143 protein-coding genes and 1 riboswitch are annotated in these 173,135 nt (G+C 46.6%); of the genes, 57 read left to right on the plus strand and 86 right to left on the minus strand.

The genetic code is table 11. The annotated features are described in order from the left end of the window. Positions 1 to 267 precede the first annotated feature (267 nt). Positions 268 to 1,017 (plus strand): hypothetical protein, encoded by a 750-nt coding sequence (locus tag E8M12_RS08750; protein ID WP_136735770.1) that lies wholly within the window; start codon positions 268 to 270, stop codon positions 1,015 to 1,017. A 59-nt stretch (positions 1,018 to 1,076) separates the two neighbouring features. Here the strand turns inward: E8M12_RS08750 and fadA are convergent, their stop codons facing one another. The 3 genes from fadA to ppa form a co-directional block, all read right to left on the minus strand. After that, entirely contained in the window at positions 1,077 to 2,240 is a 1,164-nt protein-coding gene (gene fadA / locus E8M12_RS08755; protein ID WP_136735898.1) for an acetyl-CoA C-acyltransferase FadA, read from the minus strand. 16 nt (positions 2,241 to 2,256) lie between these two features. Continuing rightward, positions 2,257 to 4,425: a fatty acid oxidation complex subunit alpha FadB gene (gene fadB / locus E8M12_RS08760; RefSeq protein ID WP_136735771.1), complete on the minus strand. Its 2,169-nt coding sequence runs from the start codon at positions 4,423 to 4,425 to the stop codon at positions 2,257 to 2,259. A 384-nt stretch (positions 4,426 to 4,809) separates the two neighbouring features. Next, positions 4,810 to 5,358, minus strand: coding sequence for an inorganic diphosphatase (gene ppa / locus E8M12_RS08765; RefSeq protein ID WP_136735772.1), 549 nt, complete (start codon positions 5,356 to 5,358; stop codon positions 4,810 to 4,812). 363 nt (positions 5,359 to 5,721) lie between these two features. On the opposite strand from ppa, the gene E8M12_RS08770 reads away from it, so the two are divergent. Further along, entirely contained in the window at positions 5,722 to 7,716 is a 1,995-nt protein-coding gene (locus tag E8M12_RS08770; RefSeq protein WP_136735773.1) for a sodium-translocating pyrophosphatase, read from the plus strand. 394 nt (positions 7,717 to 8,110) lie between these two features. On the opposite strand, the gene E8M12_RS08775 is transcribed toward E8M12_RS08770, so the two are convergent. From E8M12_RS08775 to E8M12_RS08800, 6 genes are all read right to left on the minus strand, one after another. Then, entirely contained in the window at positions 8,111 to 8,851 is a 741-nt protein-coding gene (locus tag E8M12_RS08775) for a phosphoadenylyl-sulfate reductase (RefSeq protein WP_246034083.1), read from the minus strand. 5 nt (positions 8,852 to 8,856) lie between these two features. Further along, entirely contained in the window at positions 8,857 to 10,578 is a 1,722-nt protein-coding gene (gene cysI / locus E8M12_RS08780; protein WP_136735775.1) for an assimilatory sulfite reductase (NADPH) hemoprotein subunit, read from the minus strand. Beyond that, positions 10,578 to 12,374, minus strand: coding sequence for an assimilatory sulfite reductase (NADPH) flavoprotein subunit (locus E8M12_RS08785; RefSeq protein WP_136735776.1), 1,797 nt, complete (start codon positions 12,372 to 12,374; stop codon positions 10,578 to 10,580). Before E8M12_RS08785 ends, cysI begins: the two co-directional genes overlap by 1 nt. A gap of 1,197 nt (positions 12,375 to 13,571) precedes the next feature. After that, positions 13,572 to 14,171, minus strand: a complete 600-nt coding sequence (locus E8M12_RS08790; RefSeq protein ID WP_136735777.1) for a hypothetical protein — start codon at positions 14,169 to 14,171, stop codon at positions 13,572 to 13,574. 68 nt (positions 14,172 to 14,239) lie between these two features. Further along, the gene (locus E8M12_RS08795) at positions 14,240 to 14,722 is read right to left on the minus strand and encodes an Imm26 family immunity protein (RefSeq protein ID WP_136735778.1); all 483 of its coding nucleotides are present in this window, start codon (positions 14,720 to 14,722) and stop codon (positions 14,240 to 14,242) included. A gap of 145 nt (positions 14,723 to 14,867) precedes the next feature. Next, the gene (locus E8M12_RS08800; RefSeq protein ID WP_136735779.1) at positions 14,868 to 17,021 is read right to left on the minus strand and encodes an Ig-like domain-containing protein; all 2,154 of its coding nucleotides are present in this window, start codon (positions 17,019 to 17,021) and stop codon (positions 14,868 to 14,870) included. 218 nt (positions 17,022 to 17,239) lie between these two features. On the opposite strand from E8M12_RS08800, the gene E8M12_RS08805 reads away from it, so the two are divergent. The 6 genes from E8M12_RS08805 to E8M12_RS08830 all read left to right on the plus strand — a co-directional run bounded on the left by E8M12_RS08805 (position 17,240) and on the right by E8M12_RS08830 (position 23,455). Beyond that, the gene (locus tag E8M12_RS08805) at positions 17,240 to 17,665 is read left to right on the plus strand and encodes a hypothetical protein (RefSeq protein WP_136735780.1); all 426 of its coding nucleotides are present in this window, start codon (positions 17,240 to 17,242) and stop codon (positions 17,663 to 17,665) included. A gap of 114 nt (positions 17,666 to 17,779) precedes the next feature. Then, positions 17,780 to 18,214 carry an Imm32 family immunity protein gene (locus E8M12_RS08810; RefSeq protein WP_136735781.1) on the plus strand — a complete coding sequence of 145 codons (435 nt, stop codon included), beginning with the start codon at positions 17,780 to 17,782 and terminating at the stop codon, positions 18,212 to 18,214. Positions 18,215 to 18,652: 438 nt separating this feature from the next. Next, complete coding sequence (locus E8M12_RS08815; protein ID WP_136735782.1) at positions 18,653 to 19,228, plus strand: hypothetical protein; 576 nt, start codon at positions 18,653 to 18,655, stop codon at positions 19,226 to 19,228. Positions 19,229 to 19,236: 8 nt separating this feature from the next. Then, positions 19,237 to 20,844 carry a S8 family serine peptidase gene (locus E8M12_RS08820; RefSeq protein ID WP_136735783.1) on the plus strand — a complete coding sequence of 536 codons (1,608 nt, stop codon included), beginning with the start codon at positions 19,237 to 19,239 and terminating at the stop codon, positions 20,842 to 20,844. Between the two features lie 243 nt (positions 20,845 to 21,087). Further along, positions 21,088 to 21,660, plus strand: coding sequence for an elongation factor P-like protein EfpL (gene efpL / locus E8M12_RS08825; RefSeq protein ID WP_136735784.1), 573 nt, complete (start codon positions 21,088 to 21,090; stop codon positions 21,658 to 21,660). A gap of 211 nt (positions 21,661 to 21,871) precedes the next feature. Beyond that, positions 21,872 to 23,455 (plus strand): arylsulfatase, encoded by a 1,584-nt coding sequence (locus tag E8M12_RS08830; protein WP_211245017.1) that lies wholly within the window; start codon positions 21,872 to 21,874, stop codon positions 23,453 to 23,455. Positions 23,456 to 23,617: 162 nt separating this feature from the next. Here the strand turns inward: E8M12_RS08830 and E8M12_RS08835 are convergent, their stop codons facing one another. The 9 genes from E8M12_RS08835 to dusA form a co-directional block, all read right to left on the minus strand. Beyond that, on the minus strand, positions 23,618 to 25,465 hold the full coding sequence (locus E8M12_RS08835) for a sodium:solute symporter family protein (RefSeq protein WP_136735785.1): 1,848 nt from the start codon (positions 25,463 to 25,465) through the stop codon (positions 23,618 to 23,620). Positions 25,466 to 25,643: 178 nt separating this feature from the next. Further along, positions 25,644 to 26,636 carry a DUF2333 family protein gene (locus E8M12_RS08840; protein ID WP_136735786.1) on the minus strand — a complete coding sequence of 331 codons (993 nt, stop codon included), beginning with the start codon at positions 26,634 to 26,636 and terminating at the stop codon, positions 25,644 to 25,646. A gap of 68 nt (positions 26,637 to 26,704) precedes the next feature. Continuing rightward, positions 26,705 to 27,142, minus strand: a complete 438-nt coding sequence (locus E8M12_RS08845) for a copper chaperone PCu(A)C (protein ID WP_136735787.1) — start codon at positions 27,140 to 27,142, stop codon at positions 26,705 to 26,707. Positions 27,143 to 27,259: 117 nt separating this feature from the next. After that, positions 27,260 to 27,592 (minus strand): hypothetical protein, encoded by a 333-nt coding sequence (locus E8M12_RS08850; protein WP_136735788.1) that lies wholly within the window; start codon positions 27,590 to 27,592, stop codon positions 27,260 to 27,262. 30 nt (positions 27,593 to 27,622) lie between these two features. Next, positions 27,623 to 27,835: a PspC domain-containing protein gene (locus E8M12_RS08855; RefSeq protein WP_136735789.1), complete on the minus strand. Its 213-nt coding sequence runs from the start codon at positions 27,833 to 27,835 to the stop codon at positions 27,623 to 27,625. 186 nt (positions 27,836 to 28,021) lie between these two features. Beyond that, positions 28,022 to 28,684 carry a phage shock protein PspA gene (gene pspA / locus E8M12_RS08860; RefSeq protein ID WP_136735790.1) on the minus strand — a complete coding sequence of 221 codons (663 nt, stop codon included), beginning with the start codon at positions 28,682 to 28,684 and terminating at the stop codon, positions 28,022 to 28,024. A 2-nt stretch (positions 28,685 to 28,686) separates the two neighbouring features. After that, positions 28,687 to 29,007 (minus strand): hypothetical protein, encoded by a 321-nt coding sequence (locus E8M12_RS08865; protein WP_136735791.1) that lies wholly within the window; start codon positions 29,005 to 29,007, stop codon positions 28,687 to 28,689. Positions 29,008 to 29,285: 278 nt separating this feature from the next. Next, the gene (locus E8M12_RS08870; RefSeq protein ID WP_136735792.1) at positions 29,286 to 29,498 is read right to left on the minus strand and encodes a hypothetical protein; all 213 of its coding nucleotides are present in this window, start codon (positions 29,496 to 29,498) and stop codon (positions 29,286 to 29,288) included. 655 nt (positions 29,499 to 30,153) lie between these two features. Next, the gene (dusA, locus tag E8M12_RS08875; RefSeq protein ID WP_211245023.1) at positions 30,154 to 31,125 is read right to left on the minus strand and encodes a tRNA dihydrouridine(20/20a) synthase DusA; all 972 of its coding nucleotides are present in this window, start codon (positions 31,123 to 31,125) and stop codon (positions 30,154 to 30,156) included. Between the two features lie 330 nt (positions 31,126 to 31,455). On the opposite strand from dusA, the gene E8M12_RS16310 reads away from it, so the two are divergent. Further along, positions 31,456 to 31,617, plus strand: a complete 162-nt coding sequence (locus E8M12_RS16310; RefSeq protein ID WP_169303090.1) for a hypothetical protein — start codon at positions 31,456 to 31,458, stop codon at positions 31,615 to 31,617. Positions 31,618 to 32,139: 522 nt separating this feature from the next. Here E8M12_RS16310 and E8M12_RS16315 read toward each other — a convergent pair. The 7 genes from E8M12_RS16315 to E8M12_RS08905 form a co-directional block, all read right to left on the minus strand. After that, complete coding sequence (locus E8M12_RS16315; protein ID WP_169303091.1) at positions 32,140 to 32,277, minus strand: hypothetical protein; 138 nt, start codon at positions 32,275 to 32,277, stop codon at positions 32,140 to 32,142. 120 nt (positions 32,278 to 32,397) lie between these two features. After that, the gene (locus tag E8M12_RS08880) at positions 32,398 to 33,354 is read right to left on the minus strand and encodes an extracellular catalytic domain type 1 short-chain-length polyhydroxyalkanoate depolymerase (protein ID WP_136735794.1); all 957 of its coding nucleotides are present in this window, start codon (positions 33,352 to 33,354) and stop codon (positions 32,398 to 32,400) included. 65 nt (positions 33,355 to 33,419) lie between these two features. Further along, positions 33,420 to 34,784 (minus strand): dihydrolipoyl dehydrogenase, encoded by a 1,365-nt coding sequence (gene lpdA / locus E8M12_RS08885; protein WP_136735795.1) that lies wholly within the window; start codon positions 34,782 to 34,784, stop codon positions 33,420 to 33,422. A gap of 2 nt (positions 34,785 to 34,786) precedes the next feature. Next, positions 34,787 to 36,106 (minus strand): dihydrolipoamide acetyltransferase family protein, encoded by a 1,320-nt coding sequence (locus tag E8M12_RS08890; RefSeq protein ID WP_136735796.1) that lies wholly within the window; start codon positions 36,104 to 36,106, stop codon positions 34,787 to 34,789. Positions 36,107 to 36,166: 60 nt separating this feature from the next. Next, a complete protein-coding gene (locus tag E8M12_RS08895; RefSeq protein ID WP_136735797.1) occupies positions 36,167 to 39,124 on the minus strand; it encodes a TonB-dependent receptor domain-containing protein in 2,958 nt (985 codons plus the stop codon). A gap of 220 nt (positions 39,125 to 39,344) precedes the next feature. Beyond that, positions 39,345 to 41,525: an alpha-ketoacid dehydrogenase subunit alpha/beta gene (locus E8M12_RS08900; protein ID WP_136735798.1), complete on the minus strand. Its 2,181-nt coding sequence runs from the start codon at positions 41,523 to 41,525 to the stop codon at positions 39,345 to 39,347. A gap of 12 nt (positions 41,526 to 41,537) precedes the next feature. Then, on the minus strand, positions 41,538 to 42,950 hold the full coding sequence (locus E8M12_RS08905) for a spinster family MFS transporter (protein ID WP_136735799.1): 1,413 nt from the start codon (positions 42,948 to 42,950) through the stop codon (positions 41,538 to 41,540). Between the two features lie 229 nt (positions 42,951 to 43,179). On the opposite strand from E8M12_RS08905, the gene E8M12_RS08910 reads away from it, so the two are divergent. The 4 genes from E8M12_RS08910 (at position 43,180) to E8M12_RS08925 (ending at position 46,700) form a co-directional block, all read left to right on the plus strand. Continuing rightward, complete coding sequence (locus E8M12_RS08910; protein ID WP_246034085.1) at positions 43,180 to 43,734, plus strand: VOC family protein; 555 nt, start codon at positions 43,180 to 43,182, stop codon at positions 43,732 to 43,734. A 44-nt stretch (positions 43,735 to 43,778) separates the two neighbouring features. Continuing rightward, complete coding sequence (locus E8M12_RS08915; protein WP_211245018.1) at positions 43,779 to 44,465, plus strand: GntR family transcriptional regulator; 687 nt, start codon at positions 43,779 to 43,781, stop codon at positions 44,463 to 44,465. Positions 44,466 to 44,551: 86 nt separating this feature from the next. Then, positions 44,552 to 45,706: a serine hydrolase domain-containing protein gene (locus E8M12_RS08920; protein ID WP_136735801.1), complete on the plus strand. Its 1,155-nt coding sequence runs from the start codon at positions 44,552 to 44,554 to the stop codon at positions 45,704 to 45,706. A 40-nt stretch (positions 45,707 to 45,746) separates the two neighbouring features. After that, entirely contained in the window at positions 45,747 to 46,700 is a 954-nt protein-coding gene (locus E8M12_RS08925) for a zinc transporter ZntB (protein ID WP_136735802.1), read from the plus strand. A gap of 65 nt (positions 46,701 to 46,765) precedes the next feature. On the opposite strand, the gene E8M12_RS08930 is transcribed toward E8M12_RS08925, so the two are convergent. Continuing rightward, positions 46,766 to 47,608, minus strand: a complete 843-nt coding sequence (locus E8M12_RS08930) for a LysR family transcriptional regulator (protein ID WP_136735803.1) — start codon at positions 47,606 to 47,608, stop codon at positions 46,766 to 46,768. Positions 47,609 to 47,741: 133 nt separating this feature from the next. On the opposite strand from E8M12_RS08930, the gene rimK reads away from it, so the two are divergent. From rimK to E8M12_RS08950, 4 genes are read left to right on the plus strand one after another with little or no spacing between them, the layout of a single operon-like run. Continuing rightward, entirely contained in the window at positions 47,742 to 48,647 is a 906-nt protein-coding gene (gene rimK, locus E8M12_RS08935; protein ID WP_136735804.1) for a 30S ribosomal protein S6--L-glutamate ligase, read from the plus strand. Continuing rightward, positions 48,648 to 49,682, plus strand: a complete 1,035-nt coding sequence (locus E8M12_RS08940) for a succinylglutamate desuccinylase/aspartoacylase family protein (protein ID WP_136735805.1) — start codon at positions 48,648 to 48,650, stop codon at positions 49,680 to 49,682. Further along, on the plus strand, positions 49,682 to 50,116 hold the full coding sequence (locus E8M12_RS08945; RefSeq protein ID WP_136735806.1) for an ATP-dependent zinc protease family protein: 435 nt from the start codon (positions 49,682 to 49,684) through the stop codon (positions 50,114 to 50,116). Before E8M12_RS08940 ends, E8M12_RS08945 begins: the two co-directional genes overlap by 1 nt. After that, positions 50,113 to 50,985 (plus strand): mechanosensitive ion channel family protein, encoded by an 873-nt coding sequence (locus E8M12_RS08950; RefSeq protein ID WP_246034087.1) that lies wholly within the window; start codon positions 50,113 to 50,115, stop codon positions 50,983 to 50,985. The genes E8M12_RS08945 and E8M12_RS08950 overlap by 4 nt, the downstream gene beginning before the upstream one ends. Before the next feature lie 10 nt (positions 50,986 to 50,995). Here the strand turns inward: E8M12_RS08950 and E8M12_RS08955 are convergent, their stop codons facing one another. Further along, the gene (locus E8M12_RS08955; RefSeq protein ID WP_136735807.1) at positions 50,996 to 52,297 is read right to left on the minus strand and encodes an amidohydrolase family protein; all 1,302 of its coding nucleotides are present in this window, start codon (positions 52,295 to 52,297) and stop codon (positions 50,996 to 50,998) included. 237 nt (positions 52,298 to 52,534) lie between these two features. Between E8M12_RS08955 and zur the strand changes: the two genes are divergently transcribed. Beyond that, positions 52,535 to 52,969: a zinc uptake transcriptional repressor Zur gene (zur, locus tag E8M12_RS08960; protein ID WP_136735808.1), complete on the plus strand. Its 435-nt coding sequence runs from the start codon at positions 52,535 to 52,537 to the stop codon at positions 52,967 to 52,969. Between the two features lie 27 nt (positions 52,970 to 52,996). Here zur and E8M12_RS08965 read toward each other — a convergent pair whose 3' ends face one another. The 15 genes from E8M12_RS08965 to priA all read right to left on the minus strand — a co-directional run bounded on the left by E8M12_RS08965 (position 52,997) and on the right by priA (position 69,203). After that, positions 52,997 to 53,206 (minus strand): DUF2375 family protein, encoded by a 210-nt coding sequence (locus E8M12_RS08965; protein WP_136735809.1) that lies wholly within the window; start codon positions 53,204 to 53,206, stop codon positions 52,997 to 52,999. A gap of 80 nt (positions 53,207 to 53,286) precedes the next feature. After that, positions 53,287 to 54,387, minus strand: coding sequence for an alanine racemase (gene alr / locus E8M12_RS08970; RefSeq protein WP_211245019.1), 1,101 nt, complete (start codon positions 54,385 to 54,387; stop codon positions 53,287 to 53,289). Positions 54,388 to 54,412: 25 nt separating this feature from the next. Continuing rightward, a complete protein-coding gene (gene dnaB, locus E8M12_RS08975; protein WP_136735811.1) occupies positions 54,413 to 55,825 on the minus strand; it encodes a replicative DNA helicase in 1,413 nt (470 codons plus the stop codon). Between the two features lie 149 nt (positions 55,826 to 55,974). Continuing rightward, entirely contained in the window at positions 55,975 to 57,519 is a 1,545-nt protein-coding gene (locus E8M12_RS08980) for a SpoVR family protein (RefSeq protein WP_136735812.1), read from the minus strand. Next, a complete protein-coding gene (locus E8M12_RS08985; RefSeq protein WP_136735813.1) occupies positions 57,506 to 58,807 on the minus strand; it encodes a YeaH/YhbH family protein in 1,302 nt (433 codons plus the stop codon). Before E8M12_RS08985 ends, E8M12_RS08980 begins: the two co-directional genes overlap by 14 nt. A 76-nt stretch (positions 58,808 to 58,883) precedes the next feature. Then, positions 58,884 to 60,818: a PrkA family serine protein kinase gene (locus E8M12_RS08990; RefSeq protein ID WP_136735814.1), complete on the minus strand. Its 1,935-nt coding sequence runs from the start codon at positions 60,816 to 60,818 to the stop codon at positions 58,884 to 58,886. Between the two features lie 234 nt (positions 60,819 to 61,052). Next, positions 61,053 to 62,006, minus strand: a complete 954-nt coding sequence (locus E8M12_RS08995; RefSeq protein ID WP_136735815.1) for a DUF4097 family beta strand repeat-containing protein — start codon at positions 62,004 to 62,006, stop codon at positions 61,053 to 61,055. A 12-nt stretch (positions 62,007 to 62,018) separates the two neighbouring features. Next, on the minus strand, positions 62,019 to 62,540 hold the full coding sequence (locus tag E8M12_RS09000) for a hypothetical protein (protein WP_136735816.1): 522 nt from the start codon (positions 62,538 to 62,540) through the stop codon (positions 62,019 to 62,021). A 2-nt stretch (positions 62,541 to 62,542) separates the two neighbouring features. Continuing rightward, positions 62,543 to 63,106, minus strand: a complete 564-nt coding sequence (locus tag E8M12_RS09005; protein ID WP_136735817.1) for an RNA polymerase sigma factor — start codon at positions 63,104 to 63,106, stop codon at positions 62,543 to 62,545. Positions 63,107 to 63,283: 177 nt separating this feature from the next. Continuing rightward, positions 63,284 to 63,661, minus strand: coding sequence for a YbaN family protein (locus E8M12_RS09010; RefSeq protein WP_211245020.1), 378 nt, complete (start codon positions 63,659 to 63,661; stop codon positions 63,284 to 63,286). Between the two features lie 14 nt (positions 63,662 to 63,675). After that, positions 63,676 to 64,041, minus strand: a complete 366-nt coding sequence (locus tag E8M12_RS09015; RefSeq protein ID WP_169303092.1) for a gamma-butyrobetaine hydroxylase family protein — start codon at positions 64,039 to 64,041, stop codon at positions 63,676 to 63,678. Between the two features lie 54 nt (positions 64,042 to 64,095). After that, positions 64,096 to 65,424, minus strand: coding sequence for an ATP-dependent protease ATPase subunit HslU (gene hslU, locus E8M12_RS09020; protein ID WP_136735819.1), 1,329 nt, complete (start codon positions 65,422 to 65,424; stop codon positions 64,096 to 64,098). A gap of 17 nt (positions 65,425 to 65,441) precedes the next feature. Then, positions 65,442 to 65,960: an ATP-dependent protease subunit HslV gene (gene hslV / locus E8M12_RS09025; RefSeq protein ID WP_136735820.1), complete on the minus strand. Its 519-nt coding sequence runs from the start codon at positions 65,958 to 65,960 to the stop codon at positions 65,442 to 65,444. 145 nt (positions 65,961 to 66,105) lie between these two features. Continuing rightward, positions 66,106 to 66,705 (minus strand): SPOR domain-containing protein, encoded by a 600-nt coding sequence (locus E8M12_RS09030; RefSeq protein ID WP_136735821.1) that lies wholly within the window; start codon positions 66,703 to 66,705, stop codon positions 66,106 to 66,108. A gap of 272 nt (positions 66,706 to 66,977) precedes the next feature. After that, a complete protein-coding gene (gene priA / locus E8M12_RS09035; protein ID WP_246034088.1) occupies positions 66,978 to 69,203 on the minus strand; it encodes a primosomal protein N' in 2,226 nt (741 codons plus the stop codon). 354 nt (positions 69,204 to 69,557) lie between these two features. Here priA and rpmE point away from each other — a divergent pair, with 354 nt between their 5' ends. Next, the gene (gene rpmE, locus E8M12_RS09040; protein WP_136735822.1) at positions 69,558 to 69,770 is read left to right on the plus strand and encodes a 50S ribosomal protein L31; all 213 of its coding nucleotides are present in this window, start codon (positions 69,558 to 69,560) and stop codon (positions 69,768 to 69,770) included. A 240-nt stretch (positions 69,771 to 70,010) separates the two neighbouring features. After that, entirely contained in the window at positions 70,011 to 70,496 is a 486-nt protein-coding gene (rraA, locus tag E8M12_RS09045; protein ID WP_136735823.1) for a ribonuclease E activity regulator RraA, read from the plus strand. A gap of 89 nt (positions 70,497 to 70,585) precedes the next feature. On the opposite strand, the gene E8M12_RS09050 is transcribed toward rraA, so the two are convergent. From E8M12_RS09050 to E8M12_RS09080, 7 genes are all read right to left on the minus strand, one after another. After that, positions 70,586 to 71,449, minus strand: a complete 864-nt coding sequence (locus E8M12_RS09050) for a TraB/GumN family protein (RefSeq protein ID WP_169303093.1) — start codon at positions 71,447 to 71,449, stop codon at positions 70,586 to 70,588. A gap of 229 nt (positions 71,450 to 71,678) precedes the next feature. Continuing rightward, positions 71,679 to 72,416, minus strand: a complete 738-nt coding sequence (locus E8M12_RS09055; RefSeq protein ID WP_136735825.1) for an alpha/beta hydrolase — start codon at positions 72,414 to 72,416, stop codon at positions 71,679 to 71,681. A gap of 247 nt (positions 72,417 to 72,663) precedes the next feature. After that, entirely contained in the window at positions 72,664 to 74,064 is a 1,401-nt protein-coding gene (locus E8M12_RS09060; protein WP_306416220.1) for a M20/M25/M40 family metallo-hydrolase, read from the minus strand. Between the two features lie 12 nt (positions 74,065 to 74,076). Further along, positions 74,077 to 77,235 carry an efflux RND transporter permease subunit gene (locus tag E8M12_RS09065; RefSeq protein WP_136735826.1) on the minus strand — a complete coding sequence of 1,053 codons (3,159 nt, stop codon included), beginning with the start codon at positions 77,233 to 77,235 and terminating at the stop codon, positions 74,077 to 74,079. 4 nt (positions 77,236 to 77,239) lie between these two features. Then, on the minus strand, positions 77,240 to 78,334 hold the full coding sequence (locus E8M12_RS09070; protein WP_136735827.1) for an efflux RND transporter periplasmic adaptor subunit: 1,095 nt from the start codon (positions 78,332 to 78,334) through the stop codon (positions 77,240 to 77,242). Between the two features lie 124 nt (positions 78,335 to 78,458). Further along, positions 78,459 to 78,800: an iron-sulfur cluster insertion protein ErpA gene (erpA, locus tag E8M12_RS09075; protein ID WP_136735828.1), complete on the minus strand. Its 342-nt coding sequence runs from the start codon at positions 78,798 to 78,800 to the stop codon at positions 78,459 to 78,461. A 151-nt stretch (positions 78,801 to 78,951) separates the two neighbouring features. Next, the gene (locus tag E8M12_RS09080; RefSeq protein WP_136735829.1) at positions 78,952 to 79,686 is read right to left on the minus strand and encodes a DUF6776 family protein; all 735 of its coding nucleotides are present in this window, start codon (positions 79,684 to 79,686) and stop codon (positions 78,952 to 78,954) included. A gap of 86 nt (positions 79,687 to 79,772) precedes the next feature. On the opposite strand from E8M12_RS09080, the gene E8M12_RS09085 reads away from it, so the two are divergent. The 4 genes from E8M12_RS09085 to hemL all read left to right on the plus strand — a co-directional run bounded on the left by E8M12_RS09085 (position 79,773) and on the right by hemL (position 84,324). Next, on the plus strand, positions 79,773 to 81,467 hold the full coding sequence (locus E8M12_RS09085) for a chloride channel protein (protein WP_136735830.1): 1,695 nt from the start codon (positions 79,773 to 79,775) through the stop codon (positions 81,465 to 81,467). A 1-nt stretch (position 81,468) separates the two neighbouring features. After that, complete coding sequence (locus E8M12_RS09090; protein WP_136735831.1) at positions 81,469 to 81,906, plus strand: CopD family protein; 438 nt, start codon at positions 81,469 to 81,471, stop codon at positions 81,904 to 81,906. A gap of 115 nt (positions 81,907 to 82,021) precedes the next feature. Beyond that, entirely contained in the window at positions 82,022 to 83,041 is a 1,020-nt protein-coding gene (locus tag E8M12_RS09095) for an aspartate carbamoyltransferase (protein WP_136735832.1), read from the plus strand. A 2-nt stretch (positions 83,042 to 83,043) separates the two neighbouring features. Then, the gene (gene hemL / locus E8M12_RS09100; RefSeq protein WP_136735833.1) at positions 83,044 to 84,324 is read left to right on the plus strand and encodes a glutamate-1-semialdehyde 2,1-aminomutase; all 1,281 of its coding nucleotides are present in this window, start codon (positions 83,044 to 83,046) and stop codon (positions 84,322 to 84,324) included. Between the two features lie 70 nt (positions 84,325 to 84,394). Here the strand turns inward: hemL and E8M12_RS09105 are convergent, their stop codons facing one another. Then, on the minus strand, positions 84,395 to 85,255 hold the full coding sequence (locus tag E8M12_RS09105; RefSeq protein ID WP_136735834.1) for a glycosyltransferase family A protein: 861 nt from the start codon (positions 85,253 to 85,255) through the stop codon (positions 84,395 to 84,397). A 192-nt stretch (positions 85,256 to 85,447) separates the two neighbouring features. On the opposite strand from E8M12_RS09105, the gene E8M12_RS09110 reads away from it, so the two are divergent. Then, positions 85,448 to 86,449, plus strand: a complete 1,002-nt coding sequence (locus E8M12_RS09110; RefSeq protein WP_136735835.1) for a 2-hydroxyacid dehydrogenase — start codon at positions 85,448 to 85,450, stop codon at positions 86,447 to 86,449. Between the two features lie 38 nt (positions 86,450 to 86,487). Here E8M12_RS09110 and mrcB read toward each other — a convergent pair whose 3' ends face one another. The 3 genes from mrcB to E8M12_RS09125 all read right to left on the minus strand — a co-directional run bounded on the left by mrcB (position 86,488) and on the right by E8M12_RS09125 (position 92,842). Further along, complete coding sequence (gene mrcB / locus E8M12_RS09115) at positions 86,488 to 88,860, minus strand: penicillin-binding protein 1B (protein WP_136735836.1); 2,373 nt, start codon at positions 88,858 to 88,860, stop codon at positions 86,488 to 86,490. Beyond that, positions 88,850 to 91,444: an ATP-dependent helicase HrpB gene (hrpB, locus tag E8M12_RS09120; RefSeq protein ID WP_136735837.1), complete on the minus strand. Its 2,595-nt coding sequence runs from the start codon at positions 91,442 to 91,444 to the stop codon at positions 88,850 to 88,852. The genes mrcB and hrpB overlap by 11 nt, the downstream gene beginning before the upstream one ends. Before the next feature lie 186 nt (positions 91,445 to 91,630). Then, on the minus strand, positions 91,631 to 92,842 hold the full coding sequence (locus tag E8M12_RS09125) for an alginate export family protein (protein WP_136735838.1): 1,212 nt from the start codon (positions 92,840 to 92,842) through the stop codon (positions 91,631 to 91,633). A 175-nt stretch (positions 92,843 to 93,017) separates the two neighbouring features. Here E8M12_RS09125 and thpR point away from each other — a divergent pair, with 175 nt between their 5' ends. After that, positions 93,018 to 93,569, plus strand: coding sequence for an RNA 2',3'-cyclic phosphodiesterase (gene thpR / locus E8M12_RS09130; RefSeq protein ID WP_136735839.1), 552 nt, complete (start codon positions 93,018 to 93,020; stop codon positions 93,567 to 93,569). A gap of 186 nt (positions 93,570 to 93,755) precedes the next feature. Then, positions 93,756 to 94,676 (plus strand): UbiA prenyltransferase family protein, encoded by a 921-nt coding sequence (locus E8M12_RS09135; protein WP_136735840.1) that lies wholly within the window; start codon positions 93,756 to 93,758, stop codon positions 94,674 to 94,676. A 130-nt stretch (positions 94,677 to 94,806) separates the two neighbouring features. Here E8M12_RS09135 and pepB read toward each other — a convergent pair whose 3' ends face one another. Further along, positions 94,807 to 96,096, minus strand: coding sequence for an aminopeptidase PepB (pepB, locus tag E8M12_RS09140; RefSeq protein ID WP_136735841.1), 1,290 nt, complete (start codon positions 96,094 to 96,096; stop codon positions 94,807 to 94,809). A 132-nt stretch (positions 96,097 to 96,228) separates the two neighbouring features. On the opposite strand from pepB, the gene sfsA reads away from it, so the two are divergent. The 7 genes from sfsA (at position 96,229) to panC (ending at position 102,277) form a co-directional block, all read left to right on the plus strand. Then, the gene (sfsA, locus tag E8M12_RS09145; protein WP_136735842.1) at positions 96,229 to 96,936 is read left to right on the plus strand and encodes a DNA/RNA nuclease SfsA; all 708 of its coding nucleotides are present in this window, start codon (positions 96,229 to 96,231) and stop codon (positions 96,934 to 96,936) included. Positions 96,937 to 97,087: 151 nt separating this feature from the next. After that, positions 97,088 to 97,537 (plus strand): RNA polymerase-binding protein DksA, encoded by a 450-nt coding sequence (gene dksA, locus E8M12_RS09150; RefSeq protein ID WP_136735843.1) that lies wholly within the window; start codon positions 97,088 to 97,090, stop codon positions 97,535 to 97,537. Positions 97,538 to 97,545: 8 nt separating this feature from the next. Further along, positions 97,546 to 98,490, plus strand: coding sequence for a tRNA glutamyl-Q(34) synthetase GluQRS (gluQRS, locus tag E8M12_RS09155; protein ID WP_169303094.1), 945 nt, complete (start codon positions 97,546 to 97,548; stop codon positions 98,488 to 98,490). 292 nt (positions 98,491 to 98,782) lie between these two features. Next, entirely contained in the window at positions 98,783 to 100,087 is a 1,305-nt protein-coding gene (gene pcnB / locus E8M12_RS09160) for a polynucleotide adenylyltransferase PcnB (RefSeq protein WP_136735906.1), read from the plus strand. 4 nt (positions 100,088 to 100,091) lie between these two features. After that, on the plus strand, positions 100,092 to 100,583 hold the full coding sequence (folK, locus tag E8M12_RS09165) for a 2-amino-4-hydroxy-6-hydroxymethyldihydropteridine diphosphokinase (RefSeq protein WP_136735844.1): 492 nt from the start codon (positions 100,092 to 100,094) through the stop codon (positions 100,581 to 100,583). A gap of 48 nt (positions 100,584 to 100,631) precedes the next feature. Next, positions 100,632 to 101,426, plus strand: coding sequence for a 3-methyl-2-oxobutanoate hydroxymethyltransferase (gene panB / locus E8M12_RS09170; protein WP_136735845.1), 795 nt, complete (start codon positions 100,632 to 100,634; stop codon positions 101,424 to 101,426). 2 nt (positions 101,427 to 101,428) lie between these two features. Continuing rightward, the gene (panC, locus tag E8M12_RS09175) at positions 101,429 to 102,277 is read left to right on the plus strand and encodes a pantoate--beta-alanine ligase (protein WP_136735846.1); all 849 of its coding nucleotides are present in this window, start codon (positions 101,429 to 101,431) and stop codon (positions 102,275 to 102,277) included. Positions 102,278 to 102,545: 268 nt separating this feature from the next. Here the strand turns inward: panC and panP are convergent, their stop codons facing one another. The 4 genes from panP to E8M12_RS09195 form a co-directional block, all read right to left on the minus strand. Continuing rightward, positions 102,546 to 104,180, minus strand: a complete 1,635-nt coding sequence (gene panP / locus E8M12_RS09180) for a pyridoxal-dependent aspartate 1-decarboxylase PanP (protein WP_136735847.1) — start codon at positions 104,178 to 104,180, stop codon at positions 102,546 to 102,548. 306 nt (positions 104,181 to 104,486) lie between these two features. After that, on the minus strand, positions 104,487 to 105,149 hold the full coding sequence (gene trmB, locus E8M12_RS09185; RefSeq protein ID WP_136735848.1) for a tRNA (guanine(46)-N(7))-methyltransferase TrmB: 663 nt from the start codon (positions 105,147 to 105,149) through the stop codon (positions 104,487 to 104,489). Next, positions 105,149 to 105,922, minus strand: coding sequence for an ABC transporter permease (locus E8M12_RS09190; protein WP_136735849.1), 774 nt, complete (start codon positions 105,920 to 105,922; stop codon positions 105,149 to 105,151). The genes trmB and E8M12_RS09190 overlap by 1 nt, the downstream gene beginning before the upstream one ends. Before the next feature lies 1 nt (position 105,923). Then, a complete protein-coding gene (locus tag E8M12_RS09195; protein ID WP_136735850.1) occupies positions 105,924 to 106,850 on the minus strand; it encodes an ABC transporter ATP-binding protein in 927 nt (308 codons plus the stop codon). A gap of 179 nt (positions 106,851 to 107,029) precedes the next feature. Between E8M12_RS09195 and E8M12_RS09200 the strand changes: the two genes are divergently transcribed. Further along, the gene (locus E8M12_RS09200) at positions 107,030 to 107,497 is read left to right on the plus strand and encodes a GreA/GreB family elongation factor (RefSeq protein ID WP_136735851.1); all 468 of its coding nucleotides are present in this window, start codon (positions 107,030 to 107,032) and stop codon (positions 107,495 to 107,497) included. Between the two features lie 5 nt (positions 107,498 to 107,502). Here the strand turns inward: E8M12_RS09200 and E8M12_RS09205 are convergent, their stop codons facing one another. Together E8M12_RS09205 and E8M12_RS09210 are read right to left on the minus strand one after the other, a co-directional pair. Further along, entirely contained in the window at positions 107,503 to 108,864 is a 1,362-nt protein-coding gene (locus tag E8M12_RS09205) for an MFS transporter (RefSeq protein ID WP_136735852.1), read from the minus strand. A 111-nt stretch (positions 108,865 to 108,975) separates the two neighbouring features. Next, positions 108,976 to 109,383 (minus strand): acyl-CoA thioesterase, encoded by a 408-nt coding sequence (locus E8M12_RS09210; protein WP_136735853.1) that lies wholly within the window; start codon positions 109,381 to 109,383, stop codon positions 108,976 to 108,978. Positions 109,384 to 109,465: 82 nt separating this feature from the next. Here E8M12_RS09210 and E8M12_RS09215 point away from each other — a divergent pair, with 82 nt between their 5' ends. The 6 genes from E8M12_RS09215 to E8M12_RS09240 all read left to right on the plus strand — a co-directional run bounded on the left by E8M12_RS09215 (position 109,466) and on the right by E8M12_RS09240 (position 114,557). Beyond that, positions 109,466 to 110,164: a 2OG-Fe(II) oxygenase gene (locus E8M12_RS09215; RefSeq protein ID WP_136735907.1), complete on the plus strand. Its 699-nt coding sequence runs from the start codon at positions 109,466 to 109,468 to the stop codon at positions 110,162 to 110,164. Between the two features lie 12 nt (positions 110,165 to 110,176). Continuing rightward, the gene (locus E8M12_RS09220; RefSeq protein ID WP_136735854.1) at positions 110,177 to 111,757 is read left to right on the plus strand and encodes an amidohydrolase family protein; all 1,581 of its coding nucleotides are present in this window, start codon (positions 110,177 to 110,179) and stop codon (positions 111,755 to 111,757) included. Between the two features lie 66 nt (positions 111,758 to 111,823). After that, positions 111,824 to 112,231, plus strand: coding sequence for a hypothetical protein (locus E8M12_RS09225; RefSeq protein WP_136735855.1), 408 nt, complete (start codon positions 111,824 to 111,826; stop codon positions 112,229 to 112,231). Positions 112,232 to 112,313: 82 nt separating this feature from the next. Continuing rightward, positions 112,314 to 112,682, plus strand: a complete 369-nt coding sequence (locus E8M12_RS09230) for a molecular chaperone DnaJ (protein ID WP_136735856.1) — start codon at positions 112,314 to 112,316, stop codon at positions 112,680 to 112,682. Between the two features lie 438 nt (positions 112,683 to 113,120). Then, positions 113,121 to 113,681, plus strand: a complete 561-nt coding sequence (locus tag E8M12_RS09235; protein ID WP_136735857.1) for a hypothetical protein — start codon at positions 113,121 to 113,123, stop codon at positions 113,679 to 113,681. 294 nt (positions 113,682 to 113,975) lie between these two features. Further along, positions 113,976 to 114,557, plus strand: coding sequence for a hypothetical protein (locus E8M12_RS09240; RefSeq protein ID WP_136735858.1), 582 nt, complete (start codon positions 113,976 to 113,978; stop codon positions 114,555 to 114,557). A gap of 295 nt (positions 114,558 to 114,852) precedes the next feature. Here E8M12_RS09240 and E8M12_RS09245 read toward each other — a convergent pair whose 3' ends face one another. From E8M12_RS09245 to E8M12_RS09285, 9 genes are all read right to left on the minus strand, one after another. After that, on the minus strand, positions 114,853 to 116,124 hold the full coding sequence (locus E8M12_RS09245) for a Zn-dependent hydrolase (RefSeq protein ID WP_136735859.1): 1,272 nt from the start codon (positions 116,122 to 116,124) through the stop codon (positions 114,853 to 114,855). Then, complete coding sequence (locus E8M12_RS09250; protein ID WP_136735860.1) at positions 116,124 to 117,035, minus strand: dimethylarginine dimethylaminohydrolase family protein; 912 nt, start codon at positions 117,033 to 117,035, stop codon at positions 116,124 to 116,126. The genes E8M12_RS09245 and E8M12_RS09250 overlap by 1 nt, the downstream gene beginning before the upstream one ends. Positions 117,036 to 117,110: 75 nt before the next feature. Beyond that, positions 117,111 to 118,508 carry an NAD(P)/FAD-dependent oxidoreductase gene (locus E8M12_RS09255; protein WP_136735861.1) on the minus strand — a complete coding sequence of 466 codons (1,398 nt, stop codon included), beginning with the start codon at positions 118,506 to 118,508 and terminating at the stop codon, positions 117,111 to 117,113. A gap of 242 nt (positions 118,509 to 118,750) precedes the next feature. Next, positions 118,751 to 120,166, minus strand: coding sequence for an APC family permease (locus E8M12_RS09260; RefSeq protein ID WP_136735862.1), 1,416 nt, complete (start codon positions 120,164 to 120,166; stop codon positions 118,751 to 118,753). 9 nt (positions 120,167 to 120,175) lie between these two features. Beyond that, complete coding sequence (locus tag E8M12_RS09265; RefSeq protein WP_136735863.1) at positions 120,176 to 121,597, minus strand: aldehyde dehydrogenase family protein; 1,422 nt, start codon at positions 121,595 to 121,597, stop codon at positions 120,176 to 120,178. A gap of 152 nt (positions 121,598 to 121,749) precedes the next feature. After that, complete coding sequence (locus E8M12_RS09270; RefSeq protein WP_136735864.1) at positions 121,750 to 122,580, minus strand: helix-turn-helix domain-containing protein; 831 nt, start codon at positions 122,578 to 122,580, stop codon at positions 121,750 to 121,752. 43 nt (positions 122,581 to 122,623) lie between these two features. Continuing rightward, complete coding sequence (gene pssA / locus E8M12_RS09275; RefSeq protein WP_136735865.1) at positions 122,624 to 123,964, minus strand: CDP-diacylglycerol--serine O-phosphatidyltransferase; 1,341 nt, start codon at positions 123,962 to 123,964, stop codon at positions 122,624 to 122,626. A 170-nt stretch (positions 123,965 to 124,134) separates the two neighbouring features. After that, positions 124,135 to 125,418: a 4-aminobutyrate--2-oxoglutarate transaminase gene (gene gabT, locus E8M12_RS09280; RefSeq protein ID WP_136735866.1), complete on the minus strand. Its 1,284-nt coding sequence runs from the start codon at positions 125,416 to 125,418 to the stop codon at positions 124,135 to 124,137. Between the two features lie 19 nt (positions 125,419 to 125,437). Continuing rightward, complete coding sequence (locus E8M12_RS09285; RefSeq protein ID WP_136735867.1) at positions 125,438 to 126,889, minus strand: NAD-dependent succinate-semialdehyde dehydrogenase; 1,452 nt, start codon at positions 126,887 to 126,889, stop codon at positions 125,438 to 125,440. A gap of 113 nt (positions 126,890 to 127,002) precedes the next feature. On the opposite strand from E8M12_RS09285, the gene E8M12_RS09290 reads away from it, so the two are divergent. The 6 genes from E8M12_RS09290 (at position 127,003) to tesB (ending at position 134,662) form a co-directional block, all read left to right on the plus strand. After that, complete coding sequence (locus E8M12_RS09290; protein WP_136735868.1) at positions 127,003 to 127,929, plus strand: LysR family transcriptional regulator; 927 nt, start codon at positions 127,003 to 127,005, stop codon at positions 127,927 to 127,929. Between the two features lie 114 nt (positions 127,930 to 128,043). Then, the gene (locus E8M12_RS09295) at positions 128,044 to 129,801 is read left to right on the plus strand and encodes a monovalent cation:proton antiporter-2 (CPA2) family protein (RefSeq protein ID WP_136735869.1); all 1,758 of its coding nucleotides are present in this window, start codon (positions 128,044 to 128,046) and stop codon (positions 129,799 to 129,801) included. A gap of 5 nt (positions 129,802 to 129,806) precedes the next feature. Then, positions 129,807 to 130,277: a 2-thiouracil desulfurase family protein gene (locus E8M12_RS09300; protein ID WP_136735870.1), complete on the plus strand. Its 471-nt coding sequence runs from the start codon at positions 129,807 to 129,809 to the stop codon at positions 130,275 to 130,277. Continuing rightward, complete coding sequence (locus E8M12_RS09305; RefSeq protein ID WP_211245021.1) at positions 130,274 to 132,043, plus strand: DUF885 domain-containing protein; 1,770 nt, start codon at positions 130,274 to 130,276, stop codon at positions 132,041 to 132,043. Before E8M12_RS09300 ends, E8M12_RS09305 begins: the two co-directional genes overlap by 4 nt. A gap of 330 nt (positions 132,044 to 132,373) precedes the next feature. Next, a complete protein-coding gene (locus E8M12_RS09310) occupies positions 132,374 to 132,952 on the plus strand; it encodes a hypothetical protein (protein ID WP_136735871.1) in 579 nt (192 codons plus the stop codon). Between the two features lie 465 nt (positions 132,953 to 133,417). Beyond that, positions 133,418 to 133,533: riboswitch (cyclic di-GMP riboswitch) on the minus strand. Between the two features lie 271 nt (positions 133,534 to 133,804). Next, the gene (gene tesB, locus E8M12_RS09315; RefSeq protein WP_136735872.1) at positions 133,805 to 134,662 is read left to right on the plus strand and encodes an acyl-CoA thioesterase II; all 858 of its coding nucleotides are present in this window, start codon (positions 133,805 to 133,807) and stop codon (positions 134,660 to 134,662) included. A gap of 21 nt (positions 134,663 to 134,683) precedes the next feature. Here the strand turns inward: tesB and E8M12_RS09320 are convergent, their stop codons facing one another. The 7 genes from E8M12_RS09320 to E8M12_RS09350 all read right to left on the minus strand — a co-directional run bounded on the left by E8M12_RS09320 (position 134,684) and on the right by E8M12_RS09350 (position 146,425). Beyond that, positions 134,684 to 135,928 (minus strand): mechanosensitive ion channel family protein, encoded by a 1,245-nt coding sequence (locus E8M12_RS09320; protein WP_246034090.1) that lies wholly within the window; start codon positions 135,926 to 135,928, stop codon positions 134,684 to 134,686. Between the two features lie 306 nt (positions 135,929 to 136,234). Next, entirely contained in the window at positions 136,235 to 137,902 is a 1,668-nt protein-coding gene (locus tag E8M12_RS09325) for a tetratricopeptide repeat-containing sulfotransferase family protein (RefSeq protein WP_136735873.1), read from the minus strand. Between the two features lie 85 nt (positions 137,903 to 137,987). Continuing rightward, positions 137,988 to 140,486 (minus strand): TonB-dependent receptor, encoded by a 2,499-nt coding sequence (locus E8M12_RS09330; RefSeq protein WP_136735874.1) that lies wholly within the window; start codon positions 140,484 to 140,486, stop codon positions 137,988 to 137,990. Positions 140,487 to 140,554: 68 nt separating this feature from the next. Further along, positions 140,555 to 141,427 carry a carbon-nitrogen hydrolase family protein gene (locus tag E8M12_RS09335; protein WP_136735875.1) on the minus strand — a complete coding sequence of 291 codons (873 nt, stop codon included), beginning with the start codon at positions 141,425 to 141,427 and terminating at the stop codon, positions 140,555 to 140,557. Between the two features lie 104 nt (positions 141,428 to 141,531). After that, the gene (gene pdxR, locus E8M12_RS09340) at positions 141,532 to 143,379 is read right to left on the minus strand and encodes a MocR-like pyridoxine biosynthesis transcription factor PdxR (protein ID WP_136735876.1); all 1,848 of its coding nucleotides are present in this window, start codon (positions 143,377 to 143,379) and stop codon (positions 141,532 to 141,534) included. 83 nt (positions 143,380 to 143,462) lie between these two features. Next, a complete protein-coding gene (locus E8M12_RS09345; RefSeq protein WP_136735877.1) occupies positions 143,463 to 145,163 on the minus strand; it encodes a serine hydrolase domain-containing protein in 1,701 nt (566 codons plus the stop codon). Between the two features lie 56 nt (positions 145,164 to 145,219). Beyond that, positions 145,220 to 146,425, minus strand: coding sequence for an MFS transporter (locus E8M12_RS09350; RefSeq protein WP_211245022.1), 1,206 nt, complete (start codon positions 146,423 to 146,425; stop codon positions 145,220 to 145,222). 300 nt (positions 146,426 to 146,725) lie between these two features. Between E8M12_RS09350 and proB the strand changes: the two genes are divergently transcribed. Continuing rightward, positions 146,726 to 147,835, plus strand: coding sequence for a glutamate 5-kinase (gene proB, locus E8M12_RS09355; RefSeq protein WP_136735878.1), 1,110 nt, complete (start codon positions 146,726 to 146,728; stop codon positions 147,833 to 147,835). A gap of 22 nt (positions 147,836 to 147,857) precedes the next feature. Beyond that, a complete protein-coding gene (locus E8M12_RS09360) occupies positions 147,858 to 149,120 on the plus strand; it encodes a glutamate-5-semialdehyde dehydrogenase (protein ID WP_136735879.1) in 1,263 nt (420 codons plus the stop codon). Between the two features lie 40 nt (positions 149,121 to 149,160). Here the strand turns inward: E8M12_RS09360 and cysK are convergent, their stop codons facing one another. Together cysK and ilvC are read right to left on the minus strand one after the other, a co-directional pair. Then, positions 149,161 to 150,636 carry a cysteine synthase A gene (cysK, locus tag E8M12_RS09365; protein ID WP_136735880.1) on the minus strand — a complete coding sequence of 492 codons (1,476 nt, stop codon included), beginning with the start codon at positions 150,634 to 150,636 and terminating at the stop codon, positions 149,161 to 149,163. 125 nt (positions 150,637 to 150,761) lie between these two features. Continuing rightward, positions 150,762 to 152,237, minus strand: a complete 1,476-nt coding sequence (ilvC, locus tag E8M12_RS09370; RefSeq protein ID WP_136735881.1) for a ketol-acid reductoisomerase — start codon at positions 152,235 to 152,237, stop codon at positions 150,762 to 150,764. 165 nt (positions 152,238 to 152,402) lie between these two features. Here ilvC and ilvY point away from each other — a divergent pair, with 165 nt between their 5' ends. Further along, positions 152,403 to 153,311, plus strand: coding sequence for an HTH-type transcriptional activator IlvY (gene ilvY / locus E8M12_RS09375; RefSeq protein WP_136735882.1), 909 nt, complete (start codon positions 152,403 to 152,405; stop codon positions 153,309 to 153,311). Positions 153,312 to 153,811: 500 nt separating this feature from the next. On the opposite strand, the gene E8M12_RS09380 is transcribed toward ilvY, so the two are convergent. Beyond that, the gene (locus tag E8M12_RS09380; RefSeq protein ID WP_136735883.1) at positions 153,812 to 155,341 is read right to left on the minus strand and encodes a YifB family Mg chelatase-like AAA ATPase; all 1,530 of its coding nucleotides are present in this window, start codon (positions 155,339 to 155,341) and stop codon (positions 153,812 to 153,814) included. A 569-nt stretch (positions 155,342 to 155,910) separates the two neighbouring features. Between E8M12_RS09380 and ilvG the strand changes: the two genes are divergently transcribed. The 5 genes from ilvG to ilvA all read left to right on the plus strand — a co-directional run bounded on the left by ilvG (position 155,911) and on the right by ilvA (position 162,540). Next, on the plus strand, positions 155,911 to 157,617 hold the full coding sequence (gene ilvG, locus E8M12_RS09385) for an acetolactate synthase 2 catalytic subunit (protein WP_136735884.1): 1,707 nt from the start codon (positions 155,911 to 155,913) through the stop codon (positions 157,615 to 157,617). Between the two features lie 90 nt (positions 157,618 to 157,707). After that, positions 157,708 to 157,980, plus strand: coding sequence for an acetolactate synthase 2 small subunit (gene ilvM / locus E8M12_RS09390; protein ID WP_136735885.1), 273 nt, complete (start codon positions 157,708 to 157,710; stop codon positions 157,978 to 157,980). Between the two features lie 29 nt (positions 157,981 to 158,009). Then, on the plus strand, positions 158,010 to 158,936 hold the full coding sequence (locus E8M12_RS09395; RefSeq protein WP_136735886.1) for a branched-chain amino acid transaminase: 927 nt from the start codon (positions 158,010 to 158,012) through the stop codon (positions 158,934 to 158,936). A 167-nt stretch (positions 158,937 to 159,103) separates the two neighbouring features. Beyond that, positions 159,104 to 160,963 (plus strand): dihydroxy-acid dehydratase, encoded by a 1,860-nt coding sequence (ilvD, locus tag E8M12_RS09400; protein ID WP_136735887.1) that lies wholly within the window; start codon positions 159,104 to 159,106, stop codon positions 160,961 to 160,963. 8 nt (positions 160,964 to 160,971) lie between these two features. Continuing rightward, entirely contained in the window at positions 160,972 to 162,540 is a 1,569-nt protein-coding gene (gene ilvA / locus E8M12_RS09405; protein WP_136735888.1) for a threonine ammonia-lyase, biosynthetic, read from the plus strand. 171 nt (positions 162,541 to 162,711) lie between these two features. Here ilvA and ubiK read toward each other — a convergent pair whose 3' ends face one another. After that, positions 162,712 to 162,975, minus strand: a complete 264-nt coding sequence (gene ubiK, locus E8M12_RS09410; protein WP_136735889.1) for a ubiquinone biosynthesis accessory factor UbiK — start codon at positions 162,973 to 162,975, stop codon at positions 162,712 to 162,714. Between the two features lie 165 nt (positions 162,976 to 163,140). Between ubiK and rep the strand changes: the two genes are divergently transcribed. Next, positions 163,141 to 165,177 carry a DNA helicase Rep gene (gene rep / locus E8M12_RS09415; RefSeq protein WP_136735890.1) on the plus strand — a complete coding sequence of 679 codons (2,037 nt, stop codon included), beginning with the start codon at positions 163,141 to 163,143 and terminating at the stop codon, positions 165,175 to 165,177. Positions 165,178 to 165,292: 115 nt separating this feature from the next. Here rep and E8M12_RS09420 read toward each other — a convergent pair whose 3' ends face one another. From E8M12_RS09420 to ftsY, 5 genes are all read right to left on the minus strand, one after another. Next, positions 165,293 to 167,275, minus strand: coding sequence for a putative bifunctional diguanylate cyclase/phosphodiesterase (locus E8M12_RS09420; RefSeq protein ID WP_169303096.1), 1,983 nt, complete (start codon positions 167,273 to 167,275; stop codon positions 165,293 to 165,295). 380 nt (positions 167,276 to 167,655) lie between these two features. Then, entirely contained in the window at positions 167,656 to 168,522 is an 867-nt protein-coding gene (gene rpoH / locus E8M12_RS09425) for an RNA polymerase sigma factor RpoH (protein WP_136735892.1), read from the minus strand. A 208-nt stretch (positions 168,523 to 168,730) separates the two neighbouring features. Beyond that, positions 168,731 to 169,693, minus strand: a complete 963-nt coding sequence (ftsX, locus tag E8M12_RS09430) for a permease-like cell division protein FtsX (protein WP_136735893.1) — start codon at positions 169,691 to 169,693, stop codon at positions 168,731 to 168,733. Next, on the minus strand, positions 169,693 to 170,373 hold the full coding sequence (gene ftsE, locus E8M12_RS09435; RefSeq protein ID WP_136735894.1) for a cell division ATP-binding protein FtsE: 681 nt from the start codon (positions 170,371 to 170,373) through the stop codon (positions 169,693 to 169,695). The genes ftsX and ftsE overlap by 1 nt, the downstream gene beginning before the upstream one ends. Positions 170,374 to 170,431: 58 nt before the next feature. Continuing rightward, positions 170,432 to 171,694: a signal recognition particle-docking protein FtsY gene (gene ftsY, locus E8M12_RS09440; RefSeq protein WP_136735895.1), complete on the minus strand. Its 1,263-nt coding sequence runs from the start codon at positions 171,692 to 171,694 to the stop codon at positions 170,432 to 170,434. Positions 171,695 to 171,946: 252 nt separating this feature from the next. Between ftsY and rsmD the strand changes: the two genes are divergently transcribed. Continuing rightward, positions 171,947 to 172,573 carry a 16S rRNA (guanine(966)-N(2))-methyltransferase RsmD gene (gene rsmD / locus E8M12_RS09445; RefSeq protein ID WP_136735896.1) on the plus strand — a complete coding sequence of 209 codons (627 nt, stop codon included), beginning with the start codon at positions 171,947 to 171,949 and terminating at the stop codon, positions 172,571 to 172,573. Here rsmD and E8M12_RS09450 read toward each other — a convergent pair. After that, positions 172,570 to 172,785 (minus strand): dodecin, encoded by a 216-nt coding sequence (locus E8M12_RS09450; protein WP_136735897.1) that lies wholly within the window; start codon positions 172,783 to 172,785, stop codon positions 172,570 to 172,572. The genes rsmD and E8M12_RS09450 overlap by 4 nt on opposite strands. Positions 172,786 to 173,135 lie beyond the last annotated feature (350 nt).

Raw genomic sequence — 173,135 nt, forward strand, 5'->3', positions numbered from 1 at the left:
TTTCAAATCTTGCCGTTTCGGTTTCGATTAACCGCTCACTTTGGAGTGGTTATCTTATCAAAACACTTCGTTGGGTTGCCCCGTGGAAGTGGATGCGCATTTTAGGGATTTTCCGGAAGCCGTCAACTGTTTTTTTGAGAAAACTTCATTTATTTATTCGTATGAACAATAATTAAACAAAAGGGACTTTTTGTTGATTAAATATTGTCCTTGTAGTTAGATAGGAGGGGCAAAGTGTGATGAATTGACCAAAAAGAACATTAAACTATGAAACGCGTATTTTGCTTAGTTTTTATATTATGTAGTAATCTGGCGCTTAATTCTGTTAGTTTCGCTAGTGAAACCGACAAACAAGAGCAGTTACTAAGATCCTTGTTTGAAACCCAGCTTTCAAGCACCAATTCGATAAAGCGAAGTGTCAGCAGCATGCTCAGGCACTACCCGCAACATGAAGAGTTCATTCTCGACTATAGCTTTCAGAAGTATCCTCACAAATATAAACAGATTATTCGCGGTGCCCTGTCCGCTGATCCCCACTCCAGTACCGACGTGGTGTCTATGGCACTGACCTACGATGTTGCTTCATGCTACGATGTTATTGCCACAGCAATAAAAGCCGAACCTGGTTATGCTGGGGATATCGTTAAAACAGCCACTCAGTTACGACCGAATGAACTGGATCAGATCGTGCGCGTCGCCATAAACACTAACCCGGTTATGGCCGAAAACATTATTAACAGTGCAGCTGATCAAAATCCGGATGCGTTTGATTTAATCATGACCATGGCATTTGAAGAGTTGCCAGGCATGTTTATGTCCCTCCTCAATAATGCTTTTTCCAATTTTCCGGAAAACTCGGAAGAGGTAGTGGAAATCGCCGTGTCAGCAACCGATAAAGTTGATCCGCGGGTGGTTGTTGATAAGGCTGTACAAGCAGGACTTAGTCAGGAAGCCGCAGTCAAAGCTGCGATTGCAGGTGGCGCTAAACAGGATAACCTGGTTAAAAATAACCAGTGATAAGTAATAAAATACAAAGGCCAGCAAATCGCTGGCCTTTTTTGTCTTAGTCGTTGCTATCAGACTCTTTCAAATACAGTCGCAATGCCCTGGCCAAGACCTATACACATGGTTGCAAGGCCAATATTCACATCTTTTGCTTCCATAAGATTAATCAAGGTACCTGAGATTCGGGAACCAGAACAACCTAAAGGATGACCTAACGCAATGGCACCACCGTTTAGGTTTATCTTGTCATCGAGTTGATCCAACATACCCAGAGACTTAATACAGGATAGCGCCTGCGCCGAAAACGCTTCATTGAATTCGGCTAATTCAATATCGGCAATACTCAAGCCAGCTCGCTTAAGCGCTTTTTTGGTCGCAGGAACCGGACCGAAGCCCATGGTCGCCGGATCACAACCTGCCACACCCATACCACGGATTTTTACGCGCGGTGTTAACCCTAACTGTTTGGCTTTTTCAGCTGACATGACCAACATTGCACTAGCTCCGTCAGAAATGGCCGAAGAGCTACCTGCCGTTACCGTGCCATTTACCGGATCGAATACCGGACGCAATGCAGACAAACCTTCAGCCGTACAATCCGGGCGCACTACTTCATCGTAATCCACCATGGTTAACGCGCCCTGTTGATCATGACCGGCAATCGGTACGATTTCATTGGCCCAGCGCCCTTCCAGGTGTGCCGCGTATGCTCTTTGGTGAGAACGCGCAGCAAACGCATCCTGCATTTCACGGCTAATGCCGTGTTGACGACCCAGTAATTCCGCAGTTAACCCCATGTTACCGGCGGCTTTTGCCATATATTTGGCCATTGCCGGAGCAAAATCGATATCGTACATCATGGGTACATGCCCCATGTGCTCGACACCGCCAATTAGGTAAACATCACCTATTCCCGCCATGATACTGGTCGACGCATCATGCAATGCCTGCATTGATGAACCACACAGGCGATTGACGGTAACCGCTGCGACATCTTTGGGAATGCCAGCCATCAGGGCAGCATTGCGGGCAATATTAAAACCCTGCTCTTTGGTTTGCTTTACGCAGCCCCAGATTACGTCTTCGATATCCGCAGGATCCAGTGCAGGGTTACGGATAAGCAGAGCACGCATTAATTGCGCTGATAATTCTTCAGCACGGACGTTTCTGAATACGCCGCCCTTAGAGCGACCCATAGGTGAACGTACGCAATCGACTATTACTACTTCATTCATCATAATTTGTGCTCCCTTAACCTTTTTTCACATCAGAAGAAAAATATGACTTACCTGATGCGGCCATTTCGCGTAATCCTTCTGTGACCTGATAGTATTCACCCAGATGCGCATACTTATCAGCCATTTCGATAAACTCTTGCAAACCAATCGTTTCCAGATAGCGGATAGGTCCGCCTCTGAATGGAGGGAATCCAAGGCCATAAATCAGTCCCATGTCTGCTTCTGCAGCGCTCGCAACAATGCCCTCTTCCAGACAGCGGATGGTTTCATTAACCATAGGGATCATTAATCGAGCGATAATTTCGTCATTGCTAAACTCAGCACCTTGCTTAGCGACAGCAGCCAAAATGGCAAGGCTATCCTGACTTAATACTTTTTGCGGGCGACCGCGTTTGTCCTTTGAGTACTCATAAAAACCAACGCCATTTTTCTGGCCATAGCGACTATCATTGACAAGCAAAGAGATCGGATCGTTATCAATTTGCGCCATGCGGGTCGGGAAGCCGTCTGCCATGACTGATGTACAGTGGTTAGCAGTATCCAAACCTACCACGTCGAGAAGGTAAGCCGGTCCCATTGGCCATCCGAATTCTTTCTCCATGACTTTGTCAACGGTGGCAATATCGGCACCATCTAATAACAGTTGGCTGAAGCCGGCCAGATAAGGGAACAATACACGGTTAATGTAAAAACCCGGGCAATCGTTTACGACAATTGGCGATTTCCCCATACTCGCAGCATAGGCAACAACCGCTGCAATGGTTTCTTCGCTGGTATCTTTACCACGAATTACTTCAACCAACGGCATTTTATGAACCGGATTAAAGAAATGCATACCACAGAAACGTTCCGGCTTATTCAGGCTTTTAGCCAGTAAATCGATGGAAATGGTGGATGTATTGGAAGCAATGATGGCTTTATCAGAGACAAAGCTTTCTACTTCTTTTAACACTGACGCTTTGACTTCCGGATTCTCGACAACCGCTTCAACCACAATGTCTGAGCCTTTAATACTGTCGTAGTTAAGGCTTGGGGTAATATTATTTAAAACCGATGCCATCTTCTTGGCATTCAGGCGGCCTCGTTCGACCTGCTTATTAAGAATATCAGCGGCGGTGCTTAGCCCTAAATCCAGAGCCTTGTTATTGATATCCTTCATCACAATCGGCGTACCTTTATATGCCGATTGGTAAGCAATACCACCGCCCATAATACCGGCCCCCAAAACAGCAGCGCGTGCCACTTTTTTGTCAACGGATTTAGCCGCTTTTTTGGCTTTACCTTTAACCACCTGATCAGACAAAAACAGTCCAACCTGAGCAGCTGCAGCATCGGTTTTGGCCAACATACCGAATGCCTGATTCTCCATTAGCATGGCTTCGGTGCGATTTAACAAGACCGATTTTTCCAGCAACTTAACCATCGCCATTGGTGCTGGATAATGTTTACCCGCTTTGGCTGCAACCATACCTTTGGCGGTATTGAAGCTCATGATGTGCTCAATTTCAGAAAGCTGAACCGGCTCAAGTTTTTCCTGGCGTTTCGCCTGCCAGTCAAGCTTGCCATCAATCGCCTGTTGTAGCATTTTGATTGCCGACTCACGCAGGTTTTCCGGTGCAACTACTGCATCGATGGCATGGAAAGCTAATGCCTCATCAGCCTTATAAGGCTTGCCAGTGGTCATCCACTCCAGCGCGTTATCAACACCAATAATACGCGGTAAACGTACGGTGCCACCGAATCCTGGCATCAACCCCAGTTTAACTTCAGGCAAACCAATTCTTGCCGTGGTATCTGCGACACGGTAATCACACACCAAAGCGGTTTCACAACCACCGCCAAGGGCAAAACCGGTAATCGCGGCAACGGTCGGTACAGGAAGATCTTCGAACATGTCGAAGATGTCACTGCTGCTTTTAAAGACGCCGGCAATTTTTTCATCCGGAGTTTTGAACATTTCGGTGAATTCAGTGATATCAGCGCCCGCGATAAAGGCTGATTTTGCCGAAGTGACGATCACGCCTTTGGCGGCATCGCATGCAGCGATCGCTTCAATAGCGTTTTTGTATTCCTGTAAAGTCGCCAGATTAAGGACGTTTACTGATCCTTTGGCATTGAATTGCAACTCAACGATACCATCGTCAAGCAACTGGGCAGTTAGGCTATCGCCTTGATATAACATGCCGGAACTCCTTCTTTGATCATGAGGATTGTCTTGTTGTAACGAGAAAGCTTTACCAAGTCCAAACCCCTAAGGCAGCAATACCCCAGGTTTGGCACCTTGCCTGAACCTTGCTGATTGCTCAGCGAGTAACCTTTCGCTCAGACGGATTGGTTTTTATTTTAGTCGTCTGAGTTTGCCTTGTCCTGCAGAGCAAAGCAAGTTTTTTAAAACACTCGTTTAAATTTGCCGTTTAAGGGAAAAATCACATTAAATTTTATTAAATTGGTAGCGATACGTGGGGAATAAACAAGAAATGGAAATAAACATGAAAGTTAGCGTTCCGTTATTCCAGAAACGATAAAAGCACCCGAAGGTGCTTTTATTGAATCCGCTATCGTTCGTTTAGAAAGCTGGCTTTTCGTCTGCTTCTTCGTAACGTTTAACGCTGGATAAAATCTCATCTTTGGCTGCTTTTGCGTCAGCCCAACCTTCGATTTTCACCCATTTGTTTGGCTCAAGATCTTTGTAACGCTCAAAGAAGTGAGCGATTTGGTTAAGTAACAACTCTGGCATTTCAGTCGCTTCGTTGATACCGCGGTAAATAGTAGATAACTTGTCAACTGGTACCGCTAATACTTTTGCATCTTCACCAGACTCATCGGTCATATTCAAAACACCGATAGGGCGACAACGAATAACTGCACCAGGCATCAGTGGAAATGGTGTAGGAACCAAAACGTCAACTGGATCACCATCTAATGACAAAGTATGAGGAACATAACCATAGTTGGTTGGGTAGTGCATGCACGTTGACATAAAACGGTCTACGAAAATAGCACCAGAATCTTTATCAACTTCATACTTCACCGGATCTGCGTGAGCCGGGATCTCGATGATTACATTAATTTCATCAGGTAAGTTTTTACCTGCAGGTACTTTGTTAAGGCTCATGGCTCTTCCTACTATTCAGGCTGAATTTTAAAAGGGCATTATTATACCCGGATAAAAATTAAATTCGAGATATTCGCTGTGAAAATAAACAACATTTTCACAAGTTCCCACCAGTTTTCCTAAAGAAAACCTAAGATTAACTACACTTTTTTCAAAACTAGGAGTAATGTAAGAACACAAAGGTAGTTAAAACCGGGGTCAGCAGTCTCAGTATTATCGATGAATTTCGAAATACAACCAAGGTTCGCTGTTTACTATCGGGGTTCCACCGACTGTCCATGTTGTCTTATCGGTAACTCTTAAGAGATCAACTATAAGAACACGTTTCGCAAAACCTGTGATAACAAGAACAATGGGGATTCTATGGATAATCTACTTTATCTACCACCTGTCCTGGGCCTGGTCGGCCTGATATTCGCTTTTATTCTCTACAGTATTATTAAATCCTACAGTGCGGGTAATGCCACGCTGGAGAAAATTGCCGAACAAATACATCTCGGTGCCATGGTATTTATGCATCGCGAATATAAGATGCTCGCCCTTTTCTCGCTGGTGCTAATTATTCTTCTTTATATATTCGTCAGCCCTAATACAGCCCTGGCATTCTTTGTTGGTGCAGTGTCTTCCGCGTTGGCGGGCTATATAGGAATGTTTACCGCGACCAAAGCCAATGTAAGAACCACTAATGCAGCCCATGAAAAAGGGGCAGGCCCTGCCCTCACTGTCGCTTTCTTTGGTGGATCGGTGATGGGATTATGTGTCGCTTCGCTCGGCCTTATTGGTCTTGGTACTTTGTACTGGTACTTTGGTGGCGATCCAACGACCACCCATTACATCCACGGATTTGGTATGGGCGCTTCTTCGGTCGCACTATTTTCTCGTGTTGGTGGTGGTATTTATACAAAAAGTGCCGACGTTGGTGCCGACCTGGTGGGTAAAATAGAAGCAGGAATACCGGAAGATGATCCGCGTAATCCTGGGGTTATCGCCGATAACGTTGGTGATAACGTCGGCGATGTTGCTGGCATGGGATCCGATATTTTTGAATCATACTGTGGTTCGATGATCGCATCCATTGCCATCGCTTCTACCATGGCGGTAGATATGTTGGGCGATCGTAGCGCCTTGATGGCGTTACCTTTAATGTTGGCCTCACTCGGCCTGGTCTGTTCAATATTAGGCATATTGATCGTCAAAACCATGTCCGGTAATAAAGCCGAACTGGCGCTTCGCGCCGGTACCATATCTTCGGCGGTAATATTTATTGCCTCATCTTATTTTCTGGTGCAGTGGATGGGCGTTAACTCGGCTATCTGGGGTGCGGTGTTGGTGGGAGCGATTGGTGGCATCATTATTGGCCTGGTTACCGAATTTTATACATCCGCCGCGCCGGTTCGAAAAATTGCCCGGGCTGGTGAAACGGGCCCGGCAACAGTGATGATTACCGGGCTTTCAGTAGGGATGGAATCAGTTGTGGTTCCAATTCTCACCATCTGTGCGATCATTTTCACGTCCACTTATCTCGCTGGATTGTACGGCGTAGGTATTGCAGCCGTTGGTATGCTGGCAACCGTCGGTATCACCATGGCAATCGACGCATACGGACCGGTCGCCGATAATGCCGGTGGTATCGCTGAAATGGCGGGGCTCGGTGAAGAAACCCGTAATATCACCGACTCATTGGACGAATTAGGTAATACTACTGCCGCTATCGGTAAAGGGTTTGCCATTGGTGCAGCTGCATTGGCGGCGTTAGCGATTATTGCCGCTTATGTAGAAACCATGGGACATAAAATAGACAATTTCAGCCTGCATCTGGGTGACCCACAGGTATTAATCGGATTGTTTATTGGTGGTATGGTGCCATTCTTTATTGCCTCTATCACCATGACCGCTGTCGGTGATGCCGCTTTTGCAATGATCCATGAAATCCGCCGACAATTCAGAGAAATTGATGGATTGCTCGAAGGTAAGGCCGAACCTGATACCGCAAGGTGCGTAGATATAGCCACCACTGCAGCATTAAAGAAAATGATCTTTCCCGGAGTGGTAGCGGTCTCAGTGCCTGTCATTGTCGGTTTTGGAATAAGCCCGCAAGCCTTAGGTGGAACCTTAGGTGGCGCACTGCTTGGCTGTGTGTTAATGGCGCTGATGATGGCTAACGCTGGTGGTGCCTGGGATAATGCGAAAAAATACGTTGAGAAAGGCAATTTAGGCGGTAAGGGTTCTGAAACTCATGCCGCAACGGTAGTTGGTGACACCGTCGGTGATCCGTTCAAGGACACATCCGGTCCATCAATGAATATCTTAATCAATGTAATGGCAATTGTTTCCCTGGTAATTGCGCCTGTGTTATAGCAATACCTCATGAACATATGTAAAAAAGGGAGCATGAATGCTCCCTTTTTATTTCCCGTTAATTTTTCAAGAATAACAAACGGCATATCAGCAAAATCATTAACAATAGCTATAAACGGCCTGCCAACTGCGACAAGCAATAGCATATATCGCTTCCAACTCGTTTTTGTTGCCAATTTAGGATTTCCTTTCGCTGTAAGGAAAGATTCAAGGGGTTTCACTTGAGTCGACAGCCCAGTTCCAGACGCTGTCGACATACCTATGTCCATATAGGCAACTCGAAACAGCGTGTACTCGGAGCTGATGACATCAGCGTTCTCGAAGTGGCGAATTTAGCCACGTGCTCGGAGTATCGTTCACGATACGTTCTTTATAACGGGGGCTTCAGCCCCCGTTATATTCCATCCCCATCAATATGTAAGCCACATTCACGTTGCATGCCATTAAAGCGAGTATCCTGCTCTTCCATTTGTGCCGATAATGGCAAACTCGAATGTTTATCACCAACCGATACATAACCTTGTTCCCACAAGGGGTGATACGGCAGGTTATTAGCCGCCAGGTATTCATGTACCTGCTTATTGTTCCAGTCAATGATTGGGTGCACTTTAAATCGACCACGAATGACCTGTAATACCGACAGGCTTTTACGGTGATCAGTCTGACTGCGACGGACACCTGAAAACCAGGTATTCACATTTAACTGCTCAAGGCCACGCTCCAACGGTTCAACTTTGTTGCGCAGATTGTATTCTTTAAGGGCTTTTTCATCCTGCTGCCATTGTTCACCATAACGGGCCCGTTGCCAGGCCGGAGAAATATCGGCACGTACCACATGCAGATTCAGGTTGAAGCGCTCGGTTAACTCATCGATAAAACGATAGGTTTCTTCAAATAGATAACCGGTATCCGTCAATATCACCGGAATATCCGGCTGGATTTGTGTCATCATGTGCAGCATGACCGCAGACTGAATACCAAAACTGGACGTGAGCGCAAACTGTGCAGGCAAATGCTCCAATGCCCACTCTACCCGTTCAACGGCAGATTTTTGCTCCAGTTGCTGATTCCACTGCAAAAGCAGAGTTTCTGGCAGTGACGCTGGAAAGCGATTATTTACCGCGAGATTTGTCATAATCATTACCCATAAAAATCAGTCGCACTGACTTTTACTTCTTTTACGATCCCTGCACGAATTACGAAGTCACCAAAGGCCTCATTGGCATTTCGACTGGCGACCCACTTAGCAATTAGCTCATCAAGATGACCTAAAATTTCGGTAGAGCTGATATTGTCCTTGTAGAGCTTAGGGACACGAGTACCAGCAACATTGCCGCCTAAATATAGGTTGTACTTATCCGGTCCTCGGCCTACCAGGCCAATCTCCGCCAGCATGGCGCGACCACAACCGTTCGGACAACCTGTAACGCGGAAAATAATGTGCTCATCAACAATGCCATGTTTGGCCAGCAAGCCTTCAATCTGTGTCACGTAACCAGGAAGAAAACGTTCAGCTTCTGCCATCGCTAGTGGACAGGTTGGAAACGCCACACAGGCCATGGAATTTTTCCGCTGGTTACTCACCGTTGCATCCATCAGGCCATGAGATACAGCGATTTCTTCAATACGTGCTTTATCCGCCGCATCGACGCCAGCAACAATCAGGTTCTGGTTAGCCGTCATGCGAAAATCACCCTGGTGAATTTCGGCAATTTTGCGAACCCCCGTTTTTAGCGGCGCCACATCAGTATCTTTAATACGACCATTTTCGATGAATAAGGTTAAATGATGCTTGTTATCAATACCTTCAACCCAGCCAATACGATCGCCGCGTTCAGTAAACTCATAAGGTTTTGATGCTTCGAATTTAATACCGGCGCGGTTTTCCACCTCTTGTTTAAACCGATCACTACCTACACGATCCAGGGTGTATTTAGTTTTCGCATTTTTACGATTGACTCGATTACCCCAGTCACGCTGGGTAGTTACTACAGCCGCAGCCACATCCAGGGTTTTCTCCAATGGGATAAAGCCAAAGTCATCGGCGCGACGTGGATAGGTCGACTCATCACCGAAGGTCATCGCTAGGCCGCCACCAACCAGGACATTAAAACCAATCAGTTTGTCACCATCGCCAATCGCGACAAAGTTTAAATCATTGGCATGTACATCCACATCATTCTGCGGCGGGATAACTACCGTAGTTTTAAACTTACGAGGCAGATAGGTCTTACCTAAAATTGGCTCGACATTATCACCTGTTTGTTCAACTTTTTCGCCATCCAACCAGATTTCTGCATAGGCTTTGGTTTTAGGCAGTAAGTGCTCACTGATTTTAATTGCCCACTCGTACGCTTCCTGATGCAGCTTTGATTCAACCGGATTTGAGGTACAAAGCACGTTGCGGTTTACATCGCCAGCAGTGGCAATCGAATCAATACCAATCTTATTAAGCGTCTGGTGCATTAATTTAATTTTCGGTTTTAACACCCCGTGGAACTGGAAAGTCTGCCGGGTGGTTAAGCGAATGCTGCCATAGCTGGTGTGATCATCGGCAAAGGTATCGATGGCTAACCATTGCTCCGGCGTAATCACCCCGCCTGGCATACGGGCGCGCAGCATCACATTATGTAACGGCTCGAGTTTTTGCTTAGCGCGCTCAGCACGGATATCACGATCATCCTGCTGGTACATACCGTGGAAACGAATTAACTGAAAATTATCAGCGGTAAAGCCGCCGGTGATCTCATCGTTAAAATCGTCGGCAATAGTGCCGCGCAGGTATTGACTCTCGCCCTTAATGCGCTCGTTTTCCGCTAAAGTGCCCTGAACAATAACGTCTTCTGGAATATTGCCTTTCATTAATAAACGTCCTTTTGATAGCGCTTTTCAATTCGCATTTGCTTCAAATAGTCTTCTGCCTGCTCTTGGCTCTTACCACCCTGCTCAGCAATAATGTCTACCAGTGCCTGATGTACGTCTTTGGCCATCCGTGACATATCACCACAAATATATAAATGAGCGCCCTGCTCCAGCCACTGATACACTGCTGCAGCGTTTTGCTTGAGCTTATGCTGGACATATACTTTCTGTTGCTGGTCACGAGAAAACGCCACATCTAAACGAGTTAATTCACCCGATTTCAGATACGCCTGCCATTCGGTTTGATACAGGAAATCCTGAGTAAAAGTCTGATCGCCAAAGAACAACCAGTTTTTGCCGTCCGCGCCACGCGCGCTGCGTTCCTGGACAAACGCCCTGAATGGCGCAACACCGGTACCCGGACCTATCATAATGACATCGGTAGAATCATTGTCAGGAAGACGGAAATTGTTGTTATGTTCGATAAACACATCGATTTCAGCGTCTGCCTCTAACTGTTCAATCAGGTAAGAAGATGCTGTTCCTGCACGCAAATCGCCATCGATTTCAAACTGCATTAAGCCCACGGTTAAATGTACTTCTTCATCGACTTCCTGCTGTGAAGATGCGATGGAATACAGGCGCGGTGTTAAAGCTGGTAGTAAGTCAACTAACACCTGCGCCGATACGCTGCCAGGGTATTGTTTAACAATGTCGATGAATTGTTTTTGATTGATAAGGGCACGGGTTTGCTCAGCATCGGCTAGCAATTCAGCCAGCTCTTCACTATCAGACAACTGTTGCCAGTGAATTAGCGTCGCTTTTGCCAAAGGTCCAATTTCCCGTTTGCTGATCAATGCATCTGCCAGTGAAAGCTCAACGCCATCAATGGCAACAGACTCATCGGCTGCGAGTGATAAAGCTTCGATAATCCTTGTTACTGCCGCATTAGAGTTTTTCGGCCAGATACCCAAGGCATCACCTGGCTGATATTGAATGCCACTGTCGGCTAAATCAATTTCCAGATGCTGTACCACTTTATTGGAATCACGACCGGTGATTTTCTGGTTCTCTAAAATAACCGCCGTGAAAGGGTTTTCTTTGCTATAAACAGAAGTCGCTGCCTCATTGCCTGCAACAGGAAGTTGTACAACCTGAGCGGTGTTCGCGGCAAAAAGTGCTTTCACTTTCTCCAGCTGTGTATTTTGCCAGGCTTCGGCATCGGCCTGATAATCCACATCGCAATCCACTCGCTCGCCCAGACGGTTAGCACCAAGCTTTTCCAGGTACTGATCAAAATCTTTACCGGTCTGGCAATAAAATTCGTAGCTGGAATCACCCAGTGCCAGCACTGAATATTGCAGGCTGTCTAACGTAGGAGCACGTTTTGACGATAAAAATTCATGCAATGCCATGGCATCATCAGGTGGCTCGCCCTCACCATTGGTACTGGTAACGATCAACAGATGAGTTTCATTCTTGATGTTCTTAGGCTTGTATTCGCCCATGTTTACCAACGTGGCGGCGATCCCCATGGATTGAGCTGATTGCAGCACCTTTTCGGCAACGCCTTTGGCGTTACCGGTTTGTGAGCCGTATAAAATAGTAAGGGTCGACTGAGGCTCGGCGGCCACAGCAGGTAGCGCAGCAGCGTCAGCACCTTCACTTTTCGCCGCTAAATAACCACTGGCCCAGGCGAGCTGCAATGGCGAATATTGATGGATAACCTGCTGTAACTGCTTGAGCTGATCGGCGCTCAAGCTGGCAGCGTTATCGTTGTTTGCTTTAACCAACATGCATTGTCCAAAAACGAGACGGATGAATAATGGCTAAAGGATAACCACCCTTAAGTAAAACATAAAAGAATAGATAACCATTTTTTATTCCAAAATGGCATACTTGTATTGACTTGGATTTGGGGTTTGTGTCAAAAACGGTCGATTTCAGGAATATTACATGGTTTTAGGAATTTCTTGCCTAAATTTCCCCCGTAACAACCTCCTCATTGTGAAGAGGTGCGAATCGGGCTTTTTTTAAAAAAGATAGAAGTTTTAAAAAAGATAGAAATTTTTTTAATCAACACAAGGTCTTCCGTGCTTTAAGTAATTAATCCCTCACCAAGCAAATTACTATCTTTCTGAATTTAAAATGGCACAGTAATCGTTTGTCGGTTACTAAATTGAATTAATGCGTGTTAATTTGCACTTAAAACTGAACCACAATTTGGATTGAAATTTGACCCACCCCAGATGAGTTTATATCCTACAAATCAGTCTGTTGGTGTAAGATTGATGGCTGACTTTCTAATGCAATCTTTCGTTAAAACTGGCTCAATTTAGGATGCAAATCAACAACACCTTATCTAACTTAGAGGTGTCTAGGGAACTAGTGGCGATTCAAAGTGGCACGTTCTTTTCGTTTTAAAATATCTAAATTGGTATGCAAAAAGTAACGACAGGATGTTAACTTGCACTTAAATTTGATCCACGATTTGCATTGTAAAGTGATCCTCCTGAATGGTTATTTTTTGGCTTTTGGTCAGATGATTAGTACACATTATCTGGCTCAGACTTGGATGCAACGTTACCGTCTTATCGGATCAATCCTGTGTGCAAATTAACAGTCTTCCGTGCTTTAAGTAATTAATCCCTCACCAAGCAAATTACTATCTTTCTGAATTTAAAATGGCACAGTAATCGTTTGTCGGTTACTAAATTGAATTAATGCGTCTGAGGAAGGATTTCAGAGTGGGCTCGAATGACCGTTTTGTGCCATTAACGGGAGTTGAAACTCCCTGAGCACGTATCGTAAACGATACTCCGAGTACGTGGCAGAAAATGCCACTCCGAGCACGCTGATGTCATCAGCTCCGAGCACACGCTGTTCCGAGCAAAAAGCAAAAGCACTTGTGTCATTCCCTGATACTACAGGGAATCTTGGCCAACCTTGAATGACCGAATTGTGCCATTTTCTGCCGTTCGCAGATTTGTATATCAGGTTTTCCAGCTATCAATCATTTTGATCACTTCATCATTTATGGACGACCAATTTGAAAGGTGACGTTGGTCAAAAAGAATGAAAACTCCTATTTCTCTTTTTGAGTTTAAATATCTCAGTCGACAGATGTAGTTTACGTCTCCATTGCAGTTAATAATCACTTCATCACCTTCTCGACTGCTTGAAATATAAGTAACACCATCATTGTACAAATTATTGTGCGCAACTAAATTTTCTAGCTTAGTACCTTTCGGTTCAATCAATCCATATTTTAATGAATTATTGAACCTTTTCTGTGCATTAAAGTGCGTCCCTTTGCCCTTTCCAGTCCATAAAATGGATAATTGGTTCGGATCATATTTTCCCACGGTTGATTGATTTCGGCCTTTTGTGTAACCAGAAAAGTCAGGTAAAAACAAGCCAACCGCAATTGAGTTACTACGCTCTATTTTTGGTTTGATATCATTATTCGGGAATAAATAGATAGAAGGAATTTGATAGTTATCGTTGCCAACTATGACCTTTACTTGCTCCAAAGCTGCGACCTTTTGACACAAAAATGCCAGAAAAAGTAATCCATAAATCTTAGCTTTCATGCGATTTCCCCTATTTCCGCATATCGCTCACTAAAGACGTTCACATAACTGAAAAACTATGTCATTTATTAATCGTCTACAAGTGGTAAATCAAGTTTCTTGCTTATTAAATCGTCTAAAACCAAGTAGTTGCTCAAGCCCCACGTACCTATATTTTGTTTTGGTTTTGTTAGCTCAATTCCGTTTTCGTCCAAATATTTTTTAAAAGGCACATCATGAAAACACCATTCATCTGCGCAAGAGGAATCAGGCAAATGCATGTTTGCAATTATTGGCATATAGCCTCTGCTGAACCCCAACAGATTAACAAATAATGGTTCGCACATTAGCTTTTTAGAACTTAAATTAACCAGATATTCAGCGTCGCTCGTTATGAAATCATAAACGTATATTTTGATACAGTTGTCGAATCCACCGACAGAGGCTGATAAAGAAATAATTTGCCCAAAAATGAATTTATTCCCAGGGTAAGCTAGACGAAAAACATCACCTACTTTTAATCGTTTGCGATACGGCACCTGCCTGAGCATATTGGTTGTTGGCAATTCCATAGTGCTTTTCTATTTATTAGTCCTTTGTTCGCTGACTGAGAATCATATACGAATTCATGCTCGAACGGCCGTAGTTCGCTCATTTCGGCCCGACGGGGATTAACCGCCAAGCCTTTATTTGAAATATTTCGAGTGCCTCGAATACCTACTCTATCAAGATCCAGTCTTTGCTGAAAAAGTTCTTTTTGGTGGCGGAAATATAGACGCCCCCCACAGCCACCGGTGTCAATAAACCAATCTTGCCTGGCTCATTCGAAACCGTTGCAATACTCGTATCCTCTGAGGCCCATGTCATCAAGTCAGTCACGTCTTCAGTAGTCCCATCAGAATAGTGTGCTATCGCGGTTAACTGGTAATCACCATCAGAAAGCTTAACGTCTGAAAAATTAATTCTTATGTTTGTAAGCATGGGATCTCCGACCGTTATAACAGCCTTTCCTATCAAGTCCGCATATTGGTATGTGATCGTAGCGGTGCCTTTTTGATAGGTTTTAAATTTAACGATAGCAGCCGCACCACCTGAGTATTGGTTAAGAATTTCTGGGTTATCCACCGTCCAGGTAAATCCCTCATTAGGATAAACTATGGATCCATCACTAAATTCAACACCCTTAGCAAATTCAAAAATAACCCCGAGAGGAAACTCTCCCTCTGAATTAGGCTGATTGAACGCTACTGGCACAGCGTCGGTATTTTCAACCGGAATTTCCACTTCCAAATCGCCATACTTAACTGTTAAAGTGCCTCGCATTGGAGCATCGGCGGTGTAGTAGGCTTCACCTTTAAAAACGTATATCTGCCCAAGGGATGGGTCGCTTAATGTATAAACGGCCTGTTCGGTTACATTCCTCGTTGTACCATCAGACAGTTCCCCGAGCACCGTAAAGGTTTGCTGTAAACTATGCGGGACCTTAATTTCATCAACACTCAGCACAAGGCTACGAGGTAAAGCTTCAGTGATATCTACCGAAACGTTATCTGTCAGTCCATAGCTCGAAGCGACAATAGCTGTACTCCCGATACTGTTACCACTGATAACCCCATTTTCATCAACAGTTGCAATCTCATTATTATCAGACCAGAAAACAATCGGCGAAGCTGCAACTTCATTGTTGTCGGTAAAGACCAGAGTACCTGAAATTTGCTCTGAATGGCCTACAGGAATCGATAACGTTTCTTTCGATAATTCTAATCTCAATGGCACAGAGTCATTTATAGTGATGTTTAAGGTATTGGATTGAATATCATTGAATGTTGCATAGATATCACTGGAGCCTTGAATCATTCCAATGATTTCTCCATCTTCAATTCTCAATACGCTTTCGTTGTTTACGTGCCACGTAGGCTTGATATCATGAACGGTCTCGTCGGTATAAATCCCAATAACGTCAATGGGAAACGGATAGCCGACAGGAATAGCCGATGGCGCAGATATAGTTAACGTTGCCAAAACTGCTGGAGTGGCCTCTAACGTGAAACTTAATTCAAATTCACCGTTACGAATGATAATTTCAGCTTCGCCTTCACTAAGGGCTTTAGCCACGCCTTGCTCATCTACCGAAATGACGGTCGGTGAAAGTGATTCATAGGTAAAACCTTCGCCCAAAACGGATTTTTCATTGCTTAAAATGGCGACACCCTGGATTTGTGAACTTGTACCAACCGGAAAGGACGTATGCTCTACCGCATATTGAATACTCACGATTTCAGCTTCACTGATTGAAACTTGCAGTGTTTCGGTAACCTCCCGATAGCTGGCTGTTACCTCCACCACTCCCGGCGATACCGCTACAAATACGTTATCAGAGTTAACGAAACCGATACCGGCATCGGTCGTGTTCCAGGAAGGTATAACTTGTTCAGTTATGTCGTCATAGAAGCTTGCTAAAACCACTAATTGTTCATTCTGCCCTTCTATATAGGTACTTTTCAGGTTTTGAATAGCGATTGCCGTTAAAGCTGAAGTGACTTTTAAGCTGACACTAGCAAATTTGCTTTCATGTGCGGCGGTAATAGTCACATTACCTGGTGCAACAGCGTGAAATGTATTTGATTCATCCACATACGCAATCGAATCATCTGTAGTCGACCAGACAGGTGTTATTGAACCACTGGTATCGTCTTCATAATGCGCTATTACTTTTACGGGGTGTGTTTTAAATTCAAGGTAGGACGTATCTAATCCTTCAATGGTGATACTGGTAACTTTTGCAGGCTTAGCTTTTTCACCACCGCAGCCTACTAATACGGTTGAAACGATTACAATCACCGCGATTATGCGGTACATCAGTCCCTTCATTACAATAATCCATTGATTTTACTTTATAAATCATATTAAACATTAACATCACAAAGTAAATACTTTTCAGTTTCTCCCTAAAACTTCCACTACGTTTGCTTTTATACAATAAACACAGTAGCTTGAGAAAACAGTCAAGGGCCGTTGCGAGCGAACTGCAGTCATTCAACTAGTGACGAAAGGTTCAGCTAAATATCTATTGATACATTGACTATTGAATGAACTACGAAGAGTTTTATTACAGTATTGATTGTAAATTTCCTTACCATGATGAAAGTGAGTGGAAGCGAATCGTCGCACAATCGATAGAAATTGGTGAAGACGCTCCTTTTCTCGTGCTTCATGAAATATGCCGTTTGCCAGCATCAGAAAAACTCGAACATGCCAAGCATATGGAAATGTACAAATATTGGAAGAATTCATTTTTTAGTCCTGTACAAGAAATTGTTGAACCAGCTTCACTTTCGTATATCAACAAGATGGAACTTTCAGACAACGAAGCATTAGCGATTATGGATAAACTTTCTGAATACCCAGAATCCTTTAATGCCCTCCAAGTTGTTTTATTTTCCTGTCCAGACGATGACGAGAATGTTGACAATAAATATCGAGAAACCATTCGGTTATGGAAGTCTGGTGCTTAACAAATTCCCAAAAAACGTATGAAACAGGCGCATGATCCGAAGCAGATAGGTATGGTCTGAACCAGATTGGGATGACTAAAAGAGCGATAATCGAAAGTTCAACCAGAGATAATTATGGATAAGTTATCAGGTAAATTGGCAGAGCTGACAAGCAATGAATGGCGAGAGTTAGGCTTCTTCTACACCATTAATGAAACCCAATCAGAATGGGTTTTAACTGGTAGCAAACTAGGCTTAAAAAATTTTTCTGATTTACTTCATCAATTTTCTCTTAAAGAAGAGTCTCACGGTGATCATTTTCACATCGAACCACACTGGTATTTGACGCTTACAAGTTCTGATGAACCAATGATAGATAAGCGCGGAGTATGGGGACGGCCAAGTGATTTTTCCGCTTTAGCTAAATTAATATCAGACAAATTAGAAATTAGCTCACCAAACGATAGCATAGTTATTAAAAACGAATACGCACCGAAAGCAGAATATTCTTTAGTGATACACGTAAAAAAGCAGGACTTTGATCCTGCAACTCTGGATCCTCAGCTTTAATTGTTAATTTGGACTTAAAACTGATCCACGATTTGCATTCAAAAACGACTCTGTCTAGCCAAAATATTGTGGAATTCATTCAAATAGTTGGTATTCATAATCTGGCTCGCTTTTGAATGCAACTTTGCTGTCTTTTTGGATCAATTCTGTATGCAAATTAACAAATCTTTCGTCTCTAACCGTACCTAAAAAACCTGCCAAAAATGACCAGACGCAAGTAGTCTTCGCCCCAGGTTTGCAGTATTTTAACGGTGAACAAAAATCCTATTCTGGCCTATTCCCCCACACATTAAACTGACTTTTTCATGCTACAAAATGGTACAAAAAACCCGCTCCCACTGTGTAGTTTTTAACTTGGTTTCGTGGTTAATATGAACAGACTATGAAGCCTTTCATAGTTGAAAATAAAAACAAGACAACAAGAGAATAGGATATTCAATGAAGTACATAAAAATACCAGGGGTACTGTTTGTAGCTGCCGCCGCTTCGCTAAGCGGATGCGCAAAACTAGATGGTAAAGTAACGGTTGGGGGAACCCTTAATTCCAAAGGCGGTGCAGGACAGGCGGTATTAACTGCTCATGCCTCACGCTGCGATGATGAAGTAAAAGGCCAGGCAAATTATCAAGATAAAACGGCCATAGACTGGCAGGAAGTCGGCGGCGTAGCATTTAATGCAGAAGTATATGATGCAGGTTTTTGCTCTGACCAGCCAGTGTCTCCGGATGGGATAGAAGACACAACTCAGCATTGTCGACAAGACGTTTGTACCGGCGGTATGTATCAAGTTGATTTCATCTATAAATCTACAAACCCGGCGAAGCCTGGCGAGGGAGCAGGTTTTGTCTGCATGATCGATACTGGCAACGGCGTAAGTTCAGGCTTTGGGGCTACAGGAATCCTTAAAACGATGGCAATTGAGTCCGGCCCATATCAGGGATATACCAATGCCGGCACTATGTCTGGCAACGTTAAGGTAAGTGCCTGCCCTTCTGACAAATCTGAAAATTCCTAGGAGCCGATATGAATTTTACTTCGAAAAAAACACTAATCGCTGCAAGTGTTGCCGCTCTAGTTAGCTTTTCAGCCTCCGCTTCCGATCCAGTGCGCATGGTCTTGGAGGCGAAAGCGAACAAAATGCCAAGCATTAAAACTCAATTAGAAACACTTGGTATTGATATTAATAAAGAACTAACGTCGCTGGATAGCTTTGCGATTACGCTGGATCGCACCCAGCTTGCAAACGTAGCAAACTTAGATGGCATTAACGCTTTCTACCCGGATGTGCCTCGTAAGCTTCTGGCAGAAGGAGGAAGCGAAATAATTCCCTACGGCCTATCTATGGTTCAAGGCGATCAGGTGAGTTATCAAGGTGGAAAAAAGGTTTGTATTATCGACAGTGGCTATTCATTAGGTCACCCAGACCTGCCGGTAAATGGTGTTGATGGTGCAGAAGACGGTGGTGCAGGCCCTTGGCATGAGGATCGGTTTGGTCATGGGACCCATGTTGCGGGAACCATTGCGGCATTAGAAAATAACACAGGAAGTGTAGGAGTTATTTCTGATGAATCCCTTGAAATGCATATCGTCCGTGTTTTCAATAATCGCGGAGATTATGCATATGCCTCAGATATCGCTGGCGCGATAGAAGATTGTCAGCAAGCAGGGTCAAGTATCGTATCAATGAGCTTAGGTGGTCCTTACTCCAGCCCATTGGAAGAAAGAGCAATCAACCGTATGGCTCGTGATGGAATACTAATGGTAGCAGCCGCGGGCAACTCGGGTGATGCGCAACATTCCTATCCGGCTTCATATGACAGTGTCGTTTCTGTGGCCGCGATTGATGACCATAAAAAACATGCGCCCTTCTCACAGCGTACCACGCAGGTAGAGTTAGCGGCTCCTGGTGTTAACGTGTTTTCAACTCTGCCTTCAGGTCAAGGAACCAGGTTCAATCCGACAATGACGGTCACTCAAGACGATCTTATTTTCCAAGGCTTTGGGATGAACTCATACACTAATGAGTTGCCCTCAGGCAGCGTAAGCGGCGAATTGGCTGATTGCGGTATTGGCGCGGAAAGTTGTGGCGATATGACCGGGAAAATCTGCTTAATGGAGCGCGGAGGGTCCAGAGAACCTGAAGTTGAAGGCGGCTGGCCCATTCCAATTACATTTGGCGATAAAGTTGAGCAATGTGCTAAAGATGGCGGTGTAGGTGCTATCATTCGAAATCATTTAGCCGGTCCAGTTCCAGGAACCGTCGATAATATTTCGATTATTGCTGGTACCGTAACTAAACAACAGGGACAAACATTACTGGATAATGTCGGTAAGGAGACAACGATCAATGTCCACCCATATCCGGACCACGGCTTTAAGTCAGGCACATCGATGGCAACACCACATGTATCAGGTGTAGCTGCCGTTGTCTGGAGCCACTTCCCACAATGTTCGGCACAAGGAATTCGTTTGGCATTGCAAGCATCCGCTGAAGATTTAGGTGATGCGGGCTATGACCATAAGTATGGTTGGGGACTAGTTCGAGCTAAAGATGCAATTGATTATATCGAAGCCAACGGCTGTAATGCACATAACGGCAAAATATATGGCGGCGATGGCTCTGCTCGCTAACCCCGCCCGATAGATGCTGCATTTTTAAGGTGCAGCCTCGCAACGAACAAAGCCCTGCTCTCTGTACAGGGCTTTTTTATCTCTGACTTCACAAGCCCGAACTACACAGCGTATATCAGATAAGACTGTGTACAAAACATTCTGTGCCAAAAACAGAATAATCCGTCGCAAGCGCTAGTAACTTGTGAGCAGGCGAGACCTCTGCTATCTTGCGTCTAGTTTAATTAGCAAAGAGCTGAAATTATGCCCAAGGCAAGTGAAATAAAGAAAAATGCAGCTATCGAATATAACGATGGCGTATATATCATCAAGGATATTGAACGTTCGGTTCCCCAGGGACGTGCCGGTGGAAGCTTGTACCGGATGCGCATGTATAATGTGGTCACTGGTCACAAGATTGATGAAACCTTTAAAGACGCAGAAATGCTAAACCTGGCCGATCTGGTTCGTCGTCCGGCAACTTTCTCTTATGTAGATGGTAACGAATATGTGTTTATGGACGATGAAGACTATACACCATATAACATCAACAAAGAGAACATCAGTGATCAGGTACCTTTCATCACCGAAAATACCCAGGGCATTTATGCCATCATTGTTGATGACACCCCGGTAGGTATTGATTTACCTGCCAGTGTTGAACTGGAAGTAACAGAAACAGAACCATCGATTAAAGGTGCGTCGGCAACGTCTCGAAATAAACCGGCTACCTTATCCACTGGTCTGGTAATTCAGGTACCTGAGCATATCTCCACTGGCGATATGATCAAGGTTAATACCGAAGAGCGTAAATTTATGGGTCGTGGTGACAAATAATCAGCTGCGCTTCTGTGCCGATGCCCGTTCCCGGGCATTGGCAAATACTTCCCTTTCCTACTGAAAAACAATTATTAATTTCATTACACGCCGCCAATTTTTTCTATCTGTACTAAGCTTATCTACTTAGTAATCAGGACATTTTCTGAATGGACTCAACAAACGACCATCTGGTTTTTTAATCGTTTCATTGTTCATTTGGGAGACGTTAATGTACAAGACCAAACGCTTTTTAAGCTGCCTTATATTTACCCTTTCCTTGATTTCTTCACCGTTAATGGCTGCCGATAAGCCAAACATCCTGGTGATTTGGGGAGACGATATTGGCTGGCAGAATTTAAGCTCCTATGGCCTCGGCGTCATGGGCTATACCACCCCGAATATCGACCGTATTGCCAGCGAGGGGATTCGCTTTACCGATCATTATGCCCAGCCTTCCTGTACCGCCGGACGAGCGGCATTTATTACCGGCCAATACCCAATTCGCTCAGGCATGACTACGGTTGGTCAGCCAGGCGACACTTTAGGTTTGAAAAAAGAATCTCCCAGCCTTGCCGAAGTTCTTAAAGATGAAGGATATGCTACCGGGCACTTTGGTAAAAACCACCTAGGGGATCGTAACGAACACCTACCGACGGTGCATGGCTTTGACGAGTTTTTCGGAAATCTGTATCACTTGAACACCCAGGAAGAAGCTGAGCAGCGAGATTATCAAAACTTTGGTAAACAGTTTTCTGGTGATCTGGAAACCTATGAGAGCAAATTTGGTACCCGTGGCGTTATCCACTCTTTTGCTACCGACAAGGATGATGATGATGAAGATCCTCGTTTTGGCCGGGTCGGTAAACAAACCATTGAAGATACCGGGCCACTCACTCAGGAGCGGATGAAAAACTTTGATGAAGGCGAAGTGATTCCCAAGGCGTTTAATTTTATGAAAAACGCCAAAAAAGATGGCAAACCTTTCTTTGTCTGGCTCAACACCAGCCGCATGCACCTGTACACCCGCCTGAATGACGAGTGGCGTTACGCTGCAGAACAATATACCTCTGAGGCCGACTATCACGGCTCTGGCATGCTGCAACATGATCACGATATCGGCCTGGTATTAGATTTCCTCGAAGATAATGATCTCGATGAAAATACTATCGTCTGGTACTCCACTGACAATGGTCCCGAACATGCCTCCTGGCCACATGGTGCCACCACGCCGTTCCGGGGTGAGAAAATGACTACCTACGAAGGCGGTGTCCGAGTGCCATCGATGATTCGCTGGCCGGGTAAATTTAAGGCCGGCACCATCTTAAACGGTATTCAGGGACACCAGGATATGTTCACCAGCTTAGCGGCGGCTGCGGGCGTTGATGATGTTGCCAAAGATATGATGGATGAGAAAAAGCAATATATTGATGGAGTTAATAACCTGCCATACTGGATGGGCGATTCCGATAAATCGGCGCGTAATCATATCTTTCATTACTATGAGTCAAAACTTACCGCGGTGCGCATAGGTCCGTGGAAGTTTCATTTCTCAACCAAAGAAGATTATTACGCCAATGTGATCCCACGAACGGTACCCCTGGTGTTCAATATTCGCATGGATCCGTTCGAATCTTATGATAACAGTGATTCCTATGGTCACCTGATGCAAAAAGTATCATGGCTGATTCAACCCATGGGCGTGCTGATGGGCGAGCATTTAAAATCACTGGCTGAGTACCCACCAGTACAAGGCGGTAAATCATTTGATATGTCAAATGTCGTGGAAGAGTTTATTAATAAAGCAAAACAATAAGCTCTATCTTTTAAAAAAGCCGGTAATCCATTCAGGTATTACCGGCTTTTTTATGGTCAGTATGTACATTCACAATCAGTGACCTTGACTGAAACCAAGCTAACCATCGCAATCACCCTGCGATAATATTACCCTCATTTTGCTCAGGCAGGATTTGCATGATTAATCCGTGGCCAGAATTTTCTGGCCTTGCGGCACAGTTGAGTCCTCGTTCGATAATCGATCCCACCACATCAGTTTTAAATAAATTGACGTCGCAGCCACTAGCCCTAGACTGATGAAAAGCTCATCCCAGGACTGAATCACCAGAAAGATGGCTGTTGCTGTTAATGAGGTATGCCAGATGATACCCACCAAAACATTACTCATATCTCGAGCGAACTGACGATTGGGTTCAAAATCCGGTTGTTGTTTCTGAATTTCTTCAATAACAGGTTTCCAAAAACCCCATGGACGGGTTTTTTGATAGAAGTTCATCAAGGTTTGCATGTCTTCAGCTGGTGTAAGATACGTGGCAATCACGCAGCCGAGCAAAGAAGCGGCAAACAAAATTGGAAAACCTTCGAGTGGTGATAAATCGACAAATGCCAACGGTACTGTCGCTACCATGCCGGTCAGCATACCAATGAAATATCCGTGGCCATTGAATCGCCACCAATACCACTTCAACATGTTGGCGGCGGTATAACCTCCCCACAATGCCGACACTAACCAAAGGATGATGTCATTAAGAGACGGAACAAACAGGCCGATTGCGGTGCCGATAACCACGAAAATTAACGACACGATATAGCTGACTTTAACGTAGGTTTTATCTTCCGCTTTCGGGTTGATGTATTTTTTATAAATATCATTGACCACATAAGCGGGAGCAGCGTTGGTTGTCGCGGCAAACGTCGACATAAAGCTGGCCAGCAATCCCGCAACTACAATACCCAGTAAGCCCGTCGGAATATAATTACTTAAGGCAAACGGCAGGATTTGTTCGAAGTCGACATCGTCACCCATAGCGGCTAAATCCGGAATGAAGAACGCCAGGGCCAACACCGCTAATCCGGTGATCATCATATAGCGCGGTACAATCAATACGACGTTTACAAACCAACTCATTTTTGCCGCTTCCACCGGCGTTCGTGCCGACAGAATGCGTTGCATGTCATAATTCGGCGCCGGTCCTGCCATGCTGGAAAGGATGCCTTTAAATAGCACCAGCATCATAAACACGGTAAATAAAGAAAATCCATCGTCGACAATGCGCTGATTCGCTGAGTCTAAGAGCCCACGCCAGTCTAAATCCAGTTGCCAACCAAACCCGACATCATACCAGCCATCCGGTGTTACCGCGGCAAGCATCTCGGGAGATACCTGCATCATTGCGATAATGCCGATGGCAATGCTGGCTATGGTCATAATGAAAAACTGTAACACTTCGGTGATCACCACCGAGAACATGCCGCCTTTGACCACATAAATGGTAGTAATGGCCGTAAAAATCAGGCCATAGGCAATTTCATTATGATGAGGGTCTGCGGCTAATTGCCAAGGCAGGAATGCAGCGGCAAACTTACCAATACCAACAAAACCATAAGCAAGAAATCCAAGTACGGAAAACAGGGCAAATACCACGACGATGAGGTGACTGAGCTTGGCACCGCGACCTTCGCCAAAACGAAACGTGATCCACTCAGCGCCAGTCATTACTCCGGAGCGACGCAACCATATCGACAAAAATATCATCAGGAAGATTTGATTAAAGGTTGGCCAGAGCCAGGGGATATAGATGCTCTTCAGGCCATAGATAAACAATAGGTAGACCAGCCACATGGTGCCACTGATATCAAACATGCCTGACGCATTAGATAGACCCAGGTAATACCAGGGCAATGACTTGCCCCCTAAAAAATAACCTTCGATATTTTTTGAAGCACGTTTTGAGATCCAAAAACCAACGGCTAGCGTGGCAATCAGATAGAGGGCAATAATGCCTAAATCGAGTGAGGTGAGGTTCATTATTATTCTTTTTCTAAAGTAACAAAATTACACCTCAGGATATCAACAAACTCAGATGTAAGCGGTTACAAGAAACTTACAATACATTAACGCAAATTACAAATTAGCGGATGGAAACAGAGAACCACTGAAACATTGCCTAATGTATTAGCTATACATTAGCAATCTGGCGAGCCAATTAACCTTTGCTTAATAATTCCCGTAAGTCGATTAGAGCGGCATTAGCCCGGGAAATATAATTGGCCATTACCAATGAATGGTTTGCGGACAAGCCAAAACCACTGCCATTAAGCACCATAGGGCTCCACACAGTCGCCTGGCTGGCTTCAAGCTCACGAATGATTTGCTGTAAACTGACATTGGCATTCTTGTCTTTTAGTACATCGGCAAAATCGACTTCTACAGCTTTGAGGAAATGCAGCAGTGCCCAGCAGGCGCCGCGAGCTTCATAGAATTCATCGTCGATTTTCCACCAACTGGTTTTCACCATATATTCCGGGCTTGCCTGAGTTGACTGACGAGCATTGCGATCACCGGCCAAATCGGTATTTAACTGGCTACGGCCTACGCTGGCACTTAATCGTTGTGAATAACTGCCGAGACGTTTTTCGACCTCCCTTAACCAGTCATGCAAATTATCCGCACGAGCGTAAAACTGCGCCCCTTGTTGCGCAGGGTCGGCAAGGACATTGCGATACTTATATAAATCATCAACGCCTTTTTTATACATGCTCTCAGCACTGGGGAATGCCCATTTGTGGGCGTCATTATTAAATTTCGGCTGGGCGCTTTTTAAAAATTTATTTTCAGAGGATTGTGACTGGGAACGAGAAAAAGACTGACGCATCGCCAGCGATAAATCACGGGTCATTTCCAGGACACCAAACTCCCAGGCGGGAATATTATCGAGGAACACTGAGGGCGGCATAATATCATTGGACAGATAGCCGCCAGGCTTATCCCATAATTTTTCCGCAACTTTAATCAGCGTGGTGGTTGTCGCATAACCAACCACAGGTTCGACGTTGTTGGCTTTAGCTTCTTGTATCGCGACTTCCTTGATGTTAAACGTCTCTGGTTCAAAGCTCCAGAAGACCCCCAACAAATAAAACAAAAACACGACCACAATGGCTGTGATTGAGAGTGCTCGAAAAGACGTGAAAAAAGCCATAAATAGTTCCTTAGCGTGTTTGGGCATAAATATCAGATGATAAAACCGCCCTTGCAGAGCCCATTAGTTTAGTGGTTATGGGCCGGCTTCAGGCCTTTGACCGGAATTATAACTTTGGTTTGCTGGTCATTATCAAAATGTAGTGTCAATTCTACCTGCTCTCCGGCTTTTACTGGCGAGCTTGGATTAAATACCATCAAATGCAAACCATGAGGTTGTAATATCACTTCGTCGTTGGCCTTAATAATAATAGAATCAAGCTTCCCCATTTGCATCATACCGCCCTTCATGGTGTGCTCATGAATTTCAATGCGTTTACTGACATTGCCACTGACGCTTACCAGGGTGATGTCTTTGTCGCTGTTATTTGAGATTGTCATATAGGCCGATGTTACCTGAGTACCGGGGATCAATTCACGCATAAAAGCATCGTCAACATCGACATTTGCAGCAAACGCCGATGGTGCAAGTAATAACAGGTTAATTAAGGTAATGATTTTTTTCATGAATAGATACCATGGAAGACTTTTTAAAAATTGAGATATGATAATAATCTCTTATTTATCAAAGCACAGCAAGCGTGGAGCGATATTGATTTTAATCTTCCCGGCTTATTGCCCGGGTTATTCAGGCGCAGGCTCTTTACACAATAACCAGACAATAAAACCAACCAAAAGGACTGGCCAGAAAACCGTTAATCCGACAAACGCCAGGCCAATAAGCGCTCCCAGGACGACCAGGATCAGGGTGCCAAACACGCTGATAAAAACGGCTAAGCCAACAACAAATAAAATAATGCCAACCAACGCCGCGATAGCAATACCTTCGATCGGCTCTACCACGTGATCATCGACGACAATATCCATATCCAGCCAGGAAAATACCGTATTGCCGAATAAATAGGTAAGCAATAATGTCGCAAGGATGGCCAGTATTAAGGATTTGGCGAATGACATGATAACTCCCTTAACTCAACGTCATATTATCTATAAATAGCGGTTAGGCATGATTAGTGCCGCAACGCCATAAGCAACTAAGGTCACGGTTGGCATCATAATTAACGCCAGTATTGCCAATACCCTGACGACAATGCGTGGCATCGAAAAGTGACGCGCCAGGCCGGCACAAACACCACAGATTTTTTTATGAACCTGATCTTTAGCAATGCTACGTTCAATTCTATATTTCACTTTGTTCATACATCCTCCCCAATTAAACAGATGGGTTAATTAACCCTGGATATAGCGGGTTAAGCCAAATACTCCAGCACCGATAAAAAAAGTGGCTACCGGTACTAACCATAGGGTCATCAAAATTGAAAACGGGAACATAACTTTCTCCTTAATATTCAGCAATCTCTTAGATGCCGAATCAATGGTTGCCAACTAGCCGTTGGCAACTTTCTTTTTCATCGCCTGTAACTCTTGTTCAATCGAGTCTTCGGCTTCGAGCTCATCAAACTGAGCCTGTAGGTTTTTTGCCTCGGTCATGTCGTAGGCTTCAACCTGGGCTTCCAGGCCATCCACTTTTTGCTGAAACTTCTCAAAACGAAGGATTGCATCATCGATTTGCTCAAACTTCACGGTTTCACGCACTTTTAATCGTACTTGTGCGGATTGCTGGCGCTTCAGGCAGGCTTCCTGACGCTGCTTTGCTTCCTGTAGTTTTTCCTGCAGACGATTACTGTCGTTTTGAATCGACTCAAGCAACTCCTCTACCTGGGCAAGCTGAGTTTCAATATCGGTAATCACCGGCTGACACTGTTGCTTGGCCAGCAGCGCCTGGCGTGCCAGGTCATCACGACCTTTGCTGATAGCCAGTTCCGCTTTTTCCTGCCATTGATTTGCCTTCTCGGTCTGCACCCGCAACTGGCGAGTCAGAGTTTTCTTTTCGGCAATTTGTTTGGCTGCTGAGGTGCGCACTTCTACCAAAGTTTCTTCCATTTCCTGAATGATCAGTCGAATCATTTTTTCAGGATCTTCTGCCTTATCCAGCAAGCTGTTGATGTTGGCATTAATAATGTCGGTCAGACGAGAAAACATACCCATTTTTATTCTCCTGCTTTTTCTTTAGATTTGTCTGAATCAGCATTGTCATTATCAAAATCGCTGATTTGTGTAATTGTCACAGTCGGTACACCCTTATCGGTGACGTAATGTGCATCAATTTTGAAGTTATTAACTTCCTGGGCAATGCTGTTTCTTAACTGTTGCTCTAACTGGTTCGCTACCATGCGACCTTGATTGGCAACCATCATGTCCAGGGCGGTTTGCAAAGACACTAACTGCTCAGCCTTTGCACTCGTGGTAAATAAGGTACTGGTAACTAGTACTACTGAGGCGATACCGATTTGTTTACTTAATGTGTTCATTTTCAACCCTTACCATACTGATATGTATGTTTTGCTAACGAATAACTTAATGTTGAATTACTACTTACAAGTGCCGTGCCAATTTGTTATTTTTTGTTAACCCCTTGTTATTTAAGGCTTGTAAGCCAGGGTGATTTTTTAGCTTTAAGAATGCCTGCGATATTTTCATTCCTTAGTTGGTAAATTTAACCAACTGTGTAGTGAATTTGACCAACAAGGAAAGGTGTAAGTGGTAGGTGGGAGGTGGAAGATATCTTTTCAGTTTGCGTCATATCCTGCTACGACAGGATATCCGGGCCTAAAGCCTGGTGGGAGGCGGGAGTGGAAGCGGCTTTTTCTTCCGCTGAAAATTGAATCGGAAATATGTTCCAGACATTTCCGACATACCAGCGTCCATGCCGGCATCCATGCATTTTCGGCATATCGGCCAACCCATAACCATAACCAGCAGCGCTTACCTGAGAAACAACTGAAGCTTGTATAAGCGTCACTCCCTGATACTACAGGGAGTCTAAGGTCGAGAGTGGAGGAAAGCGTTAAAGATAGCGTTGCAGAACAACGAGTGACGGTGATAACAGAAAGAGAAATGGAAGTTTGTCAGAGACCGGGATTAGTTGTTGTTAGCTGAGCGAATCTAAGACTTTGGTGCAGATTCAAGGCTTTCTTTTTCAAGCAGTAACGCAATGATAGAACTGCCTAACAAACAGGCGGCCGGAACCATTAATATCGCGAAAAAAACAATTAAATTGGGCATATCAGCCATCCTAATCTTAGTGAGCAAGCTAAACACGTTAAATATTGAGCATGTGCCAATAAATCGCTATAACCTGTTTGAATTTACTCTTTAGTCGCAACAAGGTGGAAAAAGGTTTAGTTTGGTGGGAATTTTTTTGCTCCGCGCCTGGATGACATGCGCAAAACGTGTTTATGCATTAATTCGCTGCGGCGCACTAATACCATGTCAGCAATAATCTGACTAAATCAGGAAGTGAATTCCCATATCGGGAATTGAACAATGCATAACGCGGTAATTCTGACTGGAAGTTTAAGAATGCACCTCACGACTCGGCATTTTGTGGGGCATAAAAACCGGTTAACAAAAAGGACGCTTTAAGCGTCCTTTTTTAAATAAACATTACGTTCGGATTAAACCACCTGCTCGCTAACGGGTTGACCGGTTAATGCGAATGCTTCGCGAAGGACCGTCGAATCAGCGCCCTCTTTACCAGCATTCTCTGATAAAAAGCGGCGGAATTTACGCGCTCCGGGCAAGCCGTTACAAAGCCCAAGCATATGCCGGACAATGTGCCATACCCGAGGTGTATGTTGACCAGGTTCCGCCGGTGTTATTTGCTGATCAATGTAAGTGCACATCTCATCGATGATTGCTTCCCGGGTCAAAACCGGCACATCTTTACCGTATATCCGCTGGTCGGCACTGGCCAGCAAATAGGGATTTTGATAAACCTCACGGCCAATCATCACCCCATCAATGTGTTGTAAATGCTCAAGTGTCTGCTCAAAACTGGTGATACCACCATTAATAGAGATTTTCAGCGCCTCGAAATCCCGCTTGATTTGATAAACACGAGAATAGTCGAGTGGCGGGATCTCGCGATTTTCTTTTGGGCTTAAGCCACTTAACCATGCCTTGCGGGCATGAATGATAAAGTGCTCGCACCCCGCCGCAGCAACACGTTCGATAAACTTATGCAGGAACTCATAGCTATCCTGATCATCAATGCCAATGCGGGATTTCACCGTAACCGGAATTGAAACCGCCCCCTGCATATCCGCAACACATTGCGCGACTAATTCAGGTTCCGCCATAAGGCAGGCGCCAAAACGACCATTTTGAACCCGATCAGAGGGACAGCCAACATTGATATTGATGGCATCATAACCGCGCTGCTCAGCAATCCTGGCACATTCGGTCATAGCTTTTGGGTCGCTACCACCAAGCTGCAACACCACAGGATGCTCTTCTTCATTAAACGCCAGGTAATCACCCTTGCCGAACAATATTGCTCCGGTTGTCACCATCTCGGTGTACAACACGGTTTCTTTACTCATCACCCGGTAGAAATAACGACAATGGCGATCGGTCCAATCCAGCATTGGCGCTACAGAAAGTCTATCGTTCACACAAATTTCTCAACAACTAAAGTGCTGCAATTATAACTCAGTGGCTTGTAGGGCAACAAGATGCAGGATTTCTGGTTACAAAATTAAACAAATAAATTTTTCTCAAGTTAATGTAATTACCTTAGCATCAACCTTACCTATAACCCTATGATTCAATTCAAATAAAAGCAGCAATACTATTTCCGCACCATGATACTGCTACGCGTAATCGATAGTAATCCAGGTAAATGCACGGAAAAGGGCGAGCAACTTTGTGAGGTTTTATTACACTAAAAATTGGGTCTGCAATTTTGAGGGCGTATTATGCAAGAAGCGAGCGCTAATAAGCTATCACCTGACTCCGAAGAAAATCAGGAGTTAAGAAACCAACATCGCCAGGAGAATGTGAAAAAACGTTCTTCAAAATCTGATGAACGTCATCAGGTAGAAAAAGACAATCGGTGTTTTGTCCTAGGTTATAACTGATAGTATCTGCAGCAGGCGCTGAATGTCGAAATTCAGCGATTTTCGGCTGAATGGTTATTTTGATGCCACGCACCACTGCGTTAGCTAACATCCTGATAATATTATTATTCCTCGACAGCGCGCAGTGTACAACCCTGTGTCGAACTTTCTCTGTAGCTGCGATGCAAGGTTTTAGACCTGCCCCCCCAATTGTTGGCACTTCAAGTCGTGTCACATCTCTCAAACAAAAAAACCTCGTAACCCAAACGATTCTAACGGGTTCTTAAATTCTTCATTTAAGAAAATATTCCCTTTAAACGAAATTGGGGTCAGGTCTTGAATTTCGCAATATTCTGGCCTGTAGAGGAAAGATTGTCGTCGGAACAACGAACAGCTAGATAAATGACACATCCTAATAGCGTCGTAAACTGGTTACAGCGTCTTTTCTAGTCAGAACTGCCGCATAACCTTATTTTATAACAGCAAGCTCGCTGCACGATTCAAGACCTGACCCCCATTGTTGGCGTAAGCTCGCTGCACGGATCAAGACCTGACCCCATCTTTGGCATCTGGGACGCATACCTGATCGCCGTAGTAGTTATCCGGGTAATTACAGGCCATGGTGATGTAGTCATCATCGGATTCGATTAATTTTCGTATTGTGCTAATAAATTGTGACATGAGTATCTCCTTACTTTGTTTATCTGTGATCTAGTTTGAAGCATACTCATGCATTTTAAAAATTAATCATTTTTAATTTATTGTTCAGTTTTTTAGATTAAAGCGTTATTGGTTTGTGCATCAATGGGCAATGCCGAAAAAGTCGGCTATCCAATAAGCGGCGCAAATATCCATATCTTTGGCAAAAGTATCTTCCCTTCCGCATTGCTGCTCTGCAGTTCCTGGATCAACGGCAATCGCATGTCCCATCGAGGTTAAACTAATGGCTTGTAACTGCAGCTGGTTGTTATCGTGATAATAATTCGTGCTCGGATAGCCTAACAATTTGTTCTTTGTCTCTTGCTTAAGATCAAGCCCCATCACGGTGCCCCACTGTTGCACCAATTGCTCTAAGTTCAGGTGGTATATATAAGGGTCTTCCGTGCCATGCCAGATCTGCAACTTTGGATAACTGCCGTTAAAGCTACCTGATGCCTGCCTTATCGACGCTGCCATCTCCTTTGCAGACGCGGTTTTCTTGCCAAATGCACAGGGACCGAGTTCACTGATATCGTTGGCACACTTATACGGAAAGCTGGATTGCAGGGCCCCGCCGGCAAAGGTTTGCGGATAAGCCGCCAACATAACCTGGGCAAAGTGTGCACCGGATGACATACCGGTAATAAATACCTGTTGCCGGTCAAGCTTATGTGTTTCCAGCATGTAAGAAATCATCTGTTGCACCGATGCAGGCTCGCCACTTCCTTGTTGCTGATGTGCCGGTTCCCAGGTCCGGTAACACCCTCCCTTAGGTTCATTACTTTTGGAAGTCTGTGGCAGTAATACAGCGAACTGGTATTTTTCTGCGAGTTCCAGCCAGCCCGTATTGCGGGCAAAATTTTGTGCCGTTTCCATACAGCCATGCACAGCAACCACCAACGGAGCCTGTTCAGGTAGCGCTTTGGGCAAGTAATGAAACAGCTGCAAGTTGCCAGGGTTCGCACCAAAGTCCACCACCTCGGTTAGTTTGTCCTGAGCGTAAACCCAAGGCGTTACCAATAACCCAAGGGCACAAATCAATCGCTTGTTAAATCGCATTTTCTGTCCTTAAACCGTGGAAAGTCTTCTCAGTCGATTGCTAAGCCAATACGCCTCGCCGATGCTTACATATTAATGGCTTTTGCCATCGAAGCCAGTACCGATTCATGCATCGCTTCTGACACCGTCGGATGGGCAATGATCATCTTACTCAGTTCTTCATCTGTCGCCTCTAACGCCATCGAGGCAACATATCCCTGCAGCATTTCCGTAACATTACTACCGACCATGTGAGCACCATATAGCTCACCGGTATGCTTATCAAATATGGTTTTCACGAACCCGTCGGTATGATTAATGGCGATCGCCTTGCCATTGGCGGAAAGCGGGAAAGTACCAACCCTGATATCAGCAATTTCACTGGCTTGTGCTTCGGTTAATCCAACACTGGCTACCTGAGGATGACTGTATGTACATCTGGGTATTTGCTGATGATTTACCGCGTGCACCGGCAAACCGGCAATATGTTCAACGGCTAAAATCGCTTCGTGCGATGCTTTGTGGGCCAGGCATGGAGCCCCGGCGACATCACCAATCGCATAAATATGAGCAACCTCGCTTTGCATTGTCGCATTGGTATTAATGAAGCCCTGTGAGACGTTGACACCTGCCGCGGGCAAGTTTAGCTGTTCCGTATTGGCAATAACGCCCACTGACAGTAGGACGGCATCGAATTCCTGCGTTTGCTCATTGATTTGCACGGTGACGCTGTTTGCGCCGGTGCGGACATTAGCCAATACCGACTCGGTATATACCTCGATGCCTTGTTTGGTAAATGCGTCCTGAACGCAATCTGCGATCGATTTATCTTCCGCTGGTAATAATTGCGACTGTGTTTCGACTAAAGTTACCTTTGTACCCAAGGCGTTATAAAAACTCGCAAATTCAACACCGATAGCACCCGCACCGACAACCAACAAGCGACCTGGGATCTCGGTCGGCGTCAATGCATGTCGGGCACTCCAAACCTGCTTGCCGTCAAATTGCAGATTTGGCAAACATCGGGCGCGTGCTCCAGTGGCGATAATGAAATGCCGGGCACTGAATTGCTGGTCATCAACCTGCACCGTATGGGCGTCAATAAACCGGGCTTCTCCGTAAACCACATCCACGGTATTTTTATTCATCAGGTAGGTGATCCCCTGATTCAGCTTTGCGGCAACATTACGAGAATAACCAATCATTTTCGCCAGATCGATTTTCGGCTCATTGACTTCGATTCCAAACACATCTGCCTGACGAATTTCCCGCAGGTTATCAGCGGCATGCAATAATGCCTTGGTAGGAATACACCCCCAGTTCAGACACACACCACCGAGTTTTTCTTTTTCCACCAAGGTCACTGACAGCCCTAATTGTGCAGCCCGAATCGCCGCCGTGTAGCCACCCGGACCACCACCAATGATTAACACATCTGATTGCTTTGCCATGATTACACCAACAGTCGATATGGTTGGGTTAATAGTTCATTAACCGTGACCAGGAAACTGGCTGCCGGGGCACCATCAAGGATGCGATGATCCCAGCTTAAACTCAGGTTCATTTTTGCCGTTTTTACCGGTTTATCACCCTGCCACTCTACTCCATCGTAAATTCGGTTGACGCCGAGAATTCCACACTGCGGCTGGTTGACGATTGGGGTGAATGAATCGATATCATACATACCTAAGGTACTGATGGTGAAAGTACCCCCCTGCAAATCCTGGGGAGTCAGATTCTGATTCCGGGCCGCCTGAATCAGGCGCTGGGATTCAACGGCTATTTCTTTTAAGGTCAGTTGTTCCGCACCTTTAATGACCGGCACCAGTAATCCCTCATCCACAGCTACTGCGATGCCAATATTGACCTGTTGCCACATGCGAATTTCCGTATCCGTGTATGAGCTGTTCATCAACGGATGCGCAGCCAGGGCCTTGGCCAGCGTTTTAACCAGGATATCGTTGTAAGAAATTTTGATGCCTTCGGCCTGCCATTCCTGATTTAGCGATTGACGCAGTTTAATCGTCTCTGCCATCAATACTTCACGGTTCATGGTTAACTGGGCGCTATTTAATAAACTGTCCTGCATACGGCTGGCAATTACCTTACGCATCCCAGTGTGAGGCTTGCTGATGTATTCTGGTGAGTCAGTCGCAGACGGCTGGCGGTGCTTGATGACATCATCTTTCATGATCTTGCCATTGACTCCCGAGCCTGTGACATCATCCAATGTTACCTGTTGCTGCTTGGCGATGCGTTTGGCCAACGGGCTGGCAAAAACCGGTTTGCTATGCTGACTCTGCTCTAAAGCACGCTCAACATCGCGGGCAATAATACGCTGGTTTCCGCCGCTGCCGGTCACAGTATGTAAATCGATGGCATGCCGCTCTGCCAGTTTGCGCGCTTTAGGCGATGCCTTAATTCGCGCTGATGGTTCACCCGACGACACCTGTCGCGCCGTTTCTACTTGTTCGTCGCTGACTAAATTGTTCGCAGAGGATTGCGTGGCCGATTCTACCGGCTCCCGAATCTCCTCGCCTTGCTGATAAATATAAGCGGCGATATCACCGGACATCCGCTCTTCACCAACCGCGATTAAATGCTGCAAAGTACCATCTGCATTGGCTTCCACGTCGACCGAGACCTTATCGGTTTCCATGGTAAAAATGACATCCCCTTCTTTTACTTGTTGACCATCGGCAACCAGCCATTGTGCGATACGGCATTCAGATTTATTGGCACCGGTTTGAATAAGTTTGACTTCCTGGGCCATAACGACTCCGAAATAGGTTAAATGAGAAGGGAGAGAAGAGACTCTCTCCCTGGATTACGATTAGAACTGGGTTCTGAAGCCCAGTTTGAAAGTACGGCCGTATGGCGTACCAATGGAAGGGTCATAGCTTAATTCCAGACGAGCTGCAGATGGGTCTTCGTCAAATGCGTTGAGCACTGCAACACTGAACTGGGTATTTAAATCCGACCAATCGTAGGTGTAATTGAAATCCACTGACTGGAATGAATCAACCTGCAAACCAAAATCGATCAATTTACAGCCCGGGTCACTGGCATTCACCAATGTACAGCCGGCCAGGTTGAAATCGGTCTGGGCTACCGTAGGACCACGGTTATCTTCGACACTACCAATGTAGTTCAACGATACCCGGGCCGTATGTGCGTTCATTTCATACTGGGCATAGGCAGTACCGCGCCACTCAGAAATGGTGCCTGGAAGCCTGTCATAATTGGCATAACCGACCGCATCATAACCCTCAGAAACCAGCACATCATTGTAGATAAAGGCTTCCTGTTCGTATTCAGCGACGTGGCTGACCACTAAATTAAAGCGTAAATCGCCAGCACCAACACCTTCAAGCAAATAGTTAACCGTCATATCAACGCCACTGGTATCAACGGTTGGACCATTGGTGGTATCAGAGCGAACGCGGGTAATATCATTGGCAATGGTAACACCTGGGGTACAGGTATCATTGTTGGCAAAAACAATCAGATCGCGCAGACTGCTGTCACAGTTTACCAATTGCGAACCGTCGCCAACCCCAGCAACCGATGTAGCGATAATATTGGCGGGAACCGTGACGATCTGGTCTTCCAGTTCATAACTCCAGTAATCAACACTGGCTGAGAAATTCCCCCAGTTGAATACCGTACCCAGGTTATAGGTAAATGCTTCTTCCGGACCAACGTCCGGATTACCGTACATGTCGACGGCCTTGTAGGCATTACCCACCGCAGCAATACCGGTTAGCAACGTTTGTCCGCTCGATGCGCGATTGCCAGGTGTGGGACCGCGGAAGGTCGTACCGACAGAACTTCGTAATGTCAGCCATTCTGCTGGTTGCCATTTAAGCGATAGTTTTGGATTGGTGGTTGAGCCTGTCTGCCCGCCGTAATCCTCGTAACGAATCGCTGCTTGCAGGTTAAAATCTTCGGTAATCGGCAAGTTTAACTCAGCAAATACGGCACGTACGGTTTCCGATAACATTGCCGGCACAGTTTGTCCCTGGAAGATGAATGGGCCAGTTTTAAAGGCACAATCAGTTTGCCCTTCCACCGGGCAGGGATTGATTTCGGCGTTTGAATTAGCATTTAACGGCTGGTAGTCATAATCCAGAGAGCGGTATTGCAAACCAACTGCATATTCCGGCATACCACCGGACATTCCCCAGTCCAGTTCACCGGTGATCACACCTTCCAGGACTAAGTAATCCGAAATCGCTTCCTGCAGAATATCGTCAAACAGCCAGGCATTGAGGCTATCACTGTTCGCTAAGTCGGCAACAAAGCCTGGATTGCTGTTACCGGTAACCGGGTTCGAGGCAATCGCATTAGAAAATGGGTTAAAGAATTCACAGCCATTTTCACCTGGCGTCATCCCGCTACAATCAGAGCCACCAAAACCTAACAAAGCTGATTGTAAGCGATTAATTAAGATATCCGGGGTTCTGGCAAAGGCTTCGTCACGCGAATACATGGCGCTGAGTTGCCATTGCATGCTATTACCAAAATCCCCGTCTAGGCCAAGTGAATATCGCTGCAAGGTATACTCACGTTCTGAGGCCGCACCGCCAAGTCCACCATCGGTAGGGTTACCCGACAAGGCAAATGGACGCCAGATATTCAGGTTAATGAATGCCGTCGCGTCTATTTGCTCCTGGGTATATCCCGCCTGTTGCAGTGCAGTTACAGCACCCGGGTTATTCATTAAGGTGTAAAATACGCCAAAGCTTCCCGGCCCATTCGGACCCTGTAATGGAAAGTAAGAGGGAGAGGAACGTAACTCAGGCGTTTCGTTCACCGCATATAATGCGTCAAATTTGAGATTAGTTGAATCGGTTAATGCGTGATTGTATTCGGCATATACCTGATAGCGGTTTTCCTCCTCAACCAGGTTAAGCACTTTCGCATAAGACCAGTAACATAGTGGCACGCCATAGATAAAGCCGTTCTCGCCGCCAAGCGGCTCACAGTTAGCATCGGCGGTGTAACCAAAGTAAGGGCCAGTACCGCTAAAATCTGCACCGAGTGTATACAGGCTTCCCGGATTACCAAATACCGAATAGCTGGTTGGATTCACATCGCGGGGGGTATCGGCCCAGTCCCTTTCTACTACAGGTAAATCTGAACGATGCTGATAGCCAGCGGATAACAACAGGTTATTATTTTCGCCGCTCCAACCATAAGTAAATTGCAATGTGCTATCGCCATCAGAACCATCGACAAAACGATGATCGGCGGCGATTTCAAAGCCATTGAAATCATCGCGAGTAATAATGTTCACCACACCCCCAATGGCATCAGAACCATAGGTGGCAGCGGCACCATCTTTTAATATTTCGATGCGGGCGATGGCCGCCATCGGGATCATGTTGGTATCTACCTGACCGTATTGGATACGCTGACCATTTAACAGGACTAAAGTACGTTGTGGCCCTAATCCACGTAAGTTAATACTGCCACCACCAATCCGGTTTTGCGCTGCCGTGACAAACTGGTTGGAATCGCCCAAAACCGGACCGGTGATCGCCAGGGATTTGATGATATCTAACACCGTTGGGTTGCCCCGGTCCTGCAGTTCCGCCATATCAATGACTTCAACAGGAAGTGCGGCATCTTCAGGCGTACCCTTGATGTATGAACCGGTGACCATGATAGTTTCGATATCATTGTCACCATTGTCTTGTTGCTGTGCCATTACCAATGGGGTCGTCCCCAGGGATAAGGCCAATGCAATGTTGATTGTGAGTTTATTCTTTTTATAGTTTTTATTCATGATTGTCCCACCTACCAAAAAACAATTTTTGCTTTTCACGCCAGCATCTTGTGACAAAGCCAGTGGTTATAAAATTTGCACATCATCATAACCAAGTCAAGATTTTGTATACAATTAGCCACACATAATTAATTTAACACCAAATAAAATCCATTTTTGTATACATAATTAAATTTTGTATACAGACGAGAGATTATCCGGTGATACCTTAACCTCAGGCTTATGCGGCGATCCCCATTTCAATTAACAGGCTACGAATACCTTCAACAACGTCCTGTTCACCAGCATTGGCCGCTCGTTCCAACACTTTTGACACACTTGGGCTTGCCTCTTTGCCATGGACACGCATTATTGGCGCATCCAGTAAATCGAAAAAGCGACGCTGACATTCATCGGCAATCATGCCGCCGATTGAGGTGCCAAGCGCGCCTTGTTCGACAATAAGTAAATTCCCGGTTTTGGTTAGTGACTGTTCGATGCAGTCAAAATCCAGGCCACTGCGATCGAGCGTCCGCAAGTCGATAATATCCACATCCAGGTTAAGTTCATCAGCAACCTTTTGGGTGATTTGAACCATGGATGAATAGGTTAAAATGGTCATTTTTGTGCCGCTGCGAACCACTTTGGCTTTACCTATCTCGATAAAATAATCAAGATCCTGTTCCGGTACCGGCCCTGAACTGTTGTACAAGTCCATGTGTTCGATGATTAATACCGGGTCCTGACAGCGTAATGCGCTATTCATAAGCCCGGCATAATCAAATGGTGTTGAAGGTGCAAGTACCCGCCAGCCTGCTGAAGTCGCAAAAATGCCTGCCGGATCCATGCTATGCTGGGAACCATAACCGGTTCCCATCGCTACTTTCGTTCGTAGCACCAGTGGCATCGCGGTATCACCGCCAAACATGTGCCTGGCTTTGGCAATCTGGTTAAACACCTGGTCCGCTGCTACCCACATAAAATCCGGATACATAAACTCGACAATGGGTTTGTAACGACCATCAAACGCCATTCCCCCGGCCAGGCCAACAAACGCATTTTCACAAATGGGAGTGCCGATCACTCGCTGCGGATGTAACTTTGCAAGGTCTTTGGTTGCACCATTGGTACCACCGTTTAAACGGTGGATGTCTTCCCCCATCAGGATAATTCGCTCATCGTTTTCCATTTGCGTTCGCATGGTGTTTGCCACGGTGTCAATAAAGCGTTTATCGACAAGGGGACTTGAGCAGGTTTCCTGCTCAATGAATGGGGTGTCATCGAATTCTGACATGTCACCTTTGACGCCAAAATCAACAAAATCGATCGACGGCCATAGTTCAGCTTTGATTTCTCGTTCGCCGTCTTTGACCACGGTAAACTCATCGACAATCGCATCCAATGTTTGATTAATCGCCGTTTTAATCGACTTCATTTTTGCCGGGTCGATAACCTCCCGGCGCTCCAGTTCACGATAGACTCGTTGAATCGGATCCCGCTCACGCCATTCGCTTTCTTCCTGTTTATTACGATAACCAAACACACTGCCCGGTAACGGACCACTCTGGTGAAAATATCGATAGACATCAGCTTCGATCAACGTCGGACCACCGCCAGCGCGCATATGTTCAACAGCCTGCTGGGTAGCCAGGTAAACCGCTAATGGGTCCATACCATCCACTTTCCAGGCGGGAATCGCAAATCCGAGCCCTCGCGCGGATAACCGGTTTTCGGCCGTAACTTCATCAATATGTGTCGCTACCGCATACATATTGTTTTCAACAAAGAAACAAAGTGGCAGCTTCCAAGCCGCAGCCAGATTCATTGATTCCAGTACCGAACCTATACTACTGGCACCATCACCAAAATAACTGAAGGCGACATGCTCGGTGCTGGCACGTTGATGACAAAACGCCGACCCTGCCGCAAACGGCACACCTCCGCCAACAATCGCGTTGGTGCCGAGGTTACCTGACTCCTGCCAGCGCAGATGCATCGAACCACCTCGCCCTTTACAGTAGCCTTGGGATAATCCCATGATTTCCGCCAACGTTTTGCGCATCACCTCGACAATATCGCCATTGAATTTTGAATTCAGCTCGATGCCATCTGGACTGACATAATGAAGAGCCTTAGCAAGAAACTGATGATGGGCACGATGGGAACCATTAATAGTATCCTCAGCAACCATTGCCAGTACTGAGCCTGTGGCTCCTCCTTCCTGACCTATTGCGGAATGTGCCGGACCATGGATCAGTCCCTGCCCTGCCAGATCCAGAACTTTTTCTTCAAAGCAACGGATTAACAACATTGACATATACATGGTCGAAAGTAACGATTGCGGAGCCTGCTGCCAGTCCTGCTCGGTGGTCGAAAATGCTACCCAGGGAGTAGCTGGTGATAAATCTGTAATGGTAGGCATAATGGTTTCCTTTTAATTCGAACTGCCTTCAGTGACTGACTTTTTTAAGAACCGGGCGGCGATAAAGTAGTGCCCGGCGGCCCAGACAAAGACAAATAACATGGCGACTATGCCATAGCGGGTACCTAGGGCACTGGCACTGGAACATTGTTGTTGCATGCTGGCCGAGGCGTCGGCGGCAGCTATACCACCGGGACAGGAGTCGATAAAATTAACGGCGCCGGAGGCACTAAATTGCCACTGAGTGAAGGCATCAATCACCAGACCGGTGACCCAGGGACCTAATCCAAGGCCAATCAGGTTAACGGCGAAGAAGAATAATGCGGTGGCGGTTGCCCGCATTCTCGCGGTGGCCGTGTTATGCATGACCCCAAGAGTCGGGCCGATATAGGCATAATGAAATATGCCGGGCAATAACATCATCCACACCCCTAGCAACCATTCGTTGCGGGTAAAGGCATACATATAAGCTGGTGCCGCTAACAATAAACCGATACCCGGTAAAATTGCATACCAGCGGGCATGTTTTTTACCCGCCCAATCACTCAGAAATCCGCCTAAAAAGGTGCCAACACCCGCCGACAAGCCACCGATCAGGCCAAACATCATCCCGACTTCGGTGTAGGTCAAGTCGAACATGCGAATAAAATACGCCTGTGAAAACGTGCCGGTGCCGTAGCCGACGAAGGCAACCAAGGTGGCACCGATGGTGATATGAAGAAATGCTTTATTTGAAAATAAATGCTGGAACGTTGCGCTAATCGATGGCGGAGTTTGCAACATGGCTTCAGGCTGATTATCTGCAGCGCCTCGCACCGGCTCTTTCACCATAAGTTTAAAGACTATCGCCAGCAAGATACCTGGCAAGCCAACCACAACCATGGCGACCCGCCAACTAAAGTTGTCGGTTAACCAACCGCCGCTTACGGCACCAAGCATGACCCCTAACGGGATGCCGATTGAGTATATGCCTAACGCCGTAGCTCGTTGTTCTGGTTTATAAATATCGGCAATTAACGAGTGCGCTGGCGGGGTACATCCGGCCTCGCCGATGCCAACGCCCATCCGTATCAGGAACAACTGGAAAAAGTTTTGTGCGGCACCACATAACGCCGTCATCAACGACCACAATGCCAGACAGGAAGAAATTAATGTGACCCGGTTTACCCGCTCAGATAATCGCGCCAGCGGTATACCAAGAATGGAATAGAACAGCGCAAATGCGAGCCCCTGCAATAGGCCTAACTGGCTGTCACTGATTTGCAAATCTTCTTTTATTGCTTGCCCCAGGGTGGCAAGAATGGTGCGGTCTATAAAGTTACTGGTATAAATCAATACCAGTAAACCGAGCATTGTCGCTCCCTGGACAGATTTTATTGGTTGCTCTGGCACCGTGATCGGGTCAGACGTTTTAATATCCTGCATATTAATCAAAGCCTTACACTCGTACTCTGGATTAAATTAATTTGTCGATAATCTTTGACCAGCTTAACCACTTAGTTGAAACTGTATACGATTTTTCGAATTATCAATATAAATGGCATAGCGCCTGATGATTGTCAACAAATTGTATACATTGACACAAAATTAACACTTGAAAACCGCGATTATAGCGATAATATAGAACTCAATGTATACAATTAAGGAGTGGCGCGTGAGTAATACAACGACCAAAACAACCGGGTTACCTGGCTTGAGAGGCGCCGAACACATTGGCTTTACTGTCCCCGACCTTGAACAGGCGACGCACTTTTTCGTTGACATTATCGGCTGTGAACAGTTTTATGATATCGGTCCAATCAGCGATCCAAACGGAGATTGGATGCAACAGCAGTTAAACGTGCCAAACAGTACGGTTATAAAAAAGCTACGATTTTTTCGTTGTAAAAATGGCAGTAATTTTGAAGTATTCGAATATCAGGCCGATGACCAGAATGTGCAGGTACCGCGCAATTGCGATGTTGGCGGTCATCATATCGCCTTTTACGTGGATGATTTCGATAAAGCCTTAGCTCACCTGCAGCAGCATGACATTACCATTTTAGGTTCACCGGTGATCCGGGATAGTGGCCCTAGTGCGGGGCAAACCTGGGTATATTTTTTATCTCCCTGGGGGATGCAATTTGAGCTGGTCAGTTATCCCGATGGCAAAGGCTATGAAACAACCTGTACTGACCGGTTGTGGCATCCACGATTTCCAGAAAAATAAGTGACCTGGTATCGGTACTGGCAACTATGACAGAGGAATTGAATTTGCAATCCAATACGAGCAAAACCGAGCGGCGAAACAGCGGCACAGTGAAAGACAAAAAGCACCGGGTTACGGAACAAATCAGAGAGTTGATTTTATCCGGTACCCTGGCACCGGGATGTCGGATTTCGCAGGAATCTTTGGCAGAACATTGTGGTACCAGCCGCATTCCGGTGCGAGATGCCTTAGCACGATTAGAAAACGATGGTCTGGTGATCCTAAAGCCGAACAGTGGCGCCTGGGTTGCCAAACTCGATCTGAACGAATGCATCGAAAGCTACAAGATTCGAGAACAACTTGAGCCCCTGGCGCTTGCCGAGGCTATCCCGAAGATGTCCGACGAACAAATTGCCCAGTTACAAGGCATGGTAGAAGATATGAAACAGGTGGAAGACACTGAAGAGTTTTTAAAGCTCGATCGGTTATTTCACCTGAGCAGTTATCAGGCATCGGGTATGAATCAGCTGAATCCAATGATTGAACGATTCTGGAACACAACACAGCATTATCGCCGGGCCTTTACCAAGTTAATCGGTCAGGACGGCACATGGATTATTCATGCTGAGCACACGTTAATGGTCGAAGCAATCAGGCGTCGGGATGCAGAAGGTGCTGCCCGGATCCTAAAGGAGCATATCAGGCGTACCCGGGTCAACCTGGAAAAACACTCGGAAATTTTTACCCATTAAAATGCGATGCCGCCCAGCCATGATGGAACTCCAGACTGCCCCTGAGCGCAAGCAAACGTTAATAACAGAGATAGCTGAGCTAAATCATGATTCGTGTATTAACCTCATCACCTGAATTTCAGCGAGTTACCCAAACATTTGCCGAGCATTTCAACCGTGATGATGAATTTCAGGACGTTGGCGCCAGCTTTAGCGTATATCAACATGGTGTAAAGCGTCTTGAATTAATCGGCGGCTTGCAACAGGACAATGCCGATATTCCCTGGCAGCCACAAACCCTGACAAATGTATGGTCGACCAGTAAGGGAATCATCGCAATAGCCATTGCCCAGCTCGTTGATTCCGGCGAACTGAATTATCAGTTACCGGTCAGGCACTGGTGGCCCGAGTTTGCTGCCAACGGTAAAGCCGAGATCACCCTGGCACAATTATTATCGCACCAAGCGGGTTTAAACGGGTTTAAAGAGCCTACCTCACCAGATGATTTATATGACTGGTCACTGATCACCCAACGTTTAGCGCAACAGGCTCCGTTGTGGAGTCCTGGTTCGACCGCTTCCTATCATGGTATGACGTTTGGCTGGCTGGCGGGCGAAATTATTCGACGTAGCACTGGATTAATGCCAGCCGACTACATCCGAACACAGATAGCCGAACCACTTGCAGCGGATTTACATATTGGCCTGCCGGTGCCACGCAAACCTAACGTCGCGCTTATTATTCCGCCAGAACCGGATAAACAGCCGATTTACCTCAATGACATTGCCCGGCATACGATACAAAACCCAGTGCCTGATGCATTACTGGCAAATTGCGATGCCTGGCAGCAAGCTCAGATTCCTGCCGTCAATATCCATGCAACCGCAGATGCACTGGCGAAAGTGTATGCAGCCACTATTTCCAACGACCGGAAAAAAGCCTTATTCAGGAAAAGTACGTTGCAACAAATGACCACCGCCTACAATGCCGGCAAAGATGAGATGCTCGGCGATCGTTATTGGGGCGCCGGTGTTGCGCTAAACAGCAATGGACTTTACGGACCGAATCGAGGCGCATTTGGTCATAGCGGCTGGGGTGGCAGTTTTGCCTGTGCCGATCCGCAATCAGGAATTAGTATGGCATATATCACCCGGCGCATGGGGTCGGCATTAAATGGCGATCCCAGGGCACAAAATCTGATAAAAGCGGTATATGAAGATATTATGCCTGGTTTCAATCCGTCACATTCCCCGGTAAAGTAGACTTAACTGTCTGTTAAATCACAAAAACAAGGAAAGGGTAATGACCATGCTGCTGGTAGAAGAATACGATTTTGATTTGCGTACCCAGGCAGGCCGGGAACCTGGTATCTCCACCCAACCGCACCAGGATCGCTGGTTGCATTTAAATTACACCAACCTTAAAAACAGAGAACAGCTCAAAGATTTCCCTCTCGATAATGTGATTACGGATGCCCTGCTCTCCGAAGAAACTCGGCCGCGGGCGCAATTACTCGAGGGAGGCATCTTACTGTCCCTGCGTGGTATCAATCTGGCTCAGGATTCCAAACCAGAGGATATGGTATCGGTACGAATATTCCTGGCTCAGGATTTTATTCTCTCCACCGGCCGTCGCAAGCTGCTATCTCTGGATAAAGTTGCGCACAGTATCACCAGCCAGGCTGGTCCGAAAACGCCATCCGCGTGGCTGGCAGACTTAATTGAAAACCTGACTGACAACATGGCAGGCACCGTTCACTTTATCGAAGAAACCTTGTCCGCCTTTGAGGAGACGGCCATTGAAAGCAAAGAACTGACATTTCAGTCAGAACTGGCAAACCTGCGCCGGCAAATTATCGCGATTCGTCGATATCTCGGGCCACAACGCGACGCCCTGCTTACCTTATTAAGCGATAAAAACCCGTTTATTGACGCGGAACAGAAAATTGAAATACGCGAATCACTGAACCACCTGCAGCTATATATTGAAGAGCTGGATTTATGTAAAGAGCGTGCCAACGTATTGCAGGAAGAAATTAATGTTAACCTCGGGCAAACCATGAATAACCGTATGTATGTGTTATCCATCGTTGCGGCGATCTTTTTGCCCCTGGGATTTCTCACTGGCCTGCTTGGTATCAATGTCGGTGGCATGCCTGGTGCTGATGACCCAAATGCTTTCTATCTGGTCTCATTTATTATGTTGTTGATAACGGTATTACTGACGCTGTTACTGAAAAAAAATAAATGGCTTTAATAAGCCTTTTTCTCTTTTAACAAAATTATTTTTTCATAGCCCGGTAACTTGATAAATATTATTTGTTAGCTGCGAATATGCGGAAAAATTTGCAATGCATCTTCGATGGTAGCCAGTTTCTGGTTTTGGGCCAGGTAGACGGCAAATATTTCCCGCTCAAAAACCGGCGTGCTGTCCACCAGAAACAACTTTTTTTTGCGGATATATTCAAAACATAACTGCCTCGGCAAATACGCCGACCCGCCGGCATCCAGAATAAAATTTAATGCTACCCGGGGCTGACTCATATGATGCCTGGGTGTAATTAACTCATTGAAATGTCGTCGAAACTGGGAATTTACCGATTCACCATAGTCGACCGAGATAAAATTCTCGATGTCACTGACGCTCAGGTTGTCTGTGGTCGACACCAGTTGCAACGGTACCGTTGCCACTTTTTCGGTGATCACATCTTCGCTGTAGGTAGGTTCAAATAAAAAGGCAATATCCAACAACCGGGTCTGAATTTGTTTACGTAACTCCAGCGACGAGTAGGTACTGGTATGTAAGCAGACATCGTCGAGGTTACGATGAATTTTTTGTAGCCAGTCTTGTAATACAACGTCCCAGATTGAGGTAATAGAGCCGACAAACAGTTGGATTGAATTATCCTGTGCTATCCCGACGTCGAGTTTAATTTTCTGCCACAGGGTAAGCATTTCTTTGGCATGCCTGGTCAGACGGTGTCCTTCAGGCGTCAGCTTTAAGCGTTTTTGCGACCGATCAAAGAGTTGGACGCCAAGATCCTCCTCCAGTTGCTTAATGCGAGCGCTTACTGCAGCCTGGGTCAGGAACAGGTTTTCCGCCGCCACCCGCACATGCAGGGTATGGCTGACTTCTAAAAAAGTTGATAGCAGTTCGATCTTCATTTGCCACAATCAATAAATTTTTTTTGTTAAACCATCATAGTTTATTTAGTTTTTATTTTCACTTATTCACGACTACATTTACCACAACTTAATTATTCGCTGTTTGCCAGCAACCCTATTGGAAATAAATACGATGAAAATTGCGATTCTCTCCCGTGAGCCAAACCTCTACTCTACCCGTCGCCTGGTTGAAGCCGGCCGTGAACGAGGTCATGAGGTGGATGTTATCGATACCTTACATTGCTACATGGATATAACCAGTAGCCGCCCAACGGTTCGTTATCATGGTGAAGAGTTGCCCCGTTATGATGCCATCATTCCACGTATCGGTGCCTCGATTACCTTTTACGGTACCGCCGTGGCGCGTCAGTTTGAAATGATGGGTACCTTTAATGTCAATGAATCCGTAGCGATCAGTCGTTCTCGCGACAAATTACGCTCGTTGCAATTGCTGTCTCGTAAAGGTATTGGCTTGCCGCGTACCGGTTTTGCCAGCAAAGCAGACAATATCAAAGACTTGATAAAAAATGTTGGTGGTGCACCGCTGGTCATTAAACTGTTGGAAGGTACCCAAGGCATTGGTGTGGTGTTAGCCGATACCGCCAAAGCAGCGGAGAGCATTATCGAAGCCTTTATGGATTTAAAAGCCAATATCCTGGTGCAGGAATTTATCAAAGAAGCTGGTGGTGCCGACATTCGCTGCCTGGTCGTCGGTAACCGGGTTGTTGCGGCGATGAAGCGTCAGGGGGCGGAAGGCGAGTTTCGTTCCAACTTGCATCGTGGTGGTTCGGCGGAGATCGTTAAACTATCAAAAGAAGAGCGCGAAACCGCGATCAACGCCGCCAAAGCAATGGGCCTTAATGTCTGTGGTGTTGACCTGTTGCGCTCTCACTCCGGACCTATGGTGATGGAAGTAAACTCATCACCAGGACTGGAAGGTATTGAAACGGCAACCAACTTGGATGTTGCTGGTAAAATCATTGAGTTTATTGAAAAAAATGCCAAACAAAACGCTAACCGTACCCGAGGAAAAGGATAAATGAGCGAATTTGTGATCGGCGGTCAAAGCATATTACCGGGTGAAAGTAAGAAAATCGCTTTACCCGTTGCGCGACTGTATACCGATGCGGAAGTGGATTTACCGGTCTACATTGTCCGCGGCAAGCGACCAGGGCCAACCGTGTTTATCAGCGCCGCGGTGCATGGTGATGAGCTTAATGGCATTGAGATCATTCGCCGCCTGGTTAACCTGAAAAGCTTTAAGGTAAGTCGCGGTACCGTTATCGCTGTGCCAATGGTTAATGTCTATGGAGTGGTAAACCAGAGTCGCTATATGCCAGATCGCCGTGACCTTAATCGCAGCTTTCCAGGTTCATCGAAAGGTTCTCTGGCGGCGCGAGTGGCGAACACGTTTTTGCAACAGGTTGTCGCCCATTGTGACTATGGTATCGATTTACATACTGGCGCTATTCATCGCTCGAACCTACCGCAAATCCGCGCCGATCTGAACGATGAGGAAACACGTTTGTTAGCGAACGTGTTTGCCGCGCCAGTGATTTTGCACTCCGAGGTTCTCGACGGTTCGTTACGGGAAGCTGCGGTAGAAATGAAAACCAAAGTGTTGCTTTATGAAGCCGGAGAAGCATTGCGCTTTGATGAATTGTCAATCCGCATTGGCCTCAAGGGCATTATTAACATTCTCAGGCACCTGGGCATGATTGCCAAAGGCAAACGCAGTAAGAGTGTCAGGAAACCCTTTGTTGCCGATCACAGTGGTTGGGTAAGAGCCAGTGTCAGCGGCATTGTCAGCCACAAATTTGATCTCGGCGACAGTGTCGAGAAAGGTGACGTGCTGGCCCATATCGGCAGTCCTTACGGAGAAGTGTTAGGCTCTGTTGTTGCCGCTAACAGCGGTGTGATCATCGGTAAGCAAAATATTCCGTTGGTACAGGAAGGCGAAGCCATGTATCACATTGCCTACTTTCAGGAAGACGAAGACAAGGTTGCCGAACATATTGAATCGGTGACTGAGGATTTTGTCGGTGAGCAACCATTAAGGGAAGTATTACTGTAATGGACAGGTTAATTATTGGTAGGTTAGAAGAAATCGCATTACCGGAACTGGGCATCGGACAGCTGACTGCCCGTGTCGATTCCGGGGCACAGACTTCTTCATTACATGTTGATAATATTAAAAAAATAAAAATCGGTGGGAAACAGGGAATCGAATTTGATTTGCATCCGGATTTTTATGATATTGATAAGGTGAAACGCTGTCAGGCGGTGATTCACGACGTTCGTCAGGTGAAATCATCCAATGGTGCCAGCGAACAACGGTTTGTGATTGAGACCATGGCAACCCTAGGGAGCCTGACCTGGCCAATCGAAATCACCTTAACAGACCGCTCAGATATGACCTATCTGATGTTGATCGGTCGACAGGCTCTGGGGGCTAAATTTTACATTGATGCCTCCGAGGCATTTATTATCAGTAACAGTGAACAATGAGTCAGGACCCAATGTTAGAAAAGCTGGAAGCAATTTTAAACTACACGCTGTTAACCTTTAATGAAGAACCTTTGACGGTAGGTGAAGTTCTGATTATCCCGGTCTGGCTCGCCTTGAGTTTCTGGGGGGTGCGATTAATCATAAAGGCCGTCACCGGGGCATTATCGCGCCGCGAAAAAGACCCGAACATTATTCAACTTATTGAGCGGGTCATCGTGGTCATCGCCATTGCGATTGTCTTTATGACAACTCTGTCAATGCTAAACGTGCCCATTGCCGCCTTTGCCTTTTTATCGGGTGCCATTGCCATTGGCTTTGGCTTTGGTGCGCAGAACATTATTAATAACTTTATCAGTGGCTGGATATTAATTGGCGAAAAGCCGATTCGTATCGGTGACTTTCTCGAGGTTGAAGGTGTTAAGGGGATTGTTGAAGAGATTAATACACGCTCTACCCGAATTCGTCGTACCGATGGCGTGCACTTACTGATACCTAACAGTAAATTACTGGAAAATACCGTGGTTAACTGGACATTGCGTGATCGCTTAGTCCGCGGTACCGTGCGCATCGGCGTTGCCTACGGGAGCGATTGCCAGCAAGTCAGTCAATTAATGCTGGATGCGAGCAAAGCACAAGCCAATGTGTTACAGACTCCTGAGCCTGCAGTATTTTTTCAGGACTTTGGTGATAACGCATTAATATTTGAGGTGTTTTTCTGGATAAACTCAACGGTTGATGGTGGTCTCAGAGCAGTAAGTAGTGAAATTCGCTATGAAATAGACAGACAGTTTAATCAGGCCGGCATTGTTATCGCATTTCCACAACGGGATATTCATGTCGACGGGTCACTTAAGTTAATTCGTAATTAACCGAAGGTGACTAATGATTGCTGCGAAACCTTGCAGACAACCGTTTCGAAGGGGGCACAATCACCTGCCCCTGTTTCATTGAATACTCTATGTGGTTAAGGGTTTCCAATCCCTGGCCGGGATCTTTGCCCAGCACCAGAAAACTGGCATCACAACCAACCTCAAAGCAGGCGAGCTTTCGATTGGGAAACAAATACTGGGACGTAGCAAATAAGGTATTTAATACTTCCTGGCGAGAAAAAGCGCCAATCAGGTAATAATGCTTGCCTTCATCAAACAACCTGGCGTACCCGCCACTACCGGTCAGTATCGGAATATTGTAAGCCTTTAACATTTGCAGGTTATTGCGTTGCAGCTGATAGTGCTGTTGCAGGTGTGAATCGGTCACCGCAGATTTACCAGCTTGCCTGGAAACCGTGCGGGCCAGATGGTAGACAGGAATTACTTTAACCTGATTCTTCTGCATTGCCTGAATGGATTTGATCGATAACTTAGCCGAGGGCTGAATGGATTGATCGCGACTAATACTGTGTCCCGGCAGTTGGGTAATAAAGTCGACACCAGCCTCGGCCGCCACCAGGGTATCATAGTCGGTTTCAACCTGAGCCATCACCTGAATATTATGATAATGCAAGGTTTCCACCAAATCGGCGACCAATTCCGGGTCAACACCATAAACGGTTTCAACATCAAGGCGATTCTTGCGAGAATGATGCCGCTCCGAGTAATACAGGAAAATTTTCACCAGTTTACTACCCTGCTCCTGCAATTGCTTTGCAGTTTTGGGAATATCAAACTTATCTTTAATGCGATAAACCTCGTTATTCGCGCTTTTATTAAGCTCATAGGGAATCGGCGCCAGGCCGGCGAGGCTATTATCGAATCGGGCAAAATCGGCAGTAATCGCCCCCTGCATTAATGCCATATCGTATGTGGTAGGGCTGCGAAAAAAGGATTGCAAGCGGGGCAATTCGGTACTGGATGCATTGGCATTCATGGCGTAAAAAACCCCACTGCGCAGTAACCTATCGCTGCGGGTACGGTCGACAGCCGCGACATAATGCTGAGCATCCGCTAAGGGCGGCACCAAGAAGAAACCGTCAAAGGATATTTTCTTACTGGAACGAAAACATTTACTGAGAACAACAAGCTTTTGCTGGTATACGCACAGATCTTTTTTAACAAAGCCAAGCGCCGGATCCCATACTTTGCCATCCATATACATGGTTGGCCGGGATTGCGCCTTACTGTCAAAAATTGCCAATGCAAAAACCATTATCAATAATATTGATAATGGAAAGCGAAAGTTCATAAACAAATCTCAATGCCAGCATCTTTGAACTGCTCAATCAAATCGCTCTGGTGCTTAGTGTTAGATTAGTATTCTCTGACTATATGTTAGTACAGCTTTGCCAATGGATAAAATTTCAGCAGCGATTAATTCCCGGGAGATCGCACAATTTCACTGACAATCCGGAATTCTTCAGCAACTTACCCGAAATGAAATTACTGTGATACACTGGCTGAAAAGTAATGTATTTCTCTATCTATGAAGGCAGAACAACTTCTCAAACAAGCACAACAGGCCTGTAAACAGCGAGGCGCCAGACTAACCAGTGCCCGCGAGCAGGTATTCTTATTAATGGCTGAAAGTGAACAGGCAATCGGTGCCTATGATCTTCTGGAAAAGCTACAAGCCATCGACCCTGGCGCCAAGCCGGCAACCGTTTATCGAGCTTTGGATTTTCTGTCCAAACAGGGGTTTGTTCACAAAATCGAATCGATAAATGCGTTTGTACTGTGCCATCACTTCAGTGACTGCGCCCATCCGGTCCAATTACTGATTTGCGATCATTGTGGTCACGTAGAAGAAATTCAGTCCGGCAACCTGGATTTAGCAATGCGGGCGATGGCTGATGCCAGTGGTTTTACCATCAGTCACCAGATTGTTGAAGCCCACGGCACCTGCCATAACTGCCAGTAACACGGGCAATCAATTCAATACATTACATTAGGAGTAGACCTGACGGTCTCCAAGTGAATTGCGAACGTGACAATCGCCATCCAGTACGGCAACGATAATTTTATCATCCCGATATCCCTGAGGTAGAATGACACGCTGGTTTTTTTCGACTTCCAGCCCGGTTAACACTTCCGCACAAATCGAAGTCATATCGGTTTGATCGTAATACAGCACAGTGATGGCGTTGTTAGTATCCATGTTATAGCCTCTAAATTAGCCAGGTTCCATTGTCTTCTGCTGCCAAGGACTTCGAAACCGAGGATATAATCACTATAGTCTTAGTTTGATAAAACGTCTATTTTGACTCGGGCGGTGATATTACAGAGGAGTTCGTATGGAATCGTTTCGGCATCGGCCGCTACGTCTTCGATGGCCAGGTTTTGCCCCCAGAGCTCCACATAATCGCCAACCTGAGCATTGCTTTCAGGCCCCAAATCGACGGTAATCATATCCATCGACACGCGTCCAACCAAAGGAACCCGTACACCGTTTACCAAAACCGGAGTTCCGATCCTGGCATGACGCGGGTAGCCATCACCATAACCAATAGCAACAACACCAATACGGGTATTGCGGCTGGCGGTGTAAGTGGCTCCATAACCGACACTGTCGCCTTCCTGAATCGATTTAACCGCAATCAGGGAGGAATGTAGCGTCATCACCGGCTTTAACTGCACATCATCGACGTTAGCCGGATGCAATGGATTTACCCCATATAGCATCACCCCGGGACGAACCCACTGGTAATGACATTCAGGCCAGGCGAGAATTGCTCCGGAATTGGCCAGTGAGCGAGGGAAGCTGCCATCTGTACAGGTACGTTCAAACAGCGCGATTTGTCGAGGGGTGATATCGCTGTTCAGTTGATCTGAGCTGCTCAGATGGCTCAGCACAACAATCTCACGATCAACCACAGGACAAGTGCGTAATCTTTGGTAAAAACTCTGAAATTGTTGCGGTTCAATGCCAAGGCGATTCATCCCAGTATCCACTTTTAACCAGACCTTGAGCGGCAATTGAATCTGTCCTGTTAGCGCCGCCATGGCCTCGAGGGCAGATAACTGGAATTCGCTGTGAACCACGATTTGCAGATTGTGTGCGACGATTAAGGGCAGGTCATCAGCACTGAAAAAGCCTTCCATTAACACCAGTTCGGTATTAATACCCGCTTCTCGCAGCGCAATAGCTTCATCGATTCTGGCGACGCCATATGCATCTACAGCGCCATTGAGGTGATGCGCAACCGTGAAAGCGCCATGGCCGTAGGCATTTGCTTTAAGCATTGCCACAACCTTACTGTTCGGTGCCAGGCGTTTTATCGTTGCCAGGTTATGATCCAGTGCATCAAGGTGAATATCGGCGGTAGCAATAGCCTGCATATCAGCGTCCCGTATAACTGTATGGCTAATCTTCTTCGAACGCCGGACCGGCATAGTTATCAAAACGTGAAAACTGTCCCTGGAAGGTCAGGCGCACCCGGCCTATCGGGCCGTTACGTTGTTTACCGATAATGATTTCTGCCGTGCCCTTATCGGGCGAATCATCGTGATATACCTCGTCACGATAAATAAACATGATCAAATCGGCATCCTGCTCGATAGAGCCGGATTCACGTAAATCGGAGTTTACCGGACGTTTATCGGCACGTTGCTCCAAACTACGGTTTAGCTGCGACAGGGCAATAACAGGTACCTGCAACTCCTTCGCCAGTGCTTTTAGTGAACGGGAGATTTCGGCAATTTCCAGGGTCCGGTTATCACTAAACGCCGGCACCCGCATTAACTGCAGGTAATCCACCATGATTAATGACAGGCCACCGTGGTCACGATGAATTCGACGGGCACGGGAGCGCACTTCGGTAGGAGTCAATCCCGAGGCATCGTCAACAAACATCTTACCTTTTTCAATCAACAGGCCCATGGTCGAGGAGAGCCTGGCCCAATCCTCATCACCGAGCTGGCCGGTACGAATTTTGGTTTGATCGATGCGTCCTAAGGATGCCAGCATCCTCATCATGATTTGTTCGGACGGCATCTCTAGTGAGAAGATCAAAGCCGGTTTGTCCTGCATCATCGCCGCATTTTCTGCCAGGTTCATTGCAAACGTGGTTTTACCCATCGACGGACGGGCGGCAACGATAATCAAATCTGACGGCTGCAGGCCGGCGGTCATCTTATCAAGATCCTGAAAACCGGTGCTTACCCCGGTTACCCCATCGTGCGGTTGTCCGTAAAGTTTTTCAATCTTATCAACCGTCTTTTCCAACACCGAATGAATATTTTCCGGACCTTCCGATTTATTGGCTCGTTGCTCCGCTATCTGGAAGACCTTCGACTCAGCAAAGTCCAGTAGCTCACTACTTTCCCGGCCCTGGGGATCATAACCAGCATCGGCAATCTCATTGGCTACCGCAATCAATTCACGGGTTACTGCACGTTCACGGACGATAGCCGCATAAGCATAGATGTTAGACGCACTTGGCGTGTTTTTCATCATTTCTGCAAGATACACGAAGCCACCCACATCATCGATTTGCTGCTGGTTTTCCAGAGCTTCGGACAGGGTGATCAAATCTACCGGATTGCCCTTTTCAATCAGGTCACCAATGGTATTAAAAATAATGCGATGGGAACGGGAATAAAAATCCTGGGCAACAACACGCTCGGCAACATTATCCCAGGCTTCATTGTCTAACAACAAGCCACCCAGGACGGACTGCTCCGCCTCCATCGAATGCGGGGCAACTTTTAATTGTTCTACCTGCTTGTCACGGTCTGCTTTATTAAATTGCGTCTGCGCGGCCTGCTTTTGCGCCATGAATTTAAGATCCTGCTCGAGAGTGAATGAATTCAGCTATTATCGCTGATTTGACTCTCCAAGATAAGTCATTGCGGCTAAGAATTGAAGTGAAAATTACAGCTTGGCAACAATTTCGGGAGGATTGCCAGTGCTTGCTGGCAGCCATTTTAGCTGTTATCCAGTTTCGGAGGGCAGGTACCGATGACCCGCTCATTGCCTTTTTCTTCTCGTTGCACCAGTTTAACGTCAAACTTCCACAAATAATAAAGATGTTTAAGAACCTCCTGATAAGACGGATGCAATGGTACCTTCTGATGGGGGACGTATTCCAGCGTTAAGGTTCTGTCACCGTCAATATCGGCATTGATAATCTGGATATTAGGTTCAATTTCACTGAGGTTATACTGATTCGATAACGCCTGGCGAATACGTCGGTAGCCGGATTCATTATGAATCGACTCGACCCGGATATAAGGGCTGGTCGCATCATCTTTGATATGGAACAACTTGAAGTCACGTATCAGTTTTGGTGACAAATACTGACTGATAAAACTCTCATCCTTGAAGTTTTGCATGGCAAAATGCACCGCATCCAGCCAGTCAGTGCCGGCCAGTTCAGGAAACCATTCGCGATCCTCATCGGTCGGTTGCTCGCAGATCCGTCGAATGTCGGTAAACATATGAAAGCCGAGGGCATAGGGGTTGATGCCGGAATAGCCCTTGCTGTTGTATGCCGGCTGACCAATCACATTGGAATGATGATGGACAAATTCAAGCATAAATTTGTCGCTGAGTTTGCCTTCATCGTATAGATGATTCAATAGTGTGTAATGCCAGAAGCAGGCCCAGCCTTCGTTCATCACCTGAGTTTGCTTTTGTGGATAAAAGTACTGTGCCAGCTTACGAACGATACGGACAATTTCCCGTTGCCAGGATTTTAACAGAGGAGAGTTTTTTTCAATAAAATAGAGCAGGTTTTCCTGCGGTTGCTCAGGAAACCTGGCTTTATCACGCGTTGCCGACGGCTCCTGCCTGGCAAATTTTTGCCACAAACTGTTAACCTGAGACTGCAAATACTCCTGACGTTGTTTTTGTCGTTTCCGCTCCTCTTTCAGAGAGATTCGCTGCGGTCGCTTATACCGGTCGACACCATGGGTCATCAGCGCATGGCAGGCATCCAGCGTAGATTCCACCTCATCGACACCATGCAGCTCCTCGCAACGGGCAATGTAATTTTTGGCAAACAACAGATAGTCGATAATGGAGCTGGCATCGGTCCAGGACTTGAACAGATAATTGCCTTTAAAAAAGGAATTATGGCCATAACAGGCATGTGCCATGACCAACGCCTGCATGGTCAAGGTATTTTCTTCCATCAGGTAGGCGATACAGGGGTTTGAATTAATGACAATTTCATACGCCAGTCCCATATGACCACGCTTATAGGTTTGTTGGGTCTGGATGAACTTCTTGCCAAAAGACCAGTGATGGTAGCCAATAGGCATACCCACGCTGGCGTAGGCATCCATCATCTGCTCCGAGGTAATCATTTCAATTTGATTAGGATAGGTATCCAGTCGATAATGTTCTGCAACCCGGGCCAGCTCCTGCTCATAGACCTGCAAATCGGCAAAGGTCCAGTCTGCGCAATCCGGCAGGCACCCCCGATAGGTAGCATTTGCCTCAGCGATATGTTGGTTATTCTTTGACATTAACCACTCCCGCACTGACACCATTGGTCGATTTTTTAAAGAGATCGCGAAACACCGGATAAATATCGCTTATTTCGCGGATTCGACGCATGGCAAAATGACTTTCGCTATTGGCTAATGCCCGATACCGTTGCCACAGAGATTTATGTAAATCCTGGGTGATTTCTATATAGGCATAGAACCGTACCGCCGGCAGGATCTGGTTTTTCAACAACTCATAACACTTTTCGGTATCGTCCTGCCAGTTATCACCATCAGAAGCCTGGGCCGCATATATATTCCAGTCGCCCGAGCTATAACGTTCTGCGACAATTTCCTGCATCAACTCAAGTGCGCTGGAAACAATGGTACCGCCGGTTTCCCGGGAGTAAAAAAAGTCCTGCTCATCCACTTCTTTCGCCTGGGTATGATGGATGATGTAGACCACATCAATTGTCTGGTAAGTACGGCTTAAAAACAGATACAGCAAAATATAAAACCGCTTAGCAATGTCTTTGGTGGCCTGCACCATCGATCCGGAAACGTCCATCAGACAAAACATCACCGCTTTAGATGTGGGAACCGCCTGTTTATCGTAATTGCGATAATGCATATCAAAGCTGTCGATAAAGGGTACCGCACTAATCCGCTCTTTGAGCATATCAATCTGTGCCTGCAATTGGGCGACGATATTGGGGTCATGGTTTTCACTCGCCAGCACCTGCTCAAGCTCCTGCTCGCAAGCTTTTAATTCCCGTCGCTTGCCACTGGTCATCGCGATGCGCCTGGCAATCGATCCCTGTAACGATTTAACGATATCGATATTGGCGGGAACGCCTTCGGCGCAATAACCGGAGCGGACGGTTTTGTATTCCACTAATTTGTCGAGTTGACTTTTTTGCAGGTTGGGGAGTTCTAAATCATCGAACAACAAATTGAGATATTCATCATGGGAAATTGAAAATACGAAGTCATCCTGTCCCTGGCCCCGGTCGCTGGCATTGCCAGCGCCACTGCCCTGCCCGCCCTGCGCTTTCGGACGCGGAATTTTATCGCCCTCTGCAAACTGGTCATTACCTGCAAATACCCGGTTTTTACTGCCACCATCACCTTGTCGAAATACCGGCTCGAGCAAATCTTTCTTGGCAATTGATACGTCCTGACCTGTGGTTAAGTCAGTCACCTTACGATCATTAATGCTGTCGGCCAGAGAACGCTTAATCTGGTTTTTATGACGACGAAAAAATCTCTGGCGATTCACCATAGATTTGTTTTTACTGTTCAATCGTCGGTCAATAAAATTAGCCATGCCTTATATGCCTTTGTTGAACCAATCCCTGGCAGGAAACTACATTACCTTTTCTCCTGATTGGAAACGCTGGAAATTAAGAAGACTTTCTGACTCTCAGATACCACTCACTCAACAAACGTACCTGTTTGCGTGTGTAGCCTTTGGCGACCATACGCTCGACAAATTCGTCGTGTTTTTTCTGATCATCGGAAGAGGTCTTGGTATTAAATGAAATCACCGGCAACAGATCCTCGGTATTTGAGAACATTTTTTTCTCAATCACAGTGCGCAGTTTTTCGTAACTGGTCCAGATTGGGTTGTTGCCATTGTTATTCGCCTTCGCCCGTAACACGAAATTGACGATTTCATTGCGAAAATCTTTCGGATTCGAAATACCTGCTGGCTTTTCGATTTTCTCTAACTCGTTATTCAGGGCACTACGGTCGAGGATCTGACCAGTCTCTGCATCCCGGTATTCCTGATCCTGAATCCAGAAATCGGCATAGACGACATAACGGTCAAAAATGTTCTGTCCATATTCCGAGTAGGATTCGAGGTAAGCGGTCTGGATCTCTTTACCGATAAACTCGATATATTGCGGGATCAGGTAGCCTTTAATAAATTCAAGGTAGCGGTCGGCGGTCTCTTTGGGTAATTGCTCGCGCTCTATTTGTTGTTCGAGCACATAAAATAAGTGCACCGGATTGGCCGCCACTTCCTTATGGTCGAAATTAAACACCCGGGATAGAATTTTAAAGGCGAAACGGGTCGACAAGCCTGACATCCCTTCATCAACGCCAGCATAGTCCCGGTACTCCTGATAGGATTTAGCTTTCGGATCGGTGTCTTTCAGGGTTTCCCCGTTGTAAACCCGCATTTTCGAATAAATACTGGAATTTTCCGGCACTGCCAGGCGCGACAAGACGCTGAATTGGGCCAGGATATCGAGAGTTCCCGGTGCGCACTGGGCATCGACCAGTTCCGAGTTTCTCAATAGTTTCTGATAAATTTTGATTTCTTCGGTAACCCGCATGCAATACGGTACCTTGACGATATAAACCCGGTCGAGAAACGCCTCGTTATTTTTATTGTTTTTGAAACTCAACCATTCGGATTCATTCGAGTGAGCAAGTATAATGCCGTCAAATGGTAATGCCGACAGGCCTTCGGTCGGATTGTAATTACCTTCCTGAGTGGCGGTAAGCAATGGATGTAACACTTTTATCGGCGCTTTGAACATCTCGACAAATTCCATCAACCCCTGGTTTGCCCGACACAAGGCACCGGAATAGCCATAGGCATCGGCATCGTTTTGAGCGAAATGTTCAAGCTGGCGAATATCTACCTTACCAACCAAAGAGGAGATATCCTGATTGTTGTCGTCACCAGGTTCGGTTTTAGCGATGGCGATCTGGTCGAGAATGGACGGGTATATTTTGCTGACTTTGAACTGGGCAATATCACCTTTAAATTCATGCAAGCGTTTCGCAGCCCAGGGAGACATAATACCGTTCAGGTATCTACTGGGAATGGCATATTCCTGTTCGAGTATTTTTCCATCATTTTCAGCATCAAACAGGGCCAGGGGATGATCATTAACCGGACTTCGCTGGCCATTGGCACTGAGCACATAAATGGGTTGTGACTGCATCAGGGTTTTCAGCTTTTCTGCCAGTGATGATTTACCGCCACCAACCGGACCGAGCAGGTAAAGTACCTGTTTCTTTTCTTCTAATCCCTGCGACGCGTGCATCAGGTATGAGACGATTTGCTCAATTGCCTCTTCCATCCCATAAAATTCTGAAAATGCCGGGTACCTGGCGATGACCCGGTTAGAGAAGATGCGACTCAATATCGGCTCTTGGGATGTATCAATCATCTCTGGTTCACCGATAGCGGCCAACAGGCGTTCGGCAGCATTGGCATACGCCATTTTGTCGTCACGACAAAGCTCAAGAAACTGCGCCAGAGTATACTCCTCTTCCTGGGCTTGTTCGTAGCGGCTCTGGAACTGTTGGAAAATACTCATAGTTGCCCCCACAAAATTCATTCCGTTATTAATTTAGACCGTGAAATTGGCCGTTTTACTTAAATATAAACTCAAAAATTAACTATCGCCTTTTTTAGAAGCAATAAATGTTGAACTTGAATTTTCGAAAAAAGGTGCTAGCTCAAGCACTTGTGAGGGGTGATAAATAGCGCGGGATATTTTAAAAAAGATGTTAAGTTTCCAGCCCTTAGGGGCCAAGGGCTGGAATATGGGTTAGTGACTTAAACGAATGGTGCCGCTAACGGTACTGGCTTTAAGTGAGGCTGCGCCACTGCCTAATTGAGTATCGAGTCGGCTGCTCGGACCATATTTAGCTTTTACCACTTTATCATCACTGATCCGATTGATGATCTTGCCGCCGGCATTACTGTCAATGCGAACACTAACATTGGCCTGCTCCTGCATCACCAGGGCAATATTGCCACTCACCGATGACATTTTGACAATGGCATCATCTAGGATAACCATATTCGCATCGACATCTCCACTAACACTGGACAGGGATAATTTCGACAGGTTGCGATAATTCACATCAAGGTTTCCCGACACGACATTGGCATTTAGCTCTTTCGCTTCACCATTGGCTGCAATATTGCCACTGACCGCATTAAGCTCGATCAGGCCAACTGAATTTTTATCATCAATATCACCACTTACCGTGGATAACATCACCTTGCCTTTCAGGTCGACGCTGTCGATATCACCGCTAACGGACTCGATACGAACTTTATCTGCAATATTACTGACATCGATATTTCCGCTTACGGTTTTTACATGCAATGACTGGCTAAGGTCGGCAACGCTGACCGCCGATGATACGCCGGCAAATTTTACCTCCGCGGCCATTGGCACCTGGACCGAAAAGTCACTCTCCTGTTGTTTCGAACTCCAGAAGCTCTGATCGATTTTGGCCGGCATTTTTACCTGAACGTAGATGGTGTTGCCTTTCTGCTCAAAAATAAAATCGGTAGCCATTTCATCAATCACCCCGTTAACCCAGACTTCGTCTTTGTCGGTGCCGGTGATCGTAACCTTGCCTCGCATATTTTCGATCACGACATTGATGTCTGATGCTGCAGGTAATCGCTGATCAACCTGGCGCGCATCCGCAGCCTGAACTGAAGTCGAAAAGGCGGTAAAGAATACTGACAAAAGAATCAAGCGCATGGTTGTAACCTCTTAAATTGTTTGCCATTTCGGGCTATATAATTGCTCCAGGAGGCTTAACTCCTGATTTTGCGTCCATTTCAGCAGATTCAATAAATCTGGATTTTGCGGATCATCTTCCAATGCCTCCAGCAATGAGGCTCGTGCAGACTGGATTTCGTCAAACTGTTGACGAATATTGTTCGGTAATTTTGTTAAATCCGGCTTACCGAAACTCACCAGCATATTCTGCTTTTCCTGCAAGTACTGCTGCTCAATCATCTCCACCGCGGTTAGTTGCTCAGGCACCGGTTGCTGAGCGTCGGGATAGTTAAAGAATACGATCACCGCCAATACCACCGACGCAGCCAGCGCCAACGGCTGAAAATTGATCACGCGGGTTTTACTGTTGCCTGCCTCAGGCTTTTGCTGTTGCTGAGCTTTAAGCTCAATGGCACGTTCAATGCCCTGCCATAAATCACGCTTTGGCTTGATTTCGGAAGGCAACTCATCGACTCGCTGTTGCAGCTGCTGTTCATTCATTGTTTGTTTCATGATCACAACCACTCCTGTAATAGTTTTTTAGCTCTATGATAATGGGACTTACTCGATCCCACGGCCATATCCAGCATGTTGGCAATTTCTTCATGGCGGTAGCCCTCGACGGCGAACAATACGAAAACCAGGCGGGCCTTTTCCGGCAAGCGTAAAATGGTTTTATCCAAATCAGACAACTCGGGATGGTCATTGATAACAGGTTCACTGTTTGCTGCCTCTTCGAGGCTAAACACGCGTTGCAGCCAGTTTTTCTGTTTCCGCAAATGACTCAGTGCAGTGTTGGTCGCTACCGAATGTAACCAGGTAGAAAACTTACTGTCACCACGAAATTTATCGAGTTTTAACCACACCTGGACAAAGACTTCCTGAGCGACATCTTCGGCTTGCTCCCGGTCCGCAATCATCCGCACGCAAAGTGCATAGACTCTGCCGATATGCAGTTGATACAGTTGCTGAAACGCTTGTCTGTCACCGTTTTGGGCCAGCTCTATCCACTCCTGCTCTTGCTTGGAAGCAAATAACTGCTTGGCATCAATCACGGTTTGTTGTCCTTGTAAGGTCACTGAATTCCACACTTACTGATTGATTTGTTAGTTATGATGCAGTATCCGTGAAAAAGGTTTAAAGGGAAATGAAATAAATATAAAAGAATTTCTGCCAACACATGAAAAACGCAGAGATGACCATCAATCGATCATTAGTTGTCTATTTTAGCAATAGGTAATGAGCAGACAGTGGCACTATGAATCAGACGTGGGGCAGGTTTTCAGGCTTAATACGACTGTTAAACCGATGCCGAGAAATATCGCAACGGTGATTTGCAACCATAGATTTGTAATGGCAAAAAACAGACTGTAGCCGCCAAAGCCGATGATCATGGCAACCGCCAATACTTTGGCGCGCAAACTCACGCAACGATGTTGTTGCCAATTAATAATCAACGGGCCAAAAACCGGATTCTGACGCAGCCAGGTATGTAACCTGGGCGAGGATTTTGCGAAACATGCCGCTGCTACCAGGACAAAGGGCGTGGTTGGTAGTCCGGGTAAAATCGCTCCCAGGGTTGCCAGTCCAACCATGACCAGGCCGAGGATTAAAAACAGGTAACGAGACAGCATCACTTGACCTTTAGCTACAGTTGTTTGATCTCGATATTCGCTTCCCGGGTAGAGCCAGTTAGAGCCAGCGCATCCAGGTATTCCTGCCAAAGCCGATGTTGGTTATGGGCCAGTTCACTCAGTAATAACTGACGATAAACCGCCTGGTGGCCATCATCAAATTGCAGTCGCAGGCCATGTTTACCAACATTATCGATGCCAGTGATCTGCACCAGCTTTTTATTGCTCACCGGCGGTTTCGCTTTACCCTGCGCCGAAGTTTTCTCCATCGGCGAATAGACCCGCAAAAATTCAGCGCTCAGTGTAGCCACGAAATCGTCAGCAAATGTCAGTTGTAATTGACGCTCGCGCTTATTCCATACGATATCACTGACGGTCATGATGTTTTCTCCTGAAAAAAAAGGGCCACCCGGCCCTTTTGTCATACTACTGTACTATAGAATAAAGCGACTTAAATCTTCATCCTGTACCAGTATATCCAGTTTATTGTGTACGTAGGCCTTGTCTATGGTAACCAGATTACCACTATGGTCATCGGCATGGAATGATAAATCTTCCATCAACCGCTCCATCACAGTATGCAGACGGCGGGCACCGATATTTTCCGTGGTCTCGTTCACCTGCCAGGCTGCGTTCGCGAGCGCTTGGATACCATCTTCAGAGAACTCGATTTTCACGCCTTCCGTCGCCATTAAGGCGATATATTGTTCGGTGAGTGACGCATTCGGTTCTGTTAATATACGGACAAAATCTTCTGTAGTCAGCGCCTTAAGTTCAACCCGAATCGGTAATCGACCCTGTAATTCAGGGATCAGGTCAGAAGGCTTGGCCATCTGGAAAGCACCAGAGGCAATAAACAGAATATGATCGGTTTTTACCATACCGTGTTTGGTCGATACCGTCGAACCTTCAACCAATGGCAGTAAATCGCGTTGCACGCCTTCACGAGATACATCGGGTCCCGAGGTATCACCGCGTTTACAAATTTTGTCGATTTCATCCAGAAATACAATGCCGTGCTGTTCAACCGCTTCCAGCGCTTTTTCTTTCAACTCATCCGGGTTTAACAGTTTCGACGCCTCTTCTTCCTGCAAGGCTTTAAACGCATCTTTAATTTTCAGTTTACGTTTTTTGCTCTTGTCCTGAGACAGGTTCTGAAACATGCTTTGCAACTGTGAGGTCATGTCTTCCATGCCCGGAGGGGCCATGATTTCAAGGCCAACCTGGGGTTGCATGACGTCAATCTCAATCTCTTTGTCATCTAGCTTGCCTTCCCGCAGTTTCTTACGAAATACCTGGCGGGTTGAACTATTGTCAGTTTCCTGCTCTTCGCCAAAGCTGTTGCGTGGATTTGGGATCAGGACGTCAAGAATACGCTCTTCCGCAGCTTCTTCAGCGAGATGGCGTACCCGCATCATTTCCTGTTCTTTGGTCATTTTCATCGCCATATCGGTCAGGTCACGGATAATCGTCTCAACCTCTTTGCCGACATAGCCAACTTCGGTGAACTTAGTCGCTTCGACTTTGATAAAAGGCGCTTTTGCCAGTTTTGCCAGGCGGCGGGCGATCTCGGTTTTACCGACCCCAGTCGGGCCAATCATCAGGATATTTTTCGGGGTCACTTCGGCACGCAACTCATCGTCAAGTTGCATCCGGCGCCAGCGATTTCTCAGGGCGATGGCAACCGCCTTCTTCGCATCCATCTGGCCAATAATATGTTGATCAAGTTCATGAACAATTTCACGAGGAGTCATATTCGACATTTAACTAATTCCTTAACCTATAATTCATCGATGGTTAAATTCTGGTTGGTGAATACACAAATATCACCAGCGATCTTCAGGGACTTTTCGACAATTTCCCGGGCACTTAACTCAGTGTTTTCGTAGAGTGCTGTGGCAGCAGCCTGGGCGTAGTTGCCACCACTGCCGATGGCAATCAGATCATTTTCCGGCTGCACCACATCACCATTACCAGTGATGATTAGTGATGCCGTGTGATCGGCAACCACCAGCATGGCTTCCAGTCGACGTAATGCGCGATCGCTGCGCCAGTCTTTTGCCAACTCAACCGCTGCTTTGGTCAAATGTCCCTGGTGCATTTCCAGCTTATTTTCGAACCGTTCAAATAACGTAAAAGCATCGGCGGTACCGCCTGCGAATCCGGCTAATACTTTATCGTGATACAGACGGCGAACCTTGCGGGCATTGCCCTTCATTACCGTGTTGCCCAGGGAAACCTGGCCATCACCACCAATACATACCTTGCCGTCACGGCGCACAGAAACAATCGTTGTCACTATTGACCCCTTTGTTGATATGGTTGGGCACGTTTTTGCTCAACTGAGTAAACGCAAATCCCAAAAATACGAGAGTCGCTGCCAGGTCAACCGGCAACGACTGTTAGAAACATAGTAGGTTATGTGGGAATGATCAGGTTGGATTTCAAGACCAGGGGTAAATTATGCAGCCATTTATTTGGTTACTGCGCAGTTCGTGTTTGATTCGCTCTGCCGAGCGTTTATTTTCAAATGGGCCCAGTACCACTTTATACCAGACACCATTAGAGCCTTCACTGCGACGAACATCAGATGGTTGTCCGGTGGTAAAGGCAATCTTCGCTTTTAACTCTTCTGCTTTTGCTCTTGAGCGCAAAGACGCGCACTGCAGTTTACGTCGTTGTGGATCGGCAACTTCATAGCCACCGCTTACCTTTACTTTTTTCTCCGGCAAGGTGGTCCAGAAAGCCAGTTCTTCTTTTGGCTTTTCCGGCAATGGATCATCGTTTTCCTCAGGTTGTTGCGCCTGTTGCTGAACCTGGGCTATTTGCGATTCGATAGACTGTCCCTGATCGGCCAGAGGGCCTGGATTTTCATCAATAAAATTTAAAAAATAAACGACTCCAACGACAATGATCAGTGCCGCGATGCTGATGATCCTAAATTTCCAATCCGCAGGCGCTTGCTTTTTTACCGGGCGCTTAGCTCGATAAGGGCTGTTTTTCTTTTTCGGACGAGTCTTGGAAATATAATCTTTGTGAGCCATTGTTCTGTTTTTATGTTTGATCTGAGGGTGATCCTAACCGCAATTTTATCGAACCTGATTTGAATGTACAGCGTTAATCGACTTATACCAATGAAGAATTGTGCAAAATGCATATATCTCGTAAATATGTTGCATTCTGTCCGACCATATTGAAAAACCTGAGAAATTGCGTCTAGCAACGCTTTCAATATATTGATTCAAAACTCTCGGTCATGGCGCAGATCCGATCGAACCAACACTAAGAAAGCCGAAGCCATCCGGTCAATTTCCGGTTACCAACTCATGTCCTGGGGATCAATATCGACATGCCAGCGCACCTTGTTTTTATTCGGGTGATGCTCCGCCAGCTGGATCAGTAATTGGGTGGTTTGATGTAAGCTTTTGCGGTCTTTACCGAGTATCGTCAGGTGAAAGCGAAATTTACCGGCCTTTTTTTCCATTGGCGCCGCAACAGGTCCGCACAATGCACATTCGGAGTTATTGAGCTGGCTGCTGATATCCCTAAGAAACTGCTCAGGTAAATAAGCATTATTGGCTTCGGCCCTGACTAGTCCCTGAAAGCTATAGGGAGGCATCATTGCCTGTTGCCGTTCCATTAACGCAAAGCGGGCGAAATGTTCGTAGCCGTTATTCACCAAATCCTGTAGTAAAGGATGCTGCGGATAATGTGTCTGGATCAATACCTTACCGGGCTTACTGGCGCGTCCCGCGCGGCCGGCAACCTGCACCAGCAACTGCGCCATTTTTTCTGGGGCGCGAAAATCGTAACTGAATAATGCGCCATCAACATCGAGCATGACAACCAGGGTAACGTTGGGAAAATGATGACCTTTGGCAAGCATCTGGGTGCCAACCAGAATTTGATATTCGTTGTCAGCAATTGCTTCGAGGCGCTTTTCTAATTCGCCTTTGCGGCGGGTACTGTCACGATCGATGCGCACCGCTTTATAGTGGGTAAATAACTCGGCGAGGCGTTGCTCAAGTTGTTCCGTTCCTTGCCCCATCGGCGACAAGCGCACACTGCCACATTGTTGACACTGTTTTTGCACCCGACGTTGACTACCACAATGATGACACACGAGCAGTTGCTGATTATGGTGGAATGTATAAGGGCGATTACAGCGTTGACACTCACACACCCAGTGACATTCCTGACAGGCAATCGCTGGTGCAAAGCCGCGCCGGTTTAAAAACAGCAATACCTGCTCACCTTTTTCCAGCGTTGTTCTCATCGCTTGTTGAACCAGACCGGAAAGCCCATAGACCAGAGGTTGAGTCGATATATCGACTAACTGCATACTGGCAAGTTTACTGTTGCCAGGGCGCTGCGTTAATCGATGATAGTGATACCGTTGCAGTTGTGCATTATGCAATGATTCCAATGATGGCGTGGCGCTGCCAAGAATAACCGGAAGTTGCTGTTGCCGGGCTCGTAAAATTGCCAAATCACGGCTGTGGTAACGAAAGCCCTCCTGCTGTTTTAATGAGGAGTCGTGTTCTTCATCGACGATGATCAACCCCAGGTTTGGCATGGGTGTGAACACCCCGGAGCGGGTAGCCAGAACAATCGCGGCGCTACCCAGCCGCGCAGACTGCCAGGTCTGCAAGCGCTCGCCATCATTCAAGCCACTATGATGCAGCATGATAGGTACATTAAAACGTTGCTCAAAACGATGCAGGGTTTGTGGCGTCAGGCCGATTTCCGGCACGATCACCAATACCTGTTGATGTTGTTGCAACACCTTCTCCATCACCTGCAAATAGACTTCGGTTTTGCCACTGCCGGTAATGCCATCGATGAGATGGCAGGAAAATTGATTGAGGTGCTGACTTATCTGGCTAACCACCAGGGCCTGTTCTGTGGTGAGCTGTAATTTGTTTTCGGTCGCGACAAGCTTAGGTTCGAAGCGAAACACCTTGCTCGGTAATCGCGATTCCAGTAACAGCTCTTTTTTAAGCAATGCGTTGAGTTGTGCTTTGCTAAAACCCGACAAGCGAATTTGCGGCCAGGTCATCGCCCCCTGTTTTTTCAGCAACGCAAATAATGCCTGCTGTTTAACAGCGGTTTTGGCTATCGAGGCAAGTTTTTCAGCCAGATCATCGTCACTTAGTGATGGTTCGACCTGCCAGCACAGAGGTTGGCGTAAATCAATGTCATTTGCCTGGCGCAGCAGCACCGGCAGTGCCTGGGAAAACACATCGCCAACCGGATGATGATAATAGCGGGCGCAGGTGAGCAGAAATTTTACCTGCTGCTCATCCAGTTGGCTTTCTTGTGGCAATAACGCCTGAATGTCTTTGATTTTTTCCGGATCAAGCTCTGGGTCAACCGGCTCTGACAGGACCACGCCGATTAAGGTACGATTGCCAAATGGCACCTGTACCCGGCGACCAACCTCAACATCCTGTCCAGACAAACGCTCTGGCAGGCGATAGGTGAAAGTCTGGCGCATCGGCACAGGAATGGCGATATCAAAAAAGCGTGGCAATTGACTCAAAAAGTGTCCTTTTCAGATAGCCGCAAGCCTCAGGCGACAGGCGGCAAGTTATCGGATTGAGCTGTAAGCGGCAAGCGATAAGCTGCAAGTCATTTTTATTCACTTACGTCCTGTTATTACAGTGTATTTTGACCTGTCTACATAAGCTTGGCAATCCTCGAATTAGTCGCAACGGTAAATTGCTCATTCAGGCAACGTTTAATTTTTCTGAAAGGCAGGAAAATTGGTTAATTTTTTAACGTTTTTAGTTGATCACGGACCAATGATCCCGTATTATTCGCCCCCTTATTGATAACTCGTATGGTATCTGGCAATGGATCAGGTGGCGATACGGCCTTAAAACAGAGGTTTTCCATGAAAGACGGTATTCACCCTAATTACACAGCTATCAAGGCAACTTGTTCTTGTGGTAACGTAATCGAAACTCGCTCAACGTTGGGCAAAGATATTTACCTGGACGTTTGTTCTGAGTGTCACCCATTCTACACTGGTAAGCAAAAAGCTGCTGAGACCGGTGGTCGTGTTGACAAATTCAACAAACGTTTTGGTATGTTGGGCAAAAAATAATTGCCGAACTAGCAAAATCGGAAAAAGCGCCTGTTGGCGCTTTTTTTGTATCTGCTAATACCCTCATTAATATAGAATGACTATCCCAATGAATTCTTTGTAGTAAATGAACCTCTGCCCTAACTATGAGTTGTGAAAAAACTTAGTGTAATTGGTATAAACAACCCTTGTACCTGACCATTAGCGAGTTATACTGTGGGTAGTTTAAGCCAAAAGCCCCTGTTTAAACTGGAGATATCCATGGAATACAACACCTCGGAATTATGCAATCTATACACTGATCTGGTCGATGTGCTTGAGCCCATGCTAAGCAACTATGGTGGCCGCAGTTCATTTGGTGGGCAAGTGGTAACCATCAAATGCTTTGAAGCCAATGGCCTGATTTCACAAATGGTCGAAAATGACGGTACTGGTAAGGTGTTGGTCATCGACGGCGGCGGTTCTGCCCGCAAGGCGCTAGTCGATTCCTATATTGCCGAGGCTGCTGCGAAGAATGGATGGGAAGGTATCATTTGTTACGGCAGTGTCCGCGATGTCGATGCCTTAGAAGAGATCGATATTGGTATTCAGGCGATGGTATCCATTCCGGTTGGTGCCGTCGACAATGACGATGGTGAAATTGACGTAGCGGTTAATTTTGCTGGCGTAACCATACTGCCAGAAGATCACATTTATGCCGACAATACTGGGGTCGTATTATCTCCTGATCCCTTGGATATCGAGTAAAACTCGAAATAAACACCGCAACATCTAATGATTTAGAATAAAGCTCAGCGCTGCACTCAGGCTTAGCTGAGCTTTGTTCATTGGCTTAATTACAATTGCTTCACTTTATAGCCTTTGTCCCGCAATGCTTTAATCACACCATCTTCGCCAACCAGATGCAATGCACCAACCAAAACAAATTCGACATCCTCAGTTGCAAAATACCCTTCGATGTCGTCCATCCAGTTATTGTTTCTATCCACGATTAGCGATTGATAGGACTGAGGAAATTTTTCCTGCCATTCTATCATCGATAAGTCGACCAGGGCCTGGCTGTCACCACTACGCCACGCCTGCTTCATATCAGCCATCATATCGCCAAGGCGATTTATATCGTCGAGAGTGTAGTTAATAAACTCATCTTCATAACCTTTGCCCATACCCGCTAGAAACTCTAATTGCTCTTCTGGCAGTTCAAGGTATTGAAAGGATTTCTTATCCTGGCTTCCCAGCATCGTATAGAACTGGTCGACACCGGCACCCATAATACCTAACCGTTGCAGTTCCTTCATTGTCAGGGTGATAGAAAGCAGCGACGGTTTTAAAATTTTCAGGTTATCCAGAGGTAATCCGCGCTCTTTGATATAACTATTAAGTCGCTCAACAGTATTCGGTTGTAATTCATCAGCGTAAGTACGGCCATCGAGATACATCATTTTTTGCATCAAGGTCTGCTCAAACTGCGGTGTCTGAGCCGCATTCATGTCCATTTCAAAGACCAGAACCTGCGAGTCTTTATAAGCCAGGTCAAATTCTTCGGGCAGCGGATAATCGCTTTGCGCTAATACATGCACGGTTCCGCCGAGGTATACTTTCTGCCCACCTTTGCTGACTTCCCAAACCGACGACTTTGCTCCCGCTACTGCCATAACCAGCGACAAGCCAATTCCTAATCCCAGATTCCATATTTTCATCATCATTCCTTTAGCACTGTTCAGATAAATTCCTTTCCAACATAGCATGGAAATATCTAAGGCAGAAGTTCCGAAACTCCAAAAGCAGTCTTCACTGGCAAAGTTATTTACGAATAATCATAAGGTTATTAATTTTTTGAGAGAAAATCAGGAATGGGTAATAGCAAATAAAAAAGGCCTGATGAGCAACAACAGGCCTTTATATCAGTAACATTACATCAAGCCAGCATTACTCCATCGCAGCCAGCGTTGCGAGAATGGTTGCAACCGATATATTACTTTGCTCTTCAAGGCTGACCGTGGCGGCACAATTTCCAGTGGTATCATCGCCATACCAGCCAAATTGAGGATGATTACCACCATTGATTTCCACATAATTGGTGGTCGATGGCAGGTTATCCATGCTGTTATTGATATCGTCCAGGGTCGTTTGGCAATCATTGCTACCATAAACCGAGGCAACGGGTGCTGTAACATGGGTCAAATCTTCGGATTCATCCGGATAGGCACCAAGTAACACCAGGCCATCCTGCGGATTACCAGCCACATATTGTGCGGCCATGGCACCACCTAATGAATGACCAGCAATCACGTAACTTGAACACGATTGTCTCGCGTAATAATCCCATTTTGCATCATTCGCAGCGTTAGGCTCAAGAACTGCCAGACCTACCGGGACTTTCAAAATAAAGCTCAAATAGCCCTGTTCAGTGATTTTCTGACCATAAGGTGCATAGGCGTATGGACTTATTAAACCGCCCGGATAGAAAACAAAACACACTCCTTTGGTAGCGATACCCGATTGCGGACGAAAGCGAATATAGTTCCAACGGTCATTAACATTAACCTTGTTATTATCTTTCATCGCATCCCAGGCTTCATCCATAACGGTTCCCTGGCCACCGGCTGAAACCACACCACTCAAAGCCAGACTCACTACTGCGATTAACATTGTTATTTTTTTCATTAATCTTCCTCGCAATTATATTTATCTACAGCAACTCGCTGTAAATCCACATTAAACATATCGCGCTAAAAGATCAATGTTATATAAATATAACAATACGTCATATTGGAGGGAGGGGTGGAATTGGTAATGCCATACTCGCAGACGCAGGCATTGCGACGGAGTTTAACCAAGGAATGAATAGCAAGTTTTGCGGATACCTGGCTGCAAGGAGGTTGCCTCCTCGCAGCCAAATTCGGATAAAGAACTATTTACGAAAATCAATGCCCGTTTGCGCAGCGAAGTAGGCGAACATGGTATACACCGCAGTATTTTGACGCAGATCATCCGGATTTACTTTATCTAAGGTATCATTCATCGTGTGATGTACATCAAAATAGGTTGAACCATCCGGTGCAAAGCGGGCTGCAGGCACCCCTTCTTTCGTCACCAGGCTCATGTCTGACTGCCCCTGGGCATTGTTTACCGGATTAAATGAAACACCTAGCGGTGCTAACTGTTGCGCAAATTCCCTTACTCCAGCGAGCGCTTCTGCGCCGACACCGGTTTTAAACTCATAAATACGGCCAAGGCCAAAGTCCCACTCCGCCGCAATCACATGGTTTTTCAGCTTGTCTTTATGCACGTTGACATATTCTTTAGCACCCAACAGCCCGACTTCTTCGCCAGCGAATAATATCACCCGAATCGTTCGTTTTGGCCGTTCTGGCAAATTTGAAATGTGTGAAGTCGCTGCCATCATCATTGCCATACCTAGTCCATCATCGACGGCGCCCGTACCTACATCCCAGCTATCCAAATGAGCTCCTAAGGCAACGATTTGTTCAGGGTATTGAGAACCGGTAATTTCACCAATAACATTGGCTCCCTTAACGGCAACCTTTTCATTACGAACCGCAGTAACTTTTAAAAAGAATTCAACCGGCTTATTGCGTTTAAACTGATTAACCAGCATATCCGCATCCGGGTTCGACAATGCAACCGCGGCGATACGTTTGACGCCATCTTTATAGCGAGTGATGCCGGTGTGGCCGGCACGATTATCATCAGTGCCTACCGAGCGCATCATAAATGCAATAGCCCCTTTTTCGGCAGCAACCTGAGCCCCTGAAACACGAGCACCTACTGCCTTACCATAGCCTTTGCCGGTAATATGACGTTCCATCCGATAAGAAACAAAGGCAATCTTTCCTGTAAGGCTTCCGGCTTCAGCAGCTTTTAAGGCATCAAAATCGTTAAAGTGTACCACTTCAGCCTGAATACCCTGCTCACCGGTACCGACACTTTCACCCAAGGCGATAGCAACCACAGGTTGCGGAAACGGCGCCAGTACTTTTGCTTCAACATCACCACGAATCCATTGATAATGGGTCACTTCCTCGGTCCAGACTTTATCAAACTCCAGCGCTTTCATTTTCGCCTGCGACCAGGCAATGGCTCGCTGATCCCCTTTTGTGCCGATCATCCGGGCACCGACTTCCGTGGTCAACGACTCAAGAATATCGTAAGCCAGGTCAGATTGAATGGCAGTTTCCTGCAACGACGTCAGTTGTTGTTGCTGTTCTTTATTGAGAAACTCAGCGCGAGCGACAAACGCACTCATAGAGAGTAATGCCAACAAGGCAAAACGGAGGTTTCGGATAGACATAAGGTTCCTTATTTATACTTCTTCATAGGCATTCACCAGGCGTTGCGAACCCTGGTAATTAGCACCTTTGGTGGGAATGATTGTAATTTTTGAGTTCTGCTTAACATCGCGGATTGCCAGCAAGCAGGGAGTGAGAATTAAGGTCAGTAGTGTTGCAAATGCTAAGCCACCAGCAACCGCCGTCGCCAGTTGCGACCACCATTGGGTTGATGGTGCTCCAAACGTAATTTCACGGCTAATAAAATCAATATTCATCTGCAATACCATTGGCATTAATCCCAAAATGGTAGTGATGGTGGTCAACATTACCGGGCGCAAACGCTGGGCACCGGTGCGAAGAATGGCCTCTTTGGCTACCAGTCCTTGTTGCCGCAGCACATTATAGGTATCAATCAAGACAATATTATTATTCACCACGATGCCTGCCAGGGAGATGACTCCCAGTCCTGACATAACAATACCAAATGGCTTGCCTGCCAGGTAAAGGGCCAGGAACACGCCCACTGTCGAAAACAACACGGCGGAGAGAATCAAGAATGCCTGATAAAAACTATTAAACTGCGTCACCAGGATAATTGCCATCACAAATAAAGCGATGAAAAATGCATTGATTAAGAAGGTCTGGGATTCCATCTGATCTTCGTTCTGCCCTTTCACCTCCATGCTTACCTGCAACCAGTTGATATCGGAGTTCTGCATTTGCCGTTGCAGCTTGGGTAATTCCTTAACCAGCTGGGCACCGGGCTTTAAATCAGCCTGCACAATCACCACACGTTTGGAATCGACCCGGCGAATGGTATCAACCTTTTGCGCAGCTTTGCGTTCGACAAAGTTGGTTACCGGTACCAAGCCATCGAAAGTTTTTAAGCGTAGGTCATCGAGACGGGCAATATTGCGTTTTTCAACCGGGAAACGTACCCGGATATCGAGTTCATCGTCAACATCATCGGGGCGATACTCGCCAAGTTTTAAGCCATTCGTGACCATTTGCACGGTGGTGCCGACCAATGTTGCATCGGCACTAAACGTCGCTGCCAGAGCCCTGTCGACTAGCAATTGCCACTCAATACCTGGTTTTGACGACGCATCTTCGATGTTAGTGAAATTACCATTGGCTTCCAGCAATCTACGTGCAGTGCGCACACTCTCCTGCAATAGTTGAGGGCTACGGGACGCAAATTCGATCTTTAAGTCTTTACCCTGCTGCGGGCCGCTTTCATCTTTGCGAACCTCTACCTCAACGCCGGCGTAATCAACAAATCGCTGATGCAAATCTTCGACAATATCATCGGCAGGGCGTCGGTGTTGCCAGTTTTTCAGGTTAATTCGAAAGGTACCGACCAGGTCATTGCCGCCGGTACGGGTATACAGAGATTCAATATCATCCAGGTCGAGGGTCCGGCGCTCGATTTCCCGCATAATTTCGTCTTTCTCGTGTATCGACAGATCCCCATAGGAACGGACCGTCATATTCATGCCATCCGGCTCTACCTCCGGAAAAAACTGCGCTCCCAGATTCGAATTGGCGTAATTAGCAAATACCGTAACCGCAAATAATAAGGTAATTGCCAGTACGGTTTTGGGATAAGCTATCGCTTTATCCAGGGTTCGCACATAACGCCCCTGTAAGCCGGAAAGTGACGTTAAATCACCACTTTCTGCCTGCAGCAACTGCTGTTTTTGCTGTTCGCTGATTGCTCGGCTTTTACCAAACAGGGCACCCATGGTGGGAACGAATATCAATGCCATTAACAAGGATGCCGATAACACGGCAATCAGGGTAATCGGCATGTATTTCATAAACTCGCCCATCATTCCCGGCCAGAACAACAAGGGGGCAAAGGCTGCCAGGGTGGTGGCCGTCGAGGCGATTATTGGCCAGGCCATGCGCTTAGCGGCAAGGGCATAAGCCTGCTTTTTCTCCAATCCTTCGCCCATTTCCCGATCGGCAAATTCGGTCACCACGATAGCACCATCGACCAGCATGCCGACCGCCATGATCAGGGCAAACAAGACGACGATATTCACAGTCAGGCCAAATACCGATAACACCATAATGCCGGTTAAAAACGATCCTGGAATGGATAAACCAACCAATAACGCCGTTCTTGCGCCCAGTGCGGCAATGATAACGATGACCACCAGAAGCACGGCTGAAATCACGTTGTTTTGTAAATCCGTCAGCATGTCTTTTACAAATTTCGATTGATCACCTACATAGTCAACGCGAATATGTTTTGGCCACAGCTCTCGCTCTTTTTCAATCAGGGTTTTGACCTGGTTGACGGTTTCAATAATGTTTTGTCCCGGCCGTTTTTTCACCTCAATGGAAATCGCTCGTTGGCCATTTAAGCGGGCAAAGGAGGTCGGGTCCTTGTAAGAGCGGCGCACTGCGGCGACATCCTGGAAGCGGATCACCCGATCGCCTTCGACTTTAACCGGTAACTCATACAAGTCTTTTACCGATTCGAAAACGGACGGCACCTTAATCGCAAATCGTCCTTTACCGGTATCCATGGTCCCGGCAGGCACCAGGCGATTATTGCGGGTCACCAGATTGAAAATATCGTTTTGATCTAACCCGTAGCTTTCCATCAGCAGGGGATCGACGATGATTTCCAGCATATCTTCACGATCACCGCCAATATCTACCTCCAGCACCTGCGGCATGGCGGCAATTTTGTCCTGTAAATCCCGGGCGATGGTGATCAGCCCGCGCTCTGACACTGGTCCGGATAAAAACACAATAACCGCCGGTTGCTGGTTCGCCATGGTCACTTCACTGACCACCGGCTCTTCCGTTTCATCAGGCAATTTGGCCTTGGCCAGGGTTACTTTATCGCGTACATCGGCGAGTGCCTCTTTCGGATCCAGTCCGGCAACGAACTCCAGGGTTACGCTGGCGTGCCCTTCACTGGCATTGGCGCGCATCTCATCAACGCCTTCAATTGCTTTCAGCTCATTTTCCATCGGCCGGACCAGCATCCGCTCAGCATCTTCCGGGGAAATTCCGTCATGTACCATGGAAACGTAAATGACAGGAATGGTGATATCGGGGTTAGATTCTTTGGGAATAGAATAATAGGTAGCGCCGCCGGCAAGCAGCAGGAGAACGAAAATCAGTACCACGGAGCGAGTACGAAATAACGCGGCATCGATCATCGCAAGCATGCGCTTATGGCTCCATGATATTGCTGTTAACTGCCTGCACTTTATCACCAGGGCGGACAAATCCCTGCCCCAATGTAATTACCTGCACCGTGTCATCAAGGCCGGTTAGCCAGACACCGTCTTCTTCACTTTTTACCATCTGGATTGGGGTGAAGTGAACGATATCTTCGCTCACGGTTTTAACGCCGATGTTGCCTTGTTCATCCAGGGTCAGGATTGCCGGGGATACTTTAATGGCATTAACTTGCTGTAACGGTAATTCCACCTCTGAGCTGATTCCCGCCCGGTAACGGTAATCCGGATTAGCAATAGTAATTTCCGCTTTAAAGGTATTGGTTTGTTCATTGGCCACACTGGCCAGATAGCGCAGCGTACCGGTTAAATTACGGTGGCTGAGCAAATGAATGTTGGCCGACTGTCGTTCCCTGACCTGCAATACCTGGTTCTCAGTCAAGTGGGCACGAATCACCAAAGGGTCAAGATCGGCAATAATGGCAATTTCGTCACCGGGTGATAAATAATCACCAACTTCCACCATGCGCTCATTCAATACACCGGAAAATGGCGCAACCACGGTAGTATTAGCAATATCGGTTTCGATTTGCGCCAGCATCGCTTTGGCATCGGTCACATCGGCAAGCTTCTGTGCCAGTGCCGACTCGCCCTGAAAGCCACCCGTAAAGAGCTTTTTCGCACCATAGTATTCAATCCGACGTTGCTTCAACAAGGTTTGATAATGTTCCAGTTTGGCCGGCAAATCATTGAGGGCGATTTTGGCAATCACATCGCCTTTATTGACAAAGCTGCCGCGCTCGGCGAATACGTGGATAATTGCGCCTTTAACCTGAGCCCGCAAGGTAACGATGCGATCCGGCTCGGTGCGGCCATAAAGCTGAATGGTATTGGTAATGGGCTTGCTTTGAAACGTTTCCACCTTAACCTGAGGAAGAGGCAGCTGTTGCTCCTCCTGCTCCGTAGGCGCCGAGCTTTTAAATATAAATCCACTGGCAAGCCAGAGAATCAGCAGGATGCTGATCACGATTGCAATCGTATAAGGATTCTTACTCGCTGCCGACGAGTTGGGTGAACTGGTTTGCATTCAAAGCCTTGCAATAATATTTTTAACCAGTGTAAAAAATTCTGTTTGAATAAGCATCAACTTTTTCCCGGTTGATGCTAAAAAATGCGGCTATTTTCGCTTTAAATTGGCGAACTTATGACAATTAGATGGAAAATGATGAACCACAGCCGCAGGTCGTTTCGGCATTCGGGTTATCTACCAGAAAACGTGAGCCTTCCAGACCTTCGACATAATCAACGGTGCCACCGACTAAATATTGTAAACTCATCGGGTCGACCACCATGGTCACGCCTTGTTTTTCGATGGTCATGTCGCCCTCATTTACCTTCTCATCAAAGGTAAAGCCATACTGAAAGCCCGAACAACCGCCACCCGTGACGTAAACTCGGAGTTTTAACTCAGGATTTTCTTCTTCGCTGATCAATACTTTGACTTTATTGGCAGCAGCATCGCTGAATTGAATTGGCATTTCTGGAGTTGACATAAATCTCTACTTGCTTCGCATTTGAAAAACTATTTACCTGAGCCCACGCCCAGTAGCGCAAATTATCTTAAACCCGACAAGTTTAATCAAGTATTAGCGTGCAAATAGAACAATTTGGTAACGATTCGGCAATGTCGGGTTAATCAATTGATTAGTTACCAACCGCAGACTCGGGTTCCGGCCAGGGATACGTTTCTTCAAGTCGTCGATATTTTTGCGTCCCTTTGGCAGGCAATATCGCCGCAACCTGGATTTTTTCAGGTACAAAATCTTCCGGCAAATTAAAATCACCCTCAATTACCTGGAAATAACGAAAGTTAAAAGAACGTTTATCAGTGTCCAGTTCGGATACATTGGCTAACTTAATGGTTGCAGGGCGGTTATTGAGGCTGCCGACAAAATCCACTTCGATATGACCTGATGCAAATCGTTTCGATTTTAACTGCTGCACTAACACGACTTTTAAGCGGTAGTGATTTTTACTGACACTGGAAGAAACCGACACTTCATCAATAACAAAACCCTGCGCCTGTTTTTCTGGCGCCATAATTTTTTCATAAAATGCCAATTGTTTTTTCAGTTCGAATTGCTGAGTTTCTAATTCACTGATATTTGCCAGTGCCTGTTGATTGGCGAGGCGTTCAATTTCCAGTTCTACATTAAGAATATTAATTTTGCTCTGCTGCTCATCATTAAGACGATACAAGCGATCGAGACGCTCATTTTGCGTCGCGATGATTTTTTCCTGATGGCCCTGATAAAAATTACCAATACGATAGGCAATCTGACTGATTATCAGGAGTGAGATCAGGGTAAAAATCCAGAGTTTAAAAGCGCCAAACCTCTGATGTAGCCCTGTTAAAGTTATTTTTTTTAACCAGTTCATTATTAACGTATTTTTACTGCACTTATGTTAAACTGCTTTGCATTGGTCAAACAGAAACTATCACAAAAACGCACCTTGAGGGAAGAATGGCATTAGCCAATTTAAGAATAAAACTCGCAAAGCCCGAACCATCATGGCAACTCTGCCTATTAGGGGTTATCGGGGCTACCATCGCAGCGATTTTTATTATTCTTTTCCGTCTGGCGTTTGAATCAATTCAACTAATTTATCTACAAAACGTTGACGATTACACTAGCTTAACAGAAATCCAACGCTTTATAACCCCAATCATTGCCACGCTTGGCATCCTCCTGGTTGCCTGGGTGACAGGTTTTAAATATTCACGAAGCGGCATCCCCTTCGTTATTCACCGGTTAAAAACGGCATACGGTGCGATCCCATTCCTGAATACCATCAATCAGTTTTTTGGCAGTATTTTTGCGCTGGCAGGAGGCTTTTCGATTGGTAGAGAGGGGCCAGCGGTACATATCGGTGCCGCCTGTAGTACCATCCTCGCTAAACGTTTTTCCCTGCCACAAAACTCGATGCGCACATTATGTGCATGCGGCGTTGCCGCGGGCATTTCGGCCAGTTTCAATACGCCTCTTGCGGCAGTCATTTTTGTCATGGAAGTCATTTTACGCGAATATAAACTGCATATGTTCGTACCGGTCATTCTTGCCTCCATTGTTGGCTCTTTAATGACCCACGCGGTATTTGGCTCTTATCATGAGTACGAGTTTTTTGCCTACCTGGTGATCGACTATGCCCATTATCCCTGGCTGATTTTATTTGGCGTGTTACTTGGATGTCTCGCCAAACTATTTAATGTTGGCATGTTAGCCGTCATTCGTGTCAGCCAACACCAGCATATGACGGTACGCTTATTGGTTGCGGCACTAATTATGGGGACTATGGGCTACTGGGTACCGGAAAGCATGGGGTCAAGTGTTAGCGCCATTGACCTTATCTTAGAAGAAGAGATGGTTTTCACCCTGATTATCAGCCTGTTATGTGCCAAAATGATCGCCACCATTGGGGTACTGGGATTGGGTATTCCAGGTGGCATTATCGGCCCGACATTAGGCATCGGCGCGATTGCCGGCGCACTGATGTCATTATTGGTCGGTATATTTTTTAATGATATGAGATTTGCCGGAGATTATGCCCTGTTAGGCATGGCAGGCATGCTTGCGGCCACCTTGAATGCACCTTTAGCAGCACTGTTGACGATAATAGAACTTGCCGACCAGCTACAACTGGCGTTGCCGGCTATGGTTGTGATCACCAGTGCCTATCTCACTTCCAGTCAGTTTTTAAAGAATCGCTCGATATTTTTGCAACAGCTGGAATTTCAAAACCTGAGTTATCAACCCTCGCCGGTGGAAAATATTTTACAAAAATATGGGGTGCTGGCTTATCTGGAAGATAAATATCAGATCATCAAAGATACCGAAGAAGCTAACCTCAGTGAAATTATCCGCGCCGCGCCCGGTGATGAACAAATCATCGTTCATTGTCCTGCAGAAGACGACGAACCAGAACAGTTTAAACTGGTACAGTACGATTTAAATCAACATCCACTGGAGCACGAAGGACCCGCGTATCGTTTATCAACGATGCCAGCTGTTGACAGCCAGGCGACCTTATCAGAGGCCTATTTTGCCCTGGTAGAAATGCGCCAGGGTGCGGTTTATGTGTATCACAAGGACCCGGCCAATATCATTGGCATCGTATCGTTTAATAAGATTCGCGGATTATTAACCAAGGGAGCAATATAGGATGAGCTGGTATTTGCTGGTCAAAGCGTTACACATTATTTTCATGGTGGCCTGGTTTGCCGGTATTTTTTATCTGCCGCGGATCTTCGTTTACCATGCTGAAAGCGACAGCAAAGAGGTTCGCCAGCAACTCGCAATTATGGCGAAACGCCTGCTCTACTTTATCACCCCATTCGCATTGCTTACCCTGATATTTGGTGTCGTGTTAATCACCATGCAGGGGCTAGATTGGCTTCGACTCTCTGTTTGGCTGCATATTAAACTGGTGTTGGTGGCCATACTCTACATCTACCATGGTTACTGCTTTGTATTGCTGAAACGCTTTCGAGATGACATTAATCAACGCTCCGGATTTTTTTACCGGGTTTTCAATGAAGTCCCGGTACTTTTCCTGTTCGCGATTATCCTGCTGGCGGTCATTAAACCCTTCTATCAGTAATCCACCTAAGGATTACTATCTTGAGCGGAATTATGCTAAAGTTGCCGCCAGTTTTGCCCCGTTCTATTGCTCAATATCGGGCATGGGGTCATCAGGTTAATTCAGGTTTTGCTTTATGATGCAATTTCAAGGCAGTCACATATTATCGGTGGCTCAGTTTGATCGGGAAGCGGTGTCACGAATTCTCGATGTTGCCAAATTAATGATCCCCTATGCCAGTCGTCAGAAACGCTGTCATGTGCTGGAAGGTGCGATACTAAATAATCTGTTCTTCGAACCATCAACCCGCACGCGGGTATCTTTTGGTACGGCTTTTCAGTTGTTAGGTGGATTTGTTCATGAAACCGTCGGCCAGGAGAGTTCAAGCCTTTCAAAAGGCGAGAGTTTATTTGATACCGCCCGGGTTATCTCTGGTTATGCGGATGTTATCGCCATGCGCCATCCGACCATGCATTCGGTCAGTGAATTTGCCGAAGGGTCTACCGTACCGGTTATTAATGGCGGCGACGGCGCCAATGAACATCCGACCCAGGCTCTGCTGGATTTATTTACCATCCGTGCAGAAATGGCTCGTTTTGGTAAAGGTATTGATGATCTTAATATCGTCCTGATGGGCGATTTAAAACATGGCCGTACGGTGCATTCGCTATCGAAGCTGTTGAGTTTATACGACAATCTTAACATCACCCTGTTATCGCCCGAGGCATTGCAAATGCCAACGTCGGTGATCGACAGCCTGGAAAATGCCGGGCACAAAATTACCATCACCGACAAGATGGCTGGCAATTTGCAAAGTGATGTGGTCTATCAGACCCGAATCCAGCAGGAACGTTTCAGTAGCAAGGAAGAAGCCGATCAGTACCGCGGTCATTTCAGCCTTAATAAACAAGTTTACGAGCAATACTGTCAGCAACATACCGTGATTATGCACCCACTGCCGCGCGATTCACGTCCGGAAGCGAACGAATTGGATGTGGATCTCAATGATCACAACAACCTGGCCATTTTCCGTCAGGCACAAAATGGCGTATTAGTGCGTATGGCTCTGTTTGCCCTGACATTAGGGGTAGACGAGATTCTTCACAAACACGAAAAACCGGTGACCTGGTTTTCCAACAAACAATTAAGTGAGTAAGCATGTCTCATTCCGAACAATTATTTCAGCAAGCGCAAAAAACCATCCCTGGTGGCGTAAACTCTCCAGTCCGTGCATTTAATAGCGTTGGTGGTACACCTTGCTTTATTAAGCGAGCCGAAGGCCCTTATATTTTCGATGCCGACGATAAGAAATATATTGATTATGTTGGTTCCTGGGGGCCGATGATATTAGGTCACAACCATCCAGAGATTCGGGCTGCGGTCATTAAAACAGCAGAAAATGGCCTGAGTTTTGGTGCACCAACCGAATTAGAAATTACCATGGCGGAAAAAGTGCGGGAACTGGTACCGTCAATGGAAAAGCTGCGCATGGTAAGTTCAGGCACAGAAGCGACCATGAGTGCCATTCGTCTGGCGCGCGGCTACACCGGTCGTGACAAGATCCTTAAATTTGAAGGTTGTTATCATGGCCATGCCGACTCTCTGCTGGTAAAAGCAGGCTCTGGAGCCCTGACTCTGGGCGTACCAAACTCACCTGGTATTCCCGCCGATTTTGCCAAACATACATTAACCGTAACCTTCAACGACCTTGATTCGGTAAAACAAATTTTTGCTGAATTTGGCAGCGACATTGCCTGTATCATCGTTGAACCGGTTGCCGGCAATATGAACTGCATCCCGCCGCTGCCAGGTTTCCTGGAAGGCTTACGTGCTATTTGTGATGAATATAAGTCAGTGCTGATTTTCGATGAAGTAATGACTGGCTTTCGGGTTGCCTTAGGTGGCGCGCAACAGCATTACAACATCAAGCCGGACCTGACCACATTAGGCAAAGTCATCGGTGGTGGTATGCCTGTCGGAGCATTTGGTGGTAAAACAGAAATCATGGACTACATTGCCCCGGTTGGCCCGGTTTATCAGGCGGGTACCCTATCAGGAAATCCAATTGCCATGGCCGCTGGCTTGACCGCATTAAACCTGTTGAGCGCAGCAGATCACCACAGTGAGTTAGCGGCAAAAACCAAGCGCCTGGCGGAGGGCTTCAAGCAAGCCGCCGATGAATCAGGTATTCCAATGGCGATCAATTATGTGGGTGCTATGTTCGGTTTCTTTTTTACCGAACAGGAGAAGGTAACATCCTTTAGCCAGGCAACCGCATGTGATGGTGAGCGCTTCAATAAATTCTTCCATCTAATGCTAGATGAGGGGGTCTATCTGGCTCCAAGTGCCTTCGAAGCCGGATTTTTGTCAACGGCCCATAGTGATGACGATATCGATGCAACTATCGCCGCCGCTAAGCGTTGTTTCGAAAAGCTTTAATAACTGACATCCTTACAAGTTGAAGATATGAAGACCTGTAGAGCAATTAAGTTCAACAGGTCGTTTTAGCTTACCTTTCAACAGGACCAACCGTTTTAACCGGTTCTTCATTTTCCCTGTCAATCCAGATTCTCAATTTATAAAAATACATCATCGCTGTTGCATATGTTGTGACAATTCTTGCTTTAATTTTATCTTCTGATTTGGCAGTCAATTTCAGCCCCCAATACCAGTAATACTGAAACTCATAGACTCCCAGCAGATTCTCTATTACACGTTGATTTTTCAACAAAACCCGTCGATACTCACACCAGTTTCTCTTGCTTATGCCATCATCATACACCTTTAGCGGCATGCACAGGTGGCGCAAACTATACTGCTCAATATTTGCAGCCATCATCTGTAAGCCCAGATCCCAGATGATAAAGTGTTCAGAATTAGGCTCTATTCGACAGACCTTATCAAACAAAGAGGTTCTTAGCATAATATTTTCAGGTGCACTCACATTATTAATTAACATGTCACTAGCAGCAAGGCATTGGGGTTTACTTTTATACAGAATATCGGTTAACGAGCTAGCACCAGAATAAACAGAACCTGCCGAAGGATGATCTTGCAGAAATTGATATTGGTCTTTGAGTTTGTCGGGTAACCAATATTCCTGGCGTTCGACAAACGTGATATACCTGCCGGTGGCGACCTTCACCGCGAAACTCATAGCGTCAGCCGTACTCAACTCATTATCAAATACTTGGATATTCTGTTGCTGCCAGTGCGACTTGAATGGACGAAATTCCGGTGATTCATACACTCCACGCGGCATGATTAATTGTTTTGGTTTAACTGATTGCGTAAATACTGATTCTAAGACTTGAACAAACACCTCGTTTTTTACAAAAAACGGAATAACCACAGTTACATTAATTTCCATATACAAATCCTTGTTGATACATCTTAATTTTATAGCGTTTAGCGCAGCTTAGCCTTCTGAAACTCATCATAATTCCCATTTTAAGCTGTTGAAAATGAGCGCATTTTCAGCTATACACAGAATTAAATTCTAGGAAATTATCCTAATTAAGCAAAAACTAAATCTCATCGACCCTGATAGAACAGGTCAGTTATGTTTAAAGTTGCCGTTTTCTCCAGCAAAAAATATGACGAAGTATTTCTTAGTCAGTCCAATCAATCCGGGCAGTTGCAATTAGATTTCTTTGCCAGTCACCTCGACCAGCAAACCGTTGAGTTAGTTCAGGGCTATCAGGCGGTTTGTGTCTTTGTCAATGATGTCGTTGACCATCATGTGCTCAGGCAACTGCATAAATTTGGCGTCAAAGTCGTAGCATTGCGGTGTGCTGGTTTTAATAATCTCGATTTAAAGACGGCTCATTCACTGGGGATACAGGTATGTCGGGTTCCGGAGTATTCACCGCAGGCGGTGGCGGAGCACACCATAGGCCTGTTACTGACGTTAAGCCGAAAATATCATAAGGCGTATTTACGGGTCCGCGAAAACAACTTTAGCCTCGATGGCCTGATGGGATTTAACCTGTATGGTAAAACGGCTGGGATCATTGGCGTTGGCAAGATAGGTTCGGCGACAATAAAAATTCTTCTCGGTTTTGGCTGCAAGGTACTTTGTTACGATCCCTCCCCCAACCCGGAAGCAAAGCAACTTGATATCAAATTCGTGCCACTCAACGAGTTATTTGCCAATGCCGATATTATTTCTTTGCATTGTCCACTCAATCACGGCACCAAACACATTATTAATCGCAGCGCCATTGAACTAATGAAGCCAGGTGTGACCATCATTAATACCTCCCGTGGCGGCGTCATTGACAGCAAGGCCATTATCGAGGGACTTAAGTCGCAGAAAATCGGCTTTCTCGGACTTGATGTTTATGAACTGGAAAGCGAACTATTCTTTGAAGATCTGTCCGATGCGATTATTCAGGACGATGTATTTACCCGATTGCTAACCTTTCCCAATGTATTTATTACTGGTCACCAGGGCTTCTTTACCGAGGAAGCACTGATAACCATAGGCCAAACCACGATTGAAAACCTGGAGCAGCTCCTCAACGGCAAACCCTGTGAGAATGTCATTGAGTCTGCCCGTTAAAGTTTTCCGATAGCCATAGTTGATAAGTACGGTCCAGATTAGTGCCCGGTAGACACGGCATCATCCTGATCATCATTACGACCAAATAGCTTTTCAAACCATGACTTAACCTTAGGCTTAGGTTGTAAACAGGTATCCGTATGGAAAAGTCCGTCTCGTACTGCCGGATAACGTGCCATTTCCATACATTCACTGGTAACCGCATTGCCGGTGGCGATTTCAAAGTTGGTCATTTCCACCCCTTCGGGTAACAAATCGAAACGACTGTGTCCGCCCTGGGCACTTAAAAATTCACTGTATAAGCTCAGTGCCCCAGAACTTCCTGTCAGGCCGGTTGACTGATTATCATCGCGTCCAATCCAGCTGGTTACCAGGGTATCCTGGTCATAACCAACAAACCAGGAATCCCGAAGATCATTACTGGTACCGGTTTTGCCCGCCAATGTCAGCCCCGGAAACTGCCATTTTAACGTTTTCGCGGTACCGGTTTTGGTGACGGTTTTCATCGCGTAATCAATCAGGTAAGAACCTTGTAATGATAAGCGCTGGTCGGCAACCTGCGGTTTTTGCCAAACCACTTTGCCACTGCTGGTATAAATGGCGGTAATGGCTCGCGACTTGTTGTACATGCCATTATTAGCCAGCGTCGAATACCACTGACTCACTTGTAACGGCGACATGCTTACCGATCCGAGCAAGGTACTCGGCACCAACGAGACGTTACCGTCATAACCAAGGGTTTTTAGCATATTCGCAACGTTTTCCAGGCCCAACGCCATTCCCAGGTTAACCGTTGGAATATTTAATGATCGACTCAAACCTTCAAGCAAGGTCACCTTACCACGATATTTACCATCATAATTTTTTGGCTCCCAGGTCTGGCCCTGATTATTATGCATGGTCAGTGGCTCATCGGTGAGCGGTGTTGCCAGGTTATAATGCTCAAAGCGCTCCAACGCTGACGCATAGACCGCCGGTTTAATCAAAGAGCCAATTGGACGCTTAGCATCCAGGGCACGGTTAAATCCAGAAAACTTAACGTTACGATCGCCAACGATCGCGGCGATAGAAGCATCCTTTATATTGGTTACCACCATCGCCGCCTGCAGCTCATTCACGCCCTGGCGTTGCTCTAGTGCATCAAGTTGATTGCGAATGCTGCGCTCGGCATTGATTTGCTTAACAAAATCAAAGCCAGTAAATATACGCAGACCAGACTGTAATGCCTGGGTCGCACCAAACTGCTTAAGCTCACGTCGTACCTGCTGACTGTATGCCGGAAATGAGCGCTGGGCAAACCGTCGATTCGGACGAATATTAAGAGGTGTGGCTATTGCCTGTTGATAACTATCGCGGTCGAGTAGATGATTTTCAAACATGACTCTTAGCACCAGATCACGGCGCTCTAGTGCACGCTCGGGATTCTTCCAGGGATCATAGTAAGATGGCCCTTTAACCACGCCGATGAGTAACGCCACCTGTTCATCGGATAGCAATGACAGTGGTTTACCAAAGTAAAATTTTGAAGCCAGGCCAAGGCCATATACACCATGGCCATAATGCTGGCCTAAATAGACTTCGTTAACATAAGCTTCGAGTATCTGGTCTTTTGAATAACGCCATTCAAGTATCACTGCTATCAAGGCTTCATTAACTTTTCGCCACAGCGTTTTATCCCGGTTCAGGTACATATTTTTGGCAAGCTGTTGGGTCAGGGTACTGCCGCCCTGTACCCGGGCGCCGGCTTTAAGGTTTTGCCAGAACGCGCGAGCAATACCGGTAAACGAGAGGCCATGGTGATGGTAAAAGTCCTTATCTTCGACAAACAATAATGCCTCTACCATGGACTGAGGCACCTGTTCCAACGGCACAAATACCCTGTCCTCACCTTCAGCGGATAAAATACGCTCCAGCAATAATGGCTCTAACTGAACTTTGTAAGTTTCCACATCGTTAAACGACAGACGATAGACTTCCCCTGCCTGTTGCTCGATTTCGATTTTCGCTGGCGCTTCCAGCCCCAGGCCAAAATCAAACTCGCGACGGTAGATAATCAGTCTTGGTCCTTTGCGGGTGAACTGGCCGGGCTCGACAACACGAGAAACACGCTGGTAATTCAACTGTAACAGCTGCAATTCAATATTATTAAAATCGACGTTCTGCTCTAGCGTCAGGGTCGGTACTGCGCCATATACCTGAGCCGGCACCTGCCAACGCTGGCCCTCAAATTTGTGACGGACTTTACCATCGAGATAGATACCGTAAAAGATGACGATCACTAATATGGCGAGTCCCAGCTTCAGCCCTGTTGCCAGGACGTAGCGTGATACAGGGCCCCCAACAGCCGAATTGGTCGATTTTTTCGGGGCATTTTTTTTGGCTTTGCTAGTGGCTTTCGTTTTAGCGCTCATTTTGCATTCGCTTCTTGGTTTTGTTGGTTGCCTGGGCGTTCTGTGGATCGTCAGGCCAGAAATGTTTGGGATATCGGCCCTTCATTTCTTTTTGTACTTCGCGATAACTTCCCTGCCAGAAGCCAGCCAGATCCTGAGTGACCTGTATCGGTCTTCCAGCTGGCGATAATAGCTCCAGGGTGACAGCGACTTGACCATTGGCGACGGTCGGAGATTCAGTCAGTCCGTAGACTTCCTGCATGGGTAATGACACTTTGGGGGGCTGGTCAATGGTATAGTGTAAACGCCGTCGGTTACCTGTGGCACTACTATAATATTGCGGTGCCCATTCCTGCAAGACCGTTTGCTGCTGATAACTCAGACTATTCCACAATATGTCCGTAATATTTAGCGCCTTGAGCGCTTTCACATTACGAACATCATGTAGATAAGGTCCTAACCAATCCGCTAACGACGTAATTAACGCCTCCTCGCTCCAATCGGGTAACTCCAGGCTATCCAGGGTCAATGTCCGACTAGCCAGCCAGCGACTGCGCGCCAGAAGCTCATTGGCAGAATCGGAAAACTGTAATATCGCTAATCCCTTCTTCTCGATATGTTCACACCACATCTCCACCAGGGTATCGGCACTGATTAAATCTGGCGCATCTTCACGTGCCAATACCAGCTGTTCAATACAGACCTGACGCTCGGCGCTGATTTTCTGACGTTGTTCATCAAACTGCAACTTTACTTTTGTAATAATATGTTCGGCAAAATAGGTTTCAATCTGTTGTTTTGAAATTGCTGCACTGAGGCGAACTTCCTGAGCGGTGCCATGAAGGTTGGCAATAGCTAAAAATGCTTCACCGACAAATTTATCCTGGGGGTGCAGCCTCGCGCCTTTGCCATTCGCGCATAAATATCCCTGCCCCTGTGGCCGACGACCGGCAATGCGTTCAGGATAGGCCAAGGCGATTAACACACCGAGATAATCGAACGGCAGTTTATCATCGGCTAACATCAACGAATCAAAGCTTAACTTCCTCGCTAGTTGTTTCGCCTGAGCCAGTATTCGTTGTTTAATGGCCTGATTAGGTTTGTTATCTGAGTATTGCCTGGCAACTAAATGATGAACTCTAAGTGCTAGGTCGCTGTCATAAAATTCCCGGTTATATGGCAGCAAATCCCGCTCTTCTAATAATGCCGCTACCAGGCACGCCAAATCAGTCAGGTGATCGACGCCTTCATGATCTTCAATATACTTAGCCCGCAGCAACATATGAGCAAATCGAGGATGTGCCGCAAACGCGCTGACCGCTTTACCATGAGGGGTTAACTGGCGTTTTTCGTTAACGATATCCAGTTGCTCCAGGGTATGCCAGTTGCGAGATTCGGTAACCTCGTCCGGGCAGTCGAGAAATGGCAATTGCTTAAATTCGTGGGCTCCCCAGGTAGCAACTTCCATGGTTGCGGGCAATAAATCCAATTGCAGGATATCGGGAGGGCTCTGTTCGGGTCGCCGAGCGAATTCTTCATTACCATATAAGCGAATCGCTTTACCCGGCCCGGTGCGGCCGGCGCGACCACTACGCTGAATGGCTGACGATTTAGCGACAGGCTGACGCCTTAATTCATTGCTCAGGGTATCTTGATTAAAGCTGGCCATATTTGCCAACCCAGAATCTATTACCAGGGAAATACCATCGATGGTGATTGACGTCTCGGCAATATTGGTCGCCAACACAATTTTTCGTAGTCCTTCTCCTGGCGTTTTAATGGCCTGTTGTTGCGCCTGCATGGATAAATCACTATACAATGGCAAAACGTCGATGGCGTCTAACTTTTGACTGCTAATAAACTCTTCAAGATGCGCCTGCAAAAAGCGGATATCTCCGGCTCCAGGCAGGAACACCAGGATAGAACCGGTTTCCGTTAACAAAGCATTTTTTGCGACGGCTAATGCATGTTGGCGAAAATCAAATCCCGGTTTTAGCGGTTGATAGTCAATGTCAACTGGATAACTTCTCCCGGGGCTACTCAGGGTAATGGCGTCTGGCAACGCACGCTGCAGATCCTCCACATCCAGGGTTGCCGACATGATCAGCATGATTAGATCATCTCTGAGAGCCTGCTGGCTGTCACGGCTTAACGCAAAGGCCAAATCCGCATGCAGATTACGCTCATGGAATTCATCAAAAATGACCATGGCGACCCCTTCAAGCTCAGGATCGTGCTGCAACATGCGAGCCAAGATCCCTTCAGTTACCACCTGCAGCCGGGTATTTTTCCCCACTTTTGATTCATTGCGAATGCGATAACCGACGGTTTCACCGACCGATTCGCCCAGTTGCCTGGCCAGGCGCATGGCTACTGACTTTGCCGCCAGCCTTCTGGGTTGCAACATAATGATAGTGCCATCCAGCGAGGCCGCTCGATCTTGTTGTTGTTGCAATAACCACAAAGGTAATTGTGTGGATTTACCTGCCCCGGGAGGCGCACTCAGCAAGATGGTGTTATGGCTGGCAAGCGCGGCAATAAACTCCGGCTTTATCGAATCAATGGGTAGATCAGGTACTGGTGATTGGTATGAATCAAAGGTCAATGGCTACTCGGTAATCTGGATAGATTAAGGTCGAAATTACTTTGCGAATTTATACCATAAAACCACCCTCAATCTGAAATTATTCACCGACGCTAACAACCCTCTATCGCAATAAAAAATCAAGGGGTCAGGGTTGTTGAATTTCAACAACCCTGACCCCTTGATTTTTTTCAATGATAAGGACGCTTAAAACGTCGCACCAACCCAGACCCATAGCTTATCAGTGTCGACTTTTTCGGTGGCTAGATCACCGCGTTCATAATTCGCATATTTGACGCCGACTGAAAAGTGATCACCAAACGCACGGGTATACTGAGCGTTATATTCTTTACCAAAGTCGTCAATCAGAGGCGCAGAATCATCGGCCTCAAAGTCATGATAGCCTACACTCCATTTACCGGAGAAAATACTGCCGCCTAAGGTTGCGTACCAGTCGTTTAACCCCTGGGCAGGCGTCGATAAGAACTGATCGGTAAAGCCGTTAAATTTGTGCAGGGTTGCTAATGGCGTCGCAAAACCCGCCTGACCGTCATCACTGCCAAGGGATTCGTAACCCAGTAAAAATGTCAGGACACTAAAATTAATACCTGCTTCGAGTAAATAATAATGAGGTTCAAATTCACCGGCTTCAGTATCTAAAGTTTGTTCGGCGTATTCGGCATTAATAACCCACTGTTGGCCTAATGCCTGAAGTTGTCCTTGATAACGAATACCATAGGTATCATTGTCATTGAGAATTCCCTCATCTTCCTCAAGCATGTAGGCATAACCAATCAAGGTACCAAAACCCGTATCCCAGGCAAGATTAACCAGGTGATCTTCGCTGTCGAGATCCTGTTCATCGGCAAAAATTCGGTTGCGCTGGTCGATATAGATATAGTTGACGGTGAAGCTGTCAAACAGTTCCCAGGCAAAGCTAAACGCATCGAATGTTTGTTTGTCCTGACGCCAGCCAACACTGCCGACAAATCGTTGGTTATCCAGGTTTATCACCTGTCGGCCTAACCGGGCGGTAATGTTCTTGCTACTGAATTGCAGATACCCCTGATCTAATTCGGTCGTTTCCGGATCGGCGATTACCGAGTAATCCGGATTCATACCCAGGGTATCGTTATAATTATCGATACCAAAAACCGGTCTAGAGTCCTCGCCTTCTACATACACAGAAAATCCTAAAATCTCTGGGGTGCGCAAACCTATTGTGGTGCGCAGGGTCAACGCTTCTGCATCGTTAAGCAGGTTATCCTGATCGACGGATTCATAACGAAGACGAAAATCGGCCATAAACAGATCATTTTCGTCCTCTTCTGCCTGAATCAGAGGCGAAAACACCAGAAAAGAAGCAAGTAAAGGAGAAAGTGAATAATACGAAAACGGATGAGGTTTTACAGGATTCATAACAACACCACCTGAAGAAAACTGCGTCAACTGTGACGAAATAAAAGGCCCAACGGCAAGAAAACCTGCTACAAGTATTGTTCAAGAATCGATAAAGACAAGAACTGACGGGCAATACAGGAAGCTGGGATGGTGTTTTTTCGACAAAAAGGCAGGTTTTCGGTAACCTGATATCATGAGTAATATTGACCAAACACAGCAAAGTAAGCGCCTATTTTTTGCTCTACCGTTAACGTCAGAACAAAAATCGATTGTGCAAACCTGGCGCTCTGCGCATTTACCTTCTCTGCATAAGCCAGTCAATGCCAGTAATTTTCATCTGACCTTGCGTTACATTGGCAATTGCCCCGCTGATGCGCAGAACAAGCTGGAATTGGCCGCGGTGAATATCCGAAGCACGCCACTGCAATTAAACCTGGATATCATTGGTCATTTCAAAAAGCCGAAAGTTTTGTATCTCGGAACTAGCAAAGTGCCGGATTCACTGAAGATTTTGGCGCGCGACATCAGCGCGATGGTTGATAACACGCTGGCATTAAACCATCCCAGTGATAGCCATAAATTTACGCCACACATCACTCTGGCTCGCAAGGTCATTAAGCCAATTTTCCCTTCACCTGCGACATTTAACCTCCCCCTGGCGATCAACAAATATTCCCTGTTTGAATCAGTGTCGACCGACAGCGGTGTAGTCTACAATGAGTTAAAATCATGGAGCCTTGGCTAATACCAATCAACATTAATTTCTGATCACTCAGCAAATTTTCGAAACGGTATATTTCTATAATTAATACATCGCATATGATTGATACAAAGCCGTGTAAATTAATTTGGTCGTTTTTTATTTGCCCATTCGCATTGGTTCTGCTGACACGGTAGAATCTCACCCAGTTTTTCCAGTTGAGAATGATTCATGTCCCTATACCTGCAGCTTCTACTTGGCGCGATTCGTCCCCGTAGTTTATTTCTCCCCTGTAGTGCCATTATCTTAGGCAGCGGCCTTGCCGCATTTGAGGGATATGTGGATGGTGCGTTGTTTGCGAGTTTATTGTTTGTCACTATGTTTGCGCAGATAATCGTAAACCTGGCGGGTGACTATCAACGTGCTTTTATTATTCATGCCCGCAATTCAGAACAATCGGGACAGGCAAACAAACACCAGCAGCTGCAGGCAAGCATGCTAAAACTTATCCTTGGCTTATTTGTGCTGTTTTGTATCGCTATTGGTAGCCTGACCTTAACCAGTACGGGTGTGGCTCCCGTAAGCCTGACCTTACTGATCCTGTGTTGTTTGCTGTTGCTGTCAGTTTTACGCCATAAAACCCGAAGAGGATTACCTACCGATCGCTTTGGCCAGATTTTATCGTTATTGGTCATGGCCCTGCTCAGCGCATCCCTGCCGTTTTTACTCAGCCATTACCTGTATACTGCCAGTTTGCAATCGATTGACCTATTAATTGCCATTGCGGCGGGTTGCCTGGCGCTAATGACCTGGTTTAGCGAACAAATCATGTTACGGTTCGCAACACAAAATGTCTCTCAAATCGATGCTGATGCCACACCACTGGTGCAATCACAACCGGCGATCAACAATTTACTCAATGCACAAATGATTTCATTAATCGTAGCCGTGTTGTTGACCCTGACCTTGATCATCATTGCTCAGCTACCAATTCTGACTTTCGCATTTATTTTTGCGATTCCATCGCTGGCGGCAACCATTATCACCACTCGCCACCTTCCGGATTTTGACACCGCACAAAGCCAGCTTACCAAAACCGGTATTGCCAGTTTTTCATACTGGGTGCTGTTTGTGATTGGGTTGATGTGGTGAGCGAAACTAGCATCAAGATGCTAGTTTCGTAGCTGTAAGCTGTAAGCTGTAAGCTTTAAGCGGTATGATCTGACCCCGGTTATGCGAAGGCTGACTGTGAGTGTCAGCCTTCGTTTCTTGTTTCTTGTTGCTAGAGAATCAAGCTGGTGATCGTCGCAATTCCACTACCGGTTGCGCCAGCGGCCCACATGCTATTGCTGCTCTCGTGGTAACAGGCGGCTAAATCGATATGTAACCAGCCTTTACCGCCTGGATTTACAAATCGTGCCAGGAACCCTGCAGCATTGCTTGCGCCACCAGCACCGCCACCTTTTTGTGTGGTTGAGTTGGCCGTATCGGCAAACGCTGACGGACATTTACTTTGGTGGAATGCTTCCAGCGGCAATGGCCAGGCTGGATCATTAACTTCACCGGCGACAGCCAGCGCATTGGCAACCATATGTTTATCCATGGCGAACAAGGCATTGTATTCACCACCAGTAGCCAGCATCGCAGCGCCAGTCAGGGTCGCAGAATCAATGATCATCTCAGGATTCATTTCACTGGCAGCGATCAGGCCATCAGCCAGTACCAGACGACCTTCCGCATCGGTATTGGCAATCTCAACAGTGGTGCCATTTTTATAGGTCAGGATATCGCCAAGCTTGTAAGCATGGTCACTGACCATGTTTTCCGCACAGCACAGAATCAATTTAACGCGTTTTTTCAAACCCCATTGAATGGCAAGCGCTAATGCCCCGGCAGCGGTTGCAGCTCCGCCCATGTCACACTTCATCGAAAACATTCCAGCGCTGGGTTTAATCGAATAACCACCACTATCAAAGGTGATACCTTTACCCACTAACACCGCATAAACCGGAGTGTTGGCATCGCCACCTGGATTGTAGTCCACGGTCAACATCGCCGGCGGGTTTACGCTCCCTTTACCAACATTATAAATACCGGTCCAACCCTGATTTTCTAACTCGTCACCGATAATTGTATCGATGTGAATCGCTTCAGGCGCCAGGTTTTTTAAGTAATCGGCCGCCTGGTTCGCCAGAGAAACCGGCACCAGTTGTGATGGCGTCTGGTTAATCAAATCACGAGCCCAGGCATAAACCGCCTGTTTTTGCTGTAAACGGCTAACCGTATCGGCATCGCCACAAAACTGAACCGCTTCAAGTTTACCGACCTTAGTAAAGCCCTGCGCGAATGCCCACTGGGCATTTTCGCTCCAGTGGACTCCCGCAAGCTGGGCAGTTTCCACCCCTAAGGATTCTACTTTTCGACCGGCCTGCTGAATTTCCCGTAAATCAGGATTCGATGGATCAGATACCCGCACAAAAATTTTGTCATCTTTAATGACGATCGGGTTACTTTGTTGCCATCCTGAAAAATCGTTCTGTTGCGATAGCTCGATAATCGCTGTGTTACTCATAATCTGTTTCCCTATTTATAAAAGATGCCTACATTATAGGGTGACTTACCATACCTCTCGCAAGTCTTGTCGTTTTCATTGGTTATTTAACGTGTTAAATTTGCGCAACATTAATGAATAATCCCGCAGCCGATGAAGTTTTCACCGCCATTGAAATCCGCCACTCTAATCAAGCGATATAAACGTTTCCTAGCCGATATTGAATTAGATGATGGCAACGTACTGACGATTCACTGCCCCAATACCGGAGCAATGACCGGATGTGCCGACCCGGGTTTTAAGGTGTGGTACTCAACGTCAGCGAATAAAAACCGAAAGTATCCGCAAACCTTTGAATTAGCGCAAAATAATCAAAATCACTGGATAGGAGTGAACACTGGCAACGCCAATAAGCTGGTGGTAGAAGCCATTAATGACGAGGTAATCAGTGAACTAACTGGTTATCAACACTGTCAAACAGAGGTGAAGTACGGTGAAGAAGGTTCCCGCATTGATGTAATGTTAACCGGCCCGGGCCGGTCTGATTGTTACGTTGAAGTGAAATCGACCACCTTGCTTATCGAAGGAACGGGGTATTTTCCCGATGCAATCACGACTCGCGGCCAGAAACATATCCGCGAGTTAATGGCAGTAAAACGTCAGGGCAACCGCGCAATGCTGTTCTTTTGTGTGCAGCATACCGGCATCGAAAACGTCAGCGTTGCGGATTTTATCGATGCTGACTATGCCGCGTTATTAAAACAGGCAGTCGCCGCCGGGGTGGAAATTGTTTGTTACGGCTGTGATATCGACAATACGCAGATAAAGTTGGTAAAAAAGTTAAAATTTGCTTTACCTTAGGCTTGAACTGCAAACTTGGTGCCCTCATATAGCGATGCAATATCGTTGACAGTAATGAAATTCAGGCATTGCCAGTGTTTCTACATTCTGTTATAGATACACAATTATTTTAAATCGCTCTACGAATGACGTTGTTTTTAGGAGATTCGGCATGCCAACGAATATAATGAATAATCCGACAGGCTTTTTAGCCAAAGCGGGCGTACAGCCTTACCAGGAATCGGCAGGCGAAGAATATATGAACCCGGCTCAGGAAGCGCACTTTCGCAAAATTCTTGAAGCCTGGCGTGCAGAGTTACGCAACAATGTTGACGGCACCGTAAGTCACATGAAAGATGAAGCTGCAAATTACCCGGACCCGGTTGACCGCGCAGCTCAGGAAGAAGAATTCAGTTTAGAATTACGCACTCGTGACCGTGAGCGAAAACTGATCAAAAAAATTGAAAAAACCTTACAGTTGATTGAAGACGGCGAGTTTGGTTTCTGCGATTCCTGCGGTATCGAAATCGGTATCAAGCGCCTGGAAGCGCGTCCAACGGCAGACCTTTGCATTGAATGTAAGACTCTTGCTGAGATAAAAGAGCGTCAAATGGCAGGCTAACGTCTGACGTGACCCTCTCCAATCCACTTAAGCCTTTTATTGAGAAACGCCCTCAGGTTGAATACCGAGGGCGTTTTGCTCCCTCCCCTTCCGGCCCTCTGCACTTTGGCTCTTTAATCGCCGCCTTGGCAAGTTATTGCCAGGCAAAAAGCGCCGCAGGAAAATGGCTGGTGCGCATCGAAGATATTGACCCACCACGGGAACAACCGGGTGCGGACAAAGCCATTCTCGACACATTACAGACCTTCGGACTGCACTGGGATGAAGAGGTGCTGTACCAAAGCCAGCAACATGAGTTATATCTCGATACCCTGGATTATCTCAAACGACAAGGTTTGAGTTATGGCTGCAACTGCAGCCGGGCAACAATCAAAAAAATGGGGGGTATTTACCAGGGTCTTTGTCGTGATCTGCAACTCTCGGGAAATAATCTTGGTACCCGACTGGTAAATCATTACCCGTTTGATGAATTTAACGATAACGTCCAGGGACGCGTAACACAGCCCGCGGATTTAGCGCATGAAGATTTTATTATCCATCGTCGCGACGGTCTGTTCGCCTACCAGTTGGCCGTGGTGGTTGATGATATCTATCAGGGAATCACCGAGATTGTCCGCGGCTGTGACTTGCTGCAACCGACCTGCAGGCAGCTGACTCTGTTTAAGACCCTGGATATTAATGCCCCACATTATGCCCATGTACCGCTGGCGGTAACAGAGCAAGGCTTTAAGCTGAGTAAACAAAACGGCGCCCCGGCGATCGACGGACACCGCCCCCAGGAACTTTTGTATCAGGCATTAAGGTTTCTCGGCCAACAACCACCAACAGAACTGGTTGATGCCAGCATTGACGAAGTGATCGACTATGCAGTGCAGCATTGGCAGTTAAATCGAATCCCCAAGGACGAGCAAATCATTTATACCAATCCCGCACTGCTTAAGCCAATCAATTGATACAAATTGACTATACTGAAGGCACCAGCAGCACGGAAAATCATTCTCAACTCCTGGAGAATAACCTTTCGTCAAATTATCAATTAAATCAACGCATCTCTGTGCATCGTCAGCGGTAAACGGGTATAATGGCCGGCAAATTTAAGACGAGCAATATTCAGTTCCGTTGTAAAGTCGATTGGTAGCTGAGGTAAGTAAGATTAACGCATTGAAAAAGCTGGTAAAAAAAATACTAGGAAAGACGCAGAACATGGATAAAAATCGGACAGAGGATAAACTATCTCCTCATGTCCTGTCGCGCGATGAGCACAACATTTCCCGCAAAGACATCAGTGACAATGCCCTGAAGGTATTATATCGCCTGAATAAAGGTGGATACGATGCTTACCTGGTTGGCGGTGGTGTGCGCGATATATTACTGGGTGAACACCCGAAAGATTTTGATATCGCCACCAATGCAACTCCGGAACAGATTAAAAAACTGTTTCGCAATTGCCGGTTGATCGGCCGCAGATTTCGCCTTGCCCATATTGTTTTTGGTCGGGATATCATCGAAGTCGCAACTTTTCGTGGCCATCACGGTAGCGATAACGCCAGTAAACAGAGCGCAAAACAACATCACTCCAAGCAAAGTGAGCATGGCATGTTATTGCGCGATAACATCTATGGCACTATCGAAGAAGATGCTGAACGTCGTGATTTCACCATCAATGCCCTGTATTACTCAACCAAAGATTTTAAAGTTTATGATTTTGCCAACGGTCTGGACGACATTAAAAAACGTAAAATTCGTTTAATAGGCGATCCAGAAACCCGCTATCGGGAAGATCCGGTGCGCATGTTACGGGCAATTCGCTTTGCCACTAAACTGGATATGGAAATTGCCCGCGATACGGCAACACCAATACGCGAATTGGCACCGCTAATGGCTAATATTCCGGCGGCGCGGATGTTTGAGGAATACATGAAGTTATTCCTGTCCGGTAAAGCACAGGCAAACTTTGATCTATTGGCCGAATACCACCTATTGGAATATTTATTCCCGCATATCAGTAAAGATTATGCCAAGGATCCAAATAGCTTAAGCGTACAATTCGTGCGTCAGGTGTTAATCAATACCGACAATCGAATTAATGACGGTAAACGCGTGACCCCGGCATTTTTACTTGCCGCCGTGCTTTGGTACGAAATAGAGCAACAAATCCAGCAGTTGCAGGAAAAGTCGCTGATGCCACCGCAGGATGCATTTTTCGTTGCCATGACGCAGGTGTTACAAGAGCAGCAGCGTAGCATTGCCATTCCTAAACGCTTCCAGCTACCGATGAAAGATATTTTTGCCCTGCAACATCGTCTGACCCGCCGTGAAGGAAACCGGGCATTTAAGACACTGGAACACCCAAGATTCAGAGCTGGTTACGACTTTCTTCTTTATCGTGGCAAAGTCGAGGGAGGAGAGTTAGCACAACTGGCACACTGGTGGACTACCTTCCAGGACGCGACTCCGGACACCCAGCAGCAAATGATAAAAAGTTTTAAAACCACACGAAAACGTCGACGTTCTCCAAGGAAACGTAGTCAGACCGTGGCCAAGGATTAGCCTGATGACTGAGGTGTACCTTGGCCTGGGTAGCAATCTTGAACAACCTGATCAACAATTGCGCTGGGCAGTAAGCCAGCTGGCTGGCCATCCGCAGATCAATGTCACGGCTTTATCGAGTATTTATCAAAGTCGCCCGATGGGACCTCAGGATCAACCCGATTACCTGAACGCCGTCATAGCTATCAATACCGACCTGGCACCACTAGCACTTTTGGATGTGACCCAGCAGATTGAACTGGATGCCGGCCGAATCCGTAAAGACGAGCGCTGGGGAGCCCGGGTCCTGGATATAGATATCTTGCTTTTTGGACAACAGATCATTAATCTACCGCGCCTTGAAGTACCCCATTATGGGATGAAAAAACGTGAATTTGTGCTCTATCCTTTGGCTGAAATAGCCAAAGACCTGGTATTACCGGATGGCCAGACACTGCAACAACTGGTTGCAGGCGTCGAACCTAACGGAATAAAAATACAGGGGAATTTGCGCTAGAATTGTTTCTGTGCCAAGGTACGGCAATCATCAAATAAGTATGAAGTTATGAGTAGAATCACCATCAGTAAATTGCAGGCAATGAAATCTGCAGGCGAAAAAATTTCCTCGATCACAGCATATGATGCGAGTTTCGCACGTCTGTTTGACGAAGCCGGTATGCATGTGATGCTGATTGGCGATTCCCTTGGCATGGTATTGCAGGGACAAAGTGATACCCTGCCGGTAACCATTGATGATGTTGCCTATCATACACGCTGTGTACGCAGTGGTGCTTCAAAAGCACTTATCATTGGTGATATGCCATTTATGACCTATGCTTCGCCTGAGCAAGCCTATGACAATGCCGCAAAATTAATGCGCGCTGGCGCCAATATGGTGAAAGTCGAAGGCGGCGAATGGCTTTATGAAACCATTGAAGGCTTGGTACAACGTAGTGTTCCTGTATGCGGACACCTTGGTCTCACGCCACAGGCAGTTAATGTATTTGGTGGTTTTAAAGTCCAGGGGCGCGATTCAGAACAGGCCCAGCAAATTATCGATCAGGCAGTTAAACTTGAGCAGGCAGGTATTCAGTTACTGGTGCTCGAGTGTATCCCGGCGGAGCTTGCCAAAACCATATCGCAAACATTAACAATTCCGGTAATTGGCATTGGCGCAGGTAAAGATACCGATGGTCAAATCCTGGTAATGCATGATGCCCTGGGTATCTCGTTTAGCAAGATTCCAAAATTTTCCCGCAATTTCCTCGCGGAAACCGGCAATATCAGCGATGCCATTGCCTTGTACATTGACGAAGTAACACACGGACGTTTTCCCGGCGAAGAGCACAGCTTTAAGTAGTCATGAAAACCGTAGATTCCATCGCTGAGCTGCGCTCAGAAATACAATCCTATAAAGCCCGTGGCCTTAGCATTGGCTTTGTCCCTACCATGGGCAATCTGCATGCAGGCCACCTGTCGCTGGTAGATACCGCCATAAAAAAGGCTGATGTCGTTATTGCCAGTATCTTCGTTAACCCGATGCAATTTGGGGTAAACGAAGATATCGATAATTATCCGCGCACCTTGCAGCAGGACAAAGAAAAGTTAGTCGCTGCTGGCGTTAAGCTGCTGTTTACCCCGACACCAGAGATGATTTACCCGAAAGGCCTCGATAAACAGACGTTTGTGGAAGTACCCGGCCTGTCGGCCAGCTATTGCGGTGAAAGCCGTAAGGGACATTTTCGCGGCGTTACCACCATTGTTTGCAAACTGTTCAACCTGGTGCAACCAGATATTGCCTGTTTTGGCCTGAAAGATTACCAGCAGGTACAAATGATTCAGACGATGGTTGATGATTTATCGATGCCAATTGATATTATTCCGGTAGCAACCATGCGCGAAACCAGCGGCCTGGCAATGAGTTCGAGAAACTCTTACTTGTCTGAAGCGGAAAAAACTCAGGCGAGCCAGCTTTATCAGACTCTGTTATGGGTAAAGTCAGAACTTGAACAGCACCAGGATTTTCAGAAAATAACCATGATCGCCCGCTCTAAAATCGATCATGGCGGTATGCGCACCGATTACATCGATATCTGCAATGCCAAAACGTTAGAACCGGCGACCGCAGAGGATACCGACCTGGTCGTGTTGGCTGCCGCCCACTGCGGCAAAGCCCGCCTTATCGATAATATCCAGGTCAGCTTGAGCTGACCTTATACCAATCACATTAAGTTTGTGCACAACTCAGAGTTAGGGCAGAGGTTCATTTACAACATAGATTTAATTGATATAGTCATTCTATATTAATGAAATATAGGGCCGTAAATGAGCCTCTGATAAACTCCCTATGGGTGAGTTTTAAAGGCGTTTATCCGGCGTTACTGATTTTGACAATGGAACGACCATTCTCTGCAATCAAAGCCTTGTCTAAACGCCTTTAAATTCTCTCTGAGTGAGCAATAATTTAATGTGATTGGTATTAAGCGTCAATAATCGACTGTAACTGAGCCAGCAATGGCGTTTGCTCAGTTGCAATTGCTTCCTGTTCCACCAATACCTGCTGCAAGATATCTTCTGTGGTCAGCGGATTTGCCAGCACCACGCGAAATACACTAATCGCATCTGTACCTTGCCCTTGTTCCGGAATTCGGGTTCGAGACACAAACGATTTACCCGCTTCGCGCTGCAGTTTTTGCATGGTTATGGTTAACTGATCGAGGAGTTCATTAATGTTCCGGCGCTGCTGTAAAGTACAGGATTGCAATAATTCCTGGACATGTTTGGGCACGTAACGATATGTCAGCAGGCACAACTTCGGCTCGCTTACCAGCTGAAAATCTTCATGGGCAGTAATTAAAGAAGCAAAATATTTCGCTTTTTCAATGCTTTGATTAATCAGTAATTCAAAGCCAGGGCGGGAAATAATATGTAAGCTGGCATACAGCAACATCGCCATTCCAGGTCTTGAACCCTCCAGCGTGTGACTGCCTAAATCTTTCGAGCCTTTACGAAGAATATACTCCGCGTGATGTTCAATCGCAGCGACCGCTTCCGGGTTTTTAAATAAGACCAGACCAGCGCCCATCGGTACGTACATCTGTTTGTGGGCATCAATAGTCACTGAATCCGCCCGTTCAATGCCACTAAGCAGATAACGATATTTATTGGAAAATAGCGTCGCCCCGCCCCACGCTGCATCAACATGAAAATGAGCGTTATATTCAGCGGCGATATCGGCCATGTCGTTTAATGGATCTAAGGTACCGGTTTCGGTAGTACCGGCAATGCCGACAATCGCCATCACTTTAATATTTTTTGCTTCAAGTTCAGCGCATTTCTCTCTCAGTAACTTACAATCCATGCGATGCTCTGCATCGGTGGGGATGGCAATAATACTGTCATGGCCAAGACCAAGAAGATTAGCGGCTTTTTTCAACGAATAGTGGCCGCGTTCGGAAACGAGAATGGCCAGATCGTCATAGCCGTAGGCTTTCAGGCCTTTAAACAGGCCCTCTTCGCTAACCCCCTTAAACCCAGGCTTAGCCACCAATAAACTGTTGCGAGCCACCCATAAGGCGGTAATGTTGGCAACGGTACCACCTGAGCAGAAGGCGCCAAGCGATGAGTCTGCGGAATGCATCCAGTCTTGATAAAAGTCGTCATTATTGGCATAAACCAGGCGGTGCATCATTCCCAGAACTTGACGCTCCATCGGCGTAAAGGCTTTGGAGGTCTCTATTTTCACCAGGTTCTGGTTCAGGCCAACCATTAATTTCGATAAGGGTAATAGGAAATACGGCAGGGCCGACGTCATATGGCCAATAAAACTTGGGGCTGACGTGTGCACCGACTGAGCTATTAGTTTTTCCAACAGCTGGCGGGTGTGATCTGAGACATATTCAGGTCGCTCCGGTAACTCGGAACTGGCAAAGTCCTGCTCAATCTCAGATAGCGGCTTGTCGGTGGCAACAATGTGATGACTCAAAAAGCCATTCAGGTTTTTTGAAATTTCGCTTTCGATTTGACTTAAGGTCGAGTCTGGCGCCTCGGGAATGGTAAAAATCCGGTGCAGGGACTCATTATTTGCCTGCGCATAACGCTTTTCATTCGCCATATATTCTTCACTCGCAGGTATTTTTTCCTGCCTACAGGTTTTTATACCAATCCACTTAAATAGGTGAGCTACTCAGAATGTCAGCCGAGGGAACTCTACAAGGCGTCGTTATTTAGGAATGGTCATTCCATTTCAAATAGCGAGTACGCAGTAGAATTGCCTCGCGGGCATTCCCGCATGGGCAAATTTGAATAAACACCCCATTCAAACAACCCAGTTTTATATCAGTAATATTCGATCCACTAATTCTTGAAATATACTCTTTCGAAAATTTGCTGAGGGATCAGTAATTAATGTGGATTGGTATTATAAACGCTCGAATTTAAGTTGCCAGCAGCTTTGTCCACTGGCCTGATATTTTGCTTCAAACGGGGTCAATGGCTGGTTGTCGTTGATTTGCGAGATACTGCCCTTTTTGCCGGCAAGCTCCGCAGCCCGTTGGAACTCCTGCAAATACAACAGCCAGTTAGAACGTAGTGTCAATGCGTTACCTATCTGTAAGATGTACGGAAATACCGCACTACCATGCCAGCGCCGTTGCAAGTGCTTAGCCTTTGGCCAAGGGTTTGGATACAAAAGATAGTGCTCACTGACGTTCCATTGGTGTTGTACCACCAGCCGGTAAAAATCATTAAGATCGGCGCGAACCAGGATAAAGTTTTCTGCTTCGGTGGCATCCTCGACATTGCGCTTAATACGATGCAAAGATTTGTCGACGCCAATAACCAGCGCATCTGGGTAGCGGCCGGCCAGAATACGGGTACTTTGCCCAACCCCACAGCAGGAATCGAGAATGATATTACCAGCAAACTTTGCGACCTGCTGATGAACCTGATCAAACGCCTGCTGAGTATGATCCGATATGGGTTTTAAAAATTCATGGCTGAGATGCTTACGAACCACCTCGTCAAGGTGCTCATGCAACCCATCCTGATTGCTTACAATCGCTTTTGAATCACCAAAACTCATTAGCTTCTCAAACCTATACCTTTGGAAATCAGATACATAGCGATAGCGTATAAGGTAATAATAAATACGCCAATAACACCAAAGGCAACGCCCAGGCTGACATCACTTATTCCTAAAAATCCATACCGGAAGGCATTTACCATGTAAACAATGGGATTGATCTTAGATACACCCTGCCAGAAATCCGGTAATAGCGAAATTGAATAGAATACCCCACCTAAATAGGTCAGTGGCGTTAATACAAAGGTCGGAATTATCGAAATATCATCGAAACTGCCAGCAAAGACGGCGTTGATCAATCCACCTAAGGCAAACACCGCCGAGGTCAACATGACCGTCGCGATGATCACCCAGATATTATGAATTTGTATATCGACAAAAAACAAAGCAATGATGGTAACGATTAAACCTACCAGGATGCCCCGCGCCATACCGCCACCAACATAACCGGCGACAATCACCCAGTTCGGTACTGGTGCCACCAACATTTCTTCAACATTACGCTGCCATTTAGCGCTAAAAAACGATGAGGCCACATTCGAATAGGAATTGGTAATGACCGACATCATAATCAGGCCCGGTACGATAAACGACATATAATCAAAGCCGCCCATTTCGCCAATACGCTTGCCGATTAACGAACCGAAAATAACAAAATACAGACTAATGGTAATGGCCGGTGGAACTAGGGTTTGCACCCAAATCCGCATAAATCGATGAATTTCTTTATGGAGAATACTGCTTAATGCAATGCGCGTAGTAGAAATCGACATATTATTGCGCTCCCTTGTCATTATTGGACACTAAGGTCACAAACAGCTCTTCCAGACGGTTTGCTTTGTTTCGCATACTCTGCACCGCAATGCCCTGCTCGGTAAGTTGGGTGAAGACATCATTAACGCTCTGGGACTTGGCAATATCGACTTCCAGGGTATGGTCATCGACGACACGATATTCAACCCCCTGCAGTTCAGGCGTGGCGGCGCCGGGCTTTAGATCAAGCACAAAGGTTTCAATGTGCAACTTAGCCAGCAGGGTTTTCATATCGGTATTTTCAACGATCGTGCCCTTATCAATAATGGCGATATTGCGGCACAGCATTTCGGCTTCTTCCAGGTAATGGGTGGTAAGAATAATGGTGATGCCCTGGGCATTTAACTCACGCAGATAATTCCACATGTGGCGACGCAGTTCGATATCAACACCGGCGGTCGGTTCATCGAGGATCAGTACCTTCGGCTCATGCATCAGCGCCCGGGCAATCATTAACCGGCGTTTCATGCCCCCGGACAGGTTTCGCGATGGCTGCTCTGCCTTTTCCCATAGATCCAGTTGCTTTAAATATTTCTCAGCCCGTTGCTTAGCAACTTTGCGTTCAACACCATAATAACCAGCCTGATTGACGAGAATTTTCATCGGTGCTTCAAACTGATTGAAATTAAATTCCTGGGGTACCAGGCCGAGATAGCTTTTCGCTTTATCCAGTTCCACATCGATGTCGTGGCCAAACACCCGGACCTTACCTTCGGTTTTATTGACCAGGGAGGTAATCACGCCGATAGTGGTCGATTTTCCTGCGCCGTTAGGCCCCAGTAATGCGAAAAAGTCACCTTGCTGTACCTGTAAATCGATACCTTTAAGCGCCTGAAAACCACCTTTATAGGTTTTTTTTAAGCCTGCAATTTCTAAGGCTGCCTGCATTTATCATTTCCTCAAATCCCAGCGGGAACGGCATATGTCGATGATGAGTAAGTCTAATAAGGATAGTTGAAAGCAATCACTAAAATAGGCTTACCCTTGAAGGGCTAGCATTTTAACAACAAGCTTTGCTAATTTCCTGTAAAATTTACCAATTCCCTATGTAATGAAATCCATTGAGAATGAACAAACAGGTCCTGATAGATAAGCTTATTGCCTTAGCCGAAAACAACTTAGAAGAAGCAGAACAAGCCCTTCAGGCTGCCCATGCCGCGGCAATTGATGACCAAAGTGTTGCTGAGAATCAGTACGACACCCTGGGCTTAGAAGCTTCATATCTGGCTTTAGGGCAATCCAAACGAATTGCTGAACTGAAAAGCAAAGTTCAGGGGCTAAAAGCTTTCTCGCCAGCACATTTTAAAGAAGACGATGAGATTGGCGCGGGAGCAATCGTGCAACTCGATGGCACACCGACATTGTATTTCCTGTGTCCATTCAGTGGTGGTGAAACCCTGTCTGCCGGTAACAAAACGATTATCGCCATCAGTCCGCAAAGCCCGCTTGGCGAAGAACTACTTGAGTTGGGAGTTGGCGATACGGTTCAATTACCTAATCGCCAGCAGAGTTTTGAAATAATCGCCCTCGAATAATGGCGTTATGAGAACTGGGCTTTAATGGCACTCACATCCGCAAGCTTCTCATCAATTTTCAGATACGCCACCGATTCCGAATAGACAATCGTAGACTCAAGCACGCCTGGTGTTGCCATAAGTTTCTGGGCCACTTCACGGGCATGCTCTTCATCAGAAAAACGGATATTAAAGCTGACGTTCTTCGCCTTAGCAGGCATTTTCATGGTCAATGCCAGCAAAAACCAAACGAACAACACTGCTGCGGCAAACAAGAACACCCCGGATTTCGAGTAATACATTTGCACCGCACCGCCGGCAAGGCCACCGACAAAAGCACCGAAAAACTGACTGGTAGAGAAAATGCCCATAGCACTGCCCTTCTCTCCGGCAGGGGCAATGCGAGACAGGGTCGATGGCATCGTCGCTTCCAGGTAGTTAAACGCCACGAAAAACAGAACCACGGTGATTACTAATGCGCTAAGGCTTTGTTGAAAGCCCCATAGTGCCAGGGCACTAGCCGTTAACAGGATAATGGCAGCACAAAAAACCAGTTTTTCTTTGTCCTTCTTAATGGCCCAGATCATAAATGGCACCATAAGAACAAAAGCACCTAACATCGATGGTAAATACAGTTGCCAGTGTTTTTCGGCGGCAAAGTCTAAATTGACCAACATTGCCGGTAATGACACAAACATCGCCGTTAAGGCCAGGTGCAGACTGAATACGCCAACGTTCAGGCGCATCAGCTGTGGGTTTGCCAGCATCATTTTCAGCTTGGCGGGTACCGCAACATTATCCCCTTTAGGAGCAACATTAATGGCATCCGGAACGATAAACTTAATCACTAACATACCCAGCAGCGCGAGTATCGCGGTTACCCAAAATACGCCGGACAGTGCAAAACTATCGGCAATAACCGGGCCAAGTACCATGGCCAGTGCAAACGACACACCGATAAACATGCCAATCGTCGCCATCACTTTTGGTCGCTGATCCTCCCGGGATAAATCAGCAGCCAATGCCATCACCGCACTGGCTATTGCTCCCATGCCCTGTAAGGCCCGACCCAGGACTACGCCATACACTGTATCAGACATAGCAGCGACCACACTGCCAATACAGAAAATCGCCAGTCCCATGTAGATAACCGGCTTACGACCAAATTTATCGGACAAGATACCCATCGGGATCTGTAGTAAAGCCTGAGTGAATCCGTATGCACCGATGGCGAGTCCAAGCCATAAGGCGTTAAAGCCCTGCAGCTCAGCACCGTATATGGCAAAAATTGGCAGAATCATAAACAGGCCAATCATCCGCAGGCCAAAAACACCCGCCAATGACAACGCCGCTTTTTTCTCAACAGGATTTAGTGCATCTTGATTCATATACTGGGTACGGATTTTTCTAATTGATGATACCTGAGGCAAAGTAATACCACCTCACCTCACAAAAAGAAGCTAGTTTAACATGCCAGGCTTATCAGAATCACCTGCTTATCAGGAGTTTTTCTGATGAGTTGGGGCATGACTTAACAAGATTTGCTTTAAATTGTCGTCGATTGCCACAGCACCTTGTTTCTGATAACAAAAGTGCACCATCACTGCGGTGCCACTGGCTTTGCATTCGCCTTGTTGCCAGACCTCCTGATAGACATCAAATGACGAATTTCCAATCCGGGACACAAAGGTGCGGATCTCGACTTTCTCGCCGTAGTATATTTGCGCATGAAAGTGGACATCGATTTTGGCCAGGATGAGCGGCCAGTTTTGCAGGTCAAGGTCCGGGGTAAATAATTTAAAAACCCCTTCCCGGGCACCTTCGAACCATACCGGGATACAGGTATTGTTGATGTGCCCCAAGGCATCGGTATCGCTGAAGCGAGGATAGAATTCATCACTGAACATGATTTATTTCTCAAATTAGTAAGGCATTATGAGCGAAATTATTGCATAGTAGGGCTACGATTTGCCAAGTAAAAAAATAACCGTGACCGATTTTATTGAAGTATATGAAAACGCCCTGTCGAAAGAATTCTGCCAGCAATTTATCCAGCAATTTGAACAAAGCCCGCATCAGGTAGCCGGCATTACCGGTGGTGGCGTAGATACCAGCAAAAAAATCAGCTCTGATATTTACCTGAATAAACATCCTGAGTTTAAGGATTCGCTGCAGACTATTTTACAGACAACCACCAGCCACATTCACACCTATCTGGAAAAATATTTCTTTGCCCTGATTAGCGGTATATCGCTTACCGTTAATCATCCGGCAACCGGCAAACCGGTGCAGTTAACCGCTGATAATTTTGACGAAGTGGGTAAACCGAATCTGATGAACCTGATTCGCTACTTATTCCAGCTAGCCCCGATCAATGCGCAAAAGTATGACAAAGGCGTTGGTAACTATGGCTACTGGCATTCGGAAATTTATCCACAACTCAATGGCAATATGGCTCTGCATCGCACCTTATTGTTCCTGATTTATCTTAATGATGTAGAAGAAGGTGGTGAGACCGATTTTTACTATCAGAATAAAAGCATTCGACCTAAGGCCGGCACTATGGTCATCGCCCCCTGTGGCTTTACCCATACTCACAGAGGCAACATCCCGGTATCCAATGATAAATATGTATTAACTTCTTGGATGCTGTTTAACCCGGCGGAACGCATCTATACCCAACAATAAGAAAGCAAGGCAATGAAAATAAGAACATTATTCGCAACATACTCCATACTCTGTGCATTCTTGTGTAGTGTCCTGAGTTTGCCGACCATCGCTGCTCCAGAGAAGGCTCCAGAGCGAGACCGGGGCGAAGGTCCATATAAGCGTCTGATTTTACGCGGCGCCAATGTGATTACCGGTGAAGGCGCACCAGCTCAGGGACCGATGGATATTGTTATCGAAAATGATCGCATCGTATCCATGGTAAGTGTTGGTAATCCGGGGGTGCCAATCAAGCCTGAACGTCGACCGGAGGCAAAGCCCGGCGATAAAGAACTGGATGTCAGCGGACATTATATTCTCCCGGGTTTTGTCGATATGCACGGTCACATCGGTGGCAGCGCCGATGAGATTCCCGCCGAATATGTATTTAAATTATGGCTGGCTCATGGCATAACCACGGTGCGTGAACCCGGCAGCTTTAATGGCCTGGACTGGGTATTAGATCACGTTAAACGATCGCAGGAAAATACCATTGCCGCACCGAGAATTATTCCTTACGTCGGGTTTGGCATGGGTAATGACGAGCCTATTTCCACCCCGCAGCAGGCAACCAAGTGGGTTAAAAAGATTGCCCGCGATGGTGCCAAGGGAATTAAGTTCTTTGGTGCAGAACCGGCAATCATGGAAGCGGCATTAAGTCAGGCGGAAAAATCAGGGCTCGGTAGCATGATGCATCACGCTCAGCTTGAAGTCGCGAGAATGAATGTGCTCGATTCAGCGCGCATGGGCCTGACCACCATGGAGCATTGGTATGGTTTGCCGGAAGCGCTTTTTGAAAACCAGACTATCCAAAATTACTCACCGGAATATAACTACAATAATGAAATGGATCGGTTTGGTGAAGCTGGCCGCTTGTGGGCGCAGGCAGCAAAACCTGGCAGTGAACACTGGAATGCGGTTCGTGATGAATTAATCGAACTGGATTTTACCCTCAATCCAACCATGACCATTTATGAAGCCAGTCGTGATTTGATGCGTGAGATGAACGCCGACTGGCATCAGCAATATACCTTGCCGACCCTGTGGGACTTTTTCCAACCTTCCCGTTACGCTCATGGCAGTTACTGGTTTGACTGGACCACCGATGATGAAATCGCCTGGAAACAAAACTTCCGACATTGGATGACCTTTCTCAATGATTATAAAAATCATGGCGGTCGCGTCACCACAGGTTCCGACTCCGGCTATATCTTCAAAATCTATGGTTTTGGTTATATTCGTGAGTTAGAACTGTTACGTGAAGCCGGTTTTAACGCGTTGGAAGTGATAAAAAGCGCCTCCTATAACGGCGCTGAGGCCCTGGGTATGGAACAAGAGATTGGCTCGCTGCGGGTCGGTAAAAAAGCCGATATGGTCATCGTTAAAGAAAACCCGTTACGTAACTTTAAGGTGCTATACGGTACCGGCCATTTCCGCCTGAACGATGAAAACCAACCAACTCGCGTTGGCGGTGTGGTGTATACCGTCAAAGACGGTATCGTTTATGATGCAAAACAGTTACTTGCCGATGTACGTGAAATCGTCGCTGAAGCAAAACAGGCTGCTGAAAAATAACAGATGATTGCTTATCGCTCACAGGTTGCTGTGAGCGATCTAGAGACGTTCATTTACTTGAGAAGAATGAATAAAAATATGGATGTGTTGAGCAAGCTTCAAGAGAAAAATAAAGCACACGAACTGCACGATAGTAATGCAAGATGGAATACCGTTTGGACTGTTCTGTTCCTAAGCCCTTTGTTGTTTAGCTACGGTCTCGAATTCTATTACTCATTCAAAGGAATCACTTTCGAAACTCTACCCCGCTTCTTTGTGCTTTTTGGGATGCTTGGATTTGGGTTACCATTGGGCGCCATGGGTAGCTTAATGTTGTTCAATCGAAGTACAAAACTAGTGATGATGCTTATTTGTCAAAGCTGGTTTATTTGGTTTTGGGTTATTGAGCAATTGTCTTGGTTAGCATTTCTCCCTCTAATGATTGCATTTATTATCGTTCAAATACAAATGCCGAAAATTAAGAATCAGAGTTAAACCATTGAGCATATTTTTGGGGCTCACTGGCGGTTAAGAGCGAGCTACAGTCATTCAAAATTAATTCAAGGACGATAAAATAATGAGAATTAAATCTTTTCTACTGTTATTGATTATTGCTACTTCATCACATGCAAAAGAGGAAAGTGCAATAGGATACGGCACTGTGGATGCAGCGCTAACAGCATTGAAAGAAAAGCCCGATACGAAGCTCAGCGTTCAAGGGGGCTGGACTATCATTGAGGACAAAGAAGATGGTAATTTTGTGCTCTGGTCATTTACTCCCGAAAGTCACGAAGCGCACCCTGCGGCAGTCAAAAGAACTATTTTGGAAAAAGACAAGCACATCTATGTAAGGATGAGCGCGTTATGCCAGGCAGAAAAAGAGCCCTGTGATAAGTTGATGGAACAGTTTGAACAATTAAATAAACAAATCATGGCAGGCCGCTAAGTCGATCTACGGTCGTTCAGATTTCCATAAGATGGAGCTCACTGAGACGCATACAGAGCGTTCAACTACACAGCGCTGAGGGTTAAACAATTGAAAAGGGGTTGGTTAATTTTAGGAAGCCTATTTATTGCTTTTTCTATGATAATGTTTCTCATTAATTATATCCCTTTATTTTGGATATTCTCAGCTCCAGGTGATTATTATATTAAAACAGTGCCTGCTGAGGCATTTAGCATATCTGATTTAAAGTTTCCCGCATTAACCTTGGGCTTTATCTTAATCGCATTGGGTAAGATGAGCACTCGAAAATAGTTTAATGAAATCATCAAGAAGAGAGGTCATGCGGCCGTGGAGAGCGAGCAGCGGTCACTCAATTGCCGATAAAAGAAATAACAGTTAACTTCAATATCAAATTTGTCACGTTAAAAGGAGTTAAAAATGAATTACAAATTAATCTTAACCATTGCTGTTTTGCTGTGTACGGGTTTTAAATCCCATGATGTGTTGAAACCTGTTTCGCAAATAAAACCAGGAGCAGCAGCAGAAGGCTCTTTAGCAAATCAAAAGTTAATTGCAGATACTACATCTGGTCTAGAGGATTTAATTGGAGAATCTATCTCTGATAGTGAAGTTTTAAAATTTGTAATTCAGCAACCTGTTGGTGAGATTGGTTCGCGCTCATGGCGAGAAATGTGGATCGTGAAATCACCTGAAAAGAAACAGGAGTTTTTAATAACATTTCGTGAAGCTGGTTTAGGGGGCGCTGATTTTGAAATAAAGCAAACTAGTTTCAATTGCCCTAAAAACATCACAAAATTTGAGGTCGGGGTTGCTACATCGATGCAGATAAAAGGCTGTATGGGTAAACCGAATCATGAGGATTTTAATCCCGATGGTCGTTATGTCTTTTTGTATGAAACTGAAGAGGGAATAATTGTCACCTACCTATTTGATTCAAATGACAAACTAGTCAAGGTAACGGGATATCAAAAATCGTAATTGTGCATAACAAACCCATAAGGTGAAGGGACTGCTAAAGCTTACCTGGCTAAAGGTATAGCCAAGTGTTATCAGCGTTTAGGTGTGAGTGTCAACAACCCAGGAATAAGCGTATATGAGCAATGCTTGTAGGGTGCTCGTGGAACAAATTTGACGGTAATAGATTGAAAAGATTAATGTCTTTTTAGAGCGAGCAACGGACGCTCATCCACTTTTTTATCTATCCACTTAAAGTGATTTGCTTGCATAGTTAGAAAAACGTGCAATTAGCTCGTTAAATGCCAAGAGGGAATCGTGCATATATCCAAAAAAGTTATATTAACTACTTTTGCATTGGTAGTTCCGTGTATTGCCTACGCTAATGCAGGTGTACCAATGCTGTTTTTGGCTATGCCTGCATTTTTAATGTCGCTAGTGCCGATAATAGCTATCGAAACACTTTATATATCAAAGGGCTTGGAGCTGCCCCTTGGTCAATCTTTAAAAACGGCAAGCATTTCTAATGTAGTCTCAACCATTATTGGTATTCCTCTTACGTGGTTTCTACTTGTTGTGGTTCAAGTGCTCACTGGCGGCGGTGGCGCATACGGAATTAACTCGGTCATGGGTAAAGTGTTAGCAGTTACATGGCAGGCTCCTTGGTTGATACCGTATGAAGAAGATTTGAGCTGGATGATTCCTGCTGCAGGTATCGTGTTGTTAATCCCGTTCTTCTTCACGTCATGGTGGTCAGAGTATTTTGTTTCAAAAAAACTCAATAAAACACTACCATCGCTTAGCGTCAGGGGTAAGGTGCGCAACGCAAACCTAATTACTTACTCTTTATTAGCCGCTTGGCCAATTGGTTTCTGGGTGTTAAATAGTGCTGCGAAGTAAGCATTTAACAAACGCGTCAATCAGCGTACATTAGCAATTGCTAACGGGCTGTAAGTGGCACTTAAGAGTCACTCGGACTTCGTTCAAGATACCGTGTAGTTTCACGGTATGACGATTTTGATTTGCTTTTAACTCGGAGCGACGTTTTTGTCGCGTGCTAGGAACAATCTTTGATTGTGTGCTCGGAGTGAGGTTTTCCGTCACGTGCTCGAAGTATCGCTTGCGATACGTACTCAGATTATCGCTTGCGATACGTGCTGAGGGTGTTGGACGCAGTCCTCACCCTCAACCCGACTTAAATTTCCGCCATCTCAACCATCGCCGCTAACAACACATTGGCGCCCGCAGTAATATCTTGAGGTGTGGCATTTTCCGCTTCATTGTGACTAATACCACCTTCACAGGGGATAAATATCATAGACGTCGGTGCAACTCTCGACACATATACCGAATCATGGCCGGCACCACTGAACATAGTTTTTGCTGAGTAACCCAGTTGGGCAACCGCATTGGTTACGGCATTGACGCAGGCCTTATCAAAGCTCACCGCCGGGGAGTTCCATTCATCGCGAATCTCGCCAATCAGTTGATACTGCTCGCAAACCTCAGCAACGATTTGCCGGAACTGGAGATCCATTTGCTCCAATACCGCCTGTTCCGGGTGGCGCAGGTCAACCGCCAGAACCAGTTGTTCTGGCACCGTATTTCGAGAACCAGGCAGTGCTTTAATATCGCCAAATGTCACTCGCGACCAGGGAGCATATTGCTCAGCAAGCTGATACAGGCGTTTACTAATGTCCGCCAATCCCATAAATGGATCCTGGCGTTGTTCCATCGGTGTCGGCCCGGCATGCACCGGTTTACCAGTAATGGTTAAATCATACCAGCGCATCCCCTGTACACCCTGGACAATGCCAATCTGTAACGCTTCATTTTCCAGGATCGGCCCCTGTTCGATGTGCAATTCAAATGCGGCTTTTACCGCAAATGCCTGGCACTTAGCGGCGCCGAGCATATTGTGATTAACTAGCTCATCTTTAATGGAAATGCCCTGCTTATCGGTTCGGCTCCAACCGTAATCCAAGGTAAATTCACCACTCCAGACGCCGGAGCCAATCATCGCCGGTGAAAACCGCGCCCCTTCCTCATTAGTCCAGGCAACCACCTCCAAAGGATGTAGCGTCTCAATGTTTAAGTCATTTAAGGTGCGAATCACTTCCAATCCAGCAAGTACCCCGTATACCCCATCAAATTTTCCGCCAGTAGGCTGGGTATCAAGATGGCTGCCGGTCAGTACCGGCGGCAAGGTGTTTTCACGTCCCGGGCGCCGGACAAATAAATTGCCCATCTCATCGTATCGAGTCTCACAACCGGCCTGTTCACACCAGGTAATAAACAGCTCGCGGCCTTGTTTATCCAACTCGGTCAGGGCCTGACGATTACAACCTCCTTTGTCGGTCGCACCGATTTTTGCCATCAGCATTAGCGATTGCCACAAACGCTCGCCATTAATCGAGAGCCTTGACTGGTTATCTTCAATAGGATCCTGGCTTATCGAAGTACTCATTACGCATCTTCCCGGCTTAACGGCTGGCACATACAGTGAACCCCGCCACCACCTGAGGTAAACATCGACATATCCGGCGCGAACACCTCGAGGCCATGGGCCCTGCATTTATCGATTAACTCAGTACTTTGTGCGGGAATCAGCACCCTGTCATTGCCAAGGGCAACGACATTTACCCCGAGTTCGAGGACGCTGCGATAAGAAATATCGATGATTTCAATGTTTCTGGCCTTAATCCAGTCAAGCAGTTCATCTTCAACTGCCTGAGTACATACCGCCGCCAGTTTTTCCGAGAGCATGGCAACCTTGACGTCGAGGTGAAGAAAATAAGGATCAAACTGGTAGCTTTTAAACTCCCAACCTTCTGCCTCAACCCAGGCCTGCATTTGCTTCAAACCTGCTTCGCTGGTGCGCTCACCACTATAACCGCAGAGAATCGCGCCCGGCTCCAACACCATGAAATCGCCGCCTTCAAACGTACCGGCCGTGATGATGTCATATAACGGAATATCCATGCCCTGATAAAACTTAACAATTTCTGCCCACTCGCCACGTCGCCACGGGCTATACATTTGGGTAACAACGGGTCCCCAGGGGGTCATCACCGATGAATCGCGAGCATACAACTGATACGGCAAGTTTGGGTCCTGATTTAATAAATGCGGGGTAACCCCTGCAGTGCGGTATGCATCCAGCATTTCGTTGTACTGTTGCCTGGCGATATTTTTATCAAACTGGCGGCCAAGGCGCATCGACCGCCGGGACATGGCATTCCCTGTCTGCCAACTGTAATTATCCATCGGGCCTATTAAGACATCTTTTAATACGCCGTACTCTGAATTCATTCCCCAGCGATCCAGGCGACTTGTACCACCACCTTCCTTACGCCTCTGGTAACTAAATGATTTCATTATTATTCTCCGATTTTTAACAGGTCGCCGAGCAACTCAAATTGAGTACTAGGTTTATCGGCAACATAAAATAAATTAAGGTTTTAACGGGAAACCCATGGCTTCCACCATATTTAGCCAAGGAATGCGCCAGCCGCCTTTTTCATCACAGGTATCCAGTGCATACATAGTGATTTTCGCGCCGATCCAGCGAAATGGCTCTGGCGGTAACCAGCTCGGTAGGGTTTTGGCAAATTCCAGCTGGCGTTCAGGAATATCGACATCATCGACAATCGCTAACGCCACCCGCGCGGCAAACCGACTGGCGGTTACTCCAAAACCTGAATAGCCACCGGCAAATAACATTTTGCCACCATGATAGTGCTGATAATGCACCGCCATACGGGTTGTCAAGGCAATGGGGCCACTCCAGGCATGGGAAATTTTAATCCCCTGCAATACGGGCAGGGTACGGTATAAGGCTTGCACCAATCGCACATAAGGCTCTGCAGTTTTGTCATATTGCGGATCGGTATTATTGTTAAAAAAGTAACCCAAACGGCCACCGAACAGGACCCGGTTGTCAGCAGTCAAGCGCATGTAGTTGAGTTGCGTCCTGGTATCGTAAATGCCCTGTCGGTTACGCCAGCCCAGCGCTTGCAGTTGTGCATCCGATAAGGGCTCCGTTACCACAATACGATCGCGAATCGCCGCTACCCGGGAGGCGATTTTTTTCTTATGTTTGGTAAAGGCATTGGTCGCCAGGATCACCTTGTTTGCCCTGATATTCGCTTTTGGAGTTTGCACTACTACCTTGCCGGCTTTTAATTTACTGTGTTGCATCGGCGTATGTTCATAAAAGGTAACGCCAAGTTGTTGCGCAACGCGTTTCAGGCCCCAGGCTAACTTGGCTGGATGTACTGTTCCGGAGCGCTGCTTCGACCACAAGCCACCTGCAAACAGCGGGGAATTGATTTCCGCCTTCACTTGCTGTTGTGACAGCAAATGAGCATCGTGACCAAACTTTACATACAACTCATGTTCGGTTTCGATGTCCTGGATACCATGTTTGCCAACCGCAACCGTCAGCTCGCCGCTCCACTCGATATCGCAATCGATGTTGTATTTCTCGATGGTTTCCCGGAACTGATCCATGTTCTCTTTACCTAATCGTTCCAACTCTTCCATCTCGCTGGCAAACAAGCGATTCGAATTTTCCATGCCATGCATCAGTGACGTTGATAAGATCGCCCCCGGACGCCCAGACGCACCAATAGCCGCGGTGTTTGCTTCAATCACTACCACCTGGCGTTGCGAATTTTGCTCTTTTGCCTGTATTGCCGTCCAAAGTCCGGTAAAGCCACTACCAACAATCAACAGATCCGTATCAAGATCGCTGGTCAGTGCTGGTTCTGCCGCCGGGCGGTCAGGGTTATCCAGCCAATAAGGAAAAAAACGGGTCTGCTGTAAAGCCTGCTCTGCATTATTCGGCATTCTTACACTCCATTATATTGTTCAGTTTCGTCAACTATATCAGAGGCTTACCCGGAGGGACTTTTGCTGTACCTTTGACATTGGCGTAACGATTTTTAATTCATTTTAAAAGTGAGCCGCAAGCGGTCTCTACCCAGCCCATGTAAGTTCTGGGTTGATAAACGGGTAACTCACCCTTATCACCGCAGTATCGCTATTGCCTGCTAACCTGCAGTGATAAGGGGTTACCGCGAGCATGATGATTAACCATTACTCTTCAGGGTGTCGGTGTTGGCTGCCTTGTGATTACGGCTAATGATCACTTCGCCAATAACAATTACCGCGATGGAACCCCATAACACCTCCCAGACCATGCCTTCACCGGGCACGTAAATGAACAGTAAAATGGTCAGCGATAGTACGGTGGCACACAGATACGCACAGGCTTTTACGAAACCCGGACTACCCGGGAATCGAAAGGTACCGTCCTCGGCGATTCGGCCGGTGGTACCAATATGGGTTTCGCGGATTTTAATAAAGGCAGTACACATCGCCACATAAGGCAAGATAAAGATGACCCCACTAAACGCAAACAACGACCAGAACAAATCTTCATTGCTTGCCGCTAGCATGCCATATAACAGTAGTAACACCGAGGCAGCAATACCCAGTAAAACCGCCGCTCCTAACGGCGTGCCGTGCTTAGATTCACGGGCAAACACTTTTGGCAATTCGTGATCAATTGCCGCCTCGGCCGCCGCACGGTTAGCCCCCATGGACCAGGTCGTACCGTTAGAGAAAAACGTATATAAGGCACCGATACCCAGGGCGAGCACCAATGCATCGCCGGCAGGCGTACCGCCAAAAAACTGCGACAGGGTGACAATGAGTCCATCGACGACATCAACGTTTTCGGCTGGCATTGCGATCAATATTGCCGATGTGGCAAGCACATAGGCAGTAACGACCACGGCAATGGAGCTAAACACCGCTTTGGGTAAGTCCCGGCTAGGGTTTTTCATTTCGGCACTACTGGCACTTGCCAGCTCGAACCCGAGCATGCCATACACAACAGCGGGCAAATATTGCAGGCTGAAGCCGCCATTCTCACGGCTTGGAATAATAGTCGACCACGAAAATTCATTGGCAACACCATGTTCAAGCCCATAGGAGATGCCACCTATGATTAAGATGGCGAAAATAATAATTTTAAAGCTGGCACCGATATTGGGTATCCATTTACCTATGTTCAGGGCGACCACATTGACCAGCACCGTTAACCAGATTAACAACAGGCCAATGGCAATCTGATACTTGAGGGCCAATTCTGGGAAAAACAGTTGCGAGAAGATGCCGGCGAACAGGATAAAAATCGCTGGTACCCACACCGCTACGTTAGCCCAGTAGTACCAGCTGATCCTGGAGGCCATGCGTTGTCCATAGGCCCTTTTCACCCAAGCGTAAATTCCGCCCTGCTCTGGGTACGCAGACCCTAGTTCAGTGCTTATAGCCCCAAACGGCAACAAAAAAATGATGGTCAGTAAAATCCACCAGAATATGACGGTTGGGCCCATAACGGCGCCGGCAGCCAGCGTATCCAACAGCAATACCGCTGATACACAGAATAAAAAGATATCACGCTTGCCCAGCGTCTTTTCGTGACGATGTTGAGTAGCCATTCCCTTCTCCTACTCAGCAATAATGGATTGAATTTCAATAAATTCGCGTAGCCCTTCCTCGCCCCATTCGCGACCATTGCCTGACTGTTTAAAGCCGCCAAACGGTGCTGATGTATTGAAGTAGCTACCCTGAATATAACACTGCCCGGCGCGGATTTGCCTGGCTATTTTTATCGCTCCTGTCGCATCTTTAGCGTACACCGCCGAAGACAAACCATAAGGCGTATCGTTGGCAATGGCGATGGCATCATTAATATCGTCATAAGCGATCAAACAAAGTACCGGACCAAAGATTTCTTCCTGGGCGATCCGCATATCATTGCTGACATCCGCAAATATGGTTGGCATGACATAAGCGCCTTGAGACAACTCTTGTGGTACCTCGTTCCCGCCAGTAACCAGGGTAGCGCCTTCGTCGATACCCATCTGAATATAGTCGCGGACACGCTGTTGTTGCAGATGCGAACTTAGTGGTCCGATACTAGTATCGATGGCAATAGGACTACCCACCACATTCTCCTCTGCCACTTGTTTTGCCAGGGCAACAGCCTGCTGATATAGATTTTTCTGTACCAGCATTCGGGTCAGGGCACAGCAGGTCTGGCCGCTGTTTAACATCACATCTTCTACACCATAGCGGACCGCCGCCTCTAAATCGGCGTCTTCAGTGATGATATAGGGTGATTTTCCGCCTAATTCCTGGCAGACGCGTTTCACTGTGCCCGCTGCCGCTTCCGCGACTTTGATGCCGGCAGCGGTCGAGCCCGTAAAAGAAACCATATCAACCAGGGGATGCGCGCACAGGATTTCACCAATTTTATGACCATAGCCGGTGATCAGGTTAAACACCCCGTTGGGCAAACCGACTTTTTCGATTATTTCGGCCATGATCAAGTCTTGTAATGGCGTTTGCTCGGCTGGTTTAACAACCACGGTGCAGCCGGTTGCCAGTGCCGGCCCTAATTTCCCCACCAGTTGCGATAATGGATAATTCCAGGGATTGATCAATACGCAGACACCAATCGCTGCACGGCATTGGACGATGCCGTTTTCTTCGCTGACAGCGTCGACAAAATCGGTGTAATCGGCAAATGCGCGAAAGGCATCAATGGAACCCTGAACCTGAATGTCTTTGGCTAGTTCGCGAGGACAACCCATAGTATCGGAAATCGCGATCACCAGGTCATCGAAACGGCGTTGCATTTCATCGGCAATCGCCAGGATATATTCACGCCGCTGTCCGGCACTGGTTGCAGACCAGTCAGGAAAAGCTTGTTTTGCGGCACTCACTGCCAGGTTTACGTCCTCGCCATTGGCCGCGGGAACACAAGCGCAGATTTCGCCGGTTGCTGGATTGATGACCTCGATAGTGGCATCGGAACGGGAACCGAGCCACTGACCGTTAATGAAAAGCTTTGAAAAGGATTGCATACCATGTTCCTTAACATTGCCCGCTTGTTAGTATTGATTATGAAGGGGAGCTTTCCCCTCTTACGGGCAACTGTAAATATCGGTAATGACAATATTTCAAAGTTTGCTGTGGATTTACATCCCCTTAACAGGGGATATTAGTTAAAAGGATATCAGATATAAATCAACGGATCCTGTTTACTCCCCTCCGGCAGGGCTTTGAGGGCAGCGATAAATAAATAAAATAATTCCGACTGAGAAGATACGTCTAATTTCAGATAAATGTTTTTACGATGATGTTTGATCGTTTCGGCACTGTTATCCATCTTCCCGGCAATGCATTTATTGGCATAGCCACGCAGCACAAAGTGCAGGATTTCACATTCTTTTGGCGTCAATAACGAGGTACCAAAGGCTTCGAGGGCGTTATCCAGGTGATTTTCAAAGCTGGTATCAATGGCATTGACATAGTTGATGACAAAGCGATTAATAACGCTTTTCAGGATTGGGAAAATACAGCGAATCAGGGCGATATCCGGCGCCGCAAACAGCTCCCCTTTGTTATGTTTAACCACAGAAAGGCTAACAAAATAATCCTGCTCTAATTGAAAAATCAGGCACAGCTCATTTTCAAAGCCACAGTTTTTATAAAAGACCGAATAATACTCCGAATGTTCAAATCCCTCAGGTGCCACATCCTTGAGGGTGAAAGCGCCTTCGAGGCGGTCTTCCATAGCTTTTCGATAAAACGGGTCAAGCAGGTAGGCGCCATTTTCGTAGGTATGAATGTGGAAATCCGGGTCTTCATCCGCCAACAGGCGATGATGCGTGGTTTTTGGTCGGTTTGATTTCGAGTAAAGCGTAATCATCCCACTTTTACCCGCTAGCAGTGACTCGACAGACCTTAACAGGTCGGCGATTGCATCAGCACTGTAGTCTTTATTGATAACTCTGGCTAACGCCTCGCTCCAGCTTTCAATCTTCCCTGATTTAATATCAATCATATTGTTACGACTGCTTAAACCTCAAAACTTATCACCAACCCAATTAAAGGAACCGCTTAAGCAGGCGATCAAAGCTGGTCAACTGAATTCGACGCAGTAATTCCCGCACCTTGGGTGGATAATCTTTACTGGTTTCAATCTCCTGAAAGTGACGCACCCGGGTGGTATTAGTCAAAATAGCTTCCAGCTCCTGGTGCCATTTTTCCTGCAGTTGCTGATGCTCATCGGTAATGAACAAGCCATTCTCAATATCCAGGTTCCAGGCCCTTGGATTCATATTACTGCCCGTCAACAGATGATATTTATCGTCACTAACCATGCCTTTTAGGTGAAAACTGTTGGCGTCGTGATACCACAGCTGAATATTTAGCTGGCCGTTATCGATATATTTTTGATTGCGCCTGGTAAAGCGCGACAGCAAGACTTCGTATAGGTATGGGACGATACCAATGGTGGAAAATTTATCTTCATCGGCAATGTAAAAGTCATTGGCCTTTTTATCGCCGACAACGATAGTAACCTCTATGCCTCGCTTCAGGGCACGGCGTAAATCTGCTGCCAATGGCTTAGGAAAATTGAAATACGGGGTGAATATAACTAATTGCTGTTCAGCCGCTTTTACCATGTTGCGGGCTGCCAGGTTGAGACTATTACCCTGTTTACCAAATCCAATTAACGGTTGAACCTGGATTGGCGCCGTTTCCGTATTCGGGCTCTCGACATGATATCGAGAGCGGCGTAACAGGCTTTTTAACTGTTTTACCGAGTTTTTCTGTTGCTTTTTATCCAGGTTTCCTGGTTTATCAAGACGCGGCGCCAGTCCGGACTGGATAAAGTTAGTCTGCAGATAATCGACAAAACTATTAGCAAGTCCCGGCTGATGAATTTGATGATAACGATCGCAACGATACTTATCGCCGACGTGCAGATAAACATTATTTAAACTGGCACCGCTATACAATACCGTGTCATCAATGACAAATCCCTTGAGGTGTAACACGCCAAGGAGCTCTTTTTGTTTAACCGGTACGCCGTAAATTTCCAGCAAATCCGGATATTGTTGTTGCAGATCCAGGTACAACTGGCGATTGCCTAACGACTTTTTTTCACCAATCAGGCCCCGCTGGGCACGGTGAAAATCAACAAAAATACGAATAATGAGTTGCGGGTTTTTCTGTTTTGCAGCGATCAGGGCATCGACAATCTGTCGGCCTGCTTCGTCGTCCTGTAAATACAGTGCGGTCAGGTAGATACGCGATTTGGCCTGCTTAATCAACTGCAGTAAACGCTGACGAAACGCCTGTGCACTAAGAAGCACATCTATATCATCGGCGTGCAGTGGCAGAGCATCATGTAAAGGTAATTGCCAAGTACGGGCTAGCATTCTTATCTTTATATACTTAAAAATTATGCCTTGATTATAAACGTAATAAAGTCGCAAACGGAAATAAATCTTGCCAAAGAGTTTGGCTGAATCGACACAACAAGCCAGATTCTGGAGAGATAAAAAGGGGGCGGAAACAGCGTTCCGCCCTACAAATTGCTTTGCTTGATTTAGGCTTGGCTTTGTTCGATAAACAGTTGCTCAAACTTATCCAACCCTTCCTCGGCAATGGCATCACTCATGGTTAACGCCGGTAAAAAGCGAATCACATTGCCATAAAAACCACAGGCCAGTAATACCAGGCCGTAGTCAGCGGCTTTGCTGATCAGCGCCTGGGTCAGTTCCGGGTTCGGAATAAACTCGTCCGTCGATTTACCCAGTTCAAGGGCGATCATCGCTCCCTGGTTACGGACATCAAAAATGAGCTGTGGAAACTTTTGCTGTAACGACTGCAAGTGTTCGTTAAATAACTGACCAAGCTCAACGGCGCGGGTTACCAGGTTCTCCTCGGCAATGATATCCAGCACTGCCAGGGCAGCGGTACAGGCAACCGGTGAACCGCCATAGGTACCACCGAGGCCTCCGGGCAGTGGCGCATCCATGATTTCACTTTTACCAACCACCGCCGCAATCGGAAAGCCACCGGCGATACCCTTGGCCATAGTCATTAAATCCGCTTCAACACCGGCATGTTCGAAGCTGAACATTTTACCGGTTCTGGCAAAGCCGGTTTGAATCTCATCGGCAATTAAGACGATACCATGTTGATCACAGCGCTCACGCAACGCCTGCAGGAATTCGGCAGGAGCAGGATAAAAACCTCCTTCGCCCTGAACAGGCTCGACGATAATGGCGGCGACATCTGATGGTGCGATGTCTACTTTAAATAAGGTATCCAGAGCTTTTAGCGAGTCCTGCACTGAAATATCGTGGCAGGCAATCGGAAACGGCGCGTGGAAAATATCGCCAGGAAACGGACCGAATAAGTGTTTATAAGGGGTAATTTTTCCAGTCAGTGCCATGGCCAGGTTGGTACGGCCATGGAATCCGCCATTAAAGGCTATCACCCCACGGCGGCCAGTATATGCCCTGGCGATCTTGACGCAGTTTTCTACCGCTTCCGCACCGGTCGTGACAAAAATCGCTTTTTTATCGCTATCGCCAGGCGCTGCATCGGTAAGTTTTTCCGCCAGCTCTACTGCGCTTTCATAGGGATTTACCATCACACAGGTATGGGAAAAGCGATCCAGCTGCTGTTTGACCGCAGCGACGATTTTGGGATGCGAGTGGCCGGTGTTGCACACGGCAATCCCAGTAGCAAAATCAATGTAACGATTACCGTCGACATCCCACAGCTCGGCATTTTCACCACGCTCAATATAGACCGGATAGACGTTACCCTGACCGCGGGCAATCACCTGTGATTTACGTTGTTGTAATTGTTGGTTAGTCATTGTTGTTTCCTTTGGAGCCTTACAGGCCACCCATGCATAAATACTTAATTTCCAGGTAATCGTCGAGGCCGTAATGAGAGCCTTCTCGACCATTGCCCGATTGTTTTACCCCGCCAAACGGTGCCGCCGCATTAGAGATAATGCCTTCATTGATACCGACCATGCCATATTCCAACGCTTCAGCTACGCGCCAGACCCGGCCGATATCACGGGCATAGAAATAAGCCGCTAAGCCATACTCGGTATCATTGGCGATGGCAATCGCGTCTTCTTCACTGGCGAAGGTGATAATCGGCGATACCGGCCCGAAAATTTCGTTGCTGGCTATGGCCATCTCATTGGTGACATTGGTTAACACCATAGGTGTCAGAAACTGACCATCACCATCCGCCTGTTCGCTACCGGTGACCAGGGTTGCCCCCTGGGCGATGGATTTACTTACCAGGGCCTGGACATCGGATGCGGCTTTGCTGGAGATCAACGGACCAATATCAATGCCCTGCTCCAGGCCATTCCCCACTTTCAGTGCCGCTACGGCTTTGGCAAACTTTTCAGTAAATTGCTCAGCCACGCCCTGTTGAACCAGGATACGGTTGGTACAGACACAGGTTTGACCGGCGTTACGGTATTTGGAAATCAGTGCCCCCTGAACGGCGGCATCAATATCCGCATCATCAAAGACGATAAACGGCGCGTTGCCACCGAGCTCCATCGAGACCTTTTTCACCGTCGTCGCACACTGGGCAATGAGTTTTTTACCGATCGCCGTTGAGCCGGTAAAGGTAAACTTAGCGATGTCCGGGTGCTGAGTCAGTACCTCTCCCATGCCTTGCGCATCGGAACCGACCACGACATTGAAAACACCGGCGGGTATCCCGGCACGCTCTGCCAACTCAGCCATCGCCAGCGCCGACAAGGGGGTCTGGGTTGCCGGGCGAACCACAAAAGTACAACCGGCGGCCAATGCGGCCGCAGCTTTACGGGCTATCATCGCATTCGGAAAGTTCCACGGGGTAATCGCTGCAACAACACCGACGGGCTGCTTGATGACAACAATTTTTTTATCTTTCGAGGGCGCGGGAATGGTATCACCGTATATGCGCTTGCCTTCTTCGGCAAACCACTCGATAAATGCGGCACCGTAGGCAATTTCGCCTTTTGCTTCGGCTAAAGGTTTGCCCTGTTCAAGCGTCAGGATACGTCCCAGATCTTCCTGGTTTGCCATCATTAACTCAAACCACTTGCGCAATATCGACGCTCGCTCATTGGCCGACTTTGCCGACCAGGACGGCAACGCGTCTTTCGCCGCTTTAACCGCCAGTTTGGTTTCTTCCGCCGTACTGTCGCTAACCCGGGCAATCTCCTCGCCAGTGGCCGGATTGTTTACCGCAATATCGTTGACGCTGCTATGCCAGCTGCCATTGATATATGAAAATTTTCGCAAAAGTTCATTGTCAGTCAGAGTCATCATAATTTCATTCCCTGTTAAAAAGTTATGGACATTAAAGGACAATTGTTTAATTTTATAAATACAAACTTATCAATGTTTAGTTTGATAAAAATAAAACCATTTGAGTATCGAGTATGGCATTTCCATTGCAGAACCCACGACAGCTCAGTGATTATGATCTGCGCCTGCTGAAAGTCTTTCAAGCGGTTGTTGAACACGGTGGTTTTGCGGCGGCAGAAGCACATCTGGGTATCACCAAAAGCACCATTAGTATTCATATCAGTAACCTTGAACAACGAATGGGCTTTACCTTATGTCAACGTGGCCGCAGTGGTTTCACCCTGACTCACGAAGGCCAGAGTATCTACCATGCGACTTTGAATTTATTTGAGTCGGTTCGGGACTTTTCCCTGCTGGTTGGCAGCCTCGGTGCCGAGCTTAGCGGCGAACTGGTGATATGGTGCTCTGAGCAATTGGACCAGGCCAAGCAACTTCAGTTCGCCCAAGTGATTGAACAAATCCATCAGCAACATTCCGGCTTGCAAATCGAGCTTGATGCGATGTCCATCGATCAGATAGAGAAAGGGTTATTGCAGGGTAAAGTGCATGTCGGCATCTATCCCGCCTATCATAAAGTCGATGGCCTGGAGTATCTGCCAATTCATCAGGAACAGGTGTTTTTATGTTGCTCCAACCGTCACCCGTTTTTCCATAAAACCGATCATCAAATCAGTGATCAGGATTTTGCTAATGCCGAGACCATTCATCCCGGTATTGATATAACCGGCGAAGGTAAGGCACAACTGGAAAAATTCAACCTGACGGCAAAATCCTATCAGTTTCATATGCGCAAGATCCTGATTAATTCCGGTCAATACCTGGGCTTTATGCCGCAAGGGCATATTCAGCGGGAATTAAACTCCGGCACCATGCGATTGTTACGTCCCAATTCCATCAACTATGATTTCACCCTGTCGCTGGTGTATCACAAGCAGCCCAGGGAAGCGAAAAAGCAAGGCATTGCCATCTCAGCCATTGAAAAAGTTTTTGTGGATAATTGATCGTCTAAGACACGAACCCTGGCATCTGGCTATGGGTACTGCCAGCTCGATATTTTAATCTTTAGCGGTTTTCCTTTACACTAGCTTCACATATTTTTTTCCTTTGCGCTTCTTATGAGTAATCTTGGCTTAGCGATCGTATTTCTTACCGCCGCGGTGATCGCCGTACCTATTTTCACCCGTTTAAAACTCGGTTCCATCCTTGGCTACCTGGCCGCCGGTATTATTATTGGTCCGTCGGTACTGGGATTAATTAGTGATCCGGATCAGATCCTGCATTTTGCTGAATATGGGGTGGTATTTTTATTATTCATCATTGGCCTTGAGCTCGATCCACAAAAACTGTGGCGGATGCGCAATGACATTTTATTCATTGGTGGCGGACAGTTACTACTCAGTACAGTGGTTATTTTCGCGGCAGTTTTCTGGCTGCTTAACGACGGCTTTAAAGTACCGCTTATTGTTGGTATGGCACTGGCTTTGTCATCTACCGCCTTTGCCATTCAACTGATGACTGAAAAGCGGATTTTAAATACCGACCTTGGCCAAAAAGGGTTCTCCATCCTGCTGATGCAGGATATTGCGGTGATCCCAATCCTACTACTGGTCGAGGCCCTGGCCGGGCGCTCAAACCCGGATGCCCCCGCCTGGTGGGTGTCGATTGCCGCTATCGTACTGGTGTTATTGTCGGGCAGGTACTTTGTAAACCCATTTCTGCGCACTATGTCCAGATATGGTAGCAGTGAAGTGATTACCGCCTCGGCATTGCTGATTGTTATGGCCACCGCATTGCTGATGCACAATGTTGGTTTATCGATGGGCATGGGCGCATTTACCGCCGGTATTTTGTTAGCGAACTCCAGTTTTCGCCATCAAATGGAAGTCGAAATATCGCCATTTAAAGGCTTGTTACTGGGCCTGTTTTTTATTGCGGTCGGAATGAAACTGGACTTAGCCTTACTGGTATCCGATCCGGTTGTCATTGTCTCAGGCGCGATTGCCCTGATGGCGGTAAAGATGGCAATTATTTACCTGCTGATCCGCAATACGACCGGCCTTCGGCGCAAGAAATTCAAGCTCGCCCTGATGTTATCGCAAGGTGGTGAATTTGCCTTTGTGATCATGAGCTTTGCACTTAGCCAAGGAGTGATAGAACGCGACATCAATAATATGGTCACCATTATCGTCAGTTTGTCGATGGCATTGACCTCGCCACTGATCCTCCTGGTCGATAAAGTGTTGCAACAAAGCGGCGTGGTACAAAATTATGATCAGGAAAATGTCAGCCATGAGCCGGAAGTGATCATTGCCGGATTTGGACGCTTTGGCCAGATCACCGGCCGTATTCTGACCGCTAACCACATTCGCTTTACCGCACTCGATTACAATGCCGAGCATATCGAGTTTGTTCGCCAGTTTGGCAATAAAGTATTTTTTGGCGATGCCACCAATTTAAAACTGCTCAAAGCCGCGGGGCTCGAACATGCCAAGGTTATGTTTATCGCCGCAGACAGCGATAAGCATGGATTTGCTATCGCCAAAACAGTGCGTGAACACTATCCAAATTTAAAGATTGTCGCCCGTGCCAAGAGCCGTCTCAGTGTGCTCAAATACCGGGAAATGGGGGTTGAAACCACCATTCGGGAAATGTTTGATGGCAGCTTAAAGGCAGCACAAATTGTCCTTGAAGAATACGGTGTCGATGAAGGGCGAGCAGAATTTCTGGTTAATGTATTTCGTCGCCATGATGAAGAAATGCTGGAACAAGCGTATCGTGCCAACGACCGCTACGATTTTAATGAAGTGCTGAAAATCAACCGCAAAGGTCGGGAAGAGCTGGAATCGCTGTTTAACAGCGACAAATTGGACTAGCAGCGATGCAAAAAATTCTTATCAGCAGCTGTTTTCTTGGTAACAAAGTGCGCTATGACGGGCAGGCGAAAAGCCTGTTACATCCTCAGCTACAAACCTGGCAGCAACAGGGCAGACTGGTAGTCATCTGCCCGGAAGTGGCCGGAGATCTTCCGGTACCCCGGCCCCGGGCCGAACAAAGCGGCGATAAGGTGATTGATGAATTTGGCAACGATGTTACCCGGGCCTTTACCCAGGGCGCAGCCAAGGCACTGGCCCTGTGTCAGCAACAGGGGATTCGCTTGGCATTATTAAAGGAATACTCCCCATCCTGCGGTGCCAACATGATTTATGACGGCACGTTTTCCGGCACCAGGATTGCTGGCATGGGTGTCACCGCAAAACTATTAAGCGAACACAAAATCCAGGTATTTAGTGAACAAACACTCGAACAATTAATCAACCTAATAAATCTACAGGAAAAGCAAACATCGTGAAGTTATTAAAACCTCTTGTCACCACATTGCTGGTGATCAGCTTAACCGCCTGCTCCACGTCGACCCATTCTGATAACGATGGGCAAAAGCCAGGCCAGGCCGATCAGCTACTTGAGCGCATCATCGCCGACGAACAGGCATATACGGACAGCCTTAACCCATTTGCACAAAAAAGCGATTCACTTTATTACGATGTTTCCCCCGAGGCACTTGCGGCCCAGCATCAACAGCAGCTGAAACTGCGCAATCGATTAGAGCAAATCGATACTAATGCCTTGTCAGCTAATCATCGCATCAACCACGAAATCTTATTGTACAAGTTGAATAACCAGATCGATAACTACCGGTTTAAAGAACATTATATGCCGCTAACCGCTGAGGCTGGGTTTCACGCCTACCTACCCTACATGGTCGATCGCTCATCGCTGAAAACAGTAGAAGATTATCAAACCTACCTGGCTCGTCTCGACTATTTGCCCACCTATTTCCAGCAACAAATGGACTGGATGAAACTGGGCCTGGAAACCGGACGCACCCAACCTAAGGTGGTGTTAGCCGGATTTGAGGATAGCATTAGTGCCTTTATCGTCGATGATCCCAGCACCAGCCCGTTTTATCGTCCATTCAAACAATTTCCCGATCATTTCGATCAACAAACCCGCGAGCAACTGACCGAACAGGGTCGTACCGCTATTGTTGAAAAGATAAATCCTAGCTACCAGGCATTTTATGATTTTATGGTGCAGGATTATATCCCCAACGCCCGTGATAATATTGCCGCCACGTCACTGCCTGACGGCGACGACTTTTACCAGAACCGTATCGAGTATTACACCACGCTGGACCTGACAGCGGCGGAAATACATCAAATCGGCCTCGATGAAGTGGCGCGAATTCGCGCACAAATGGAAGAGATTATTAAAGCCGTAAAGTTTGACGGAAGTTTTGCCGAATTTGTCGAATTCCTCAGAACCGATCCGCAGTTTTATGCCAAAAGTGCCGAAGAGTTACTTAAAGAAGCCTCTTTTATCGCCAAGAAAATGGATGCCAAACTGCCGGCATTATTCAAGACTTTACCGCGTACGCCTTATGGCGTGGTACCAGTTCCCGCTAGCATCGCACCTAAGTACACCACCGGTCGTTACTCGGGCCCAAGCCGCGATGACCAACCCGGTGAATATTGGGTAAACACCTATGCGCTCGATCGCCGCCCCTTATATGTATTGGAAGCACTGACGCTACATGAAGCCGTACCGGGTCATCATCTGCAGGGTTCAATTGCCAGGGAAATGGAAAATGTTCCTAAGTTCCGGCAGCGCACCTATATTTCTGCATTTGGTGAGGGCTGGGGTCTGTATAGCGAATACCTGGGCATCGAGGCTGGATTTTATCAGGATCCGTACTCCGACTTTGGTCGTTTGACTTACGAAATGTGGCGGGCCGCCCGCCTCGTGGTTGATACCGGCATGCACAGCATGGGCTGGTCGCGTGACAAAGCGATGGATTTTCTCGCCAGCAATACCGCCTTGTCGCTTCACAATGTAAGAACTGAGATCGATCGCTACATTTCGTGGCCAGCACAGGCTCTTTCCTACAAGCTCGGCGAGATTAAAATCAAATCACTTAGAGCCAAAGCGGAACAGGAACTTGGTGCCGATTTTGATATTCGCGAGTTTCATGACGAGATATTAAAAAATGGCTCAGTACCCTTGTCACTGTTAGAAACTTTGATTGATGAATATATTGAAGCGAAGAAATCAGCGTAAGCGTTTTCAATAATTGCCAATCCTTGCACAACGCGAACGTACCTGCTCAATAGCCTTGGGTCCGTTCGCAAATTCCCTTCACGTTGTCAGGGTTGAATCCTTCAGTTACCTATTAGGTTGGCTAATGGAACCACCTTGCCAGTCGGCTCAATCAAGCGTAACGTATTGAACATCAACGGCTCTTAAGAGCGAACAGCAGTCATTGGTAACCTTCCTTAAAATCAAAAATCTTTAACATGGATTTCATTAGTGTTCTTTAAAAAGAAAGCAAAAATAACTGCCATAAAACTATATTCGATAGGTTCCGATCTAGAATTCACGAATAGGCAATTGTTAGTAAATGACATAATCGATATTTTTGAATCAAAATTCCTAGAACTACCAAAAGACTTTGTTATTCATGGCCCATACGGTATACCAAAGGGCGGTGCTGTAGGCATTAAGTCATTTGAGAAGAAATTAAATTCCAAAGGACACGACAAATATTATGCGTTGTCAGGAAATACGAACAATAGGTTTGGATTTGATATTTCGCTTGAGTGCCACCTTGAAGGTATTGAGTATGCTGAACTTGTCATTTGGTATAAATCTGAAGAATTCGATGTTCATTTGAAAGAAGTCGCTGAAACATTAGATAAATCTATCCGTTTTACATGCGGGTATGAGGTTGAATTCAATGATGACATTAACCCAACCACCGAAACAAAATTACGAAAAGGGTTGTTTGGCAGTCTCAGCGTCGAGATAAATTTTCAGAATTTAAGTTGGCTTAAAAACTATGAGAATGGCGAATATCGAAAAATTGGCACTAGTGCTTTGTTGAGTGTGAATCAGTTTAATAAAGCTTTAAACGATATACCAGGCCTGAAATATGAACCCTTTGGAAACCTGTATTTGGTCCAAAATTAAGGTTACCCTAGACCGTCTCTGAATGGCACAATTCGGTCATTCAAGGTTGGCCAAGATTCCCTGTCGTGGCAGGGAATGACTCAAGGTTTTTGCTTTTCACTCGGAGCGATGCTTTGAGTCGCGTACTCGGAACAATCTTTGATTGTGTGCTCGGAGTGACGTATTCCGTCACGTGCCAGGAGTATCGCTTGCGATACGTGCTCAAACGAGCATTTACTATACGTATTGAAGGAGTGCTATAATCGCCCGCCAAATATAGCCTACGACTTAAAGCTTACGACTTACGGCTTAAAGCTTACAGTTGATCCACCAAGACAATTTATCTCTGTTAAGATTAAGATTTTGGATAGAATAAAGAATTACGGAAGAAGAGAATGTACTGAATAAAAGGTAAGACAAGGCGCGCAAAGTTACACAATCAATAGACAGGTTACGCTTTATAGGAAAAGCCCCCACTATTTCTTACTCGGCGGTCCCGCTGTCATAAGCAACTGATTTATACCATGAACCTATATAAACCAATTACCCTTAGACCGGTAACTTTGCGTCCCTAGCTTTCGCTAGGTTTGCCTTGGACGAGCTTGTCAGCCCTTGATTGTTATTATATGGATCCAATTCTTCGTGTAAACCCCTTTATGCAATTTTTTTTTAACAAATATAATAAATAATTCTCAAGCCATTGATTTTATAGTAAATAAAATCAGTCGAAAATTTGATTTTTACCGATAAATCCATCGTTATGTTGATAGTTTGTAAATATATGTAATCGAACTGTACTCACTTATATCTAAAAAAAGCGGAAAGTGGGTGGTAGAATTTAATTTATCGCAGCAATCCTATAAGGATAATTGAATGAGTAAGGTGTTAACTGAGTTATTGGGGCTGTTGAGCCTGGAAGAATTAGACACGAATTTATTTTTAGGCCAGAGTCAGGATCTTGGTTTTAAGGCCGTCTTCGGTGGTCAGGTTATTGGTCAGGCGTTATCGGCGGCAAAACAAACTCTCGGTGATGAACGCCACCTGCACTCTTTTCATTGTTACTTCCTGCGTCCTGGCGATGCGCAGAAGCCTATCTCTTATCTGGTTGATATCACTCGGGATGGTAAAAGCTTCAGCACCCGTCGCGTACAGGCGATGCAAAACGGCAAAATCATCTACAACATGATGGCCTCGTTTCAAAAAGACGAAGACGGCTTTGATCATCAGGATATCATGCCTGATGTACCGGGCCCGGAAGAGCTGCCTAGCCTGCATGAATTACAGTTAAAATATAAGCCGCATATTCCAGAACACTTACATGCGACTATTTTTGCCGAACGCCCAATCGAATTTCGACCGGTTAAGGAATATGACTGGTTAAATCCAAAAATATCCGAGCCGAGAAACCAGGTCTGGATGCGAGCTAAAGGGGATTTGGGTGACGATCAGCGCATTCATCGTTACCTGTTGGGCTACGCATCGGATTATAACTTCCTGCCAACCGCGGTTCACCCTCACGGCAAGAATATCTGGTCAAAGGATTTTCAAATCGCCACTATCGATCATGCCATGTGGTTTCATCGTTCGTTTCGCTTTGATGATTGGTTGTTATACGATATCGACAGCCCTTCAGCCAGCGGCGGCCGGGGCCTGGTCAGAGGCAAAATCTTTGACCGTCAAGGCCGGCTGGTAGCCTCGACGATTCAGGAAGGGGTCATTCGCCAATACTAAAACCAATTCACATTGGTATTATCATCGGCGCGCTTGTTGCCAGTCGTAACCGGTTGGATTCTGGAACAGGCGCAACTCGAATAACGGCGCAATCGCGAACAGGTGGTCAAAAATGTCTGCCTGAATGGCTTCATAGTTTACCCAATTAATGTCATTACTGAAAAAATACAGTTCCAGCGAGACACCTGTTTCACTCGGTTTCAGCTGTCTGACCATGCAGGTCATATCAGGGTGCACCTTAGGGTGATTCTGTAAGTAGGCGGTAATATAAGCGCGGAAGGTGCCAATATTGGTCAACTTGCGCAAGTTGGGATTGCTTTCATCCTGGTCGCCTTTTTGTGAATTGTATGCCCTGACCTCTTCATGTTTTTGCTGCAAATAGGGTTGCAGCAGTTCAAATTTCGACAATTGCTCTAGTAATTCGGCCGAACAAAAATGAATACTGCTTAAGTCGATTTGGATACAACGTTTAATGCGGCGGCCGCCGGATGCAGTCATGCCACGCCAGTTCTTAAAAGATTCACTGATCAGGGCATAGGTCGGAATAGTCGTAACCGTGTTGTCCCAGTTCTGCACTTTTACGGTGTTTAAGGCTATCTCCAGCACATCTCCATCAGCGCCATACTGCGGCATTTCAATCCAATCCCCCGGCGCTACCATCTTATTGGCAGAGATTTGGATACTGGCCACCAGTCCTTTGATCGTATCCTGAAATACTAATAACAATACTGCCGTTAATGCACCCAAGCCGCTAAGCAAATAAATTGGTGATTTATTGACGACTTCCGAAATTGCCAGGATGATAGCGACCAGGTAAACCGCTAATTTCAATACCTGAATCGTTGCATTTAATGGTAGGTATTTCTCTTTACTGGATTCCTGAAACGCGGAATTGGTGACATTGAGCAAAGCGCTTACGCTGCGGGCAAACTGCAGGGCCAGGCCGACTTTGGCGAAAATCAGAATGCCATCGAGTAATAATGGATACTGGCGAATCAATATCGGGCTAAACACCAGCAATACGGTGAGCGGCACTAACCAGGCGGCGCGACTGAATACATTATGCTGGACCAATAAATCGTCCCAGGTATTAGCCGACTTGCTCACCATTTTATGAACAAAATTGAGTACCTGATGCTTAGCTACGTAAAAGCCGATCCAACACAAAACCAGCAATACGGTCAGGCCTATGCCCAATGAAACAGGTTCCACATAATGCATTGGCAAGCCCTGCTCTACCATCCAGGATTGTACTTCAGTAATCAAAATTTGCGCCTTCCCTAAATACCCTAACGAAAAATTGCGACCATGATATTGAATTTCGATTCGTTAGGGGTTGTTGTTCTTTCAAGGTCATTTTTGCAGTGATTTGTTTGGGATATGAACAAGGTTATTTCGGTTTAGCGTACTTAATGTACGTTAATTCGAAAAACTGCAGTTCAGATTCAAAACAAACGCTGTTCGAAGAATTCAACTGTCTTCTGTATCCAACATATTCTCCATTACTTTATTCGCTTAATCAATTAACCAACCCTTGTTGAACAAAAGTTGGCCGGCAAAGTTCAACAGCCCCTAAGCAAAATCCGGATCGATGCCGGCATCTTCGAGTTGTTGGCGTAATGGTAAAAGCTGAGTTTCGAAGTGCCGCCATTTCTGTAATGAATGCTGATAAATGCCCTGCCTCACCTGAGTCGCACTGGCGGTGGTACTTGCCTGTGAATTTTTATCAAACGCTAAACATTGTGGCTCAAAGGCCAGGTCGCAATGTCCAAGCAACGCCTCAATCTGCAATTGCGGCGCCTGCACCAATTCTTCGTAACGAACGATATGTATCGACTCGCCCAATATCTGTTGCCAGTGTTGCATCAACTGATGATGAGCAATGTAATAGGCCCCCAGCTCGTGCAGGTCATAGGAAAACGGGTAGCCTTGAGTGAACAAATGTTTATAGATGGCGTAACAGGTGTCCATTGGATTGCGCTTCACCAAAATCATTTTTGCCTGGGGTAACGCTCCTTTGATCAAGGCAGCATTTAACGAGTTAAGCGGTAGCTTATCGATAAAGCGTGATTTGTTTTGCCAATAAGCGCGAGTGGATTGCAAATACGCCTGGCCTAACGTCCCTAAATCCAGTTCGGTGCTACACTCCACGGCTTCACGTTTATCAGCAGGATTACGGTTTAGATGGGCGCATATATGCTGGTGTAAGTGCCACGGGAAAAGATTAAGTTCACCCGCACTGGTAACCTCAGAATGACTACTAAGAATTCTCTCCACCAACGTAGAGCCAGTGCGTGGCAGGCCAAATATAAAAACCGGGATGGCTTGCCCTGGCGTTGCTGCAGTTTGACGCCAACCATCGACATTAGATTGAGTGAAGGTGCGGCGAATAGTTGTAAGTGCATTCACATCAGCGCCGACATCATATTTCATCGTCCGCCGCCGGCTTTTTGCCCCCCGTTGCAGATAATAAAAACTGTCAGGATAATCGCCAATATCCTCAAGCTCTTTAGCAAGGCTGTAGCATACCTGCGCCGTCTGCAACGGGTTCAGTGCTGGGTTATCAAGCAATGCTTGCAGTTGCGGCAAATGATTGTCGGTTAGCGTTTGTTTTCTCAAACTCGAGCGCAGTAATTGCGCCTCGGTATCCGTCGGCTGCAACTGCAGCGCCTTATCAAGGCTCTGCTCTGCGGGGGCAATTTTACCCAAGTAACGTTGCACAGAACCGAGATTGAAATACAACTGTGCCCGGGTTAGCTGATCGTCGTTTTGCGCCAGCAACGCCTGGTAGGCTTGTTCCGCCACCTGGTAATCGCCAAGCTTATTACTGACCGAGGCAAGTTCAATCAGCTGTGATGTACTATCGGGTAGCTTTTTTATCCATTGCAATTGACAGATACCATCATCAAAGCGATTTAACAGCCACAAAATATGGGCTTTATGAATGCGCCATCCGGCAGTGTCCGGTGCCAATGCCACTGCCTTATCGATACAATGCAGGGCTCGCTCAGCTTGTTTTAACTGAAACAGTAAAAAGCTATAGGCGTACCAGCCATGATCGTATTCAGGATATTGTTTAGTAAACTGTTCGCAGGCTTGTTCGGCCACCCTGGCGGCGCGTTGATTGATAAGCGCCCAGATATCATCGAGCAAGGCTTCACGCTGCTCGTTTATATCTGCCGTGATATTCGGCTGTGGCTTACTGTTACTGAAGTTCATCAATATTTGCTGTTTTTTCATCTACCTTAACCAAGTTTTTCGGCAATGGAAACCGATAAAAAAAGAGCCAGTGCAAACTGGCTCTTTTTCATGCTGCGATACCAGCTTAAAAGCGATAGGTCGCTGATACGCCAATGGTACGTGGCAGGCTGATATATTGTTTCGAGGAGTTTCCATAGAAGCTTTCGCTGGGATCGGTACCCATATGCCCCTGAGTCACCGCCCCTGTCACTCCTTCCTCGTTGGTGATGTTCTTCACATACAGGCTGACATCCCAATTCTCAGAGCTCAAGCGGGTGCTGGCATTGAACAGGGTAAATGCGTCGATCTCCATCTGCCGCGGATGGGCATCCGGGCCGCTGGCATCGCCATACCAGTTCAGGGATTCTGACTGATAGTACATATTGGCATTGGTTATCCAGTACCAACCGTTGTCGAGGCTAAAGGTATAATCCAGCGAAAAACTTAAAGTGTGTTCTGGTGTCAATGGTAGTTCATCGCCGTCTTCGGCAACCAGATACTCTGGGTTTTCCGCAAACACGGATGATGGCGCATAAAAATCATCGGTCAATTCTGCCTGGACATAGGCATAGCCGATTACGTAGCGTAAATCGTCACCCAGGTATCCATGTAAATCTAATTCCAGACCCTGACTTTCAGCACTGTCGCCATTGGCAACGGTAAAAAATCCCCAGTAGGATGCGGTATTCAGTTGCGGATCCTGCCAGTCCATCAGAAATAGTGATGCGGTATAGCCATGGTTATTGTCACCAAGATAGCCTTTGAGACCCACTTCGTAGTTGGTGATAGAGTCCGAGAAATACTGCTGCCACTCAGGACGCTCTTCGAGGCTGCCATCAAGCGGTACCGCATTGGCACCACCGCGACGATAGCCTTCCGAAACAGTACCGTAGAGCATAGTACTCTGCCCGAGATCCCAGGATACATTGGCTTTAAATAAAGTATCGTTGTCATCTTCACCAAAACTTGGAGAATCGCCCAGGAATGGCCAGATAGGTAATGACAGGACCGTGTCGTTATCCGATTCATTATCAAAAGTTCGCAGTCCAACCGTGGCGCGAAAATCGTCGCTAAAGTGATAAGTCACCTCACCAAATAACGCGGTGTCTTTAAAGCTTTCATCGCGGACGTAGTGAAAGTCATTGTCGGTATATACCATGCCAAAATCGCCCATGATGCCCCACCAGGGGAATGCGGCATTGGCCCACTGCTGATAGCCAGGCATAAAGCTATCCTGATAAACCTTGCGATCCTGATCCATGTAATAAAAACCTACCACCCAGTCCATATTCGCGACCGGTTCATTGGACACCAGGCGCAATTCCTGCACAAACGCTTCTTCTTCGTAACCCCGGGTAGCAATCGCGATAGGACGTGGTGCCCCGTAATACAAGCCGGTAAACCATTTTTGCTGGGCATAAAAACCGGAATTATCACTCAATGCTTCACCATCGTTGTTATAACTGGATGACGATGATGTCAGGGTGGCAAACCCCAAATTCCACTCAATTTCCAGCGCGGTCAATGACACGTCCCGCTCAGAGGGCTCAAGCACTACCGCACCATTTTCGTATTCGCCGTATTCAGTCGGTACCCGAGCATCGTCAACTGATTCGGTCCAGTGAACGCCCCGGGTGACCTGGCGACGACCACCCGTTTCATCACTTTGGTACTGATAGGACAATAGAAAGTTAAGGTTATCGGTGAGGTCAAAGGCAAGGGCAACACGACCGTAATCGATATCCACCGTATCGGCATCTTCTTTGCTGGTGAATACCGGTTCACCAGTGGCAATATCGCCGTTGGCTGGTACCGGGGTCAATTGTCCCTCATCATTTGCATAGACACTGCCAGCGCCATACACAACCGGCTGTAACTCGTAAAGTGTCGTGTAATCAACAATACCGTCATTGTCGATTTTGCCAAAGTTTGCCCGAAATGCCAGGCTGTCACCAAGCGGTACATTGACGATGACATCACCGGACAGGTTGTCACCTTCGGAGCCTTCAGTCTGGCTGTAGGTGAAATTAACACTACCACTAAAATCATCTGTATCCGGACGATTCATTCGGTATTTCACCGTACCGGCCAGTGAGCCAGAACCGTATAGGGTACCCTGCGGACCCCGCAGTACTTCCACCTGTTCAATGTCTTTCAGGATAAAATTGGCATAGATTGGCGTGTCATTGACATAGGTTGAAACGGTTGGGACCGCAGAGCGAGGCACATCGCCAGCGGCACCACTGTCGACATTGATACCGCGGATAATGATCGAATTTACGGTTCCGGAATTGCGATAGCCCCGATCAACAACGGTTATACCCGGAACATTCCGAAGCAGCTCACTGGCATCAATGATCTGATTGTTTTCCAGCTCTTGCCCCGAAACGGCAGAGATATTATAAGGCACTTCCTTAATGTTCTGGGTACGCCGGTTGGCAGTAACTTCGATAACTTCCATGCCGGATTGCTGCGCACTTTCCTCGGCAACGGCCAAAGGCACAGCGGCGTAAAGCCCTGCCGAACTGATTGCTAACGCTACTTGCGAAAGTCTGAAACTCAAAGGTTTATTGTTGATCTTCATGGGTATTATCTCGCTCGTTGTTATCTTATCAATGTATTGGTTTAGGTTGCTTTGCGTTAGTACCAGAATTAACCTTGTGATGAGTCCAGATTGGGCGACGTTGGTTTTTGCAACGGTCCCAGCTTATTCAGCGCACTGGTACTCAGTTTTTTCTGGTACTGTGGAAACTCAATGGTTTTATCGCGAAAGCTTTTCAGAGGCTGTCCTAAGCCCTGCCAGCCCTGCTCCCGCACTCGTCGTAGATAATCGAAGTCGACTTCAAATAAAATCAGTTCCTGATTGGTCTGGGCCTGATGAATAACTTCACCTCCTGGACCAACAACAATCGACTTACCAACGGCCAGCTCGCCAGTAGCATTGATATCAACCATATAGCACTGATTCATCGCAGCATTAGCACGGCTAATCGATAGTTCCACATCCCTGTCAATGGTATTGGTGAGGGTTGGATGAATAATGACTTCGGCGCCCTGGTAGCAAAGAGCACGAACGGTTTCCGGAAACCACATGTCGTAACAGATAGACAGGCCAAAACAGCCAACACCAGGAATATTGAAGGTAGTAAACTCATTGCCGCTGGAAATGCCAGTTTCATAGGGCAGGAATGGATAAATCTTTTGATAACGGCAGATCACTTCTCCGTGGGGGGAAATGACTGAGCAGGTATTGTATATCTGATCATTAATCCTTTGGTATAAGGAGCCGGTCACCAGATAAATTTCATTCTCCATGGCAAGCTGACAATAACGTTGTTCAGCATCGCCGGGCAGGGACTGGGCAAATCGTGGCGCACTGCCAAAGGTTGCCAGTTCCGACAACACCACCATATCCAGTTGCAGGAATCGTTTTTTCGCCAGTACTACCTGTTGCTGGATACGATAAAAATTATCTTCATTATTGACAAGGTTCAGTTGTAACCCGGCAATCATAAATGTCGACATGTTGAAGCATCTCCTTGTCTTTCGGGGAAAATGGAAAAACATCGTGCTGTCGAAGAACAGCCGTTACCAGATTATGAGAAGTGAAAAATTAGCGGTAGAGCCAGTTACGACTTTTTGTTTAAGCCAACCGCGATAACAGTAGACGAAAGAGGAGATTTTTTAGTGAAAAACGCCGAGTCGACCAGTTTGCCGTCCCGTAGCCAGAATATTTGTTTACTGTGCACAGCAATATTGAAACCCAGTACCTCGCCATATGACCATTTTTGCCATTGGCGAAACCAGGTATCGCCTTCCAGCCACCACTGGCCGGTGTCGGTTTTCTCATTATGGTGCCCTTCCCAGCCCTGCATGGTGCCGTCAGCGAACAATTTAATACGGTAGGGCTCACCAAACACGGTGCGGCCGATAAATTCGCAATCCGCCATAAAATCAGGCAATTGCTCATTGCTCAATGAAACCGCATCTGCCGGCAGGTGTTCATCATCGTTTTCATGGTTTTGCCAGAAAATCTGTGCCAGCAACTGCACGCCGGCACGAATTTTCTCCACTTCAATACTGCTGACCCCGAGTCGAAAATAATATTCCGGTTTGTTATCGCGGCCGTAATAGCGAGTGACCGACTCGATTAATATGCCTTTTTTGGCGGCCTGAGTGGCGAATTGCTGACTGTTCAGGTGCTTAGGACCTTTAATCCAGCAGGCACTGCCGCCCACACTATGGGAGGTGACAATCGCAGTGGGTAGATAGTGATTTAATGCTTCACGCAGTTCCTGCCAGCGCTGTTGCAGGGTTTGATTAAGCTTGCGCATCACGGTGTCGTAGTAACCTAACGAGATAAACAGAGCCATGGTACGTTGGTTATTGGCTGGCGGATGGCGCACACACAAAGAACGTAGCTCACGGGCCGCTTTGATAAATTCCGCCGGGGCGACCATGTATCCGAGCCGTAACCCGGGTGCCAATACGTTTGAAAAACTGGATAAATAGATAACCCGCCCCTGGCAATCAAGACTCTTAATGGCAGGATGCGGATTGCTAATAAAATTTGCCTCACACTCATAATCGTCTTCAATAATAATAAAATCATGTTCATTGGCTTTGCTGATCAGCTGTTCTCGCCGAGCCTGGGACAAGGTCACCGCAGTTGGCACCTGGTGACTCGGGGTTACATAAACCGCATCGATATGGTGATTGATGGCATCGATTTGAATGCCATTATTATCGACATCGACCAAATCGACAACGGCGCGACGATGCTCGGCCAGTTTTCTCATTCCCGCATATCCTGGCTCCTCCATTGCCAGCAGGGTTTGTTCATCAAGCAAAAGTTCACTCAGTAAATACAGGCCCTGCTGCGACCCAATGGTGATCAGGATTTCATCCGGCTGGGCGAAAATGCCACGCCTTGGCAATACTTTGGTGCGAATTTCGTCAATCAGAAATAAATCATCCATTGAGCCGCTATCACTGGCCCAGGTGGTAATTTCATTAACATTCATCGTCAGGCGCGAACATTCTCGCCACGGATTTACCGGAAACAGGCTTAAATCAAATTGCCCGGCGATAAACGGATATGGGTATTCCTGCCAGTTATCCGGATATGGTGGTGGTAATTTATCAGGCGCAGGCTGATTAATGCGTTGGCTCCATAAACACTGCTGTTCACTAGGGGTAATTGCTGCACTGCAGTCGAACTGAGGTTGCAGCGACTCACTAACATAAATACCACTGCGCTCGCGTGATTTCAGGTAACCTTCATCGGTGAGTTGCTGATAGGCAAAGACTACGGTATTCCGGGCAACATCTAATTGCTCGGCCAGCTTGCGGGACGATGGCATCTTACAACCGGCGGGAAAGTAACCGTGATTGATAGCTTCGATAAGTTTTTGCTTTATCTGTTGTTGTAAGCTGATATTGGTATCGGCTTCGAGAACTAATAGATGCTGGAGCATAATCGATTCACAAAACTGTTTAAAAAACAGACTACTGAACTTCTTCTGCCAGCGCAACTATTGATAAATCAATCGGTTAATGATTAGCACAGTTTATTGAACTTATGTATTGCCCGTAGTGCCTGCTGCCATTGATAACTCTGGCCATCGGCAAACACATAATAGGTAACCTTGCCTGGCAAAAATGCCACGGTAATGCCGCCATAACCCGACATAAAAGGTACCCAGACCGGCTGCTTACAGTTAAGATCGGCGGCAATATCACGAAACCAGAATCCTTCCGCGTAAGCCAGGTACTTATTAATCCGCTCTGGCGCATTGGCTCTGGTAATGCGTGCTAGTGCCTTATCGATGATAGTCTCATCAGCCTCTAATCCCGTTGCAGTTGTTTTATTACCAACGACAGCACCACTTAGGGCGACGATGTCCTCTGGCAACAGGGTTAATCCCCAGCCGGTAAAGGGTTGTGCTAACGCATCCTGGGTACGTCGAGTTACCCAGTTAGATGGGCTCAGGCCAATTGGCCTGAAAATTCTTGGCACCACATAATCAGCAAACCAGTCCTTAGATGATGCTATGTGTTGTTGATACATACGGGCCAGCGCCGTTCCCAGAATGTAAGTATCTGAGGTGTGATAGATAAACTGACTGCCAGGTCGTTGTTTTCGCGAATAACCGCTGCAGGCATAGGTTATTTTGCTTTGATGCGTTGTCGCATCAAAAAAAAGTGCCTCTGTCGCCTTGGCATCCTCATCGGCCATGTAGACTTTTGAGTGATATAAACCGGTATTCATATTCACGAGGTTGGCTAAGGTTACGCCTCGCCATTCGTCACCCGCACATTCATTAACCCAGTCGCTCACCAATTGCTGCTCCAGATTAGCGATTTCCCTGGCCATTGCATGTAAGGCGAATGCGGCAAAGTAAGATTTAGCCAGCGAGTAGGAAGGTAAACTCAGGCTCTGGCATAGAGGATGATCGCCATATCGGGTCGGGCATGAAGAGCGATAGTGTTGATCGGCAATGATTAACCCGGCCACACTAATATCAGCAGCTGCCATATCCCTTTTACCCGCCAGGGCCGCGATATCCGCGTTGGGAAAGGCCGCAAGTAATTGCTGTAAATCCTGGGTTTCCGCCTGAACGTGTCGATAACGATGCTGTTGGCTTTGCATATCCGCTGAGGTCGTCACAGCCTCAGGTGTATACTTGGTTGCCATAAATCCACTGGCATCAAATTGGAAATAATGACAACTCTCATTGCTGATTTGATAATAGGTATTACTGATAAATCCTTTTGAATCAAATAAAAACGTGAGTAAGCCATTGTGCAGGCAATTGGCATTTTTTTCCTGTAAAGCAAAAGGAATAAGCGCCCTGCTGTAGCCCTGATCGCTTGATTGCTGCCATACCTGTCCGGGCTCAAAAATATAATCCCAGTGAGGATGCTCTGTGGTTATCGTGCCGCGGGTAACCGGAAATAATACACCGTTGTCCTCGACAAATTGCAGCGATATTGATGGTAACCAGTGACTGCGTAAACCTGCATTTTGTGAATACCCGTAGTGATCAGTGATAACGTTAAAATATCTTGCAGCCTGCTGCACCTTTAACGTCAGAGTACCAGAAAATTGATATTGCGCTTCGCCCACTTCGGGAGGCGGAGATAGAACAGGCAATAATACCGGCTGAGAAATGGATTGTTCATTGAGTTGCTGTAAGGTAATTTGCTCTCCTACCGGTACCTGGTCTTGCTGCAATCCACAGGCGGTCAGAAAAGCCAATACCCAGCCTGATATCACCACGCAGCATCGTCGGTAAATTGTCCCGGGCACTGGTATCAGGATTCCCGGTCCAGCATCCGTGCAGGCCACCAGGTCACAATTAGTGATAGCAGTAGCACCAGCACGGCGATGTTAATCAGCACCGAGTAGCTAAAACCACCGACCATTAATGCAGCTGCTAACGGCCCCGAAGCCAGTCCCATTTTCGATGCAAAACCACCGAGTGCTGCCATTTGTCCCTGGCGGTCAAACTCCGAACAAAGGCCAAGAATATAGGGGATCACAAATGCCCAGGCGATGGCAATATTGATATTAGCCAGCCAGAATAGCCACTCCTGCTGCGCATAATGCAACACAAATGTATTAATCGCAGTGAACACAATGCCGATTACCAACGGGAAGCCCCGACCGACCCGGGTCGATAGCCAGACGACCAATACCGAGCCCAATATGCCGAACCAGGCTGAGATACCAACAATGGTCGATACCTGCTCCGTTTGTAAGCCAGCAACCACTCCCAAATCGATAATGTAAGCATACAAGCCCATGTTGGCTGCCTGAAACAAAAATAACGCCAGTAACGCTGCAGCCAGTGGTAACCGTTTAACAGACTGTTGGACCCCTTTGCGCGGGTTTGCATTATTTTGATAGTGCGGTATGAATGGCAGCATTAACAGCGTACATACCGAAAACGCGATCAACGACGCAAACAGCACACTGGTCCCATACTCAGGTACCAGTGGTGGAATATAAATCACACCCACACCACCCAGGCCAAACTGGACCAGCAATAATACACCAAAGGTTTTATCGGCCTCTTTGGTTCTAGCGATGATGGAAAAGCCAACACCAACCAATAAGCCACCTATCGAACCATGAATAAAACGAACTACCATCAGGGTCAACGGTTCGCTAAGCAATATCGATATCAGATCACAAGCAATCAACGCAATTAACAGGACCACTGATGTTTTCCGCCAGGACCAGGTTTTTACCACGAAAACTGCTGCCAAAGCACCCAGGGCAGCCCCATAAACATTAAATGAGGCTACCAGGCCAGCGTCCTCTTTACTGAACTGTAAGGCCTCTATCAATCCCGAGACCAACGCCGGCATGATATTGACATAAAACAATCCCGCTGAAGCTAAAAACGCCAGTAAGGTGCGGGCCACCATGCCATTGGGGTCGATGCGGTTTCCCCAGGAAAATTGCGTACCTGCGGTGTTTTTACTTTCAGCCGGTACCGGTGCTGATGGCTGCATGGGACGTCCTCGTGTCAATTGATCTCAACTCATATCAGACTATCACGGTTATTGTCGGTTGTTAGCGCCAGATGTTGTCGACTGATGAGTCCAGTTACTACTTACTCTTTGAAAAGCCTGTAAAAACAAGGTTTTTAAACAATTTAAACTTGCTTAACATTGGTGTTTTTTTTATCCTGAAATGGTTGTTTTTTATACTCGCAATCGTGCATAGCTTCAGTTCCGTAGGGCCGATGACAACCAGTTTCGCGAGTTTTCTCAATCCGCAAGGCAGTAATTTCTACTCTGGGTGGCAAGGTAATGCAGTTTAAACGTATCGTGGTAAAAGTGGGCAGTGCCCTGGTATCTCCCGATGGACAGGGGTGCTCGGGTAAACATGTACTGGCCATTGCCGGATTTATCAGTGCATGTCATCAGCAGGATATCGAAGTCATTCTGGTATCCTCGGGAAGTGTTGCCGCGGGTCGCTCTTCCATTGCGCACGGCTCCAATACGCCGTCGATAGCTGCAAAACAAGCCATGGCGGCGGTTGGGCAGATGCAGATGATGGCAAACTGGCAGCGTTTTTTCGATTTTTCCTGTTCACAACTACTGATAACCCATGGCGATTTAAAAGACAGGAAACGCTACCTGAATATTAAAAATACCGTGCGAGTGTTATTGGAAAATCGGGTACTGCCAATTATCAATGAAAATGACACGGTCGCCACTCAGGAACTTAAAGTCGGTGATAATGACAATCTTGCAGCGTTAGTCGCTATGGTTGTTGAAGCCGATGCGCTGTTGATACTGAGTGATGTGGATGGCGTGTTTGACAAGGATCCGCGCAAGTTTTCCGATGCCACTTTGATCCCTAACATCGAAGAAATTACTCAGGATATTTATGATCTGGCTGGCGGCACCACTAATCATCTGGCAACCGGCGGTATGGCTACCAAAATTCAGGCTGCAGAAAAGGCTTGCGAACAAGGCATTGAAACCTTCATCGTCAATGGCACAAAACCTAAAGCATTTGAGCAATTGTTGCAAGGCGCAAACCCAGGTACCCATTTTCGCGCCCAGGGTAATACGTTAACCGCGAAAAAACAGTGGCTGAAAAATACCCTGAAAAGCTCAGGCGCCGTGCATGTTGACCAGGGTGCGGTGCGCGCTCTGCAGAAAACCGGCGCGTCGTTATTGGCTATCGGGGTGAAAGGACTAACCGGAGATTTTGCCAAAGGTGCTGCCGTCGACATTATCTATTTTGACGAGCAAGCCCCGAAAATCATTGGCAAAGGGATCTCACAATATTCCAGTAGCGATCTCGCCCGAATCCAGGGGCAAGGCAGTCACAATATCGAAACCATTCTTGGCTATTGCCCAAGCCAAGAAGTCATCCATCGAGATGATTTAGTATTAAGTAACAAATAGTCAGGAACCTGTGAGCACGATTATGAATGACGCTTCCCAATTTGATATCGCCAGTTTAGCCAAAAAAGCGCGTCAGGCGTGCCCGGTGGTTGCTCAGTTAACCACGACGCAAAAGAATAAAATATTAATGGCGATGGCCGCTAAAGTTCGCAATGAAAAAACCAGGTTGATCGCTGAAAATCAGTTAGATATCGACGCAGGTCGAGCCAAAGGATTAACTGATGCCATGCTAGATCGCTTGTTATTGACCGATGAACGAATTGAAGACATAGCCAGTGCGATTGAGGACATTGCGGCCCTGGCAGATCCGGTGGGCAGTGTCAGTGGCTTAAATAAGCGCCCTAATGGGATTGAAGTTGGCAAGATGCGTATTCCATTAGGGGTGATTGCTATGATCTATGAAGCCCGCCCCAACGTTACCGCTGAAGCCGCGGCGCTTTGTTTAAAATCCGGGAATGCAGTGATTTTACGGGGAGGCTCCGAAGCGGTTCACAGTAACCGGGCGATATCGGATTTATGGCATCAGGTGCTGCAGGATTTTTCGATACCGACAGAAATTATCACCATAGTCCCTAACACCGATCGCAGCGTTATCAGTGAATTACTTACTCTAAATAAGTACATTGATTTAGTTATCCCCCGCGGTGGTGAGGCTCTGATCCGTTACGTCAGCGATAATTCCCGCATTCCGGTCATTCAACATTACAAAGGGGTCTGTCACCTGTATATCGATAATGATGCGGATTTGGGCCAGGCAATTGAAATCCTGGTTAATGGTAAGACGCAGCGCCCAAGTGCCTGTAATGCCATCGAAACCTTGTTGGTGCATAGCGAAATTGCCGATACGTTTTTACCAAACGCAGCGCAGGCGCTGGCACCTTTTGGGGTGAAGGTTCATTGTTGTGAGAACAGTGCCACCTTCTTTGCCAATGCCCAACTCGCCACGGAAGACGACTATCATGCGGAATACCTGGCCCAGGAAGTTGCGGTCAGGGTAGTAGCGGATTTCGACCAGGCGATAAGCCACATCCAGACCTATAGTTCCGATCATACCGAAGTCATTGTTACCCAGAATTATCAGCGCGCACGGGAATTTGTTGGTCGTATCAACTCTTCGGTGGTGATGGTAAATGCTTCATCACGATTTTCCGATGGTGGTGAGCTCGGCCTCGGCTCTGAAATCGGCATCTCCACTTCACGGCTCCATGCCTATGGCCCCATGGGTTTGCAAGCACTCACAACAGAAAAGTTCATCGTTTTTGGTGATGGCCAGGTTCGTCGTTAACGTAGCGAATATTTTCCCTGTGTTTCGCCGTTATGGCTATCTAGCGGGCGTGGAGCCAGCTCGGTAGATAATCATAGGGATCTTTTTTGTTGTCGCCGCTCATGGTTTGATTGTGTTTGATACCAGCCTTTTCTAAAGTGGTTTCAAGGCTACCATCTTTCACTTTATCAAACAGCTCGGTGCATCCCCCGATAAATTCACCATTGACGAAAATCTGTGGAAACGTGTTGCAACCTGTTTTATGGCGTAGGGCAATTCGTAACTTACCGCCATGATTTTGTTCGGCAAAGGCGACACTGTCGAGATCGATACTTTTAAACGCAATATCATAATGATTCAGGGCATTTCGAACCGAATCACAAAACTCACACCATTGCAGGGCAAACATCACTACTTTCGGATCTGAACGATGAATGTAATCATCGATTTCTTTTACCATTTCGGGATCCGCTTGCTCCAGTGGTGCTTCGACGGTCGAGCCACCACCACTATCAAACCGATAGTTATCGGTTGATTTCGATATCGCCAATTCTTCCTCATTCATATCGGCATTAACATCGGCAAACAACTGGGTCGATAAATAGCGTTCACCGGTATCCGGCAGCATACAAAGGATATTACTGCCTTTGGCCACAAGCCGGGCCAGGTTGAGGGCACCGGCTAGCGTCGCGCCCCCGGAAATACCCACGAAAATGCCCTCCTTCTGCGCCAGCTCTTTGGCACAACGCAGTGAATCTTCGCCATCAATCGGCATAAAATTATCAATATGATTCGCCTCTAATGCCTGACTGGCGAGAGCGGGAATAAAATCCGGTGACCAGCCCTGCATCATATGGGGACGGAATTTTGGATGACTTTCATTTTCAGGCTGGCTAATGCCGCTGGCGAGGATTTGTGAATTATCTGGTTCACATACGATAATACGGGTGTTAGGACTGACTTCCTTAAGCTTGCGGGAAACACCATTTAAGGTACCGCCGGTACCAAAGCCGCTAACCCAGTAATCCAGATTCATGTCGCGAAAATCACGGAGAATTTCTTCGGCCGTGGTTCGATAATGAATCTCAGCATTGGCCGGATTTTCAAATTGGCGAGCCAAAAACCAACCATGCTTTTCGGCGAGTTCCGCCGCCTTGTTTACCATGCCAGAGCCTTTTAAATGCGCTGGTGTCAGAACCACTTTGGCACCGAGAAAACGCATCATTTTACGACGCTCAACACTGAAATTTTCTGCCATGGTTACCACTAATGGGTAGCCTTTTTGCGCGCATACCATGGCCAGGCCAATTCCGGTATTACCACTGGTCGCCTCGATTACCGTTTGTCCCGGTTTAAGCAAACCTCTTTTTTCTGCATCCTCAATAACGCCGAGTGCCAGTCGGTCTTTCACCGATGCCATCGGATTAAAGGATTCGACTTTAACAAACACATTAACGCCCGGCGGTGCCATCTTGTTAAGCCTTACGATGGGGGTGTTGCCAATGGTTTGCAGAATATTGTCATAGATGCCGGGCATGGTTCTTCCATAAATTTAGGAGCTTATGGAATTAATTGTAGACGTAAAAAAAGGATTAAATCCTACTTGGATTTAACCCTTTTTAAGTCAAAAGACGACAGCCTGCATAAAAAGCGTTCGTTCTATTAAAGCGCGATCTTCTTCATATCCGTCATATAACCGCGTAGGGTTTTACCTACCTGCTCCACGCTGTGGCTGCGAATCGATTCATTGACTTCAATCAAACGAACATTGTCCACCTGGTTGCTCTTATCCGCTAAACCTTCACCCAGATCCTGCAAGGATAACTGGTTAACGTAATCCTGTAACAGAGGTACTGCCGCATGGGAGAACAGATAGTTACCGTATTCTGCCGTATCTGAGATTACCACATTCATTTCATACAGTTTCTTACGGGCGATACAGTTGGCGATAAGTGGCGTCTCGTGCAACGACTCATAATAAGCCGACTCTTCGATAATACCCGCCGCTACCATGGTTTCAAACGCCAGCTCTACCCCGGCTTTCACCATAGCTACCAGGAAGATACCTTTGTCGTAATATTCCTGTTCACTGATTTGAACATCACATTCTGCTGCCTGTTCAAACGACGTTTTCGACGTCTGCTCACGCCAGGTTAACAGGTTGTCATCGCCATTAGCCCAGTCCTGCATCATGGTTTTTGAAAACTCACCTTCGATAATATCATCCATGTGCTTTTCAAATAATGGTCGCAAGATGGCTTTTAATTCCTCTGCCATCTCAAAGGCACGGATTTTTGCCGGATTCGACAGTCGATCCATCATGTTGGTAATACCGCCATGTTTTAAACCTTCAGTAACCGTCTCCCAGCCATATTGAATCAGTTTTGCCGCGTAGGCGCTATTCATGCCATTCGCGACCATTTGCTGGTGACCTAGAATCGCCCCAGTTTGTAACATCCCGCAGAGGATAGTTTGCTCACCCATCAGGTCAGATTTCACTTCGGCGATAAATGATGACTCAAGCACACCAGCACGATCGCCACCGGTGGCACTGGCATATGCTTTCGCTATGGTAAGGCCCTGGCCGTTCGGATCATTCTCCGGATGCACGGCGATCAGTGTCGGCACGCCAAAGCCGCGTTTGTATTCTTCACGAACCTCGGTACCCGGACACTTAGGCGCAACCATAATGACAGTAATGTCATCACGCACCTGCATGCCTTCCTCAACAATATTGAACCCATGGGAGTAAGATAGTGTCGCACCATGCTTCATCAACGGCATTACCGATTCAACCACATTGGTGTGCTGTTTATCCGGGGTCAGGTTTAACACCATATCGGCCTGAGGGATCAGCTCTTCATAGGTACCAACGGTAAAACCATTTTCCGTCGCCCATTGCCAGGACTGACGCTTCTCTTTAATTGCTGATTCACGCAGGGCATAGGAGATATCTAAACCGGAATCACGCATATTCAGCCCCTGGTTCAGGCCTTGAGCGCCACAACCAACGATAACGATCTTCCAACCTTTAATGGCATTACAGCCATCGCTGAATTCTTCACGTTTCATAAAACGGCATTTGCCCAATTGCGCTAATTTGTCACGCAAACTCAAGGTATTAAAATAATTGGCCACCTGGAACGACTCCTGTATCGGTATGAATTGCATCAATTTATGTATGGAAGCAAGGATAGTGGATAATCTATATTGCTTAAAATGATATATTTGCAATAATGTATTGCATATTATGCAACATTCAAAAGCGTCCGATTGTTAACAGCGCATAGGATAAGTTTCGCTATGGATATTAAGTCGTGCCAGGTGTTTGCTCATTTGGCGGAACATTTGCACTTTTCACAGACCGCCAGCACCTTCCATATGAGTCCGTCGACTTTAAGTCGCTGGGTTCAGCGTCTGGAGGTAGAACTCGATAGCCAGTTATTATATCGGGACAACCGCACGGTAGCGCTGACTCCATCCGGTGAGGTTTTTCATCAATACTGTAAAGCGCAAATCCTCGAATGGCAGAATCTCCAGGCTCGTATTCAACAACAGCAGGGAACGCTAAGCGGTACATTATCCCTGTATTGTTCAGTAACAGCAGCGTATTCGCACCTACCGGCAATGTTAGATAAATTTCGGGAAAAATATCCTCAGGTGGAAATTACCCTGGAAACCGGCAATGCCGCTGACGCGTTTCAGAAAGTGCATCAAAAAGATGTCGATCTTGCCATCGCCGCCCATGATGATAGCCTGCCAGCCAGTTGCTTCTTCCACCCTATCGCCAGCATCCCTGTCGCCATCATCGCCCCCACCATTCCATGTCATGTAACAAGCCTGCTCGAGCAATTTGCACAGCAACAGCACATCGACTGGCAATCCTTGCCGGTGATATTGCCGGATCATGGGCCAATACGCAGGCGCTTTGACCGTTGGTATCAACAACAAACCGGCGATGAGGTGAAGCAAAAGCCAAATATTTATGCCCGCGTCTCAGGTCATGAAGCCCTGGTATCTATGGTCGCGTTGGGATGTGGTATTGGTATTGCGCCACAGGTGGTGATTGATAACAGCCCGGTGCAAGACCGGATCCGGCCCCTGGTTACCGACCACCCGATACCGGATTTCACTTTAGGAGTTTGTGGACTAAGCAATCGAGCTACGCAGCCGTTATTGGAGGCATTTATCGACTGTCTGGAAAAGCAATAAACCACTAACCCTGCTTCTTTGTGCTAAACGAAGCAGGTTTTAGGTTTCGGGTCTCAAGTTTTAGGTTTCGGGTCTCAGGTTTCAGGTCTCGGATGGCGAACGGCCTTTGCTTTAAGCTAAGGTACGAGCACGCTGACAGGTCAGCTCCTGGCACACCAATAGCTCCGTAATAACCTGCCACATCTGGGAATCTATGCATAGTTATTAAGAAACAGATCCCCACTTACGTGAGGATGACGGGAAATTTTCAATGAAAAATTAGGTTTCAGGTTTCAGGTCTCGGGTGGCGAACGGCCTTTGCTTTAAGCTACGAGCACGCTGACAGGTCAGCTCCTGGCACACTGTATTCCTAACATGCAAAATCAAAGATTTTACGCCTAGATAAAGGCACCTATAGCTCCGTCATTTCCTGCTACGACAGGAAATCTCTAACTTAAAACAATTCCGAGTTCCCGGCCCAAGCTTGGATTGCTCAACCTTGCTGTCCGCGAACTAAGTGATTAACGTCGCAGGTTACTGGCCAGGTAATTCAATATCCGGTCCATGGCGCGATAAGATAAGGCTTCAGTCAAATGCAGTTTGTCTATCTGCGTTGCGCCCGCCATATCGGCGATTGTGCGGGCGATTTTCAACAGGTTATGGTGAACCCGGGTCGAGAGCCCGAGCTTTTCTACCGCCAGCTCGAAAAATTCGTGATTTTCCTCGGCCAGCGCACAGTACTGATTCAATTCTGCCGCCGTTAATCTGTGATTGGCTTTACCCTGACGATCGAGCTGCCGTTGCCGGCATTGGATCACCCGCTCTCTCACCACCTCACTAGTTTCCGCGGTTTCGGTATTGTTTCCTTTACGCCAATAGCCTTTCGGTAGCAGTGGCACTTCCATCTGCATATCAATGCGTTCCAGTAATGGACCTGACAGGCGGTTCAGGTATCGCATGACCTGCTCTGGTGTTGAACGGTTATCATTATAAAACCCTGTCGGTGAGGGGTTCATGGCGGCAATAAGCTGGAAATTGGCCGGATAGGTGGTCTTTTGTTTAACCCGGGAAATGGTAACCTCGCCGCTTTCCAACGGTTCCCGCAATACATCGAGAACTTTTCGGTCAAATTCGACCAGTTCATCCAGGAACAATACACCGTTATGAGCAAGGGTGATCTCGCCCGGTACCGGATAACTGCCCCCTCCCACCAAGGCCGCCGAGGAAGCGTTATGATGCGGCGCCCGAAAGGGACGCAATAACCAGTTATGATGATTTATTTGCTGCCCACTGATCGATCGCACCGCTGCGGTTTCCAGTGCTTGGGAAGGCTCCATATCCGGCAACAGAGTAACAAATCGCGAAGCCAGCATGGTTTTGCCGGTACCCGGCGGACCGATTAACAGCAGGTTATGGCCACCGCCTGCCGCAATCTCCAGGCCTCTTTTTGCGGCTCCCTGGCCAATGATATCGCTTAGATCAATCGCATGTTCTGCCTTTGACGCCTGTGGCTGACTGCTGGCAATCGGCGCGATAGGACTCAGCCCTTGAAAATGCGGGTAAAGTTGATTCAAATGCCGCAGCGGATAAATCCGTACCCCATCCACCCAGGCAGCCTGTTCACTATTACTTTCAGGTACAAATAATTCTCTCCCGGCGCGTGCACAATTCATCGCCAGCGAAATCTCACCCAGTATTGGCCTTAACTCGCCGGACAAAGAGAGTTCGCCAGAAAACTCACATCGCTGTGTATCAAACATTGGCAATTGTTGTGATGCCAACAATATTCCGATGGCTATAGGCAGGTCAAAGCGGCCTCCCTCTTTGGGCAAATCCGCTGGCGCCAGGTTCACCGTTAAACGACGATTGGGGAAGTCATAGCCGCAGTTTAGAATGGCCGATCGCACCCGGTCTTTCGATTCTTTAACTGTTGCTTCCGGCAGGCCAACAATATTAAATGCGGGTAAGCCGTTGGCAATGTGAACTTCGATATACACCTGCGGTGCTTCCAGGCCTATTCTGGCCCGGGATAACACGGTTGCAATCCCCATACCCCTCCCTCAAGGCTTTAGTTCAATAAAATCAGTTTGTTAGACAAACGCCTTACGATAGAAAAGAAAAATAGAGCAATTATTTTAAGTTTTTTCAAAAAAACGGTTGTGAGCTTTAAAACCCTGTGTTAAAAATACGTTACAAAATTGATAAGTTGTCTATAATTAATTGCTAGTAACAAGCTTGACAATTAATTGTACGCAAATAACTAACATTCGAAATTTAAGATGAACAAATTTTTTCTAATTCAGATTAACGTCCTCGTCGTGGTGATTATTAAATCATTGCGGGATTGTTGTTGAGTTAGATAAACACTAACACCATCAGCCCCCCGCTTCGAAAGAACCGGGGGGTTTGTTTTTTTAGGGTGCAGTGAAATAACGTGTTGTAGGAGTCGGGCTCCGGAGTCATCAGCAACTGAGATTTCATTGAATCGAACCGAAAAACGATTTTTAGCTTATAGCTTGCCGCTTAAAGCTTACAGCTACCAAACAAAATGAGCATACGAGTTTTGCTCTTAACTTATAGCTTGCCGCTTAAAGCTTACAGCTACTAAATAAGGTATCCCATGACAGGTGCAGAGTTACTGTTAAAAACATTGCAACAACACGGCGTGGATAGTCTGTTTGGCTATCCCGGTGGTGCGATTATGCCTGTCTATGACGCTTTGTATGACAGTCCAATCAAACATTTTCTCTGTCGCCACGAACAAGGTGCCGGTTTTGCTGCCGTTGGCTATTCCCGGGCCAGTAACAAGTTAGGCGTTTGTCTTGCAACCTCAGGTCCGGGGGCAACAAACCTGATCACTGCCATTGCCGATGCCTTCTCGGATTCCGTACCAATGTTAGCAATCACCGGTCAGGTTGCGAAAAAAGCCATGGGATCAGATGCGTTTCAGGAAGTTGATATTCTTGGCTTAAGCCTGGCCTGCACCAAATATTGTCATCAGGTGCAGTGTGCCCGTGAAATTCCTGAAGCCGTTACCCGGGCGATTAGCATTGCTTATCAAGGCCGTCACGGACCGGTATTGATCGATATCCCCAAAGATGTCCAGGTTCAGCAGCTTGATTGTGAACAAGCTGAGCAATTATTGTCAGATTCGACATTGAACCCGCAAACCGTTGCTCCTTCAAATCCGGTAATTTCCTTACCCGATCAGCAAAAGTTGCAGACTTTGTTAGAAGAGTCCCGGGCGCCGATTTTTTATGTCGGCGGCGGTGTTGGCATGGCCGACGCGGTAGCACAGTTGCGCGAACTCATGGCGGTCGTAAAGATTCCCAGTGTAACGACCTTAAAAGGTATTGGTGCCATCGATCCAGACACGGATTATTTTCTGGGCATGCTTGGTATGCATGGCAGCAAACCGGCAAACCTGGCCGTTCAGGAATCTGATTTGCTCATCGCACTCGGCGCACGTTTTGATGACCGGGTGACCGGCAAGCTCGCTGAATTTGCACCAAATGCCAAAGTCATTCAACTGGATATCGATAACTGTGAAATAAACAAACGTCGGGGCGTGGATTTAGCAATCGTTGCCGATTTAAAAGATTCAATGCCGATATTTAAGCAACTATTAATTGGCTTACGCCCCCGGTTACAGATTGAATCCTGGCAACAGCGCTGCCAGCAATGGTTAAGTAAATTTCCGTGGCGTTATGATCACCAGGGGCAAGGCATCTATGCGCCATGGGTGTTATCCGAATTAAGTAACATGTTATCTGCAAATGCGGTGACTACAACCGATGTCGGTCAACATCAGATGTGGGCGGCCCAGCATATGCGGATGCATGATCCGAAGAATTTCTTATCCAGCGGCGGCCTTGGCACCATGGGATTTGGTCTGCCAGCAGCAATAGGAGCACAGGTATCCAGACCAGAAGACTTGGTGATTGCAGTTTGCGGAGATGGCTCGTTAATGATGAATATTCAGGAACTATCGACGTTAAAGCGTTATCAGATTCCGGTAAAAATCGTGCTTATCGATAATGCCAGGTTAGGCATGGTTCGCCAGTGGCAGGAGTTGTTTTTTCAGGAGCGATACAGCGAAACCGACTTAAGCGATAATCCAGACTTTGTCGCACTGGCGATGGCTTTTGATATCAAGGCGAAACGAATTAACACCCGGCAGCAGGTTAACGCTGCACTTACTGAAATGCTCGCGCATCAAGGCCCTTATCTATTACAGGTACACATAGATGAGATGGAAAATGTCTGGCCTTTAGTACCACCTGAAACGGCCAATCATGGGATGTTGGAGGCTGGCAATGCAAAGTAGTCATCGCCTAGTCACTGCAGGAAAACAGCAGCAACACCCAGATTGGCGTGGTCAGGTCTTATTTGTTCCGTTTACCCTGGAGTGCCCGTAATGACCTTACATCATTTAAAAATTACCGCTTTCGATCACGTCATGGTTGTTGAGCGATTACTTCAGGTGACCCGTTACCGCGGATTTCGATTGTGCGGCTTATCCATGCTTCCGGCACAGCAGGATAATCTTTTGGACATTCAACTGTCAGTAGAAAGTGACAGATCGGTCGAAAATCTAACAAAGCAATTACTTAAAATAATCGACATTGAACAAATAAAAGTCGAAGATCAGGGCTTGCAGACATATCCAGTCAGTGAAGTATTAAACTGACCTCTCAATGAATATTTAGGAATAATAAAATGGCAAAAGTTAACGCTGATCAAATTTGGTTTAATGGTGAGTTAATGCCCTGGGCAAATGCTACGGTTCATGTGATGAGCCATGGCTTGCACTATGGTACCAGTGTCTTTGAAGGTATCCGTGCTTATAAAACTCATCGCGGTACCTGTATTTTCCGTTTGGAAGAGCACGTTGATCGTTTATTTGATTCTGCGAAAATCTATCGTTTGAATATTCCATTTACCCGCGAACAAGTGATGCAGGCCTGTAAAGACTCGGTCGCTGAAAACAATCTGGAATCCGCTTATTTACGTCCACTGGCATTCTTAGGTGATGTAGGCATGGGTTTACGTCCACCTGTTGATGCCGATGCTGAACTGATGATCGCAGCGTTTTCATGGGATGCATACTTAGGTGCCGATGCAATGGAAAAAGGCGTCGATGTTGGCGTTTCTTCCTGGAACCGGTTAGCCCCGAACACTATGCCTACGGGTGCAAAAGCTGGTGGTAACTATTTGTCTTCACAGCTGATTTCTAACGAAGCGGCTCGCCATGGTTATACCGAAGGTATTGCGTTAGACGTAAACAATTACGTCAGTGAAGGTGCCGGTCAAAACCTGTTTTTAGTACGTAAAGGCGTGCTTTATACACCACCTTCTACTTGTTCCATCTTACCTGGCTTAACCCGTGACACGATTATCACGTTAGCAAAAGAAATGGGCCTGGAAGTTCGTGAAGAACTCATTGCCCGCGAAGCACTGTATCTGGCTGATGAATTCTTTATGTGTGGCACGGCAACTGAAATCGTGCCGGTAAGCACCGTAGACGGTATCAAAGTTGGTAGTGGCACCCGCGGCGAAATCACCCGTAAAATTCAGGATGCGTTCTTTGGCATCTTCACTGGTGAAACGGAAGATAAATGGGGCTGGTTAGCTCCGGTAAAATAACTGGCGATTTAGCATCGTTGTAAACCCTTCCTGTCCCTCGTGACGGGCAGGGTTTGGTATTAATACATAAGCCATCGGTTTTTAGCCGCCAGTTTAAACTGCTGACTTTTCTGCGTCGCGCAGAGGTCGGCTGTTTTCTAAATTTAATGGTTTATTAAGGATGTATTATGCCGAAATTAAGGTCTGCAACTTCTACCCAGGGTCGTAACATGGCAGGTGCGCGTGCATTATGGCGCGCCACCGGCATGACCGATGATGACTTTGGTAAGCCGATTATTGCAGTCGTCAATTCATTTACCCAGTTTGTGCCCGGTCACGTGCATCTTAAGGACATGGGACAGCTGGTTGCTGGTGCCATCGAAGAAGCAGGTGGCGTGGCGAAAGAATTCAATTCTATTGCCGTCGATGACGGTATTGCCATGGGTCACTCTGGCATGCTTTACTCCTTGCCTTCTCGCGAGTTGATCGCCGATTCCGTTGAATATATGATAAATGCTCATTGTGTGGACGCGATGGTATGTATCTCCAACTGCGACAAAATCACTCCGGGCATGTTAATGGCGGCATTGCGCTTGAATATTCCGGTGGTATTCGTATCCGGTGGACCAATGGAAGCGGGAAAAACCAAGCTTTCCGATCAAATCATCAAACTCGATCTGGTTGATGCTATGATTCAGGGTGCAGATCCTAACGTCTCCGATGAGCAAGCGGCGCAGGTTGAACGTTCTGCCTGTCCTACCTGTGGTAGCTGCTCTGGCATGTTTACCGCTAATTCAATGAACTGCCTGGCGGAGGCCCTGGGCCTGGCGCAACCAGGCAATGGCTCGATGTTGGCGACCCACGCCGACCGTGAGCAACTATTTCTATCCGCCGGCAGGCGCGTGGTGGAATTAGCCCGTCGTTATTATCAGGATGATGACGAGACTGCCCTGCCCCGCTCAATTGCGACCAAAGCAGCCTTTGAAAATGCCATGTGCCTGGATATTGCCATGGGTGGTTCCACCAATACCGTATTACATTTATTAGCCGCAGCCCAGGAAGCACAAGTGGACTTTACCATGGCGGATATCGACCGCTTATCCCGGCATGTTCCGCATCTTTGTAAAGTGGCACCATCGACGCAGCAATATCATATGGAAGATGTGCATCGCGCCGGTGGGGTAATGGCAATACTGGGTGAACTGAGCCGAGCTGATTTGCTGGATTTAACCGTGACTAATGTGCTCGGCGTTTCCCTGGAAAAATTGTTGGCACAGTATGACATTAAGCAAACCCGCGATGGGTCGGTAAAAGAATTTTTCCGCGCCGGACCTGCCGGCATTCGTACCACCAAGGCATTCAGTCAGGACTGTCGTTATCCAACCCTAGATGATGATCGCGAGCAGGGGTGTATTCGCTCTAAAGACCATGCATTTTCCCAGGATGGTGGTTTAGCGGTATTGTTCGGAAATATTGCGGAACATGGTTGCATTGTAAAGACCGCGGGTGTTGCCCAGGAGAACTTAGTGTTTAACGGCAAGGCGCGGATTTTTGAATCCCAGGATGCAGCAGTCGAAGGCATCTTAGGCGGTAAAGTTGTCGAAGGCGATGTTGTCGTGATTCGTTACGAAGGACCTAAAGGCGGGCCGGGAATGCAGGAAATGCTCTACCCGACGACTTATCTAAAATCCATGGGCTTGGGCACCAAATGCGCCCTAATTACCGATGGCAGGTTCTCAGGTGGAACGTCAGGATTGTCAATTGGTCATGTTTCACCAGAAGCGGCTTCTGGTGGAGTCATCGCCTTGATTGAAGATGGCGACGGTATTGATATTGATATTCCGAGCCGCAAGATCGAGCTATTGATCAGCGATGAGGAATTGACACATCGTCGCGAAGCAATGCAAGGCCGAGGCGATAAAGCCTGGAAACCCGTCGATCGCCAGCGTCCGATCAGCTATGCATTAAAAACCTATGCCATGTTGGCGACAAGCGCCGACAAAGGTGCAGTCAGAAATAACGAATTACTCGATAAATATCAGTCATAGAGGACGCCATGGTAGCTCAGCAAACAAAGTTATCTGCAGAAAATAAGGAACAGGATCTGGCGCTAGCTTACTTGCGTCGGATTATGATGGCACCTGTCTATGACATCGCCAGGGAAACGGATTTAAGTTATCTGCCGAAGATTTCTGCGCAGCTGAATAATCAGGTGTTTTTAAAGCGTGAAGACCAGCAGCCGGTTCATTCATTTAAGCTCAGGGGTGCCTACAACAAGCTGCAAGGACTGACAGATGAGCAACGTAAAAATGGCGTCATTGCTGCGTCTGCCGGTAATCATGCCCAGGGCCTGGCGCTGGCGGCAAAGAGTTTAGGCGTTAACGCCACCATTGTGATGCCAATCACCACACCCGAGATCAAGGTGAACAATGTGCGGCATTATGGCGCCGAGGTGCGACTCATTGGTAAGAGCTTTAATGAGGCACAACAGGCTGCAATCGAGTTTGTAGAGAGCGAACAAAAAACCTTTATCCCACCGTTTGATGATCCGGATGTTATCGTCGGACAAGGCACCGTAGGTAAGGAAATTCTGCAGCAGCTTGCGGATGTCGATGTTATTTTTGTTCCTTGTGGCGGAGGCGGATTACTTGCCGGTATCGCCGTTTATGTAAAACAAATCGCGCCAAATGTGAAAGTCATTGGTGTTGAAGCAGAAGATTCAGCCTGTTTAAAAGCAGCAATGGATGCCGGTAAGCCAGTGGATTTAGACAATGTCGGTTTATTTGCAGATGGCGTTGCGGTAAAACGTATCGGCGAGCACACCTTTGATTTAATCTACAAATATTGTGACGAGGTGATCACCGTCAGTTCGGATGAAATTTGTGCGGCGATCAAAGAAACCTTCGAGCAAACCCGAGTGATTGCCGAACCCGCTGGTGCTCTGTCACTGGCCGGCATCAACAAATATGTGAAAACCTCAAAAGGTAATGAAAAGCTGGTCGCTATTTTATCCGGTGCCAATATGAATTTTCATAGCCTGCGTTATGTTTCCGAGCGTTGCGAGCTGGGTGAACAAAAAGAAGCAGTATTTTCCGTTACCATTCCTGAACAAAAAGGTAGTTTTCGTCAGTTCTGTCAGACCTTAGGTGGTCGGGCGATTACCGAGTTCAATTACCGTTATTCTGATGCCAACAAGGCAAATATCTTTGTCGGTATCCGTTTGTCTCATGGTGCCCAGGAACGCCAAGAGCTGGTAAATATTCTCGAATCCAGCGGTTATCAGGTACAGGACCTTACTGATAATGAACTGGCAAAACTGCATGTTCGCTACATGATAGGTGGAGCCAGCAAACCTATGGTCAAAGAGAGACTATTTCGATTTGAGTTCCCGGAATACCCAGGCGCATTAGAAAACTTTCTTAATACTTTAGGCGAGCTTTGGAATATTACCTTGTTCCATTATCGTAATCATGGCGCCGCATTTGGTCAGGTGTTGGCGGGCTTTGAAGTTGCCGAAGACGAGCAGGCAGAATTCTTTGCCCACCTGCAGGCCCTCGGTTACGAATGGCATGAAGAAACGGAAAATCCGGCGTACCAAGCGTTTCTAAGCCAGAAAAGCGAATAAACAGGTTACAAAAAAAGCCGGTATTTATTCCGGCTTTTTTATACCTGCATGGATGCTGGTAAATTGATTATGTCTGACGTTACAAGGACGTAATTTAGTAGAGCAATGCAGGGAGCAAATGCCGAGAACACTCAATGGATTCTCGCCAGAGCTTGTAAAAATTGCCTGGCGCTATTCACTGTCTGTTTTATCTGCAAGCAAGGCTTCCAGTTCGGCCAGTTTCGCTTCCATTGCATCCAGTTTGGCGCGGGTTTTTGCCAGTACCTGAGTCTGTACATCAAACTCTTCGCGAGTGACCACATCCAGCTGCGCCAGTTTGCGTTGCAACACCTCTTTAGTTTTCGCTTCTATATCGGTGGCGACGTTTTTCACGCCCGGTGGAATCGATTCAGTGATCTGTTTGGCAATTTCTTCAATTTTCTTTGGATTTATCATAAAGCTCTCGCAATATTTTTTAAGCCGTTAATGTGTTCATATCCTAGCAGTTATAAGCCTATTAGCGTAGTGATTACGTCCTATTTGTTCACTTCAGTCTTTCGACAGCGTTATTAATTGGGTAAAATTGCCTGCATTCAACTTATCTGATCAAATAATACATTAATGAAGCTCAACCCTCGTCAAAATGAAGCAAAGAACTACGTCAGTGGTCCGTGCCTGGTGCTTGCCGGAGCGGGATCAGGAAAGACGGGGGTGATCTGTCAGAAAATTTCCTATTTGATTCAGGAGTGCGGTTATAAAGCTCGTAATATTGCCGCGGTTACCTTTACCAATAAAGCGGCCCGGGAAATGAAAGAACGGGTCAGCAAAATGCTGGGCCGGGACCTGACCCGGGGCCTGATGGTGTCGACCTTCCACTCTCTCGGTCTGGATATCGTGCGTCGTGAATTGAAAACGTTGGGCTTTAAGCCGGGCTTCACCTTGTTTGATGATCAGGACACCCTGGCGCTATTAAAAGAGCTGACCGAAAAGCAGCTGGATGGTGATAAAGAGCTACTTTCAAGGCTACAGAATAGCATTTCCAACTGGAAAAATGACCTGCTGCTACCGGATGCAGCGATAAAGCAGGCGAAAGGGGAAGAAGCCTCATTGTTTGCGCATTTTTACAAAGAATATCATCAGCATATGCGAGCGTTTAATGCGCTGGATTTTGATGATTTGATTCTTATACCAACATTATTACTGCGCAACTTTGAAGAAGTGCGCCTGCGCTGGCAGAAGAAGATTCAATATCTGTTGGTTGATGAGTATCAGGATACCAATGCCAGTCAGTATGAGATGGTAAAATTACTTGCCGGTGAGCGTGCACGGTTCACTGTGGTTGGCGATGACGATCAGTCGATTTACTCCTGGCGCGGCGCAAAACCACAAAACCTTGTGCTGTTGGGTAAGGACTTCCCGCAGTTAAAACTTATCAAGCTCGAACAAAACTATCGTTCATCAGGACGTATCCTGAAATGCGCTAATATTCTCATTGCCAATAATCCGCACGTTTACGATAAACAGCTGTTTTCTGAGCTGCAATACGGTACCGAGCTCAGGGTGATTCGCACCAAAAATGAAGATCATGAAGCGGAGCGGGTAGCTGGTGAATTATTGGGTCACCGCTTTTTGAATAAAAGTCAGTTTAAGGATTACGCGATTCTGTATCGTGGTAACCATCAGTCGCGGCTGATTGAAAAAGTTTTAATGCAAAACCGCATTCCTTACAAAATCAGTGGCGGCACGTCTTTTTTCTCCCGTTCAGAGATTAAAGATATCATGGCCTATCTGCGCTTGCTGGTTAATCCTGATGACGATAATGCCTTTTTACGGGTAGTCAATGTACCGCGCCGGGAAATTGGTCCAGCAACCCTGGAAAAATTAGGTACCTATGCCAATATGCGGCAAATTAGTATGTTTGCGGCAAGTTTCGAACTTGGCCTGGAACAGCATTTAACCGGACGAGGCCTGGCTAATGTGCAGCGCTTCACCCGGATGATGGTGGAAACCGAAGATAATGCCATGCGTGGCGATACCTCAGCGGTGTTGCGAAAGTTTATCCAGACCATTAATTATGAAGACTGGTTATACGACACGTCACCTAGCGCCAAAGCTGCAGAGATGCGGATGAAAAATGTGACCCAGTTATTTTCCTGGGTGACCGACATGCTGGAAGGCACGGATATGGACGAGCCGATGACCTTACCTCAGGTGGTTACTCGCCTGACATTGCGTGACATGATGGAGCGTAATGAGGAAGAAGAAGAAGCAGATCAGGTACAACTGATGACCTTGCACGCTTCCAAAGGGCTGGAATTTCCTTACGTCTACCTTATTGGCATGGAAGAAGGCATGTTGCCGCACCAGACAAGTATTGATGAAGACAACGTTGAAGAAGAACGCCGTCTAGCCTATGTAGGCGTTACCCGCGCTCAGCGGGAGCTTATCTTTACCTATGCCAAAGAACGTCGCCAGTTTGGCGAATTGATTCAGACCGAGCCATCGAGATTTTTATATGAAATGCCGCAGGATGATCTTGTCTGGGACCAAGGTGGTGAGAAACGTCAGTCGGCAGAAGAAAAACAACGTAAAGGCCAGGCAGGTGTTGCCGGGCTGCGAGCCATGCTTGCGGCGAAAAAGGCCGAAACGAATAATTAATACGGCTTTTACAAATTGACGCCGATTAAGGGATTTTGGGTGATATTGCAGGTTAAGAAGTAGTAGCTGTTGCCCAATATCTCTGAAACCTGAAACCTAAACGCTTAGGTTTAGTCTAGGCACAATCAATGACATCGTCATCGCCGTTGTCATCTACATCCTCGGATAAATCAGCCGCTTGTGGACGGGAAATGAAATAGCCCTGGGCATAATCACAACCGGCCTGTTTGACCAGCTCAAGCTGTGCCTGAGTTTCCACGCCTTCGGCGACCAGGCGGAATCCAAAGCTGTCACCCAATTCATGTAAACTTCTGGCCAGGGTTAAGTTGCGCTCATTATTTTTAAGTGACTTAACAAATGACTGGTGCAACTTGATAAATGCGAAAGGGTAATTACTCAGGTAATTCAATGACGATAAGCCATAACCATAATCATCCAGCGCAAGTTTTACTCCCGCTGACTTGAGCATTTTCAGAGCCTGTAAGGATTGTTCCGGACTCTGCACGAATGCCCTTTCATTGAACTCAAGAATCAACCGCTCTGGTTGCAGGAAATGCTTATGAATAATACCGATAAGCTGATTCACCTGATTCTTTTGCTGTAGTTGTCTTGGCGATAAATTCACGCTGACAAAAGTGTTCGGATAATCGCCCTGCTGGTCCCAGCTTTGCAGCTGTTTGGCAACCGTCGCCAATACCCAGCACTCAATATCAATGATTAAACCGGATTCTTCCGCGACTTCTAGAAAATCTCCGGGGCTTAGCAAGCCTCGCTGTGGATGCTGCCACCTTAATAAAGTTTCAAACCCCAGGGTTTCTCCCTGTTCAATTTTCTCACTATGCAAATCGGTGATTTTCTGGAAGTGCAGGACAAATTGCTCTTCTCTCAAAGCTTTGCGTAATTCATGCTCAAGGTTGAGATTTGCCATTAATTGCTGACGCATGGAATCATCGAAGAAGATAAATCGGCCCTTTCCGAGCGCTTTCGCCTGATACATGGCAGCATCTGCATCTCTTAACACTTGCGCAGCATTTTCATAGTGACGATCACAGACAGTAATGCCAATGCTGGCGCTGGAATAAAGCTCCTGCCCGTCAATAACAAAGGGTTTTTCAATGGTTTCAATGATCCGCAGGGCGATATCTTCAGCGTCTTCATGTTGCACCAGAGTATCAAGCAAAATGACGAATTCATCGCCTCCGAGTCGAGCCAGAATATCGTTGCCACGAATGCAATCGGCAATGCGTTCAGAGATTTCAACTAACAACAGATCGCCAATATGATGTCCCAATGTGTCATTGATAACTTTGAAACGATCGAGATCAATGAACAGCACCGCAAAACGATGATCTGGATGGCGCTTCACATGCTTCAGTGAATGCTCGAGCCGCTCGGAGAACATCGCACGGTTGGGCAATTTAGTCAGGGTATCGTGATGAGCGGCAAAGTACAGCTGTTGTTCAATCTCACGTCGCTCTTCAACCTGTTTACGCAAGCGTAAGTTTTTTTGCTGTAAATCGGCGGTTCGCTCACCGATTATCTGATTAATATCCTGCGAATAGGCTTTGAGCTGGTTTAATGCATGATGTCGTTGAATACAGGCGGAAATCTGACTGGCGATGTAGCGGATTAACTGCAAATCGGCAAGGCAGTTTTTGCTTTGACTGGCAAAGCCCTTTATCGCCACCAATCCAAACGCCTTTTCCGCCATAGTCAAAGGGGCAATTAACCATACATCAACGAGCTTGGTGTGATCGTTCCGCACTGGAAACGGTCGCTTTATCAGTTCATTTTCGTTTTCGAGAATGACTATCTGGTCGTGATTCAGGTAAATCGGTTTTGCCGTTGCTGCAACGAAGTCGAGGATATCCGCATTTAGCTGAGGTTTGATGGGTGCGCAAAAAAGTTCGTTAATGAAGTAGGGATCACGGCCACTATTGTCAAAATGCTCAATGTAAAGATTGTCGGCCGGAAAATAGCGTTGAATGATTTTTTGCAGCTTGTTGTAAAAGCAAACCAAGTCCGTCTCGGTACTGCAAAGTTCCGATAATTTTAACAGGCCGGTTTGGATCGTTTTAATATTCTTATATTTTTTCAAAAGCGACCGCAGCTTAGGTACTGTTCGGGAGGTATCCATAACTGGCCCCGTATTGATCAGTTTGTTTCCTCTCGAATCCATGAAAGGCACCCTAAAAAATCACGTTAGATCAACAAGTTTATCAGAGTTTTTGTTGATTAACAGAAATATTTGTCTGATTTTTGTGCACTTAAACCGTCTGAAAAACATACTAAAAACCTCGTACCAACATACGAATATTATCGTCTAGAGTTTGACTCCATATATGGTTGCTCAGTCGAGGTTGAGGCAAGGATAATGGGAACGGGGAAAGGAATCTGGATTGACCGCCAACAAAGTTTACAAACAAAAAAGCCAGAGGATACTCTGGCTTTTCATCAAAATCTTCAGCGCTAGTTTACTCAGATATCGGTGATACCCAGCTTAAGCTTGTTAAGGGCGTTTTTCTCAAGTTGACGAACCCGTTCAGCCGAGATGTCATAAGTTTGAGCTAAATCCTGAAGTGTTGCTTTGTCTTCGTCCAGCCAGCGCGCTTTAATGATATGCTGGCTGCGATCATCCAGTGACGACAGCGCTTCAACTAGCTGGCTGTTAACATGATCATCCCAGTTGTCAGACTCAACCTGAGTCGATAACTCGGACGATTTATCTTCCAGATACTGAGCTGGCGCGAAGTGTGTTGCACTACCGCTATCATCGTCAGAGTCTGTCATGTCAAACGCCTGGTCACTGTTAGCCATTCGAGATTCCATTTCGATCACATCTTTACTGGTAACACCCAGTGTTTCAGCGACGGTGTTAATCTCTTCCTGGTTGAACCACCCCAAGCGCTTTTTGTTCTTGCGTAAATTGAAGAACAGCTTTCGTTGCGCCTTGGTTGTAGCAATTTTCACGATACGCCAGTTGCGTAAAACAAATTCGTGAATTTCCGCTTTAATCCAATGAACCGCAAATGAAACCAGGCGAACACCAACATCAGGATTGAAGCGTTTTACTGCTTTCATCAAACCTACGTTTCCTTCCTGGATCAGATCAGCCTGAGCTAAGCCATAACCGGAGTAACCTTTGGCAATATGGATCACGAATCGTAGATGAGACATGATCAGCTCCTGAGCCGCGTTTAAATCATCTTCATGATAAAGTCGCGATGCCAGTTCTTGCTCACGTTCGGCACTGAGCATAGGAATACTGTAAGCAGATTGCACGTACGCTTCGATGCTACCACTCTGGGGAACAGTCAATGCCATTGATTGCATAGTATTACTCATTCAATACCTCGTTATTAGATGGATTTTGGATACTAACACAGCTTTTTCAAGATCGCTAACCCAAAAAACCGGATTCAAAGTTCAAAAAAATTGAACATTCTATAATGAAATATAACTGGTTGATTAATATGATTTATATCTAGTTTAGTATAGCCTGATTGCTATTTTTTCAAGGGAGGATTTTCATTTCCACCCTGACTTTGACCGCTTAATCGGCGTTTGGTTCAATACTTCTTATATGTTTGCGGACCGATATAAAGCTGCCCATAAGACCCAGGAATACCGCAATAGACAATAACAGCCCCAATTCAGGAAGGTTCAGGCCCTGCATATAAAATTGATTTTCATACAGCTGTGCCAAATCACTGATGGCAGCACCGAGGAACTTACCTAAAAAGCTCACGGTAATACTGGCAAACAACCCACCAAGGACACCATACCAAAAGCCGGTAAATAAATAGGGACGTTGAATAAATCCGTCTGTCGCACCGACCAGTTTCATTACTGCAATGGCGTCTTTTTGATTCAATATCGCCAGGCGAATTGTATTGCCGATGATTAATACCACAGAAAAACTGAGTAACGCAGCCAGGGCAAACACGATATCTTTAATCAAGACCATAATCGCCTGTAAGCGGGTTAACCACTCTACATCCAGTTTGCCTTGCTCAACTTCACGCTCGCCCTGTATTTTTTCTAACAGGGCTTTAGCAGCCATTGGCTGCGAATGGCGCTGCGTCGGCGTTACCAGCAAGGTTATCGGCAATGGATTTGAATCAAGATACGCTAATGCATTACCAAATCCCGACAGCTGTTTAAATTGCTCTAATGCGTCGTCTGCTGAGATATAGCGCACCTGCTGCACTTCCGGATATAGTTTAATGCGCTGCAGCAGATTTTGAGCGCTGGCTTCTGTTACCGAGCTTTTCAGAAAAACAGAGATTTCCGCCGCCGTTTGCCATTGAGCACTGACTCGCTCTGCATTCTTGCTAAATAAATGCAGGGTCGCCGGGAGCGCAAGGCTAATGCCAAGAACGAGAATCGTCATTAATGATGCCATCGGCGTGCGCCACAGATCATGAAATGATGCAACAAACTGTTGTCCTAGATGCACAGGAGACATCACTCGAGTCAGCAGGGACGGCTTTTTTTGCTTGCTATTACTGTTCATTACACTGCCTCAGCATGGGCCAGACCATCGGTAATCATCTGCCCCTGTTTCAGAGTCAGGGTGCGGTATTTCATTCTCGCGATTAAGCCCAGATCATGGGTTGCGATCAGAACACAGACACCAACCGCATTAAAATCTTCGAACAACTGAATGATATCCAACGATAACTTTGGATCAAGATTACCGGTTGGCTCATCGGCAAGGATAATGGGTGGTTTGTTGACGATTGCCCGGGCAATTCCAACTCGTTGCTGTTCGCCACCTGACAACATATAAGGCAGGCACTTCACTTTCGTGGCAAGGCCAACCTTATCGAGGGCCGCTTCTACCCGCTTACGAATCTGGCGGGAGCTTAAGCCTTCGATAACCAGGGGCAAAGCGACATTATCAAATACCGTGCGATCCATTAGCAGGTTATGATTCTGAAAGATCATGCCGATGTTTCGGCGCACAAATGGTATCTGGGAGTAGCGTATCTTACTTAACTCATTGTTATCAATGATGACCTGACCGGATGTTGGTTTTTCCATCAGGGTAATCAACTTCAAAAGCGTACTTTTTCCGGCTCCTGAGTGACCGGTCAAAAACGCCATTTCCCCGGCTTCCAAAGAAAAATTAATACCTTTTAAGGCCTGAAAACCGCCAGGGTAAGTCTTATTTACGTTTTTAAACTGTATCATCGACGACTATTGTTCTTATTGTTCAGTTGCTACTCAGTGCTTTAGACTATCACGAGCACTATTTTTCGAACAGTGCTTCAATAAAGTCTTTGGCATCAAATTGTCGCAAGTCATCGATACCTTCGCCAACTCCAAGATACTTAATTGGAATCTTGAATTTGTCAGCTACGGCAAAAATAACGCCACCTTTAGCCGTGCCATCAAGCTTAGTCACCGCCAGTGACGTCAGGCCAACCGCATCATCAAATAGCTGCGTCTGACTTATCGCATTCTGGCCTGTACCGGCATCAATGGTTAGCATAATTTCATGGGGCGCGTCGGCATCTATCTTTTTCATTACCCGCACGACTTTTTTCAGCTCTTCCATCAAATGGGCTTTATTTTGTAGCCGCCCAGCGGTATCAGCGATGAGAATGTCGACATTTTTGCTTTTTGCTGAATTCAATGCATCAAAAATCACGGATGCGCTATCGGCTCCAGTATGCTGGGCAACAACCTGAATATCATTTCGCTCGCCCCAAACTTGTAATTGTTCAACCGCTGCAGCACGAAAGGTATCCCCCGCTGCCAACATGACTGACTTGCCCTGGGCTTGAAACTGTTTAGCCAGTTTACCTATGGTCGTGGTTTTACCAACGCCGTTGACACCCACCATCAGGATCACTCTAGGTCCGCTAACAGCCGGTTCCTCCGTCGATGTTACACCATCGAGCACCTGATGCAGTTCCTGCTTTAACAGCTCGTACAGAGCTTCGGCATCTTTTAACTGGCTTCGGCTGGCCGCCTGGGTTAATGAATCGATGATTTTCGTCGTGGTTTCAACACCAACGTCAGCAAGAAGCAGTTGGGTTTCCAATTCTTCAAATAACTCATCATCGATTTTCTTATCACGAAACAGATCAAATAAGCCGCTACCAATATTCTGCCGGGTTTTGGTTAAGCCAGATTTCAGTCGTTGGAAAAAACCAAGTTTTTGACTTTCACCTGCAGGTGCCCTGTTATCGTCCTCGGGTATTGACTGCTCTTCTGTATCGAACTTTTCTTGTTCAGCTTGCTGGACCTGTTCGGATTCCAAATCAAGTTCGGAATCTTCTTTTTGCTCTGATACTTGCGACTCATCTTGCGGAGTTACTGAAGAAACTTCTGCCGCCTCACTTTCCTGAATTCCTGCGTCTTGATTTTCTTGCTCGACGTGCTGCTGTAACTGCTCGTCAGATGCGTCATTTCCCCGGTCCGGGACCTGAGCTTCGGTCTCAATTTTTGAATCTGCAGTCTCTTCTGACTTTTTAAACCAGGAAAATAAGCCTTTCTTTTTAGCCATAATAAATAAGTTACACTTGATGATCGTTAAATTAGGTGCTGGCAGGCATTGGTAAAGAGGTCAATCAAGGATAAAATTGTGTTTTGAATACAACCAGCTTTTCCTGATAAACCTGCGCCTGAAATTAAGGTCAGTATAGTAGCATCTCCGCCGGTGTTTAAAAACCTGAAGAGGCTAAAATCCGCGCATATATCAGGCGCAGGCAGGATTCCCTGTCACAACGCGGACAGATACAGTTAATGAGATAAAACAATGGCATCGCAAAAACCTACTCAACGAAATCACAGGCACAAAGACAAACCTCAAAGCAAAAACCAGCAGGCAAAGGCTGCTGGGCAGGTACGTGTTATTGCCGGTAAATATCGAGGTAGAAAGCTTCCCGTTATCGATGCCCAGGGATTACGCCCTACCACAGACCGAATCAAAGAAACCGTATTTAACTGGTTAATGCCCTATGTTGCTAATGCCGTCTGCCTCGATAGCTGTGCAGGCTCTGGCAGCCTCGGGTTTGAAGCGCTTTCCCGTGGCGCTCAACATGTGACATTTGTGGAATTAGAAAAGCTCGCAGCAAAGCAGATAAAAGACAATATAAAGCGCTTACAGGATGAGAATAGTGAAGTATTAAATCAGACTATCCTCAACTTAGCATCTAACAGATGTTTTGATCTTGTATTTATTGACCCACCTTTTAATAAGGGTCTGGCAAGTGATATATCTAATTACCTGGAACATATGGGCTTATTAACGCCAGATGCAATCATCTATGTAGAGACGGAGACTCAGTTCGATTCGGCCAAACTTCCAGATAACTGGCAACTTATTAAAGAGAAATCGGCTGGCCAGGTCATGTCGAGACTTTTCCTGAGACACGAAAACTAACTGTATTGAATTCTAAAGCCCACTTTTATCGTGACCTGATAGTGGGCTACCTTTCCATCGACTATATGGCCACGGGTCTCCACCACCTCAAACCAATTCATATTACGAATCGTTTTCGACGCTTCATCTAACGCATTCTCTATCGCCTCTTCGATACTGTTCGGCGAGGATCCGACAAGTTCTACTTTTTTATAAGTGTGATGAGAAGTCATATGCCACCTGTTGGTAGGGTATTTAACTGCAAGTATAGACGGGAAACGTCGTCTCGTTGAGGCTGAAGATCATCTTAAGGGTGAGGACTGCGTCGCTGAGGACGTTGTCGGTGACGACCATGTCGGCGAGGACTGCGTCGAAATACACTTACCATTTGCTTTTCTGAGATATCCTGTCGTAGCAGGATATGACGGTTAAAGGTGTTCTCAGTAAACAATGATTGGCTACATTGAGTAAAAAACGGAATTAATTGAATTTTTGCTCTTACGACGGAGTCCTCAGCGACAACGTCCTCACCGAAAGAAATACCTTTCTTTCCTCACCGACGTAGTCTCCCGCAAACGCAAAA

Source organism: Thalassotalea mangrovi (genome assembly GCF_005116735.1).
Taxonomy (GTDB): Bacteria; Pseudomonadota; Gammaproteobacteria; order Enterobacterales; family Alteromonadaceae; genus Thalassotalea_A; species Thalassotalea_A mangrovi.

What these genes read in the sequence shown, in the direction of transcription:
- E8M12_RS08750 (WP_136735770.1), top strand. Translation starts at nt 268, where the DNA reads ATGAAACGCGTATTTTGCTTAGTTTTTATATTATGTAGTAATCTGGCG.
- fadA (WP_136735898.1), bottom strand. Translation starts at nt 2,240, where the DNA reads ATGAATGAAGTAGTAATAGTCGATTGCGTACGTTCACCTATGGGTCGC.
- fadB (WP_136735771.1), bottom strand. Translation starts at nt 4,425, where the DNA reads ATGTTATATCAAGGCGATAGCCTAACTGCCCAGTTGCTTGACGATGGT.
- ppa (WP_136735772.1), bottom strand. Translation starts at nt 5,358, where the DNA reads ATGAGCCTTAACAAAGTACCTGCAGGTAAAAACTTACCTGATGAAATT.
- E8M12_RS08770 (WP_136735773.1), top strand. Translation starts at nt 5,722, where the DNA reads ATGGATAATCTACTTTATCTACCACCTGTCCTGGGCCTGGTCGGCCTG.
- E8M12_RS08775 (WP_246034083.1), bottom strand. Translation starts at nt 8,851, where the DNA reads ATGACAAATCTCGCGGTAAATAATCGCTTTCCAGCGTCACTGCCAGAA.
- cysI (WP_136735775.1), bottom strand. Translation starts at nt 10,578, where the DNA reads ATGAAAGGCAATATTCCAGAAGACGTTATTGTTCAGGGCACTTTAGCG.
- E8M12_RS08785 (WP_136735776.1), bottom strand. Translation starts at nt 12,374, where the DNA reads ATGTTGGTTAAAGCAAACAACGATAACGCTGCCAGCTTGAGCGCCGAT.
- E8M12_RS08790 (WP_136735777.1), bottom strand. Translation starts at nt 14,171, where the DNA reads ATGAAAGCTAAGATTTATGGATTACTTTTTCTGGCATTTTTGTGTCAA.
- E8M12_RS08795 (WP_136735778.1), bottom strand. Translation starts at nt 14,722, where the DNA reads ATGGAATTGCCAACAACCAATATGCTCAGGCAGGTGCCGTATCGCAAA.
- E8M12_RS08800 (WP_136735779.1), bottom strand. Translation starts at nt 17,021, where the DNA reads ATGAAGGGACTGATGTACCGCATAATCGCGGTGATTGTAATCGTTTCA.
- E8M12_RS08805 (WP_136735780.1), top strand. Translation starts at nt 17,240, where the DNA reads ATGAACTACGAAGAGTTTTATTACAGTATTGATTGTAAATTTCCTTAC.
- E8M12_RS08810 (WP_136735781.1), top strand. Translation starts at nt 17,780, where the DNA reads ATGGATAAGTTATCAGGTAAATTGGCAGAGCTGACAAGCAATGAATGG.
- E8M12_RS08815 (WP_136735782.1), top strand. Translation starts at nt 18,653, where the DNA reads ATGAAGTACATAAAAATACCAGGGGTACTGTTTGTAGCTGCCGCCGCT.
- E8M12_RS08820 (WP_136735783.1), top strand. Translation starts at nt 19,237, where the DNA reads ATGAATTTTACTTCGAAAAAAACACTAATCGCTGCAAGTGTTGCCGCT.
- efpL (WP_136735784.1), top strand. Translation starts at nt 21,088, where the DNA reads ATGCCCAAGGCAAGTGAAATAAAGAAAAATGCAGCTATCGAATATAAC.
- E8M12_RS08830 (WP_211245017.1), top strand. Translation starts at nt 21,872, where the DNA reads ATGTACAAGACCAAACGCTTTTTAAGCTGCCTTATATTTACCCTTTCC.
- E8M12_RS08835 (WP_136735785.1), bottom strand. Translation starts at nt 25,465, where the DNA reads ATGAACCTCACCTCACTCGATTTAGGCATTATTGCCCTCTATCTGATT.
- E8M12_RS08840 (WP_136735786.1), bottom strand. Translation starts at nt 26,636, where the DNA reads ATGGCTTTTTTCACGTCTTTTCGAGCACTCTCAATCACAGCCATTGTG.
- E8M12_RS08845 (WP_136735787.1), bottom strand. Translation starts at nt 27,142, where the DNA reads ATGAAAAAAATCATTACCTTAATTAACCTGTTATTACTTGCACCATCG.
- E8M12_RS08850 (WP_136735788.1), bottom strand. Translation starts at nt 27,592, where the DNA reads ATGTCATTCGCCAAATCCTTAATACTGGCCATCCTTGCGACATTATTG.
- E8M12_RS08855 (WP_136735789.1), bottom strand. Translation starts at nt 27,835, where the DNA reads ATGAACAAAGTGAAATATAGAATTGAACGTAGCATTGCTAAAGATCAG.
- pspA (WP_136735790.1), bottom strand. Translation starts at nt 28,684, where the DNA reads ATGGGTATGTTTTCTCGTCTGACCGACATTATTAATGCCAACATCAAC.
- E8M12_RS08865 (WP_136735791.1), bottom strand. Translation starts at nt 29,007, where the DNA reads ATGAACACATTAAGTAAACAAATCGGTATCGCCTCAGTAGTACTAGTT.
- dusA (WP_211245023.1), bottom strand. Translation starts at nt 31,125, where the DNA reads ATGCTGGATTGGACCGATCGCCATTGTCGTTATTTCTACCGGGTGATG.
- E8M12_RS16310 (WP_169303090.1), top strand. Translation starts at nt 31,456, where the DNA reads ATGCAAGAAGCGAGCGCTAATAAGCTATCACCTGACTCCGAAGAAAAT.
- E8M12_RS16315 (WP_169303091.1), bottom strand. Translation starts at nt 32,277, where the DNA reads ATGTCACAATTTATTAGCACAATACGAAAATTAATCGAATCCGATGAT.
- E8M12_RS08880 (WP_136735794.1), bottom strand. Translation starts at nt 33,354, where the DNA reads ATGCGATTTAACAAGCGATTGATTTGTGCCCTTGGGTTATTGGTAACG.
- lpdA (WP_136735795.1), bottom strand. Translation starts at nt 34,784, where the DNA reads ATGGCAAAGCAATCAGATGTGTTAATCATTGGTGGTGGTCCGGGTGGC.
- E8M12_RS08890 (WP_136735796.1), bottom strand. Translation starts at nt 36,106, where the DNA reads ATGGCCCAGGAAGTCAAACTTATTCAAACCGGTGCCAATAAATCTGAA.
- E8M12_RS08895 (WP_136735797.1), bottom strand. Translation starts at nt 39,124, where the DNA reads ATGAATAAAAACTATAAAAAGAATAAACTCACAATCAACATTGCATTG.
- E8M12_RS08900 (WP_136735798.1), bottom strand. Translation starts at nt 41,525, where the DNA reads ATGCCTACCATTACAGATTTATCACCAGCTACTCCCTGGGTAGCATTT.
- E8M12_RS08905 (WP_136735799.1), bottom strand. Translation starts at nt 42,950, where the DNA reads ATGCAGGATATTAAAACGTCTGACCCGATCACGGTGCCAGAGCAACCA.
- E8M12_RS08920 (WP_136735801.1), top strand. Translation starts at nt 44,552, where the DNA reads ATGATTCGTGTATTAACCTCATCACCTGAATTTCAGCGAGTTACCCAA.
- E8M12_RS08925 (WP_136735802.1), top strand. Translation starts at nt 45,747, where the DNA reads ATGACCATGCTGCTGGTAGAAGAATACGATTTTGATTTGCGTACCCAG.
- E8M12_RS08930 (WP_136735803.1), bottom strand. Translation starts at nt 47,608, where the DNA reads ATGAAGATCGAACTGCTATCAACTTTTTTAGAAGTCAGCCATACCCTG.
- rimK (WP_136735804.1), top strand. Translation starts at nt 47,742, where the DNA reads ATGAAAATTGCGATTCTCTCCCGTGAGCCAAACCTCTACTCTACCCGT.
- E8M12_RS08940 (WP_136735805.1), top strand. Translation starts at nt 48,648, where the DNA reads ATGAGCGAATTTGTGATCGGCGGTCAAAGCATATTACCGGGTGAAAGT.
- E8M12_RS08945 (WP_136735806.1), top strand. Translation starts at nt 49,682, where the DNA reads ATGGACAGGTTAATTATTGGTAGGTTAGAAGAAATCGCATTACCGGAA.
- E8M12_RS08950 (WP_246034087.1), top strand. Translation starts at nt 50,113, where the DNA reads ATGAGTCAGGACCCAATGTTAGAAAAGCTGGAAGCAATTTTAAACTAC.
- E8M12_RS08955 (WP_136735807.1), bottom strand. Translation starts at nt 52,297, where the DNA reads ATGAACTTTCGCTTTCCATTATCAATATTATTGATAATGGTTTTTGCA.
- zur (WP_136735808.1), top strand. Translation starts at nt 52,535, where the DNA reads ATGAAGGCAGAACAACTTCTCAAACAAGCACAACAGGCCTGTAAACAG.
- E8M12_RS08965 (WP_136735809.1), bottom strand. Translation starts at nt 53,206, where the DNA reads ATGGATACTAACAACGCCATCACTGTGCTGTATTACGATCAAACCGAT.
- alr (WP_211245019.1), bottom strand. Translation starts at nt 54,387, where the DNA reads ATGCAGGCTATTGCTACCGCCGATATTCACCTTGATGCACTGGATCAT.
- dnaB (WP_136735811.1), bottom strand. Translation starts at nt 55,825, where the DNA reads ATGGCGCAAAAGCAGGCCGCGCAGACGCAATTTAATAAAGCAGACCGT.
- E8M12_RS08980 (WP_136735812.1), bottom strand. Translation starts at nt 57,519, where the DNA reads ATGTCAAAGAATAACCAACATATCGCTGAGGCAAATGCTACCTATCGG.
- E8M12_RS08985 (WP_136735813.1), bottom strand. Translation starts at nt 58,807, where the DNA reads ATGGCTAATTTTATTGACCGACGATTGAACAGTAAAAACAAATCTATG.
- E8M12_RS08990 (WP_136735814.1), bottom strand. Translation starts at nt 60,818, where the DNA reads ATGAGTATTTTCCAACAGTTCCAGAGCCGCTACGAACAAGCCCAGGAA.
- E8M12_RS08995 (WP_136735815.1), bottom strand. Translation starts at nt 62,006, where the DNA reads ATGCGCTTGATTCTTTTGTCAGTATTCTTTACCGCCTTTTCGACTTCA.
- E8M12_RS09000 (WP_136735816.1), bottom strand. Translation starts at nt 62,540, where the DNA reads ATGAAACAAACAATGAATGAACAGCAGCTGCAACAGCGAGTCGATGAG.
- E8M12_RS09010 (WP_211245020.1), bottom strand. Translation starts at nt 63,661, where the DNA reads ATGCTGTCTCGTTACCTGTTTTTAATCCTCGGCCTGGTCATGGTTGGA.
- E8M12_RS09015 (WP_169303092.1), bottom strand. Translation starts at nt 64,041, where the DNA reads ATGACCGTCAGTGATATCGTATGGAATAAGCGCGAGCGTCAATTACAA.
- hslU (WP_136735819.1), bottom strand. Translation starts at nt 65,424, where the DNA reads ATGTCGAATATGACTCCTCGTGAAATTGTTCATGAACTTGATCAACAT.
- E8M12_RS09030 (WP_136735821.1), bottom strand. Translation starts at nt 66,705, where the DNA reads ATGGCTCACAAAGATTATATTTCCAAGACTCGTCCGAAAAAGAAAAAC.
- rpmE (WP_136735822.1), top strand. Translation starts at nt 69,558, where the DNA reads ATGAAAGACGGTATTCACCCTAATTACACAGCTATCAAGGCAACTTGT.
- rraA (WP_136735823.1), top strand. Translation starts at nt 70,011, where the DNA reads ATGGAATACAACACCTCGGAATTATGCAATCTATACACTGATCTGGTC.
- E8M12_RS09050 (WP_169303093.1), bottom strand. Translation starts at nt 71,449, where the DNA reads ATGAAAATATGGAATCTGGGATTAGGAATTGGCTTGTCGCTGGTTATG.
- E8M12_RS09055 (WP_136735825.1), bottom strand. Translation starts at nt 72,416, where the DNA reads ATGAAAAAAATAACAATGTTAATCGCAGTAGTGAGTCTGGCTTTGAGT.
- E8M12_RS09060 (WP_306416220.1), bottom strand. Translation starts at nt 74,064, where the DNA reads ATGTCTATCCGAAACCTCCGTTTTGCCTTGTTGGCATTACTCTCTATG.
- E8M12_RS09065 (WP_136735826.1), bottom strand. Translation starts at nt 77,235, where the DNA reads ATGCTTGCGATGATCGATGCCGCGTTATTTCGTACTCGCTCCGTGGTA.
- E8M12_RS09070 (WP_136735827.1), bottom strand. Translation starts at nt 78,334, where the DNA reads ATGCAAACCAGTTCACCCAACTCGTCGGCAGCGAGTAAGAATCCTTAT.
- erpA (WP_136735828.1), bottom strand. Translation starts at nt 78,800, where the DNA reads ATGTCAACTCCAGAAATGCCAATTCAATTCAGCGATGCTGCTGCCAAT.
- E8M12_RS09080 (WP_136735829.1), bottom strand. Translation starts at nt 79,686, where the DNA reads ATGAACTGGTTAAAAAAAATAACTTTAACAGGGCTACATCAGAGGTTT.
- E8M12_RS09085 (WP_136735830.1), top strand. Translation starts at nt 79,773, where the DNA reads ATGGCATTAGCCAATTTAAGAATAAAACTCGCAAAGCCCGAACCATCA.
- E8M12_RS09090 (WP_136735831.1), top strand. Translation starts at nt 81,469, where the DNA reads ATGAGCTGGTATTTGCTGGTCAAAGCGTTACACATTATTTTCATGGTG.
- E8M12_RS09095 (WP_136735832.1), top strand. Translation starts at nt 82,022, where the DNA reads ATGATGCAATTTCAAGGCAGTCACATATTATCGGTGGCTCAGTTTGAT.
- hemL (WP_136735833.1), top strand. Translation starts at nt 83,044, where the DNA reads ATGTCTCATTCCGAACAATTATTTCAGCAAGCGCAAAAAACCATCCCT.
- E8M12_RS09105 (WP_136735834.1), bottom strand. Translation starts at nt 85,255, where the DNA reads ATGGAAATTAATGTAACTGTGGTTATTCCGTTTTTTGTAAAAAACGAG.
- E8M12_RS09110 (WP_136735835.1), top strand. Translation starts at nt 85,448, where the DNA reads ATGTTTAAAGTTGCCGTTTTCTCCAGCAAAAAATATGACGAAGTATTT.
- mrcB (WP_136735836.1), bottom strand. Translation starts at nt 88,860, where the DNA reads ATGAGCGCTAAAACGAAAGCCACTAGCAAAGCCAAAAAAAATGCCCCG.
- E8M12_RS09125 (WP_136735838.1), bottom strand. Translation starts at nt 92,842, where the DNA reads ATGAATCCTGTAAAACCTCATCCGTTTTCGTATTATTCACTTTCTCCT.
- thpR (WP_136735839.1), top strand. Translation starts at nt 93,018, where the DNA reads ATGAGTAATATTGACCAAACACAGCAAAGTAAGCGCCTATTTTTTGCT.
- E8M12_RS09135 (WP_136735840.1), top strand. Translation starts at nt 93,756, where the DNA reads ATGTCCCTATACCTGCAGCTTCTACTTGGCGCGATTCGTCCCCGTAGT.
- pepB (WP_136735841.1), bottom strand. Translation starts at nt 96,096, where the DNA reads ATGAGTAACACAGCGATTATCGAGCTATCGCAACAGAACGATTTTTCA.
- sfsA (WP_136735842.1), top strand. Translation starts at nt 96,229, where the DNA reads ATGAAGTTTTCACCGCCATTGAAATCCGCCACTCTAATCAAGCGATAT.
- dksA (WP_136735843.1), top strand. Translation starts at nt 97,088, where the DNA reads ATGCCAACGAATATAATGAATAATCCGACAGGCTTTTTAGCCAAAGCG.
- folK (WP_136735844.1), top strand. Translation starts at nt 100,092, where the DNA reads ATGACTGAGGTGTACCTTGGCCTGGGTAGCAATCTTGAACAACCTGAT.
- panB (WP_136735845.1), top strand. Translation starts at nt 100,632, where the DNA reads ATGAGTAGAATCACCATCAGTAAATTGCAGGCAATGAAATCTGCAGGC.
- panC (WP_136735846.1), top strand. Translation starts at nt 101,429, where the DNA reads ATGAAAACCGTAGATTCCATCGCTGAGCTGCGCTCAGAAATACAATCC.
- panP (WP_136735847.1), bottom strand. Translation starts at nt 104,180, where the DNA reads ATGGCGAATGAAAAGCGTTATGCGCAGGCAAATAATGAGTCCCTGCAC.
- trmB (WP_136735848.1), bottom strand. Translation starts at nt 105,149, where the DNA reads ATGAGTTTTGGTGATTCAAAAGCGATTGTAAGCAATCAGGATGGGTTG.
- E8M12_RS09190 (WP_136735849.1), bottom strand. Translation starts at nt 105,922, where the DNA reads ATGTCGATTTCTACTACGCGCATTGCATTAAGCAGTATTCTCCATAAA.
- E8M12_RS09195 (WP_136735850.1), bottom strand. Translation starts at nt 106,850, where the DNA reads ATGCAGGCAGCCTTAGAAATTGCAGGCTTAAAAAAAACCTATAAAGGT.
- E8M12_RS09200 (WP_136735851.1), top strand. Translation starts at nt 107,030, where the DNA reads ATGAACAAACAGGTCCTGATAGATAAGCTTATTGCCTTAGCCGAAAAC.
- E8M12_RS09205 (WP_136735852.1), bottom strand. Translation starts at nt 108,864, where the DNA reads ATGAATCAAGATGCACTAAATCCTGTTGAGAAAAAAGCGGCGTTGTCA.
- E8M12_RS09210 (WP_136735853.1), bottom strand. Translation starts at nt 109,383, where the DNA reads ATGTTCAGTGATGAATTCTATCCTCGCTTCAGCGATACCGATGCCTTG.
- E8M12_RS09220 (WP_136735854.1), top strand. Translation starts at nt 110,177, where the DNA reads ATGAAAATAAGAACATTATTCGCAACATACTCCATACTCTGTGCATTC.
- E8M12_RS09225 (WP_136735855.1), top strand. Translation starts at nt 111,824, where the DNA reads ATGAATAAAAATATGGATGTGTTGAGCAAGCTTCAAGAGAAAAATAAA.
- E8M12_RS09230 (WP_136735856.1), top strand. Translation starts at nt 112,314, where the DNA reads ATGAGAATTAAATCTTTTCTACTGTTATTGATTATTGCTACTTCATCA.
- E8M12_RS09235 (WP_136735857.1), top strand. Translation starts at nt 113,121, where the DNA reads ATGAATTACAAATTAATCTTAACCATTGCTGTTTTGCTGTGTACGGGT.
- E8M12_RS09245 (WP_136735859.1), bottom strand. Translation starts at nt 116,124, where the DNA reads ATGAGTACTTCGATAAGCCAGGATCCTATTGAAGATAACCAGTCAAGG.
- E8M12_RS09250 (WP_136735860.1), bottom strand. Translation starts at nt 117,035, where the DNA reads ATGAAATCATTTAGTTACCAGAGGCGTAAGGAAGGTGGTGGTACAAGT.
- E8M12_RS09255 (WP_136735861.1), bottom strand. Translation starts at nt 118,508, where the DNA reads ATGCCGAATAATGCAGAGCAGGCTTTACAGCAGACCCGTTTTTTTCCT.
- E8M12_RS09260 (WP_136735862.1), bottom strand. Translation starts at nt 120,166, where the DNA reads ATGGCTACTCAACATCGTCACGAAAAGACGCTGGGCAAGCGTGATATC.
- E8M12_RS09265 (WP_136735863.1), bottom strand. Translation starts at nt 121,597, where the DNA reads ATGCAATCCTTTTCAAAGCTTTTCATTAACGGTCAGTGGCTCGGTTCC.
- E8M12_RS09270 (WP_136735864.1), bottom strand. Translation starts at nt 122,580, where the DNA reads ATGATTGATATTAAATCAGGGAAGATTGAAAGCTGGAGCGAGGCGTTA.
- pssA (WP_136735865.1), bottom strand. Translation starts at nt 123,964, where the DNA reads ATGCTAGCCCGTACTTGGCAATTACCTTTACATGATGCTCTGCCACTG.
- gabT (WP_136735866.1), bottom strand. Translation starts at nt 125,418, where the DNA reads ATGACTAACCAACAATTACAACAACGTAAATCACAGGTGATTGCCCGC.
- E8M12_RS09285 (WP_136735867.1), bottom strand. Translation starts at nt 126,889, where the DNA reads ATGATGACTCTGACTGACAATGAACTTTTGCGAAAATTTTCATATATC.
- E8M12_RS09290 (WP_136735868.1), top strand. Translation starts at nt 127,003, where the DNA reads ATGGCATTTCCATTGCAGAACCCACGACAGCTCAGTGATTATGATCTG.
- E8M12_RS09295 (WP_136735869.1), top strand. Translation starts at nt 128,044, where the DNA reads ATGAGTAATCTTGGCTTAGCGATCGTATTTCTTACCGCCGCGGTGATC.
- E8M12_RS09300 (WP_136735870.1), top strand. Translation starts at nt 129,807, where the DNA reads ATGCAAAAAATTCTTATCAGCAGCTGTTTTCTTGGTAACAAAGTGCGC.
- tesB (WP_136735872.1), top strand. Translation starts at nt 133,805, where the DNA reads ATGAGTAAGGTGTTAACTGAGTTATTGGGGCTGTTGAGCCTGGAAGAA.
- E8M12_RS09325 (WP_136735873.1), bottom strand. Translation starts at nt 137,902, where the DNA reads ATGAAAAAACAGCAAATATTGATGAACTTCAGTAACAGTAAGCCACAG.
- E8M12_RS09330 (WP_136735874.1), bottom strand. Translation starts at nt 140,486, where the DNA reads ATGAAGATCAACAATAAACCTTTGAGTTTCAGACTTTCGCAAGTAGCG.
- E8M12_RS09335 (WP_136735875.1), bottom strand. Translation starts at nt 141,427, where the DNA reads ATGTCGACATTTATGATTGCCGGGTTACAACTGAACCTTGTCAATAAT.
- pdxR (WP_136735876.1), bottom strand. Translation starts at nt 143,379, where the DNA reads ATGCTCCAGCATCTATTAGTTCTCGAAGCCGATACCAATATCAGCTTA.
- E8M12_RS09350 (WP_211245022.1), bottom strand. Translation starts at nt 146,425, where the DNA reads ATGCAGCCATCAGCACCGGTACCGGCTGAAAGTAAAAACACCGCAGGT.
- proB (WP_136735878.1), top strand. Translation starts at nt 146,726, where the DNA reads ATGCAGTTTAAACGTATCGTGGTAAAAGTGGGCAGTGCCCTGGTATCT.
- E8M12_RS09360 (WP_136735879.1), top strand. Translation starts at nt 147,858, where the DNA reads ATGAATGACGCTTCCCAATTTGATATCGCCAGTTTAGCCAAAAAAGCG.
- cysK (WP_136735880.1), bottom strand. Translation starts at nt 150,636, where the DNA reads ATGCCCGGCATCTATGACAATATTCTGCAAACCATTGGCAACACCCCC.
- ilvY (WP_136735882.1), top strand. Translation starts at nt 152,403, where the DNA reads ATGGATATTAAGTCGTGCCAGGTGTTTGCTCATTTGGCGGAACATTTG.
- E8M12_RS09380 (WP_136735883.1), bottom strand. Translation starts at nt 155,341, where the DNA reads ATGGGGATTGCAACCGTGTTATCCCGGGCCAGAATAGGCCTGGAAGCA.
- ilvG (WP_136735884.1), top strand. Translation starts at nt 155,911, where the DNA reads ATGACAGGTGCAGAGTTACTGTTAAAAACATTGCAACAACACGGCGTG.
- ilvM (WP_136735885.1), top strand. Translation starts at nt 157,708, where the DNA reads ATGACCTTACATCATTTAAAAATTACCGCTTTCGATCACGTCATGGTT.
- E8M12_RS09395 (WP_136735886.1), top strand. Translation starts at nt 158,010, where the DNA reads ATGGCAAAAGTTAACGCTGATCAAATTTGGTTTAATGGTGAGTTAATG.
- ilvD (WP_136735887.1), top strand. Translation starts at nt 159,104, where the DNA reads ATGCCGAAATTAAGGTCTGCAACTTCTACCCAGGGTCGTAACATGGCA.
- ilvA (WP_136735888.1), top strand. Translation starts at nt 160,972, where the DNA reads ATGGTAGCTCAGCAAACAAAGTTATCTGCAGAAAATAAGGAACAGGAT.
- ubiK (WP_136735889.1), bottom strand. Translation starts at nt 162,975, where the DNA reads ATGATAAATCCAAAGAAAATTGAAGAAATTGCCAAACAGATCACTGAA.
- rep (WP_136735890.1), top strand. Translation starts at nt 163,141, where the DNA reads ATGAAGCTCAACCCTCGTCAAAATGAAGCAAAGAACTACGTCAGTGGT.
- rpoH (WP_136735892.1), bottom strand. Translation starts at nt 168,522, where the DNA reads ATGAGTAATACTATGCAATCAATGGCATTGACTGTTCCCCAGAGTGGT.
- ftsX (WP_136735893.1), bottom strand. Translation starts at nt 169,693, where the DNA reads ATGAACAGTAATAGCAAGCAAAAAAAGCCGTCCCTGCTGACTCGAGTG.
- ftsE (WP_136735894.1), bottom strand. Translation starts at nt 170,373, where the DNA reads ATGATACAGTTTAAAAACGTAAATAAGACTTACCCTGGCGGTTTTCAG.
- ftsY (WP_136735895.1), bottom strand. Translation starts at nt 171,694, where the DNA reads ATGGCTAAAAAGAAAGGCTTATTTTCCTGGTTTAAAAAGTCAGAAGAG.
- rsmD (WP_136735896.1), top strand. Translation starts at nt 171,947, where the DNA reads ATGGCATCGCAAAAACCTACTCAACGAAATCACAGGCACAAAGACAAA.
- E8M12_RS09450 (WP_136735897.1), bottom strand. Translation starts at nt 172,785, where the DNA reads ATGACTTCTCATCACACTTATAAAAAAGTAGAACTTGTCGGATCCTCG.